The organism is Pseudarthrobacter scleromae, from assembly GCF_014644515.1.
Taxonomy (GTDB): domain Bacteria; phylum Actinomycetota; class Actinomycetes; order Actinomycetales; family Micrococcaceae; genus Arthrobacter; species Arthrobacter scleromae.
On sequence record NZ_BMKV01000002.1, the window covers coordinates 226,655 to 455,498 of the forward strand.

Sequence of the window (228,844 nt, forward strand, 5' to 3'; positions counted from 1 at the left end):
CCGGCTGAGGTGGTCACCACCTCCACGCCCGCCGCCTGCAGGATGACTTTCCCGACGACGTCGTCCGCCACCCCGGCGAGGTCCGCCTTGGTGACGATCACCAGGGGAGTGGCGCCGGAGTCCCAGGCTGCCACGAGGGTCCGTTCCAGCCGGTTGTGCGTCAGCGGCCGGTCCACGGGCACCACCACGCCCACCATATCCATGTTGGCGGCAAGGACCTGCGCCTCGGAGGAGTCCTCGAAGGCGCGCTTCCGGCTGAGCTCCGAAAGCCGTGGAAGGACGCCGAGGACCTGGCGGTCGCCGGCCCTGTTGGGCCCCATCCACACCCAGTCACCGGTAACTGCCGCGTCACCGGTCAGCGGGTACGGAAGGTGGAGCAGGTCAGATCCCGCCGCCACCAGGAGCAGGGAACGGTCCACGCGGACCACGCGGCCGCGCTCCGTTGCCCCTGGCAGGGGGTGGTTGTCGAAGTGCCGGGCGACCGCCGGGGTGTAGCCGTAGGCAAGCGGTCCGCTTGGAGAAGCCTTGTGTGGGGTGGTGATGCTGTCCAGGGCACGGCCTGATGATGTGTTCACTGTGATACCTCAGGGGAAGCCCCTGCGCACCGGCCGCAGTGGGCCCGGGTGTTGTGGCGCTCCGCTGAGAGGTCAGGCGGGGCCGGTGCAGTACAGGGAAGGAGTCTGGATGAGGGGTGCGGAGCGCTCAGTGCGCGGGGCTGCAACAGTCATCAAAACCACCTCCCTCTCCTGCCGTGGGTGACCGGTATCAGGTCTCCCGGTTCCGCCGGCGTCATCCGGCGGATCCCACTTTAGCCCCGGCTGGCGGAATCCACCAGAGTCCGGGAACGGACATCGATTCCCGTAAAGTGCCCCGGACCAACCCGTAGTCCTTTGATGGGGCACCGGTTCGGGCATAGGTTGGCTGCAGTTGTGTTTTCCACGCTGCAGGACAATCGAGGAGGAACCATGGGCGATGACGCCATGGACAGGGCCGCTGCACGGAACGACGCGGTGGTGAACGCGGGCAAGGAGAGCCAGCCCGGCGTCAGCCATGCGGACAGGATTGATGACGACGGCGGCCGTCCGGCGAAGTGGCGCATCGTCGGCCCCGGCCTGGTGGTGGCGGCCACGGGCGTTGGTGCCGCTGACATGGTGGCTACCCTGGTGGCGGGCTCCCGCTACGGCTACGGCCTGTTCTGGGCAGTCATTGTGGGTGTGGTCCTGAAAATCATCCTCGTCGAGGGGGCCGGCAGGTACACGCTGGCAACCGGAAAGACGATCTTTGAGGGCTGGCGGTCCCTGGGCAAATGGACCACCTGGTACTTCGGCCCGTACATCATGATCTGGGGATTCGTGTACGGGGCCACGGCCATGTCCTCCGCGGCCCTGCCGCTGGCGGCCGTGTTCCCTTTCCTGCCGCTGTGGGCGTGGGCCATCCTGATGGGCCTCGCCGGCTTCGCGATGGTGTGGTGGGGCAAATACGCCACCTTCGAGAAGATCACCGCCGTGCTGGTGGGCATGATGTTCGTGACCGTGGTGGGGCTGGCCGTGATTGCCGCCCCGAACATTCCGGAAATGCTCGCCGGGCTCATCCCGATGATCCCCTCGACGGACGGCGGCATCTTCTACACGCTCGCGCTGGCCGGCGGCGTGGGCGGCACCATTACGCTCGCCGCCTACGGCTACTGGCTTCGCGAGAAGGGCTGGTACACGCCCAAGTGGATGAAGGTCATGCGGATCGACAACTCCATGGCCTACGTCATGACCGGCATCTTCGTCATCGCCATGCTGATTGTGGGCGCGGAGGTTGTGCGCTCCGCAGGTGTGTCCCTCTCCGCCAGTGACGAAGGGCTGCTTGACCTCTACGGTGTGCTGAAGGCGGAATACGGAGACGTTGTGGGCACCGGGTTCCTGGTGGGTTTCTGGGCCGCGTCCTTCTCCTCCATCATCGGCGTCTGGAACGGCGTCTCCCTGATGTTCGCCGACTTCTGGGGCAACATGCGGGGCAAGGAATCCGGACACCCGGATACCCGCGTGGGCGGAAAATACTTCAGGTTCTACATCCTGTGGCTGACGTTCCCGCCCATGGTGCTGTTCGCGCTGGGCCAGCCGATCGGCCTGATCCTGCTGTACGGGGCGCTGGGTTCGCTGTTCATGCCGTTCCTTGCACTGACCCTGCTGGGGCTGCTGAACGGCCGGCGGATTCCCAAGGCGTGGGCCAACAAGCTCCACTCCAACATCGCACTGGGGATCTGTGCCCTGCTGTTCATCGTCCTGGGCCTCCGGCAGTTCTGGACGTCCCTCTCGCCGCTGTTCGGCGGCTAAAGTCCGGCTGCGGCCCCTTCCGGGGCCTGGCCTACCGCTGCAGTTCCAGCGCCCGCTTCTCCCGCGCCGAGATGCTCGAAACGTACCCGCAGTTGGTGCAGGTGATGTTGTATTTCCGCGACGTGGTGAACACCGGGATGAAGAAGAGCGTGAACTTGGTGGCCCGCTCCTCAAGGCTGTGGTGGACGAAGGAGCGGCAGTACTGGCAGGTGGCCGGTTTACCGGGCAGCGCTTTAAGCACCGTCTTCAAACCAAAGAGAAGGAACATGGGTTTAGCCTTTCGGGGCAGTCCTGCTGGCTGATCTGACAACCTTAGGCCCTGGGCCGGCCGATAGCGCCATCCTGACAGCCTCCCGCACCGGTGCGATACTGAGGGTCCGCGCACTGTTCGTTATCAGGGGGATTTCGGCAAACATGGTTCTGGATACCGCGACCCTTCGGATTGCGTTCGGCCTGATGGCGCTGGTGCTGGTGTTCCTTTTCTATTTCTCCGCCTACCGGGTGACGCGCTCGCCGTACAGCGGCTGGTGGTGCCTGGCGCTGCTGTTTTTCCTGTCAGGATCGGCGTGCTTCCTGCTGGACGGCACGGCCCACCAGGTCTGGGCCAACCCGCTGGGGAACGTGCTGCTGGTGCACGGCGGGGTGGCCGTGTGGGCGGGTGCCCGGTCGCTCCGGACCGTGCCGCCGCCAAAGTGGGCCTTCACCGGCATCCCCCTGGCTACCCTGGTGGCCTCGGTCCTCGATCACCCGGCCACCAACACCTGGTCCGGCGGGCCGGTATTCCTGGCAGCCATGAGCCTCACCATCGGACTGGCATCCCGCGAACTCTGGCGCCTGGAACCGGGTTACTCCCGGGTCCGGATCCCCATGGCCGTGGCCGCGGGCGGACTGTCCGTGTTCTACCTGCTGCGCTGGGTTGCCTTCATGCTGGAAGGCCAGCACGGGCCGGTCTTTCAGAGCGTCTTCGGTTCCGCGGTCACCACCCTGGTGACCATGGTCCTGCTGGTGGTGGTCTCCTTCAGCATGGCGGCCCTCAGCAGCGAACAGCAGACCAGGGCCCTGCGGGTGGTGGCTTCCCGCGACGATCTCACGGGGCTGCTGAACCGCAAGGCCTTCCTGGAAATGGCGGCGGAGCAGCTGGCGGACCTGTCCATCACCAAGGGGTCCGGCGCCCTGGTCCTGGCAGACCTGGACCACTTCAAGTCCGTCAACGACACCTATGGGCATGCCGCCGGGGACCTCGCCCTGCAGACCTTCGCCGATGCGTGCACCTCCACGGTGCGTCCCACCGACCTGGTGGGCCGCTACGGCGGGGAGGAATTCGTCATCCTCGTCCCCGGTGCCAGCGCAGAACGGGCGGAACTCATCGCCGAGTCGATCAGCAACCGCCTTGCGGCGGCAACCACGGCGGACGGGATGGAGATGCCCACCGCCAGCTACGGGATTTCCACCTACGACGGCGCCTCGACGGACGTGGAGCGCCTGATCGCCTCAGCCGACGCCGCACTCTACATGGCCAAGTCGCTGGGCCGGAACCAGACTGCCCGCAGCGACAGGTTGCGCTAGCAGGTGCCAGCGGACCGGGGCGCGCGCAGGCCGTTCCCCTTGGCCTGTTGCCAAACTGTGGCTTCCGGGCGGTCCGTAACCCAAGGGCAGCGGGAAACCCTGCTGATAAAATGGCGGGGTTGCAGGGCGGCCTTATTGCTGGTCCAACCAGCGCCGTAACCAAGTAAGGGACCAGACACTCATGACGGCAGGCGGGTCACACCCCGGGACTTCGGAGACTCAGCCGGGTGCGCCGGCCAAAGCCTCCGGCCCGGCCACGGGCCGCGCCTACCTCGCTACCCTTGAGGGCTTCATCGGAGCCCTCATGATGTTTACCGGCTCCATCGGCACGGGCTGGATCGCCAACGGCTCACCCATGATCCGCCAGCCGGTGGTCATTGCCCTCCGCACGGAAGGCTGGGGAGTGACGGTGTCCACCGTGCTGCTGACCGTGGGCGCCATGGTGCTGATCCGTTCCTGGCTTCGGCTGGGCCAGCGGCTGGCGGACTGGGGGCAGTCCGCGCTGCGGTCCGTGGTGGTGGCCATCTCCGCCTGGTCGCTGCCGCTGCTGTTCTGCGTCCCGGTGTTTTCACGGGACGTGTACGCCTACACCGGCCAGGGCAGGCTGGTGATGGAGGGCCAAAACCCGTACGAGGTGGGCATCTCCAGCCTCAGCAACTGGTTCTCGTTGGGGGCAGACCCTGCATGGGCTGAAAACCGGACACCGTACGGCCCCTACTTCCTCTGGCTGGCACGCGGGGTGGTGGGGCTGACAGGTGCCCAGCCCGACGTGTCCGTGCTGCTCTTCCGCCTCCTGGCCGGCGTCGGAGTCCTGCTCTGCGTCATCTATGTCCCCAAACTGGCGGAACTGCACGGCATCAACGGCGCCCGGGCCCTCTGGATCTCGGTGGCCAACCCGCTGTTCCTGATCAGCTTTATTGCCAGCGCCCACAATGACGCCCTCATGGTGGGGCTCGCCGTCGCCGGCGTCTACTTCGCGGCCACGCGCCGCTACCTGGTGGGCATCCTCCTGGTCACCGCGTCAATCGGCATCAAGCCGATTACTGTGCTCCTGCTGCCGTTCATCGGCGTGATGTGGGCGGGACCGTCCGCGTCGTGGCCGCGCAAGTTCCTGATCTGGGCTGCGACGGCGGGCATCAGCTTCGGCGTGCTGGTCCTGAGCGGCATCCCCTACAACCTTGGCATCGGCTGGACCTGGGCCATCATGGACCCCACTCCGGGGTACACGGGCTACTCGCCGTCCGGCTTCCTGGGCCAACAGGTGGAGTTCCTTGCCAACGTCCTGGGACTCCCCGGCGGAACCTTCGCCACCCTGCTGCGGACGGGCATGAAATGGGCCGCGATCGGGCTGGTCCTGCTGCTGATGTTCCGGGGTGACTATTCGCTGGCGGTACGCCGGATGGCGCTGGCGTTCACCGCCGTCGTGATGCTGTCCCCCATCATCCAGCCGTGGTACATCCTCTGGTTCCTGCCGTTCCTGGCCGTCACGGGAATCCGTGACGACTGGCAGATCAGGTCGCTGTACGTCGGCGTGACGTTCTTTGTGGTGTTCGGGGCGCAGGACCAGCTCTCCGTCTGGTCCTTCGTGGAGCTCCCCATCGATGCGTCGTCGCTGGCGTTCATTACGGCCCTGGCATTTACGTTCTACCTTCTATTCCTCGATGTGCATACACGGAAGCTGCTGATCGAAGGCAAGCCCCTGGACCTGGCCAGGCGGGGCTGGACGTGGCTGATGGCGGTGCGGGAGGCCAGGCGGGGCCGGGCGGGAGAGCCCGGCCGCGAGAAGCTGGGAAGCCGCTGACCCAGGTGATCACCCGTGGGCGGTGACGTGCGGGTCTGGCGGGCCTTTTGACCCTGTTCCCCTGTCCGGGGCAGGTGTGTAGTGAAAAGGGGCCGGCCTCCCCGGATGTCTTGTCCGGGGAAGAATTCGCCGGCCTGCAGGACCGGAGGTCTTCCGGGACGCAGCAGCAGATGACGGGTCTCCACGCGAGGAGGTGGCCGGATGTATGAGTTCCGGGACCGGGTGGAAGCGGGCCGGAAGCTCGGGCTCGCCCTGGCCGGCCTGCGCGGGAAGGACGTGGTGGTCCTGGGCCTGCCCCGGGGCGGTGTTCCTGTGGCGGCCGAGGTTGCGAAAGCCCTGGACGCCCCCTTGGACGTGATTGTTGTGCGCAAACTCGGGGTGCCGTTCCAGCCGGAGGTGGCCATGGGTGCCATCGGGGAGGGCGGCGCCCGGGTACTGGACCGGCGGGTCGTCTCCGTCGCCAGGGTCACCGAGGATGATCTCCGGACAGTTGAGGCGCGCGAGCGGGCGCTGCTGGAATCCAGGCTGGAACGGTACCGCCAGGGACGGGCCCCCAAGGACCTCACGGGACGTACTGCCGTCATTGTGGACGATGGCATCGCTACCGGATCAACGGCCCGCGTGGCATGCAAGGTGGCGAGGCAGCTGGGCGCGGCAAGGGTCATCCTGGCCGTCCCGGTAGCCCCGGAGCAGGCCATGGACTCCGTGCCGGAGGCGGACCAGGTCCTCTCCCTGATCTCCCCCCGCAACTTCCAGGCGGTGGGGTACTATTACCGCGACTTTTCGCCCACCTCCGACGAGGAAGTGGTCCACCTGCTTGACGCCGCAGCGCGGCGGGGCCACCGTGACCGCCCGGGACAGGTTGCCGGCGTTGACCAGGACATCAACATCGCCGTGGACGGCGTGTCAATCAACGGCGACCTGCACCTTCCGGAGCAATGCCGGGCGGTGGTGGTCTTTGCCCACGGCAGCGGCAGCAGCCGGCACAGCCCCCGCAACCGCTACGTTGCCTCCGTCCTCCAGGGAGCGGGACTGGGCACCCTGCTGCTGGATCTGCTGACTCCCGCAGAGGAAGTCAACCGCGAAAACGTCTTCGACATCCCGCTGCTGGCAGGGCGGCTCAGCGCAGCAACCCGGTGGCTGAACGGCAGGGAGGACACCGCTGCGTGCCGGGTGGGCTACTTCGGGGCCAGCACCGGTGCAGGCGCCGCGCTGTGGGCCGCAGCCGAACCGGGTGCGCAGGTGGCCGCCGTGGTTTCCCGCGGCGGCAGGCCGGACCTTGCCGGGCCGCGCCTCGCAGCGGTGCGTGCGCCCACGCTGCTGCTGGTGGGGGGTGCCGACACCCAGGTCCTGGCCCTGAACCGGCAGGCCATGGACCTTATGCGGGCCCCGGTACACCTCGAGATCATCCCGGGAGCCACCCACCTCTTCGAGGAGCCCGGCACGCTGGGCCAGGTGGCAGCTCTGGCCAGGGAATGGTTCTCGCGCTACCTGACGCCGGAGGCTGCCGCGGAAGGTGCCCCGAGGGTTTCCTAGGCCTTCAGCTACGCGCCGGCAGGCACCGCTGCAGGTTTCCGGCCCAGCTCGGCGGTCCGTTTCACCGACCACCACAGCAGCACCACCAGGAGCACGTTGCGCGTGGTGAGGATGGCCGCCATCACCGGATGGGCGTGGATCAGCGGGGTGTAAAACAGCGGGTAGATCACGAACGTGGTCATGGCGATGCCCATCAGCAGCGCCGCGGGGACCTTCCACCGCTCCCAGTCGTGGGTCAGCCCGGCGATGATCACCGGCGCCAGCCAGATGATGAACTGCGGGGAGCCCACCTTGTTGAACACAATGAACGCGGTGACCATCATCAGGGAGCCCTCGAGGAACAGTTCCTCCCTTTCGGCCCCGCGGTTCAGGGCGCGGACCAGCAGGACAGCGGCGATGACGGCCGCGAGGATCAGCAGCGGCTGCATCAGGAAAGCCGCCACACTAGCGCCGGGTCCGTAAACCTCGGTGGAGTTGATGGCGGTGTTGTCCGCCATCTTCGAGCCTGCGATGTTGAAGACGCTCAGCCACACCCACGGAGTGGAGAAGGTGGCTTCCAGCTGCATGCCGCGCTCGCCCTGGTTGGTGAGGAAGTCCATGATGTGCGGCAGCCCGCCGGACAGCCAGGTGCCCAGGGCCACAACCGCCGTCACCGCCACCCCGGAAAGAAGGATGTGGACCCGCTTCCGGCTGGCGATCACGATGGGCACGAGGACGGCCGCCGGCCACACCTTGATCCAGGTGGCGATGCTGAGCAGGACGCCGGCCACCACCGGCCGCTGCGCCGCGTACAGCAGGGCGATGAGCACGATGGGGGCGGTGATGCCTTCAACGCGGGCGAAGCTGAGGTAGCCCATGAAGACCGTGAAGAACAGCCACCACCAGGCCGGGGCGATGCCGCCCACCTTGCGCGGTCCGCGGGTGAGGAAAGCGAGGCCGACGGCGTTCAGGGCTGTGATGATCAGGAACCACACCAGGAGGTACAGGTCCGGCCCGGCGATGTTGGCCAGGAAGATGGGGATCTGCGCCAGCACGGGGTACACCCAGGGGCTGATCTTCCCGTCGAGGTCCGCGGGGTTGTAGCCGTCCATGGCCCACTGGCGGTACTGCTCTGTGTCGCTGAACGTGTCGCCGTGCAGGAAGAAGGACGCCATCCAGCCCAGGAAGTACAGATGGACGACGGCGAATCCCCACCACACGCTGGAAGGGCGGGCGAACCAGTCCACCACCTTTGCGGGCAGGACTTTGCTGCGGACGCTGACCAGGCGGTCGAAGAACCTCGCGGAAATCTTAGGACTCCTTGAGCGCGGGGGCGGCAGCAGGCGCCTTCTTGCCCAGCAGGTAGAGGCGCCGGACGCTCCAGATGAACAGGACCACCAGGAGGACGTTGCGGATGGTGAGCACCAGGGCCATCCAGGGATTGTTGTGGCTGAGGGCGTCGTAGAACAGGGGGTAGATGAAGTACGTTGCCACGGCGATGACGATCAGCATGGCGGCCGGGACCCGCCAATCACGCCAGCTGTGGGCGAGGCCGACGGCGACGGCCGGGGCGAGCCACACCATGAACTGCGGGGAGCCCACCTTGTTGAACACAACGAACGCAGTGGCCAGGGTCAAGGCGCCGGCAAGGAGCAGCTCGGTGCGGTCTACGCCGCCGTTAAGCTGGCCCTTGTGCTGGTTTCCGTTGTGGAGTGCCCAGAACGTCAGGCCGGCCACCAGCAGTGCGGCCAGAATCAGGAGGGGCTGCATCAGCACTGACATCAGTGCGGTGCCGGGGCCGTCCACCTGCATGGAGTTGATGTCCGTGTTCATGTACATGCGGGAGTCGCCGATGTTCAGGACGGACAGCCAGAGCCAGGGCGTGGTGAAGGTGGCCTCCAGCTGCATGCCGCGGTCACCCTGCTGGGTGAGGAAGTTCAAAAGCTTGGGGACGCTGCCCACCGCAGCGGCCAGCGCGACCACCCCCGCCGTCGTCGCAAGTCCGGCGAGCACCACCAGGACGCGGTTTTTTACGACGGCGAACAGGGCCAGCATGACGGCGGCGGGCCAGACCTTCACCCAGGTGCCGATGGCGAGCAGGACGGAGGCCATGAACGGGCGGCCGACGCCATAGGCAAGGGCCACCAGGACCAGCGGGGCGGTGAGGCCGTCCACGCGGGCGAACCCCAGCCAGCCCATGAGGAAGGTGAAGACCAGCCACCACCAGCCTGCTGGGATGGCCTGGTGGTCCCGGCCGCGGTTGGTAAGTTTCAACAGTGCCCAGCCGTTCAGGACCGTGGTCATGAGGACCCACAGGAAAAAGAACGGACCGGGGCCGGCGACGCCCGCGATGGCCATGGGGATCAGCGCAAGGATCGGGTAGACCCAAGGGCTGGGCCCGCCGGTGAGGTTCGCGTCGTTGAACCCTGCCATGGCCCAGTCGCGGTAGATGTAAGTATCGCTGAAGGCCTCACCGCGAAGCGAGAGGGATGCCGCGAAGACCAGGAAAACCAGGTGCACCACGATGAAACCGCACAGCAGCCCGCGGCCGGTGTTCAGCCGGGTCTGGGCAGGCGCGGGAAGAACGGCGTCGCGGATCCGGGTAAGTCGGCCGAAGAAAGCGTCCGTAGAGATGGCGGGTCCTTATCAGATCGTTGCACAGCCGTGTGTTGCGCAGTGGTGCACGGGTCTTGCCGGGGGTTTCTCCGGCGGCATGGGAGGCGTTCCACAAGGGCTCCCACTCCCTATCAACTGTAAGTGACCAGCCCGGGGCCCAGTAACTGCGGCGCTTGGGCGGTGGAGCGGACGCCCTTGACCTGCGGTTCCTTGTTACTTGATTTTTCAAGTTGCTGGGGACCCCATGCTGGTGCATTATGAGGTGGGCGGTAAGATGCCCTGCCGCGTCGGTAGCTTGGGGGAGCGGAATGACGTGCGTCCCACCCCTAAAACACTAAGGCCCCACCCATGACCGCTGACTTCCCCTTGACCCTCACCGTTGCCGACCGCGCGAGCATGGACAGTGAGCTCGACGCCGCTGTTACCGCCGCCAAGGCCCGCGCGCTCGCCGGAAAGAGTCACGGCATCCTGGTGACGCGGCACGGCGTGGACACGTTCACCGTGGCGCTCAGCGAGGCCGTTCCCTTCGGCCTCACCCGCGAACAGCAGGCTTGGTAGTACTGCAGCGCGGGTTCGCGTAACCGGCGCTGCAGCCTCCCCCGGCGTTGCCGGGATTTCTTCCGGCACCCTTCCGTTCCGATGCCTCCATGGCTCGGTCCCTGTGCGGCTTGAAGGGTTAGGCAACCGTGACCTTCAGGTCGTTCCTTCCCGGTGCAACGCCCGCTACTGTCGACAGCACCATCGGGGACGACGGAAGAGGCACGATGAGCATCGACATCGAGATTGGTACAAGCCTCAGCAATGAGGACGCAGCGCACTTTGCGGCCACAACGGAAGCAATCACCTCAGCGATGCAGAGGGTGCGCGAAAGGCACGCGGCGTACAGCTGGGTGTGGACTGACGAGATCCGCTGCCGCGGCTGCAACGCGAGCCTGGACATACCGCCGCTCGCCAGCACGAACGTGAGCGCCGACAAAGCCTTCCAGGCACATCAGTCCGCCCATCTCGATGCCTTCCTGGCTGCTGGCGGACACCAGCGCGGGGAATCCGGCTAGCGGTACCAGCCCACCGAACGGTCGTAGCTGGACACCAGCGCCCCTGTGCCTGGCGCGCCATCCCCGCCCGCGGGGAAGTAGATGGCCCCAAACTCGGCGCCTTCAGATTCGATCCGTTGGCGCGCCCATGCTTGGGCGTCGTCGATGTCCTTCTCCGGAATGCCTTCGCGGGTGTTGTTTCCGGCGCTGAAATGGATGTCCAGCTGGTACTCCCCGGACTGCGACGCTCCGGCATGGTGGCCAGGATCCCGCTCATCGCGCCTGCTGACCATCACCTGTGCCAAAGCATGGAGGAAGGACGGGTCCTTGGCCGCGCTGCCATGCTGCTGTTGTTCCATCCGCAGCGCTGAAACCACGCTCTCCACGGTGTCCGCGTCGCTGACCACGTATGAAGCTCCGGCGACGTCCGCCTCCGAGCCCCCAACACTTTTCAAGTACTGCATAAATTGCTCGGAGCTGGACTGTCTGGAGTTCATGCACCCTCCCTGAGGGCTATTCGCGGCGAGTGCCGACCTTCCCCACACTAGACCCATATGGATCGCCCAAGCCCGTGCCCTGTGAAATAGTTTGGGGACGGAGAGCGCGGTCAGGCCGGCCCATGCTGCGTCGATTGGCCGGGTACGCGTGGTGCCCCGTTTCCGCCCGCCTTCGCCAGCGTGAATATCCCATAGCGCATTGCGCCGGTGCGGTAGGCCAGGATCAGGCGGGGGATGCTTAAAGCGAAGATGCGATTGCGGGCCCCAAGGGCGAGGCGGCGGGTCTCGCGATCGACGAGCAGGGCCTTCGCCAGTCGACGGGCGCAGACCGGCCAGGTGCGCGCGACGCGGCGGCTGACATCCTCATAGCCGGTGATCACGAAGCCCGCCGCGACGGCCATCGCCTCATACTCCTCGCGCGTGCCCATCGATGGCAGGCGCCCTTCGCGGCAGATCGGCTCGAGAAGGTGGTGAACCTTCCAACCTGTGGCTTCAGTCTCGGCAAGCCATGCGCAGACGACGAAGCGGCCGCCGGGCGACAGCACACGATGGGCCTCGGCGAAGAACCTGGGCTTATCGACCATGTGCTCGCTCGACTCGATCGCCCACGCGGCATCGGCTGAGGCATCGGGCAGCCCGTTGGCGAGCCAGTCGCGAAGACGGATGTCCACGTCTGGTACAGGATGCGCGGCGGCATAGTGGGCCTGCTCAGCGGACAGCGTGAAGCCGGTAACGCGGACCCTGCGTGTCACCGCGAGCCGCCGTGCGGTGGAGCCATAGCCGCAGCCGATGTCGACGCACGCCTCGCCGGGCAGAAGGCGCAGCCGATCGCCGACGGTGTCCACCAGCGCCTCGACGGCCTGGGCGGGCGTCTCGCGACCGGTTGCCCACAGGCCGTGATGGACATGCTCACCCCACACCCGACGATAAATCGGATCGAGTTCGTCGTAGTGATCCGCGACCGCCGCGGCGTTCTGGGAAATTTCGGGGACGATCACGCCATCACAGTACAACGCCGGCGGATTCCACCGTGGTTCAGGACTCCTAGTAGACGGAGCCCTCCAGCAGTTCCGAGAGCCTGCCGGCGGCGCGCCGCAGTTCCGGGACGCCGGCCCTGAGGGTTTCCTCGTTGGCGGCCTCCACCGGGCTGGTCAGGGAAATGGATTCGCTGGGGCGCCGCCCCGGTCTGCTCGGTACGGCTACGGCCACGGAGAGCACCCCTGTAGCCCGTTCATCAGCCGAGTACGCATATTCGGCCCCGGGTTCGGGCAACCGGGAGCGCAGCGCGGCCGCCGTCAGGCCGGGTTCCTCATGGCCCCCGGCGACGGCCGCCGCGACCACCTGCTGCAGCTCGTCATCGGACGATGACGCAAGCAGGATCTTGCCGGCGGCGCCGACCGTGAGGGGGAGGCGCTTGCCCAGCGGGAGGTCGTAGCGGAGGGGCACCTCGCCGTCCACGCGAGCCACGAGGATGCGTTCGAATCCCAGCCGTGTGTAGAGCGACGCCGTGAGCCCGGTCTGCGAGGCGACCTGCTGCAGGATGGGACGGGCCGCCACCACCAGGGGATCGTTTTCCAGGAAACTCCGTGCGGCCGGCAGGACGGCAGGCCCGATCCGGTAGGACTTGTCCGTCTGGCTCACCATGCCGAAATCCTGCAGCACGCGCAGGATCCGCAGCGTGGTGGGCAGGCTCATCCCGCAGTTCCGGGCCAGGTCACTGAGCCGCTGGGGCCGTTCGGCGCGCTGCAGTTCCGCAAAGACCTCCAGCGCCCGGGACAGGGAGCGCATGTTCGACGCCTTGGGTCCCTCCTCTGCCGAAGGGTGGGGGGAGGTGGAAGTCGTCGTCGCCATTCTTTCATTCTATGTAACTTCCTTGCGCTTGACAGTGCGTGTGTCTGGTGTCACTATTTCTCAGTACGCAATATAGTTTCATTCTGTGAAATGCAACGACGCAGCGTGAAAGTGAATCCGAGTGAGAAGGAACCATGACAACGGAGTCAGTCACAGCCACATCGAAGACCGCCGCCAGGGTGGCACCCTCCGTGCTGGCAGGCATCGGCGCGTTCGCGGCCGTCGGCGTGTACGTCCTCACCAGCTCGGTGGGCTTGGGCCTGTGGACCTCCCTTGGACCCGGCCCGGGACTGTTCCCCTTTGCCATGGGCGCAGTCCTCGCCGCGATGTCCGCTGTCTGGCTCCTCCAGGAACTCCGCCGCCCCAGCGAAACGGCAGAGGGCGTTGACCGCGCACTGGTGATCGCCGTCGTCGCCAGCCTGGTGGTCCTCGCCGCCGTCATGGACCTGCTCGGCTTCCAGCTGAGCATGTTCCTCTTCCTCATGTACCACCTGAAGCTGCGCGGCCGCAGGGCCTGGCCCTCCTCCCTGGTCACCGCTCTCGCCGGCAGCGTGGGCGCGTTCTACGCCTTCAACTACGGCCTCAACGTGGCACTGCCCGTTTCGGCCTTCCCCCTGCTGAACACGATCGGACTCTGAACGTGGATACCCTCAACGAACTTATGGGCGGCTTCGCGGCCGCCATGACCTGGCAAAACCTGCTGTTCGCCTTCCTGGGCTGCCTGCTGGGCACCATCATCGGCGTGCTGCCCGGCATCGGTCCGGTGGCCGGCGTCGCGCTCCTCATTCCCCTCACCCTGAACCTTGATGCCACCGGGGCGATCATCATGCTCTGCGCCATCTTCTACGGCACGGCCTACGGCGGAACCATCACCAGCGTCCTGCTGAACACCCCCGGCGAAGCCGCCTCCGCCATCACCACCATTGACGGCTACGCAATGACAAAGCTCGGCAAGGCCGGGGCAGCCCTGACCATTGCCGCCGTTGGATCCTTCGTGGGCGGCACCGTCGCCACACTGGGCCTGGTGATGGCCGCCAAACCGCTGGGCGAGCTGGGGCTGCTGGTGGGTCCGCCGGAGTTCTTTGCGCTGATGGTGGTGGGCATCTCCCTGCTCGTGGCGCTCGCCGGAAAGTCCATGGTCAAGGCCGTTATCTCCGGAGCCCTGGGCCTGCTGATTGCGATGGTCGGAATCGATCCCGTGGCCGGGGCGCCGCGCTTCACCTTCGGCATGGACCGCCTCCTGGACGGCGTCAGCTTTGTTGCCGTGATCGTGGGGGTCTTCGGCCTCTCCGAGCTGTTGTCCTACCGCAAGGGCACCGCCACCCCCAACGTGCACGCCCCAAACCTCCGTTCCCTGCTTCCGACAGGGAGGGAATGGCGCCGGAGTGCGCCCGCCATGGCCCGCGGAACCGGAATCGGCTTCGGGCTCGGCCTCATTCCGGGAATGACCGGCTCGGTCTCATCCCTGCTGGCCTACGGCGCGGAAAAGAAGTTCTCCCGCCATCGCAACGAACTGGGCAAAGGCGCCATTGAAGGCGTGGCCGGGCCCGAAACGGCCAACAACTCCCACGCCAACGCCGCCTTGATCCCGCTGTTCACCCTGGGTATCCCGGCATCACCCACCATCGCCGTCCTGATGGGCGCCTTCCTCCAGCAGGGCCTCACCCCGGGGCCCACCCTCTTCACCGAGCACTCCGAGATTGCCTGGGCCATCATCGCGAGCCTGTTCATCGGGAACCTGCTCCTGCTGGTGCTGAATGTTCCGCTGGTGGGACTGTGGACCTCCATCCTGAGGGTCCCCACCACCATCCTCACCGCCCTGATCCTGCTCTTTATGGTCATCGGCGCCTACACCATCAACTTCAGCGTCTTTGATGTCTTCGTCATGATCGGCTTCGGTCTCCTGGGCCTCGCGCTCCGGCACCTGGACATCCCGCTGGCGCCCATGGTGCTGACCCTGGTGCTCGGCCCGCTGATGGAACGCTCCCTCCGCGAGTCCCTCGAAATCTCCCAGGGTGACTTCGGCATCTTCACCGGCCGTCCCATATCGGCAGTCCTGATCGGCCTGGGGCTGCTGATCATCTTCAGCCCGCTCCTGAAGCTCCGGAAGCCCAAAGCGCTCAACGAGGACCCGGAAACCTAAACCACACCTCAACCCCCGAATACCCCCTTCAAAGGAGAAGAACACCATGAAAACCCGTTCCCGCATCGATGCCGCACTCGCCGCGGCATCCCTGATCGCACTCACCGGCTGCGGCGCCAACGCCGGAGCCACGAACGCCCCCGGCACCGACTTCCCGAAGAAGGGCAAGACGATTGACCTCGTTGTGGCTTTTTCCTCCGGCGGCGCCGTGGACACGGCAGCCCGGCTCATCCAGCCCATCCTGGAAAAGGAGCTCGGCACCAACGTCGAGGTCAACAACAAGCCCGGCGCAGGCGGCCAGATCGGCTACACCCAGCTGACCAGCGCCGCCCCCGACGGCTACACCATCGGCGCCACAGGCTCCCCGTCCGTCGTCGTCTCCCCGCTGGACCCCTCACGCGGGGCCAAGTACACGAGGGACAGCTTCCAGCCCCTGGGCCGCCAGGTCATCGACCCCACCGTCATCGCAGTGCAGCCGGACAGCCCCTACCAGACGCTGAAGGACCTCCTGGACGCCGCAAAGGCGAACCCGAAGTCCATGACCGCCAGCACCACCGGGCTCCAGACCGGTGAACACTTCGCCATGGCCCAGATCCAGGAAAGCACCGGCTCCGAATTCGCCCCCGTGCACTTTTCGGAAGGGGCTTCGCAGGCCACCACTGCATTCCTGGGCAAGCACGTGGACATCCTCGTGGCCAACGTCAGCGACGTTGTTGACCTGACCAAGCAGGGCAAGGCCCGCGTCCTGGGCGTCATGACCTCGGAGCGCGCGCCGGCACTGCCGGACGTCCCCACCTTCAAGGAATCCGGCTACGACCTCGAGGCGGGCACCACGCGCGGTTACTCGGCGCCTGCCGGGCTGCCGGATGAGGTGGCCAAAAAGCTCGAGGCCGCAATCCAGAAAGCCATCGAGGACCCCGCCGTGGTGCAGAAGATGCAGGACCTTGGCCTGCAGACCAGCTACCTCTCCGGCGAAGACTACAAGCAGTACTGGGCCGGGCAGGAAGAGGACTTCAAGAAGGTCCTGCCGATGGTCCAGAAGACCGACTGAACCTCCCGCAATTACCGGACGGAAGAAGCATCATGACCAGCCCAGCCATAGACACCCTCACCGCCGATTTCCCCCGCCCCGAGAGGGGCGTGGTGGAGCGCCTCGCCAAACTGCCCGCCGCCAACATCGGCGACGCCATGGACCGGCTCGGCGTCGCCGACTCCGCGATCCAGGCCATCTGGCCGGGTGCCCTGCTGGCCGGCCCCGCTTTTACGGTGTGGACCAGGCCCGGGGACAACCAGGGAATCCACAGGGCCCTTGAGCTGGCCCGCCCCGGTGACGTGCTGGTTGTTGCCGGCGGAGGGGATTCGTCCCGTGCCCTGTTGGGGGAGCTCATCGGTGAGCGTGCCATCAACCTTGGCATCGCGGGCTTCGCGCTGGACGGGGCAGCGCGCGACGCCGATGCGCTGCGTGAGATAGGCATGCCCGTCTTCGCCCGGGCTACTTCCCCTGCCGGTCCGTACAAGAACGGTCCGTTCCGCCTGGGGACGCCCCTCGCCTTCGGTGGCGTCCCCGTCCTGCCCGGTGACGTGGTCATCGGCGACTCCGACGGCGTCGTGGTGATCCCGCGGGAGCAGGCGGCCGCGGTCGCAGATGCCGCGGAAGCAGTCTTCGCTGATGAAACGAACCGCCGCCGAGCCATCGTCGCAGCCCGCGGCTGAACCACGAGAGACAGAGAAAACCATGACAGCGGTAACCGTTATTGGCCTCGGCGAAGCCGGAGCCACCTACGCCGCGGCACTCCACGCCGCAGGGCACAAGGTCACGGGATTCGACCCCGTTGCCTCCACCACTCCTGCCGGCATCACCCGGGCCGCCACCGCAGCAGAAGCCTGCGCCGGCGCGGACATCGTCTTGGTGATGACGGGCGCCGCCGCCGCACGCAGCGTCGCCGCAGAGTGCCTTCCGGTTCTCGGTCCCGGCAGCTGCTACGCGGACTTCACCTCGTCCTCTCCCGGAACCATGCAGGAACTCGGGCGGCAGCCCGGCAATGCCGACTTCGCCGACGTCGCCATCCTGGGTCCCGTGTCGGCATTGGGGGAGAAAACGCCCCTCATGGCCAGCGGGCCAGGTGCCCGGGCTGTCGCCGACCTGCTCGGCCCCCTGGGGGTCGAGGTCGAAATCGCCGAAGGGGAACCGGGGGCGGCCATGGCCCACAAGCTTCTTCGCAGCGTCCTGATGAAGGGCCTGGCCTCCGTGGTGGTGGAGGCCGTGACCGCGGGCCGCGCCGCCGGACTCGAGGACTGGATCCGGGCCCAGATCGCCAGCCAGTTGGCAGGCAACGGGCAGGCCGTGATTGACCGGTTCCTCACCGGCACTGCCAAGCACGCAGTGCGCCGCTCCAAGGAAATGCAGGATACCGCCAGCTACCTGGGCGACCTTGGCGTACCGGCCGAGATGACCACCGCCTCCGCCGCTGCCCTGGCCCGGATGGCCCGGGAACCAGCGGCGGCCTTGCGCTGACCGCAGAGTCGGGGACAATCAGGAGCGGATATTTCGTGACCGACCACATCACCGGCGTCCCGCCGTCAGGAGAAGCAGCATGATCGGCATCTGGGCCCTCGCCGCCTACCTTGCCGTCATCCTGCTCTGGACCACCGTGTTCAGGCGCAGCGTGGGGGAGGCGATGATCCTCGGATTCCTGGCCGTGCTTCCCTTCCTGGGGGCGGCAGCGCCGCAGACCGGCTGGGATTCGCTGTACTCGGCAATCACCGATGACATTGTCTACGCCACCATGGCCTTCGTGTTCATGGGCTACCTGCTGGACAGAACCGGGGTGCTGGACCGGCTGATCGATCTGCTTAATTCCCTGATCGGCGGGGTCAAGGGCGGTCCGGCGTGGGTATCCACCGTGGCATCGGCGGGTCTGGGGAGCGTGGTCCACAACCAGGCCGCCATCGCCGCCACGGTCGGCTCGGTCACCATCCCCTGGATGGAAAAGTCCAAGCTGGACAAGCCCGCGGCGGCGACGCTCGTGGCGGGCAACGCCGGCATGGGCATCACGTTCCCGTTCAGCGCATCCATGTTCGTCCTGGTCGGTTCCGCCACCGTGGGGCCCCTGCTGGACATCAACGCTCTGGTCCTCCCATTGCTGTTCGGCGGCCTGTGGTGCTTCCTGCACCGGCTGATCGTCACCTGGCTGCTGGTCCGCAAGAGCGGCATGGCTTCCCTCGATGCAGCGCACCGGCTGCCCGTCCGGGCGGCGTTCGGCCGCGGCTGGACCACGCTGCTGCTCTTCATTGTGGTGGCCATTCCGCTGGTCCTCACCTCCGGTGCCATCGCCAAGGGTCTTTCCGGCTGGACCGGGGGCGATGTCACCAAGGCTGTCAGCGTCATCGTGTGGATTCCCGTGGTCCTGATCGTCACCGGCCTCCTGCTGGGCCGGAAGAAGCTGCCCAGGGACGGCAGGGCGTGGTGGGCGCTGCTGCAGGACTCCGCGCCGCGCTTCGGGATTGTGGGGGTGACCGTGGTGTTCGCTTTCGCCGGTGCCAACGCACTGGCAGCCACCGGACTTCCACAGCAGATGACCGAACTGCTCAACGGGATGAACTTGCCGCTGTGGCTCCTGGCCATCCTGATCGGCCTGATTGTCATCGCTGTGGCTGCGCCGCTGTCCGCGACGGCCACCATGGCCGCCGTCGGAACGGTCGGCGTGGCCGCCCTGGTGGCGGCCGGAGTGCCGGCCACCACTGCGGCCGTGGCCGTCCTGGTCTTCTCCTCCTGCGAGGCGGCGGTCCCGCCGGGCGGTGCCCCGCTGTACGTGGCCTGCGGCATCGCAGACGTGGACCCGATCACCACGTTTCTCCGGCTGTTCACCCACTACGCCATGCCGCTGCTGGGCATCGGCGTGCTGATCATCCTCGGCATCCTGCCCGTTTAAGGAACACCACCATGCATACCATCCGGAGGGCCATCGAAGTCCTCTTCGTCCTCACCCTCGCAGCGCTGCTGGCTGGCGGCATTGTGTTCGTGGCCGGGCAGGCCATCGCCCTGGCGGCGGGCCAGGGCGACTGGCTCACGCTGCTTAATGACACCATCAAGGCGCCTATGTGCATTGCGGCGTCCATCTGTGCCGTGGCCGGTTTCCTGCTCAGCTACAAGCGCCGCCAGAACCAGGAGCAGCCGCAGGAAGCAGGGGCACGGTGAATCCCGGAGCGGGAACCTACCCAACGTTCGCCGGGTTGCTGGAGCGGGAGGGTGCCCTGGCGGGGACCTCCTGGGGGCTCTTTCCGGACCCAACCCGGGGGACGCCGTCGTTCATTACTCCCCAGGCGGTGCTGGCGGCACGCACCTGCATCCGCATGGGCACGGCCATTGGCCTCGACTATCCGGCCGATGCCTTTGATCCCGGCATGTCCCTCAAGCGCGGCGCGCCCCGGCACACCATCTACTCCTCGCACCCGGCCCACCGCGATGATTTCCTGGACGGGTACTACCTGCAGGGATCCAGCCAGATCGACGGGCTGCGGCACCGCCGGGCGGACGATGCCGGCTTCTACAACGGCACGCCGGATGACCGCATCACCGCGGGCACGCCGGACCTGGGGATCCAGGAATGGGCAGACCATCCCATAGTTGGCAGGGGAGTCCTGGTGGACCTGGCCGGGTACCGGGCCGGGCAGGGCGCTCCGATTGACCATGCTGCCGGTGAACCGCTGGGCCTTGACCTGATCGAGGGGGCGCTGGCCGCCCAGTCCATGGACCTCCGGCAGGGCGACATCCTGATGCTGCACACGGGCTGGTGCGAATGGTTCCTGGATCTGGCGCCGGAGGACAAGCAACGCATGCGGGATAGCAGGCGCGCCACGGGGGTTGCCCAGTCGGAGGAGTTCGTCGCCTGGGCCTGGGACCACCGGCTGGCGCTTCTCGCGGCGGACAACTTCGCCGTCGAATGCCTGCCCGCCGTGCCCGCAAGCCCTTACCGTGAGTCAGCACCGAACGACCACGGCATGATGCATCAGCAGCTCCTGGCCAAACTTGGCATGCCCCTGGGTGAACTTTGGCGGCTGGGTCCCCTCGCCCGGCACATGGGGAGTGCCGGCCAATGGGACGCCTTCATCACCATCAAGCCGCTGAACATCATCGGCGCGACCGGGTCACCAGCGAACGCCATTGCCTTGCTGTGAGGCCCGCCGGGCTGGCTTGTCGGGTCAGCGCAGGCGCTCGCCGGTCACACCGGCCAGGTGGTCCAGGAGTTCGTTCTGGAACCGCTCGTCGCGGACGGCGGGATGCGGCTTTTCCCGGTGCTGGTGGTACCAGTAGCCGCCGCTCGTCAGGGCCTCCGGGTCATCGCTGGCGGCCAGCCACTCCTGGGTGAGGTGGCCGAGCCGGAGGTCGTCCGGGGCGCCGGCCCCGCCCATCCTGGTGGGCACCCAGCCGGGATCGACGGCGTTGCTGAGGACGTCCGGCCATAAGCGGGCGACGGCGGCTGCCAGGGCCGTGAGGTAGAGCTTGCTGTCCGAATAGGTCACCTTCCGGGCGCCCGTGCCGAGGGCCGCGAGCCCGGCGTGGCCGCCGCGGTGCATGCCGCTACTGACATATATCAGCCGCCGCGGCTGTTGCATGAGTGCGGTGAGGAGGTAGGGGGCGGCGACGTTGACCTGGAAAATGTCCGGGCCGTGGAGCACCCCGGCGTTGTGGATGACGGCGTCCATCTGGCCCACCCGGTTCACCTGACCGGCGATATCGCGGATTTGGTCCATGGCCACCAAGTCGCCAACAATGCCGTCCGCGCCGCGGTCCAGGAGATCCTGGACGGAAGCCAGGCGTTCCGCACTGCGGGCATGCACGACGACGTCGTGCCCCTCCTCGATGAGCGTCGCGGCTGTGTGCCGTCCCAGCCCATCTGCGGAGCCGGTGATAAAGATGCGCGCCACTGGTCCTCCTCAAGTTGTATACAAGTATGCACCTAGCGCTAGGGTTGCTGTGGAGGTAACAACATGCCTGGTGCAACCACCCGCAATACCGGAGCGGATTTCGTCTACGCCGAGCTGAAGCGGCAGATCATCAGCCTGGAGCTGAAGCCGGGGGAGCGCGTTTACGAACCCGCGATGGCGTCTGCCCTGCAGGTGAGCCGGACGCCGCTGAGGGAAGCCATCCGGCGGCTGATCTCGGAGAGCCTCCTGGAACAGCAAACCACCGGCGGCGTTCTGGTGCCGGCCTTGGATGAGGCAGCAATTTCCGAGCTGTACGAGGTCCGCGCTGCAATGGAGTCCCTCATGGCGCGGAACGCCTGCCTCAAAGCGACGCTGGCTGACATCGACGCACTCGAAGGCATCCTGGAGCGCAACGCCGCCATGGTGGGCTTCGCCGATGAAGCGATGAAGCAGGGGATGTCGCTGCACGGGAAGATCGCCGGGATTGCCGGCAATTTGTGGGCCCGGCGGTTCCATGACCAGATCTCAAACCAGATGGAGCGGTACCGGCACTTCACCAACAGCACCCAGGAACGGCGGGAGCAGGCCCTGGCCCAGCACCGGACCCTGGTGGCGGCCGTGACCGCCGGCGACCCGGACCAGGCTGCAAGGATCGCCTTCGACCACGTCATGGGCGCCCGCGATGCGGCGGTGCGGGCCATCTCCGGCACCACTGCATGATCGGCGAACTGGGGCGGCGCTCGACTGCGGCCCTCCTGGTCCATTCCACCCTGATTCAGGCACTGACCTTCCTGCTGCGGCCGGCCGCCACGTACCGCGCGCTGGAACTGGACGTCCCCGGCTTCGCCCTTGGGCTCCTGGCGGCCAGCTACGCCGTCTTCCCGCTGCTGCTCGCCGTCCCCACAGGCGCCCTGGTGGACCGCCTGGGTGAACGCCGCCTCATGGCGGCCGGTGCCGCCGTCGTCCTGGCCAGCGCTTTGTTCCTGCTGCTGTGGGGTTCGTCCATCGCCGCCCTGATCATCGGAACCGCCCTCCTGGGCGTCGGCCAACTGGCCTGTGTGGTGGGGCAACAGGCGGTGGTGGCCAACAACGCCGCCTCATCCCGGATGGATTCGGCCTTCGGCTACCTCACCTTCGCGGCGTCCCTGGGACAGGCAGTAGGGCCGCTGGCCATCTCCCTGGTGGGAGGGGCGGCCATCCGCCCCGACACCCAGGCGATCTTCCTCCTCTCGGCCTGCATGGGCCTGGTGCTCCTGGTGACCACCTTTGGCATCTCGGCAACTGTCAGCGCCAGGAAGGGAACGGCAGCCCCGGCGAACGGCGGCAAAGGCAACGTGGCCTCGCTGCTGAAGACTCCCGGCGTGGCGCGGGCCCTGGCCACCAGCGCCACTGTCCTTGCCGTGGTGGACCTGACCATGGTCTACCTCCCGGTGCTTGGATCCGAACGCGCGCTCAGCGCGGCAACCGTTGGCGCCCTGCTCGCCGTCCGCGCCGTGTACTCAATGGTGTCCCGCATCCTGCTGGGGCAGGTATCCCGGAAACTCGGGCGCAAGCGGCTGCTCGTGGCCAGCCTGGCGCTGTCCACCATCGCTTTGGCCGCCATGGCGGTTCCCATGCCGGTGCCGCTGCTCTTTGCGGTCATGGCCGTGCTTGGACTGGGCCTTGGCATTGGCCAGCCGCTCACCATGTCCTGGCTTTCGGCGCAGGCACCCGCCGGGCAGCGCGGACGTGCCCTTGCCCTCCGGCTCGCCGGCAACCGGGTGGGCCAGGTGGTGCTTCCCAGTGTTATCGGTGTGGCAGCGGCAGGAGTTGGCGCGATGGGGGTTTTCCTGGCGTCCGCGGCCGCAGTGGGCGGGACGCTTTTGCTGCTCCGCGGCGTTCGGCTGGACGACTAACTACGGCAGCCGACTTGGCCGCAGCAGGGTGGGCACGCCGGCCTGCTCCGGATCCAGTGGAACAGGGCTGACCAGTACTGCCGGGCCGCGATGGAGCGTTCCGCTTGAGAGTGCCCGGCAGCGGATGCCGCCCCGGCCCCGCATTGATGCGTGGGCGCCGGGGGCCAGCACCTCGTTCATCCAGGCGCAGGGGTGTGCGGGCCGGCCGCCGTGGAACTCAACCCGGGAACCGCCGGATTCCAGCGCGAAGTCCTGGTTGAGCAGCGGAGCCAGGTGGGCTCCGCGGAGGATGACGTTCCGCCGGGTGGCCAACGGATCGAACGGTCCGGCGCCCAGTTCCCCGGCCATGGCTTCGAGGGCCTCGACGGCGAACAGTGTCACCGCAGCGTCCATATGGGCCGCTTTGCCGAAAAAACGGTCGCCCACAATGCCCTTGCCCGCCACCACTTCCGCGCTCCCGGCGTCGAAGGTGGGCACATCGGCGGCGCCGTCGCGTGCCCGGCCGAAGTAGGCGTGCCCGGGTGACACCAGCAGGTGCAGGATTTCGACGCCGTACCGGTACTTAGCTGACATGTCCACAGCCTAGGCCAGCCTGCCCCACAAATACGGTTAAAGGCGGCGGCCTCCCAGCCTGTGGAGCAGGATGAACGGGCCGGAGAAATCGTGTGCCGCGTTCAGGAACTCCCGGTACTTGCGTCGATAGCGCTGAATGCTCGTGCATTACTGTCACGGCGCTGAACAATGGCGTTGACCAACGATGCCCAACGATGCTCGGCTGCAGCGGAGGTTCTCGGGTAGTGGTGACCCGGGACCGGCACCAGGGACCACTCCCGTCCGTGCCCTGTTGCACGGTCCGTGGATCTCCGGGTGGAACTCGGCAGCACGACTTCATCTTCGTCCGGAGCGATGACCACCACGCGCGCAGGGCATTTCCGGGTGTGTTGTTCGCCGTCGTCAGGCCCTCCCGCGGTCAGTTCGAAACGAACCGCCGCCCACCTCCTGAACTCCGGCTCATCCCCGTGTAGCTGAAGATGATCTTGGAGGTTGATGATGGGAGACATAGCAACCACCTGCCTCGGCTCGACATGCTCGGCAAGCTGAAGGCCCACCCACGCTCCGAAACTGACGCCGAAAATGGAGACCTCTGGCGTTCTGCGCGTGGCCATGACCTCGGCGACTGCCTTCGCCGTTTCCCGAATCGCGGCCTGCCAGTTGAGCCAGGCGCGTTCCTGGAAGTCGGAGCCAAAGCCGGCAGAGCCGGGATAATTGATGATGAGCAGGTCAAAACCTGCATCAATAACGGTTCGATAGGTACCGCCATATCTGAGGTCGTCGAGCTCATGGCTGTCCGGGCCACCGTGAAGACAGACGACGAGCTCCTGGCCACGCGGCGGCCGTCCGGCATGCACGTAAACGCACGGCAATCCGGCCGGGGTGATCTGGCTCACCGTCAGTTCCCTCCTTACAGCGGCGATCCCGGCGATAAGGCCCCGTCTGGTCCGCCAGCACGATCCAATTGCGAGACCCGTGGACCGGATGACCGGGTCAGCAGCCGCTCCCATGGCGAAAACCTGGGACGTTCCGCATTGAGCTTCAGCTAACGTGAAGCAATCGTCGCAGGGATCCATATGCAGCAGGTGTTGTCCCTTTTCTGCGTGGATGCCATAGGCCGTTATACGCGTGTCCGACGCAGCGACAGAGATCAGGGACCAGCCCGGCGGAGCCACGATTTCCGCCTCGCCGGCGCCGCGGACTACGGAGAATCGGGCACCGGACTTATTCGACCGCTTAATAACAACGAACTCGGATGCGGCGGCAACGATCAAACCGGCACCATGCCCCACGCTGTTCCCGTCGCGGACCATGCTCCACCCGACCTCCGATTCGGCAACCAGGGTCCCGTCAGCGAATATGCATTTTGGTGCGCCGTGGCTGGGTGCGACCGGCCGCAGATCCCCACACCCCAGATCGAGGAGGAGAGTGTCCCCCGCTGCGGTCAATGACTCGAAAACCACACGTAGTGTCGCTTCTTCTGCATCTGGGATGAGGCTGACAATGCGGTGCGTCTGATTAGATGGCGACGGGATGGCACGCTCAAGGGGTTGGCCCAGGCCCGTTGCTACAAGGGGAAACTCCCTTACCGTCAACGTGACCGAATCATGGATGAGGTCATAGACGAAAGGGTGGCCAGGTAGACAAAAGGGCGCCAAAAAGCCGGACAACAATATCTGCTCATACCCGCCGGGCTCATCCTGTCCCTGGGTTGATATTCGGTAGAGGCACCCATCGAGTTGGCTGAAGGTGAAGAGGGTAGAGCCTACAAGTGCGAGGGGAACGAGGTGGTCCTCCTCGAAAAGGGACTCGACCGGCATGATCAGGCCGCCTTCACTGTCGATTCGCTGCGAACGCTGCGCAGAAGCGCAGGCAGAAGCACTGCATTGAACAACGTAACTGCGCCAGCAGTGAACAGCAGTCCCTCCGGGCCCGCGTTGAGCCAAAGAGGGGCGCCGAGGACGCCACCAAGCGTATCTCCAACCAAGAACGCAGTTTGCGAAATCCCGAAAACAAAACCTGTTGCCTGGGCCGGGATAATGGCGTACTGGATCGTTTCCTCTGATGCGATGGCAAGCGACACGAAAGCAGCCCGCGCGATGAAGATAACTGCTATCCACGGAGCTCCCAACCCCAAGGCCAGCGCGGCAGCCAGCGTAATGACTCCTGTAAGAACCTCGGACACAGCAAACAGCGCGAAGGGCCGGCTGCTGGTGCTGTAGCGGGAGAAGATCCAGGTGGCGCAGATTTGAGCAACGCTCATGAGCGCCATGATCAAGGCTGCCTGCGCGGCGGTGGCGCCACCATTGGTGAGAATCAACGGCAAATAAGGTGCCACCAGACTGACATAGAAGCCAGAGAGCAAGCCGATGACGGCCAGCTTTACGGCCAAGGCCTTGTAGCGCCGCCTATCGGCGGCCTCGTCTGCCTCTTCCGGCACGGAGTTCGGCAGACTGCGGGCTTGGGAATTCGGCGCGAGCATCACCCACACAAACGCTGCTGCCACGAGTGCGGGGGCAATCAGCAAAGCGGTCTTCGCCCCGTCCCCTTGGGTTGCCGACAACGCGAAGATAGATGCAGCCCCGACTGTGCCCAGCAGGAGACCCGTCTGATTCCCGAGGTTTCGGGCTCCGACAATTTTGGGAATTTCCTCATCGGAGGCTGTGGATCGCACCCAAGGCCTAATAGCTACAAGAACCAGGGATGCGCCTGCGCCTGCAACCCCTGAGAAAATCACTACCGGAATAACGTCCGTGAAAAGGCGGCCAGCAATTCCGATAGCGTATAGAAGCGTTCCCAGACGAACAGCATTCAAGCCGCCAAAGCGGTCTGCAAAGGCGCCCCACGCGAAAGAGAACCCGCCTACGACTGCCATAACGGCGTAACCAATACCGAATGCTACTAACGCATTCACCTGCTCAAAATAGAGTGGTTGTGCAACTTTTGACATCCACATTCCACCGGCAAACAGAACGGTGAAGACTCCCAGTTGTCCCCGCAATCCGAGGCTCATACGTGCATGCCCAGAAGTGCTTCCCGGTTTGCTGCCAGGACGTCGGAGTCAGGGAACAATGCGAGTCCTGCTTCTATCAGTTCCAGAGCCTCAGCGCAGCGGTCTTGCCGGATTGCAATCTCTGCGCTCAGCGATGCACGGCGTTCGGCTTCTTCCTTTGGCAGGGTGCTGTGGATCCAGCCGTCAACATGCTGGGTGGCTTCATCGACGCGGTCCGCGAGGATGAGGCTGTAAACCAGATTGGTGGGATGGACGTAAGAGGCGGGATCGAGCGACGCGGCCCGTGCGTGCGCGTCCGCGGCTACCCCATGTGAACCGATTTCCCCTTCGTATACCCCGATCAGGCACCATGCAGAGGCGAGACTGTCATCCAATTCCACGGCTTGCCGGCAGGCAGCCAGTGCGGCCTCTAAGTCTCCGGCCGACGCGTGGCATTTTGCTGCTTCCAAGTGGTATTCGGGCATGCGGGGGTCAACGTCCAGGAGTTCAGCGTAGGTGGCAATGGCAGCGGTCAGGTTTCCGGTTTGCTTGTAGCACTGGGCAAGGTTGTAAATGAGGACGGATCGGTGGATGGCCACTTTCTCGCCGGTCTGCGTGAGCCTTTTGATGCCCTCGCGAAGGAGCCGGATGGCCTCGTCCACGTGGCCGCGGCGGAAGAGTATGAGTGCATAGCCGTTCCTGTTGAAAACCTCGTCAAAGACAACGCGGTCCTCGGCGCGCTCTTGGGAGCCCAGTTGCGGGATGAGGGCATAGGCCTCATTCAGCAACGCCTCGCTACGAGCCAAACTTCGAAGGCCGTCCGGGTGGTGGCGGGCGTAAAGCATGGCTTTTCCGTAGAGGGCCCGGATTGCGTCGAGAGGCTCTTTGGATGTGCTCCAGCGGTCGTAATAGAACTCGGCCTGGACTGTCTCGTTCACCATGGCGTGCGCAAGCGCCAGGAGGTTCCACACCCGGGGTGACTGCTCAACCTCTTGCAGCAGATGTCCAAGATTCAGCGCTGTCCATGCATCTCCTGAGTTGACGTAGTCGAAGGCCATGGTGACGATCTGTCCCGCATGGTCCTTCCTCGCGGACGGTGACAGCATGTTCAGCAAGGACTGTTCCTCGGCCGAGAAATGAGGGACGGATTCATGGCCGCCGCTGTCAAAACGCAGTTGGACTGACCAGCCGCCTACGCGAACTGCCGCGTCCAGGAAATCGCGGCTGGGCCGGTCCAAGGCCTCAGCGTCTGTCACGTCTATTTCGATGGGACCGAAGGCTTCGCGGACGTATCGGGCAATTTTGATGTAGCTTCGTCGGGCCCGCTGGTGCTGGAAGAACCGGATCTGCTCGTTGGACGTCGCAGCATCCGTAAGGCTGGTTGTGCCGATCCGCACTTTGGCGGCCAGTTTGGTGTTCAGGGGGTAGAGAAGCCGAAGGCTCAGGGATAAGTCGTCGGGGTGTTCGTCCGGAGTTAAGTTGAAATGTTGCAGGACGGTTTTTACAACACCGAATGAGATGGGGGAATGGATTGAGGCGCTAACGCAGAACAAGTAAATCCTTAAATGTAGCCAAAGCAGGGGTGCCGATCTGCAACCGGCACCCCTGCAACGGAACTAGATGGTGGTGGCTTTACCGCCATAAAGAACGGCAAAATCGATCTTCTGTTCCTTGGGCTTCTCGATCCTGAGCTGCATTAATTTCCCCAATCAATTAATGAGAACAACCTCGTGCCGTCCTCAGCGAGGAAACTAACACAACTTTACTTATTGCCAAAGTCATACGCTGGGGCGGGGCTTTCACGGCGTGATGCGGTGCTCCGGTATACGGAGGTTCCTGCTGGTGCAGGCGGAATACTGCTTACGCACCGACGTACGCCGCCAGGTGCTTGCCGGTGAGCGTCGCGGAGCCGGCCACCAGTTCAGCCGGCGTGCCCTCGAAAACGATCCGGCCGCCGTCGTGCCCTGCTCCCGGGCCAAGGTCGATGATCCAGTCCGCGTGCGCCATCACGGCCTGGTGGTGCTCGATCACGATCACGGACTTGCCGGATTCCACCAGCCGGTCCAGCAGGCCCAGCAGGTTCTCCACATCGGCCAGGTGCAGGCCGGTGGTGGGCTCGTCCAGGACGTACACGTCCCCCTTCTCGGCCATCTGGGTGGCGAGCTTGAGCCGCTGGCGCTCGCCGCCGGAAAGTGTGGTGAGCGGCTGGCCAAGGCTGAGGTAGCCCAGGCCAACATCCTCGAGCCGCGCCAGGATGGTCCGCGCGGCCGGCGTCTTGGCCTCACCCTCGGCAAAGAAGGCCGCAGCCTCGGTCACGGACATGGCGAGGACCTCCGCGATGTTCCGCCCGCCCACGGTGTATTCCAGCACGGCGGCCTGGAAGCGGCGGCCCTCGCAGTCCTCGCAGGGTGACTCCACGGTGGCCATCACGCCGAGCTCGGTGAAAATGACGCCCGCGCCGTTGCAGGTGGGGCAGGCGCCCTCGGAGTTGGAGCTGAACAGGGCCGGTTTTACGCCGTTGACCTTGGCGAACGTCTTGCGGATGGGCTCCAGCAGCCCGGTGTAGGTGGCCGGGTTGCTGCGGCGCGAACCTCGGATGGCGCCCTGGTCGATCACCACCACGCCCTCGCGCTTGGCCACGGAACCGTGGATCAGGGAGCTCTTGCCCGAGCCGGCCACCCCGGTGACGACGGTCAGGACACCCAGGGGAATATCGACGTCGACGTCCTGGAGGTTGTGCGTCGATGCGCCGCGGACCTCCAGCGCCCCGGACGCCTTCCGGACGGCCTCCTTCAGGGCCGCGCGGTCCTCCAGGTGGTGCCCGGTGATGGTGTCGCTGCTCCGCAGGCCCTCCACGGTGCCCTCGAAACAGACCTCGCCGCCGTTGGTCCCGGCCCCGGGACCGAGGTCGACGACGTGGTCCGCGATGGTGATCATCTCCGGCTTGTGCTCCACCACCAGGACGGTGTTGCCTTTGTCCCGCAGCTGGAGCAGGAGCTGGTTCATCCTTTCGATGTCGTGCGGATGGAGGCCGATGGACGGCTCGTCGAAGACGTATGTAACGTCCGTGAGCGAGGAGCCGAGGTGGCGGATCATTTTGGTGCGCTGGGCCTCGCCGCCGGACAGGGTGCCGGCCGGCCGGTCCAGGCTGAGGTATCCGAGGCCGATCTCCGAAAAGGAGTCGAGCAGGTGCTGGAGGCCCTTGAGCAGGGGAGCCACCGAGGGGTCCTTCACGTCACGGACCCACCCGGCAAGGTCGCTGATCTGCATCTGGCACAGCTCGGCAATGTTCCTGCCGTTGATTTTGGAGGAGAGGGCCTGCTGGGTCAGCCGGGTCCCCTCGCACTCGGGGCAGGTCTGGAACGTGACGGCCCGCTCCACGAACCGGCGGACGTGCGGCTGCATGGCCTCGGGGTCCTTGGACAGCATGGACTTCTGGATCTTGGGGATGATCCCCTCGAAGGTCAGGTTGACGCCTTCCACCTTGATCTTGGTGGGCTCCGCGTAGAGCATCGTGTCCAGCTGCTTGGCGGTGAACTTGGCGATGGGCTTGTCCATCGGCAGGCCCATGCCCTCGAACAAGCGCCCGTACCACCCGTCCATGGAGTACCCCGGAACTGTCAGCGCTCCCTCGTTCAGGGACTTGGCGTCGTCGTACAGTGCCGTGCGGTCAATGTCGCTGACGTTGCCCATGCCCTCGCAGCGCGGGCACATGCCGCCGAGGTAGACGGCATGGTTGACCACCGCCTTCTCCACCCGGCCGCCCTTGTCCGTGGACATGACGCCGCTGGCCTTCCGGGTGGGAACGTTGAAGGAGAACGCCGTGGGCGGGCCGGCGTACGGGGTGCCGAGCCGGCTGAAGAGGATGCGGAGCATGGCGTTGGCATCGGTGGCGGTGCCCACGGTGGACCGCGGGTTGGCGCCCATGCGCTCCTGGTCAACGATGATCGCCGTCGTCAGGCCTTCCAGGAAGTCCACCTCCGGGCGGGCCAGGTTCGGCATGAAGCCCTGGACAAACGCGCTGTAGGTCTCGTTGATCATGCGCTGCGATTCTGCGGCGATGGTGGCGAACACCAGGGAGCTCTTGCCTGAGCCGGACACCCCGGTAAACACCGTCAGCCGGCGCTTGGGCAGCTCAACGCTGATGTTCTTGAGGTTGTTCTCCCGCGCACCCTGCACGCGGATCAGGTCGTGGGTGTCGGCGACGTGCAGCCCGTTGGCCTGGGTGGTGGTGCCGGTGTCCGTGCTCATCGGGTCTCCATCTGTTGGGCTGCGCTATCTGTTGGGCTGCGCTGACCGGAAGCTGCGTGCCCAGCCGCCGGCCGCCGTCGTTTGTATCAGCCTAGGCCTGCTGGTTGATCCGTACGGTGTTCCCGGCGGGGTCGCGGAAGGCGCAGTCGCGGATTCCGTAGGGCTGGTCCACCGGTTCCTGCACGACGTCGGCCCCGCTCGCCTCCACCTGGGCGAAGGCGGCGTCGACATCCGGGGCGGAGAGGATCACGGTGGCGTAGGTGCCCTTGGCCATCATTTCGGTGATGGTGCGGCGCTCGTCGTCGGTGATGCCCGGGTCCACGGCCGGCGGGTGAAGGACGATGGAAACGCCGGGCTGCCCGGCGGGGCCCACCGTGATCCAGCGCATGGCGCCGCGGCCCACATCGTTGCGGACCTCGAAGCCCAGGGCGTCGCGGTAGAACGCCAGGGAAGCGTCGGGATCGGTGTGCGGAAGGAACGTTGAGGAGATGGTGATGTTGTTCATGGCAGTCATGCTAGCTGCGGCTCCGGAACCGGCGCTTCTCGATTCCTGACCGGTCTGGTGACCTGCTTTGCCACGCACGCGGGGATGCCCGCCGTCGTGCTTTTTGCCTCCTGCTTGTAGGCGCTGGGCGGCATGCCCACCAGCTCACTGAAGCGGGTGCTGAAGGTGCCCAGCGAGGAACAGCCGACGGCGAAGCATACCTCCGTGACGGAAAGGTCACCGCGGCGCAGCAGGGCCATGGCCCGTTCGATCCGGCGGGTCATCAGGTAGCTGTACGGCGATTCCTGGTACGCGGCCTTGAACCTGCGGCTGAGGTGGCCGGCGGACATGTGGACACCGCGGGCCAGGGCCTCGACGTCCAGGGGCTGCGCGTACTCCCGGTCGATCCGGTCCTTGACCCGGCGAAGGAGCATCAGCTCGCGCAGCTGGGGGTCGGTAGTCACCCTTCAGATGGTGCTCCCTGGCGGGGGAGTTGTCCAGACTTTTTAGGGCGCGGTGGCTGCGCAAAACGGCCCCTTTTTGCGGGGTATGATTGTGCCGCCAGCCGGCATGAGGTCCTCGCCCGAACAGGGCTCGAGTCAACGCAGTGTTGGATGATGTCCGTTCACTGAGCAGTGGCATCCGGCGAAACCAAACCCTTTTCATCACTGTCAAAGACCCTGCCCGGATACTGCGCGGGCAGCACCCTGAAAGGACCCCATGGAACTGCTGTGGGAAATCGCCGGCTGGGCCGGCGCGGCTGCGATTCTCAGCGCGTACCTGGCCGTTTCCATGGGCTGGCTGAAGGCCGGCAAAGGATTCCAGACCGCGAACCTTATTGGCGCGGTGGCCTTCATCATCAACGGAACCTTCCACGGGGCCTGGCCTTCCGTGGTGACGAATGTGGCCTGGTTCCTCATCTCCGCCGTGGCGCTTGTCCGGATGCGTCCTGAGAACAGCCCGGCGGCGGTGGCTGCCGACCCGCAGGTCCAGTTCCCGGGTGTCCCGGACACCACGGGACAGATGGCCGTCGTCGAGGTTCTTACCGGTTCCATGCCAGTGGTCTCCATGCCCGCCGTCTCCATGCCTGCCATGGCTGACGGGCAGCGGCTGGCGCACTGAAGGCCTCCGCCGGTCATCCGCAAGGTGGTTGGCTCTACGCGTTCCTGGCTGCGGGCCGGCGGTAAACACGCAGGCCGTCACTGTGCAGGAACAGGGCGCGGCCTTTTCCTTCGTCCTGCTGGAGCCAGAGGAGGCTGCCGTCCAGGGCGAGCATGTCGATGCGTCCCGATGCGATGGGCCGCCCCTGGCGGTGGATTTCCACCTGGTCGCTTCGCGAAAGTTTGCACCAGTTGGGAACCGGTTCAGGAGAAAGGGGTGCGCCACCCTGTCCGACGGGCTGGGGACGGTTGTACAAGGTTTTCTCATTCTCCTTGGTCGGGGGTTTGTCCTTGCCGGACTGCCTTCGGAAAGTTCATGGGAGGAGGCAGGGTGACCGGCGGTCACCCCGCCTCCTTTGCGTGCTGTGGCGTCCCTGCGCCCGTCCTTCGGGCTACCTGTTGCGATGGAGTGCGGGAACGGCAGCACGCAGGCCGGACAAGAAGTCCGGCAGTCTGCGGGCTCCGGTCAGAGCTTGTCGGAGCGGACCGCCAGCACGGGGCAGGTGGCGTCGAGAAGGATCCTCTGCACGGTGCTTCCGAGGATGAGCTTTCCCACCATCGACCGGTGCCGAAGGCCGATCACGATCATGTCGACGTTGCGGTCCTGGGCGATCTGGATGACAGCATCCCCGGGATCAGACAGGACCGAGGATTCGATGGTCAGGGCCAGGCCGGCCTCGCCCAGCCGGGCTTCCAGCCCGCGCACTTCCTCCGGTTCCAGGTCGTGGTGGCCGCGGCCGATATTCACAATCAGCAGGTCCGACTTCCTGAGGTGCGCTTCCTTGATTCCTTCTGACAGGGCTTCCCTGCCTTCTGAAGCAGGTGCATAGGCGACGAGTACCGTCATTTCTTATCTCCAATGGCCAAAGTGTGTGGCGGACATCTAAACGAGGGTGTTGAACCAGCCCTGCGGCAGGTCGATCGGCAGCAGCGACGGGAGTGCGAGGAGCACGAGGTACAGGACGCCTGTATAGATCACGGCGACTTTCAGCCGTGCCCTAGCAACCACCAGCAGGAAGGCGGGGATGAAGATCGTTACCGCGATCAGGTACCCAAAGACGGCAGTCAGTGCGAGGAATCCGGTCATCCATGCGAACGTCTTGAACGCGAACCCTGCGTCAAGGGTCCAGCCTGCCCCTTGGGTCCGTGCCCGGAGCCGGGTGCGGATCTCGGTGAACAACAGGATCCCGGAGAACACCAGGCCGCCGATACTCACCAGCTGCGGCACCAGCCGGGCCTCCGGCGAGAATGACGTGGACGATATCAGTGCCGCAGCGAAGGCCGCGGTGAAGATGCCTGCCGCAACGAGGGACCAGTTGGAGTTCTTCAGCGGAGCCTCATCATCTTCGGGCTGTTCGTCCCTGTGGCCGTCGTCGAAGTTGGTCTTGCGGCGGGCCCGGATGAACTTGATGAAAGCCCAGATGATGGGGAGGACCAGGATGGCCAGGAACACCAGGACACCGGGACGCAGCATCCAGTCGAATCCTTCGTAGAGGCTGTCCGTCAGGAAGTAGTACCGCTCCAGCGGGATGGCCAGGACGAAACCGATCAGGAACGGTGCCCGGGGGAAGCCGGTGGACTTCAGGAGCCAGCCAAAGACGCCCAGGATGATCATGATCCAGAGGTCGCCGAGCTGGCCGCCTTCCTGGAAGGAGCCCAGGAGCATCACAGCCACCAGGCCTGCTGCCAGGACCGCGAAGGGAACCTTGGTGAGCTTGGCGAGCTGCTTGACGCTGAGGAAGCAGAACAGTGCGCCCAGGATCGAGGCGATCGCGAAGGACCACACGATCAGGTACATCAGGTCCAGGTGTTCGGTGATGATGGAGGGGCCCGGCTGGATGCCGTAGGTGAGGAGCATGCCCAGGAGCATCGCCGACGGGACACCGCCGGGGATACCAAACAGGAGGGTTGGGATCAGGTCGCCGGCTTCCACGGAGTTGTTGGCGCTTTCGGGGCCGACGATCCCGCGGGGGTCTCCCTTGCCGAACTTGCGCTTGTCCTTGGCCGTTGCGACGGCCTGGCCGTAGGCCAGCCAGGTTCCGGCGGTGGCGCCGACGCCGGGCAGGACACCTGCCCAGATGCCGATGAGTGCTCCCCGGATCACCTGGGTCCAGTGGCTGAGCCATTCGCGGATGCCGCGGCCCCATCCCCCGCCCAGGCTGATGGTTTCCTTCTGTCCGCGGCGCTGGCTTGCCCGCGAGGCGATTTCGGCCAGGCCGAAGATGCCCAGCGCCACGGCCACAAGTGACAGGCCGTCGCCCAGGAAGAGGCTACCGAAGGTGAAGCGCTCCTCAGCGGTGGTGGGCGAGGTTCCCACCATGCCCAGGACCAGGCCCAGGAGGCCTGCGGAGACGCCCTTGATGATGTTTCCCCGGGACAGTACTGCTGCCAGGGCGACGCCCAGGACGGTCAGCATAAAGAGCTCGGGGCTGGCGAAGGAGAGGACCAGCGGCCGGGCAAGGGGGATGGCAAGGGTCAGTCCAATGGCACCGATGATGCCGCCGGCCATGGAGGACAGGAACGCCAGGGTCAGGGCACGTGCTGCCTCGCCTTTCTTCGCCATCGAATAACCGTCGAGCATCGTGACGCTGGCGGAGGCGGAGCCTGGTGCCCCGAGCAGGACAGCGGAAACAGTGTCTGAGGTGTGCACGACGGCGAGGGCGCCAATGAGCAGGGCAAGCGCCTGGGGCGGTTCCATGCCGAACGTGATGGGCAGGAGGATGGCGACGGCGCCTGTGCCGCCGAGGCCCGGGATGAGTCCCATGACCAGGCCGGCGACGGTGCCGATCAGGAGCATGATGAGGAGGGAAGGATCAGCGAGGGATGCCAGCGCTGCCATTGCGGAGTCAAGCATGATGGTCCTTATTCAACGTGGATGTTGTATTTGTCCGCGAGCAGTCCCGTGACATAGGACCGGACGGAGCTGCTGACGGTGTAGGCCTCGCGGACCCGTTCGGCCACGCCGGAATCGGCCACCAGGGGATAGCCGCCGAGTACTTTAGCGGCCTTCTCCTGGAATGCCGGGTCCGTGCCGAGCTTTTCGCTGGACTCGCGCAGCAGCTGGTACGCCTTCTCAGGTGTCTCTTGCGGAACCCAGAGCCCTTTTTGGTAGGTGTAGGTGAGTCCAAGCAGGGTCTTGTAGGCCTCGTACTTTTCACCTGAGGGCTTTGATCCGTGCAGCGTCTCGTAAGCTTCTGCAACCGTGGGAACGTCCGGAAAGTTCGGGTCGCGGACTACTTCCCCGGCCTCGTCCAGCTGGCCGAACGACATCAGGACAACGGCTTTGCCTTCCTTGGCGATGCCTTCGACCGCCGAGCCGTAGGCCGACGTCGTCTGGTAGTCCAGATCGATCTCCCCGCGCTGGAGGGCCAGGTTGACGGGTCCGCGGCCTTCGAAGCCGAAGGTGCTGGTGACGTCCGCCTCGAGCAGGTCGAAAGCCACCAAGGTGGTGATGTCCAGGCCCGTGGCGCTGATGCCGCCGAATTCCAGCGGGGTGTCCCTGTTGATCAGGTCCTGCAGGCCGGCCACCCCGGCTTCAGCCCGGGCGTAGATGACGCCGCCGGTTCCATTGACGACGACGGGCTTCAGGTCTTCGAACGAGTACTTCACCGCTGAGCGGCCCAGCACCCAGGGCACAACCGTCGATGCGGTGCCCACCAGGATCTCAGTCCCGTCAGTCTTGGCGGAGCGGGCGAACCGGTTGGTCCCCAGGATGCCCTCACCGCCGGCTTCATTCACGGGGGCAAAGCCGGGGCGGCCGGCCACGTAGTTGGTGAGCTCTGTGCCGATGAAGCGCGCCCACGTGTCCGTGCCACCGCCTGATGCCAGCGGAATGAGGAATTCGAGGGTCTCGCCGCTGAAATCGCCGTCTTCGGTGCTGGAGGGCGGGTTCAGCAGGCTTCCGCCCAGGACGGTGGTGGCAGTTCCCAGCAGTGCGAAGGCTCCTACTGCGGCAAGAATCGTGCGCCGGGAGTGCTTCGGGGGATCTGGCAGCTCTGTCTGTTGGGTCTGCTCTGCAGGGTCGGCAGCGCCGTCCGGGGAGGTTCCGGGCGGCTCCAAGGATGACTTATTGCTCGTCATTGAGGAATCCTTTGGGGTTGGTGCCTTCCTTCCATGAAACACCAGTCCGGTGCAGCTGGGCGGGGAGGCTGTTGGGGGGTTACCAGGTCTGTGGAAGCAGCAGTTCCGCGTCAGCGATGCGGCGGGCGCTGCGAAGGGTGCCGACGACGGGGACGCCGTCACGTACTTCCGCCCATGTCTGGACGATGCCGGCCGGTGTCCGCATGGTCAGGCCTGAGGAGGAATCTGTGGCGAGCAGGTCCCGGACCACCGTGCCCTCATGCTGCGCGGCCATGGTCAGGGCCACGCTTCCGGTGATCGCGAGGGCGGGGTGCAGTCTGCCCATGGACAGCATTCGGACAACAAGGTCAGCCTCGTCGTCAGGGGATGCCGTGGCCACGATCGCCAGCTTGGGGATGGCCCGCTCAGCCTCGGCCCGGCTCGCGGCAAGACCCATGCGGACGGCCGCGTCCCTGCGCACGTCATCGAGGTGCACCAGCAATGCCGCCTGGCTGTCGATGTCCGCCGCGGTTTCGTGGCCCGTGAGCCCGATGGACGCTGCGTCGAGGATGATCAGCGGTGCCCCGGCATCAATGAGCGTGGCGGGAATCTGCCGGCCGTCGAAGGTCACCTTGTCCAGGGGCTCGCCGGTGGGAAACAGCTTCCCGGTGGTGCGCCCTGCAGGGTCAAGGAAACCCATGCCCACCGGAAGTCCGGGGAAAGGAACTCCCGGGATCAGCTGGGTCCCGGGATCCTGGAGTGCGCCACCGGGGGTGGGGACTTTCTGCAGGATGAGCTGATCGGTGTTGGTGTTCAGCGTCCTGACCGAGGTGCTTTCCTGGCCGGGCTCCACCCAGCCGCGCTCTATGGCGTACGGGGCCACCACTGCCGAGCAGTTGCCGCAGTTGCTTCCCCAGTCCACTTTCTGTTCGTCAATGGCCACCTGGGCGAATGTGTAGTCGACGTCGGCGTCCTCACCGAGGGAGCGGGACAGGATGACGGCCTTGCTTGTCGTGGACGTCCCGCCGCCCACTCCGTCCACCTGGCGGTGGTCGGGGCTGCCAAAGAGGCGGAGGAGAACTTCGTCCACGCTCTTTCCGGGGACCTGGAGGTTGTCCCATTCGAAGACCCAGCACTTGCTGGTTCCGCCCCGCATCCACACTGCTGGGATCTTAAACATGATTGCCCTTCACATCTTTTGGGCCCGTCTTTGGGCCATCACGCCGTATCGGCATTCACCAGTGTGATCCGAGCCTCGTATGAATTTCAAACGCCAGATTGTGCACCACTATGCACTTTTTATTCAATCAAAAGACCTTTTGGAGCGTCTTTTCCCGGCTTCCTGCGGGCGGTTGGCGCGCACCACGTCAGCAGGGGCGCCACATTCCGCTGTGCATGAAGTATTGAATTACAATAGTGGGGGGTATGTAATAAACGCTTCAATCGGAAGGCCGCCATGTTGAACGTCCGCAGGCTCGAACTGCTGCTTGATGTTGTTGAACTAGGGTCAATCACCGCTGCGGCGGAGAAGCACGTGTACTCGCCTTCCGGGGTGTCCCAGCAGCTCCGGCGCCTGGAAGCCGAAATCGGTCAGCCCCTTCTGCAGAGGCAGACCCGCGGCATGGTCCCCACGGATGCCGGACATGTCCTGGCCGCACACACCCGCCGCATCCTCCGGCAGATGGCAGCGGCCGAGGCGGATCTTGCGGAAATCGCCGGCCTTAATCGGGGCAGCCTCACCATGGGAACCTTTCCCACCCTGGGAGGTTCCTTCCTCCCCGTCGTCATCAGCAAGTTCAAGAAGGAGTACCCGGCCATCGAGCTGCACGTCCGTAGCAGCAGGTTCGAGGACCTGATTGAGATGCTGGAGAACGGCCAGGTGGGAATGTCCCTGCTGTGGGACTACGAATGGAACCGGATGAATTCGGAGGACTTTGCGCTGACTACGGTGTTCGAAGACTCAACAGCGTTGATCGTCGGCAAGGACCACCGCCTGGCCCGCCGGAAGCAGGTGGACATGGCGGACCTGGCGGACGAGGAGTGGATTGTCCGCGGCCAGGAACACCCCGTAGTGGAGGTCCTGCAGCGCAGTGCCAGCGCTGCAGGATTTACGCCGCGGATCGCCTTCCATGCCAATGACTACCAGGAAGCCCAGGCCATGGTGAGTGTTGGCCTGGGCATCGCGCTGGCGCCCCGCACCGCCGTCGTCAATAAACACCCCGGCGTGAGCATCGTTTCGCTCGGCGCGTCGGCCCCGTCCCGGCGGGTCCTGCTGGCACACCGTCATGACAGGGTCCGTGCTGCTGCCGAAATTGCCTTCCAGACGACCCTCCTGGAGGTTGCAAAGGACGCGACGGCCGACTTCCGGTGAAGGCGTGCGGGGCGCGGGCGCGACGAAGATCGTCCATATAGTTGCGTTTTTCTGCCATGGAAAGCCGGGATTTTTGTTCATAGTGTGAAGAGGTGACGGACGCTAACGACCTCAAGAGCCAGATTCATTTGCCCGATGCGCCGCCGGACCAACGGGCTGTCCTGGAGGCTGGCGGCGTTGCCTGCTGGAGCGAGCCGGTGTCCATCGATACCTATGCGCCCGGCGTGCCGGACCGGTACCCGATGTTCCTGGACCGCCGCGTGTACCAGGGGTCCAGCGGCAAGGTCTACCCGATGCCGTTCATTGACAGCATCGCCGGCTCGAAGGAACCCCGGCTCTGGCAGGCGATCCACCTGGAGAACGAATATCTCCGGATCATGCTGCTGCCGGAGATCGGAGGACGCATCCACATCGGCTTCGACAAGACTGCCGGGTACGACTTCTTTTACCGGAACAACGTGATCAAGCCCGGCCTGGTGGGCCTGGCAGGGCCCTGGATCTCAGGTGGCGTGGAATTCAACTGGCCCCAGCACCACCGCCCGGCAACGTTCCTTCCCGTGCAAACATCCATCGAGCGCGGCGCTGATGGGGCCGTGGTGGTGTGGCACAGCGACCTCGATCCGCTGCAGCGGATGCGGGGGACCCACGGGGTCCGGCTCCGCCCGGGCAGTTCGCTGATCGAGGTGGAGGCGCGGCTCTACAACTGCACGGATCTGCCGCAGACCTTCCTCTGGTGGGCGAACGCCGCGGCCCGCGTCCACGACAAATACCAGTCGTTCTTCCCGGCCGATGTCCGCTACGTGGCGGACCATGCCCGCCGGGCCATCACGGCTTTCCCCCGCGCGGACCGCCCCTATTACGGCGTGGACTACCCCGCCCTGGCAGGGGAGGGCAGCCCGGAAGCGGACCGCATTGATTTCTACGCCAACATTCCCGTCCCCACCTCCTACATGGTCACCGACACTAAGGACAGCTTCTTCGGCGGCTACGACCATGAGGCGGGTGCCGGGTTCGTCCACTGGGCGGACCGCGGCATTTCCCCGGGCAAGAAGCAGTGGGCGTGGGGCAACGGTCCGGTGGGCAGGGCTTGGGACGCGCACTTAACGGACGACGACGGCCCTTACGTTGAGCTGATGTCGGGCGTCTTCACGGACAACCAGCCCGACTTCAGCTACCTCGCCCCCGGGGAGACCCGCACCTTCAGCGAGTTCTGGTATCCGATCCGCAGGATGGGCCCGGCGCACCAGGCGAACCTCGACGCCGCCGTCTCACTCGAGTTGGACGACGCCGGACGCAACGCCGCAGTGGGGGTCTCCAGCACGGCGGACCGGGCCAATGCCACGGTGGTGCTTCAACACCGCGGGCAGGCCGTCCGGTCCTGGAATGCCCGGATCTCCCCGGCCCACCCCTTCGCGGAAGTGTGTGAGCTTGACGGCCGGGCGGAGGCCGCCGACCTCACGGTCCGGGTCCTTGACGGGGGAGCGGAGCTGTTGGCATGGTCCCCGGCCCGGCCCGGTGATGCCCCGTCCGGCGATGCCCCGTCCTGTGATGCCCTGTCCGGCGATGTCCGGGAGGAGCCGTGGGTGGCCACCGAGCCCGGTCGTCCGGCGGAGATCGAAAGCCAGGACGAGCTCTACGTCACCGCCACACACTTGGCCCAGAACCGGCACCCCACCAGATCGCCCCTGCCCTATTTCGAGGAGATGCTCCGGCGGGACCCCATGGATTCGGGCGCATCGATCGCACTGGGTGCAGCGAGATACGCCACCGGCCAGTACACGGAAGCGCGGAGGCTGCTGGAGAACGCATTGGCCCGGCTGACCCGCCGCAACCTGAATCCGCCCAGCGGTGAGGCCAGCTACCGGCTCGGCCTGGTGCTGGAGCGTACCGGGCAACCGGAGAAAGCCGCCGAACATTTTGCGAAGGCCGCCTGGGACAGGGCCTGGGCGCATCCGGCCCGCCTCGCGCTGGCGCGCCTGGCCCTCCGGTCGGGGAAGCCGGCCGAAGCCCTCCGGCAGGCCGAAGCGGCGCTGGGCCTGGACCCGGCCAGCCCTGCGGCCAAGCACCTGCTCCACCTTGCACTGGGCCAGGCGGGGCGCCTGGATGAGGCCGCCCGCCAGCTCCAGCACATCCGCAGCGCCGACCCACTGGATCCTGTGGCCCTGGCCCTGGACGGCGCCCTGGACGTTTCGGACCCCAAGACCTCCCTGACCGTGGCATGCTGGCTGGCCGGCGCGGGCCAGTGGCAGCGTGCCCTGGACCTGACGGAGGAGCCTGCCCGGTCCGGCAACAAGGGGTTCGGCAACCCGGAACCCCTCCGCCGCTACCTCCGGGCCTGCTGGCTGGACGAGCTGCTGGACCCGGAAGCGGCATCGCGGGAACGCGCTGCTGCCCGGCGGAGCGACACCACCTATGCCTTCCCCCATGGGTTGGACCACTATGACGCGTTGCAGCGCGCCCTCCAGGCTTATCCCAAAGACGCGGTGGCACACGGGCTGCTGGGATGCTGGCTGCTGGACAGCGGCCGAACCCCGGAAGCGCTTGCCCATCTGCAGGCCTCCATGGCCAGCGGATCGGAGGACCCCGTGGTGTGGCGGAACGCCGCGATCGCCCACATCAACACCGGCGGGGACGCGGCAGCAGCGGACTCCTTCTTTGGGCAGGCCCTGAAGCTCAGTCCGGATGATGCCCGGCTGGTGTTCGAGCGTGCCGTCCTGGCCGGCCTCCGGGGTGCGCCAGTCCAGGAGCGCCTCGACGCCATTGAACGGCACGGCCCCGCCGTCCTCCACCGCGACGACCTGACCCTCCTCTATGCCAACCTGCTGGTTGACGCCGGCCGGGCGGACGAAGCCCTGGGTATCATGACCACCCGCAACTTCCAGCCGTTCGAGGGAGGCGAAGGACTGGCCCTGGCGGCCTATGACCGCGCCTCCGTGGAGGTTGCACGCGCGCTCACGGAGCAGAGTCCGACGGCGGCCGTCGACCTGTTGCGGAAGGGCATGGAGGCGCCCGCGAACCTGGGCGAAGGGCGGCACCCTGCCGGGAGCCTGGCCGGACGGCTGGTGGCGCTGGGGGACGCCCTCAGCCGGGCAGGGGACGCTGAAGCGGCAGCCGAGGCATGGAACCACGCCTGCCGGGAAGGCTCCCCGCTTGCCGCCGGCCCCGCTCCGGCAAAACCCGCCGACTACTGGAAAGGCGTCGCCTGCAGCAGGCTGGGCAGGCGCGCTGACGCCGAACGGATCTGGCAACAACTCGACGCCCGGGCCAAGGAACTGGAAACCGCTCCCGCAGTGCCCGACTACTTTGCAACATCCCTGCCCGAGCTCCTGCTGTTCACCACTGACGCGGCCGGCGCCCGCCTCGAAGCAGCTGCACTCCTGCGCACGCTGGCCGCAGAAGGCCGCTCCCACCTCAAAGAAAAGGCAAACTCTTGACCGACGCACCGAGATACCTCGGCTCCGGAACCGTGGATCGCGACACTGACGCCGCATCCCTGACGGGCGCACCGCCGTCGCACCTTCCTTCCCGGCTGACCATCACCCTCTGGGACTTCTCCTGGTACACGCGGGCCGAAGATGGCGGCCCGTACGCCAGCCTGGATGCTGCCTGCGCGAAGGCTGCGCAGCTGGGGTACAACACCCTCCGCATCTGCGCTGCGCCGCTGCTCCTCTTCGGTGCCCTCGGCCTCGACGATCTGGCCGCTGACCTGGAGATCGAGGGGCTCGGAACGGCGCCGGACGGCGGCTTCTACGGCCGCGGCACGCGCTGGTACGACGCGCCCGGCGGCTACCGGCTCAACCTGCGGGAGCGGCTGCTGGAGCTTTTCGACGCCGCAGCCCGCCATGGCCTGGTGGTGATCCCCGCCAGCTGGGAGTACCAGCAGTCGCCGGCCTTTGCCCGTTCCCCGCGGTGGTTCGAGGCGATCGACGCCGTCCCGCTGCAGGACAGGTACCGGGTCCTCGCGGACTCCTGGGACCGGCTCATCGGCGCGCTGACAACGGCGGGCCACCGGGACCGGATCGCCATGGTGGAGCTGCATAACGAGGTGGACTTCTCCATTCTGCCCGCGCTCGCGGAGGGCGGCACCAAGGAGCTGCAGCGCCTGCGGGAACTCCACCCTGACCTTCTGGTGACCGCGAGCTATGGCAAGCCCCCGCACCTGGCCATGCACACAGTCCCGGACGGGCTGGGAGCAGCGCAGTTCCACGTCTACAGCTACGGCGTGCTGGACGCCCTCCAGCAGGAGATCGATATCAGGTCCGAGGGCGCCGCCGGCTTCCCCAACCCTGCCTTTCCCAACCCTGCCCTGGCCGCCCTGCTGCGGCCCGGAGCACCCTCGGCGGCAGACTACGGGCGGCTGGCCGAGTGGAAATACCGGGCAACGGTGGTCACAGACCAGATGTTCTACGGGTACGACTGGATCGATCCGGACGCGTGGGACGCCTGGCTGTACAACGGGTATGGCGAGTACAGGGAGGTCATGCGGCGGGAGATCGAGTCGCGTGTCATCGCCATCGCCGCCTGGGCGCGCTGGAAGGACGTCCCGGCCGTCGTGGGTGAAGGCTGGATCGGCTACACGCCCCTCCATGGGACGTTCGAGGAAGGCCCTGTGGGGCGGGACCTCGCCGAGCGCGGCATCAGTGCGGCGCTGGACCACGGTGTCTGGGGGATGGTCCTCTGTTCCAATGCCGCCCCGCACCACCCCCTGTGGGCCGACGAAGCGTGGCAACTCAGGATGAACCGCCGCATCCTTACCGCCCCCACAAGTTGAAGGAACTGTCCATGCCAACCGAACACGTCACCCTTGGGATGCCCAACACCAGCAAGCCCGGCGCCGGGATGCTTAGCGCCGCGCACCGGCCGCATGAACTGGCACTGCAGTTCCCGCCCATGAGCAACACAGATGACCGTCACAAGAGGTGGCGGCTCACCAGCCAGTACATGGAACACGACGGCGTCCCTGCAGTGCCGGTCTCCGGGGAGCTGCACTACAGCCGCCTGCCCCGGTCCCGCTGGGAAGAGCGCTTGCGGCTGATGAAGGCCGGCGGCATCACCGTGGTGGCGTGCTACATCTTCTGGATCCATCACGAGCCGGCCGAGGGCGAGGCGCGCTTTGACGGCAACCTGGACGTGGCTGCGTTCGTCCGGCTCTGCACTGACGTTGGCCTGGACGTGGTCCTGCGCCTGGGCCCCTGGTGCCACGGCGAGGTCCGCAACGGCGGCTTCCCGGACTGGGTGCAGGCCGCGCCGGTGGCGCACCGGACCAATGACCCCGCCTACTTGGCCATGGTGGAGCGCTGGTTCAACTGCATCGGCATGGAACTGGACGGCCTCACCGGCCCGGACAGCAACGTCATTGGCATCCAGCTGGAAAATGAGCTGTACAACCAGCCCCGGCACATCACCGAGCTCAAGAAACTGGCCAGGGCAGCAGGGCTGGGCGCACCGATCTGGACGGCAACGGCGTGGGGTGCAGCCGACATCCCGGAGGACGACGTCATGCCGGTCTTCGGTGGCTACGGGGACGGCTTTTGGGTCGATGCCGACGCCCCGTGGGACCCCACCTTCCGGGAGCATTACTTCTTCAGCCATGAGTGGGATGACCCGGGGATCGGTGCGGACCTGCGTGAACACTTCTCGGGTAGCGGCGCGGCACCGTCCCGTTCCCCGTCCACGCTGTATCCGCCGGCAACGTGCGAACTCACCGGCGGCATGGCAACGGCCTACCAGCGGCGGCCGTGGCCCAGCGGAAAGGATGTTGCGGCGGTAGCCAACAACAAGATCGGCAGTGGCTCCGCGTGGCAGGGCTATTACATGTTCACCGGCGGAACGAATCCGCCAGGCGGGCTGCAGGAATCCCAGGCAACCGGCTACCCCAACGATCTTCCGGTGTTTGACTACGACTTCCACGCGCCCATTGGTGCGGCCGGAAGGCTGGCGCCCAGCTTCGCAGAGCTGCGGAAGCAGCACGCCTTCCTGGGGGCGTTCGGTGCCCGGCTCGCGCCGATGCCGTCCACCTTGCCGGATGACCTTCCCGCAAGCATTGATGACGCGGCCACGCTCCGCTGGGCCATGCGCTCGGACGGCCGGTCCGGCTTCCTGTTCATCACCTGGCACCAGCCGCACATCCCGCTGCCGGACTGTCCGGGAGCCCAGTTCAGGCTCCTCCTGGACGGGGAAACACTCATTTTTCCGCGCGGGGGCCTCACCATTCCTGCCGGAACCATCACGCGCTGGCCCGTTAATCTGGAAATGGCAGGTGTCCGCCTTCGATGGGCAACGGCGTCGGCCTTCACACTGCTGGACCCGGATGGTGCGCCCACGCTGGTCCTCGCTGCCGAGGCAGGAATAGTGCCGCAGCTGTGCCTGCCGGAAGGAACCGTTCTGGACGGTCCGGCAACCGCGCTGGATGGGGGCGTGTACGCCGTTGACGGCGGCGGTCCGGTCACGTTGACGGCGAGCTCGGACGCCGGCTCGTTGGCCATTCTTGTCCTGCCCTCCCATCTGGACAGCCAGGCGTGGGCTTTGGAAACACCGCAGGGGCGGCAGCTGGTCCTGTCCGCAGACCCGCTCTGGGTTGGTGCGGATGGCCGCCTGGCCGGTAGGTCGCAGGGAGAACCCGCCGTTCGGCGCTACTCCACCGCGACCGGCCTGTTCGAGGACGTGCGGACAGGCACCTTGAAGCCTGAACCCTTTCGCCGGACGCTGCCTGCCGAGCGGATCCGCGCCGCGAAGCCCGTCCCGGAGTCCTTCGGCTCCCTGGCGGGCCGCGCTGCCGCGCCCGCGGAGGCGGACATTGACGAGCTGGCAGCTGTTTATGCGGTGGACGTGGCGGGGGCGGACCTGTCCGGGGACCATACGGAACTGGAGGTTTCCTGGGCCGGGGATGTCGCCCGCCTGGTGGTTGACGGGACCGTAGTGGGGGACAGGTTCTGGGATGGTTCTCCATGGATCATCGAAACCAACGACGCCGGGATACGCCCGGGCTCGGACGTCCGGTTCCAGATCCTGCCGCTCGCCAAGGATGCCCAGGTGGGGCTGCCGGCCGAGGCGCAGTGCCGGCGGGATGCGGTTGCCGGTGACCTGGTTTCGCTGGACAGAGTGGAGCTCCTCCAGTGGACCGGGTGGACGGAGGACCCCGCCTGAGCTGCCGCTTTGTGCCATAGCATGGACACTTCGTGGCGGAAGGAGTGCGGGGTGGAGCGGGCAACGGGCTTCCCCAACCAGCGCCTGGTGGTTGTTCCCCGGCCCCTGGTCCGGGAGGCTCTGGAGCGTCCCATCACACGACGGCTGGTGGTCACGGACGCCGGCGTCTTTCCGGCCGCCGGGGAGCATGGACGGTACCGTCCCCAGGGCGCGGAGGAAACCATCGTCATCCTCTGTGTCGCGGGAGCGGGGTGGGTGGAAACCGGCGGTGCGCGGTACGACGTCGGCAAGGCAACCGCCGTCGTACTTCCCGGCAACACCGGTGAAGCTCATGCGTACGGTGCCTCTGCTGAGGACCCCTGGACCATCTGGTGGTGCCACGTCCGTGGCTCCGATGTTGCCGAACTCGTTGAAGAATCAGGGGTGAGCGCCGGCCGGCCCATCATTCCGCTCGTGGCGGTGGACCGGCTGACCGCCATGCTGGACGAGATCATCACTGCCCTGGAGCAGGACCAGTCGCCGGCCCGCCTGGTGGCCACGGCCGGGATGGCCTGGAAGCTGCTGGCTACCTTGGCGGTGGACCGCCGTCTCCCGGAAAAGGGGACGCCGCTGCAGCAGGCCATGAAATTCCTCGAGGACCGGGTGGACGGCGCCATCCGGATACCGGACCTGGCCAGGGTGGTGGGTGTTTCGCCGTCGCACTTGAGCAAGCTGTTCCGGGAGGCGACGGGCGGGGGCGTGCTGGCCCATCACACAGCTTTGAAGATGGCCCGGGCCCGGCTCCTGCTCGACACAACAGACCTGACGATTGCGGAGGTGGGCCGGGAGATCGGGCTGGCAGACCAGTTCTACTTCTCGCGCCAGTTCCGCCGGCTGCACGGGGTAAGCCCCAGCGCGTACCGGGCGGAACGGAAGGGCTGAGACTGTGGGGAGTGGCTTCCTGTGCCTCTCCGCGAGGCTGCCCGGGCCTGCTGTCTTCACCGACGTGTGGCTCGAGGCCGGTTGAAGTGGGTGTCAGGTTGAGGCCTGAGGCCCTCCCCAAGGTATGTCTGGAATGCCTGAAATGGATCCCAATCTGACGCTTTTGTCGGGCAAACCTGACGTCAGGTTGGGGTGTGCCCTAACGCACTAACCCTGACAATCAGTCGGGGTGAGTCATCTTCTCCGGGCTTATTCGGTGATTGTGGGTTTCCAATGGAGTGCGGGCGGTTCGTTCTGACCAGATCACGACGGAATCAGGATCAGGGAGAGGATTCCGCCGGCCCTGGGGTTAGTCTGCGTCGTACGTGTTGGCGATGTAGACGTCGCAGGGCGCGTTGTGAGCCACGCTGTTGGCCACGCTGCCTAGAACCCTCCCGATGCCGTGCATTCTGCGGTTGCCCACGACGATTACGCGGGCTTCTTTGCGAATAGCTTCCCTAATGATTGCGTCTGCCGGGCGGCCGGAGGCTGCAGAGTATGTGATTCTGATGTCCCCGCCCAAGGTGTCTGCCACGGTCCTGGCGACATGTTCGGCCTTGTCAGCATCTGACACAAGCCACTTGTCACTGCCGCTGCCGAACCGCTCGGTACGGTCTCCATCGAAAGCTGAGACCACGTGAAGAGTCGCGCCGAGTGCTGCGGCCAGGTCCCTAGCAGCCTCCGCTGCTTTTCTCGCCGTTGGGCTTCCATCAACCCCTACGACAACAGTTCCAGTCATGCGCGTGCTCCTTTGCTTTGTTCCCACGGCGGTGATGAGGCCTACCGTACATGGCTTCAACGGCCTCGGCCCATCAGGAAAGTCTCATTGCATTGTGAAAATCTTTTACACAGTTTTCTTAGAAATCCTTTGCTTGTCCTTTTCGGTGACGGAGACCACACTTTTTATATGAAGGCACCGCAGGAAGATTCCTGAAGGTCGCCAGTGAAATTTTCCCCCAGCTCTTAAGGAGAGCTCCCATGAGCATTGCCAGCAAGCAGATCGCGTTCAGTGAGATCCCGGTTATCGACATTGAAAACCTGGTCAACGGCACCGACGCCGAAGGCGTCTCACGCAAGGTCGGCAAGGTATGCGAGGAGGTCGGCTTCTTTTACGTCAAAAACCATGGCGTTCCGCAGGAGCTGATTGACCGCGTCTACAAGGCCACCAAGGAGTTCTTCGAGCTGCCGCAGGAAATTAAGGACCGCCTTCACGTCGCCAAGTCCGGACCGACCCTTCGCGGTTACATCCCGCCGTACGGTGAAAATGCTGACCCGAAGAAAACTCGCGACCTCAAGGAGGTCTTCGACTACGGTGTCCACGAGGAAAAGGTTTCGCCCTTCTTCGGCCCGAACCCCATGCCCACCGAAGAGGAACTTCCCGGGTTCAAGGAAGCCTGCGAGGAATACCATGACGCCATGATGGCGCTGGCCCGCAAGCTCGTCAGCGCCTTCGCGATAAGCCTGGACCTTCCCGCCGACTACTTCGAGAAGATGCAGCAACACCCGATCACGATCCAGCGCCTCCTGCACTACCCGTCCCAGCAGGGCGAGGTCACTGAAGCAGAAATCGGCATCGGCGCCCACACCGACTACGGCTTCCTCACCATCCTTTCCCAGGACGCCGTCGGCGGCCTGCAGGTACGCAACAGCGAAGGCGAATGGATCAGCGCCCCGCCGATCGAAGGTGCCTTCGTCATCAACATCGGCGATCTCGTGCAGACCATGACAAACGGCCGCTACTCCTCCACCCTGCACCGGGTCATCAACACCAGCGGAGTCGCCCGCTACTCCATCCCGTTCTTCATCGACCTGGATTACACAGCCGTTGTTGACGTCGTCCCGACCTGCAAAGACGAAAACAACCTCTCCGAGACCGCGCCCTTCACATGTGGTGAGTACAAGTACGGCCGCTTTGTGGACGTCTACCCCCACCTGCAGGAAACTGACAAGGAACTCACTTCAGCTTCCTAGCACGTTGGGTCTGGGGTGCCGAAAAGCTCTTTCGGCACCCCGCCGCCTGGGAGCACAGAAAGTGATTACAGCCGCGCGGAGGTAACCGCGTGAGACATCTCCAGGTGCAAACTTAGCGTGGCTCCTCCTGCGTCCCGCACCTAATGCTGACTCGCACTTTGGGGGACGTGCGATGGGCTCTGCTGGCGGCCCCTGCACGCTGAAGCAGCTTTACGTGACCAGCAGGGATCGCCTACCGGCAGCCGGACCCGATTAATTCTTACTGCCGCAACCACGCCGTCCTACAGCTGGTCCACCCGCTAGGAACGATACGGTCTTCAGTCGGGCCTCTGTATTCTGTTCCCCGTTCGTCCTTAGGAAGAAATGACCCACCTCCACGTTGTCTCCCGGTACCGGACTTACACCGATGCCTCGGACGAAGTCTTGAAACTACTGGCGCTCATGGCAGAAGCTACCCGCAAAGAGGCGGGTAACTTGTCCTACGACGTGTACCAAGGTCTTGAAGATCACCGGGAGATCACAACTCTCGAGACTTACCGGTCGCAGGAGGACTTCGACCTCCACTGCCATACGCCCCACTACCTCTCGATAGCGCCTGGCCAAATCCTTCCGCGGCTGGAGCAGAGAAGTGTCTCTACCTATACATCCGAACCATTGCCCTACGAAGTACCCTAACGGCCCAAAGCATGGCGGATGCCTTGCAATGTCCACCTGGATGGATACGGACACTATTGACGCTCGGGTGGTTAGGCGGCACGAAGAAGACCTCCGTGCGGTATTGAATTCTTTGGAGTCCATTACCGCACGGAGGTCTTCTTCGTCCCAACTAATGCTCTCCTGACCCCCTCATGGCCCGCTTCACCCGCCCACTGTGCAGATTGCCCCTGCCCGCCGGACAGGAGGGCGGAGAGGTTTCGAGTCTCTGTAGCCCAGTACTCCAGCAAAAGGTGAGCAGGATTGTCCTTGATGTCCAAGTTCAATGCCTAACGAAGCGGGAAGCGGTAGCAGTTCCCGCCGGACAGGGCCCGTGGGGCTGTCCAAACCACGCTTTGACCCGCAAGCCTGCCTTTGAACGCCATAATGCCCGGTCCGCTGTATCCCGATGACGTCACGGGGGGCGGCCAGGTCCTATAGATACCGCTGGGCCCGCTGGCTGTACGGCCAGATAGGCGCTTTAGGCGAATATATGGTGATTCCTGCCTGCAGGCCAGACTGCAAGATCAGGACTGCAGGTCGCATGCCGGGGCTGGTCGGGTGCCGACAGTCGGCGGTACCGCCCATCCTCCTTCAGCCAACCTTGCCCGAGCAGTAGGTGCAGCAAACGTGTACTGGGTTTATGACCAGATGCGTAGGACTGATCCGAGGTTTAGGCCGATGTCGCGGTCCCGTCCCGATCGCTTTTGGTGGGAGAGTCATTTTTCTGCGGCCTTTTCACCGTCAGGATGAGGTCCTGGAACTTGTCAGCTAACGGACCTCCGGGCGGGCTGCTGGACTGACGGCTGACCGCCCCCAGGTTGGGATCACAGGATGGCAAAAAGCTAGTAAGCGCTGCCCGCGGGCTGTGTCGCTGGGGTATCCCTTCCACGGTGGCAACCGTGCGGCTACCGAACTCGGTTCGAAAGTTGGCGGCCCCGAGCAGCACGCCGGCGGGGGTGGAAGTCGATGCCGGACATCAGCCCAGCAGTAAGGCCCCCTGCCCCCACGGACAATGACAAAAGGCCGCCGGCAAGGACGGCCGTGTTGCTTGCAAGAAGGGTGGACAAGATGCCGGAGGTGGCAAGTGTCCACATGCTCAGGTAGTACAAGCGGGCCAAGGTCCAGGTCTCCTTTGTCGTCGTTATGTGTGATGCGGCAAGAAGGGTCGGGCCCTGACGTGCGCGAAGGCCCGACGCCTTGGCGCCGGGCCTCCTCCGAGGGGTCCCCGGTAATCAAGTACTACTCAGGCGGCGTCGGATGAGGTATCCGACGCCGCCTGAGTCAGCATAAAACTCGTTAGAGCTCGCTGGGTGCGCCAGGTTCGCCGACTGCGGGGTTGAGGCCGTATTTCTCAAGGATCTTTTTGATGGTGCCGTTTTCACGGAGCTCTTCAATGTCCTCGTCCAGTGCCTTGCCGAAGGCCTCGTTGTCGAGGCTGGAGGGCAACATGACTTGGCCGACCGCGGCGAATTCGGGGACGTTCGGGTTGGGTTTGACGTCGATCACCGTGGCGCCTTCGACAGGGTTTTGCTTGAATCGGTAGCTGGCGGACGCAGCCCCGGCCATAAGCGCGTCGATGCGGCCGGCCTTAAGGTCCGCGTAGATGGACTCGTCGTCCTGGTAGATCTTAAAGCTATCCCCAAGCCACTTCTGCATGCTGGCATTCCACAGGTTGCCAGCGACCGATCCAACCGTTTTGCCCTCAAGATCGTCGGTGGTAAGACCGGCCTTCGAGACGACAGCTTGGGGGTCCTTCCACAGCGGCGCGCTCATGTAGATGATTTCCTTCCGCGCCGTCGTGCGCAGCCAGCCTCCAGAGCCGATGTCGGCGCGCTTCGTCTCTACGGACGGAACCACCGCGCCGGCGCCGCCGGAGGTGGTTACGGTGACCTTTAGGCATTCGAGTTTGGCGATCTCATTGATCAGGTCGCCTTCTGCGCCGGTGAGGGTCTCACCGTCCACGATCGTGGCGGGTGCAAAATCGTAGCTGGCGACTGTGAGCTCGCCAGGGGTGATCGTTTTGAGGTCACTGTGTGCCGGCGTGCAATCGGATGCGCTCCCGGCGGTGTCGTTGCCGCCGCAGGCGGCGAGGGAAATGGCGAGCAGGCTGGCGGCAGTGCCAGCAGAAAGCGCACGGATGAGTGTGCGGGGGGTTCGTGACATGGTTGTTCTTCCTTGCCGGAGTGGGGGGCAGGTCGCCCGGGATGAATGGAACGGAATTCGGTTTCGAAGGCGAAGTTGAAGCGTCGGCGAGCAGCCTTGGTGCTGAGAGGGGGTGACGACCGCGACCTCCGCGCCGCGGCATTCTTTGGCCGCTGGTCGGGGACGCCGGAGGAGAACCTCCGACGTCGCCCAAGAGCAGCGCTGCGAGGTGGTTAGAGTTCGGTCGGTTCGCCGGGCTCGCCAACAACGGGGTCGAGTCCGTATTTTTCGAGGATCTTCTTGATGGTGCCGTCTTCGCGGAGTTTTTTGATGTCCTCGTCCAGGGCCTTGCCGAGCGCTTCGTTGTCGAGACTGGATGGGAGCATGACCTGGCCCACTGCAGCGAATTGGGGGACGTTGGGATTCGGCTTGACGTTGATCACCGTGGCACCCTCGATGGGGTTGTCTTTGAACCGGTAGTTAGCGACGGCTGCACCTGCTATGAGCGCGTCGATGCGGCCGGCTTTGAGGTCCCCGTAGATGGATTCGTCGTCCTGGTAGATCTTGAACTTGTCCCCGAGCCACTTCTGCATGCTTTCGTTCCAAAGGTTGCCGGCGACCGAACCTACTATCTTGCCCTCCAGGTCGTCACTCGTGAGACCGGTCTTGGAGACGACTGCCTGAGGGTCGTCCCACAGAGGCGTGCTCATATAGACGATCTTCGTCCGTTCCTTGGTGCGCAGCCAGTTTCCCGAGCCGATGTCGGCCCGTCCTGACTGCACGGACGGGATCACAGCGCCTGCGCCGCCTGAGGTGCTGACCGTGAGCTTGAGGCATTCCATCTTGGCTATTTCCGTGATCAGATCGCCCTCCATGCCACTGAAGTTTTCGCCGTCCAGGATCGTGACGGGTGCGTAGTCGTAGCTGGCGACGGTGAGTTCGCCTTCGGTGACGGTTTTCAAGTCAGCATGTGCCGGGGTGCAGTCAGCGGCGGGTCCTGCAGATTCCTCTCCGCCGCAGGCGGTAAGGGACATGGCGAGCAGGCCGGCCGCGGTGCCGGCGGAAAGCACGCGCACGAGCGTGCGAAGAGTTGGTGACATGGTTGTTTTTCTTTCTTTGCGGTGGCGTATCGCCCAATGGAGGTTTTGAGGTCGGGTTTAGTTGCGTTGCAGGTGGCGGCCGAGGCGCCGTTCCAGCAGGCGGACGAAGCCGAGGAAGATGAGGGTGAGGGATCCGTAAATGACGGCGGTGAGCATGTAGACGCTGAGGTATTCGAAGGTGATCGAGGCGATCTCGAATGCCTTGGACATCAGTTCGGGTACGGCGATCACGAACGCGAGGGCGCTGCCTTGGAAGACGAGGACGGCGAGGCCGGCCAGGGGCGGGGTGGAGATCCGGAGGGCTTGGGGCAGGATGATGAGCCGGAATCCGGTCCAGCCGCGGAGGCCGGAGGTTAGGGCGGCTTCTTTCTGTCCCAGTGGCACCGCAGCGATTCCGGCGCGGAAGTACTCGGACGCGTAGGCGCCGGTGTTCCAGCTCAGGGCGATGATCGCGGTGGTCAAGGAGGTCAGGGTGATGCCGGCGTCGGGGAGGCTGAAGTACAGCAGGTACAGCAGCACCAGGGCCGGCAGTCCACGCCCGACTTCAACAAACAGGAACGAGATCCACTGGAATGGGACGACTTTCGACGCGGCCATCACGGCGAACAGCAGGCCGAGCGGGAACCCGAAAAGCAGCGACAGTCCGGTCAGCTGGAGGCTGACCACCAGCCCCGGGGCCAGGTTGGGCATCCATTCGAGCCATTGGGTGAGCATGTCCATCACGCCACTCCGATCTTCTTGCGCAGCCCGAGATCGACTTGCCGGGCGACGACGGCGACGACGAGGCTAATCACGATATACAGGGCGCCGGCAACGATGAATGAAAGCAGCCCCTCATGCGTCTGCCTCGCGGCTTGCTGGGCGTAGTAGGTGATCTCACGGACTCCGATGGTGGAGGCCAGGGCGGAGTCTTTCAGCAGCCCAATTGCGTAGGTGGCGATCGCGGGCAGCGCAACCCTAAACGCTTGCGGTGTAATGATGTGCCCAACCGTGGTGATCGGGCTGAGTCCGAGCGCGTGGGCGGCTTCGCGCTGGCCCTCCGGAATACTCAGCAGGCCCGAACGGTAAATTTCGGCCATGAACGCTGACGCGATGATGGAGAAGCCAATGATGGCGGCCTGAATCGTCGTCAGCCGCAGCGCGAACTGCGGCAGGCCGAAGTAGATCAGGAACAGCCACGTGATCGGGGGGATCACCCGGACCACGTTGATGTAAAAGGTGGCAACAGCGCGGACGATGCCGAAGGGTGAGCGTGCGGCCCCGACGAGAACCAGGCCGATGATGCCACCGATCAGCAAGGAAGCGCCGGTGACATAGAGGGTTAAGCCGACGCCCCGGGCGACCGCGGGCAGCAGTTCTGCAATCATTGCCCTCTCACCTGTCCAGGACGGCTTTGAGGAACTGCCGGGTGCGTTCGTTCTGCGGGTCCGACATCACCTGCTGGCTCGGGCCGATTTCCAGCACACCGCCGTTGCCCATCACCATGATCCGGTCCGAGACGTCGCGGGCGAAGTGCATCTCGTGGGTGACCACCAGCATGGTCATGCCCTCGTCGGCAAGGTCCCGCATGACCGCCAGGACCTCCAGGCCAATCTCCGGATCCAGCGCCGACGTTGGTTCGTCGAAAAGCATGACCTTCGGAGACAGCGCCAAGGCGCGGGCGATCGCGATGCGCTGCTGCTGCCCGCCGGAGAGACGGGCGGGGTACGCCTTGGCTTTGTCCGGCAGGCCCACCCGCTTTAGGAGCCGGTTGGCGACCTCTTCGGCCTGGTCCCTGCTGGCACCGAGGACCTTGCGCTGGGGCAACGTGATGTTCTCCATCACCGTCAGGTGCGGGAACAGGTTGAAGCTCTGGAACACCATTCCGGTGACTCGCCGGAGGTGGTCCAGGCTTGCCTTGTCCGGCAGTTTCCCGCCGGCAACAACCTTGGCTCCGCCGATCGCGATGGTGCCCTCCGTGGGCGTTTCCAGGTAGTTCAGGCAACGCAGGAAAGTGCTCTTGCCTGCTCCCGAGGGCCCGATGATCGAAACAACCTCGCCCTCGTTCATCGACAGATTCACATTGGACAACACCCGGCTCGCACCGTAACTCTTACCAAGCCCCGAAACCACAACCTCGCCGGTGAGAGCGGTAGGGGGAGCTTTCGTGCCAAAACTTAGGCCCATTGTTCGTTTCCTTCGTATAGCGGACGCATAAACCCTTTGAGCGGTCCGCTGCCGGTGCCGCATGCTCTGCAGGGCCGGGCGACTTGCTCATTACCGATGGCATCAGCTGTTAGGTCCCCCACAACGCTGTGTGCCGTACGTCACTCTAGTCCGCCACTGCGAAGTTGTCTACTATCGCCTGAAAATTCGAATGACTTTGTACTCTGCTGTAGATGTCTACCCCTACCCAGAGGCGTCAGGAGTAGGCCTCAGAAAAGCGATCCTATACGGCATGGAGCGGCTATTTCATTGACTGACACCGTCGGCGGGCATAGCATTTCGAGAGCCAGTAGTTGTTAGACAAGTTTTCGCAGTACGAACCACTACGGCACATCATCGTCCGCTGAAAGAGGCAAAATGGCTGTGTACGATCTGCTTATTGTTGGTGGTGGCCCTGCCGGTGTAGGAACCGCCTACCAGCTACGGAATTCGGGTCTTTCAATCAAGCTTCTTGAGGCTTCCGCAGAAGTCGGCGGGAGAACGAAAAGCGTCCCCCTCCCCGGCGGTGTCGCCAACACGGGTGCGCAGTTCGTGTATGTGGGTACCAGGACGCACGAACTGGTGGACGAGCTGGGGCTCGGTTCTATTCCTTTCGAACCCGGGACCTATGGCATCGCTTTCGACGGCAGCACTTCTGTCGGGCGTACCAACAAGGAGGTAGTGGCGCGTCTTCCGCTCACCGGCAATGAGCGTGCTGAACTGCTGCAACTCCTGGATGACTCGGTCAACGAGTATGCGGCGATGACCGCAGGCGGCGTGTTTACCGACCGTGCAGATAGTTTGGCGACTGTAACGGTTGCTGAACGGCTGGAGAAGCTGTCGCCGAGGGTCCGTGACAACGCTGCGACGGCCATCCGCGCAGGTGCTGTCGGTGAGCCAACGGAAATCATCGCCCAGTACGCATTGCGCTACTTCGCCAGCTATCTCGCGCATGACACACAGAACCGTCGGCTGCTTGTCGATGGGATGCAGTCCATTGTCCTCGCCATGGCCGCACAACTTTCCCCTGAAGTGGTTGGTACGTCTACGTCCGTGACGAACGTGGAAATTAATGCCACTCGCGGTGTGTTTGCCATCAAGGCGCAGACTCCCGCTGGTGAAGCTGAGTATGAAGCACGGCAAGTGCTGATGGCAGTTCCTGCCCCGTTGATAGAAGCAATCGTTCCAGACCTGCCTGAGTGGAAGAGGGCGGCGCTCCGGGCGGCGGCAACTCCTGGGAACACCACGATGGTGATAGCCGCAGATGTTTCGGATGTCCCCGAGTACAGGGACTGGGGAATGGTGACCACCGTGGGACGCAGGTTCGACTGCATACTGAATGCCACTCCCGGCCGATGGCGTAGTGATGACGCTCCCGGGATCGTGCACTTCATGTGCTACGCGAACCAGGTGGGATACCAGCCAGGACTCCCCGGGAACGCCGTCGCGGAAGAGTGGTGGCTGGAAGACTTCCTCGCCGTTGCTCCTGGTCTGCGCGGACGGATTAGAGGCCATTACGTCCAGACCTGGGAACATTGCTTTGCACTGTTGGGGCTGGACCGCGCGGATTCGCTCCCGGAGATTCGCCGACAGGCTGAGGGCATCCACTTCGCAGGCGACTGGAGTTCAACAACCGCGGGTTCCCATGGAGCATTTGCAGAGGCTGACCGGGTGGCCGCCGATGTCCTTCGCGCTCTCGCCACGGCACGATAGCCAACGGATCGGTCAACCGATCATCGATGGATCAGCGCCGTGGATTTGGCCGCCCGAAAGATAACAAAACTCCGGCGCCCGCTGTAGTCGCCGCTTCCATGATTGATTTTGGGGACGGCGTTAGCGCTACGGCCGCATGTCTCCTGACGAAGCGTGGGAGCTGATCCACTTTTACTCCGGCAGGGAGGACGCCCTGAGGGGTTCCCTGCGGGGAAGGCAGGAAGGCGGGAAGCCGGGTGGTGAGCACTGCTCGCCGGAGCTGCCGCCAGCGGCAGCGTAGCCTGCCGTACTAACTATTTACGTTCACCTTTGCCTGGAAACTGCAGTCAGGGTGCCGCCGAATCACAGCTGCCTCACCTCGGCGAAATGCAGCAAAGAACCGGAGCGGATCTGCTTCCGCTCCGGTTCTTTGCTGCCCATCCCGGGATGTCGGTTCAGTGGGTGTAACCGGCAGCAGCCTCGGTGAGACTCATGCCCTTCGTTTCAGGAGCAAGCCATTGTGACAGCCCAGCACCAGCGAACGCGACGGCAGCCGCAATCAGCATGGTGGTGCTGGTACCGAGATTTTCTATAGCCAGCGGCATGAGAAAAGTACCTACGAAGGCGCCGATACGGCTGATTGACGTCGCGAAGCCAGTTCCTATGCCACGGATTTCCGTAGGAAAAATTTCCGCGGGGTACACGCCGGTCAGCGTGGTGTATCCGGCATTGAAGAAGGAGAAAACGAGGAACAGGACGAGGACCACGGCCGGCGGGGCGCCACCCCAGATGCCGATGACCGCGAGAACAACTGCACACAGCCACTGGGTTGGTACGGTCAGCACGCGACGTCCCAATTTGTCGATCAGGAAGAAGGTGATCACCACACCTGCCAATGCGACTGCCGACAGGCCCACGCCTCCGGCAAGGCCGCCAGCAAGTCCATACTGGTGGAGAACACTGTCCGCGAAGGTGGCAATCGCGAAATAGGGTGCGACTGCGCAGAACCAGAAACCGGAAATGAACAAGGTCGAGCGCCAGTACTGCCTGGAGAACAGCATCGCGAAACTGCCCTTGCGCACATCCTCATGTTCAAGATCGCTGAGGGCGTCGTCGGGCAGGTACTTCTGTGCGAGGAGACGGGCTTCGTCCCGTCGGCCGACGCTGAAAAGCCAGCGTGGTGACTCGGGCATGCCGAGCCGGGCGATGAACAAGAGGAGAGCCAGGAAGGTGCTGGTTCCCAGGATAAAGCGCCAGCCAATTTCCGTGTACTCATTGAGTAGGTAGCCGATGAGGTAGGCCATCATGAAACCGCCGTACCAAGCAATGTTCATGGCACCCAGAAGTCGCCCTCGGAGGCGGGTCGGTGAGAACTCGCCCATCAAGGGCCACCCAACGGAATACTCGATGCCTATGGCTATGCCCATCAAAAGCCTCGCCACCAACAGCAGCACTGGCGAGTCAATGAAGAACTGCATGGCCGAAGCTACCGTGAACAGCGCGATGTCGAACGTAAAGAGTGGCTTTCGTCCCCACTTGTCAGCTGCCCATCCGCCCAGCGGAGAGCCAGCCAGGATTCCCAGCAGGGCAGCGGCAACAATAAGGCCTTCCCACAACGGGGACAGCTGCAGCTCATCAGCCATGGCAGAGGAAACCGGTCCGACGATGCCCAGGATGTAACCATCCAGGAGCATCCCGCCAATCAGGACGGCGATCATTCGGTTGAGAAAGCGCCGTTTCCCGGTCTCTACGGTGTTTTTGGGTCGAGTTTGTAGGCTCATTACGGCTTGCCCGGACCGCCGGCCCAGACCATGAATACTGGTTCAGTTCCCCGATTATGGATCCGGTGGGGGATGCTTGGCGGGACGGCAAGGGCGTCACCGGCCGTCAGGGGATACTCATTCTCTCCATCGTCGATAATGCCCTCGCCCGATACGCAGTAAAAAACCTCCCAGGCTCCTTCATGGCCGGGGTCGACGGCGCCTGTGTCGCCGGGATTTACGAGGGAGCTGCCAAACCACATCGCATCGTTGCGCAGGTACTCCCTACAAAGTTCCGGGCCTTCGTAGAAGACGCTCGCTTCGTTCTGCCGGATAACATAGGGGGCGGAAGCTGTCATAGCAAATACTCCTTTATAAACGCTTTGTTAGCTGGATTGTTCGATAGTTGAGGAGGGCAGCCGCTGTCGGAAATCGAGCTCAAGTACCCAATCCTCGGAAATAGAAATCGTGTTGCGGCTAAGGACGTCATGCTGACGTAATCTGGAAGCCGTCGCTGGCGTGGAATAACTTTCGACCGCTTTCAACGGTAAGAAGCCAGATGTAGGCACCATCATGGCTGCAGTCGTCGACAATACCGTCGTATCCTTCACCGTTCGGCTGGAACAAACGGCCCCTTTGGCCTGGGCGTATTTCCGCCCATTGGGCCAGAGCCATCTGAAGAGCTTTCATAAAACCTCTTTGCTGGTCCTAGTCCATAACTTGAGAAGTGGTATAGAAATGAGCTTCTTGTCCTACAACTTTGCTCTACTAAACGTAATCCACCTCACATGCCAAGTCAAGATCACTTCGTAACGACTACAGCCACGCTTGGCGGGATACGCAACCCGGTTTGATTTCACCCTTATGGGTGATGTGGCTCCAGATACGTCCGCGGGGACTAGACATTTCGGCTCGTAGTAGTTGCGAGTTGTCCCATCGCGGGTAAGGTGTGATACATGCAACAAGATCTCTTGTCCAGTGATGCTGAAAGCCAGAGTACTGCTCAGCGGCCCCCACAAAGAGTTAGTGCTGCAGGGCGTGCAGTGCAGGCACTGCGGCGTCGTCTGGCAGAAGGGACATGGTCCGCCGGCGATCGTTTGCCATCAGAGCCGCAACTTGCCGAGGAACTCGGAGTCAGCAGGGTCAGTACCCGCACCGCCCTTGCCCAGCTCGAAGGGGAGGGGCTTATTAGCCGAAGGCGAGGTTCCGGGACCTACGTTAATTCAGTTCGGCCACTGGTAAGCAGCCTGCACCAAAATGTAGGTGCTGATCAGCTGATCACTTCCACCGGACACGTGCCCGGAATTTCAGAAATGTCATGGCGGCAAAGTAAGGCTGACGAAGAGATCGCGGAACGCTTAGGGATCGATCTCGGCGCCGAAATTATCCATTTGTATCGGGTGCGGACCTCAGACGGTTCCCCTGTCACTGTCGAACATGACTATTTCCCGGCGGCCCTTCTACACGGGCGGCCCTTCAACCTGGGATCGTCGCTGTACGCGTTCCTGGCATCCGAGTGCGGCATTGAAATCACTTTCGGGATTGCTAACCTTGAGCCTGCGCTGGTAGGACCGGAACGGGCGTCCGTGCTTGGCGTTGAAGAAACTGATTTGTGCCTGGTGATAAAGCAGGTTGACTATGATGCAGCCGAAATGCCTGTTTCCTACTCCGTCGAGTACCACCTCGCCAGCGCATTCGATTTTCGGCTAGTCAGGCAAGGACCCGCTCATCTGGCTGCTTCAGCTGCTCCGGGAAGCAAGGCGTAACCCCTTTCGTCACCACACTGCGCGTTAGTGGACTCTCGTGCAGGAGTGGAAGCTCGTTGTTCCGACTCATGGCCGTTTTGCCAGACTGAGCAAAAACCTCTCTCACGGGTCCGGCCGTGGCCTGCTCGCTCCAGGCCCTGGCATGCGTGGCGTTGGGAGCCGCAGCCGCGAGGCTGCGGCTCCCAACGGGAGCGTCAGGTGGCCCTGGTTAGGAAACGTATTCCTTGTCCTTTTCGCTGTCCGCGACGCGGGCTTCCCAGAAAGCTGCTCCGCGGATTCCCAATGCCTTTGGGTCGAAGACCGGGTCAATGCCCATCTTCCGTTGGCGGTCATAGTCACGGCACACCTTGATGATCACCGGGAACAGCAGCAGCAGGCAGAACATGTTGCACCACGCCAGGAGTCCGAACCCGACGTCGCCAGCCGCCCAAACAGCCCCTGCGTTCGCGACGGAACCGAAGAAGGAAATGCCCAGGGCACCAAACTTGAGGACTACGCCAATCACGTTCTTTGCCTTCTCGCTTTTTACCAGGAAGGAGAGGTTCGTCGTCGCAACATAGAAGTAGAAAATTTGGGAGGTAAAAGCGAAGAGGAACACTGCTATAGCCACGAAGGCGGGGCCAGCCCCGGGAATGGCGGTGTCGATTGCGGCCTGGACAAAGTTCGGTCCGGCAACCAGGCCCGGGTAGCCTTCGAAGAGGAAGCCACCCTTGCCGTCCTCGACGTTATACATGCCGGAGACGACGATCATGAGCCCTGTCGCCATGCAGATCAGCAGCACTGTGATGTAGATGCTGAAGGCCTGGACAATTCCCTGCTTGCCCGGGTGGGTGTTCTGGGCTGCCGCCGCTGCATAGGTGCCCTCACCGTCACCCGCGGCGGAGGCAAATACGGCCCGGCGAACTCCCCATTGCACGGCAAACCCGACGATGCCGCCGAACACCTGATCCATGCCCAAGGCGGAGGTCACGATGAGCGTGATCGCTTCCGGAACCTTGTCAATGTTCACCCCGATGATGACGATGGCGCACAGGATGAATCCGATGGACATCGTCGGAACAATCGCCTGGGCGAAGTTCACGATTCGCTTGGTTCCACCGACGATGACCAGGAACAGGATGGCGGTGACAATGAGGCCGGTAACCCAGGTCTCGAGGCCGAAGGCCAGGTGTGCGCTGGATGCGATGTTGTTGACCTGAATGCCGGGGAAGATAAATCCGTAACCCACCACGCTGATAAGCGCCACGATCACGGCCAACCAGGGTGCCCGCAGACCATGCTTGATGTAGAACGGCATACCGCCGCGCTGCTCGCCGTCGACCTTTTGCTTGAATGTCTGGGCAAGCACCGCCTCGGCATAGGCAACCGTGGATCCCAGCAGGGCGGTTACCGCCATCCACATCAGCGCGCCCGGGCCGCCCGCAGCGATCGCGGTGGCTACGCCTGCGATGGAGCCGACGCCAACACGGGCTCCAAGAGTCAGGGAAAGTGCCTGGAACGCGGAAAGCCCGCCTTCGCCTCCCTCGCTCTGGCGGATCTGCCGGAGCATATCCGGGAAGCGGCGAACCTGTACGCCCAAGGTTGCGATGGTGAACAGCGTGCCGAGGCCAAGGACCACATAGGCCAATGGACTCCAGAGCATACCGCTGAGTGTTGACAGTGTTTCTTCCACGATAATTCCAATTCAGATGATTGTGCGTTGCAGGGCGCCATTCGATGTCGGACGAGCATCATCGATCGAGCAGTGAAGAATTTGTAGCTGTGAGCGGCAGTGCTCATACGCCAGCATTCACGAAGGGCGGTCTTCAGTTTTGATTAAAGCCATTAGGGGCACCGGCCGGGCTGGGGCCGACGCGAAAACGATCTTGTTGATGTCATGGGTAGGCCCGGCCCTGGAGATGCCAGGGCCGGGCCGCAAGCGCTGTTGTCTTTAGCTGTTCAGTGTCTTGAGTGCCTGTTCCAGGCCGCTGAGATGCTGCGCCGGAAGTTCCAGGAACGGTTCACGGGGCGCCCCAACCGGAACCCCCTGCAGCCGCAGGCCGGCCTTGACCGCCTGGGAGAAGGGCAACTGAAGCAGAGCGTCGATGACGGGGTAAACCCGGTTCCACGCTGCGCGGGCCGTTTCAATATCACCGTCACGCAGGGCGCGGACCACCGCAACGATTTCGTCTGGTACCACGTTTGCTGCACCTGCCATCACACCGGCTGCCCCCTCGAGGAGTGCGCTGAAGCTGAAGCTGTCCCAGCCCTGGATGAGCTTGATGTCGTCGCTGTAGTAGTGGATGAGCCGGAGGGCCTGGTCCCAATCACCGCTGGAGTCCTTCACGTACTGGACGTTGGGGATGTCACGGCCAAAGCCGGCCAGGGTCTCGGCATCGAGGTTCACTCCGGTCACGCCCGGATTGTTGTACAGCATGACCGGGATCTTGATGGAACCGGTGACGGTCTTGAAGTAGTGAGTAATTTCTTCGATGGTCAACGCCTCGTAGTACGGGGCGTTGAGCATGACGACGTCGGCCCCGGTCTTTTCTGCAGCCTGGGCCAGACGGATGGCGCGCTTGGCCGTGAGCGCGCCGACGTTGGCGACGACGGGGACCCGTCCGGCGGTGTGCTTTACGACGACCTCAAAGACGTGGATGCGCTCGGCGTCGCTCATAGCGGCGACTTCGCCGGTGCCGCCACCGGCAACCAGTGCGTCCACGCCGGCGTTGACCGAACGGTCAATGAGCAGGCGAAGCAGGTCGTCGTCGATCGCGCCGTCGTCGCCGAACGGGGTGGACAGGGCAGTGAGTACGCCCCTGATTTCCTTGGACATAGTGTTTTGTTCCTTAAGGCAAGTAGGGATGCTTGGCAGGGCGGCCGTTCAGGCGCGCCGGGTCTGCTGTTCCGTAGACAGAAGACTGGCGGCCTCTTGGGCAGCGGTGAAGCCGGAGCTGATAGCGGTTTCGGTGTAAAGCGTGCCAAGGTAGTCGCCGGCGAGGAAGACCCGCTTGGATGGCCTGGTGAGGACGGGCTGAAGTTTCGCCCTGCCCGGGAAGCAGTACGGGGATCCGAATTCGAACTTTTCGACGCGGGCTTCTTCCACGATGCTGGCAAAGCCCGGGAAGATATCGTCCAAATCCTGGATATAGGTCTTGGCGATGGTTTCGTTGTCCACGTCCCACAGTTTCCGGCCCATGCTGGCAGGGGAGAAGGTCATCATGCTTCCGCCGGGCTGGCGTTCCTTCTCCACTCCGCGGACCAGGCTGCCTTGGTTGAGTGCGACGGTGAATGACTTGTCCGCTGCGGCGATGCCGTAGGTCCCGTCGTAGGGCATGGGCTTTGTCTCGTTGGTGAGGAAGGCGCCTGCGACGTGCGGTCCGTATTCGATTAGCGACAGGGCCTCGCGGAGGTCCTCGCCCAGGTTGACCGCTACCTTGTGGGTGATCGAGGCAGGGGTTGCCATCACTACGGTGCGGGCCTTGACCTCATGGGCAACGCCGTTCTGCGTGTAGCGGACCACGACGTGGTCGCGGTTCTGGACTACCTCGTCAACGACTGCTCCGAGCTCGACCCTGTCCCGGATGGTCTGAGCGATTCCTTCGGTGAGGGTCGATGCCCCGCCAACGATGGCACGGCCCAGGCCCTGCCCGATGTTCCAGATCAGGCTGAAGTAGCCAATGCCCGCGCCGGCGGACAGCTGGTCAGGATCCGCGGCCGAGCGCATGACGACCGGGATAAAGAACTTCTTACCATCTTCGGACAGGTCGCCAATGTAGTCGGCGAAGGTGCGGTCGTTCTCGAAGTCGTAGATGCGCTGCTGGCGCACTTCGGGGGTCTCACCGGGTCGGGCGGCGACCGCACGGGTGTAACGGAGAACATCGAGTGCGAGTTTGGCGCCGGGCTTCATGATGGACAGGCGGCCCTTGTTGGACATGGGGAACCGGAAGGGATAGGTCATGACCGGGCCGGTGGTAAGGAATTTTCCGTTCAGTGCCATGCCCTGCAGTGACCCAGGAATGCGCATGGAGCGGGTTCCGGTTTCTGCCAGGAGTTCCATGGTCGAGCTGCCTCCACCGGCGTACATGTGGCCGCCCCAGTTCATCACGTACGGGCCGCGCTTTTCAGACATGACCCGGCCACCTACCCTCTTGGAGTCGGACTCCAGGACCTGGATGTCCCAGTGCCGGAGCCGCCATGCCGCAGAGAGTCCTGCCAGGCCGCCTCCGATGATTACTGCATCTTTCATGGGATGTTCCCTTCAAATAGTTTTTGCTTGGCGCCTAGCGGAAGTCACTGGCAGGCTGGAAAAGCGGTTTGAGCGATTCCTGGAGCGTCATGTAGCGGGCGAACAGCTGATCGTAAACGGCTGCATTCTCCGGCTGGGGCTGGAAGGACCGGTCTACTTCCACCGCGTTGCGGGCGGTGGGGACAGCAGAGTCCCACAGCCCTACGCCCACACCGGCGATGAGCGCCGCACCGCGGCAGGCAGCGCTTTCCGCTCCGCGCAGGGTGTGTACTGGCACCTGCGTGGCATCCGCTTTGATCTGGCACCAAGCGTCGCTCTTGGACCCGCCGCTGAGCGAAATAATCTCCTTGACATCAACTCCAAGCTGCGCGGTCGAGTCAATCATCCGGCGCAGTACCATGGTCACGCCCTCCATGATCCCGCGGGACAGGTGCTGCTTCTTGTGGGCAAGCGTCAGTCCGAAGATCGCTCCACGGGCATAGTTGTCCAGGTCGGGCGGACCGGATCCTTGCAGGTGGGGCAAGACAATGAGCCCCTCACTGCCGGGATCCACTTGCTTCACTTCCTGGTCGATCAGGTAGTAGGCATTGATTCCACAGAGTTCTTCGATCTGCGTCTCGGCAGCGCAGAACTCGTCGCGGTACCACCGCATCACCATTCCGCCCGTGGAAAAGTTGTGCAGCATGTACTGCCCGGGGATTGCTGCCGGGAAACACGGGACGCGGCCGGCCGGATCAAGGGCCAGCTGCTCTACGATGGTCACGCTCGTGAGCGCAGATCCTGTGCTTTCCGAAAAGATCCCGGGAACGGCGTTGCCGACCCCCAGGGCGCCACATGCCTGGTCGAGTGCGCCAACTGAGACGGGAAGTCCGGAGGGCAGGCCGAAATCGGAAGCCCCGGCGAGGCTGACATCTCCGACGATTGCGCCCTGTTCCGCAATTTCCGGAAGCTGGTCTTCTGTCAGACCCAGGTACTCAAGCATCTCTGGCCAGTAGTGGCGGGTATTGATGTCCCACAGGATAGTGGAGCAGAGCAGTGAGTCTTCACTTACCAGCCGGCCGGTCAGCAGGTAGACGAGATAGTCCTTGAGAAGAACGAACTTGGCTGTTCGTTCGAAGACCTCGGGCTGGTGACGCCTCAGCCACAGGATCTTGGCTGCCGGCCAGATGGCGTCCATAGAGACCTGGCCGGTGGTCTTGTGGATGGCGGGGCGTCCGAAGTGGGCTTCGATTTCTTCGGACTCGGCGGTGGCCCTGGTGTCCATCCAGACGATTGCCCGGCCGATCGGGGTGTTATCGGCGTCAAGGCAGAGCAGCGTCTCACCCTGGGCAGAGAGGCCGAGCACCGTCAGGTCGCCGGCAGCTACCGGAAGGTCGCGAAGGACTCCCCGAACGGCAAGGGCGAACGTGTTGGTGTATGTCTCGGGATCGAGTTCAACGTGCCCGGCGCGCGGCGTCAGCAGCGAGTACTCTTCGGAGTTGCTGCCAACCTCGGTACCTTCGACATCGAAGACGGCGGCCTTGATGGCTGTAGTGCCAACATCCACCCCCAGGAGGAACGAACTCATCGGTCTTCTCCAATATTCGTGTCGATCTTTACGAGCTCTTCGAGGTTGTCACGGAACGATCCGCCGGGGACGAAGGTGCCCTCGAACAGTGCCCCTCCCATGGTGTAACCGAACGGTCCGATGTCCTGCATGCGCCGGATTCGTTCCGCCGAGTTAATGCTGCCGGCGATGATCAAATTCTCGCCCCCAAGCTGATGCTCGACAAGCTTCGCGAGCTGGATCGGGTCACCTTGGCTGAACCGGTAAGCAACGAGGTCGATGCCGTCCACGCCGAGTTCGCGGAGTCGTACTGCATCTTCCAAAATCTGCTCCGGCGTGCCCTTCAGCTCGATCGGCGACCCGCTGATGTCGCCGCAGAACGGGAAGTACTTGAGGCCGGCAGTCTGTACACGCTCCATGACGGCGTGCGAAAACAGGCCTCCTGTGAAGTATTCGATACCGCAGTCAATGGCGAGGGAGGCGGCGTTGAGCAATTCCTTCTCATCAAAGTTCACGATCTCCAGCACGGGGGTCTTCCCTGCCGCCTTGAAGTCGCCGGTCAGCTGCTCCATTTCAGTCGTCGAGAGGCCAATGTCCTTGAAACCCCAATACTGGACAGGAAGGTCGGCGGCATCCCTAAAAATGTCGCGCGCGTTGGAAACTGTCACGTCGTGGTGCGTAAGCATGACAATGATCTGAGGCTTCAAAATATTCAATCTCCAGAGTTCGAGTGAGCGGCGTTCTTCGGACGACGCGGTAGCCGCAGAAGCGGAGAAAAGATGGGCGGATGGCTCCAAACCAACACTGCACTGGCTCACTTCAGATGATGCTCCCGATGCCGTTTTCGACCCTCGACGAGCGGTAAAAGCTTCGATGCCCCTGCCACCCGCGTCATTGTCCCGTATCATCGCGACAGACAAGAAGTCCCAAGTGATGCCCAGTTGTCCTACAACTTCTGATGAGAAAGACTATAGGTGAGCCGTGTCACCATGTCAACGCTTGTAAACCTGTTCTAAAGTTGTCCTACCTGTGTACTATGGCGGACATGTATAAAGAGGTTGGTGCCGTCGATGGAGCGGGCAAACAGCTGATCGAGGACCCCGCGCATCGGCAGAGTGCAACCGAACGGGCCGCTGAGGCACTGCGCAACCGGCTGCTGCAGGAGACATGGTCAGCTGGCGATCGTCTGCCGTCGGAGTTGGCGCTAGCCAAAGAACTTGGTGTCAGCCGGGTGAGCATACGCGGTGCGCTTGCCCAATTGGCTGGGGAGGGCATCCTCAGTAGACGGCATGGGTCAGGAACTTACGTCAACTCGGTCCGACCACTCGTTCGCAGCCTTCACCTGAACGTGGGATCGGATGAACTGATCAAGTCCCGCGGCCATGCCCCCGGTATCTCGGAAATGTCCTGGAGGCATGAGGCGGCAGACGAAACAGTCGCCGACCGGCTGGGCATTCCGGTCGGCACAGCGGTGCTGCACCTCTACCGGGTCAGAACCTCTGACGGGCTACCCGTGACCATCTCGAACGACTTCGTCGCGGCTTCCCTGCTCCCGGACCAACCACTGAGCATGGGGCCGTCGCTGTATGCGTTCCTCTCTGACGTCTGCGGGATTGACGTTAAATTCGGTGTTGCGACCTTGGAACCGTCGCTCGTGAGTAATGATTATGCAGCAGTTTTCGGCGTCGATGCCGGCGAGTTGTGCCTGACGATACAACAGGTCGACTACGACCTTTCAGAGCGACCCGTTTCATATTCGGTCGAATACCACCTTGCCAGCGCGTCCGATTTCCACTTGGTTCGGCAAGGGCCGTCAATTCCCGGTACCAGACCTCTCCACTTTGCCGGTACGTGAGTTCCGGTGCGTGGCCAAAAGATTTGCTATTCCGCCTGACAGAGGGAACGAGTCCAGTTGAAGTACCAGTCCCACGAAATAAGGAAACTCTGCATTGCAGCAGCCAGCAGCCGGGGCGCGAGCCAGGAAGCTGCAGCCTCGCTGGCGGACGCAACAATTCACGCGCAGGAGGCCTGCAAACCTGCGCTGGGCATTCGTCACTTTTTTGATTATCTGAACGCAATGGAGGGAGAGCGACTGGACGGTGCAGCGCGGCCCTCCATCACCCGTCCAGCAAGTGCCGTTTTTGTCGCCGACGCCGGCGGTGGAATTCCCCATGTTGCTTTCGACCGGGGATTCGATGACCTGGTCGGAGCCGCTCGGGAGTTTGGGGTTAGCGTTTTTAGTCAGCGGAATAGCTACACCTGTGGTGCCCTTGGCTATTTTGCTGAACGAGTGGCCGCCAGAGGCCTGGTGTGCATCGCAACCACGAATTCTTCCGCACACATGGCCGCCGGAGGCTCTATTGGGGCGGTGTTCGGAACAAATCCTCTTGCTTTTGCCGTGCCGCGAAGTCCGGGTAAACGGCCGTTCGTCTTCGATCAGGCATCAAGTCAGACTGCGTTGGTCAACGTTCGGGAAGCCGCTCGGGAAAACGCCGCAATTCCTGATGGCTGGGCAGTGGACTCCTCGGGGCGTCCAACTTCGAACGCCGAGGAGGCATTGCTGGGTGCCTTACTGCCGTTCGGTGGATACAAGGGCGCGAATATCGCAATGATGGTTGAACTGCTGTCTACCATGGCGGGTGCAAGTTGGTCGCTGGATGCCGGTTCATTCGATACCGGAAGGCGGAGTCCTGCCGTGGGCATGTTCCTCGTGGCGTTGAATCCCGGCCTCTTCGACCGGGGCTATATCGCGCGAGCGGAACGCCAATTGGACAGGCTGAGAAATGAATACAGAATGTCCCTGCCAGGAGACTCGCGCAAGCAGTTTTCCCCCGGAACCTGCGAGGTGGCCCCTGCTGACTTCGCCAAGCTTCAGGAATTCGCTGCTATAGCGGCCGCATCGGCTCTCCATGCCGCAGCCGGACAGCGTCGCTTAGGCTAATACCGTGGGAGCACACCTTAGCGGCTCAGGGAGCCACTCCATTTTCCAGGTACCAGCATGATTGACGGCAAGATCAAGGTCCTGCAGATGCTTGACCGCTATGGAAGTGTTTCGGCCGTTGCGGCACAAATGTCCTACACACCGTCCGCGGTCTCATACCAGCTGCGCCAATTGGCCGAGCAGTTGGGGGTCAAGTTGATTGAACCTGCAGGGCGGGGAGTGAAGCTGACTGCGGCAGCTCGCACGGTGTTGCGCCACACTGCGCTGATGCAGACACAGTGGGAGCAGATGCGCAGCGAACTTGCAGCTACAAGTGAGGACTTTTCCGGGCTGTTCACGCTGTGCGGATTTTCGACAGCTGCGACACATTTGCTGCCACATGCGACGGTCACATTGCGTGATAGGCATCCAGGGCTGCGCGTCCGCGTCGTGGAGGCTGAACCCGTCCATTGTTTCGAACTGCTCGAAGCGGAAGAAGCCGACTTGGCACTGGTGATGGTCACCGCTGACACTCCATCACAGGGCGATGAGCGATTTGATCAGCAACTGTTGCTTGACGATCCGTTGGATCTCGTCGTGCCTGCCAATCATCCGCTTACCCAGCGCGAAAAGGTCACTCTTGCGGACGCCGCTTTGGAGCCCTGGTCAATCGGTACCCCGGGCGGGGCCTATCACAAACTCACGGTTGCTGCGTGCGTAGCAGCAGGATTCACGCCGATTATTGCGCATCAAGCTGATGAATGGGAGACAGGTGCTGCCCTGGTTGCCCAAGGGTTGGCGGTAATGCTTATGCCGCGCCTCGGTGGAATCCATACACGGTGGCCTGTCACCCGGATCCGGCTCTCCGGCGAACCGGCGCCTGCCCGCCGTATCATGGCCGCCACCCGTAAAGGGGGAGGCGATCATCCGCTTGTGGCGCAGGCACTCGACCTAATTAAAGCCTCGGCTTCGAACCTGTTTGCAGATGATTTCCCTCCGTTCGCCAGATTGCACGATCAGGGAGCCTTCGAATAACCGCGCAGATGCGACTATGCCTTCCGTTCCCGGCCAAGGAGCGGCAATGACGCTCCTTGTGAGCAAACAACCCCGCCATTGATCGTGACGACCGGACTGAACCAGCACCCGAAATGTCGGACAGCCCCGGAGCTTCCCAGTTGGATCAGAGCCTACTTCCGGGGGTTCCGCCGCTATGGGCTGCTTTTTCCATCAAGCGCACTCCCACAAGATTTGTAGGACAACTTTTTATTGACAAGACAACTTGTCGCCGCAATCATGGGTGTGGTCTACGCCACCCCAATTTACCGGCTTGGGCCAGAGGCTTGTCCGCGGCCCTGCACGAAAGAAGTGCTGACAAGGATGACAGCGTTCGTTATGGAGGACAGCATGCAAGGAACTGAAACCCACCCACGTGGGGCCCGCCAGTTTGTAGGAACTGCGGTAGTGGCCGTGGCCTCCTACGGCCCTGAATCTACCGTTCTGCAGCTCGTGACATGCACCGGAGAATACGTTGCCTATACGGTTGAGGACGTTCCCGACCACGCGAGTGCGGAAGAGCTACAACGCTCTGGCCTGCCTCTTTCTGTAAAAATTCAGGAGTCTGGAAAGCAGTGCTGGGCAATGGCACTGACATCCGTTGGCCCGCGTCGTAAGGAAGTTACCCTGGGCGCCGCACTGGCGCTCCAGCAAGCAGGAGTACACGCCGTGGTTGAGGGCGGCCTGCAGGCGCATGTCCCCTGCTCTGCACACTCAGCGCCTGTGCATTAGTCGGCTGTCGGTTAACAGCTAAAGGGCCCCTACAGGGGCCTCAAAAGCGACGTGTGCGAGTCCCGGCATGGGGGAATAGTTGCTCCAGCTCCAATCACTAAACCAGCCGCAAACAGTTACGTCATGGCCCCAGGTCCTCATGGCTGAGTTTGATGCTTGTCGTCTCATGTCTGGCGGAGGAAAGTCCGTTGGCGCTACCTCATTGCACATGGAATTCAGCAAAAATTCTGCACGGTTAGGCGAGAAAGCATTTGCTTGTCCTTCAAGGGTGAGCCAGCACACACTTAGTCCACGAGGTCACGCCCTCGCACTTCTAAGCAGTATCCCTAACGTCAAAGGAGACTCGCATGACCAGCGTCACCACCACCAGCATGGCCAAGTCTCAGTCGGCCACCATCAAGCTTCCCCTTGCGGTCAAAGGAAGTGCGCCCCAGGCACCATCCTCCTGTGCCACCTGCGTAGTAAAAGCCTGCCAGTCCCAGCGCCGGTGATAGCAGACCTCTTAGGACTGCTGAGCGCTGCTTGCCGCCGGCAGCATGCGAGGTGGCACGGCCAGCAGCCATGCCCTCGTCCTTCTGAGGTCGCACTAAATTGCCATCGCTTCCGGCCCCAGCGACAAGAGTAACAACATAGGCCAATTTTCCGGCCGGTACTGCAGCGTGGACTTGGTGCGTGGCAGTACCACAGCAATTTGAAGGAAAGAGACGTCATTTGAAACCACCGATCGCCAAAGACGGGGCAGGGGCAGGGGCCCTGATGGCTTTCGGAGCAATATGGTCTGCTCAACTGGCTGGCGGCCTGACAGTGGCATTGTCAGACGGGGCCAGTGTCGAAGACATGACTTGGGTGCGCCTAGTCTGGGCCAGCCTGATTCTGATCCCGATTGTTCGTCCGTGGCGACTTACTTATAACCGGTCGACGATCCTGATCTGCGGGCTTCTGGGCACCGTTTCTGCGGCAATGATGATGCTGTACGTCATGTCGATCGACAGACTGCCTCTCGGTACATCAACAGCGCTGATGTTCCTTGGCCCCTTGGCATTAGCGGTGGTCCGGGCCAGCAAATCAGGTAAGTGGTGGGCGGTCGTAGCAGCCCTCGGCGTTGTAGCTCTCACGGAACCTTGGCAGGGCGGGGCGGACCCCTACGGCGTCCTCTACGCACTGGGAGGAGGCCTAAGCTGGGCACTCTACATTCTGCTCAGCCAGCGTGCAGGGGATAGCGTGGGCGGTTTACACGTCCTCGCCATTTCCTTTCCCGTCGCGGCCATTGTAACTACTGGCGCGGTAGGCGGTGCAGTAGTAACTCGAATTCCTGTGGAAATGATCTTCAACGGTTTCGTCCTGGCAATCCTGCTGCCAGTGCTTCCATACATCATGGAATTAGCGGCACTACGACGGATGACAGCAAGTTCCTTCGGGATCTTAATGAGCCTTCAGCCTGCGGTGGCCGTTGTCATCGGCATCGTCGTCCTCGGCCAAGTTCCAAAACCGAACATGCTGGCGGGAATCTTGCTGGTGCTGGCGGCCGGGGTTGGCGCAACCCGAAACGGAGGACGAAGAGCGAAGCCGCAAACACTTCCCACCACCGATACAGAAGCAAGTTACCAAACAGGAGGAATACACGGCCGTGAAGATCTCCGGAAGCGGTGAAGCAACACCCGCACTGCACCTTGAGCCTCCCAGAAGGCTGGAAAGCAGGCTCGGCTAAGAAATGTCCGCAATGGAGCGCTCACTGGCTCTGACTGCGGCCATACCTTCGGCTTGGGTTCACCGGACACGGCGTTTTCCCTTGCGCCCAGTTGATTTGCTTCCGGACGGGGGAACCCCTGCAAGTCTGTATGATCGCGCCTGAGCGTCAGGCCCAGAGACCACCCCCGTAAAGCCCTCCGGAAATGGATAGGCCGAAATACATTCCATCATGATGCACTTTCTGGCGGGAAGAGGTCGTATCTCCTGCCGGAACTACAAGTGCAAAATCACGGAACTGCACTATACAAAATCACCTCCTTCCATCCAAACCGCGTCGATTGATGAAAGTTTTTACGCGATCCATGACGAAACCATTTGCTTGTTTCTCTTGGTGACACCGGCCACACTTTTGTGACGGCACCACACGAAGTCCTGTGGATCACCGGAGACTCAATCCCCCCATCGCATAAGGAGAGCTTTATGAGCATTGCCAGCAAGCAGATCGCGTTTAGTGAGATCCCAGTCATCGACATCGAAACTTTAGTTGACGGAAGTGACGCGGAAAGCGTCGCCCGCAAGATCGGAAAGGCCTGCGAGGAGGTCGGCTTCTTCTACGTCAAGAACCACGGCGTCCCGCAGGAGATGATCGACCGCGTTTACAAGGCCGCCGAAGATTTCTTCAAGCTGCCGCAGGAGGTCAAGGAAAGTCTCCACGTCGCCAAGTCAGGCCCGACTCTTCGTGGCTACATCCCGCCGTACGGTGAAAACGCTGACCCGAAAAAAACTCGCGACCTCAAAGAGGTTTTCGACTACGGCGTCCACACGGACGAGGTATCGCCCTTCTTCGGCCCGAACCCCAACCCCACCGAAGAAGAACTTCCCGGGTTCAAGGAAACTTGCGAGGAATACCACGACGCCATGATGGCGCTGGCTCGTAAGCTGGTCAGTGCTTTTGCCATCAGCCTGGACCTCCCGGCCAATTACTTCGAAAAGAAGCAACAGCATCCCATCACGATCCAGCGCTTCCTTCACTACCCCGCCCAAACTGGGGAAGTCACTGAGAAGGAAATTGGCATCGGCGCCCACACCGACTACGGGTTCCTGACAATCCTTTCCCAGGACGCCGTCGGCGGCCTGCAGGTTCAGAACAGCGTAGGCGAATGGATCACCGCCCCTTCCATCGAAGGTGCCTTCGTCATCAACATCGGCGACCTCGTCAAGACCATGACCAACGGCCGCTACTCCTCGACCGTGCACCGGGTCGTCAACACCAGCGGAGCCTCTCGGTTCTCAGTCGGATTCTTCATTGACCTCGACTACGACGCTGTCGTTGAAGTCGTTCCCACCTGTGTGGACAAGGACAACCCCGCCGAGACTGCGCCCTTTACCTGCGGCGAGTACAAGTACGGCCGCTTCGTAAAGGTCTACCCCCACCTGCAGGAAACTGACAAGACACTTACCCCGGCCTCCTAACAAAACCCCCGGGCTTTAGGCTTTTTCCGCGTTTGGCCTTTCCTGCTTTGTTGGCTTCTGCCTTCTGCTCGTCAAATAGCGCTGTTCGATCCGATTGAAAAGCTTCACCCCCGGCGACTGCAGGCTGGCACCGGGGGTGAAGCTACTGGCTCATCTGGCTTGCTGCTGGCAGCGAGAACTGGTGAAAACTGCAGGATGGAATAGAAGCTATTTCAAAGTAATTGAATCTCCCGGCGCCGGCAGCGCATCCGCAACACGCATCCCGACAGTCGGGAGCCGGCGTCGGGACCCCAAGCCGGATCAGGCTGAACCAGGGCCTAAGGCCAAAAGAGATTGCATTAGTGGGCCAAGGCTAAGCGGTTTTCTCATTGTCCCTCTTTTGCATGTCCTTCAACGCCGATAATTGATCGTCATCAAGTAGAGCAGGCACCGGAGTGTGCTGGGGAAGCGAACTCTTAGCCTGAGTCAGGAAGAAGACACCGGCCTTCTTGCGTTTCCGGCAAGGAGCGGCGCTTCGGCGATACCTGGGATAGTTACTGCAGTGAGGGCCCTCAGGACGTCGAACGCCCGTCAAATGCAGCAGCAGATGCGCGTAGAAGGCGGGCGACTGTGTCCGCGGGCGTGCTCGTCGGCCGGCGCCTGTCAAACCGTCGGAGAACAATGCGTCGGGTCCCCAACCCGGGGACGTCCAGGACGTCCATGCCGTCCTGCACCACACCGCGTAACGCCAGGGTGGGTACGATGGCAGCGCCTTCCCCCGCAGCGACGAGCGCGAGGGCAGTAATAGTGTCCTGGTACTGATGCACAGTCTCGACCGATTCACTTGTCGACTGACGGAGTCGCCCGAGTACTGACGCGTTGGCGGCTGATGACTCGACGCCGAGCCACGGAAACGGCAGCCGCCTGAGATCGATATTCTCGGTGGTAAGAAGGGTGCCCGAGGGAACGACCAATTTCCATGGCTCATCCATAAGGGGCTCATCCGTCATTCCTGCAGACATGGCGTGCTGCTGGTCTGTCGTGGAATCGAGCTCGACCACGACAGCATCGAGTTGGCGCTGTCGAAGGAGCCGCATCAAAGCCGGAAAGTCATCCTCAACGATCCGGATCTGCAGTTGCGGGTACTCGCTACGCCACGTCGGCAGTCGGGGGATCACAACTGCTCGGACAAAGCTCGTGAATCCGCCCACGCGCACCACCCCCGCGACGTTCGCTCCGCTTTCCATCCGGGCACGGGCGACGCTCAGGATGCGTTCAATGTCTTCGCCGGCTTCTGCCATCGCCATTCCCGCCTGCGTCAACACCGAACCTTTGGGTGTGCGCACCACCAGGGCGTGCCCCGTCTCGCCCTCCAACTTGCTCAGCTGCTGCGATACGGCCGATGCCGTGATCCCCAGCTCGTCAGCTGCGGCAAGAACTCCTCCAGTACGGGCAACGGCCAGCAACACCCGGAGCCGACGCGGATCAATGTCCATGTTAAGAAATTCTAAAAGGCCCCTTTATTTAATTGCAATTGATCTAAACACCGCTCTTCCTCATAATTGCTCTTGAAGGGCCCTAATACTCGACCCGCCAAAGGACCCATCACGGGGAAGGCGGCCGACCCCTGACTGAAAGGACACAATGGAACTGCTGTGGGAAATTTCCGGCTGGGCGGGTGCTGTTGCGATACTCACGGCCTACCTGACCGTGTCCATGGGGTGGTTGAAAGCGGGAAGGGGCTTCCAAATAGCAAATCTGCTGGGTTCCTGCGCCTTCATCGTTAATGGCACGTTCCATGAAGCATGGCCGTCGGTAGTCACCAATATCGCCTGGTTCCTCATATCGGCAGTAGCGCTTTTTCGCTTGCGGTCCACAGCCGAGTCGCTGGTTGCAACTGGCGATGTCCCGCACGCGCAATTTCCGGGCGTGCCTGACACAACCGCTCAACTGGCTGTCGTTAAAGCTGCTTGAGCAGCCCGGTTTACCTTTCCAACTCAGCGAGCCGGCAGAGCGACTGCGCTGCAGGTTCAGCCGCGGATGCGCATGTCTCTCATCTCCTGCTTAGCAGCAAGGCCGAACGCCGATAATAAATATTCTGTAAAGCTGGGGGAGCGGGAAAAAGCGCCCGTGGTGACGGTGCGACCGTGGAGCAAAGCGCCGGCAACTGCAATGGCTTGTCATAGGTCGCTGCAATACTTGCGGCATGAACTCCGCACCCCGTCGCCTAGATGTTGTGGGCAGCAATATGGCCAACAGCCTCAATAAGGCTGTTGGCTACTACCAGCACATGGCCAAGAGCATGACGGCTAATGATGACACTCAGACATATCTGCGAAGCGCGATAACTGCCGCCCAAATATCGCTAGAGCAGCATTTGCGAGGCTATGACTCATTCGATGCGCTTGCTTTCACTCGGCTCGCTGCCGGTCCGTGGGATTTCACTGGCCTCAGGGAAAGCGAAAGCCATGTCGAGGGTTCCCAAGCTGCCCAGGATGTCGTTGCGCTAACGCTGCTGGGGATGGGGCTGCCACGGCAACCGTTAACGGGGAAAAACTCCGGTCAACCAAACCCTGCAGAAGCGCTTCGTCTGGCTGCGGACATTGTGACCGCGGCGCGAACACTCGCCCTGTTTCGCGGCCAGAGAGCGAACCAGCCGCTCGGAATTCTCGCTGGTGAGTTCATGGGGTACGAGCTGTCTGTCCGCGGACGCCAGTATGAATCGATCGCCCAGGAAGTCAATACTGAGCTCCTCGGTCACCCAACCGTCTCGTCTGTCTTGAGCAACGTACTCGGATTTACTCTCAACGACGTCCGTGCTGTCCGCGAGGCATCAACGGCCTTAATGAACGATCGCTTGTTTGGCGCCCGGGACAGACTTGGGGAAGCCAGCAAAGCCGGCGTACCGGCCGATCCGGAATCTTTCAGGCGCGACATTAATCTCATGATGAATGAGTGCCGGTTGTTCGGCGCCGTTTCGGCTGCTGATGTCGCTGACCGTTCTGGGGTCGACGAATCGACTGTGCGTGCCATCCTGGACTTCTTAAGCACCACCCGGCCGGTGGAAACCGACATCAATCCAGTCCTACGGTTCGTTGACGGTGAACTTCCCGCTCCGTGGGGATGCATTGCTGATAGCGATGAATACCTCCTTCTCAACGGTTTCCTGAGCGAAGATGAATTGCGCCGGAATGTCGAACGAGGCCTCATCTCGGCTGCTGCCGAGAAAAAGGGCGGAGCCGCAAAACTGTGGCCGAAGTATGACAAACGGCGTGCTGTTTACTCCGAGTCGAAGGCTGCGGAACTACTCAGCAAGCTCTTACACGGGGATAGGCCGCTCTGGGAAGGGCAAAAGTACATTGGCCCGGTTGATACCAGGGACACACCCAGCCTGGGCCGTGAGGCCGACCGTACTGCTGTAGAGACTGACAAGTACGAGTCTGACATTTTGTTCCTGGTCGATGGAGTAGCTCTTTGCGTTGAGGTAAAAGCCGCGTCAATCACCGAGAAATCCCGCAGTGGCAACCCCCAGCGGTTAGCCAAGGATCTGCAGAAGACTCTCAAGGAGGGCAACGAGCAAGCCGATCGATTGACGCGCCTCATAAGCACAAACGGAGGCGTTTGGAATGTCGAAGGCGAATGGCTCGACTTGTCTTCAGCCTCCGAGATTCACTCAATCGTCGTGATGCTCGACGACATGGGCCCCCTATCCCTGTCCATGAATGTGCTGGCGAACGAAGGCATCATCGAATCTGACGAAGTCCCGTGGATCGTCAGCATGCACGACTTGACCGTGATAAGCCGAACCGTCGATCACCCCGCCCAGTTTCTCGAATACCTGCGGCGTCGCAGAAGCCGCAGGCTCGCGACAATGGTCGATGGCGTCGACGAGTTGGACATGTTCATGTGGTTCCTCACCGGAGGAATGTACTTCGATCCTGACCCGCACGAGATAGCCAAACACATGCCAGTAGAGTCGCCTGTCAAGGGCTCCGAAGTGCGCCGCTACGAAGCGCAGCCTCGTGTTCGACTAGGCACGCTTACTGACGCACTCGATGCATGGTTCTACTGGCAAGAAGCCCTTTCACGGACTGAGGCGGCAAAACCATGCAGGCGTGAGCAGCCGTGGGTTGAGCAGTATCTATCCGCCAGCGAAGCAGCCAAGACTTCTGGATGGCTGCGATTTGGCGCCGACTTGGTCGCCCTAAGCGAACGCGCCCAAGGAAATATTGGGAAGAATTTAAAGGAAGTGAGGCGGGCAGCACGGGATGGTGGCATTGAACGCAGCCTGACAACTCACGGTGTTAGTCTCTACGGTTCCTGGCTGCTCACGGTTTGCGTCGCGCCAAAAGATGCGAGCACGCACCACCTTGCTGAGTATATGGACGACAAGCATTACCAGACGCACTCCGACAGAGCGATGTTGCTGCTCTATCAGCCTGACGGAACGCTAATCGGAACGCGCTACTTGGGCACGCCACAAGAACGAACCGCCGACCGCGACCAGGCCATAGAAATCACGCCGCTAACAGATCTTAAAATGACCTTCACTCAACTACCTCCCAGTGCTCGTCGCAGCACAGTCCGCCTGCGTGGCGGGCGAGGAAAGAAGAAACGCAAGTAGCCGCCCAGCCAATGCACGACCGCCACCGCCAGATAGTCCCTTGCGCGTTCAACCGCCGCGAAGCGGCTAACTAGCCAGCCAGCGAGCTGGAATAAACGGTGATGCTCTGGGCGGTCTTTGGCGGACCTGGCGCAGCCGACAGGACAAAGGCCTGCGGTTTCGTAGACCGAACCGGGGGAGGGATGAGGCTCTTCATAACATTCGTCGGACATGGAATCTCTCCCTCTTCGACGGCAAACTACCATTCAGCTCTTACGGGTGTGGATCGACGTAGATTCTAAATCGATCCACACCACGAGCACTCAGCAACAGCGACAAGCCCCCTCACCCAATAGGCGCCGGCCCCAGCTCATCGAGCAGCTTCTGCATGGCCACATAAGCCTTGTTGCGGTAGGCGATCAGCTCGGGGGTACGCTCCGCGGGCACGTTGAGGAAACCGGCGCCGGTCTTAGTGCCCAGCTTCCCGGCCTCCACCAGGTCGCTCAGGATTTTAGGGGTGGCGAACCGTTCCGGGAACTCCTTCTGCAGGGACTTGTAGCAGAAGTTGTACACGTCCAGCCCGGCCATGTCGGCAATGGCAAAGGGCCCGAAGAACGGCAGTCGGAAGCCGAACGTGGTGCGCACCAGGGTGTCCACGTCGTCCGCCGTCGCGATGCCCTGCTCCACCAGCTGCGCCGCCTCGTGGAACAGCGCGTACTGCAGGCGGTTGAGCACAAAACCGGTGGTGTCCTTGACCACGGCGGTCTGCTTGCCGGCGGCATGGACCAGCTCGCGGACGGCGCCCACGGTGGCGGCGGACGTTCCGGCGTGCGGAATGATCTCCACGCCGGGAATGAAGGGCGACGGGTTGGAAAAATGCACGCCCAGGAACCGTTCCGGGTTGCTGACCGGCGCGGACAGTTCGGCAATGGAAATGGTGGAGGTGTTGGAGCCGATGATGGCGTCTGGCCGGGCCGCTGCACTGATGCGGGCCAGCGTCTGGTGCTTGACGGCCAGGATTTCGGGGACCGCCTCCTCGATGAAGTCCGCGTCCGCCACGGCCTCCTCGATGTCCTTTGCGGCCCACAGGTTCTGCTTCAGGATCTCGGTGGAACCGGCAGGGAACAGCCCATCGGCCACGAACTGGTCTGACTCAACCAGAAGCCGGTCGTAGTTTCCCTGGGCCACCTCGGCGGACACATCGGAAAGAGCCACGCGGGCACCTCCCAGCGCCAGGACCTGCGCGATCCCGCCGCCCATGTAGCCGGAGCCCACGATGGCGATCTTCCGGGCGCCGGGAGCGCCAGAGCTGGAACCGATAGTTGGGTGGGATGGGTTTTCGGTCATGATCAGACTGCTTTCGTGGATTCGGGTTCGTAGGAGCAGATGGCGTCCACCTTCGCGGCGGAGGCCGAGGTCTCGTCAAACCGGTAGCCGAGCCATTCGCCCACCAGTTTCTTAGCCAGTTCCAGGCCGATGACGCGCTGGCCCATGGTGAGGACCTGCGCGTTGTTGCTCAGCACCGAGCGCTCCACTGAGTACCCGTCGTGGGCCGTGACCGCCCGGATTCCCGGGACCTTGTTGGCCGCGATGGCCACGCCCAGCCCGGTGCCGCAGATCAGCAGGGCGCGGTCCGCCTCGCCCTGGGCCACCTTGCGGGCGGCGTCGACGGCGACGTGCGGGTACGCGGTGGTGTCGCCGGCACCAACGCCCACGTCCAGGACGGACGCAACACGGCTGTCAGCTTCGAGCATCGCCTTCAGCGCGTCCTTGTACTCGACGCCGGCCTCGTCGTTCCCGATGACGATCCGCCATCCCGCCGCAGCGCCGGCGCTCATGCCTGGGCCCCCTGTCCGGCAGCCACAGCAGCCATGGGAGAGGACAGGGGTGGCGAAGACTCGAAGTAGTCAGAGACCCGGGTGGCGATCAGCGCAAAGGACACCGCTCCCGGATCCGGGTGGCCCAGGCTCTTTTCGGCCAGCGGCCGCGCCCTTCCCTTCAGCGGCCGCAGGGATGCGGTGGCGTCGGCCGCCTGCCGGGCGGCGGTCACCGCGGAGGCCAGCGCCCCGGTCACTGGCGTGCCGCCGTCGAACGCCGCAACGAAGGCGTTCCGGAAGGGAAGCAGTGCATCCACCATGGTCTTGTCGCCCACATCAGCCTTGCCCAGGGTGGTGACGGCGTCCGCGAAGGCGGTCACGGCGGCCGCCGCGTCCCCGCCGCTGTACGAGTCCTTGTTGCCGAGGGCCCGCCCTGCCGCCGCCAGGGCCGATCCCCAGAGCGCCCCCGAGGTGCCGCCGGCGCGCTCGCTCCACGCTTCGCCTGCCGCGGTAAGGACGCGGTGAACCGAAAGTCCCGCGCCAACAGCTTCGCCGGCCGCCGCCACCGCGGCGTCCACGCCCCGGCGCATGCCGACGCCATGGTCGCCGTCGCCGGCAATGGCATCCAGCCTGCCCAGTTCACGTTCATGGTCGACGACGGCGTCCCTCGCCTGGGCGAGCACGGCGGCTGCCAGCCGGCCCAGCCCGGCTGCTGCCGCCGTCGTATCTTCCCCCTCGGCGGCCAGGGCACCTTCCGGTGCGGCCACTTCCCGCCGTGCCCGCGGCGCCATGCTGCCCTTGCGGTACCCGGGGCTGTCGGCCGGGGCTGTCCAGTAGCGCTCCAGTTCGTCGTCCAGCCACAGCAGCGTGAGGGACAGGCCGGACATGTCCAGGCTGGTGACCAGCTCGCCGCATTCCGGCTCCACGATGGTCAGGCCGGCGGCGGTGAGGAGCTTGTCGATCTTGCCGAACAGCAGGAACAGTTCCTCGTACTTCACCCGGCCCAGTCCGTTGAGGATGGCCACCACACGGCTGCCGGCATCATCGGGCTTGTCCCGGAGCAGGCCGGAAACCAGCAGTTCGGCCAGTTCGGACGCCGTGGGCATGGGATGGTCCGAGATTCCGGGTTCGCCATGGATGCCCAGCCCGAGCGACATCCCGCCGGCCGGCACATGGAACAGGGGTTCGGCAGCGCCCGGCAGGGTGCAGCCGTCGAACGCCACGCCGAGGGACCGCGTGCGGTGGTTGGCCAGCACGGCAAGCCGTTCGACCCCGTCCAGGTCCAGTCCCGCTTCAGCTGCGGCGCCGGCGATCTTGAAGACCGTCAGGTCCCCGGCGATCCCGCGGCGTTTCTCGATCTGGTCCAGCGGGGCGCTGGCGATGTCATCCGTGACCAAAACGGTGCGGGTCTCGATGCCTTCGGCGTTGAGGCGCTGCTGCGCCTCGCCGAAGTGGATCACGTCCCCGGCGTAGTTGCCGAAGCTGAACAGAACGCCGCCGCCCGCGTTGGCCGCCTTGGCCACCCGGTACGCCTGCCCGGCTGACGGCGACGTGAAGATGTTGCCGCACACGGCGCCTGCGGCGAGGCCAGGACCCACCAGGCCGGCGAAGGCCGGGTAGTGGCCGGAGCCGCCGCCCACCACCACGGCCACCTGGCCGGCGGGCACCTCGGTGGAGCGGACAACGCCGCCGTCCACCCTGGCCACGTAGCCGCGGTTGGCTGCCACCAGGCCGTCCAGTGCCTCCTCCGCAAAGTCTGCGGGGTTGTCAAAGATCTGGGTCATGGTTTCCTCATCGAATCCTCGGGTTGGGATAGGCCGTGGTGCAGCGATTACACGCGGGCGGGCTGGGCCGGCTGCTGCCGGCCCTGGGCTACCTGGCTGCTGCCCAGGGCGTATCCATCGGTCTTGGGGATGACGTGCCGGCGGAGGTAGTCCTGGTTGCTGGCGGAGACACTCAGTCCGTCCCCGCCGTAATGCTCGGTGCAGAGGATCCCCTGGAACCCGGCTGCCAGGGCCACCTTGAAGGCCTCCCGGTAGTTGATGAGTCCGCTCTCCATGGGAGACGGCATCGCCACATACATGTCCCGGGACGCGTCCTCGTCCCGGAGGTAGTTCTTCATGTGCCAGAAGTTGGCGTACGGGAGCGTTTTGGCCACCAGTACCCGCCAGTCCTCCACCGGCCGGTGCAGCCGGATCAGGTTTCCAAGGTCCGGGTTGAGGCCCACATTCGGGAGACCAATGTCCTGGACAAGGCGCACGGACGAATCTGCGGTGCCCAGGTACGTGTCCTCGTACATTTCGAGTGAGAGCAGGAGGCCCACCTCGGCGGCGTGCCGGCCGAGTTCCCGGAGGCGGGTGACGGCGTTGCCCCAGGTTTCCCGGTCACCCTCCGGGTCCTTGTGCCCTTCAACCGTCCAGAACCACAGCTGTTTCTGCTGCTCCGGCGTGATGGCCTGGTGGAGTCCAAAGGACACAACCTCGCAGCCCAGCTCCGCCGCCGCGTCAATGGTCCGGTGGCTGTACGCCAGGTTGGCTTCCCAGTTCCGCCCGTCAATGACGCTGCGGCGGATGGCGGAGATAGCAGGGGTGCCGATGCCCACGTCCTGTGCCGTCTGTTTGAACTCAGCCAGCCGGTCAGGGCTCAGGTCGCCCGGGCGGACCCAACTGTCCGTCAGGTCCGCGTTGGCGAACCCGGCCTCCTTGACCTCGGTCAGCACCTCCGCCCAGGCGGACGGATCGGCGTCGTTGATGTGGGTTCCCTGCGCGCTGGTGCCCGGGAAGGGCAGCATGGCCGCGGTAATGGGCCAGTTCTCGGCGGTGTAGGCCATGCCTAGACCGCTTCCTGCGTCTGGAGCCTGTCCAGTTCCTCCGCCAGGACGGCCAGTTCGACGCCCGCCGGCCGCTCAACGGTGCTGCGGATGGCTACCGCTGCGCCGCTGTGGGCTGATTCGAGGACCGATTCCATGACCTCGAGGGCGTGGTAGGCCATGGCCCCGCCTGCCCGGGGCTCGGCCCCCGCAGGAGTGGACGCCAGGTCCGCGATGCCGAAGCCGCGCCCGGAGTCAACATACCCGGCGGACACCGGAAGGGTTTCCCAGTCCTCCGCCCCGAGGGAAAACAGCTGGACGTCGCCGTCGAAGTGGTTGGGGTCCGGGACCACCAGGGAGCCGCGCTCGCCGTGGATCTCGATGTTGGGCGACTTGGACTTCACGGCGTCGAAGCTCATGAACAGGGTGGAGAGCGCGCCGGAGGCGTGCACCAGGACACCGGTGACATGGGAATCGATGTTGACGGGGACCTTCTCGCCCTGCCGGGGTCCGGAGCCGATGGTGCGTTCGTTGCGGGTGTGGCTTGCCGCGCCGATGACCGAGACCACCGGGCCCAGGAGGGTGACCAGGGCGGTCACGTAGTACGGGCCCATGTCCAGGAGGGGGCCGCCGCCGGGCTGGTAGTAGAAGTCCGGGTTGGGGTGCCACCGTTCATGGCCCGGGGTCACCATCGTGGCGCTCGCCGAGATGGGTGCGCCGATCAGTCCGTCGTCGATCGCCTTGCGCGCCGTCTGGATGCCGGTGCCGAGCACCGTGTCAGGAGCGCAGCCGACGGCGACGCCCGCCTCGCGGGCCGCGTCCAGCACCTGGCGTGCCTCGGCAGTGGTGGCGGCGAGCGGCTTCTCGCCGTACACGCTCTTCCCGGCGGCGATGGCCTTCAGCGCCACGTCGGCGTGGGCGGCGGGAATGGTCAGGTTCAGGACCAGTTCGACGTCGTCCGCGGCGAGGAGTTCCTCGACGGAGATGGCGCGGACGCCTTCGTAGTCATCCGCCACCGCCTGGGCGCGTGCGGGGTCCAGATCCGCCACGGCCACCAGGTCGATCTGTCCGAGTTTGCGAAAGTTCGCCAGGTACTGCGCGATGATGGCTCCGCAGCCAATGATTCCGACTTTCAACGGCTTGCCCACAGCAGGCCCCTTTCGATGATGGTGCGGACGTTGTTGTCCTGGAGGATGTCGACCCGGTGTCCGGGGGTGGCAACGAAGATTCGGCCCTTGCCCCACTGGCGGGTCCAGATGGCCGGTGAAGTGACTTCGCGGTTCCAGGGGTCCCACTCGCGGACCTTCTGGGTGGTGGTGGCCAGGACGTCGATGTAGTCGTCGGAGAGCACCCAGTACTGCTCGGTGACCAAGTCGAAGTCGGAGATGCCCTGGGTGATGGGGTGCTCCGCGGCGGCGGGGAGCATGTTGACCGTGTAGGGAACATAGTTGTCCGACTGCTCGCCGACGCACTCGTCCGGGTGCTTGCCGGGGTGGCAGGCGAACTGGCCGCCGATCAGGTGCAGGTAATCCGAGTTATTGCGGTAGGAATCGGCGATGCCGCCGTGCCAGCCGGCCAGGCCCGTGCCGTTTTCGACGGCGGTCCGCAGCCCGGCGAACTCGTCCTTTTCGATGGTGGTCATGGTCATGCACTGCATGATCAGGTCCACTCCTGCCATGTATTCGGCGTCGGCATAGACCTTGGGGGATTCCTCGACGCGGACGTCGTAGCCGTTGTCCTTGAGGTAGGGGATGAAGAGTTCCGTGGCCTCGTACGGCTGGTGACCGTCCCAGCCGCCGCGGACCACCAGGGCGTTCTTGCGTTCTGTCATGTCGGGGGTTTCCTTTTGTTTGGCTGCCGGCCTGGGCCGGAAAGTCTGGGCCGGAAGGTCTGGGTCAGCGGCTGGAGAAGGCGGCGTCGAAAGCTGCTGCCGGCGGGGCGATTTGGGCGAGTTCCTTGACCATGGCCAGCGCCTGCGGTGCGCCGACGAGCCGGTCCATGCCGGCGTCCTCCCACTCGATGCTGGTGGGCCCGGTGTAGCCGATGGCGTTCAGGGTACGGAAGATCCGGTTCCACTGGACGTCCCCGTGCCCGGCGGTGACGAAGTCCCAGCCGCGCCGGGGGTCCGCCCAGGCCAGGTGGGAGCCGAGGCGCCCGTTGCGGCCATCGAGCTGGCGGACTGATTCCTTGACGTGCACGTGCAGGATGTGGTCCGCGAAGTCCTGGAGGAACATCACCGGATCCAGGTCCTGCCAGATGAAGTGGGACGGGTCGAAGTTCAGGCCGAAGCTCTTGCGGTGCCCGATCGCCTCCAGGGTGCGCTTGGCGGTCCAGTAGTCGTAGGCGATCTCGGACGGGTGGACCTCCAGGGCGAAACGGACGCCTACCTCGTCGAAGACGTCCAGGATGGGGTTCCAGCGGTCCGCGAAGTCCTGGTAGCCGGCGTCGATCATTGCCTCGGAGGCGGGCGGGAACATGGCCACCGCCTTCCAGATGGACGAGCCGGTGAAGCCTGTTACTGTTTTGACGCCCAGGCGCGCGGCGGCCCGTGCTGTGTCGTTCATGGACTCCGCGGCCCGGCGGCGCACACCTTCGGGGTCCCCGTCGCCCCAGATTTCCGGGGACAGGATGCCCTGGTGGCGTTCGTCGATGGGGTCATCACATACGGCCTGGCCGGTGAGGTGGTTGGCGATGGCGAAGACCTTCAGGTGGTTCTTCTCGAGGATGTCCAGCCTGCCCTGGAGGTAGTTGTCGTCCTCCGCGGCCCGGCGGGGGTCCAGGTGGTCGCCCCAGCAGGCGATCTCGAGGCCGTCGAAGCCCCACTCGCCGGCGAGCCGGGCCACCTCCTCGAAGGGCAGGTCGGCCCACTGGCCCGTAAAGAGCGTGATTGGTCGTGTCATGGCTGTTTCTTCTCCTGTTCCCGTGTTCACGGTCCTAGACCTTCTGCCACTGGCTGGAATTGGCGGCGCTGGCCTCCACGGCGGCCAGGACCCGCTGGACCTGCAGGGCGTCCGCGAAGGACGGCTCCGGCTGGCGGCCCTCACCGATTGCGGTGACCAGGTCCACCACCTGGTGGGTGAAGCCGTGCTCGTAGCCCAGGCCGTGGCCGGTGGGCCACCAGTTGCCGACGTACGGGTGCTCGGGTTCGGTGACGAAGATTTTCCGGAAGCCGGCGTCCGGGGACTCCGCCGCATCGTAGAAGGACAGGACGTTCATGTCCTCGAAATCGAAGGCGAGGGAGCCTTTGGTGCCGTTTAGTTCCAAACGCATGGCGTTCTTCCGGCCCAGCGCGTACCGCGTGGCTTCAAAGACGCCGATCGCGCCTGCGGAGGCACCGCCGTCGAACTTTGCACTGAAGATGGCGGCGTCATCCACGGTGACCTTCCCGCGGGGCGCATCGCCGCTGAGGTCGCCGTGGCCGCCCAGGCCCACGAGGTCCCCGGCCAGCGGGCGTTCCGGGACAAACGTTTCGAGCAGTGCCGAAACGCCGGTGACGCTCTGCCCGGCCACCCACTGGGCGGCGTCGATGCTGTGCGCACCGATGTCGCCGAGGGACCCGGACCCGGACTTGCTCTTGTCCAGCCGCCAGGTCATCGGGGCGTTGGCGTCGGAGAGCCAGTCCTGCAGGTACTGCGCCCGAATGTGGCGGATCTCTCCCAGCCGGCCCTGCTCCACGAACCGCTTGGCCAGCGCCAGTGCCGGGGTGCGGCGGTAGCTGAAGCCGCACATGGACATGACTCCCTGCTTGGCGGCGGTCTCGGCAGCGAGGGTCATCCGCTCGGCTTCCTCCACCGAGTTCGCCAGCGGCTTCTCGCACAGCACGTGTTTGCCTGCCTCGAGGGCTGCGATGGCGATCTCGGCGTGGGTGTCGCCGGGTGTGCAGATATCGATCAGGTCGATGTCGTCCCGCTCGATCAGGCGGCGCCAGTCCGTCTCCACCGAGTCCCAGCCCAGCTTGTCCGCTGCTGCCCTGGCGGCATCGGCATTCCGGCCCGCGACGGCGGTCAGCTGCGGCTGCAGCGGCAGGTCGAAAAACCGTGGTGCGGTGCGCCAGGCGTGGGAGTGTGCTGCGCCCATGAAGGCGTAACCCACCATGCCGACGCGAAGGGGCTGTGCGGGGGTCATGTGTCTGTCCTTTCGTGAAGTTCCAGGGTGTTACTTGCTGAAGCCGGCGGTGAGGCCGCTGAGCAGCTGCCGGCGGCCCACGACGTAGAGCACCAGGATGGGCAGGGTGCTGAGCACCACCGAGGCAAGCACGGCCGGGATGTTGACGCTGTATTCGCCCTGGAAGGTCCACAACGCCAGGGGCAGGACGCGCAGGCCCGGGCTCTGCGTGAGGACCAGCGGGAGCAGGAAGCCGTTCCAGACATGCAGGCCGTTGTAGATGGCGACCGTCACGATGGCGGGGCGGGTCAGCGGCAGGGCAAGCCGCCACATGGTCTGCCACTCGCTGCAGCCGTCCAGCCGCATCGATTCGAACAGTTCATTCGGCACGTCGCGGATGAAGTTGGACAGGATCAGTACGGTCAGCGGGATGGCAAAGGCAATGGAGGGAAGCATGAGTGCCAGCAGGCTGTCGTACAGGTTCAGGCGGATGATCATCAGGTAGATCGGGATGATCGTGGCCTGCAGCGGAATGGCCAGTCCCATCAGGAACATGCCATTGACCAGTTTCAGGAACCTGCCCTTGCCCCGGACAATCGCGAAGGCGGCCATGAACGAGATCAGGACCGTGGGGATGACGGCACCGAGAGTGACGATGGTGCTGTTCATGAAGTACTGCGCGAAATCCGCCTCGAGGACCATCTGGTAGTTTTCCAGCGTCGGGGAGGTGGGAAGCGCCAGCGGATTCTGGCCGAAGTACCCTTCCTGGGTCTTCAGGCTGGTGATCACCACGTAGTACACCGGGATGATGATGATGGCCAGCCAGATCCAGCCGCCCAGGCCTGCCGGGACGTTCAGCTTCCGCATCCGGGATCCCAGCCCCCGCTTTGGGGCGGCGGCGTTGGTCCGGGGGCCGGCGGGAACTTCCTCGGTGCTGCTTTTCAGGACTGTGCTCACCCTACATACCTTCCAATTGGCTGCCCTGCTTGTCCTTGCCTCCAAGGCGCTGGAGGAACAAGGCGAGTGCAAGGCCGATGAGTACGAGAATGACTGCGATGACGCTGGCAGGGCCCATGAGGTTGGCCCGGAAGCCCCGCAGGTACATGTCCAGTGCCAGGATCCGGGTGGAGTTGCCCGGGCCGCCGCCGGTGAGGACGAAGATCAGGTCGAAGTACGTCAGGGACCCCACCACCATCAGGGTGGAGGAGGTGATGATGGTGTACTTCAGCTGGGGGAGGGTGATGTGGAAGAACTGCTTGATGGTTCCCGCCCCGTCGATTTCCGCTGCTTCGTAGAGGGACCTGGGGATCTGCCGCACCCCGCCCTGGTAGATGAGCGTGTGGAACGGCACGAACTGCCAGGCGATCACGAAGATGACCAACCCAAGGGCCAGGTGGGGGACACCCAGCCAGTCCTGCGCCAGGAAGGGGAGTCCCAGCCCGGTGGCCAGGCCGAAGTTCGGGTCCAGCAAGGCTTTGAAGGCGATGGCGACCGCTGCCGATGAAAGCAGCAGCGGCAGGAAGTACAGCACGGCCAGGGCAGCCCGGTAGCGCTGGCTTCCCGCGGTGAAGACACCCAAAAGGAGGCTGATGGGCGTCTGGACCAGCCAGGAGGCGATCATGATCAGGAAGGTCAGCCCCAGTGCGTTGTACAGCCCGGGGTCCGCGAGCACGGAGAACCAGTTGCCCAGCCCTGCCGACCCGATGGCGCCGATGCCGTCCCAGCTGGCGAAGCTCAGGATGAGGACACCGGCCAGCGGCACCACGGCGAACGCCAGGAAGAAGAACAGTGCGGGCACTGTCAGCCAGGCGAGGGCGGTGTTGCGTTGTCCGCTGTGGCCCGGGTCGCCCTTGGGGCGGGCGGCCCGGGCGGCCGGCTTACGGGTGGTGGAGGCGGCGTTACTCATTTGCCCAGGGTTGCATTCATGTTCTCGGCGAACTGCTGCGGGGTGATCGACTTCAGGAACAGCTGGTCGATGTTGTTGAGCAGGGCTTCGGCTGCGGTGGGGCTGAGGGCCTGGTCCCACGACTGCTGGAAGTTGGGGGCGTTCTTGGCCAGGTCATAGACAAAGTTCAGGAAGTCCTTGTCTTCAGAGGTGTTGAGCTTGTCCTCGATGCCGTTGACGATCGGGACGGAGCCGGAATTGATGTAGGTATCGATGACCGTCTCGGTCAGGATGCCTTCCTTGAAGAACTTCTTCGCCGTCTCCTTTTCCGCGTCGGTGGCCTTGGAGGAGATCGACATGTACTGGGCGGGGTTTCCCACGCCGTTCTTCGGATCGCCCTTGCCGCCGGCAATGGTTGGGAACTGGACGAACCCCAGCTTTCCGTCCTGGACGAAGTTCTGGCCGCCCTTTTTCATTGCGCCGTAGGTCCAGGAGCCGTGCAGCATCATGGCCGCCTTGCCCGTGAACAGCAGGGCCTGGTCCGCATTGGAGTCTGCCGCGATGGAGGAGAAGCCCTTGATGAACCCATCTGCAGAGACGAGCTCCTGGATCTTGGTTCCGGTCTCGATAACGGCGGGATCCATCCAGGAGTTGGGCTTGCCTTCGAAGATGGCAGTGAAGACCTCGGCGCCGCCGATGCGGTCCAGGATGTATTCCAGCCACATCATGGAGGTCCAGCGGGACTGCCCGCCGAGGGAGAAGGGTGCAACGCCCATGTCGTTAAAGGTCTTGACCAGGGACATGACGTCATCCCAGGTCTTGGGCGGCTGGACGCCCGCCTGTTCGAACAGTTCCTTGTTGTAGAACAGGACGATCGGGGCGACGTACTGGTTGGGCAGTGCGTAGATCTTTCCGTCGACCGTGGCTGCACCGAACGACGCCGGGAAGAACTTGTCCTTCAGGTCCGGGTTCTCGTCGAACCAGCCCGTCAGGTCGTCCACCTGGCTGGCCTCGGCGTAGGTCTTCAGGGTGCCGCCGCCCCAGCCGTAGATGATGGTGGGTGCCTGGCCGGCGCCGATGGCGGTCTTGATCTTGGTCTTGTAGGCGTCGTTCTGGAAGTACGTGACGGCGAGTTTGTCGTCCGGGTTCGCCGCGGTGAAGGCGTCCACGGCCTTCTGCATGGTGGTCTGGTTGGGTTCGCCGGAGAGGTACCACATGCTGGCGCCCCCGCCGCTGCTGGAGGAACCCGGTCCCGATGTCCCACAGGCAGTGGCCGTCATGGCGGCGAAGGGGGTGAGGGCAGCAAGGGCGAGGAATGACCGGCGGGAGGTCTGGGATTGCTTCATTGCTTCTCCATCTGAAATTGCTTCGTTGCAAATGTTTGGGGCGTGAGCTCCACCAACGGTTTCGAAATATTTCGACTACGTGATTTAGGTCACGGTCTAAACTAAAGGTCAGGAGTAGCAAAGGTCAAGGCCTAATCTATTGGCCTCTTGTCAAGGCCATTCTCCTGCCTCTTGACCGCGTTCACGGAAATCTGAACAATGAGTCAACGAAACTTTTCGAAAGGTCTCACCAGATGGCAACGAAGATCCCGGAACGGGCCAAGCCGACGCTTGCCTCCGTTGCCCAGCAGGCCGGGGTTTCCGCGCCCACTGTCTCGAAGGTGGTGAACGGCCGCGAGGATGTGTCGCCGGAAACCCGGGCCCGCGTATTGGCCGTGCTTGAGCAGGCCGGGTACCAGTCCCCGCTGCAGCGCCGTTCCGCCGGTGAGACCGGCACGGTGGTGGAGGTGGTCATCGATGTCCTCGATTCCGCGTACACCATCCAGGTGCTTAACGGCGTGCTGCAGTCCGCGGCCGATGCCGACGTCGAGATTCTCGTCAGCGTCACCGGCCCCGCAAGCCATGGCCGGCGCAGCCCGGAGCGCCGCGCACAGCGCATGGTGGACGAGGGCAGGGCCGGAATGATCGTGGTGACCTCAGCCTTCAGCGAAACGCAGCTGCACCCTTTCCGGCGCCGCCAGATTCCCGTCGTCGTCATCGACCCGCTGAACCCGCCTTCCGCTGACGTGGTCAGCATCGGGGCCACCAACTGGGCCGGCGGCAAGGCGGCCACGGAGCACCTGCTTGAACTGGGGCACCGCCGCATCGCGTACATCGGCGGCATCGAGAAGGCCGAGTGCAACCAGGCGCGGCTGCACGGCTACATGGCCGCGCTCATGGCCCACGGCGTACCGGTGGACCCGCAGTACATCTGCTCCGGCGGCAGGTTCCGGCGGGAGGGCGGCGTTAAGGGCCTGCAGGCGCTGCTCGAGCTGGACAAGCTTCCGACCGCGATCTTCGCCGCCAGCGACACCATCGCCCTGGGCATTCTTGGGGAAGCGGGCCGGCACGGTATCCGGGTTCCCGAGGACCTCAGCCTTATCGGTTTCGACGGAACGAACCAGGGCGAGGAGTCGGTGCCCTCGTTGAGCTCCGTAGCCCAGCCGCTGGAGGAGATGGGGCGCGCAGCGTTCCGGTCTGTGCTGCGCCAGGCGCGTGGGGAGGTCCTGGATTCGCACCGTGTGGAGCTCGCCACGCATCTGATTGTCCGCGATTCCACGGCGCCTCCCGCGGACTGAGGTCCCCTTCACGCTGCCCGCCGTCGCCTTCTACCTTTTCGCACAACGATATGTCGTCAGCGGTATGACCGCGGGCACTGTTAAGGGATGACATTCCACCTATGAAAATCACCAACCTCGACACAGTCGTCGTCGACTTCTACCGGACGAACCTTATCTTTGTCAGATTGAGCACCGACGAGGGGCTCACCGGCATCGCTGAGGCAACCCTGGAGGGCCAGGAACACGCGGTCCGCGGCGCCGTCGCAGTTCTCGCGGACGCCGTCCGCGGCAAGGACCCTACCCGGATCTCACAAACCATCTACGAGCTCAACCGCGATGCCTATTGGCGCGGGGGTCCTGTGTCGATGACAGCCCTCAGCGCCCTCGAAATGGCTATGTGGGATGTCTCCGCCCGCGCTCTGGGCGTGCCTGTCCACCGCATGCTTGGTGGCCAGGTGCGCGACAGGGTCCGCGCCTATGCCAACGGCTGGTTCTCGGGAGCCAAGTCACCTGGGGATTTCGCCGACGCCGCCGTGCAGACCGTTGCGCAGGGCTTCCGCGGACTCAAATGGGATCCGTTCGAAGCCGCTGACCTCACCCTCCAGCCGCGGGACCTGCGGCGTATGCTCGAGCCCGTCGCCGCGGTCCGGGAGGCTGTAGGCGATGACGTCGAGCTGTTCATTGAGGGACACGGCCGGTTCGATGTCCCCACGGCAATCCGGGTTGCCCGCGAGATCGAGCAGTTCCAACCGGTCTTCTTTGAGGAACCATGCCCGCCGGACGGGATCGATTCCCTCGTAGAGATCCGCTCAAAATCGCCGGTCCCGATCGCCGCCGGTGAGCGCTGGTTCGGACGCAACACCTTCGTGCCCGCCCTCTCACGAAATGCCGTGGACTATGTCCAGCCCGATGTCACCCATGCCGGCGGCTTCCTGGAGCTCTCGTTCATCTCCACGCTCGCCGCGGCCCACTACATCCCATTCGCGCCGCACAACCCCAGCGGACCACTCAGCACCGCGGCTACCCTGCAACTTGGAGCGATGCTGCCCAACTTCCGGTATCTGGAAATCATGGCCTCGGACGTGCCGTGGCGGAGCGAGATCTCAAACGAACGCCTCCAGTTGACCGAGGACGGGGACATCCTCATTCCCGAGGGCGTGGGCCTGGGCATCGAACTCGACTTCGACGCGATTGCCGAGCACCCGTACACACCGCATCCCATGCGCATCTTCACTGACGCAGTCGCAGATATCAGGCCGCCGGACGCCCGCTCCTACTTCAACCTCGACAGCATGCCCGCTATCTGAGCCACCGGGGACTGAACATGACAAGCATGGCTCCACAGCACGTCCTGCCGGCCGACCCCGCGGCTGCGATCCTCGTCGGCCGCGTGTGGGATCCGGTCACGCAAGGACCCAGAGTAGTCCGCGTCCGGGGCGAAGAGGTTTTCGACCTGGTCCCAGGGGTCCGCACTGTGGCCGAACTCATGGATCACGAAGACGCTGCGGAACTCGTCCTGCAAGCCTCACACGAACCCCGCTGGAACCTTGCCGAACTGGTGGAATCCTCCCTGGACGGGAACCGGAACCGGCCCCATTTGCTGTCCCCGATCGACCTCCAGGTTGTCAAAGCCTGCGGAGTGACATTTGTGGAGAGCATGGTTGAGCGCGTGATCGAAGAGCGGTGCGCCGGCGATTCTCGACGCGCCGCAGAAGTCCGCAAGACCGTCACCGGTGTTCTCGGGGGAAGCCTGGACACACTGCGGCCAGGGTCTGGAGAGGCGCAAGAGGTCAAGAAACTGTTGTCCGCACAGGGGATGTGGTCACAGTACCTTGAGGTTGGGCTGGGTCCGGACCCGGAAGTGTTCACCAAAGCTCCGGTGATGTCCTCCGTTGGCTTTGGCTCTGGCGTCGGCATCCCCAGCTTTTCGTCATGGAACAACCCCGAGCCGGAGCTGGTCCTCATTGTCGATTCCGGTGGAAAGGTCCGGGGGGCAACCTTGGGAAACGACGTCAACCTCCGGGATGTCGAGGGCCGCAGCGCACTCCTCCTCGGCATGGCAAAGGACAACAACGCGTCCTGTGCCATCGGCCCGCTCATCCGGCTTTTCCATCGGGACTTTACGCTAAACTCCCTGCGGACCGAGGAAATCACCCTCACCGTGGAGGGCGCAGACGGATATCGCCTGGAAGGCCGCAACAGCCTGGCCCGCATCAGCCGCCCCTTTGAGGAGCTCATCGCTGCGGCCAGGGGCAGCCACCACCAGTACCCCGATGGTTTTGCTCTCTTCACGGGAACGCTGTTCGCCCCCACCCAGGACCGCGATGCTGAAGGGCTCGGCTTCACTCACAAGCCCGGGGACGTCGTCACCATCAGCAGCCCCCACCTCGGGGCGCTCATCAACCGGACAGGCAGGACCGAAGACATGGATCCCTGGACCTTTGGGATTACGGCCTTGTTCAGCTACCTGTCTCAGCTGGAGATGGGGGCTCCGGCGTCAAGCGGATGATTTAGCCGCGGCGCGTGTAGCTGACTTCGGTCGCGCCCAGGGGTGCAGAGTGCAGTGTCACGTAGCTGCCCTGGGCTTTGGTCCCGTCCCCAGAGCCACCACCGGGCAGTGAAACATAGCCTGCCTCGGTGCGGCGGAAGTCTTCCAGGTGGCCGGGCAGGGTGACATAGCTGCCGCCCCGGGGTGTCCCGATCACGGCGGAGGGGGCTGCTTCGATGGTCACTGGGCGTTCGAGGATCTGGGTCATGGTGTTCTCCTGATGCGTGAGGATTGGGCGGCTGCCATCCGGGTCCCTGCCGTTCCCATGTGCGTCAGCCTTGCGGGTGTCCGCAGGGGGCAATGGGGGTGGGGTTCGATGCAGCGCGGGGAGCCGGCGCGTTGGCGCTCGGGGAACTGTTCACCCGCATACAGCCCGGATAGGGCTTCGGTGGCCTGCCATCAACGTTACGGCTTATTTTGAGTGCATCAAAATAAGGTGGCGGAACTCACGGGGCAATCACCGGGCAACGGCAGACCTGGAACCCTATTTCTTGGTGAGCCGGTACCGCTCGATCTGCCGCAGCCGCCGCATCAGGCTGTCGCGCCGCGGGTGCGGGACGGCGTCGGACGCTTCCGCGGTGAGGTCGATGTGTTTGGTGCCGTACTGCCACAGCAGCAGGTCGTCGAGCAGCCGGTCGGGACCGGGGGAGTAGCGGTGGTCCAGGGCTTTCCGGACTTCGGTGATGCGGATGGCGCTGAGCAGTCCGGCCAGCTGCATGGTCTGGTTGAGGCCGTGGGCGGCCAGGAGTTCAGCGGCCCAGCCCCAGTCGTCGTCCACCTTGCGGTCCACGTGGGGGAGCAGCGTCCGCCAGACGTCCCGGATACGGTTGGGGGTCAGCGGCGCGGCGCCCTCGCCGTCGGCATCCCAGAAACTGCGGACTTCCTCGTAGCGCTCGTGGAGGTCTGCAAAAGCTGTCTCCACCGTCTCCAGCATGGCGGCCGTGGCGGTGAACTGCCGGTCGAAATGCGGGGTCCACGCGCGCGGGTCCTCGGCCTTGAACCGGATGTCATGCTCGATCTCGCTCCACGCGTGGGCAAAGATCGTCCGGATCTGGCACTCAAAGAAGTAGCTGCCGTTGGGTACGGCGTCCGGGTTGAAAACCTGCTGGTACTCCTTGACGGCCTCATTCTGGATGGTCCGCAGGATCAGGTGCCGGCTGGAATACCCGTAGGTGCCGGATTCGATGGAGCCGATGTCCTTTTCCCGGTCCCCGCGGCAGTCGAAGAGCTGGCGCTGGTGCTTGATGATGTTGGCCACCACCGCATTCTCGGCCGGGAGCTTGGTGATCACCCGGATCCCCACCATGTCATTGAGCGTCCGGAACGGGTCCGGGAACTTCAGGACCGGCGGCCCGCCCGGTTCCAGGGGTTCCTCGATCCGTGAAATCTTCTCCTTGAACGATTCCACCGTTTTGGTGCGTCCGGTGACGAACAGCGGGGTGACCTCGGAGTCCTTCAGCATGTCCCGCAGGGTCAGCAGGACGTCCCGGGTGACCAGTTTCAGGGCAGGGCGGACGCGCTCGTAGATCTCCACGTTCTGCTCCACGGATTCGCGCAGGCTCGCGTCCAGGCTGTCCCAATGACTCGGCATGGTTCCAGCTTACGGCCGGGCACTGACAGAACGGTGGCGCCGGGCGCCCTCAGCGTTCCGCCGCGGCGGTGGATCCGCGCACCACCAGTGAACTCTCCAGCGTGACCCCGGCCTGTTCGAGCACCTCGCCTTCCATGAGGCGGCGCAGCTGCTCTCCGGCCTTCAGGCCCAGGGGGGTGGCGGGCAGGTGGACGCTGGTGAGGCCTGGATTGCTCGTGGCCGAATAGGGGAGGTCGTCGAAGCCGGCCACCGCCAGCTCCTCCGGAATCCGCACGCCGGCCACGCGGGCCTCCTGCAGCACACCGTAGGCGTGCGTGTCGGTGCCGCAGACAACGGCGGTCACCCCCTCCCGCTGCCACCCCGGCCAGGCGGCGGCGAAGGCTGACGCCGCCGTGCCGACGTCGATGGTGGTGCTGATCATGCGGTCCGCCCCGACGGTGATGCCGCGGGCGGCCGCCTCCTCCAGGAAAGCTTTCCGGCGGAGCGCAAAGGTTTCCGTGCCCGTGACGCTGTCCACGTACGCCGCCTCGCGGTGACCGGCGTCCGCAAGGTGCGCCGCGAGTTCCCGCGCACCGCTTGCCACGTCCAGGTTCACCGACGGCGCGTAGGCCTCCAGCCCGGGCGCGTCCAGCAGCACAACGGGCGACGGCGACGCGAGGTCCTCGAGGAAGCCTGCGCTGGGTGCGTCCACCAGGAGCCCTGCCGGACGCAGGGACATGAGCCGCCGGACGTCGTCGGCCCGGGGGGACTCGCCGGCCTCCGTGACGGACAGCAGCAGCTGGTACTGCGGGCCCAGGGACTCCCGCACCCCGGCGATCACCTTGGCGAAGAACGGGTTGGAGATATCCGGCGCCACCAGGATCACGATCGAGCTCACGCCCTTGGCCAGCGAACTGCCGATGCCGTCCACCACGTAGCCAAGCTCGGCAATTGCCTCCCGGACCCTGGAAATGTTGTCCTCGGAGACCCGGCCGGCGGTCTTGCCGTTGGCCACTAGCGAGACCGTGGCCGTGGAAACCCCTGCCCGGGCGGCCACCATCGCCGCCGTGATCCGCCGCGAACGCGCGGGCTGCTGCAGCTGTTCCGCGGATTCCATACCTCGATCGTAGTGGGCAGCGGACCCGCAGGCTGTCCTCCACGGCCACACATGGCACGGCAATCCCGCGCCGCGGAGGCGGCCGCCGGACAGGAAAATGGGCGATCCCCGGCCCCCCGAAAGATGGGAGTCATGCAGGCCTTCCGGACCGGGGGCTCTGGTGGGACGATGCCCGTATGAGCGATACCAGCCATGCAACAGCGCGGGACCTTGGCCCCCGCCAGCACGCCCACGTTGCGCCGACCACCCAGGAGATCCGGACCATTGGGCAGCGCCGGCGGGAGGCGGAGGAGAAGCTTGAACAGCACCTCCAGGAAGCCCGCCAAAGGTACGAACAGCACGAGGCCCAGGCCCACCCGGAAGCCGGGCACCCCGGCAGGGAAAAGCGCCACTAGCCCGGCCCCGCACACACGCCACGCCATCCTGCACCCCTTCAGGCAGGCGATGGCATCAAGCGCTTGACCTGCGTTTACGTCAAGCGTTTGACGTGCGCCACGCAACACTGCCATGATCTCTCCTGAACGCTTCAGCTCCCCGCGCACCTGCGGGCCCCAACGACGTGGAGATCATCGTGGAACCCACTGCCCCTTCCCTTGGCCGGCAATCTTCCGGCCGCAAAAAGATCATTCTTGACTGCGACCCCGGGCATGACGACGCTGTGGCGCTGCTGCTCGCCCACGGCAACCCGGACATCGACCTGCTGGCCGTCACAACAGTGGTGGGAAACCAGACCCTGGAAAAGGTCACCCGCAACGCCCTGGCCGTCGGCACCATCGCCGGCATCACCGGTGTGCCCTTCGCCGCCGGCTGCGGACGCCCCCTGGTGCGCAGCATCGAAACCGCCCCGGACATCCACGGGGACAGCGGCATGGACGGCCCGGAACTTCCGCCGTCGGACATTGACCTGGACCCCCGCCACGCGGTGGACCTCATCATCGATACCGTCATGGCGCACGAGCCCGGCACCGTCACCCTGGTGCCCACCGCCGGCCTGACCAACATCGCCCTCGCCGCCCGCAAGGAACCGCGCATCGTGGAACGCGTGAAGGAAGTTGTCCTCATGGGCGGCGGCTACCACGTGGGCAACTGGAGCGCCGTGGCGGAGTTCAACATCATCATCGACCCCGAGGCCGCGCACATCGTCTTCAACGAAAAGTGGCCGGTGGTGATGGTGGGCCTGGACCTGACCCACCAGGCGCTCGCCACCCCGGACGTCGTGGAAAAAATTGCTGCGATCGGCACCAGGCCCGCAAAATTCGTCACCGAACTGATGGACTTCTTCGCCCACACCTACAAGGACGCCCAGGGCTTCGACCACCCGCCGGTCCACGACCCCTGCGCCGTGGCCTATGTGATCGACCCCAGCATCGTCACCACCCGCAAGGTGCCGGTGGACATTGAGCTGCAGGGCAAGCTGACGCTCGGCATGACGGTGGCGGACTTCCGCGCCCCCGCACCGGCCGACTGCCACACCAGCGTCGCCGTGGACCTGGACCACGACAAGTTCTGGAACCTGGTCACCGAGGCCCTCGTCACCATCGGTGATCCGCTCACCGGTGCCGCGCGCACCACACAGAACACGGCCGACGTCGTACGCGGCGAAAGTGCCTCCCTCGCGGCGGGAGGGGTCAAGTAAATGACCGCCACCGTCCTCGAAACCCGGACCGCCAAGGGCAACGTCACCGCCCTGATGGTCGCCCTGCTGGCAGCCTGCGTCGCCTTCCAGCTCAACGCCTCCATGCTCAGTCCCGCCCTGGTGACCATGGGCGAGGAGCTCAACACGGACCAGGCCGTCATCGGCCTCTCCCAGACGTGGTTCTTCACCGCGGCCGCCCTGTTTTCCCTGTTCCTGCCCCGCCTGAGCGACATCGTGGGCCGCAAGAAGATCCTCGTGGGCATGATGCTCCTGATGGCCGTGGGGTCCGTCATCGCAGCCCTCGCCCCGGACGTCACCTGGCTCTTCGTGGGCCGCATCATCCAAGGCGTCAGCGGCCCCACCGTTCCGCTCTGCCTCATCATGCTGCGCTCCGCGGTCAGCAACCCCCGCAAATACGGCACCCTCATGGGCCTGATCACGGCCGTCAACGGCGGCGTGGCCGGTGTGGACTCCTTTGTGGGCGGCTACTTCGCCGAGAACTTCGGCTTCCGCAGCATCTTCTGGCTCATGGTGGTGCTGGCCCTGGCTGCCACCGCGCTGATCGCGTTCCTGGCCGGTGAAAGCAAGCCGGCCGCCGGCACCCGGATGGACTGGCAGGGTGTGTTCTTCATTGTCGTCGCCGTGGGCGCGCTGCTCACCGCCCTGAACGAAGGCGCCAAGCTGGTGGGCGCCTTCTCCTCCGGCACCCTGATGCTGAGCCTCACGCTGGTGCTGGTGTCCGCCGCCGCGTTCTACCTGTTCTGGCGGACCGAAAAGCGGGCCAGCCAGCCAATGGTTGAGACCGTGCACCTGCGCCAGCGCTCCACCTGGGCGCCGCTGCTCACCACCACGCTGACCATGACCGGCATCTTCGCCGTCATCAACGGCATCGTCCCCGCCTACGTCCAGGCCGCCGACCCCGGTTTCGGCATCGGACCCACCGAAATGTCGCTCATCATCCTCACGCCGTATGCCCTTCTCGGCTGGGCGGTGGGGCCACTCAGCGGCAGGCTCGCACCGGTGCTCGGCTACACCAAGGTGCTGCGGATCGGCCTCCTGGGCAGCATCGCGGCGCTGGCCATCATCGCGTTCTTCGGCCTGGACAGCCTGCCCCTGATGATCGCCGGCACGGTGTTGCTGGGCATCACGTACGCCGGTACGGTCAACATCATGCTCAACGGACTCGGTGTTGTCCTTTCACCCGCCGGCAACCCGGGCTTCCTGCCGGGCATGAACGCTGGCGCCTTCAACCTGGGCGCAGGCCTCAGCTTCCTGGTGCTGCCCGCCGTCCTGGTGGCGACGGCGGCCCTCGGCGATGCAAAGGCGTCCTACCTGACCGTCGTGGTGGTCGGCCTCGCGCTCACCATCGCAGCGTTCGCCGCCTCGCTCCTGATCCCCAAGCCGGTTGAAGCCGAGGTGGCGGAGTGAACGCCGCCGTCGACCAGGCAGGCCGGATCGTCGTCGTCGGCTCATTGAATGCCGACCTCACCATCTACTGCGAACGCCTTCCACTCCCCGGCGAGACAGTGCACGGCAACGGCTTCGCGGTGAACCCGGGCGGGAAGAGCGCCAACCAGGCAGTTGCCGCGAGCCGGCTGGGCGGGAGCGTCAGCCTGGTGGGCGCGGTGGGGGAGGACCCCAACGGCGCCATGCTGCTCTCCTCCGCCGCCCGCGCCGGGGTGGACGTCGGGCACGTCCGCACAGCGTCCGAGCCCACGGGCGTGGCGGTCATCGCGGTGGATGCCGGCGGCGAGAACAACATCATCATCTCGGCAGGCGCCAACGGCACCCTGTCCCCGGCGGACGTGGCGGAGGCCTCGGACGTCCTGGAGCAGGCCGCCGTCGTCTGCCTTTGCCTGGAGGTGGGCATGGAGACGGTGCTCGCCGCGGCACAGGCAGGGCACGACGCCGGCGCAACAGTCCTGCTCAATCTCTCGCCGTACGGCGAGGTGCCGGAGGAGCTGACCGCCCTCACCGATGTCCTGCTGGTCAACGCGCATGAGGCCGCGCTGTTCCTGGGCGACGGTGCCGCGGCCCCGGACCCCGGTGCTGCTGATTCCGAGTGGGACCGGGTGCGCCTGCGCTTTGCGGAGCGGGGGATCCGGCAGGTGCTGGTGACGCTCGGTTCGCAGGGCTCGGTGGTGCTGGACTCGGTTGCTCCCGAGGGTTCCCGGGTGGTCCGTATTGCGCCCACTACGGTCAAGGCCGTGGATACCACAGGGGCGGGTGACGCCTTCACCGGTGCCGTTGCCGTCCGGCTGGCCGCCGGGGACGCGCTCGCCGGAGCGGCTGCCTATGCGTCCGTGGCTGCGGCCCTGGCCACCACGCGGAAGGGAACGCAGGCCGCGTACCCGGAGGCGGCTGATGTGCAGCGGGTGCTGCGGGCCTAGGGAGTAACGTCAGGCGCCGCCGTGGTGCGCGACGCCAGGAAACACGGAGAGGGTGGGGATGCCGCTGCGGCCTCCCCACCCTCTCCCGTTTTGCAGCCGGTCCCCTACTTGGCCAGGAAGGTCAGGAGCGCCTGGTTGAACTCATCGGGGTGGCTCACATTGCAGCCGTGCGGGGCGTCACGGAGGACGTGCAGGTCGCTGCTGGGCAGTGCTGCATGGGTCCGGGCGCCGGATCCTTCGAGGGGCACGGTGCCGTCCCCGTCGCCATGGAGAACGAGCGCCGGGACGGTGACGTTGGGCAGGTCGCCGCGGAAGTCGGTGGTACCGAAGGCCTCCATGCAGGCCAGGGCGGCTTTCTTGTCAGCCTGCTTGCACAGCCGGAGGGCATCCTGCCGCTGCTGCTCGGTGACCTTCAGCTCGCCGTTGACGGAGAAGAACTGGCGGGTGAAATCGTCGTAGAAGGACTCTTCATCCTTGCTCAGGCCGGCGGTCATTTCGGCTGCTGCTTCCTTGGTGAGGGGCCCCTCCGGGTTGTCTTCGCCCTGCATCATGTACGGGGGGACGGCCGCGGCGAAAACAACGCTGCGCACCCGGTCGGAACCGAACTTGGTGAAGTAGCGGGCTACCTCGCCGCCGCCCATGGAGAACCCCACGAGCGTCGTGTCGTTAAGGTCCAGTGCCTCGAGGAGGGCGTTCAGGTCCTCCGTGAGGGTGTCATACGTGTAGCCGCCGTGGGGCTTGTCGCTGCGCCCGAAGCCTCGCCGGTCGTAGGTGATGACCCTGTAGCCGGCAGCCTGCAGTGCCGGAACCTGGGTGGCGAAGGATTCCCCGGACAGGGGCCACCCATGGATGAGGACCACAGGCCGGCCCGTGCCGCCCGTGTCGTCGACGTGCAGGTTGGTGTCCTTGAACAGGCCGTGATGGGCAGTAACTTCTGTCATGAAGAGCCTCCGACTGTGAGATGGGATCGGCGTCCGTGGCCGAACGTTAACTCATTCGTCAGCAGGCTGTCTTTCGGATGGGTCGTGGTTTACTGCGGTGGCTTCCGTGGACCCCGGCCGGTCAGGGGCCGCCGTCGTGCTTGATGCCGGGTGCCCCCGGAACTTCGGCGGGGCGCCCGGTGAAACGGTCCATGGTCCGGTTGATGCCCAGCACGTCCATGAGCCGGTCGAAGGCGGCGACCGGAAGCAGCCGGGCTGCCGGGACCAGGTTCACTAACGGCGGGAGGACCAGCTTCTGCCGCCCGCTTTCGACGGCGTCCAGCACCTTGGCCGCCACGGCCTCCTCTTTGAGGATGGGAAGCAGGCGCGGGAACCGGGTCCGCACGCCGTCGAACATGCCCGTATCGATGTAATAGGGGCAGACCACCAGCGTGTTGACGCCGGTCCTGCCCGCCCGCAGCTCGGCGCGCAGTGACTCGTTGAAGCCGAACGCCGCAAACTTGCTGGCTGAATAATCGGTCTGCCGCGCGACGCCCACCAGCCCGGCGGCGCTGGCAACTGTCACTACCGTGCCGCAGCGGCGGGCAGCCATGCCGGGGAGGAATGCGCGCGTCACCCAGTACAGTGCCAGGACATTGACGTTGAAGGTCCGCTCAATATCCTCGTCGGCAGCGTCCAAAAGCAGCCTGCCCGTGACCACGCCTGCATTGTTGATCAGCACGTCCACCGGACCGGCAACGGTGGCCGCCGCCTGCACGGCCTCCCTGTCCGCAACGTTCACGGTCTGCGCTTCCGCCAGGCCGCCGGCGCTGCGGATTTCATCGCGGACCTCCCTGCCGCCGTTGGCCGAGACGTCCCAGATGACCACCCGCGCACCCCGCCGGGCCGCCGCCAAAGCCATGCGGCGGCCCAGCCCGCTGCCGCCACCGGTGATGAGCACGGTGCTGCCGGAGAGCGGCGTCCCGCCGGCCATCAGCGCAGCCGTCCCATCAGCATGAGCGCGCCCTTGACCATCCTGGTGTACCGCTGGTTGGCCATGCCGGGCGGCGGCCCCACGGGAACCAGCCGCTGCTGGGCCACCGTTTGGGCTTCCGTGTACTTGAGGATGCCTTCCTTCCCGTGGCGCCGCCCCACACCGGAATCCTTCATCCCGCCCATGGGGGCATCGTGGGACGCCCACGCGGCGGAGTAGCCGTCGTTAATGTTGACCGTCCCGGCGAGTAGGCGCCGCGCTACGTCCTGGCCGTGCCGCGCGGACCAGACGCTGGCGTTGAGTCCATAGTGGGAGTCGTTGGCCAGGGCCACAGCTTCGTCGTTGTCCTCCACCTGGTAGACCGCCACCACGGGCCCGAACGTCTCCTCCCGCGCAACCACCATCTCCCCGGTGACGCCGGTGAGGATGGTGGGCTCGTAGAAGTACGGGCCGAGGTCCGGCCGGGGCCGCCCGCCCGTGATCACGCGGGCGCCCTTCGCCCGGGCGTCCTCTACATGCGCGCTGACCCGGTCCAGCTGCCGTTGGCCCGTGAGCGAGCCCATGTCGATGTCCCAGCCCGGCCCGGACCCCAAACGGATCCCTTCCACATGCGCAGTGAAAGTTGCCAGGAAGTCCTCGAAGACGGCGCGGTGGACGTAGATGCGTTCCATGCTGATGCACAGCTGTCCGGAGTTGGAGAAGCAGCCCTGCGCCGCACCCCTGGCCGCCTTGTCGAGAACGGCATCGGCGAGGACCAGGGTGGCGTTCTTCCCGCCCAGCTCACCCGAGAAGCCGATCAGCCGTTCGGCGCACTGCTGTGCCACGATCTTCCCGGTCCCGGAGGAGCCCGTGAACATGAGGAAGTCCACGCCGCTGATCAGTGCCGGGCCCAGCGTCGGCCCTTCACCGGTCACGATCTGGAACAGGTCCCGGGGAAGCCCGGCTTCCCGCAGCAGCTCCAGGGCGAGCAGTGCCGTGAACGGGGTCTGGGAATCCGGCTTGAGGACGCAGGCGTTGCCAGCCAGCAGGGCGGGGATCGCATCCGAGACGGCAAGGGTCAGCGGGTAGTTCCACGGGCTGATGATGCCCACCACGCCTTTGGGGAGCCGGTACTCCACGGTCCGGGTCAGGCCCGGCGCCGCTCCGGTGCGGCGGGCGGGGCGGAGGAAGCGTCCGGCCGTGCGCCGGTAGTAGGCGGCGGTCAGGGCGGCGTCCGCGAGCTCCTCGAAGGCATTGAGCCGCGACTTGCCGCTCTCCGCCTGGACCAGGTCCAGGATCCCCGCCTCCCGCTGGAGCAGCAGCGCGTGGAACCGGCCGACGACGGCGCGGCGCTCGCGGAGGGGAACAGCGGCCCACTCGCGCTGGGCTGCCCGGGCACTTTCGACGGCGGCCGCCACGTCATCCGGCGTGCAGACGGGGACGGCGCCCACCGTGCTGCCGTCCAGCGGGGAATGGGAGTCCTGCGTGGGCCGGCCCGGTCCGCAGGTCACCAGGTCCGGCAGGTGATAAAGATTCGCAGGCGCTGCAAGCCTGTGGCCGGTAGCTGCCGGTGTGGTCCCCGGCTCGGTGGTGCTGGTCATTGTGGTCCCCTTTGGCGGCAATGTAATTTCCGAGCCTAGCCGCAGAAGCAGACATGGGTCCGGCAGCGCCGCGGCACCCGTGAGTTCAGGCGCCGGGAGGCCGGTACTTGATCTCACCGGCTTTCTGCAGGGCTTCCATGGTGTCCTCCACACTCATCAGCACTGTGGTTTCAAACGTGCTCAGCGCGCCGCCTCCGCTGATGGCCAGTGCCACCGCTGCCATGGAGACGTTGTCCGGGGCTTCCCACAGGTTGTAGCCGTCATGGCTGCCGAAGGCATACCAGAATCCGTGCAGCTTTCCCCCTACCGATTCGATGTACGCCTGCGCGGCTTTCCGCCGGTCTTCGGGGTTGTTGATCAGCCGGCCCCAGGTCTCCGGTGTGTAGCTGAACCTTGACAAATACAGAGGCATTTTCCTGTCCCTTCATTGAGTTCTGGAGTGCGGATTCACTCAGAATGGCAGTGCGCTGATGGCACGGCAACGGGCTTTGTCATTGGCTGGCGGTACGCTCGGCACATGGTGCAGCGGCATAGGCATTACTACGGTGAAGACCCCAGCCAGTGGGGCGAGCTGTTTCTCCCTGACCTGCCCGGCGGCGGTGCCCACCGGGGTGTGGCGGTGGTGATCCATGGAGGCTACTGGCGGTCAAAGTACGGGGCGGAGTTGGGGGAGCCGCTGGCTGTGGACCTCGCCACGCACGGAATGGCGGCCTGGAACCTGGAGTACCGCCGGGCAGGGAACGGCGGCGGCTGGCCGCATACGTTCCGGGACATCCTGGCGGGCGTTGACACACTGCAGGAGTTGGCCGGTCCCCATGTCCTGGACCTGGCCAAGGTGGTGGCGCTGGGCCACTCCGCCGGCGGGCACCTCGCCGTGTGGGCGGCAGGCCGCGGCCGGCTGCCCCACCTGGGGCTGGAAGCGGAGCACCGGGAGATGAACGCGAAGGACGACGGCGTCCGCCTCACCGGGGTGGTGAGCCAGTCCGGCGTCCTGGACCTGGCGGAAGCGGAAAAGCTAAACCTCAGCGATGGTGCCGTGGCCAACTTCCTTGGCGGGCCGTCGTCGGAATTCCCCGGCCGGTACCGGTACGCGGACCCCATGGCCGCGCTCCCGCTGGATGTTCCCGTCTTCGCCGTCCACGCCACGGAGGACGAGGACGTGCCGTTGGCCATGTCCACCTCCTACGTGGAGGCGGGCAGGTCCGGACCAGTGCCTGCGCGGCTGGTCACGGTGCCCGGGGACCACTTTGCGCTGATCGATCCAGGGTCCCAGGCCTACAGAAAGTGCCGCGGACTTGTGCAGGAGCTGCTGCGGTGAGGCGCTCGGCGTGCCGAGCCCGCAGTTGTCCTGAAGTACAGTGACGGCCATGGACATTCCCTGGCCGCACGGTACCTGGACCCACCCGCCCGTTTCCGCCGTCGAGCACGGCACGGATCTGCTGGTCACCGCCAAGGAAGGCAGCGACGCCTGGCGAACCACCTCGTACGGCTTTATCCACGACAGTGAGCACGCCCTCCTGGCGCCTTTTCCGCCGGATTCCGCGGTGGAAGTGGAATTTACCGCTGACTTTTCCGAGCAGTTCGACCAGGCCGGGATCTTCGTGCGCCTTTCTGCCGAGAAGTGGGTCAAGGCCGGCGTCGAGTTTGCCGACGGCGCCTGCCAGCTCGGAGCGGTGGTCACCGACGGCGTGTCTGACTGGTCCCTGGCTCCCGTTCCGGACTGGAGGGGGATGCGGGTGCTCATCAGGATTAGCCGCGCCGGTGACGCGCTCACCATCCGGGCAAGCGCCGCCGACGGGCCTTTGCGGTTGGTCCGGGTAGTCCCGCTCGATCCCGCCGCGGATGCCCACGCCGGGCCCTTCGTGTGTGCCCCCACCAGGGCGGGGCTGACCGTGCCCTTCCATGCCTGGCGGACCACGGAACCCGACGCCGCCCTGCACTGACCCCGCCTGCCGGTCCGGACGTCGTCACGGACCGCCGTTGGCTGCCCTCTTTCTGGCAGAGTATGACCATGCTCACTGTTATTGGCGAAGGCCTTGTTGACGTTGTCCAGCGCGCCTCGGGTATTGAAGCCCACGTGGGCGGCAGCCCGCTGAACGTGGCGGTGGGCCTGGCCCGCCTTGACCACCCGGTGCAGTTCATCGGCCGGTACGGCCGTGACGCCTACGGCGATTCCGTCGCGGCGCACCTGCGCGCCAGCTCCGTCATGGTTCCAATGGGCCCCGATGACCTGCCCACCAGCGTGGCCACCGCCCTGATTGACGACGACGGCGCTGCCACCTACACGTTCGACCTCACCTGGGAGCTTCCCGGCATCGCCGACAGGCTTGCCTTCATGCTGCAGGGAACCACGCTGCTGCACACCGGTTCCATCGCCACCATGCTGGCGCCCGGCGCGACGGACGTGCTGGCCGCCGTCGAATACGCCCACCCGCACGCCACCATCAGCTTCGACCCCAACTGCCGGCCAAGCATCATCACCGACGTGGACTACGCGCGCCGGCACACGGAAAAGTTCGTGACCCTGGCTGACGTGGTCAAGGCCTCCGATGAGGATCTCGCCTGGTTGTACCCGGACATGGACGTGCTGGATGCCGCACGGCGCTGGTTGTCGCTGGGCGGATCCGAAGGGCCCGCGGTGGTGGTGGTCACGCGGGGCGCCGAAGGGCCCTGGGGAGTGTGCCATGCCGGTGAAGCAAAAGTGCCGGCACCCCGGGTTGAGGTGGCGGACACCGTGGGTGCGGGTGATTCGTTTATGGCGGCGCTGCTGTCCGGCCTGGTGGACCGCGGCCTGGACGGCGCGCAGAACCGGAAGGACCTGCGCGAGCTGCCGGCCGAGGGGCTGGGCGAGCTCCTGGCCCACGCTGCCCGGGCCGCCGCGGTGACGGTCTCCCGGCCCGGCGCCAACCCGCCCACGCGAGCGGAGCTGGACGCGGTCCAGTAGTTCTGCTGAGAAGTAGCTCACTTAGGTACGAAACAGACATAAAGCTGTTAGTCTGGTCTCGCACCTAGAGAGAGTGAGCAATGATGCTTCTCGAAAGAGACCTCATCCAGTCCGTCGGCTTCCGCAACGTCACCGAGGGCGGGCGCGTGACCGGCTTCCAGTTCCGGGTCCGGATGCCTTCGTACCGCGGCATGGCGGCGTCCCTCATCGACGGCATCGCAGTCCGCGTGGGCAGCATGGTCGACGTCGGCCCGGACGTTCCGCTGTGGACCTTCGGAGGGCAGACCTACACCCTCCAGCAGCTCTGGGACAGCGAGGGCGTGCGCTGGCCCCTTGAGGATGCGGCGGTAGTCACCGTACCGTTCGACGGCGGCCTGCCCCAGGGCGTCCACGAGATCACCATTGAGCTGCGGCTGCGGATGTCCTACATTCCGGTCGAACACCAGCCCACCATCCACCGCGTCAGCCGCGCGGTGACGCTGGCCCCGGAAAACGGTGAGGGCACCTTCCGCTACGGCGTTTCCCTCTACAGCTACATGGGCGACTACGGCACCGTGATGGACCTGGAAACTGCGTTGGCCTCCATAGCCGACGTGGGGGCAACGGGCGTCGAAATCCTCGGCGAGGGGCACATCCCCAACTATCCGGAACCGTCTCCTGCCTGGCTCGACACCTGGTTCGGCTTGCTCGAGAAGTACTCCCTGGAGCCCACGAACTACGGCTCCTGGATCGACACCCGGCTGCACCCGGGCCGGAGCATGACCGTTACCGAAGGAGCCGAAGCGCTGCAGCGGGACCTCAGGCTTGCCCGCCGGCTGGGCTTCGGTTTCGTCCGCCCCAAGATCGGCGTCGTATCCAGCGACCTGGTGCCGGACCCCATCTGGACCGAATCCGTGGAGCGTTCCCTGGACCTGGCCCATGAGCTCGGGATCATCATCTGCCCTGAAATCCATTCGCCCACACCCATCAAACATCCGGTGGTTGATGACTACATCGGCCTCATCGAGCGGACCGGAACCAAAAACTTCGGCCTGCTCATCGACACCGGGATTTTCCAGGACCGGCCCATCCCGCTCCGCGAAGGCGAGACCCGTGAAACCCGGCCCGCCTTCCTGGACGGCATCGGCGTCGACCCCGCAGATTTCAAGGACATCGCGCAGTACGTGGTGTTCGTCCAGGCGAAATTCCACGACATCAACGAGCAGCTGGAGGACCAGCAGATTCCCTGGCTGCCCGTGCTCAAGGTGCTCAAGGACTCGGGCTACACCGGTTATCTGTCCAGCGAATACGAGGGCGAACGCACGCCCTGGCGGGCCACCGAACAGGTCCGCCGCCAGCACGCACTGATCCGCAGGATCACCGCGGAACTTCCCTGAATTCCACTCCTCCTCCCAGCAAAGAGAACAACCATGCCCAACGGACTTCTTGACGATGCAAGCCTGCGCACCCACCCGGAGGGCCTAGCTCTTTCCCTGACCATCCCCTGGTACCGGAGCCTCTGGCTCTCATCCGTCTCCAGCCTCAAACTGACGGTTGACGGCGACGAGGTCCCCGCCGCGGACCTGTCCCTGGAACTGGGCGGCGTCCGGTATGCCCTCCCGGACCTGCCCGCCCAGGGCGAAACCCTCTGGTACCTCCAGGAGCATCCCCTGCTCATCGCCAGGAGGGAGAACCCGCTTGCGCTGGGGGAGCAGCACACGGTCCAACTGCTGGGAGAGCTGCGCCTGCCCTATATGCAGATCGCGCCGGGGCAGGCCGGCGGCCCGGGCGTGTATGTGCCCAACTTCGTCAACCAGACGCTGGACCTGGTGGTCACGGACAAGTCTGCACCGGCTCCGGCATTGACCACGGCTTTCACGCCGCCGCCTCCCAAAGCGGCAGAGGACCCGTTCTCGCTGGGGCTGACCCTGTACTCAGCCAGTGCCGAGTTCCGGGCCGGCTGGTACGACTTTGACGGCCTCTTGAACAGGGTGGCCGAGCTGGGCATCGGCCCGGGCATCGAGATCGTTGCCTCCCAGGTCCTGCCCACCTATCCGAGGGTCACCGAAGACTTCGCCCGCTCGTGGCAGGAAGCCTTTGACAAGCACGGCTTCACCGCAAGCTCCTTCGGCGCCAACCTGGACATGGGACGCCGTCGCGACCGCGACATGACGCCGGACGAGGAATACGAGTTCACAGAGACCCTCTTCCACGGCGCCAAGAGGCTGGGATTCCCGCTGGTGCGCATCCAAAGCGCAAAACCGGACCTGCTGCGCCGGCTCCTGCCGCTGGCAGAGGACCTGGAGCTCAAACTTGCCTACGAGATCCACGCACCGCTGGGACCCAATGCGACTGAAATCATGAAGGTACGCGACGTGTACGCCGAGCTGGATTCACCACTGCTGGGATTCGTGGCGGACTTTTCGTCAACCATGCACAGCATGTCGCCGACACTCCTGCGGGCCGTCCGCCGTGCGGGCCTGGATGAGGACGCCGTCCGGACGTTGCAGGCCATCTGGGCAACCGACGCCCCGATGCGCGCACGGCAGGAGGAGTTCATCGACTACCTCCGGGGACAGGACTTCGACCCTGCCCGCCTGGGATCCTTCGCACACCTCGCCTTCAACATGCACGGCCACGTCAGCCCAACGGAGTGGGCGGACATCATGCCGCAGATCATGCATGTCCACGCCAAGTTCTACGACATCGATGAAGAGGGCAACGAACCGGCGATCAATTACCCGGAACTCGTCCGGGTCTTTGTGGAGGGCGGCTACCGCGGCAACTGGTCCAGTGAGTGGGAAGGCCACGCTTTTGCCGAGCTCGGCGAGGTGGATCCGCTGGTACTGGTCCGGAAGCAGCACGACCTGATCCGCAAGAGCATGCGGTCAGTGCCGGCGCCAGCGTAACGAGCCGACTGCCCCGTGCCCCTCCGGTCAGCCGGCAGGGGCACTGGGGCGTTTAAGCGCACCGGGCTTCTACGGGGCGTCCGTGGCGGTGGCCGCCGCCACGATTCCGGCAGCCTCCTTGAAGAGATCCCGCATCCACTCGTGCTCCGAATCCCGGTTGTGCACCGGGTGCCACCACAGGGCGTTGACCAACGGCGTGGCATCGAAGGGCAGCGGCAGGATCCGCACCCCGCCCACGCGCAGCGCAAGGGGCGCCAGCGCCGCCTGGATCAGGGCGATCCGGTTGGTCCCCACCACGAAGTGCGGCAGGGACTGGAAGCTCTCCACCACCACGTCCACGCGGGGCTCCACGCCGAGCTGCATGATGTGGCGTTCGGCCGAGGTTGACGCCGAGCGGGTCTGGTAGGTCATCACCCACGGGAGCTCTGCGATGTTCTCCATGGTGATTTTCTCGCCGACGGCGGCGTTGGAGGAAGAAACGACGGCGACCCAGCCGTCCCGCCACAGGTCCAGGTAGGGGAGCCCGGTGAGGAAGCCGTGCGGAATCACCATGCCGTCCACCGAGCGCAGGCGGTTGGCGGCATCCTCCACCACCATCGGGTTGTGCAGCATAAAACGGAACCGGACTCCGGGGGCGCGTTCGGCAGCGAGCTCGGAAACAACCCGCCCGATGGTGGTGAAGCCGTAATCCGAGCCGTAGATGGAAAACTCGCGCTCGGACTCGGCGGGCTCCCACGTTGCCTGGCTTTCGAAAACCCGGCGCGCAGCTTCCAATGCCGTGGTGGTGTGTTCCGCCAGGCGCAGGGCGAAAGGCGTCAGCTCATAGGCGTTGCCGCGGCGGGCCAGGATGGGATCCCCGAAATGGGATCGGAGCCGCGCCAGCGAGGCGCTCAAGGCCGGCTGGCTCAGGTGGAGCCGCTCGGCCGCCCTCGTCACGCTCCGCTCCGTAATGAGGGCATCCAGCGAGATCAGCAGGTTGAGGTCGAGCCGGGAAAGCAGGACATTATTTGTCACGGCACGGCGATCTTTCAACGGTGAATTTTCGTCAGGCCAATCTATCAGCGGGATCAATAGGAGTGGTGGTTTCCATCACATTTACCGATGCAGAACGGTTCTGCAGACCCCCGTGAGACTTATGTCTGTCATCGGCAAGACTTATGTGCTTTTTCTGCACATCTCCCTCATACTGGTGAGTGACCGGGCTCACGGCTCCCGGATAGTTTTCGACAACGAAGTCAGAAAGGCTGGACATGACACAGCACCGCCGCTACTCGGGTCTCAAGGCCGGCGCCCTTGCAGTTCCCACCATCGCAGCCCTCGCTCTTACCGGCTGCGCAGCCTCCACCGGAACCACCTCCTCCGCTCAGGGATCGCAGGAATTCTCCCTGTCGTTCGCCACCTCCAACACCATTGAGAGCCCTTTCCAGGTTTTGGGGGAGAAGTACATGGAGGCTAACCCGAACGTGAAGATCACGTTCAACCCGCAGCCCAATGACTCCTATGACCAGACCCTGCGCACGCAGCTCCAGGCCGGAAACGCCTCAGACATCGTGGTGACCTCCCCGGGCAGCGGCCAGGGGCGCAGCATCCTTCCGCTGGCGGAGGCCGGGTTCCTTGAGCCCCTGGATGACTCCGCCAAGGACCTCCTGCCGGAAGGCAGCGCCAGCACCTTCGGCCCGGAGGGCAAGGTTTTCGGCCAGGCAACGGCCATCACCGTCTCCGCGCTGGTCACGAACGAGGCCGCGGTTAAAGAGGCCGGAGAGTTCCCCGCGGACTTCACGGCCCTTGAAGAGCAGTGCAAATCCCTCGAATCGTCCGGGAAATCCCTCTTCGCCCTTGCCGGCGCGGCGCCTCCCAACACGGGCCTCACTGCGATGTCCCTCGCAGCCTCCCGCGTCTACGCGGAAGACCCCCAGTGGAACGAAAAGCGCGCAGCCAAGGAAGTTACCTTCGCAGGTTCGGACGGCTGGAAGTCAGCGCTGGAAGCAGTCAACACCCTGAAGGACGCCGGCTGCTTCCAGAAGGGTGCCGCCGGCGCCGGTTTTGACGCCATTACCAAGGGCCTTGCCAGCGGGACGTCACTGGCAGGATTCATCCCGGCCACCAGCTGGAAGCAGCTGCAGTCCGCTGCTGCCGGCTCCGAATTCAACGTGCGCGCGCTTCCGGCTGAAGGCTCGGGCAACGAATACCTGTATGCCAGCGCCAACTACGCCTTCTCCATCAACGCGGCGTCCAAGAACAAGGATGCCGCCAAGGCATTCCTCGAATGGGCCGCCGAACCGGAGCAGACCAAAGCCTTTGCCGAGATCGACGGCGCCCTGCCGGTCAGCGGACTCGACAGCTACGACTTCGACGGCGGCGCCTACAAGAACGTCGGCGACCTGATCAAGGACGGAAAGTACGGACCGCTGCCCAACATCCAGTGGCCCAACTCCGCGGTCTACGACGCACTTGCCACCGGCGTCCAGGGCATCATCACGGGCCAGAAGACCCCTGACCAGGTCCTGCAGGCCATGGACGCAGCCTGGGGACAGTGACAGTTCTCCATCACCAACGGTCCGTCGACTCCAAGGGACAAGCAAGGATTACCATGACTGCGACGATGCAACCCAAGAGCGAAGCAGCTGAAGCACCCCGGCGAGGCGGACGCACCCCGGGGGCGGGCACCAACGCCCGCCCCCGCGGGCGCGGCCTGCAGTTCGGACACTGGTGGTGGGCCCTGCCCGGCATCGCACTCGTTTTCGCCATCCACTACGTAGCCACCGGCATCGGGGGCTTCTTCGCCTTCACCAACTGGACCGGCATTGGCTCGTTCCAGATCGTGGGATGGCAGAACTTCGAAGCCATTTTCAAGGACCCTGCCAAGGTGGGGGCACTGTCCAACACGCTGTTCCTCGCGTTCGGCTCCGTCCTGCTCGGCAATGTCGCCGGGCTCATCATCGCCCTTGGCCTGAACCGGGTCCTGAAGACGCGGTACATCCTCCGGACCCTCTTTTTTATGCCGGTGGTGCTCAGCCCGCTCGCCACCGCCTACATCTGGAAGTACATTTTCGACTTCGACGGACCCATCAACGTCTTCCTCGCCTCGATTGGTGCAGGCGACCTGGCCAAACCCTGGCTTGCTGACCCGCAGTGGGCCATTTGGACCGTACTGGTGGTCCTCGTCTGGGGCACCACTGGCTTCGCCATGGTGATCTTTATGGCCGGACTTGCCGGCGTCCCGGTGGAGGTCGAGGAAGCCGCCGCTATTGACGGCGCAAACCTGTGGCAGCGCTTCCGCAACGTCACGCTCCCGGCCATCCGCCCCGCCGTCGCCATCGCCACCACGCTCGGCATCGTCCAGGGACTCCGGGTCTTCGACCCCATCATGGCGCTGACCGGGGGAGGCCCCGCCGGGGCCACCGAAACACTCGCCACCCAGGTCTACAAGCAGGCGTTCGCACTCGGCAACTTTGGCGGCGGAGCCGCGCTGGCATTGGTGCTCGCCTTCATCATCCTGTTTTTCGCCGTCATCCAGCAGCGGCTGACGCGTACGAGCCCCGAGGATTAACGATGTTCCGCTACACCAAAATCACCGTGCTGCGCGAAGTTGGCCTCTGGGCCCTGGCGCTGATCTTCCTGGCACCCTTCTACTTCCTGGTGACCACGGCACTGAAGCCGGACAGCGAGATGTACACGACGTCGCCACTGGCCCCGCCCAACAGCCCGGATTTCAGCAATTTTGTTGATGTCCTGACCGCCACCGGCAACTCCAACGTGGTCATGGGCCTCGTCAACAGCACCATTATCACCGCAGGCAGCATCGTTGGGCTGATTGCCCTTGGCTCCATCACCGGATACGTCATTTCCCGCAGTACCCGCCGCTGGAGCAAGGCCACGTACTACCTCTTTCTGATTGCCATCATCCTGCCCGGGCAGCTCGGCGCCGTCCCTCTCTACATGGGTGCGCGTGCCATCGGCCTGACGGGCTCGGCCTGGGGCCTGATCGTCCTCTACACCGGCATGCTCCTGCCGCTCTCGATCTTCCTGTACGCCAACTTTTTCCGAGGCCTGGGCACGGACTACGAGGAAGCCGCCACCATTGACGGCGCCACCAAGTCGCAGATCTTCTCCAAGGTGGTGTTTCCCATGATGGCCCCCGCCACGGGAACGGTCACCATCTTCGCCGGACTGATCGTCTGGAATGACTTCTTCACCTCCCTGATCTTCCTGGGAGGCTCGGCCAACCAGACGCTGCCGGTGGCCATGTACTACTACATCGGCTCACTGGTCTCCCAGTGGAACTCAATCTTCGCCATCGTGATTGTGTCCATGGTCCCCATCCTTGCCCTGTTCCTGTTCGCGCAGAAGCGCTTCATCCAAGGCTTTTCCGGCGGCCTGAAGGGCTGACCCTTCGCCGGTCGGCCACCACGCAGCGCTTGAAACGCACCGCGGCGGTCCTCCGCGCCCCAAAACGGGCCATTCCCGCCCGCCGCCATCCCATTTTTGCCCAATTCCCGACATCCCAGGAGACACGCATGTACCAGCTTGCGCCCAACATCGACCTATTGTTCTCGGAGGCCGGCAGCAGCCCTGCAGACCGCGTTCGTGCCGCAGCAGCCGCGGGCTTCGACGCGGTGGAAATGTGGGGTCCCACCGGCAAGGACATCCCCGCACTCAAGGACGCCCTCGAGGAAACCGGGATCCAGCTCACCGCCCAACTTGCCGAACCCCGGATGCAGTTCATGATCCCGCCCAAGGACCACGCTCCCTTCTTCTCGGGCCTCGATGCCGGCGTCGAGGTAGCGCAGCAGCTGGGCTGCCCCCGGATCGTGGTGGGCAGCGGAACCGGCTTCGGCGGGCGGAAGCGGCAGGACCAGCTGGACGAGCTGATCGAGATCTTCACCAAGGGCACAGCGCACATCGCCGGCTCCGGCATCACCCTGGTCCTGGAGCCCGTCAACATCCGGGTGGACCACCCCGGGGCACTCCTTGACCGGACAGCAGAAGCCGTCTACGTCGCCAAGGGCGTCAACTCACCGAATTTCGGAGTCCTCTACGACCTCTACCACTCCACCGTGGAGGGTGAGGACGTGGCCGCCGAGCTAGCCAACGCCGGCGACCTCATCAAGTACGTTCAGATCGCAGATGCCCCCGGCCGCGGCGAGCCCGGTTCCGGGTCCATCGACTGGCCGGCCCGCTTCGAAGACCTGCGGAACAGCGGCTACACCGGCCCGATCGGGCTGGAGTACTACCCCACCATCGACTCGGCAAAGTCGGTGCGGCGCATCCAGGAACTGGTGGCAGGGCGATGAGCGGAAGCCGGTATCCGGACGCCGTAGACGTCGCCATCGTTGGCAGCGGTCCCACGGCCTCGGCTTACGCCCGGATCCTTAGCGAGGAAGCCCCCGGTGCCACCATTGCCATGTTCGAGGTGGGCCCCACAGTCAGCAATCCGCCCGGGGCCCACGTGAAGAACATCGCGGATCCCGAACGCCGCAGCATCGCACAGCGCGCATCGGAAGGTCCCGGCGCCGGCGCTGAAACGGTGAGCTCTCCCGGCGCCGTCAAGAGCGGGGAACGCCGGGCACGCCCCGGAACCTACCTTCTGCAGGACGGGTACGCCTTCCCCGGCGAAGACGGAATGCCCGTCGCTGCCATGTCCAGCAACGTGGGGGGTATGGCCGCGCACTGGACCGCGGCCTGCCCACGGCCGGGAGGCAAGGAGCGCATCCCGTTCCTCGCCGACCTGGAGCAACTCCTGGGCGATGCCGAACGCCTCCTGGGGGTCACCACCCATGCCTTCGACGGTGCCCCGTTCGCGGACCTCGTCCGTAACCGGCTCGCAGCCGCCGTGGATAAGGGCCGCGGCCCCGCCTACCGGGTCCAGCCCATGCCGCTCGCAGTACACCGGCGGGAGGACGGCGCCCTTGCCTGGTCAGGTTCCGACGTCGTGATGGGTGAAGCCACCCGGGAAAACCCGCAGTTTCAACTCTTTGATGAGTCCCTGGTGACCCGTGTGCTGGTGGAAGACGGCGCCGCCGCCGGTATCGAGGTCCAGGACCGCCGCAGCGGGGAGACGCGCAGGGTGGCCGCCCGGTACGTGGTGGTGGGCGGCGACGCCTTGCGCACGCCGCAGTTGCTGTGGGCCTCCGGAATCCGGCCCGACGCCCTTGGCCGGTACCTCAATGACCAGGCTCAGGTGGTCTTCGCGAGCAGGTTGCGTGACGTCCAAGCCGAGATTGCGCCGGCAGCCGCCGGCGGTGCGCTCAGCGAGCAGGCCGGGGTGGCCTGGGTTCCCTACACGGACGAGGCGCCTTTCCACGGCCAGATCATGCAGCTTGACGCATCCCCGATTCCCCTGGCGGACGATGACCCCGTTGTCCCGGGCTCAATCGTGGGGCTTGGTTTGTTCTGTGCCAAAGACCTGCAGCGCGAGGACCGCGTGGCGTTCGACGACGGCGCCCGGGACTCGTACGGAATGCCTGCCATGCGCATCCACTACCGCCTTACGGACCGGGACAAGCAGGTGCTTGAACGCGCCCGGCAGGAAATTGTCCGCCTGGGCAAGGCGGTGGGTGAACCGCTGGACGAGCGCCCGTTCGTCCTTCCGCCGGGGGCATCCCTGCACTACCAGGGGACCACGCGCATGGGGCAGGCGGACGACGGCGAAAGCGTCTGTTCCCCGGACAGCCAGGTATGGCAGGTTCCCCGTCTGTTCGTGGCCGGAAACGGTGTCATTCCCACCGCCACGGCGTGCAATCCGACGCTGACAGCGGTTGCGCTCGCTGTACGCGGAGCGCGGAAAATCGCGCGGGACCTCAGCAACGCTTTACTTACGTCTGAATCAGACATTAGACTGACTAAATAAGGAATAAGTGGCACGTTGCTGCCATTCCGATCAAGCACCGGCATTCGCCCAATCACAAGCGCGCAATGCCGCAGACAAGGAGGTCTCGATGATCGCCGACCGCATTATCGAGCAGGGAACACTCACCACCCAGGACGGCCGGACCGCAGTCGAAGTCCGCATCCCCTGGTACCGCGCCCTTCCGGGCTCATGCATCGCCGGCGCAGCGTTGACGGTTGACGGCGTTGCCGCGCCGGCGGACACGCTGCGCTGGACCATGAACAACCGCACGTTCAGCTTTGACGAGCTCGTGGATGAGACCAGCGAATGGTGGTTCCCGCTGGACTCGGCCGTCCTTTCCGGCGACCTTCCGGTCCAAGACGGCCAGGCCGAGCACGAGGTCCGGGTGGACCTGAAGCTCTATATCCCGTACATCATCACCGACCACGGCGTGCTGCATATCGAAGAGCACGACACCAAGACCATGAAGGTGGCCCAGCGATGACCAGCCTCGGCACGCCTATCCAGGGCGTTACCCTTTATAGCTTCACCCGGGCGTTCCACGCCCGGCAGTACGATCTCGACGGGCTGATCCGCAAGGTGGCGGCGGAAGGTTTTGGTCCCGGCCTGGAAGTTATAGGCTTCTCCAGCCTGCGTGGCTTCCCGGACCGGATCGACGACGCCTTCGTGGGGCAGTTCCGCGATCTTGTGGCCGAGGTGGACCTGGTCCCCACGTCCCTGGCCGTCAATGTTGATACCGGCCTCCGCCGCGACCGGCTGATGAACCACGATGAACTGGTCGACTACATGCGCAGACAGATTGAGGTGGCTGCCCGGCTCGGCTTCCCGATTGCCCGGGTGCAGATCTCGCTGACCCCGGACGCCATGGAGAGCCTGCTTCCGGTGGCCGAGCAGTACGGCGTCACCCTGGCCCTGGAGGTCCATGCGGACCAGCATGGCGCGCACGAACGGATCCTGGCGCTCCGCGACCGCTTTGAGCTGCTTGATTCCCCGCTGCTTGGCTTTACCGCTGACTGGGGGGCCACTGTCACCGGTTTTGCCCCCTCCCTGCTGGAGGCGTACCGCCGCCGCGGAGCTTCGGAGGACCTCCTCCGCCAGGTGGTGGAGCTGTGGAACGGCTTCTACGCCGAGGGTCCGCCCAACACCCAGAAGGTCCACGGCGAACGCTTCGGTGCGTTCATCGGACTGGCAGCCCGCAATGGCCGCCCGGACCTCGGCATCGACTTTGGCATCAACGGAACCGGGCTCTTCGGTCCAGCGCCGCTGGACACCTGGCTGGAGATCATGCCGTGGGTCCGCCACGTTCACGGCAAGTTCTTCGGCATTGACGAGAACGGGGAGGAACCGTCGGTGCCGGTCCGCGGCCTAGTCAAGCAACTCGTGGAGAACGGCTACTCCGGCGCCATCTCCAGCGAATACGAAGGCTGGCACTGGAACAACTGGCAGGACCCGTTCGACATTATCCGCGGCGAACAGGCCGTCCAGCGGTCGGCTGCGGCGGACGCCGGCTCAGCCATGATCACCGACGCCTCAGAAGCACGCCGCATCCTCAACAGCCACCTGGCCCAGCCCGTCCGCGGCTGACCAATGAAGGGACCACACACCATGACAGAAGGCATCGCCGGCTCGGGCATCCAGCTTGGCATCACCCTCTATTCGCTCACCTCGGAATTCGCCGCCGGTATCTACACGCCGGAGACCCTGATCAAGGCCGTCGCCGACGAAGGCCTTGGCCCCGGCGTCGAATTCAACATCGCCCAGATGCTCCGCACCTACCCCGACGTTGACGACGACTTCGTGAAGCTCTGGCGGGACAGCATGGACCGCTACGGCCTGACCCCCAGCGCCGTGGGCACCAACCTGGACATGGGCCGCCGTAAGGACCGGGACATGACGCCGGACGAGGAGTTCGACTTCTTCGCCAGGCAGCTCAAGACCGCCAACACGCTGGGCTTCAACAAGATCGTTATCCGGTCCGCGGGCAAGGACCTGCTCCGCCGGCTGCTTCCGCTGGCCGAGAAGTACGACCAGAAGCTCGGCTACGAGATCCACGCGCCCCAGGGCCCGAACGATCCCAAGATCCTGCAGATCCGCGAGATGTATGAGGAGCTCGGCAGCGACCGCCTCGGGTTCACCGCGGACTTCAGCTCAACCATGCACAGCCTCTCGCCCACGCTGTTCCGCACCCTTACCCAGATGGGGCTGCCGGAGGAGCATTTCGCCGTTATGCAGGACATCTGGCGCAAGCCCCTGCCCATGCAGGAACGCAACCAGGAGTTCGAGGACTATCTGCGGGAGAACAACTTCGACCCTGCCCGGCTGGGGCCGTTCACCCGGCTCGCATTCAACATGCACGGGCTGGTTCCGCCGGAGGAATGGCTGGACATCATGCCGCAGATGTTCCACGTCCACGCCAAGTTCTATGACATCGACGAAAACGGCAATGAGCCCGCCATGGACATCCCCCGGATCGTCCGGCAGTTCGTCAAGGGCGGCTACACCGGCTTCCTCTCCAGCGAATGGGAAGGCCACGCCTTTGCCGACCTGGGCGAATCGGACCCGATCGACCTCGTCAAGAAGCAGCACGCCCTCATGCGGCAGGCCATCGAAGAAGCAGCAGATCCAACTGTCTCCCACCCGACCCTGGTCGAGACTGCGAAGTAAGGAAAACCATGGCTACCCACAACTCCCTGTTCCAGGACGCCGACGTCCGCAGGCACCCCGAGGGCATTTCCGTCTCGGTGCAGCTTCCCTGGTACCGCAGCCTTTGGCTGTCCGCCGTGGATGACGTAGCAGCCACCGTCAATGGGGTGCAGATCCCCAAGGAGGCCCTGCGGTTTGAACTGCAGGGCAAGAGCTACTCCATTGCCGAACTTCCGGACCAGTGGGACACCCTCTGGTTTGTTGCCGACAAGCCGGACATCATCATCCCGCTGGACCGTGTCCCGGACGCAGGCGAGGAAATCGACGTCGAGGTCATCCTCACCCTGCGCCTGCTGTACATGCAGATCGCACCCATGCGCTACGTCGGCAACCGGGTGGCGGTTGAGCGCAAGGTAGTGCTCGCATGAACACCCTGCGCGTGGCCATGATCGGCTACGGCTTTATGGGCGCCGCCCATTCCCAGGGCTGGCGCACGGCCCCACGGGTGTTCGGCCTGCCCGCCGAGCCGGAGATGGCAGTCATCGTTGGCAGGAACGCCGACGCCGTGGCTGCCGCGGCCCAAAAGTGGGGCTGGGCCGAGTCAGCCACTGACTGGCGTGAGGTCATCGCCCGCGACGATATCGACGTCGTGGACATTGTCACCCCCGGCGATTCACATGCCGAGATCGCCATCGCTGCGCTTGAGGCAGGCAAGCACGTCCTGTGCGAAAAGCCGCTCGCCAACACGGTGGCCGAGGCCGAGGCGATGGCCGAAGCCGCGGAACGGGCCGCCGCCCGGGGCGTCAGGGCCATGGTGGGGTTCACGTACCGCAGGGTTCCCGCCGTGACGTTCCTGCGCAACCTGATCGCTGAAGGTGCGGTGGGGACGGTCAACCAGGTGCGCGCCTCCTACCGGCAGGACTGGCTGGTGGACCCGGAGACGCCGCTGGCCTGGCGCCTGCAGAAGGACCACGCCGGGTCCGGTGCGCTGGGGGACATCGGGGCCCACGCCATCGACCTCGCCCAGTTCGTCACGGGGCAGGACGTCACGCAGGTATCCGGTGTCATTGACACCATCGTGAAGGAACGGCCCCGTGTGGAGGGATCCTCCTCGGGTTCCGGGCTCGCGGGCACCGCCGGCAGCGGATACGGCCAGGTGACGGTGGACGATGTCGCCATCTTTACCGGCCGCCTGGAATCCGGTGCGCTGGCATCCTTCGAGGCCACGCGCTTCGCCACCGGACGGAAGAACGCGCTCCAGATTGAGGTCTCCGGGGACAAAGGCGCCCTGGCATTCGACCTGGAGGACCTCAACAGCGTCCAGTTCTACGACCGCACGGCACCCGCAGACCGCCAGGGGTTCAGGAAGATCCTGGTTACCGAGGCCGGGCATCCCTACGTCTCGGCATGGTGGCCGGCCGGCCACATGCTCGGCTACGAACATGGGTTCTCCCACCAGGTCAAGGACCTGGTGGAGGGTATCGTGGGCGGCACCGACCCCCACCCCACGTTCGGCGACGGGCTGAAGGTGCAGCGTGTGCTCGACGCCGTCGAACGCAGTTCCGAGAATGATTCCGCCTGGACCCGGGTCGCTTCCGGCGTCCCCGTCCAGGCCACCTAGGGAGGGAAAATACGTGGCACGACCAATCACCCTGTTCACCGGCCAATGGGCCGACCTGCCGTTCGAGGAAGTGGCCCGGCTCGCAGGCGAGTGGGGCTACGACGGGCTGGAAATCGCCTGCTGGGGTGACCACCTGGACCCTTGGCGCTGGGACGACGACGCCTATGTGCAGGGCAAGCTCGACGTCCTGGAGCGCAACGGCCTCAAGGTGTGGACCATCTCCAACCACCTCAAGGGCCAGGCCGTCTGCGATGATCCCATCGACGAGCGGCACCGCGGAATCCTGCCGGACGTGGTGTGGGGCGATGGCGACCCTGAAGGTGTCCGCCGCCGAGCCGCGGAGGAGCTGAAGAACACAGCCCGGCTTGCCGCCAGGCTCGGCGTGAAGACGGTGACGGGCTTCACGGGCTCTTCCATCTGGAAGTACGTGGCCATGTTCCCGCCCGCCTCCGAGAAGATGGTCGACGCCGGCTACCAGGACTTCGCCGACCGGTGGAATCCCATCCTCGATGTGTTCGACGAGGTGGGGGTCAGGTTCGCCCACGAAGTCCACCCGTCCGAGATCGCGTACGACTACTGGACCACCCAGCGCACCCTGGAGGCCATCGGACACCGTGAGGCGTTTGGCCTGAACTGGGACCCGAGCCATATGGTGTGGCAGGACATCGATCCGGTGGGGTTCTTGTGGGACTTCAAGGACCGCATCTACCACGTGCACTGCAAGGATACGAAGAAGCGGCTGTCCAACGGCCGCAATGGCCGCCTCTCATCGCACCTGGCCTGGGCGGACCCCCGCCGCGGCTGGGATTTCATTTCCACGGGCCACGGCGATGTGCCCTGGGAGGACGCGTTCCGCATGCTCAATTCCATCGGTTACCGTGGCCCGCTGTCCGTGGAGTGGGAGGATGCCGGCATGGACAGGCTGGACGGTGCCCCCGAAGCCCTGGCATTCGTACGCAGGCTGTCCGGCTATGAACCTTCAGCAGCGGCATTCGACGCCGCCTTCAGCACGAAGTAGCACATGCAGCACCAAACAGCACCGCTGCGCAGAACGGCCGGTCCCGGTAAACCCGGGGCCGGCCGTTTCTGTGTGTGTCAGCTGTCTGTTTTCTGTCAGCTGGAGGCCGTGGCCGCCAGCGCTGACTGTGCCAGGGTTGCCTCCGCCAGGGTGAGGTGCCGCCGCGTCATCTCCGTGGGGTCCTTCTGCAACCACTCGTGTCCACCCCACTCGCTGGTCAGTGTGCCGGTGAAGCCGCTCCTGCCCAGCAGGCCGCCCAGGTCCCGCAGCGGCCGGGAAACGCGCCCGCCGTCGTCGTCCAGGTCCCAGAACTTCAGGTGGAAGGCGCCCACCAGGGGGAGGATGTCCTGCAGGTCCGCCGTGCCGCTGCGGCCGAAGCGGATGAGCAGGTTCATGAAGAGGGTGTGGATCCGCGGCGGCACGTTGCCCGAACGCAGCACGGCGGTGATGGCGTTGTGCGTTGCGGGATCGCGCCAGTCATTCTCCAGGCGCGCCATGAGATCCGGGGACAGTCCGCCCTTGCGCATTTCTTCGAGGTAGGTCACGGGAAGGGCGGGCATCAGCATGCTGATATCCACGAGGACCCGCACGCGTTCATCAGCCAGCCGTGCTATCGCGTCAAGGGCCGGAGCGACCGCCGGATTGCCCGGAGCCTGCTGCCCTTGGATTTCCTCGTAGAGCACCAGGTCCAGCTCGTGCAGCAGGGGTTGCAGCAGCATGAGCAGTTCCGTTCCCGCCTGTCCGATCGGGAGCCGGACCCCGCTGGCTCCAACGCGGTGCGCAGCGCGGAGCTGGGGAACCAGGAAATCCAGGCGCTCCTGCAGCGGGCGGCGTTCGACGGGGGAGGTGAAGTCGTCCAAGCTGGCGCCCACGATGCTGATCCGTCCCCGGACCGCGGCGAGGCCGTGGCGCAGTTGGTCCACCTCGGCGTCCTGCGGCGCGGGGAAGGACCGCCAGACCAGTCCCGGCTCAAGCTCAACCGTTTGTGCCACCGAAGCCGCGATGCCAGTCACGATATCGCGGGCCGTCCTGCGGGCGGAGATGATGTCCGGGGCCCAATTGAACGAGCTGGCGCAGAGCGTCCATCCGAACGGAATTTCGGGAGCCATGGGTAGCCTTCCCTTTTATGTCTGTTAGTGACAAACTTATGTCACTTTTAGGATAAAGGATGGAAGCCTTGTTGCAAACAGCTTTACGCGAAGATGCGTTGACCTCCGCTTCGGGCGGCTTCGAACTGCGGGTGGGGCTGCCGTGGATCCGCTCGATGCCCCTGTCCTCCGTGGCGGGGCTGGCGGTGGAAGTCGACGGCGTTCCGGTGGTGGGGCGGGAGCTGGCGGTCGCGCTGGGCGTGCGGCAGGTCCCGGCGGAAGCCCTGCCGAAGGAACCCGGCTGGTGGTTCATCCAGGACAGGCTGGTGCTCGCCGTCCAGCGGCACCTTTCCGGCGGGCCGCATGCGGTCGCGGTCGGTTTCCAGCTGTTGGTGCCCTACCTGCAGGCGCGGCCAGGCACTCCGCTGGTCCTGCCGTTCCGCCTGGAGGCCCTGCTCGAACTTGACGGCGCGCCTGTGCCCAGCGTGTCCCGCGACGTTGCCTGAGGGGGAGCGCCCGGAGTGTCCCGTGGAACCCTAGGCAGGAACTGCCACCCGTTCCGGTGAGGGCCGGCCGCCTGCGAACCAGCGCGGGAAGGTGACATCGAACAGCTGCTCCCGCGCCAGTTCGGCGCCGCCGCGGAGGGGTTCGCGCACGTCATTCACGGAGGGGGTGATCGTCAGGTCCCGGGTGGCGAGCGGCAGCGAGAGCTCGTAAACCCGCTGGCGCACTTCCGCCAGGAACACCTCGCCGGCCGAGCCCATGGCCCCGCCGACCACGATGACTCCAGGGTTGAACATGTTCACCAGGGCCGCGATGGTCTCGCCCGCCACGCGTGCCGACCTCTGAATCAACGAAATGGCCAGCGGGTCGCCGGCCTGGGCCGCCAGGGTGATGTCCTCGAACGTCAGTGCCCCCTTTTCCACCAGCGCCGCCATGGAGCTGGTGGCACCTTCCCGGATGGCCTGTTCCACATCCCTTACCAGGGCCCAGCCGCTGGCGACAGCCTCCAGGCAGCCGATCTTTCCGCAGCGGCACTGCGCTTGGGAGTCAAGCACCCGGACATGGCCGATGTCGCCGGCGGCACCGTTGGCCCCGCGGTGGATCCGGCCCTGGGACAACAGGCCCGCGCCGATTCCCGAGCCGATCTTGCAGTAGATGAGGTCTGCCAGGGATTCGCGGCGGCGGGCACGTTCGCCGAGGGCCAGCAGGTTGACGTCGTTATCCACCCAGACCGGGGCGTTGAAGCGCTCCTCGAAGGGCGTGCGGATGTCGAATCCATTCCACCCGGGCATGATCGGAGGCGACACGGGCTGCCCGGAGGCAAAGTCGACCGGACCGGGAAGTCCCACCACCACAGCCCAGACGGGCACATCGGAATCCTTTTTCAGGACCTCGTCCACGAGGGCCATGACGGCGTCGATGGTCTTCTCCGGCCCTTGGGTGATATCCCAGGTGCGGTGCGTGTGTTCCAGGATGTCCCCGTCAAGCGCGGCCACGCCAACCCGAATATGGGCCGCCCCGAGGGCGCAGATGATGATGCGCCCCTGCTCGGAGCGAAAGCGCAGGGTCCGGGGCGCGCGGCCACCTGAAGAGGCGCCAAATTCCCCCTCGCCGAGGAAGCCGAACTGGATGGCCTGGTCCACGCGCTGGCTGACGACACCCCGGCCGAGGCCCGTAACCTTGCCGATTTCGGGGCGGGTGGTTGCCTCGCCGGTGCGCACCAGGTTGACGATCCGCAGGAGGCTGGTCACTTCATCGGTCTGGGCTCCAAAGCGGAGGGTGGACTCTGTCGTCATGATCACAATTCTCACACACGGAGGCACACTAAGGTGCGGTTAGATGGGACTATAGCCAGAATTTTCCCGACTTATGAATAATAAAAGCATAAGAGGGGGATGCGGCGGGCTTTGGAGCCCGGACCTCGGGTAGCACGACGCCCGGGCATCAGGTCTAATCCAAACATTCTTATGTTGCTTTCAGACTAAAGTGACGTATAATGGAGACGGCGCCGGGGTTCTTTCCGGACCCGTTCTCCGCCGTGATGCTGCGCCGGAGGCACACCACGTCGCGTCGACGGCCCGATCGTTCGGGCAGATCACTATGCCACTTTCACCTTTGAGACTCCGCCTCCTTGTTGTTTCACTGCTCTCGGTCTCCTTCCTCGGCGCCCTGGACCACACAGTGGTGTCCACGTCGCTGGCCACCATTGCCGGTGAACTGGGCGCGCTGACGCTGATGAGCTGGGTTGTGGTGGGCTACACGCTCGCCAGCACCGTGCTGCTGCCAGTACTCGGCAAACTCGGTGATGTCCTGGGGGCGCGCCGCATCTTCCTCGGTTCGCTCGTGATGTTCCTTGCCGCCTCCCTGGCCTGCGGTTTCGCCGCCGACATGACCTGGCTCATCGCCGCACGCGTCCTGCAGGGCATGAGCTCAGCAGGCCTGCAGCTGATGTCCCAGACCATCATTGCCCGCGTCACCACCCAGCGTGAGCGGCCGCGCTATATGGCCATCATCGGCGCAGCTTTCCCTATAGCCATCCTGGTGGGCCCGGTGCTCGGCGGTGCCATCACCGATTACTGGGGCTGGCAGTGGGTTTTCTGGATCAACATCCCGGTGGGTGCCGCGGCGCTGGCCCTCGCACTCGTCGCGGTTCCGCACCTGGAGCCCGTCCCCATGCCCCGCCACTTCGATATTGCAGGGGCAGCTGTGTTCACCACCGCGCTGGTGGCGCTGGTACTGGCTGTCTCGTGGGCCGCCGAAAGCAGCGGAGGCCTTGCCACCGCTGCTGCGCTCGCGGTGAGCATCGCCGGCTTCATCGCCTTCTTCCTGATCGAGCGGCGGGCGGCGGAGCCCATGGTGCCGCTCCACTTCTTCGCCAACCGAACAATTGCGGCGGGCACGGCACTTTCGGCGATTATCGGCGTCGGCCTCTTCTCCATCACCGCGTACCTGCCCACGTACTTCCAAATGGCGTACCAGACCACTGCCACGGTGTCCGGGCTTGTTCCCATAGCAACGGTGTTCGGCATGCTGATCAGCAACCTGCTCACCGGCTGGCTGGCCAGCCGGACAGGGCGGTACCGGATTTTCCCCATCCTGGGAACCTCAATGGGGGCCGTCGGGCTCTTTGTGATGGCGTTGCTGCCCGCCGGGCTTCCACTGTGGGCTCCCATGATTGTGATGGGTGTGGTGGGTATGGGCACAGGGGCCTTCATGAGCCTGATCGTTGCAGTAGTCCAGGGAGCTGCACCGGCAAGCCAGACCGGCACCATCACCGCCACCATCAACCTGGTGCGGCAGATCGGTTCAACAGTGGCGACGGCCATCATTGGCGGAGTGATCGGCTTTGGTGTCGCGGCGCTTCTGCCGTCAAGCCTTGACGCGGCCACGCTGACCCCGCAGCTGGTCCACGCGGCGGCGCCGGAAGTCCAGGCCGGCGTCGCCCAGATCTACAGCTCGGTCTTTACGCCCATCTTCATCGCCCTGGCAGCCGTCTACGCCCTGGGCATTGTTGCGGCGGTCCTGCTTCCGCACGGCCGGCTTTCCGACGACCCCGTACCCGCTCCCGAAGCACCGTCCACCTCCCTTTCGGCCTGATCTCAAAGGAGACATCATGTCCAACCCCACTATCGCCATTGTCGGCAGCGGACCCATCGGTTCCACCTACGCACGCCTGCTCCTGGAGCATGTACCGAACGCGCGGGTGGTGATGTTCGAGGCCGGGCCGCAACTCACCGACGTTCCCGGCGAAAGCGTCCGCAACATCCCCGACCCCGCCGAGAAGGCGCGTGCCCGGGAGATGTCGCAGGGGCCGCAGGCAGGGGCCTACCGCGAGTCGCTCGGGATCCCCGCAGCCACCGTCACCGAGGGCATGTTCACCGCCCGCCAGGGGACCCACCTGCTGGACTTCGGCGGCGCGGGTTCGGCGCACGCCCCGTCCTTCCCGGCCGCGGCTGCGGCAACCAACGTGGGAGGCCAGGGCGCGCACTGGACCTGCGCGACGCCGTCGCCCGCCTTCAGCGAAAAGGTTCCGTTCATCGCTGATGATGAGTGGGACGGCCTCATTGAGGACGCCAAGCAGCTGCTCCACGTCCACAGCGCCGCGTTCGCTGACTCCAAAGTTGGCGAGGCGATCCGCTCGCTCCTGGACGAAGAGTTCGGCGCGGAACTGCCGGGCGGCTACGGTGTGGGCACCCTTCCGGTGGCCGGGGACCCGCAGCCTGACGGATCCGTGCGCTGGGCGGGTGCCGACGTCGTCCTCGGCCCGCTGATCGATCAGGACAGCCCGCTCTCGAAGCGGTTTGAACTGCGCGACCTCACCCTGGTCCGCCGCGTGGAGCTGGACGGACGCCGCGTCACAGGGATCACCGTCCAGGACCTCCGGACGGGGGAGGCGTCCTTTGTGCCGGCGGACATCGTTGTGGTGGCCGCCGACGCCTTCCGCTCCCCGCAGCTGCTGTGGGTCTCGGGCGTCCGGCCCAAGGCGCTGGGGCACTACCTGACCGAACACCCCGTGGTCATCTCCACAGTGGCGCTCGACGCCGAAAAGATGGAGCGGTACGCCACCGGGGAGGACCTTGAGGCCGAACTGGCGCGGCGTGCACACAACCCGGCGGATCCGGTGGCGGCAGTGAACCGCATCCCGTTCTCCGAGCCCGAGCATCCCTTCTCCGTCCAGGTCATGTACTCAGAATCCACTCCGTTCCCCATGGAACCGGGCACACCGTACGCCGAGAACCGCTGGGGCTACGTCAACATGGGCTACGGCATGCGCAAGCACCCGCGCTACGAGGACGCGGTCACCTTCGACGACAATGAGCCGGACTACCGTGGCTTCCCGAACATGACCATTGAGTACGCACTCACCGAACGGGAAGAGAAGGAGATTGCCGAGGCCACCGAGCGGCTGCGGCGTGCCGGCAAAGCCCTGGGCGCCTTTGTTGCCGAGCCCAGGCTGATGCCGAACGGCTCCAGCCTGCACTACCAGGGCACCATGCGGATGGGCCAGGCCGACGACGGTACTTCCGTGGCGGATCCGTGGTCGCGTGTGTGGGGTTACGAGAACCTGGTGGTGGGTGGGAATGCGCTGATTCCGACGGCGACTGCCATGAATCCCACGCTGATGAGTGTGGCCATCGCGGTGCGCGGCGCCCGGAAAATCGCTGCGGAGCTTGGGTCCTGACCTGCGAATGCGCCTGGCCGGAGCGCGGTCCAGGGGGCACGGATAACCTGTGGGTATGAAGAACCTGGACCTCAACCTCCTGCCCCACCTGCAGGTCCTGCTGGAACTGCGGAATGTTTCCCGGGCAGCTGAAAGGCTCCAGCTCAGCCAGCCGGCCACCAGCGCGGCGATGGCCCGGCTCCGGCGCCATTTCGATGACGAACTCCTGGTCCGGAACGGCCGCACCTACGAGCTCACACCCTTCGCGCAGTCCCTGGTCCCGCTTGTTGATGAAGCCATGCTGCACATCCAGCGGGCCACCCGGGTGCGGTCCGGGTTCGATCCCGCCACCAGCGAGCGGGAATTCATCATTGCTGCCTCCGACTACGCAGCGGCCCTGATCGTGGGCCCGCTGCGGGGCATCCTGCGGGGTGAGGCTCCCGGCGTGTCCGTGGACTTCGTTCCCACGGCCAAGTCCGGCATCCAGGGCCAGATGGCCGACTATTCGAAGATCGACCTGCTGGTGGGACCCACGGGCTACCAGATGCAGGGGGCCAGCAAGCAGTTGTTCCGGGACAGCTTCATGGCCGTGGCCGACGCCGGCAACCCCCTGCTCCAGCAGCCCCGCCTTACCCTGGCTGACCTGGCCAAAGTTCCCCACGCCGTCGGCTACTTCGGCGAAGGCGTGAGCACCCCGGCGGACAAGCTGTTCGAGTCCCGGGGCATCCAGCGCCGGGTTGCCGCCGTGGTGGCAGGCTTCCTGTCCCTGCCGCTCCTGGTGGAAGGCACGGACCTCGTGGCTATGGTGCCGGCGATGCTGGCCGCGCGGGCGCAGCGTGGGGCGAACATCGCCGTGTTGAGGTTTGCCGATGGCGCGGAGGCTTCCCTGGTGGAGGCGATGTACTGGCACCCGTCGCAGGCCGAGGACCCGGCCAGCGTATGGCTGCGTTCGGTGGTGCAGCGTTCCTGCGCGCGGCTGCAGGAACTCTTCCCTGTCAACGCCCACCCGGTGGCCATCCACCCCTCGGATACCCCCTAGGGCCTCGGCTTGTTCGCGCCGCAGGAGGGGGTACCCTGCGTGGTCTTCCACCCGTGACCGGCACGTTGCGCAGTCGTAGACTCGTGCTGGACACGAGCCGTGCAGCGAATCAAACAAACCCAGGAGGACTGCGATGAGCAATGCAAACACCAGCGCTGAGGCGGCGGCCGCCGCGCAGGCCCTGTTCAGGATCGGCCTGGGAGGGGTGCTCGTCGCTCACGGAACCCAGAAACTCTTCGGCTGGTTTGGCGGGGGAGGCGTTGAAGGTACCAGCAAGGGCATGCACGCCATGGGATTCCGGCCCGCAAAACCCAGCGCCGTCCTGGCTGGCGTAGGCGAAGCGGGCGCAGGGTTTGCCCTGGCGCTGGGGCTGGGCACCCCAGCTGCCGGCGCAGCTGCGGCAACCACGATGGGCGTCGCGGCCAGTGTCCACGCCCCGAACGGTTTCTTCGCCACCGAGGGCGGTCTGGAGTACCCGGCCGTGCTGGGCCTGGCAGCAGCAGCGTTCACGATCGGCGGCTCCGGGCCATATTCCCTGGATGCCCTCACCGGCCATGTCCTGGACCGGCCCTGGATGCGGATCACCGCGATGGCCGTTATCCCCACAGCCATCGCACTTCAGATTTCCCGCCGGCGCAAAGCCCTGGCCGAGGACGCTGCTGCAGCCGACGGTGCGGCACCGGCCGCAGGTACTGCCGGGGAAGGAAGCTGACCCGGTTCCACGCAGGCTGGCCGGCGAAGCTGCCGGGGGCGTCCGGGAAGACTAACGCAAGGAGTCAGAGACAGACTTAGCCCCGCCGTGACCGGACTGGCCGCCGTCCACCGGGATCTCGGCCCCGGTCACGAACGAAGACAAGGGGCTGAGGAGGAACAGCACGACGCCAGCCACCTCCTCCACTGTTCCCGTGCGGCCCAGCGGGGTTTCGGCCAGGGTGGCCTGCCGGAACTCCGGCTTGGCGCCGGCCGTCATGGGCGTTTCGACGAAGCCGGGGTGGACGGTGTTTACCCGGATGCCGCACGGGCCGAGTTCCATGGCCGCAACCTGTGAAAGCCCGCGGAGGGCCCATTTACTGGCCGTGTAAGCCACAGGGTAGTGCGCTGTCAGCCCTGCAACGGACCCGACGTTCACAATCGAAGACCCGCTCCGCATCAGCGGCAATAGGGACTGAATACCCAGCAGGGCGCCGGCCACGTTGATGTCGTAAACCTTGTGCAGGTCGGCCACGCCGGCTTCCAGCAGCCGGCTCCGTTGGGTGATGCCTGCGTTGTTGACCAGACCGTCCACCCGCCACCCCTGCGACTGGATCCAGGCAACGAGTTCGGCCCACGCGGCAGGGTCCGAGACGTCCAGCCGCCGGTATGCAAGCGAGCCGCCCGAGGACGGTGTAGCCGCCGCCAGCTCCGCTGGGATGCCTGTGGCGAGGTCGGTGGCGATGACCCGTGCCCCGGCCTCCGCCAGCATCCGTGCTTCGGCAGCGCCCTGTCCCTGGCCGGCCCCGGTGACCACCACCGTCCGGCCCCCGAGGTGAAGCGAAACCACTTAGGCCTGGGAAGCAACTGCAAAGGCGACCCGGTTGCGCGGGCGGACGCGTGCAGCCACCCGGGTCACGGCCTCGCGCCGGTCACCGACCGTGTTTTCGATGCTGCCGATGCCTTCCACGGTCATGCGGACAACGTCCCCCGTCTTCAGCGGCGGGGGAGTCTTGGCACCGTTACGTCCCCAGAGTTCGCCGAGGCAGCCGCTGCCGCAGGTGCCGGAGCCAAGGACGTCGCCGGGCCGGACCACGGAGTCCTGGGAGGCGTATGCCACCAGTTCGGCGAACGGCCACCCCATATTGGACAGCAGGTCCTGACCGATGGCTTCCCCGTTGACCTTCACCGCCATGGAGATCGGCAGGAACCCTTCGGCGTCGTGCCGGTCCTCAAACTCATCCGCGGTGACAATCCAGGGCCCCAGGGTGTTGGCGAAATCCTTGCCCTTGCACGGGCCCAGGCTGACCTTCATCTCGCGGCGCTGCAGGTCCCGCGCGGACCAGTCGTTGAGCACGGTGTAGCCGAAGATGTGCCGGTGCGCCTCTTCTGCCGTGAGGTTCCGGCCGTCGCTCCCCGGGACACGGCCGACGACGGCGGCCACTTCCGTTTCAAAGTCCAGGTCCTCGCAGCCCGCCGGAATACCGATCACCTCACCGGTGCCGGTTACCGTGTGCGGGTTCGTGAAGTAGAACGTGGGCGCCTCGTACCATTCAGGCATAACGCCTGCCATGCCGTCGATGCTCATCCGCATCCCTTCGACGTGTTCCTCAAAGGTCACAAAGTCGCGGATGGTGGCGGGCACCAGCGGAGCGAGCAGCTCCACGTCCGCAAGCGGAACGGCAGGGCTGGACCCGATGGTGTCCCGGGCGAGGCCCAGCGTTTCTTCCAGCCCGGCGTCCAGGAGGGTCTGGACACCCTGGCCTGCCGGCAGGGGGTAGCAGTTAACGCCATCGACGAAGCCGGACTGCGTGCCGCCGTCGAAATTCCAGCGTGCAATCTTCACCATGGGAGTTGTTCCTTAAACAGTAGGGCGTTGTGAGAGTGCGGCAGCCGCCGCGAGGCCGAGGGCAGCAGCATTGCCGGTCAGCATGCTGGCTTCGTCCTTCGCGGAAAGCTGCGCCTCGATGACCTCGGCAACCGGGCGTTCGGAGCCCATGTCGAACGGGTAGTCCGAGCCGAGCAGCACCTGCTCCGGGCCCGCGGCCGCCACCAGTGCCCGCAGCTCGCCGGCGCTGTGGACCAGGGAATCGAAGTAGAGCTTCTTCAGGTACGACGACGGCGGCTGGGCACAGCCATGTGCCTCCGGCCGGACTTTCCAGGCATGGTCCGAGCGGCCCAGGGTGGTGGGAAGATAGCCGCCGCCGTGCGCGGCCAGAACCTTCAGGCCAGGGTGCCGGTCCAGGACCCCGCTGAAGATGAGGTGGGACAGGGCAACCGCATTTTCTGCGGGCTGGGAGACAGTGTTGGCAAGGTAGAACCGGTCCAGCCGCTCATCAAGGGAGCAACCAAAGGGATGGAGGAAAATAACAGCGCCCAGTTCCTCTGCCCGGCTCCAAAACGGTTCCAACCGCGGATCGGACAATTCAACGGTGCTGCGTTCCGGACTTCCAGGAGTAGCCGCGAATGATCCGATTTCCACACCAAGCAGCCCGCACTCCAGGACCGCGTGCTCCAGTGCCTCCACCATGAGTGCGGGGTGCTGGAGCGGAACCAGGCCCAGGCCGTTGAGGCGTTCCGGGGCGCGGTCAACGAACTCCCGTACTGCCTGGTTGGCGGCCTTCGCCACCTGCAGCGACAGGCCTTCCCCCGCGAAGTAGTAGAAGTGCGACGGCGACGGCGAGACCAGCTGCACGTCCACGCCTTGGGCATCCATGTCCGTGAGCCGGCGGTCGAGGTCTGTCAGCTGCGGCCATCGCTCTTTGACCATCCGGCCTGAAATGGCCATGGAATCAGCCCCGTGGCGCAGCACCTCCAGCGACTGCTGGGCCCCGAAGCCCTCGGGGTCGGCTTCGGCGACCATCTGCTGCAGGGCCGGAAGCAGGACGTGGGCGTGGACGTCCACGGTAGGGCTGGACGCCTCGTTGATGGAGCTGTTGCTCATGCAGGTTCCTTCACCATGACGGACACCGAATGCACCAAGCCCGGGACATCGGCGTCGCGGACACCGTCCAGCATCCACTGGCCCAGCTGGACGGATGCGTTGACCACTGCCTTGGCCCGGTCCAGCCGGCGGTCGGTGAACTCCTTCCAGACAGTTTCAGTGACCTCGTCGGCCTTGATCAAAAGTTCGGCGAGCACGGCCGCGTCCTCGAGCGCCATGGCAGCCCCTTGGGCCACCGTGGGCGGGCAGCTGTGGGCGGCATCGCCGATGATCACGGTGCGGCCACGGTTCCAGGGCCCGTCCACCAAGTGCGTGGTGAACCACGTGTAGTTGATGCGGGCACTGTGGTCCAGGTTCGAGCGGATCTCATTCCACGGTCCGCCGTAGGCCGCGGCAAGTTCGGACATGATCCGCGGGCCGTCCTCGTGCCGGCGCTCCTGCGCCCGCTCCACCAGGTAGGCGTAGATGGTGTCCGGGCCGGTGGGGCAGTAGCCGGCGATGAAGCAGGGGCCGCCGTAGGTGAGGTCCGTGCGGACCACGTCGGCGGGACGTTCCACGAAGGCACGCCAGATGCCCATCCCGGTGGACTTGGGTTCAGTGTCGATGCCAATGGCTTTGCGTACGGCTGAGTGCAGGCCGTCGGCGCCGATCAGGAGATCGTAGCGGGCTGTGTTGCCGTCGGCGGTGCTCACGGTGACGGAGCCGCCGTCGTCCGTTATTCCGGTGAGAGTCTTACCGTAGCTGATCCTGGCGCCGGCCTGCTCCGCCCGGTCCCGGAGGATGGCGGTCAGGTCGGGGCGGTACATGCCCAGGGTGGCCGGCAGGTCGTCGCCGCCGGTCCGCATGTCGTCCAGGACTGCAATGACGGTGCCGGCAGGGTCCGGAGCCCGCAGTCCGAGGGTGCTGAATGCGTAACCCTTCGCCTCGATCTGCTCCCAGACGCCGAGCTGGCGCAGGACCCGAAGGGCATTCCCCTGCAGGGTGATTCCGGATCCGAGCGTCTGTGGGGCGTCGGCCTTCTCAAGCACTTCCACGTGGATTCCGGCGTCGGCCAGGAGGATGGCTGCGGTCAGTCCCGCGGCTCCCGCCCCGACGATTCCGACGTTCTGTACTGCTGCCATCGCTGACTCCTTTGTATTGACGGCGTTACTGCTGGTGCTGGTTTGCGGCTGTTGATGTGATCGCTAGCGGAGGGCAATCGGGTTGACGGGGGAACCGACGGCGCCGGTGATGGGAAGCGGGGCGGCCGTCAGCAAGAAATCGTACCGGCCGTCCGCTGCGCAGGCTGCGGCAAGTGCGTCCGGGTCCCACATTTCGCCCAGGAACAGCCCGAGGTTGGGGATGGCGATCTGGTGGAGGGGCTGGAAGGCGTCGTCGAATTCGTTGGGACGGACCTCGAAACCCCAAGTGTCCGTCGCGATCCCGGCGATTTCGCTGCGGTGCAGCCACGGGGCCGTGCTGAAGGACAGCCCGGGTGCCGGCCCGCCGGCATAGTCGCCCCAGCCTTCGCGGCGGGTCCTGGAGTACTGCCCTGTGCGGATTACCACGATGTCTCCCCGCCCAACCTTCGCGCTGGGCCCTTGCAGGTCAATGGTGCGCGCAAGGTGTTCCGGGGTGATGGCGAAGCCGTCCGGCAGTTCACCGTCGATCCTTCCGAGCTCCGGTCCGAGCGCCCTGCCCACATCCAGCAGTACTCCGCGGCTGACGATCTTGGCAGCTGCGGTCTCGATGCCCGTGACCAGGTCACCTTCGGAGGTCACGACGTCCCCTGCGGCGCGGCCGTTCCAGGCCTTGCCACGGTCGAAGATGTGGCCCAGCCCGTCCCACTGGGTAGAGCACTGCAGCGGCATGGCGATCACGTCATCGGCGCCGCCGATGCCGTGCGGGAAACCTTGGTTTCCGCGTTCCGCGTCCACTCCTGTGTCCGTCATGGTGTGGACGGGGTTGGTGCGGCGACGCCAGCCCTTTTGCGGGCCGTTGGTGTCGAACGGCTGGGAGAGCGAGAACGCCTCGCCGGTGCGAACCAGCGCTGCTGCTTCCACACGTTTTGCGGCATCGATGAAGTTCAGGGTGCCCAAGACATCATCTTCGCCCCAGCGGCCCCAATTGTTGTACTTGTAGGCGGCCGCCGTGATGCTTGCCAGCGGATCCCCGCGCTGGATCAGCTGCTCTTCCACCGCATCGGCTGTCACGGCTGGACCTCGTCCTTGCAGCGGATCAGCTGGGTGCCGAGCCCGGTGATGGTGCCTTCCATAACGTCGCCGTCCTGGAGCAGGCGGCCCCAGTGAGCGCCGTTGCCGGCGGGGCTGCCGGTGAGGACCAGGTCGCCGGGGCGGAGGGGCATGATCTGCGAGGCTTCGCTGACGAGCTTGGCCACCCCGAAGATCATGTCCTGCGTGGACTCGTCCTGCATGGGCTTGCCGTTGAGCTTCAGGGTCACCTGGACGTCCTGCGGGTCGCCGAAGAACTTGGCGGGTACCAGCAGCGGTCCGGTGGGCAGGAAGCCCGGGGCGTTCTTGGCGCGGTACCAGTCCGAACCGATCGCGGGCATGTCCTTGCGGAAGACGAACTCACGGGTGGTGATGTCGTTGACCATGGTGTAGCCGAAGACGTAGTCCAGGGCTTCCTCGGGGGTGACGCGGAACGCGGTCCTGCCGATCACTGCTGCCAGTTCCAGCTCCCAGTCGTGGGACTTGCTGTATGACGGAAGGGTGAGGTCGTCCGTGGCGGACGCGATCGCCGTCGGGAGCCCGATGAAGAAGTACGGCGTGCCCTGGCCCGCGCGCTTGTCCATGATGGCCGCCGTCTTGGCGCGCACATCCTCCTCGTCCTCGCCCGGTTCGCGGTGCGCTGCGGCGAGGTCGATCACGTGCTTGCGATAGTTAGCGCCGGTCTGCAGGACCTGCGCAGGCTCAACCGGAGCCAGGATTTCGACATCGGCGGCCGCCAGGCCGGTGTCCTGGCCGGCAGTGGCGGCCAGCGAGTCCAGCTGGCCTTCGGTGGTGTCCCAGTGCTCGATCAGGGAGTTGATGTCCCCATCCAGCGGCAGGACCCGGTTTTCCACCAGCAGGCCGGCGCGGGCCTTGCTGTCGCCGGCTTCCTGGAACCGGACCAGGGCGTACTGTGTTTCGGTCATCGTCCTTTAGCCCCGGCCCTGCTTGGCGTACGGGTTCAGGAGGGCTTCCTTCATCTCCGGGGAAGCTCCCTCCTCCGTGGCGGTGAAACCCTCGGCGGGAGGGAACGATTCCGTCATGGAGTGCGGCATTGCACCGTTCTTGTAGAAGTTGTTGGAGCCCTCGGACGGCTTCCAGGTGTTGGCTTCCCAGTCCGGAACATAGTTGCGGTAGCCGCCGGAGTTGAGCTCCACGCGCAGGCCGGACGGTTCACGGAAGTAGAGGAAGTTCTGCTCGCCGATGCCGTGGATTGAGGGACCGTACTCCATGGGAGTGCCGTTTTCCATAAGGACGTCCGCGGTCCGCAGCAGGTCCTCGTGGGTGTCCACCCAGAACGCGATGTGGTTCACGCGTCCGGAACGGCTGGAGGTGTCCAGGACAACGCCAAGGTCGTGGGACTTCTCGTTGGTGGTGAGGACCGAGAACACGGTGATGGGGGCCTCGTCGAGTTCGGTGAACGCCATCACGCGGAAGCCCAGTGCGTCGTTGTACCACTTGGCGAAGCCGCGGACATCGGAAGCCGCAACGGTCACGTGGTCCAGGAAGCGGGGTGCGGCGGCGTGGCTGCTGCGGCGCTCCGGCCGGTCCGGGTAGGTGGACTCGAAGCCGGGCTCGGCCACGAACTTTTCCACCTCATAAAAGAGGCGCATGTGGTGCCCGTAGGGGCCGGTGAATTCATATGCCTTGCCGAAGCCGTGGCCGCCGGCGGTCCAGCTGCCCTGGACGCCGGTTGCCTCGATGCGCTCGGCGGCTGCCTCGAGCGCTGCCTGGGAGGTGGTGCGCCAGGCCATGCGCCCCAGGGACGCTTCCGGTCCTTCGGTGATGACAAGGCTGTAGCGGTAGTAGTCACCCCAGCAGCGCAGGTAGACGTTGCCGTCCACGCGGTCGATGATGCGCATGCCGAACTTTTCCTCGTAGAACTGTGCCGAGGCTTCGACGTCCGGGGCGGTGATCTCGAGGTGTGCAAGATGGGAGAGCGGAGTTTCCACGTTGAAGTCCTTCTGGTTACTGGCTGCGGTACTTGTTGTTGCAGGTCCTGTAACTACTGTGAGGCACTTCATATATTCGGGGAAGACGAAGTTTTTGATAGCAGGTATCCGCCTCGCTGATACCTGCGCACTTCGAAAACCCCTGTTTCCTGCCCCCCAGGACGCTCTCTCACTTGATGCAGGTTAATTGCCGTCGCTCTCTCACTCTCCAGGGGAAAGTGAGAGAGCGATGGCCAAAATAATGCAGTAACTGCGAGAGCGTTGCGGTGGGGACCTGGGAACCCGCTGCCGCTACTCCTTCCCCAGCCCGGCAGCCGAGGTCTTCCCGCCCGTTACCTCATTGAGGGCGGTGAGGTTGAAGATGCCGTTGATGTCGGCCTGCTTGGTGGTGCCGGCAGCGACGCCGTCGGCCAGGAGCTTTTCGTAGGTTCCGGCTAGCGGGTCCACGGTGAACACGATGTTCTTGAGGGAGCGGTCGATGACGTCGGCCTTCAGCTCCGCCCCCGCGGCATCCTTGAGGGCTGCGTTGATGACGTTGGCCTTGTCCCCGTCGGCCGCGCCGTTCAGCCATTCGACCGACTTCACGTGGCCCTTGAGCAGTGACTTCACGGTCTCCGGGTGGTCGGCGGCGAACTTCTGGTTGACGATCAGGATGGTGGTGGGGAACTCGCCCGGCTTGCCGGACAGCGAGCCGTCCCACAGGTCCTTTTCGTCCACCAGGACCTTGGCTCCGGCGGTGAGCACCAGGCGTGAGGCCCACGGCTCAGGCAGCCACGCGCCGTCGAGCTTTCCGTCCTGGAAGAGCTTCAGTGTCTGGGCGTTCTCGGTGGGGTTGATGGCCACGTCGCCGCTGCCGTCAACGTTGGTCCTGTAGCCCTGGGACGCGAGCCAGGCGCGGAGGGCCACGTCCTGCGTACCGCCGAGCTGCGGGGAGGCAAGGATTTTGCCCCTTAGGTCCGCGGCGGAGCTGATCTCCGGCCGAACCACCAGCTGGGCGCCGCCGGCTGCAGCACCGGCGATGATGTTCACCGATTCGCCGCCGCTCTTCACGAACGAGTTGATGGCGGGATTCGGGCCGATGTACGTGGCATCGATGGCACCGGCGTTCAGGGCCTCGATCGCGGCCGGGCCGGCGTTGAACACCTGGGTGCTGAGCCTGGTATCGCCGAGCTCCTCCGCGATGTAGCCCTGGCTTACCCCCACCAGGGCGGGGGCGTGGGTGACGTTGCCGAAGTATCCAAGCTTGAGTTCCGCGGCGGGGTTGCCGGCGGGGGCGGTCTCCTGCACTGCCCCGGGGGTCCCGCCGTTCACGGCGGAGGCGACGGCGGCGCCCCCGCCAATGAGGGCGAGGATGCCGACGGCGATGCCGACCTTCAGCCGGAGCGGCCGCTTGGGCGCGGCGGACTGGCCGGCAACGATGCGGGTGGAGCCTGGCTGGTCCTGCGGATTCTTGGGGCTTTGGCGCGAGGGATCTGACACTGGAATTCCTTTGCTGGGGTGGATGCTGAGTTGAGATTACGGAGCGACCGGCAGCGCCACAATCGTTCCCGTAGCGGGCGTTCACGGGAGGTCGCGGGGGCTCAACAAGGCGTAGCGCAGCGACAAGAAACGTCGCGGGACGTCTTTTTCCGGGGCGCCGGAAGGAGTGTTCCCGCGGCAATGAATCCCATAGGTTGCCGGTCGCCGGGGCCTGTTTCCGGGTCCTGATGCGGACGTACGATCAGGCATGGAAAAGTTGAAATTTGAGGTGGATATCAACGCTCCCGCCGGGACCGTCTGGGCCACGATGCTCGACGATGCCACCTACCGGGAATGGACGAGTGCCTTCAGCGAGACAGGTTCCTTCTATGAGGGCGACTGGAACGCGGGCAGCGAGATTCGATTCCTCGGCCCGGACGGTGAGGGGTCCGTGGGAGGGATGATCGCAACAGTTGAGGAATGCAGGCCGAACGAGTTCGTGTCCCTGCGGTATCTCGGCCAGATCGTCCGCGGTGTGGATGACACGACCAGTGATGCTGCGCAGGAATTCATCGGAGCCCACGAAAACTATTCGTTCACCGAAGCCGACGGCGTGACGAAAGTCGAGGTCGAGGTTGAGAGCGTGGAGGACTGGGTGGCCATGCTGAATGAAACGTGGCCCGTGGCCCTCGCCAAACTCAAGGACCTCGCCGAAGCGCGGGCCTGACCTAGTCGCCCTCGGCGGCCGTGGACCTCCGTGCGGCTCAGTCAACGGCCGTTTAGGCAGCTTTCACCAGCGGAAGCTCGTCCCAGTGGGTGGTGTACCTGGGGGACCGCATGTTCCGTTTCATGGTCCAGTCCAGGCCCGACTTGATGCCGGCGTGCCCCAGGCCGATGGAGCCGCGTCCGAAGCGGCTGCCCACGTCCTCCAGCAGGGTGCCGATGTGGCGTTCCTCGTGCCGGTTCTCGAACAGCTCCAGCGGGGACTGGTTGCCGGTAGGCCGCAGGTCCGTCAGCATGAGCCCCACTTTGACGTACTTCAGGCCATCGCGGATGTTGGGCAGCAGGGCGTGCGCCGCCCTGGTGAGCAGGAGCGGGTCGGCGGTTGGCATCGGCAACGGGACGCACACGGACGGATACGCCTGCTCCTGCCCGCTGAACGGCGAGGTGCCGACGAATGCGGTGAGGACTTTCGCCTGCAGCCTGTGCTTGGCCAGCCGCGCGCTCGCGTTCTGGCCGTAGACGCTGAGCACCTGCCGCAGCCCCGCCGCCGTGGTGACCGGGGTGGAGAAGGAACGGGAGAAGATCAGCTGGTCCCGGCCCAGGCGTTCCTCTTCCATGGGGATGCAGGGTGTGCCGTTGAGTTCCAGGACAGTGCGCATCATGACCACGGAGAACTTGTCCCGGATGGCCACGGGGTCGGCGCGGGTGAGGTCCAGGATGGTGTGGATGCCGATGGCATTCAGGCGCCTGGTCAGGCGGCCGGCGATGCCCCAGATTTCCTCCACGGACAGGCGCCCCAGCAGCTGCTCCCGCACGGCGGCGGGAACGCTGTCCCAGTGGCATACCTCGCCGAACGCCGGGTTGTTCTTGGCCCATTTGTTGCACAGTTTGGCCAGCGTCTTGGTGGGCGCGATCCCGACGCATACGGGCACGCCCACATTGCGGCGGACGGCATTCTTCATGGTCCTGCCCAGCGCCAGCAGCTGCTCCGGCTCCCCCTTCACTCCGAGGAAGGCCTCGTCGATGCTGTAAACCTCCAGCCACGCGGAGTACCTGCCGAGCAGCTCCATGACCCGGGCGCTGATGTCCCCATAGAGCTCGTAGTTGCTGGATTTGGCCACCAGCCCCCATTCCTTCGCGCGGGGTGCGAGTTTGAACCACGGCTCGCCGGTGGCAATGCCCAGGGCCTTAGCCTCGGGGGAGCGGGTGACAGCGCAGCCGTCGTTGTTCGAAAGGACCACCAGCGGCCTGCCCTCCAGCGAAGGATCGAAGGCACGCTCTGCCGAGGCGTAGAAACAGTTCACGTCCACGTGGGCGATCTGCGGCATCTGCCGCATGGGGACGGGTTTGCTCATCGCCGGGCACCCGGACGCCGCCGGCTAGACATGGTGCAGGCACCTCGTGGCAACGCCCCAGATGGTCAGCTCCGAGAGGGCAGGCACTTTGATGTCCGCATACTTTGGATTCTCCGCCTGCAGCACGACGCCTGTGGCGGTAAGGCGCAGGCGCTTCACCGTCAGCTCCCCGTCCAGCACGGCAATCACCACTGAGCCGTCGCGGGGCTCCAGTGCCCTGTTGACGATCAGCTCATCACCGTCGCTGATGCCCGCACGCTCCATGGAGTCTCCTGTCACGCGGACCACGAACGTGCTGGTGATGTCCTTGATCAGGTGGGCGTTCAGGTCGATCCGGCCATCGAAGTAGTCCTGCGCCGGCGAAGGAAACCCTGCGGCGACGGGAACCGGGGCAATCAGCACTGACAACAACGAGGCGCCCGAATCTATCACGCGGGGACCGATAATAACGCCCACAACACACCTTTATTCGAATATATGTTCGATTACTTCAGTGTAGACCCTGGCCCTGACAATGCCACCCCCGGAGTACCTGGCGTCCCTGCCTCCGGGTGCTTCACGGTGAGGCAGCCACCTTAAAAGCAGGAGTGGCGCTGCCCGGATGGGCAGCACCACTCTGCGTCTGGTTGTAACTATGTCAGCTGGCGACGGCGGGCCGTGACTCCCGCACCACCGACGGCGTGAACTTCGCCCCGGTATCCGGAAAGGAGGGCACATGGATGCGGGCGTGGGTGTGGACTTCCTGAACCGTCCGCCGGGTGTGCTCCGCGATCTCTTCCATGGTGGCCACCCACATGCCGTCCATTCCCTTGACCCGTTCAATCAGCCGCTCCAGGGCCACAGCCTTGGAGGGCCGGCCGGAGATGAAGGGATGGTTGGTCAGGACGAAGCAGCTGCCCTGCGCATGGTGCGCCTCCGCCTCCAGCGTCCACATTTCCAGGACCTTCGCCGGGCTCTCGATGACGCCGCTGCCGGTGACGCCCGGGTAGAACGCGTACTGCTCCCAGTCGTCCAGCGCCCAGTCCACCGGAATCTCCACAAGGTCCCGGGAGTCGCCCGGGGCGACGCTGAAGCGGTAGGGGGCATCGCCGTCGAGCAGGCTTGAATCGTAGAGGAAGCCGCGGTCCGCCAGGAGGGCCGGGGAATGCCAGTTCAGTTCCCACCACGGCGCCCGGTAGCCCACCGGCTCCACCCCTGCCACCTTGGCCAGGGCCTCCAGGCCGCGGTCGATGTAGCGCGCCTCCGTCTCGGCGTCGATACCCTGCATGGGCTCGTGCAGGTAGCCGTGGTGCGCCACCTCGTGCCCCGCGTCAACGATGCGCCGGACCGTGTCCGGATAGCACTCGGCGGTGAAGCCGGGGACGAAGAACGTGGCACGGATGTCCTGCCGCTGGAGGATCTGCAGCAGCCGGGGGACTGCCACCTTGGGCCCGTAGGACTGGTGGGTCATCAGGGACATCCGGCTGGTGCTCTTGGGATCGTGGGCGATGGTGCAGGATTCGGCGTCGACGTCGAAGGTGAAGGAGGCTGCCGCCTGCTTGCCCTCGGGCCAGGTGATCGGGTGGGCGGAGTCGGGGAATGCGTCAAAGGTCATGTCAGGTGTTCCTAGGTTAGAGGCCGGCCGGGGCGCTGGGCCGGGCAGGGATTCCGGCCAGGGCCGGGGAGGGCTGGGCGTCGGCGCCGGCAGCCGGAGCGGATTCGAGGAACTTGCGGTGGACCCTCGGGCCCAGGATGGCGTAGCTCGTAGCGCTCGCCAGCCCGCCGGCCAGCCAGGACAGGTCCCAGCCGCCCAGGGCCACGGCGATGGGGCCCTGCATGGCGGGAACGAGGCCGTACATAAACAGCCAGGTGGCGAAGATGCCGACCAGGAGGGAGGTGACTCCCGCCCAGTTGACGCCGGGCAGTCGCTTGGTCCCGACGCCGTCGAACAGCCGTGCGGGGTTGCCGGGCCAGCGCTTCTCGATCCAGAAGTAATGCACCAGCATCACGCCGCCCCAGGCGGCCACCCAGGCCACCAGCCCGATGAGCCAGGCGTCCAGCACCGCTGCGAAGTCCTCCTGGAAGATGAAGAAGACGACGGCGATGAGCGAGAAGACGCCGACGAACAGGTTCAGCTTGCGGCGGCTGATGGTGATGTCCAGTGACTGGGTGGCCACCGAAAAGGTGTAGATGTTCAGGATGTTGGTGGCGATGGGGCCGTGCAGCACCATCAGCAGGACGGGCAGGGCGAGGACGCCGAAGTTCTGGACGATGAGCTTTCCGGGGTCGATTTCACCGCTGTTGGTGGCCAGGCTCGCACCCAGCACGCCGAGCCAGACGACCGGGATGAACTGGCCCAGGACGGATGCCAGGTAGACCTTCTTCTTGGGGACCTCGGTGCTGACGAAGCGGGAGTAGTCGGCGGCGTACGTGAACCAGGTGATGCCCCAGCCGATGCCGATGGCCGTCATCACGGCGCTCATGGCCGCGATCCGCTCGGAGCCTTCCAGGATGTTGCCGGCGGGGCCGGCGTAGGCCCAGTCGATCTTCATGCCGAACCAGGCAACAGCGGACATAACGGCCAGGATGATGATGGTGGGCGGGACGGTCCACTTTTCAAAGGCGGCGATCGCCTTGTAGCCAAACCAGGCGATGGCCACCTGGGTGGCCATGATGGCCGTTGCGACGCCGATCTTCCAGGCGTAGTTCTGCGCCGCGGGATCCACCCAGCCGAGCGTTCCGAACAGCGCCATCACCAGGTCCAGGATGATCCAGGTGTTGACGGCGCACCAGCCGATCACCAGGAGTGCCTGGATGCTTGCGGGAAGGTAGTTTCCGCGCCGGCCGAAGGCTGCCCGGGCCAGGACCATGCCGGTGGCGCCGGTCTTCTGGCCCAGCAGGACGAAGCAGCCAAAGAGCAGCATGCCGATCAGGTTGCCCAGGACCAGGACAGTGACGGTGTCCGCGAAACCCAGCCCCAGGTGGATTCCGAGGGCGCCCAGTACCCAGTTGATGGGGGCGAGGTTGGCGCCGGCCCAGATCCAGAACTGGCCTGAAACCTTGTGCGTGCGCTGGGACTCGGGAATGGGCTGGAGCCAGGCTTCGCAGTCCTCGGCCGGCGCCATTGCCGGCCCAGACTGCTTCGTGGAGAGGTTGTCTTGCATGGGGAAAGCCTCCAGTAAGTGAAAGGGATAGATCCAGATTATGTGGCTCATGCCACAACCACCACATACAATGTGTCGTGAAGATTCACCTTCTACTTGACGGAGTGTCATGCCAATACGGCTGCAGGACGTTTTGAAACATTCCACCCTCACCCCTGCGGACCCCGTGATCCGCGCTGCGGCGGCGACTGCGGCCCAGACGCAGCTGCGCTGGATCCACTCCAGTGAGGTTTTGGACATCGCACCGTTACTTGGCGGCGGAGAACTGCTGCTCACCGGTGGCCAGGCGCTGGCCGCGGCAACGGACAAGCGGCGCATCGGCTATATCTGGGAGCTGGCGGAGCGTGGAGTGGCCGCACTGGCCATCGAGACGGGCGCGGCCCTGCCGTCCATTCCGTCCTCCATGGTGGGAGCAGCCGAAGCCGCGGGGCTTCCCCTGATAGAGCTGCGCAAAAGAGTGCCCTTCGTGGGTGTCATGGAAGCCATCAATTCGTTGCTGGTGAGCGAGTCGGCTGCGCACCTGCAACAGGCTGACCGGGCAAGCCATGCCATGGCGGTGGAGCTGGCCCACGGCGGCAGCCTCGACCGGATCCTGGCCGTCCTCGCCGACGCTACCGGCGCGGAAGTTGTCCTGACCTCCAACGCCGGGGCTCCGCTGGCCAGCGCACTGCCTGCCGGCCATGCCGCGGATGCCGAACCGGCACCCGAGGGGGACGCCGACCAGGACCGGGCACGGACCACGCATATTGATGTGTCCGTGCGGGGCATACCCTCGGCGCGACTAAGCCTTCACACATTGGAGGGAGGCGATGTGAACCTGGCAAGGATTGCCGGGAACCGCTCAGTGGACATTCTGGCACTGGCGCTGTTGCAGCGCATGCCGCCCGGCCTGAAGGAGATGGCGGGTGCCGCACTGATCCGCGCCGTTGATGCCGGTACCCAGAACTGGCGGCTCCAGCAGCTCGCCCCGGCTGCGGGGATTCCCCCTGCTGCGCAGCTGGTGGCTGTTGTGATCCGTTCTCCTGGCTCCCGGCAGCTCCGTACCACCGTGGAGCAGCTGCTGGACCGGGTGGGCCGGCACAGTGCCAGCTACGCCGATAACGAGGAGCTGCTGGCGCTCGCGGCCTTACGGACCGGTAAGGCGCAGGAGGACCGGAGCGAGATCCTGGCCGGGCTCCGGACACTCGAGCTGCCCGAGGGCAGCATCAGCGCGGTAGGCCCGGTGGCCTCCGGGATTTCGTCGGCACCCTGGTCGCTGGCAGAGGCGCGGCTGACGCTGGATATTGGGGCCCGTGATGAACTGCGCCCGTCCGGGGCGCGGCTGGCCAGTGGGGCTCTCGACGCGGAGGCGTTTGCGGTGGAACGGATGGCCTTCCATTCTCTGGATGCGGCCAGGCGCGAGGATTTTGTCCGGCAGCAGTTGGGGTCCCTCCTTGACTACGATGCGCAGCGCCGCTCGCAGCTGGCCGAAACCCTGCGGGTATGGCTGGATTCCGGCTGCAACACCGCACAGGCTGCGCGGGAGCTGCACCTGGAGCGGCAGTCCATGCACCAGCGGCTGCAACGGATCTTCTCCCTGTGCGGCGGCGACCCCCGCAGCACCGGCCGCCTCGCCGCCCTGCACCTGGCCAGCCGCCTCGCTGCCATGCACTCCGACTAGGCCCCAACGCTCTCTCACTTGATGCCCCTTCCCCGGCGATCCTCTCTCACCTAACGTCGGGTTCCGGGAAACCCTCTCGCAGTTAACGCGCGTTTTGGGCGCACCCTCTCCCCACCCCTGGCCGGCCCAACCGCAGGCCTGTGGATAACTTCTGCAGCCTCCAGCCGGATCGGGGCACAATGCCAGCATGCAAAAGCAGGATTCCCTGCCCCTGCCGTTGGCAGCGGCTCCCTTCACCTTCGGCTCAGCCCTGGCCTCCGGCGTCCCGCTAAGCAGGCTTCGCCGTAAGGACATAATCAATGTAAGCCGCGGCCTCTACCGTCCGGCGGGCTGGGATTTTGACCTGGAAGGCGCGGCCAGGGCGTTGTCCGCTGCGTCGCCGGGAGCCTGGATCTCACACGTGACCGCGGCCCGGCTTCGATGCCAAGTGCTGCCACCGTGGCTGGCGGATTCGTCCGAGCTGCATCTGAGCAAGCCGAGGTCGCTGCCATCGGTCCGCCGGAAGGGCGTGTTCGGCCATACCGTGCTGGCACGTGAGGATGAGATCGAACTTGTCGATGGCATCCGCCTGAGCACCCGGTCCCGCACGTGGCTTGATGTGGCACGGATCCTGCCGCTCCACGACCTCGTGAGCATGGGGGACCAACTCATCCGCATTCCACGAGCAGATTTCGAGGGAAGGGCGCAGCCCTACGACACCATTGCGGGCCTTCGCGCACTCGTAGCCCGCCACCCGAACCTCCAGGGCATCGTCCGCGCCCGTGAAGCGCTGGATCTGATGCGGGTGGGGGCCGACTCCGCGCCCGAATCGCTCCTTCGCCTGGCAATCGCCGACGCCGGGCTGCCGGAGCCCGAACTCCAGGTGCCGTTACGCGCCGGAGACGCGCGGTCGCCGTCGGCCGATCTCGGCTACCGTCATCGCCGCCTCGCCATCCAGTACGACGGCGAACATCACCTCGGTGACGCACAGATCCTGAGCGACAGGAGACGGGACAAGGCCTTCGAATCAGCCGGCTGGACGGTTCTCGTCTTCGATAGGGACGACCTTGCTGACGAATTTCAGCGCGCAGTGCAGGGGATCAAACGGGCACTCCGGAACGGTTGGCTTGACCACCCCCAGGCGACGGGGTTCGCCAGCGGGGCCTGAGCATCAAAGGACTCTTGTGCAATGACGACGGCGGCGCTTAAGGCCGTGGCGCCCCCTCACCAGGGTGAGAGAGCGCCACGTAAAAACCCGCATCAGGTGAGAGAGCGTCACGGGAAAACCCGCATCAGGTGAGAGAGCGTCACGCAAAAGCCTGCGTTAAGTGAGAGAGCGTCGCAGGGGGTTACCGGAGGACCACCGTGCGGTTGCCCTGCAGGATGACCCGGCCCTCGCAGTGCCAGCGCACCGCGTTGGACAGGGCCTTGCACTCGGTGTCGCGGCCGGCGGCCACCAGGTCCTCGGGCCCGTAGGTGTGGTCCACCTCCACGGTCTGCTGCGAGATGATGGGTCCCTCGTCCAGCTCGCTGTTGACGTAGTGCGCGGTGGCGCCCACGGTCTTGACCCCGCGCGCGTACGCCTGGTGGTACGGCTTGGCGCCCTTGAAACTGGGCAGAAACGAGTGGTGGATGTTGATCGCCTTCCCGTCCAGCTTCCGGGTCAGGTTGTCGCTGAGCACCTGCATGTACCGGGCCAGCACCACAAGCTCCACATCGAACTCGTCCACCAGCTCCAGCAGCCGCGCCTCGGCCGCAGGCTTGGTGTCAGCCGTGACCGGCACATGGAAGAACGGGATCCCGTGCCACTCCACCAGGGCCTGGTGGTCGGTGTGGTTGGACACCACGGCCACCACGTCCACGGGCAGTTCGCCGATGCGTGCCCGGAACAGGAGGTCGTTAAGGCAGTGCCCGAACTTGGACACCATGATCAGCACCCGCCGCTTTGAGCCGTGCGGCTCCAGGCGCCAGCGCATCCCAAAACGCTCCGCAACGGGACCAAACGCGGCCCGCAGCGTGTCCGCGGTGGAGGCATCGCCGTCGGACGCGAAATGCACCCGCATGAAGAAGTGCCCTTCGGAACGTTCGCCGAACTGCTGGTTGTCGATGATGTCGCAGCCGTGCTCCAGCAGGAAGCCGGACACGGCGTGGACGATGCCCGGCGACTCGCTGCAGTCCAGCGTGAGGACATGCTCCACGGTGGTCACCGGCGCGGACAGGGAAGTTTCAGTCTCAATGGCGGTCATGGTTCAGCACTCGATCACATTCACGGCGAGTCCTCCTCGGGAGGTTTCCTTGTACTTGGTTTTCATGTCGGCTCCGGTTTCGCGCATCGTCTTGATGGCTTTGTCCAGGGACACCTTGTGGCTGCCGTCGCCGTGCAGGGCAAGGCGGGCGGCGTTGATGGCCTTGACGCTGGCGATCGCGTTGCGCTCGATGCAGGGGATCTGCACCAGCCCGCCCACGGGGTCGCACGTCAGGCCCAGGTTGTGTTCAATGCCCACCTCGGCGGCGTTTTCCACCTGGGCGGGTGTGCCGCCGAGGACTTCGCAGAGCCCGGCGGCGGCCATGGAGCAGGCGGAGCCCACTTCACCCTGGCAGCCCACCTCGGCACCGGAGATGGAGGCGTTGATCTTAAACAGGATTCCGACGGCGGCCGCTGCCAGCAGGAAGCGGACCACGCCGTCGTCGTTGGCGCCGGGGACAAACTTCACGTAGTAGTGCAGCACCGCCGGGACGATACCCGCCGCGCCATTGGTGGGCGCCGTGACGATGCGCCCGCCGGCGGCGTTTTCCTCGTTCACGGCCAGCGCGAACAGGTTCACCCATTCCATGGCCCGGAGCGGATCGGTCACGCCGGTGTCCGCCGTCAGGGTCTGGAACAACGACGGCGCGCGGCGGCGGACGTTGAGCCCGCCCGGAAGGATGCCTTCCGCGGCGCAGCCGTTGTCCACGCATTCGCGCATCACCGCCCACAGCCCCAGCAGCTTCTCCCGGAGCTCCGCTTCGGTCCGCCAGGTCAGTTCATTGGCGAGCATGACGTCGGAAATGGACATCCCCTCGCGTTTGCAGATCTCCAGGAGCTCGTCCGCCGTGGTGAACGGGTAAGGCAGGACGGTGGAGTCCGCCACCACCCGGTCTCCGGCGTCGGCGTCCCCGTCAACAACAAAGCCGCCCCCAATCGAATAGAAGCTCCGTTCGCTGAGGACTGCCCCGGCGTGGTCCAGGGCGCGGAAGGTCATGCCGTTGGGGTGGGCGGGGAGGGACTTGCGCCGGTGCAGCACCACGTCATCGTCCCAGTTGAAGTCCACCCGGTGGTCCCCGCCGATCCACAGTTCGGCGTCCAGCGCGGCTGCGGCCACCTGGTCGTCGGCCGTGAAGGTGTCCACGGTTTCGGGGTCCAGGCCCTTGAGGCCCAGGACCACGGCCTTGTCCGAGCCGTGGCCCCGCCCGGTGGCGCCGAGGGAGCCGAACAGTTCAGCCTGTACGCGCCGGGTGGAGCTCAGGTGTCCGTCGCCCTTGAGTCCGTCGGCGAACAGCTTTGCTGCCCGCATCGGGCCGACCGTGTGTGACGACGACGGCCCGATGCCAACGGAGAACAGGTCCAGGACGCTGAGGGCCATTTAGGGGACCTCGGGCGAGGCATACTCGCGCATCGCGTCGAGGAGCCAGCGGCCCAGGAAATCCGCGAACGAGGCGCGGGGGAAGAGCCGGAACGTCTCCTCGCCGGTCTTCCACAGCACCACGGGGATGTTGCCGACCTCCGTGGAGAGCGCCGTGCCGGCTTTCAGCACGCGCGGGTGCAGGTCCAGCGAGCAGCCCTTCTCCAGGACGGCCCGGGCGCGGGGCCCGGTGAGCTCGAACGTGGTGCGGTTCGCGGAGAGGTCCACTACCTGGCCGGCGCCGTCTCCGAGGGCTTCGCGGAGCGCCTGGATCAGGCCGCCGCCCAGGGATTCGTGGGCGTCCCGTGGTGCCACCACCAGGAACTCTTCCGGGCCAAGCCACAGCACGGAGGTGTCCCCGGTTCCGCTGACGCTGCCGCACGTGGCGGGCAGGCCGCCGGTCACGGCGGCGACGCGCTGTCCGGCGTCGCTGGAGCGGCTGGCCCGGAGGCCCACCATGGTCAGGAAAGCCACTTCGCTGATCTCCACCACGCCCCGGACGGAGCCGGTTTCAAAGTCTGCGCGGAGCTGGGCGGCGGGGCTGACCCGGAGTGAGAGGTTCTTCTCGTAGGAGGTTGCGGGTGCTGCTGTTTCAGCCATCTTTGCGGGTCCCTTCGGGGTCAAAAAGTACGGTTTCGGCGACGACGACGTCCACCAGCCGGTCGCCGGCGGCAGCAGTCAGGGTTTCGCCGATGCGGTTGCGGCCGTTCTTGATCAGGGCCAGGCCAAAGGACCTGCCGAGCGCCGCACTGTGGTAGCTGGAGGTGACGAAGCCTTCCATCGGGACCGGCCCGTAGGCAGGGTTGGTGGAACGGCCCTTCTCTACGAGCTGGGTGCCTTCCGGGAGCCGCAGCGTCCCGTCCACCGGCAGCACGCTCACCAGGTGCTTGCGGTCCTCGCGCTGGCCGTCGGCCCGGGAGTAGGAGCGCTTGCCGATGAAGTCCTTGGCCTTGGAGACGATCCATTCCATGCCGGCGTCCTGCGGGGTGACGGTGCCGTCCGTGTCCTGGCCGACGATCGGGTAGCCCTTCTCGGCGCGGAGCACGTGCATGGTTTCGGTGCCGTACGGGGTGATGTTGTATTCGGCGCCGGCAGCCGCCACGGCCTCCCAGGTGTTCAGCCCGTACCAGGACGGAACGTTGATCTCGTAGGCCAGCTCACCGGAGAAGGAGATCCGGCAGACCCGGGCGCGGACGCCGGAGGCCAGGGTGGTTTCGCGGAACGTCATGAACGGGAACGCCTCGGCTTCCAGCCCGCCGCTGGCCGCCAGTTCCGGGGCCACCTTGGCAAGGACTGCGCGGGACTTGGGCCCGACGACGGCAATGGTGGACCACTGTTCGGTCACCGAGGTGCAGTGCACGTCCAGGTCCGGCCATTCGGTCTGCAGCCATTCCTCCAGCCAGTCCAGCACCTTCGCGGCGCCGCCGGTGGTGGTGGTCATGAAGTAGGTGTCGTCGTCCAGGCGCAGGGTCACGCCGTCGTCGAAGATCATGCCGTCAGCCATGCACATCACGCCATAGCGGGCGGAACCCGGGGCGAGCTTCTTGAACGCGTTGGTGTAGATCCGGTTGAGGAACTCACCGGCGTCCTTGCCGCGGATTTCGATCTTTCCGAGCGTGGTGGCGTCCATGAAGCCCACGGATTCGCGGACGGCGGCGCATTCACGCAGCACGGCCTCATCCATGTCCTCCCCGCCCTGCGGGTAGTACCAGGGACGCTTCCACTGTCCGACGTCCTCGAACAGGGCGCCCTTGGCGACGTGCCACGGGTGGATGGAGGTCTTGCGGGCGGGGTCGAACAGCTCGCCGCGCTGGCGTCCGGCCAGTGCCGCGAAGGCCACGGGCGTGAACGGTGCGCGGTAGGTGGTGGTGCCGATGTCACCGATGCCGCGGGAGGCTTCTCCTGCGGTGCGCAGCGCGGCGGCGATGACGCCGATCGCGTTGACGCCGGAGGTCTTGCCCTGGTCGTTGGCGGTGCTGATGGAGGTGTAGCGCTTGATGTGCTCCACTGAGCGCATGCCGGCCCCGGTGGACCGCAGCACGTCAGCCACGGACTGGTCGCGCTGAAAATCGACGTAGTGCTGGTGCCAGTCGTCCGGGGTACCCGCCTCGCCGGGGACCAGCCACAGCTGGCGGGTGGGGGCGGAGGCCTTCGGCTCCGCCAGGACGAGAGGAGCGACGGCGGACGCGAAGCCGGCAGCGATGGCCGCCGAGGCACCGGCGGAGATGCCCTCGGCCAGGCAGTCGGCCAGTTCGAAGCTGCCCCGGCCCGAGCCGATGGTCTGCTGGTTGGGGACCACGGTGCTCGGCACGAAGGCGGCCAGCTCGTCGTCCCAGCGCAGCTTGCCCTGCCGCTGGGAGTGCAGGTGCACCAGCGGGCTCCAGCCGCCGGACACAGCCAGCAGGTCGCAGGCGATCTGTTCGACGCCCGAGGTGAGCTCGCCATCGTCGTTAATGCTGCGGACGGTGACGCCGTCCACCCGGCCGTCTGCTGACTGCGAAGACGTGTTGGCCACGGCGCTGCCGATCAGCACCCGGGTGCCGGCTTCGACGGCGGCAGCAGCCACGGCGGTGAGCTGCGGACGGGCGTCCACGACGGCGGCAACCTTGACGCCCGCGGCGCGGAGGTCCGCGGCCACGGCGTAGGCGCTGTCGTTGGTGGTGCTGATGACCACGCGGCGGCCGGCGGCCACCCCGTAGCGGTTCAGGTACGTGCGGACGGCCGAGGCGAGGATGATGCCCGGGCGGTCGTTGTTCTCGAACACCAGGGGACGCTCGTGGGCGCCCGGTGCCAGGACCACCTGGTTGGCACGGATGTGCCAAATCCGCTGCCGGGATACTCCCGACGCGGCAGGGGAGGACAGGTGGTCCGTGCGGTTCTGGACAGCGATCACGTAGTTGGCGTCGTAGGCGCCGAAGGCCGTGGTGCGGTTCAGGACGGTGGATTCGGCGCCTGAAACGAGCTCGGCTTCGACGTCCGCCACCCATTCCAGGGCCGGCTTGCCTTCGATGGTCTCAACGAGCTCCGGTGCCGTTGACCCGGACAGGAGGGACCCGCCCAGCTCGGGCTGGTCGTCCAGCAGCATCACGCGTGCGCCGGTGCGGACGGCTTCGCGGGCTGCGGCCAGGCCGCCGGGGCCGCCGCCGACCACCAGGACGTCGGTGTGGACGTACTTCTTGTCGTACTCGGCGCGGTCCTCCTCGGGATCCAGCTTGCCCAGGCCGCTGAGCAGTTCCGCCTTCAGGCCGTCCACCAGGGTGACGGTGGTGGCGGGGAGCATGGATTCGGCGACGTCGCCCGGGAAGCGCGCAGCGATCTTCACCATCGCATTGGATTCCTCCACACCGGCGGACATGATGCCGCGGGGGCGGTCCTCGTAGAGCGAGTTGCCGGCGTTGATGCGGCCGTTGGCGATCAGGGCGGAGGCGAGGGTGTCGCCGGGGTGCCCCGTGAATTCCTCGCCGTCCACGGTGAATCGCCAGGAAATGGTGCGGTCGATGCGGCCGCCGGAAGCGAGGCGGGCGTTCTGGGAAGTCACTTGGTTGCTCCTTCCGGGGCAGTGGTGCTGGCGGTGCTGGTCTTAGCGGTGCTGGTCCCCGAGATGTCCGGTGCCGCGGTCCCGGTGGTGGTGCTGTCCGGGGCGAGGCTGGCAGTGCCGGTGTCCGGGGTTGTCCGGCCGGCAGCGTCAGGCCGGGGCGCGCCCATCGGGTAGATGGCCTGGATGTCGTAGGTGACGGTGTCGCGGAGCATGTTGAACCACTGGCGGCAGCCGGTGCTGTGCAGCCAGCGCTCGGCGAAGGCGCCCTTGGTGTTGTCCCGGTAGAACAGGTACTCGGCCCACTGGCGGTCGGTCAGCTCGTTCGGGTTTTCGGGGTAGGGAACGTGGGCCTGGCCGCCGTAATGGAACTCGGTCTCGTCGCGGGAGCCGCAGTTGGGGCAGGAGATGAGCAGCATGTGCGTCTTCTTTCTAAAGTGCAGTGTTCGCTGGCGGCTAGTGGGCCACGGCGGCGGCGCCGTGTTCGTCGATCAGCGCGCCGGTTTCGAAGCGTTCCAGCGCAAACGGCTTGTTCAGCTTGTGCGGGGTGCCGGTGGCGATGTTGTGCGCGAAGGTCATGCCGGCCGCGGGAGTGGCCTTGAAGCCGCCGGTGCCCCAGCCGCAGTTCACGAACATATTTTCCACCGGGGTGTTGCCCACGATCGGGGAGGCATCCAGCGTCGTGTCCACAATTCCGCCCCAGGTCCGGAGCACGTGGGCCCGGGCAAAGATGGGGAAGAGCTCAACGGCGGCAGCCATTTGGTGCTCGATCACGTGGAAGGAGCCGCGCTGGCCGTAGCCGTTGTAGGAATCGACGCCGGCGCCCATCACCAGCTCGCCCTTGTGGGCCTGGGAGACGTAGACGTGCACGTGGTTGGACATGACCACCGTGGGGTGGACGGGCTCGTGCAGCTCGGAGACCAGGGCCTGGAGCGGGTGGGACTGGATGGGGAGCCGGAAGCCGGCCATCTCGGCCAGGACCGAGCTGTGCCCGGCGGCGGCGAGGCCCACCTTTTCGGTGTTGATGGTGCCGCGGTTGGTCTTGACGCCCACCACGCGGTTGCCGTCCTTGACGAAGCCGGTGACTTCGCAGTTCTGGATGATGTCCACGCCCATCTCATCGCACTTGCGGGCGAAGGCCCAGGCAACGTGGTCGTGCTTGGCGATGCCGGCCCGGGGCTGGTAGGTGGCGCCCATGACGGGGTAGCGGATGTTGTCGCTGATGTTCAGGATGGGGCAGAGTTCCTTGACCTGCTTGGGGTCCAGCCACTCGGCGTCCACGCCGTTGAGCTTGTTGGCCCCCACGCGCCGCATGCTTTCGCGGACGTCGCCCAGGGTGTGGGCGAGGTTCATCACGCCGCGCTGGCTGAAGAGGAAGTCGTACTCGAGCTCCTCGGGCAGGATCTCCCAGAGCTTGAGGGCGTGCTCGTAGATGGCCGCGCTCTCGTCCCAGAGGTAGTTGGAGCGGATGATGGTGGTGTTCCGGGCCATGTTGCCGCCGGCCAGCCAGCCCTTTTCCAGGATGGCGATGTTGGTCATGCCGTGGTTCTTGGCCAGGAAGTACGCGGTAGCCAGGCCGTGCCCGCCGCCGCCCACAATCACGGCGTCGTACGAGGACTTGGGCTCCGGGTTGCGCCAGAGGAAGTCGGGGTGCTCGGGGAGGAGGTCTGCACTCACTGGGCTGCTCCAATCAGGTCTGCTTCAAGGGCGGCAACTTCAGTGCCGTTGCTGAGGTGTGGGTAGAGGGGGAACTGGTCGGCCAGGGCGGTGACGCGGGCGCGGAGTTCGACGGCGGTGCTGTCGCCCAGGGTGCCGCTGGCCGCGGTGCCGTTGCCCGCAGCGGCGATGAGCGCCGTCGCAATAATGTCTGCGACTTCCTCGAATTCCTTGGCGCCGAAGCCGCGGGTGGCGAGGGCCGGGGTGCCGATGCGCAGCCCCGAGGAGACCATCGGCGGGCGGGGATCGAAGGGGACGGCGTTGCGGTTGACGGTGATGCCGATGCGGTGCAGGGCGTCTTCGGCCTGCTGTCCGTCCAGCTCAGAGTTGCGGAGGTCCACGAGGACCAGGTGGACGTCGGTGCCGCCGTTGACCACGGAGATTCCGGCCGCGGCAACGTCGTCGCGGAGGAGCCGTTCGACGAGAAGCTTGGATCCCTCAAGGACACGCTGCTGGCGTTCCTTGAACTCGGGGGAGGCGGCGAGCTTGAAGGCCACGGCCTTGGCGGCGATCACGTGCTCCAGAGGCCCGCCCTGCTGGCCGGGGAACACGGCGCTGTTGATCTTCTTGCCGTACTGCTCCTTGGCAAGGATGACGCCTCCGCGCGGGCCGCCGAGGGTCTTGTGGGTGGTGGTGGTGACGACGTCGGCGTACGGCACCGGGTTCGGGTGCAGGCCGGCGGCCACCAGGCCTGCGAAGTGGGCCATGTCCACCATGAGGTACGCGTCCACCAGGTCGGCGATGCGGCGGAACTCGGCGAAGTCCAGCTGGCGGGAGTAGGCGGACCAGCCGGCGACGATCAGCTTGGGCCGGTGCTCCAGGGCCAGCGCCTCAACCTCGGCCATATCGATGCGGAGGTCCGATTCGCTCACGTGGTACGGGACCACGTTGTAGAGCTTGCCGGAGAAGTTGATCTTCATGCCGTGCGTCAGGTGGCCGCCGTGGGCCAGGCTCAGACCCATGATGGTGTCGCCCGGGTTCAGCAGGGCGAACATGGCGGCGGCGTTGGCCTGCGCGCCGGAGTGCGGCTGGACATTGGCGAATTCTGCGCCGAACAGGGCCTTGACCCGGTCGATGGCGAGCTGCTCCACAACATCCACGTGTTCGCAGCCGCCGTAGTAGCGCTTGCCCGGGTAGCCCTCGGCGTACTTGTTGGTCAGGACCGAGCCCTGGGCCTCCATGACCGCGGACGGGGCAAAGTTCTCGGAGGCGATCATTTCCAGCGTCGACTGCTGGCGGCCCAGCTCACTGGCAATGGCCTGCTGGACCTCGGGATCGACGACCGAAAGTCGCTCGTTCAACTGCTCAACCACGGATGCTCCTTTGAAATACCACTTGCTTACTAACTGATATATCAGTGTGAGCTCAATGGTATGATCGGGATCACAGCAGAGTCAATAGCTGGACGAAAGTGACGCGAAGCCCGGCACGGGCAGCCCCGTCACGTCAGCGGAGAACGGAGCGGCGCGTTGAATGCACTTCTTGCCCTGCCTCAGGCGGAGGACGAGGCACCGTCCCAGGCGGAGGCCGCCTACCGGCAGCTGCGGGACAAACTGATCATGCTGGAAATCCGCCCGGGCGAGCCGATCAACGAGGGCCAGGTAGCGGTTGAACTCGGGCTCGGGCGTACCCCCGTGCGGGAGGCCATCAAGCGCCTGGAGGTTGACCACCTGGTCATTTCCTATCCGCGACGCGGCACCTTCGCCACGAACGTCGACTTCACGGAGCTGGCTGATGTCTCGGAAATCCGGGAACTCCTGGAGCCGCTGGCCGCACGCCGGGCGGCCAAAAGGGCCAGTGAAAGCATGCGCCGCGAACTGCTGCAGGTGGCCGACGCCATTGCGGAGCTGGGGCCCGGCCAGGGGGAGTCCCGCGACCTGATGCGGTACGACCTCATGGTGCACCGGCTGATCTACAAGGCGGCCGCGAACCCGCATCTGGAAAGCACCCTGATCCGCTACGACAACCTGGCCACCCGCATCTGGTGCGTGGTGCTGGACAAAGTGCCGTCAGTGAGCGGCCACATCACCGAGCACGTGGACCTGCTCAAGGCGGTGGCCGCCGGCGACGCCGACAAGGCCGCCGAGCTGGCCCTGCACCACGTCACGAGCTTCGAGGAAACCATCCGCAAGGTGCTGTAGCCCCCGGGACGCTCTCTCACCTAATGACGCATAAACCGGGACGCTCTCTCACCTCATGCCGGAGAAACCGGGACGCTCTCTCACTCCTGAAAGGATGGAATGCGCGCCATGCCCGCTGCCACCCGGAACGCACGGGACCGCACTGCCAGGCTCGGCTTCGCCTTCATCGGCGTTCTCCTCATTGCAGTCAACCTTCGGGTGTCCTTCGTCAGCGTGGGGCCGGTCCTGTCCAACATCAGCTCCGACCTTGGCCTGTCCAGCGCCGCGGCAGGTTTCCTGACGGGTCTTCCGCTCATTGCTTTTGCCGTCTTTTCGCCCGTGGCGCCCGGCTTCGCTTCCCGCCTGGGCCTCGACCGTGCGCTGTGGATGTCCCTGCTGATCCTGGCCTCGGGCATCGTGCTCCGCTCCTTGCCTGTGCCCGGCTTCATCTGGCTGGGCACAGCACTCATAGGCCTCGCAATCGCGTTCCTCAATGTCCTGGTCCCTTCGCTGGTGAAGCGGGACTTTCCCACGAGGGTCAGCCAGCTCACCGGAAGCTACACCGCCACCCAGGCTGCCTTCGCCGCCATGGGGGCCGCCGTCGTCGTGCCCGTGGCGCAAACGTCGCCCGCGGGATGGCGCCTTGCCCTCGGTATCTGGGCGGGACTTGCCCTCATCGCCATGGCGGTACTCCTGCCGTGGCTGCGCCGGCACAGCTCCGGCACCATGAGCGCCGCCAAGCCGGACGTGTCCTACCGGTCGCCGTGGACCTCAGCCCTGGGCTGGCAGGTGACCACCTTCATGGGGCTGCAGTCGATCGCCTTCTACGTCCTGATGGCATGGCTGCCCACCATTGAACAAAGCCGGGGCGTCCCGGCCACTACCGCCGGCATCCACCTGTCCGTTTTCCTGCTCATCAGCGTCTTCGCCAGCCTTGCCGCAGGGGGCATCCTTCACCGGGGCTCGGACCAGCGGATCGTTTCCTTCGCCAGCGGCGCGGTCATGGTTGTGACGTTCCTGGGCCTGGCACTTGCGCCGGACCTCATCCTGCTGTGGGTCCTCCTGGGGGCAATCGGATGCGGGAGCCTGATCGTCATTGCCCTGTCGCTGTTCAGCCTCCGGACCGTCAACTACCCGCAGGCGGCATCATTGTCCGGCATGGCGCAGTCCGTCGGCTACGGCATGGCTGCTGTGGGTCCGGTGATGTTCGGCGGGCTGCGCGATCTGAGCGGAGATTGGACCCTTCCCCTCCTGGTCACTGCGGGCATCATGGCCGTCCTCGCCGTGACGGGTGTGCTCGCGGGGCGGAACCGGGTCATCAGCCCTTCGGCGTAGCCCCCGTCAGGCGCGCGCCTGCGCCCGGACGGAGGTCCGTTCCACCGCGGGGCAGTTGATCTTAGCCACCCCGCCCGAGCCGGTTCCGGGTGCCCCATCAAGCCGGAGCAGCATCCGCACACCCGCAGCACCCAGCTCGTAGTGGGGCAGGGACACGGTGGAAAGCGGGGGCCGCAGGTGGGCGGCAATGACTTCCTGGTTGTCGAACCCCACCACGGCCATGTCGTCGGGGATGGACAGGCCGTGCTCGCGCAGTCCGTCGTAGAGGCCCATGGCCATCCGGTCGTTGTAGCAGTACACCGCGGTCGCGCCCCGCGTGAGGAGATCGGAGGTGGCCCCGTAGCCGCCCTCCTGGTCCGGATAGGCTTCCAGCACCAATTCGGGGTCGAAGGGAACACCGGCCTTTTCCAGTGCTTCCCGGTACCCCTGGAGCCGCCCGTCCTTGGCCGGTGCCGGGATGGTGGCGTTGATGAAAGCGATCTTCCGGTGCCCGTGCCCCAGCAGGATTTCCGTGGCTGAGCGGCCGCCCTGCACCTCGTCGGGCACCACGGCCCGGGCGCCCGGCTCGTTGGAGAAGCAGTTGACCAGGACGAAGTCGGCTTCCCGGAGTTGCGCCGGAATGTCCGTCTGGCGGTGGAACCACGTGGAGTAGAGGATGCCGCGGACCTTGTATTCGAGCATCATCTGGATGGCGTCCTGCTCGAGCTCGCCGTTGCCTTCGGTGTTGGCGATGAGGAGGGCGTACCCGTGCTTCCACGCCTCGTCCTGGGCTCCGTGGATGATCTGGCCGGCGAAGGGCGTAGTTGCAACGCCGTCCGCCACCAGCCCGATGAACCGGGACGTGCCGCTGACCAGTGTTTTTGCCATCGCGTTGGGCCGGTAGCCGAGGGTCCGGATGGCGTCCTGCACCCGCCGGCGGGTTTCCTCGGCGATCCGGGCGGCCTTTTTCTTGTTGACCACCAGTGACACCGTGGCTGTGGAAACGCCGGCCGCTTCTGCCACGTCACGGAGGGTGACGGGGTGCGCGCGCTCCGGGGTTTGTGGCGCCCGGGCGGCAGGTGCCGGCGCCTCCGCACCATTCTCCATTGAACTCATCTGCCCTCCTTGAGGAGTATATCCATCCGCCGTTGCCGTCATCCCTTCGTCGCCCCGCTTTCGAGTCCCTGGATCATGGCCTTGTTGAGCACCAGGAACACCAGCAGCAGGGGGGTGATGGTCACGCATACGGCGGCGAACGTTGCCGTCCAGTCCACCTTGCCCATCGCGCCGATGTAGTTCTGCAGGCCCAGCGGAATGGTCTTCAGGTCCTCGGACAGGACGAAGGTGTTGGCGAAGATGAAGTCGTTCCAGATGAAGATGCTGTTCACCAGGACCACGGTCACCACGGTGTTCAGGGACAGCGGCATGGTGATCAGCCCGAAGATCCGGTACGGACCCGCGCCGTCCAGGGACGCTGCCTCGTACGTTTCCTTGGGGATGTACTCGTAGAACGAGCAGAACAGGTAGATGGCCATGGGCAGCGAGAACCCCGCCAGCGGGATGATCATGGACAGGTAGGTGTCCAGCAGGTTCACCGCAGCGTAATCGATGAACAGCGGGACCAGGGCGATCTGCACCGGGACGATGATGCCGATCAGGAACAGCCCGCGGACCAGCTTGCTGAGCCGGAACCCCAGCACCTGGATGGCGTAGGCGGCCATCATGCCCAGCAGGACGATCAGGATGTTCGCCCCCATGGTGACGATGAAGCTGTTCAGGATGTTCCGCCCCAGGTCGCCCGTTTCGAAGGCCCTGGCATAGTTCTCCCACGTCAGGGAGCTGGGCAGGGCAAAGGGATCACCGGTGGCAAAGTCCTGTTCCGTGCGGAGGCTGGTGAGGAACAGCCACGCCAGCGGGTACACCTGCACGATCACGATGAGCATGATCAGCACGCGGGACAGCGTCCGGAACAGGTCGGGCCTGCGCCGGCGGCGCTTTCCGGACGGCCGGACAGGTACGACGGCGGCGGGCGGGGTGGGCGGGGCTGTTTGGGTGATCATGCGTCTGCCTTCCGCTTCAGCAGGAAAAGGATGAGGCCGACGGCGACGAGGCACTCCACCACGATGAACACCGAGATGGTGCTGGCGTAGCCGAAGTCCGTGCTGGTGAACGCCGTCTTGTACATGTACGTGGTGAGCAGTTCCGAGGACTGCCCGGGGCCGCCGTTGGTCATCAGGTAGGGGATGTCGAAGCCGCGCAGCCCGTAGGTGGTGGCCATGATGGTGGTGGTGATCCACACCGGGCGGATGTACGGGAAGCGGATCTTGGTGAACAGCGTCCACCGGGACGCGCCATCCAGGACGGCGGCCTCCTCAAGCTCCTTGGGGACCGCGAGCAGGGCCGCGTAGATGATGAGCATGTACAGCCCGGTGAAACGCCAGCCCTCCGGTGCGGACACCGCCGCAAGGACCGTGTTGACGTCCGAGAGCCACGGCCGCTCCAGGCTGCCGAGGCCCACCCAGTGGAACAGCTGGTTGAGCAGGCCCACGGGCTCCATGGAGTAGATCCGTACGAAGAGGAAGGCGATGGCCACCGTGGAGATGACGGCCGGCAGCAGGTAGAGGGTCTTGATCAGCTCACGCCCGCGGCGGAGCGAGGTGAGGAGGCTGGCCACCACCAGGGCGCCGCCGAGTTGCAGGACCAGGCAGATGGCCAGGTAGACGAGGGCGTTCAGGAACGCCCGCCAGAAGATGTCGTCGGCGACGAACATCCGGACATAGTTGTCCACGCCCACGAACTCCATGTCGCTGATGCCGTTCCAGGAAAAGAAGCTCAGGAACAGGGACTGGAGGATGGGAAAGAGGACTGCTGCGCCGTAAAGGAGCAGCGGTGGAAGCAGGAAGACCAGGACCGAGGTCCGTGACCTGTTGGGCAGCATCCTGTTGGGTTGCATAGCGGGCCTTTCGGGGCCTTGCGGGCGGGGGAACGCTTTCGTTCTTGAGTTCCCCCGCCGCGTTGGTTTCGTGGGGAAGCAGTGCCTACTTGAAGAACTTGGGGGCGTTCTGCGCGATGGCCTTGTCCATGGTTTCGGTGAACTGCTCAGGCGTGATGTTGCCCTGCACCAGCAGCACCAGCTCCTGCTGCAGCCGGCCGTTGGTGGTCGGGTCCAGCTGCGTGTCCCACGGCATGGCCTGCTTGGAACCGAGGCCGTCGGCCTGGTCCAGGGCCTTCTGGTACAGCGGCGTGGCATTGGCCGGGACAACGGTTTCGACGTCCGTGGTGGGGGACAGTGCCCCGGTGGCGGCATATTCAGCGGGGTACTTTTCCAGGGCGAACTTCAGGAAGTCGCTCACCAGGGGATCGTAGGTTGTGGCGTTCACGGCCATGCCGATGCCGGACGGGGACACGAACTCGTTGGCCCCCGTGACGGACCCTGCCGTGGTGGGGAGGGTGAAGAAGTCGATGTCGTTGCGGACGGCCGGGTCCAGCTTGTCCGTGGCCAGGCTGGGCAGTTCCCACGTGCCGATGTTGTACATGGCGGCCTGTCCGGAGGTGAACTGGTTTTGCGCGTCCGAGTAGCCCTGGGCGGAGAATCCGTCCTGGAAGCACTTGGCCTTGCCCAGTTCCGCCATCCAGTTCACGGTCTTCTGGCCGGCAGGATCGCTGAACTTCGCCTCGCCCTTCTTCAGTTTCTGGACGAACTCAGGGCCGGCTTCGCGGAACGGCTGGTAGGCGATGTAGCGCTCAAGCGGCCACTGGTCCTGGCCGTCGATGGCAATGGGGGTGATGCCGGCGCTGCGCAGGGCGGTGCACATGGCCGGGATGTCATCGAGCGATGTTGGCACCGCCACGCCGGCCTTCTCCAGCAGTGCCTTGTTGTACCAGATGAATTCCAGCTCGAACTGGAAGGGGATCATGTACAGGGACCCGTCGTCGAAGCGCTGGTAGTCCAGCGCGCCCGGACGGTAGTTGTCGTAGACGTCCAGTGACTCCAGCAGCTTCTCGGCGTCCACCATCTTGCCCTGCTCGGCCAGCTGCTGGGCGAACGGCGTTGCGTCCGTATCGAACAGTTCGGGCAGCTTGTTGGCAGCCGCCAGGGTCTCGAGTTTCTGGATGTAGGAGGGCCGGTCCGGGGTGGTGATCAGGTTGAGCTCAAAGCCCGGGTGGTCCTTGGCGTAGTCGTCGGCGAGCTTTTTCATGATGTTGATGACCGCGCCGTCGGCAGGGCGGGAGAGCAGCCACGAGATCTCGCGGGCCTTGATCTCGCCGGTGGGGCTGACGTTGGACGGGTCGGTGGAGCTCGCGCCCCCGCAGGCTGTCAGGGCCAGGGCTGTGACGGCTGCGGCAGCGGCAGCGCGGAACATGTTCTTCATATGGGTCAATCTCCCTTGATTGGAACGGAGGATGGGTGTTGGGGGTATTCAGTTGTCGGTGCGCTTGCGTACGTCGAAATCCGTGACGGTCACGGTGCCCTCGCCGGCGAACACGCCTATTCCGCCGGCGGGGAGGTCGTAGATGCGGGTGCTGAGGGCCACCTGGCGGTCCACGACGGCGACGCACAGGTCGCCGTCGACCACCACTTCCAGCGTGTGGCTGCCGGGGGAGAGGTCGCAGGGGCGTTCCAGTTCGACGGCGTAGGGAACGTCGCCTGAGACATGCCACTGGGCTTCCCCGGTGATGGTCCGGGGCCACCGGTCGAACACCAGGCGTCCGCGCTTCGGTTCGAGGCGGAGGACGTAGGAGTGGTCGCTGTCCGGGCTGGAGCGCAGCAGGAGCCCGCATTCCGTGGTGCCCGGCTGGATGTCCAGCACCGCTTTGGCATAGAACTGCGTGGGCAGGTCGTGTGCCGTGACGGCGGCGCTGTAGGAGTCCGGCACGTCCAGCCGGATGGGCAGCGGGCTCTCCAGCTCGAGCGGGACCGCGTCCCAAAAGCTGTCCACAAGCTCGTCCGCCAGGCCGAACGCCAGCGTCCCGTCGGGGTTCTGCCGTGCCTCCAGGACGGACATGGTGCCCGCCCACTGCCACGCGCCGTCGTCGCGATTGCCTTCCTTGCTGGCAATCCAGCCGAAGAAGAACCGCCGGCCGTCCCGCTCCGCTGTTTTGGAGGCGTAGAACGCGCGCCCGTCGATGCTGTCCGGGTCCGGAACTGTCCACGGCCCCGTGGGGCTCTTGGCCATCCGGTACCGGGTGGTGAACGTTTCGGAAAACTCCGAGTAGGCCATGTACCACCACCCGTTCCATTCGAAGACGTCCGGGCATTCATGCGTGATGTACCTGCGGGGATCCCAGAACGGGTCCGTGTGCTCCCACGTCATCAGGTCCGTGGAAACGCACTGGGCGATGACCCCGCGGCGGCGTTCGGGACCGTCGGAGTGCCGGGCCGCCAGGAGCATCCGCCACAGGCCGGCCGCCTCGTCATGGAAGACGAAGGGGTCCCGCCAGTCCGCTGACTCGTAGCCGTCCGGTGCGCCGAACGTAAGCTCCGGGTGCTTGACCCATGTGTTCATGCCGTCCGTGCTGGTGGCGTGCATGACCAGCTGCAGGGGCAGGCCGTCCGTCCCGAGATTGCCCGGGTTCTGGCCTGTGTAGAACAGGTGGTGGACGCCTGAGTCGTCCGCAATGACGCTGCCTGTGTAGCAGTTGAAGTCCAGGTCTTCCGTGGTTCCGTGGGGCAGGGCCACCCCGTGGTCCTGGAACTGGGTGAGGTCCTTGGTGGTCACCAGGTTCCAGGCCGTTCCGGGCTTCGGGTCGGCGCGGACCTCGTGAAGGTAGAAGAGCCAGAACTCCCCGTCCTTCTGGAAAGGGATAAGGTCTCCAACCCATGCGTCGGCGGGCTGGAAGAAGACTGGGTAGCTCATCGGCGTTGATGTCCATTTCTGCTAAAGCGTTTGATCACCATGAAGTTAGCGTGAAATGGAACGCTGATCAAGCGTTTTAGCAAAAATTGTCCGGAAGGATTCTTTCGGCCGATTTGTGACGGGGGCCACTTTTGCTGAAACGCTTGACCGCGGAGACACCGCTCGGTATGTTCTTCTGCTAAAGCGCTTAAGCAGCCGGTGGCCCAATCAGCGAACCACTGGAGGTTCCATCACCCCGAGCGCCCGGCGAAGCCGCCGCCCCCTGAGAGGAAGTCAACGATGACACATGCCTTTTCCCGTCGCCACGTCCTGCAAGGCACCGGAGCAGGAGCACTCGCCCTGTTCACGTCCGGTGCCGGCGCAAGCGCCGCATCGGCCTCACCGGCCCGGGCGGCGCAGGGCTCGCAGCGGGCCGTCTACCACATGACGCCGCCGTCCGGCTGGCTGTGTGACCCGCAGCGCCCGGTGTTCCTGGACGGCAAGTACCACCTCTATTACCTGCACTCCACGCAAAACAACGGCCAAGGCGGCTGGGACCACGCCACCACGGCAGATGGCGTGGCGTTCACCCACCACGGGGATGCGCTGCCGCTGCAGCCCGACTTCCCCGTATGGTCCGGATCTGCCGTGGTGGACACCGCCAACACGGCGGGCTTCGGCGCGGGGGCCGTCGTGGTCCTTGCCACCCAGCCCACCGGCGGCATCCGCAAGTACCAGGAGCAGTACCTCTACTGGTCAACCGACGGCGGCTACACGTTTACTGTGCTGCCGGACCCGGTGATCGTGAACACGGACGGGAGGGCCGCCACCACGCAGGCGGAAATCGACAATGCTGAATGGTTCCGGGACCCGAAGATCCACTGGGACGCGATGCGGAACGAGTGGGTCTGCGTGATCGGCCGGGCGCGGTATGCGGCCTTCTATACTTCCCCGAATCTGCGTGACTGGCAGCTGAAGCGCAACTTCGACTTCCCCAACCCCGCGCTGGGCGGCATCGAATGCCCCGACCTGTTCGAGATGACGGCCGACGACGGCACCAGCCATTGGGTGCTCGGCGCCAGCATGGACGCCTACGGCATCGGGCTGCCCATGACCTACGCCTACTGGACCGGCACGTGGGATGGGGAGCAGTTCCTGGCTGACGACGTCGCCAATCCACAGTGGCTGGACTGGGGCTGGGACTGGTACGGAGCGGTGACATGGCCGGCTGCAGAGGCGCCCGCAACACGGCGGTACGCGATTGGGTGGATGAACAACTGGAAGTACGCCGCCCGCGACGTTCCCACGGATGCGTCCGACGGGTACAACGGGCAGAACTCGATCGTGCGGGAGCTGCGCCTGGAACGCCAGGGCGGTGGCTGGTACAGCCTGCTCAGCAGTCCCGTCACGGCGCTCTCGAACTACGCCGGCTCCACCACCGCGTTCCCGGCCCGGACGGTTAACGGCAGCTATGTCCTGCCCTGGAACGGCCGCGCGTACGAACTGGAGCTCGACATTTCCTGGGAGGCCGCGGCGAACATCGGGGTCTCTGTGGGCCGCTCTGCCGACGGCGCCCGGCACACGAACGTCGGCAAGTACGGCAATGAGCTGTACGTGGACCGTGCGCCCTCGGATCTTGCCGGCTTCTCACTGCTGCCGTTCACGCGTGCGGCAGCGCCCATCGACGCCGCCGCGCGGTCCGTCCACCTGCGGATCTTCGTGGACACCCAAAGCGTGGAGGTGTTCGTCAACGCCGGCCACACGGTGCTCTCGCAGCAGGTGCACTTCGCCGACGGCGACACCGGGATCTCCTTCTACACCGACGGCGGGCCTGCAACGTTCTCCGGCACCACCATCCGGTCCTTCCAGTAGCCGGCCACGGGAAGCGGCGGCCCCCACGCATCGGTGGGGGCCGCCGTCGGCATTGCAGCCGGTTCAGCAGCCGGCCGGAAAACCAGCTGCCGGCAGGAAGAATCAGATGATGGCAGCCTTCAGTTCCTTGGCCGCCAGGGCGGGGTCCCCGGCGCTGTAGATGGAACCGCCCACAACGGCCACGTCCGCGCCGGCGCGCTGCACGGCCCCGATGGTGGAGATGTTCACGCCCCCGGCCACGGAGAAGGGTACGCGGGCTTCTTCTCCGGCGCCCAGCAGGACGTTCAGGTTGTAGCCGGGCAGTGCCTGCTCGTCCAGGCCGGCATGGAACTCGATGAACTGGGCGCCCAGCACCCGGGCTTCCTTGGCGCGTGACACCTTGTCCGCAACGCCGATCAGGTCCACCACCACGCCCTTGTTGTGGGCCTTGGCGGCCTTGACGGCGCCGGCGATGGTGGAGTCGTCCGCGCTGCCCAGGACGGACACCAGGTCCGCGCCCGCGTTGAAGGCGATGTCGGCCTCGAGTTCGCCGGCATCCATGGTCTTCATGTCCGCGAAGACAATCTTGTCCGGATGGGCCGTCTTGATGGCGGTTACGGCGGAGAGGCCTGCGTTCTTGATCAGCGGGGTGCCGAGCTCGATGATGTCCACGGACTCGGCAACCTTGCCGGCCAGGTCCAGGGCGGCCTCGACGGTGAGGACATCCATGGCTACTTGCAGTTTCATGTGGGGGATCGCTTTCTGTTGTTTCCTGCGTTTTAGGGTGGGGAGGGGAAGGGCAATTACTCGAGGTTTGCGTGCCGCAGCCAAAGGTCCTCCGCCGCGGACGTGTCCTCGTCCCACAGGCTTTGGAACACCGCCTCGGTGGCGGCGAACAGCACCTGCTCAAAGAGGCTGCCCGAGTACTGCCGCGTGAGCGCCGAGCCGTGATCGGTCTTCCGGGCGGCAGGAATGATCACGACGGCGGCAGCAGCGGCCGCCAGCGGGGAACCTTGGGCAGTGGTGTAGGCAGCCACGCGGGCGCCGTGGGCGGCTGCGGTTTCCGCGGCTTTGACGACGCCGGCCGTGGTGCCGGAGCCGGAAGCCGCGAGGAGCAGGTCGCCGGCGCGGATCGCGGGTGCCGTTGTCTCGCCGACCACATGGACCGTCAGGCCCAGGTGCATGAGCCGCATGGCCGCCATCTTCAGGACCAGGCCGCTGCGGCCGGCGCCCGCCACGAAGATCCGGTCCGCCAGCCGAAGCTCGGTCACCAGCGCGGCCACCTCCAGCGGGTCGACCTGCTCCAATACTGAGCCGATCTCGCCCAGGACGAGGCCCCGGTTGTGGTGGAAAGCCCGCGCTGTTCCCGTCAGGGCCGCCGGGCCTGCTTCTGTGGTGGCGTTCATGCGTGTACCTCCTTGGATAATGGTGCCCTTCCATGCTCGCCCGCCCTGGGGGTGGGTGAAACGGCATGATGGGACGGTCCTGCCCACCCGAAGGGGTAGGTACACCTCGGGCGGCCCGCCTACACTGGACGGGTGGAACACCCAGACGCTCCCCTGCTCCGGTCAATTGCTGCCCTGGCAACGGCACCCCTGTTGGACATGGCGCACCGGTTGCGCGAGGCTGCCCGCCCCTACATCACGTCCAGCGCGCTGGTGATTTTCACGGAGGACTGCACCGGCCGGCCGCAGAAGAAGGCCGGTGACGAGGCCATCATCAGCCGGGTGTCCATAGCGGAGCTGGATGCCATCCGGGCAACGCTCGTGGAAGCGGGCGACGCCGGCAGCTGGAGCGGGGACGCCACGTTCGGCGGCGGCGTTCGCCGGGTCCTCGCGGTGTCCTCGCCGAGCAACGCGCTCCTGGTCCTCTCGGACCCGCAGCCCGTCGGGCCGGAGGCGCAGTGGATCCTGCACTACCTTTGGACCCTCGCATCTGAACGGATCCGCGAAAAGGTGGCTGATGCGCCGCCGTCGTACCTCATCGAATCACGCGCCGCCTCGGCGGAACGCCTGCGGGTAACCGCTGAACTGGTGGACCAGCACTCCACCACCCTCGAAACGCTGCTCGCGGCGCTGAGGTCGCCTTCGCTGGAGGACGCCGCGGCCCGGACTGCGGCAACGGACGTCGCGGCCAGGGCATTGGTGGGCCTCCGCACCCTCAGCGACCGCACCACCGGCCTCGTGGAGGAACCGGTGGCCTCCGCTTTCCAGCGCCTTCGCGAGGACCTCCGGCCGCTGATGGGCTTCAGCGGCATCGACGTCCAGTTCATCGAACCGCCCGTGAACGGCCGCGCGCTGCCCGGCGAGGTGGCACACGCCGCCAGGGCGATTGTCCGCGGCCTGGTCCTCGCCATGGTGGACCAGCAGGGCGTCCGCCGGATCCGCACGCAATGGGATTGCGACGGCGTGAACCTCCTCATCAACGTGCGCGACGACGGCCCGGGCGAGCTTTCCGCGTCGGCGCCTGCCATGGCGCGCCTGGTCCAGCGAGTTGAAGCGCTGGACGGGAGCATGGGCGTGGACGTGATGCCCGGCTGGGGCGCCGACGTGGCCGTGGCGATTCCGCTGGACCCACCCGCCCGGCCGCTGGCCGACGTCGCCCAGTGGAACCTGGGGGAGCGCGAGGTGGAGGTCCTCCAGCTCTTGGCCGCCGGCCAGCGGAACCGGGGGATCGCCGCGAAACTCCACATCAGCGAGAACACCGTGAAGTTCCACCTGCGCAACCTCTACCGGAAGATCGGCGCATCGTCGCGCACTGAGGCGATGGCGCTCGCCCACAGCAACGGCCTGCGCTGATTTCACCGGCCGGTGATTTTGGGGCGCCGCTGATTTCACGCGGCGCTTGCTACTTGAGAGTATTAGTCATGGCTTCGAACAATGAGCGCGAACCCGACGTCGATGGTGAAGCGGGCCACGGCGGCGTCCAGTCCGTGGACCGTGCCCTCGCGGTCCTTGAGATCCTGGCACGGGACGGCCACGCCGGCGTGAGCGACATTGCCGAGGAAATGGGCATCCACAAATCCACTGTTTCGCGGCTGCTGGGCTCACTGGTGAGCCGGGAAATGGTCCACCAGAACAGTGAGCGCGGGAAGTACCAGCTGGGCTTCGGCATCCTCCGGCTGGCAAGCTCCATCCCCGGACGCCTGAGCCTGGTGCGGGAGGCCCGGCCGGTCATGGAGGCCCTGGCGGACCAGTTCAAGGAGACGGTGAACCTCGCCGTGCTGCGCTCCAATTACGCGGTGAACGTGGATCAGGCGATGGGGCCGTCAACCCTGGCCACGTATGACTGGGTGGGCAGCCTGACCCCGCTGCACGCCACCTCGAGCGGCAAAGTCCTGCTGGCGGCACTCTCCGCGGATGACCGGGACCGGATCCTGAAGGAGACAGGGCTTCCTGCACGCACGCCCCGCACCATCACCAGCCGCAAAGAGCTCGAAGCCGAGCTGGTCAACGTGGCCCGGGACGGCTACGCCGTGACCCGGGAGGAATTCGAAATCGGGATCAACGCCATGTCCGTGCCGGTGTACAGCCACCTGGGAACGGTCATTGGCGCCATCAGCATCTCCGGCCCGGCCTTCCGCTTCGATCCTGGGAAGGAACCGGGGCTGGCAGAAGGCCTCAAGGAGGCAGGCCTCCAGGTGAGCGCCAAGATGGGCTACACCCGCCGGTAATGCGCCAGGGGCCAGGTCAGGTTCCCCGCCAGGGTCCGTAAGCAGGATAAGGACGCTGCCGAACGCCACGACTCCGCGCGCCGGTGGCGCTCAGAGATCCTCTTCGAGGCGGGCGGTAAGGATCCGGTTGGCATTGGCCTGCAGGATGCGGAGCGACTCCTGGATCAGAGGTGAGGCGATGCTGCCCCTGCGCACCGCGGCGACGATGCGGCGCGTGGGTTTTCCCTTGCCGGTGATACGTAGCCGAACCACGTTCTCAGCACCATGCAAAGGCGCCAGCCGGGGCAGCAGGCCGACGCCCAGCCCCGCACCCACGAATGCGATGTGGGTTTCCCACTCAACGGCTTCATGGGCAATCCGCGGTGTCACCCCGACTGCCGTGAATGCCGCCGTGAAGAGGGAATGGTAGGCGGAACCGGCGGCCTCCGTGATCCAGGGCTCCGACGCCAGCTCCTCAAGCGTCGCCGTTTCCCGTGACGCCAGCGGATGGTCGCCGGGAATGATCACGTCCAATGGATCGTCGAGCAGGACTTTCTGCTCGAAGCGCGGATCGTCCTCACCGTAACTGTCGGACTGCATGGCCACAATGACTGCAAGGTCGATTCGTTCGGCAATCAACAAATCGAAGCAGCGGGCCGGTTCAGCCTCAAGAACCTGCACCTCCAGCAGGGGGTGTGTTGAGTGCAGGGTGGCGGCCAGCGGCGCGAGCAAGTGGGCGGCTGCAGAGGAGAATCCGCCGAGTCCAAAATGGGCCTGCACCTGGTCGCCGGCCTCCATGGCCGCGGCGCGCAGGCCCTCCCACTGGGCAATGAGGGGATCCGAGCCCGCCACGAGAAAACGTCCTGTGGCGGTAAGCCGCACGCCCCGGCCGTCTTTTGTCAGCAGCTGCATTCCAAGCACGCGCTGGAGCTCCCGTAACTGCGCGGAGACGGCGGAAGGGGAATAGCCCGTGAGCTCAGCGGTCCCGCCTATGGTGCCGCACCGGGCGAAGACGCGGAGCGTGATGAGTCGCGCATCGATCATGCACCTATTCTGCAGGGTAATCTTCAATATTTTGCGCTTTTCTTGCAGCGCTTGTGACCCTAATCTCAACACAACGAGTACTTCGACCACTGCCGGTACCACCCCCGCACCCTTGGTCAACACGCAACACCCACTACCCATGCCTCCCGGGAGGAAACCCATGACTGCTTCAGTGAACGTGCCCCTCAATTCACGCGGAAAAATCGCTGCATCATTGCCTGCCGAGCAGCTGGCCGAGATTACCGCGCTGTTTGAGTTCCGTCGCACCGGCTACTCCCTCGATGCCCCCTTCTACACCGATCCCTCCATCTTCAAGATCGACATGGAGGCGATTTTCGGCCAGCACTGGATCTTTGCCGCCAGCACCGCCGAACTGCCCGAGCCGGGCGACTACGTCACCGTCGACTACGGGCCCTACTCCCTGATTGTGCTGCGCAACGACGACGGCGGCGTGAACGTCCTGCACAACGTCTGCCGCCACCGCGGCGCCCGCGTCCTGACCGAGACTGCCGGGTCAACCGGAAACCTGGTCTGCGGCTACCACTCCTGGACCTACTCCCCGGAGGGCAACCTGATCCATGCCTCCGCGCCTGGGGAAGCGAAGTTCGACAAGAGCTGCTTCGGCCTCAAGCGCGCCCACGGCCGCGAGGTCGCCGGACTCATCTTCGTCTGCATCGCGGATGAACCGCCAGCGGACTTCGACGAAACCGCGAAGATCTTCGAGCCCTACCTGGCGCCCCACGATCTCTCGAAGACAAAAATCGCCTACCAGCAGAACATCATCGAAGAGGGCAACTGGAAGCTCGTCATGGAGAACAACCGTGAGTGCTACCACTGTGACGGCCACCCCGAGCTCGCCTGCTCCCTCTTCCCCACCTGGGGCCTGACGGAGGGCCTGATCCCGACCCACCTTGAGGAAGTGTGGGACCGGAACAAGGAAGCCCAGTCCTCCCTCGAGGAGCGTTGCCGCCGCTATGGCCTTCCCTATGAGGTGGTCGAGCAGCTTGACACGCGCATCGCGGGAATCCGCATCTCACGGGAATCACTCGATGGAGAGGGCGAATCGTTCTCCGCGGACGGGCGGAGGCTTTCCAAGAAGCTGCTCGGGGACTTGCCCGACTTCCGCCTGGGCCGCTGTTCCATGCACCTGCAGCCCAACAGCTGGTTCCATTTCCTCGGCGACCACGTCATCACGTTCGGTGTCTTCCCCATCAACGAACACCAGAGCCTCGTACGCACCACGTGGCTGGTGGCTGACGACGCCGTGGAAGGCGTGGACTACGACCTGGAGAAGCTCACCTACACCTGGAAGCAGACGAACCTGCAGGACAAGGCGTTCGTGGAGCTCTGCCAGCAGGGTGCCGGCAGCCCCGCTTACGAGCCAGGTCCCTACATGAAGAGCGAATACCAGGTCGAGGCATTCATCAACTGGTACGTGCAGCGCGTGCAGGAGCACTTGGCATGATTGAAGTCCTCACTGAAACGGCAGTCCAGGAACCGCAGCGTATCCGGGGTCTGGAGATGCCGTGGAACAGGGTGATGGGAAGCACCGAGACACCCGCCCGGGCAGCCCGTGCATTGGGCCCGTGGCATCCGCAGGAGTTCATGGCCGAATGTGTCGAGACCGTTCCCGAGGCCGGGGGCATGATGACCTTTGTGTTCCGCCGCTGCGACGGTGCGCCCTTGGCGTTCCGTGCCGGCCAGTACGTGAACGTCGCATTCCCCGTGAATGGCGAGGGCCAGGAACCGGTGGACCGCAGCTACTCGCTGTCCAGTTCGCCCACCGAGCCGTGGACCTTCAACATCACCGTCAAGTGTGACCCTACGGGGCTGGTCTCGCCGTGGGTGCACGATAACGTCAAACCCGGCACCGTTCTTGAGATGCTGGGGCCGGTGGGGGCATTCCACCTGCCCGATGCCGACCGGCGGGCACGCTATCTCTTGCTGGCCGCCGGCGCAGGCATCACTCCCATCATGTCCATGGTGCGGACCATCCATTCCCTGCCCGGACACGCCGATGTTGTGGTGCTCTACCACGGCTCGGATGCTGCCGGCTTTGCCTTTCACCGGGAATTGGCCTACATCGCCTCCGTGGACTCACGCGTCAAGGTCTACTACTCCCTGGGGGACCGCAGCGTACCGGAGGGGTGGGAAGGACTCAGCGGAAGGCTGACGGCGGCCATGCTCGAGGAGGTGGCTCCGGACGCCAACGGCCGCCAGGTGTACGCATGTGGTCCCGAGGGTTACCTGAACACCGCCACCGAACTGCTCAAGAAGGTCGGCGTCGACGACACTTCCATCTACATGGAGTTCTTTTCGGGAGACCGCCAGACGCTCCTTGAATACCAGGCGGAGGTGGCATTCGCAGCCGACGTCGCGGAAGAGATCGCCGAGGAGATCGCCGAATCAGCCGAGGACTACTTTGAAAGCCAGCCCGCCGCGTTCGGGCTCTACGAGCCTGGTTACGACGCCGACGGAACCCTGCCGGCCTCGGGGCTGCCGCTGGAAGTCATCAACCAGGACGCACCCGGCCCCGACCCCTCCGCCGACACCCCGGGCGGGGAGCCGGAGGCCGGTTCCCCTGACGCCTCGAGCTTCGACACGGTGGGAACAGGCAGCCTCACCATGTCCTTCATGCGTACCGGCATCAATGTGCGGATCGACCCCACCGAGCACATCCTCGAGGCAGCCCAGCGTGCGGGTGTCCGCATTGGCGCGAACTGCAAGGAAGGCATGTGCGGCTCCTGCAAAGTCGTCAAGCTTTCCGGGGAGATCGAGATGAACCACCAGGGCGGGATCCGGGCACGGGAAATCTCCGCAGGCAAGTTCCTGCCCTGCTGCTCCGTTGCGCAGACGGACCTGGTGATCGATGCCTGACCCCTGTTCGGGCCCAGTGTCAAGGCGTAGCCGAACCCCTGAAATAGGGCTTAAGAAATCGGAAAAACCTTGACACGCGGCTGCGGCCGGGGCCACTCTGTTGCTTATTACGAGACGCGTTGATCCTTGTGGAACAACAGCCCGATCACAGCAAAGCTGATTCTGCTGACTGAATGCCAGGAAGCACTGGATCTTCCGCCCGGCGTGGGGACGCCGGAGCACTGCGCCAGCCCATGAATTCAAACCAAAGGACTTGACATGGCTTTGAACAGCGACATCCGCCCGGATGCCCAATCCCCCCTTGAGCTGGAGGAGCCCACACCCGTTCCTTCACAGGAGAACCCTCTTTCCGCCCACGACTCACACGACGCGGAGGACACCCAGCAGATCATGCAGGAACTCCGCCAGACCAAGGCCGAACAGGCTGTGGCGGAGCGGCGGAACCGTAAGCTCACCCTCGACAAGGCCACCTTTGGCATCACCGGCATCCTGGCCCTGGCGTTCGTGGCCTGGGGCTTCCTGGGCCGGGACAGCCTGGCCGCAACCTCAACCGTCGCGTTGGACTGGGTGATGGAATACACCGGCTGGCTCTTTATGGTGCTGGCCTCGCTGTTCGTCGTTTTTGTCCTCTGGCTGGCCCTCGGAAAATGGGGCAACATCCCGCTGGGCAAGGACGGGGAACGGCCCGAATTCCGGACGGTCTCATGGATCGCCATGATGTTCGCCGCCGGCATGGGTATCGGCCTGATGTTCTACGGCGTGGCCGAGCCGCTGTACCACTACATCGCCCCACCGCCCGGCACCGTGGACGGCCGGACGCCCGCTGCCATCCAGACGGCCATGGCCACCTCCATCTTCCACTGGACCCTGCATCCCTGGGCGATGTACGCCGTCGTCGGAATCGCCATGGCCTATGGCACCTACCGCCTGGGGCGCAGGCAACTGATCTCCGCGGCCTTTACGTCCCTGTTCGGCATCAGGACGGTGGAAGGGCCGGTAGGAAAGTTCATCAACATCCTGGCAATCTTCGCCACGCTGTTCGGCACGGCGGCCTCCCTGGGACTCGGCGCCCTGCAGATCGGCAGCGGGCTGAGCTCGAACGGCTGGATGGGCGAGGTGGGTACGCCCGTCCTCGTGGCCATTGTCGCCGTCCTGACCGCCTGCTTCGTGGCCTCAGCAGTGTCCGGCATCAGCCGCGGCATCCAGTGGCTGTCCAACATCAACATGGTCCTGGCCGTGGTCCTGGCCCTCATCGTCTTCATCGCCGGCCCCACACTCTTCATCCTCAACCTCATCCCTGCCGCAGTGGGGGACTACGCCCGGGACCTGGCCGAGATGTCCTCCCGCACCGAGGCAGTCGGCGACGAAGCCCTGCGCACCTGGATGTCCGGCTGGACCATTTTCTACTGGGCATGGTGGGTGTCCTGGACGCCTTTCGTAGGCATGTTCATCGCCCGGATCAGCCGCGGCCGCACCATCCGGCAGTTCGTCACCGGCGTCCTGCTGGTCCCCAGCGTTGTCAGTGTCATCTGGTTCGGCATCTTTGGCGGTGCCGCGTTCAAGGTCCAGGAGAAAGCGGACCAGGCGGGCCAGCCGGGACTGGTGGCCATGACTGACGGAGCACCATCCATCGACTTCGACGGAGCACTGTTCGACCTCGTCAACAACCTGGCCATGCCGGGCTGGCTGACCGGAGCAGTCATTGTCCTGGCCATGGTCCTGGTGGGAATCTTCTTCGTCACCGGCGCCGACTCGGCGTCCCTGGTGATGTCCTCCCTGAGCTCCAACGGTTCGGCCGAACCAAAACGCGGACTGGTCATCTTCTGGGGCCTGCTCACCGGCGCCGTGGCGGCAGTGATGCTGCTCGCCGGAGGCGACAAGCCCTCGGAGGCGCTGTCCGGGCTGCAACGCATCACCATCGTCGCGGCCCTGCCGTTCGTGCTGGTCATGCTGCTGCTCTGCTTCGCCCTGGTCAAGGACCTGCGCCGGGATCCGCTGTCCCTGCGGCGGCGACTGGCTGACTCAGTGGTGGAACGCGCCATCCGGACCGGCGTGGACCAGCACGGCGGCGTCCAGTTCGATCTCGTGACCCAGCATCAATGTGACCAGCGCTGTTCCGAGGACGGCCCCTGCGCCGCTTCCCCCGGTGACACCCAAGCCCCCGCAAAGAACCAGGAGTAGACCATGACCACAGTCCTCGAGGGCCGCCCCACCGCCAACGCGACGGCGGAAGCCGGCGCTGTCCCCAGCGTCCGCAGTACCGGCACCGCACAGTACGTCCTCACGCTTGCATGCCCGGAGCGCCCCGGAATCGTCCGGGCGATCACCGCATTCCTCGCTGACCGCGGCTTCGACATCGTTGAACACCAGCAGTTCGATGACCACATGAGCGGCAAGCTCTACCTTCGCACGGCCTTCACCCCGGGAGACAAGGAAGTTTCCGCGGAAGGCCTCAGCGCAGAGTTCGCCGCCACTGCCGATGAGTTCGACATGGAGTTCGCCATCCACGACGGCAGCCCCCAGCGCGTGCTGGTGATGGTCTCGAAGTTCGGCCACTGCCTCAACGACCTCATCTTCCGGTGGCGCGCCGGAAGCCTGGGTGCGGAGATCGCCGTCGTGGTGTCCAACCACGAGGACCTCCGCCCCATGGCTGAAGCTGCAGGACTGCCCTTCATCCACGTCCCTGTGACCGCCGAAACCAAGCCCCAGGCCGAGGCGCGCCTGCTGGAACTGGTCGAGGAGTACCAGGCAGACCTGGTGGTCCTGGCCCGCTACATGCAGGTCCTCTCGGACGGCCTCAGCAAGACCCTTCGCGGCCGCGCCATCAACATCCACCATTCCTTCCTGCCGGGGTTCAAAGGGGCCAAGCCGTACCACCAGGCCTACGACCGCGGCGTGAAACTCATCGGAGCCACCGCACACTACGTCACCGCAGACCTGGACGAGGGCCCGATCATCGAGCAGGAAGTGTTCCGGGTGGACCACAGCCTGGACCCGAATGCACTTGTCACTGTCGGCAGGGACGCCGAATCGCAGGCACTGTCCCGCGCCGTCAAGTGGCACTGCCAGCACAGGGTCCTGCTCAACAACACCCGCACCGTCGTCTTCCGCTAACGCGAACACCAGGAGAACTACTTATGAGCGCATCACCACGCGTTGTCATCATCGGCGCCGGCATCGTCGGAACCAACCTTGCCGACGAACTCGCCACCCGGGGCTGGACCAACATCACGGTGGTGGAACAGGGCCCGCTGGAACTTGCCGGCGGCTCCACCTCGCACGCGCCGGGCCTGGTGTTCCAAAACAACCCGTCACGGACCATGACGGAATTCGCCACGTACACCGTGAACAAACTGCTGGCCCTGAGCAAGGACGGCCAGTCCTGCTTCAACCAGGTGGGCGGCCTGGAGCTGGCAACCACCCCCGAGCGCCTCGCCGACCTGAAGCGCAAAATGGGCGTCATGACCTCCTGGGGCGTCGAAAGCCGGATCGTGGACGCCGACGAGTGCGAAAAGATCTACCCCCTCCTGAACACCGGCAAGCTCACCGGCGGCCGCGAAGTCCTGGGCGGCCTGCTCATCCCCACCGACGGCCTGGCCCTGGCCGCCCGTGCGGTGCAGCTGCTGATCGAGCGCTCCAGCGAGGCCGGCGTGAAGTACCAGGGCAACACCACCGTGACCGGCATCGCCCAGGAGGGCGGCAAAGTGACCGGCGTGGAAACGGACAACGGACTGATCCCGGCGGACATCGTGGTGTCATGTGCAGGTTTCTGGGGCCGTGAACTCGGCAAGATGGTGGGCCTGGAAGTCCCGCTGCTGCCGCTGGCCCACCAGTACGCCATCAGCAACCCGCTGCCCGAACTCGAGGGCGTCAACGAGCTCCCTAAGGGCGCCAGCAAGCCCATCCTGCGCTACCAGGACAAGGACCTGTACTACCGCGAATGGGGCGACCGCATCGGCATCGGCAGCTACGCCCACCGCCCCATGCCGGTGGACATGTCCGCCCTGCCGAAGGTCTCCGCAGAGGAAATGTCGGACCACCGCATGCCCTCCCGCCTCGATTTCACCCTGGAAGATTTCCTGCCCGCGTGGGAGGACAGCCAGGACCTGCTGCCGGCGCTGCGCAACTCCGGGATCCAGGACGGCTTCAACGGCATCTTCTCCTTCACTCCGGACGGCGGCCCGCTCATGGGCGAGGCTCCCGACCTGCAAGGCCTGTTCGTGGCCGAAGCCGTCTGGGTGACACACTCCGCCGGTGTGGCCAAGGCAATGGCGGAGCTCCTGGTGGACGGCCACCCCCAGACGGACCTGCACGGCTGCGAGCTCACCCGGTTCGAAAAGGTGCAGACCTCCGACGCGTACGTCAGCGAAACGTCCCAACAGAACTTCGTGGAAATCTACGACATCCTGCACCCGCTCCAGCCCAAGGAATCCCCGCGGGACCTGCGTGTCAGCCCGTTCAACGTCCGGCAGAAGGAGCTGGGGGCCTTCTTCCTGGAGTCCGCCGGCTGGGAGCGTCCGCACTGGTTCGAGGCCAACCGCGGCCTGCTGGAGGAGCTTCCCGCAGAGTGGCAGGCGCCGGAGCGCGACGAGTGGTCCGCCATGTTCTCTTCCCCCATCTCTGCGGCCGAAGCGTGGAAGACGCGTACCGCCGTCGGACTTTTCGACATGACGCCCCTGAAGCGGCTCTCCGTGGTGGGTCCCGGCGCGCAGGCGCTGCTGCACCGGCTCAGCACGGGCAACATCGCCAAGAAGCCAGGTGCCGTGACGTACTGCCTGCTCCTCGAGCACGACGGCGGCATCCGCAGTGACGTGACGGTGGCGCGGCTGGCGGAGGAGGACTTCCAGCTGGGCGTCAACAGCAACGTGGACTTCGACTACCTCCGGGTGGAGGCCCGGAAGCAGTCGGCTGCCGATCCCGCACAGTGGGTGCATGTTTCCGACATCACCGGCAGCACCTGCTGCATCGGGCTGTGGGGGCCGCTGGCCCGCGAAGTGATCGGCAAGGTCTGCTCCGACGACCTGACCAACGACGGGCTCAAGTACTTCCGCACCAAGGAAATCTCCGTTGGCGGCATCCCCGTCACGGCCATGCGGCTCTCCTACGTGGGCGAGCTCGGCTGGGAGCTGTACACCACCGCCGAATACGGGCTGAAGCTGTGGGACCTGCTGTTTGAGGCGGGCCGGGAACACGGCATCATCGCCGCCGGCCGCGGCGCGTTCAACAGCATGCGGCTCGAGAAGGGCTACCGGCTGTGGGGCACGGACATGACCTCGGAACACCACCCGTACCAGTCCGGCCTGGGCTTCTCAATTGCCAAGGACAAGACCGGGTTCGTGGGGTGTGAGGCCCTTGCTGCGCGCAAGGAGCAGCCTTCCGCGCGGGAGCTGCGGTGCCTGACGGTCGACGACGGCACGTCCCTCGTGCTGGGCAAGGAACCGGTGTACGTGGACGGTTCCGCAGCTGGGTACGTCACGAGCGCCGCCTACGGTTACTCCGTGCGGAAGCCGATCGCGTACGCGTGGCTGCCCGCCTCGGTGTCCGTCGGTGATTCGGTGGAGGTTGAGTACTTCGGCAAGCGCATCGCCGCCACGGTCTCTGCCGAGCCGCTGTTCGATCCGGGCATGGAGCGCCTCCGGGGCTAGCCCCGGAACCGGTCCGTAGCTGTCATCGGAAACCGGGGGCCCCGAACAGGCGGCCCCCGGTTTTTCGTGTGCTGGCTCGGTTTCCGCCTCAATGTCAGACCCCCTTGCCATGATGGGTTTATGGGCAGGGAAGCGGTGGCGAGGGCGTTTGCGGACATCAGGGCCGCCCTTGCCGTGCTCAACGCGGAGGTGGACTGGTGCGGTGCTGAGCCGTTCTCGGCCGCTGATCCGTTGGCCGGGCTGGCGGATGGGAGCCTGGACATCCTCGCCGCCGCCAGGGAGGCCGAAGCCGGGCTTGCAGGCCTGAAGGCCCGCGCTGCCGTGAAGTATGCGGACAGCGCCCAAGCCATAGCGCCGGATATGCCGGTGCAGGCGCAGGAAATGGCTGTGGCCGCCGAGATCGGGTGCGTGCTGGCCATCGGGCCGCGGGCCGCCAGCGCGTTCCTGGCCGTATCCCACGCCCTGACCACCACCTTGTCCCTGACCCTCGCGGCCCTGCAGGCCGGCACGATCTCGTGGCAGCACGCCCGGGGCATGGCGGACGAGGCAGCCACCCTCGATGCCGCCGGCGCCGCCGCCCTGGAGGCCCACTTCCTGGACCCGGACACGCCACGGCCTGCCGGTGCGGCGACGATCGGGGAGATGCCCGCGTACCGGTTCAAGCACAAGGCCCGGACCTGGCGCGAACGCCACCACGCCGAATCCATCGGAAAACGCCATACCAAGGCCGCCGCGGACCGGCGGGTGGAATACAGGCCAGACCAGGACGGCATGGCCTGGCTTTCGGCCTACCTCCCCGCCCACCAGGCAATGGCAGGCTGGAACCGGCTCAACGCCCTCGCCCGGGCCGCACGAGGACCCAGCGAGGCCCGCACCCTGACTCAGATCCGGGCCGACCACTTCGCCGAAGCCATCCTCACCAGCGGAACCAGTGCAACCTTCCATGCAGACAACAGTGCAGGTAACGGCGAGGAAGCAAGCGACAGCGACGGAGCCGGCGCAGGAACCGGTGCCGGCCTGCTTTCCCCGGGGATCCGGGCCCAGGTCCTGGTCACCGTGCCGGTGTTCTCGTTGATGGGCCTCACGGAGGAGCCGGCGGTGCTGGACGGGTTCGGCCCCGTTCCGCCGTCCATGGCACGGGACCTGGTTGCACACGGAGCAGACTCCTTTCACCGGGTCCTGGTCGACCCGCGGGACGGGGCACCACTGGAAATTGGGCGCACCAGCTACCGGGTGACCAAGGCGATGAGGAATTGGCTCAGGCTGAGGGACGGCAAATGCCCCTTCCCCGGCTGCAGCAACAACTCCCTCGACAACGAGGCCGACCACCTCCTCGCGTGGGCCAAGGGCGGCGCCACCGGGATCAGCAACCTGGGACAGCCCTGCCCGAAGCACCACAGGCTTCGGCATATCAGCCGCTGGAGACCCACCCCGGCCAGCGCAACCGGACCGCCCGGCTGGACCTCACCCACCGGCCGCCACTACAAAAGCGAACACCAAGACTGGCAACCACCCCACTGGCCCAGCCGGCTCAAGCTTGGAACGGCGGATTTCCTGCACACCGCCCAGTCGCCGGGGGAGGATGCCCTGGAGCGTTTCCTCCGCGCCCGCGCCTGACTACACATCGGCCACCGCCGTGCGGATGAAACACCGACGGCGACACGGGCACCTGCCGCGTGCCGCCGTCGTCGTCCTGCCCGTAGGAGTCCTGCGGGGACTATCCCGCCGTGGCAGGCTCCAGTTGCTCGGAAGAATCCTGGTCAGTGGTTTCAGCGAGGTGCGGCACGAAGCGGACGAACATTGCCTTGAAGCCGGGTGTGTTGGATTCCCGGGCCACGTTTTCCTTGTGGACCAGGGCGTTGGCCTCGGGGAAGTACGCGGCGGCGCAGCCCTTGGCGGTGGGGTAGGCGATCAGGCGGAACTTGTCGGCCTGCCGGTCGTGGCCGCGGAAGGTGCTGACCACGTCCACCAGGTCGCGGTCCTTGAAGCCCAGCTCCACCAGGTCCTCGGGGTGCACCAGGATCACGCGGCGGCCGCCGGAGATGCCCCGGTAGCGGTCGTCCTGGCCGTAGAAGGTGGTGTTGTACTGGTCGTGGCTGCGGATGGTCTGGAGCACCAAGTGCCCGCTTGGCGGGGTGAGGTATTCCAGCGGGCTCACGGTGAACCGGCCCCGGCCAATGTCGGTCTTGAAGGACCGGGTATCGCGCGGCGGGTTGGGCAGGACGAACCCGTTCTTGGTCCGGACGCGGGTGTTGAAGTCCTCGAAGCCGGGCAGCACGCGGGCGATGTGGTCGCGGATCACGTCGTAGTCCTCGGCCATGGCCTTCCAGTCCACGTGGTGGTCCGGGCCGAACGCCGCCTCGGCCATCCGTGCCACGATGACGGGTTCGGCGAGCAGGTGCTCGGAGACCGGCGTGAGCCTGCCCTGGGTGGAGTGGACCACGGACATTGAGTCCTCCACGGAGAGGAACTGTGCGCCGTTGGGGTGCTTGTCGTCCTTGTCCGTCCGGCCCAGGGTGGGCAGGATCAGCGAGGTGCGCCCGTGCACCACGTGGGAGCGGTTGGGCTTGGTGGAGATGTGCACGGTCAGGCCGATCCGCTGCATCCCGGCTTCCAAGGTCTCGGTGTCGGAGCAGGCCAGGGAGAAGTTGCCGCCCATGGACACAAAAACGTCCACCTCGTTGCGTTCGAACGCCTCCATCGCTTCCACGGCGTCATACCCGTGGTGGCGCGGAGAGGTGATCCCGAACTCGGTGTCCAGCGCTTCCAGCAGCCATTCCTTGGGTTTTTCCCAGATGCCCATGGTCCGGTCGCCCTGGACGTTGGAGTGCCCACGGACCGGGCAGGCGCCGGCGCCGGGCTTGCCGAAGTTGCCCTGCAGCAGCAGGACATTGACCATCTCCTTGATGGTGTCCACCGAGTGCGGCTGCTGGGTGACGCCCAGGGCCCAGCAGAAAATGGTGGCCTTGGACTTGATGAGCATCCCGGCCACAGTCTCGATCTGCTCCCGGGACAGCCCGGTGGCCTTCTCGGTTTCGGCCCAGTCCAGGCTGCCGCGGGCATCGCGGTAGGCGGCGAACCCGTCCGTCTGCGCCTCAATGAAGGAATGGTCGACGACGGTGCCCGGGTTCCGCTCTTCCTCCGCCAGGAGCAGGTGGCCAAGGGCCTGGAACAGTGCAAGGTCACCGCCCACCTTGATCTGCAGGTATTCATCGGCAAGCGGCGTGCCGCCGCCCACCACGCCGGAGACGGTCTGCGGGTCCCTGAAATTGAACAGCCCGGCCTCGGGCAGCGGGTTGACCGCCACCACCTTGCCGCCCTTGTCCTTGCATTCCTTCAGCGCGGACAGCATCCGCGGATGGTTGGTCCCGGGGTTCTGCCCCACCACGAAGATCAGCTCGGAATCATGGATATCGTCCAGGGACACGGTCCCCTTGCCGATCCCGATGGTCGGGTTCAGCGCCGAACCCGAGGACTCGTGGCACATGTTGGAACAGTCCGGCAGGTTGTTGGTGCCCAAAGCCCGCGCGAACAGCTGGTACATGAACGCGGTCTCGTTCGCGGTGCGCCCGGAGGTGTAGAAAACGCAGCGATCGGCCGTGGTGGCCCGCACATGCTCGCCGATCAGGTCGAAGGCATCACCCCAGGAGATCGGTGAATAGTGGGTCTCGCCTGCCCGGATCACCACGGGTTCACTCAGCCGGCCCTGGTTGCCCAGCCAGTACTCGGTCTTCGTCGAGAGCTCGGAGATCGAGTGCTTTGCCCAGAACTCGGCGCCCACGGTCCGGAGGGTGTTCTCCTCCGCCACCGCCTTGGCGCCGTTCTCACAGAACTCGGCGGTCTTGCGCTTCTTGTCCGACTCCGGCCACGCGCAGCCCGGGCAGTCGAAACCGCCCCGCTGGTTCAGCCGCAGCAGCGAGTGCGCCGTGCGGGCCACCCCGGCCTGGGCCACCGCGCGTTCCAGCGCCACCATCACGGCCTTCACACCTGCCGCCTCGGCCTTGGGCTTATGGACTTCGAGGTTGTCCTCGTCAATGTCCGCAACGGGGGCGGGCTGCTTACCGAACTTCATTGTTCCAACTTCCTTACCGGCATGCGTGGTGTTTGTACTTTGTTGCCTGGGCGCCATGAAGGCGCGGTTGCCTCTGGCGCCACGAAGGCGCGCCGGGCATTACCGGCGCGCCCCGCGCGATTCTCTCGAACCCGCCGCCTACTGAGAAACCTTCGCCAGCGTTTCCGTTTCCGCCGCGATGGTGGTGTTGTCCCCGTGGCCGGTGCGGACCTCAGTCTCGGGCGGGAGGGTGAGCAGGCGTTCCCGGATGGAGGCCAGGATGGTGGGGTAGTCGCTGTACGACCGTCCGGTGGCACCCGGGCCGCCGTTGAACAGCGTGTCCCCGGTGAAGACCGTCCCCTCGCTTTCCAGGTAGAAGCAGGTGGAGCCCGGGGAATGGCCGGGGGTGTGGATGGCCTTCAGTGCTGCACCGCCCACCTCGAACACGTCGCCGTCGGCCAGTTCCCGGTCCGGCTTGGAGTCCGGGTACACCTGTTCCCAGAGCACCAGGTCCTCGGGGTTCAGGTAGATGGGGGCGCCCACGGCGTCGGCGACCTCACGCGCAGCACCGATGTGGTCGTTGTGCGCGTGGGTCTGGAGGATGGCAAGGACCTTCCGGCCCCGGACCTGGCTGATGATCGCGGCGGCGTCGTGCGGGGAGTCGATGATGACGCATTCCTCGTCATTGCCTACAATCCAGACGTTGTTGTCCACGTCCCAGGTGCCGCCGTCGAGCGAAAATGTGCCCGAGGTGACCAGGTTCTCGATGGTGACTGCCATTAGAGCTCCACCACCGAACGCAGGACCTTGCCCTCGTGCATCTTGTCGAAGGCTTCCTCCACCTGGTCGATGGTGATCCGTTCGGTCACGAACGCGTCCAGGTCCAGGTTGCCCTGCTTGTAGTGTGCCACCAGCATGGGGAAGTCGCGGGAGGGCAGGCAGTCGCCGTACCAGGAGGACTTGAGCGAGCCGCCGCGGCCGAAGACGTCCAGCAGCGGCAGCTCAAGCTGCATGGCCGGCGTCGGGACGCCCACCAGGACCACGCGTCCGGCGAGGTCGCGGGCGTAGAACGCCTGCTTGTACGTTTCAGGACGGCCGACGGCGTCAATCACCACGTCCGCCCCGTTGCCTCCGGTGAGGGCGCGGATGGCCTCGATGGGGTCCTCTTTGCTGGAGTCGATGCCGTGCGTCGCTCCCAGTGACGTGGCCATGTCCACCTTATTGGCGTCGATGTCCACGGCGATGATGGTGGTGGCGCCGGCGAGCTTGGCGCCGGCGATCGCGGCGATGCCCACACCGCCGCAGCCGATCACTGCCACGGACTCGCCGCGCTTGACCTCACCGGTGTTGATGGCGGCGCCGATGCCGGCCATGATGCCGCAGCCCAGCAGGCCGACGGCGGCAGCATCAGCCTCGGGGTCCACCTTGGTGCACTGCCCTGCAGCCACGAGGGTCTTCTCGGCGAAGGCCCCGATGCCCAGCGCGGGGGAGAGCTCCGTGCCGTCCTCCAGGGTCATCTTCTGGGTGGCGTTGGCGGTGTTGAAACAGTACTGGGGCTGTCCCTTGGCGCACGCGCGGCATTCACCGCACACGGCACGCCAGTTCAGGATCACGCGGTCGCCGGGGGCGACCGAGGTGACACCGTCACCTACGGCGCTGACCACACCGGTGGCTTCATGGCCGAGCAGGAACGGGAAGTCATCGTTGATGGCGCCCTGCTTGTAGTGCAGGTCCGTATGGCAGACGCCGCACGTCAAAATGTCCACCAGGGCCTCGCCCGGACCGGGATCCGGCACCAGGATGGTCTCCACTGACACCGGAGCGTTCTTTTCCTTGGCGATGACTGCCTTGACTTTATGAACCATGATTCCTGTGTTCCTTTCGTTGGCCGGACAAAGATCCCGGCCCGACTATCAAGTCTAGAAGCTGCGGCGCCTCCGGGCGGCTACCCAAAGGGGCGGGTGGCAGGCACCCGAAAGGGTGGCCGTTCCACTCAAGGTCCTCCGCCTTGCCCCCTCTAATTGCGTAATGCACAACACGGTGCGTATAGCGCTTACTCGAAATATGTCAGCCGCCATAGGGGGTGTCAATAGGCCGGCCCGGTGCGACGTGCCTCAACGCCAGGCGGCTGGGGTCAGTGTGCGGCCTTTCCGCAACTCTATTGCATCTGGAGCAACTCCCTAGTCTCGGGTCTCCATGCCTGTCCATGACGCTCAACTGCTGGAGATGCCCCTCGCGTTCTTTGAACCAGATCGTCTCAATGGATTAACTCCCCACCTCGAAACCATTGACTGTGGTGACCATCACGCCCTAGTCTGTTGCAACAGCGTTGCGCTGAATGCAACCACAACACTTTGGTGGATACATGAGTAACGAAACTTCCTCCCCGGGCAGCATCGTGAGCGGTCCGCGTCCCGCACCTGCCGACAGCGCGGTCAGCAAGGAAACGCGGCGCCGGGTCATCGCTGCCAGCTTCATCGGCAACTTCGTTGAATGGTTCGACTACGCCGTTTACGGCTACCTGGCCGTCACCATCGCAACGGTCTTCTTCCCGGAATCCGATCCGCAGACCGGGCTGCTGCTGACCTTCGCCCTTTTTGCCATCTCATTCCTGGTACGCCCGCTCGGCGGCTTCATCTGGGGCCATATCGGCGACAGGGTGGGACGGCGGACAGCCCTCTCCCTGTCAATCCTCATCATGTCCGGAGCCACGTTCTGCATAGCCCTGATTCCGGGCTATGACACCATCGGCATCTGGGCGCCCGTCCTGCTCCTGATCATCAGGGTGGTCCAGGGCTTCTCCGCCTCCGGTGAATACGCGGGAGCCTCGGCCTTCCTGGTGGAGTACGCCCCCGCCAACCGGCGTGGCCTGTACGCCGCCGTCGTCCCCGCGAGCACCGCCGCCGGCCTGCTCCTGGGTTCACTCATGGCCGGCCTGCTGACCACCCTGCTCTCCACCGAGGCGATGCAGAGCTGGGGCTGGCGGCTGCCCTTCCTGCTGGCGGCCCCCATGGGCCTGATCGGCCGGTACATCCGGACCAAGCTTGAGGACACCCCCGTATTCCGTGAACTGGCCGCCGAGGACCACGCCGTCAAGGCCCCTGTCTCCAGCCTCTTCCGCAACCACTGGCGCCAGCTGCTGCAGGCCGTCGGCGCCGTGCTGCTCAACGCCGTCGGCTTCTACGTGATCCTCAGCTACATGCCCACCTACCTGTCCTCGGAACTGGGCCTGGGCGAAACGGAATCATTCCTTGCCACCACCATCGCGCTGATCACCTACATCGGCTTCATCTTCCTCACCGGCATGCTCTCGGACCGGTACGGGCGCAAGAAGGTGCTGATCAGCGCATCGGTTGCCTTCATTGTCCTGACCGTCCCCGCCTTCGCATTGCTCGGCACCGGCAACTTCCTGGTCATCGTCCTGGTACAGATCCTGCTGGGCGCGATGCTCACCCTCAACGACGGCACGCTCCCCAGCTTCCTGGCGGAAATGTTCCCGACCCGCGTGCGCTACAGCGGCTTCGCGGTCAGTTTCAACCTTTCCAACGCCCTGTTCGGCGGCACCGCCCCGTTCATGGCGACACTCCTCATCGCCGCCACCGCCAGCGACCTGGCTCCGGCCTGGTACCTGGTGGCTGCCGCCGTCGTCTCCCTCATCGCCGTGTCGCTCTCCAGGGAAACCTGCAAAGAGCCCCTGCGGCACGAATAGCTTCCCTCCACACCAAACCAGCTGCACCTCAACAAATGCACGAGAGAAAGGCATCGTCACGATGACCATCACCACCGAAAACGCCACCACTGTCGCCGAACTCGAGCGCACCAAGATCCTCAAGAACGGCGAGAAGGTCAGCCTCACGTTCTCCGACACCGAGTTCGAGCGCCGCCTGGCCGGCCTGCGCCGCATCATGGCGGAGAAGGACCTCGACGCCGTCGTCCTCACCAGCTACCACTCCATCAAGTACTACTCCGACTTCCTCTTCACCACCTTCGGCCGCTCCTACGGCATGGTGGTCACCAAGGATGACACCGTCACCGTCACCGCCAATATCGACGCCGGTATGCCTTGGCGCCGCAGCTACGGCGACAACATCGTCTACACGGACTGGCGCCGCGACAACTACATCTTCGCCATCCAGGAAGTCCTGCGGGCCCGCGGCATCAACCCGCGCCGCCTCGGCGTCGAGGACGACTCGCTGCCGCTGGACAACCGCAACAAGATCCAGGCAGCGTTCCCGTCCGCAACCCTGGTGGACGTGGCCCAGGCAGCCATGCGCCAGCGCATGATCAAGTCCGCCGAGGAAATCGAGGTCATCAAGCACGGCGCCCGCATCGGCGACCTGGGCGGCGAAGCCATCCGCAACGCCATCACCGCCGGGATGACCGAGTACGAGGTTGCCCTGATCGGCACCGAGGCCATGGTCCACGAGATCGCCCGCACCTTCCCTGACTCCGAAATCCGCGACACCTGGGTGTGGTTCCAGTCCGGCATCAACACCGACGGCGCCCACAACTGGGCCACCACCCGCAAGATCCAGGAACACGACATCCTGTCCCTGAACTGCTTCCCCATGACCTCCGGCTACTACACGGCGCTGGAGCGCACCCTGTTCTACGGCGAACCGGATGCCCGCTCGCTGGAGCTGTGGAACATCAACGTGGAAGTCCACAAGCGCGGCCTGGAACTCATCAAGCCCGGCGCCGTCTGCAAGGACATCGCCGCCGAGCTCAACGAGATCTACGTGGGCTACGGGCTCCTGGCCAACCGCACCTTCGGCTACGGCCACTCGTTCGGCGTCCTGAGCCACTACTACGGCCGTGAAGCCGGACTCGAGCTCCGCGAGGACATCGACACGGTGCTGGAACCGGGCATGGTGGTCTCCATGGAACCGATGATCACCGTCCTCGAGGGCCAGCCGGGTGCCGGCGGCTACCGCGAGCACGACATCCTGGTGGTGGGCGAGGACGGCGCGGAGAACATCACCAAGTTCCCGTTCGGACCCGAGTACAACATCATCGGCGCCTAACGTCCCCCACGGGCTCCACCAGCCCGGCGAACACCCGGAAGCGGCGTCATCCCCATGGCGCCGCTTCCGGCCCTCCCTTAGGGAATGATGGGTAACACCATGAGTGCAACAGAACCCGAGACCACAGGCAACGGCGACAGCAAGGGCGCTTCCGTCATCGTCAACGCGATTGCGGTCCTCCGGACCTTCTCGGCGGACGAGCCCCTGCTTGGCGTCACCGAGATCGCCAACCGCGTGGGGCTGCACAAGAGCACGGTCTCACGGATCTTGGCCACCTTCGAGCAGGAGCACCTGGTGGAGCGGGACGCCGAAACGCGGCGGTTCCGGCTCGGGCTGGGGCTGATTGCCGTGGCCGGGCCGCTCCTCGCCGAACTGGAGGAGCGCCGCGTTGCCTATCCCGTGCTCCGCGAACTCTCGGAGCAGACCGGCGAAACAAGCGCACTGATGGTGTGGAGCGGCGATGAATCCATCTGCGTGGAGCAGATTGCCAGCCACCACCAGATCAAGCACACCACCCCGCTGGGGGCACGATACAACGACGCCCTCAGCGCCTCCGTGCAGGTCTTCCTGGCCCAAGAACCCGAACCCCGGGTCCGGTCCCTGCTCAGCAGCGGCGCCATCAGCTACCCGGGCCTGGACGACTCCAGCCTGGACGCCTACCTGGTCCGGCTCAAAGACGACATCCGGCGCGGCTGGGCCGTCAACTACGGCGAAACCTCCATCGATGAAGTGGGACTGGCAGCACCCGTCTTCGACCACCGGGGCGAGGTGGTGGCCGCCGTCCTGATCCCCGCACCCCGGTTCCGGGTGTCCCAGGACAGGCTGCAGGCCTTGGGGGAGGCCTGCGCCGCCGCCGCAGCGAAAGTCACCGCCCGGCTGGGCGGAAGGTCCCGGCGGGCCGGCCCTGGAGCGGCAAAAGACACAAAGTGATCCGGGCCTGGCTGTACGGAGTTTCCAGCGCATCCGGAGAGCAAGGCTGATCCGTCAGGCACGTTCGACAGGGAGCCACAACTCGCAGCTTGCTGTGCTGAAGTCGGCGCTGCGATCCAGGACTGCCACCATCGAGGGGCCCGGGCGCAGCCGCCACGGGTTCGACGGGAACCAGTCAGTGGCTGTGGATGCCCACGTGGACTGCAGAACCGCGGGGTACGCCCCTTCGGCACGGAACACCGCCCAGGTGCCTGCGGGGACCTCGATCGCGTCGAGCTCCCCGGGCACCGGCGTCGTGGGGGTGACGGCGACGCCATGGAGGTAGGTGAGCTCGCTGCCTTCCGTGTAGTCCGGGTCGACGTCGGCGCTCACCTGGAGCAGGCCCTTGGGGTCGGTGTTGCCCAGTGCTTTGAGCCGGGCGTGCTCTGCCGCCGGCAGTGAGGCGATGTGCGCTTGGATGTGCGGGTTGGGGCCGTGGTGGATAAGCGGCACACGGGCCGAATAGCCGATGAGCCGGAATGCCGGCCTGTCTGCGACGCGGGTGTCCATCGGGGTGTTCCCTTCTACGGTCAGGCGGAACCTGAGCTGCGGTTGCGTGCGAAGGGGTCCGCCGTCCCGGCGCACGTCGCTGGGCCCGGCGCCGTGCACTGACCGGAATGCCCGGCTGAAAGCCTCGGTAGAGCCGTAGCCATACCGCACCGTGATTGCCAGCAGCTCGCCGCCTTCGAGAACGTCCGTTGCCGCCACCGTCATGCGGCGCCTGCGGACGTACTCGGAGAGCGGCATGCCGGCCAGTGATGAGAACATGCGGCGGAGGTGGTATTCCGTCATGCCGAGACTGACCGCCAGGTCATCAATGGCGATCTCCTCAGTGAGGTGACCGTCGATGTAATCGACGAGTTGGTTGAGCGCTGAGATCACGGTTCCCCCTTCACCTACAAGCCTGCGCGCATGTGTCACCCCGCACCCTACTATCGCGGTTCGATTCGATCGCGCTCACCGTGGGGAGCGCCTTAAACCGGTCCCCACAGGGTTTTCCGGCGCATCCCGCAACGTAGACTGGCAGGATGCGGTTGGTAGCAAGCGATATAGACGGAACGATCCTCGGCCACGATGGCAAAATTAGCGACCGCACCGTCCGTGCCTTCCACGCCTGCCGGGAGGCCGGCGTCGAACTCGTTTTTGTCACCGGACGCCCGCCGCGCTGGCTGCACCCCCTGCAGGACCAGCTGGGCCACACCGGCACCGTCATCTGCTCCAACGGAGCCGTGGTCTGGGACCTTGAGGCCGAAAAGCTGGTCTCCGCCCGGACGCTGACCCTCGACGCTGTCCTGGAAGTACGCCGCGTCATCAAACGGCTGCGTCCCGCCGCGCTGTTCGCCGCCGAAACGCTCGGGGGGTTCCACCTTGAACCCGGCTTCATCGAAAACGGCTCCAGTGAGCTGCTCTCCGAATTTACGCCGGCGCCGCTGGCCGAAACGCTGGTAACGGACGACGCCGTGGTGAAGTTCCTGGCCATCGTCCGCGAAGGCACTGCCGACGACTTCCTCGCCGAGGTGGCCCCCGCCGTCGAACATCTCGCCTCCGCAACGCATTCCTCGCCGGGGGTGTCGATGCTCGAGCTCGCCCTGCCCGGGGTCAACAAAGCCGTCACCCTTTCCGAATACGCCGCCGCCCTGGGCATCGGCGCCGAGGACGTGGTGGCATTCGGGGACATGCCCAACGACATCGAGATGCTCCGCTGGGCCGGGCACGGCTACGCCATGGCAAGCGGGCACCCGGAAGCGATCCGCGCGGCCGGGCAGCAGGCACCACACTTTGACGACGACGGCGTTGCCCAGGTTTTGGAGTCCCGGCTGGCCTCTCTGGGCGTGCAGATTTCCTGATTCCCGGCGCCGGACTCCCTCGCCGGCCCCGCCGGACGCAGCGCCGTTTTCACAGCTGGCGCTCACCTCGCGTTCATCTTCGCTCCCTAACGTTGGCGATGGAGGGCCCAACCCCTCCATCCCGGCTCCGGGTAACAGGCTCAAGGGGTAACAATGGCAAGAAAAGTGAAGCTTGGAACCGCTGACGCGCCGCCGCGCCAGGCAACGCCCGCGCCGCACTGGAAAAAGCTCACGCCGGGCGACCGCGTCCGCGTGCTCCTCGCCCCGGGATTCGAAGCCGGCGGCCTGGTTGACGCAGTCACTGCCGACCACTCCGCGGTGTGGATCGATTTCGACGGCGGACGCGGCCGGACGCTGCTGCACTGCAGCGACGGCGTGGACATCGTCCTCCAGGAAGACGCCGTTGCGTACGAGGGCTGACGCTGCCTGACCGGGGGCCGCCGCTCCTGGAGTACGCTCGCAGTGTGACCCTCCCGTTCTTCGACCATGCCGCCGCGGACGGGTCCCCGATACCCATCGCCATGGCGCATCGCGGCTTTTCCCGGGACGGCCTGGAAAACTCCATGGCCGCCTTCCGCGCCGCCGTCGACCTCGGCTACCGCTACCTTGAGACTGACGTCCACACCACAGCCGACGGCGTGGTGCTCCTCTTCCACGATGAAACGCTGGACCGGGTAACCGATGGCAGCGGCCGGGTGTCCGAGCTCCCCGCCCATGAGATAGCCAAGGCGCGGATCGGCGGGCGTGAGCCCATCCCGCGGTGGGACGAGCTGCTTGCGGACTTGCCCGGGGTCCGGCTCAACGTGGACGTCAAGGACTGGAACTCGGTCCGCAGCATCGCAGCCGCAATCGAAGAGCATCAAGTGCACCACAGGGTACTGCTGACCAGTTTCTCTGACCGCCGCCGGCGGGCGGTGCTGAAGCTGCTGAGCCAGCCCGTGGCGGCGTCGGCAGGTGTTGTGTCCGTCGGTTTGTTCACCGTGCTGGGCCGCCTGCTCCCCGGACCGGTCTTCAGGCGGAGCATGCGCTGGAACCTTCGCGGAGTCCACGCCCTGCAGGTTCCGGTGCGCTACGGCAGGGTGCACGTGGTGACGCCGGGCTTTGTCCGGCGCGCGCACTCCCTGGGCCTCGTGGTGCATGCCTGGACCATCAACGATCCGGACGAGATGCGCCGTCTCCTGGAGATGGGCGTGGACGGGCTGGTCACCGACCGCGCGGACCTGCTCCGCGAGGTGCTGCTTGAGCGCGGAGAGTGGCCGCACGGCTGACTGCGCCGGCGGCCCTGTCCGAGGCAGGATTGCCCAGGACTCCCGCTGACCTCCGGCTGGCTGCGCCCTGTGCGGCTAGCCGCCGGCCTGTGCTGTTAGCCGCGGCCAGTGCTGGTGGACGGGTCCTGGTCGCCTTCGGACGGGTCGGCCCGCAACTCGTCCGGGTTGGGCTCTGGAAGGCCGCCTGACCCGGGGACGCCGCGTTGGGACGCAGGCGATCCGCCCCCCGGTGCGGACGCGTCATCCGCCGGTGCGGACGCCCCGCCAGCCGGCCCGCCGTCGTCGCCCGCCCCGTCCGGCTCCAGGTCCCCGCCAAAGGGGGATTCCGAGGCAGGGCCCGGAGCTGCTCCGGTTGTGGGGCCCGGGGCCTTTTGCTTCTCCGCATCCATGGCGTTGGAGCCTTCGCTGATGGAGGAATGGACCTCCACGTCATCGTTCGGGTCCGTGGGCTCGGGAACATGCGCTGTTTCAGTGGGCTTTGATGTCCCTGCCAGATCCTCCATGGCGTTTTCTGCTGCCTTGCCGATGCTGTCGCCGATACCCATGTGACTGCTCCTTCCGACCTCGCGTGCCGGGCACCCCAGCGGATGCCCGCAGCATTACCCTTCCAGAATTATCAGCATGCTTACAATTAGTCCAGAGCCGGGGCAAGGAACCGCGGCCGGGCAGGAAGGACGCAAGCACCATGAGCAGCTACCATCCCGAAAATGATCCCGCGAATCCGGACCAGCCGGGCAAGACCCCGCCGGCCGACGCCAGGGAAGGTGTTGGCCAGCCACCTGCGGGCCAGCCGGGCGGTAGCGGGCAAGGCGTGAAGGACTCTGCCGGCTCGTCGAATCCGGATCCCGCCGAAGGCAACATCACGGGGCTGGAACCGGGCGGTGGAGTGCCTCCGGGCGAGACGCCGCCTGCGGAAGACCAGATGAGCGGCGACCAGGGCCACAGCGAATAGCACCCTTGGGCGGGCGGTCCTTCGGATGGTGTCCGGAGGACTCCGCCGCTGGCCGGGTCAGTGCTGTTCGCTGGCGACCGGAGACTCCTCGGCCTGCTCTCGTCCGGCAAGGTGGCGGTTGAGTCCGTCCACGTCCAGGCGGCCGTTCCAGCCGGCCCAGTCCTTGGGCCGGACGGAGGGCCGGCCCAGCAGGTAGCCCTGCCCGGCGCTGATTCCGAGTTCGGTGAGGACCTTGAGTTCCCCTACAGTCTCGACGCCCTCAGCCACCAGCGTGGTGCCGAGCTGTTCCGCGAAATCCACCAGGCAGGCGGCCAGGGCGCGCTGGATGCCGTCCTTGTCCACATCGCCGATCACATTCCGGCCCAGCTTCAGGAAATCCGGCCGCAGGTGCACCATCCGGCTCAGCGCCCCCGCCCCGGAATGGGTGTCGTCCACGGCGATCCGCAGTCCCCTGTCCCGCAGCGGATTGATGGCGGAAATGAACTGCGGGTACTCCTCATCCTTGACGGTCTCCGTCATTTCGAGCACCACGCGGTTGAGGGGGAGATCAATGTGATCGAACAATTCAGGCAGCCGGGGGTCCAGGCAGGAGGCGGGCGAAATGTTGAGGGACACGAACAGGTTCCCGGGAAGCGACTTCGCCGCAGCGGCGGCAGATCCCAGCGCGGCGAATTCCAGGTTAGCTCCCAAACCGACGGCGGCGGCCTCGGCAAACCACAGTTCCGCGGCAGCTCCGTCATCGCTGACGAACCGGGACAATGCCTCGACTCCCACCACGCTCTTTTCCTCCAGTCCGTAGATTGGCTGGAAGGCGGTCATCAGCATCTGGTTTTCGAGCAGCGCGCTGATGCGGGACATGCTGCGGATCGCGTCGATTTGCTCCGCCACTTTCGGCGGGACTGCGGGTGTAAGCCGCATTTCCCGGGCGCTCTCCAGCGTTTCCACGGTATTGGCGTCGCTGCGCCGGGTATCCAGGAGATACTCGAGCAGCGCCCGTTCCGGCACTCCCGGATTCTCATCCAGGCTGTTGCTCAGCCGCTGCCGGACAGCCGCTCCGGACGGATCCGTATCCGCCAGTACAGCGGCAATAATTCCCCATGCCTGTATTCGAACCGACATTAGCTACGCCCCCAGTTGACGAAGTAATGACCCATTGGCCCCGATGTTGTTCAATTTCCAAACGCCTTTAAATTCCGGTGTCCATGCTGAAACCTGATTTTCGCGGCGACGAAAACCAGACACCGCACGATGATCGTATATCGCGGGAAACAAAAGCGCAGTACTTTACCGGGCTGCGCTTTCCGCCTGGCCCGCCAACAATTCCGGAATTTGTTCAGGCGGGACCGGCCTGCTGAAGAAATAGCCCTGTGCGCTGAGGCAGCCCAGGCCGCGCAGCAGCTCGGCCTGCTCTGCAGTTTCCACGCCTTCCCACACGGCTTCCAGCCCGCAGGCCCTGATGAGCTGCAGGACTGCTGACACCAGTGCCGGCTGGGTGGGGTCGGTTCCCAGGCCGGTGATGAGGGACCGGTCCACTTTGACCCGGTCCACCGGCAGCCGGCGCAAATAGCTGATGGACGAGTACCCGGTGCCGAAGTCGTCGATCTCGATTCCCACGCCCAGGCCCCGCAGCCCGCCCAGCGAGTAGCGGTCCAGTTCGTTCCCTTTGACGATTGCCACTTCCGTAAGCTCCAGGACCACCTGTTCCGGCCTGACGCCCGTTTCCTTCAGGACGTTCCTGACGTCCTCGATGAACTGCAGGCTCTGCAGGTCTGTGGCCGAAATATTGATCCGGACCGAGAACCGGCTGTCCACCAGCGATGCTTCGATCCAGTCGCGGAGCTGGTGCACCGCGGCCCGGAGGACCCACAGCCCCAGCTCGGAGATCAGCCCTGCCTCTTCGGCGAGGGGAATGAACTCATCGGGCATGATGAAGCCGCGCGTCGGGTGGTTCCAGCGGACCAGGGCCTCCACGCCTTCGATCCGCCCCGTGGCGAGCTCCACCACGGGCTGGTAGTGGAGCGTGAGGCCTCCGTCCTTAAGGGTGGCACGCAGGTCCTCCACCAGCTGGCTGCGGAGCCTGCGTACCAGCAGGAGTCCGGGTTCGAAGCGGTGCAGCCGGTTCTGCCCTTCGGCCTTCGAGGCATACATGGCGACGTCGGCTTCCATCAGCATGTCCTCGGGGGTCTTGCCGGCGCCGCCGGCGCTGAGCCCGATGCTCGCGCCGCAGCGCACGCTGCGGCCGGGCAGCTCCACCGGCTGGCCCAGGGCCGCCAGGATGCGGTGCCCCACGATGCCTGCCTGGTCCGGGGAGGCCGCAGGCAGGACGATGGCGAACTCGTCACCACCCAGGCGGGCAACGACGTCGGACTCGCGGACGGCGCTGCGGATCCTCTCGCCCACGCTCACCAGGACATGGTCACCGGCGGTGTGGCCCAGGCTGTCGTTGATGGACTTGAAGGCGTCCAGGTCCATCAACAGGAGGGCCGGGCCCTCCCCGGAAGGGGACGCGGCGTCCGCCTCCAGCGCACCCTTGAGTGCGTCGATCAGGGCGGAACGGTTTGCGAGGCCAGTGAGCGGGTCCTGCATGGCCATCTTCTGCATTTCCAGGTGGGCCTCGTGGAGGAGCTGGGTGCGCACCTGTACGCGCTGCTCGAGCTCCTCGTAAATGATCTGCAGGTCCTCGGCCAGCAGGTTGGTGCCCATGATGATCGCGTCGAGCTCGTCGCGCGCGGGGGACACCTCGATCCGGGAGCTGAGGTCGCCGGACGCCAGCCGCACAATGCCTTCCAGCAGTTGGGAGAGCCGCGGGTCGTTATCCGCAAACATCGTGTTCCTGCATTGTGCTCAGTTTTCCTGGCTGCGGGTATCGAGGGGCAGGCTGACGGTGACGGTGGTGCCGCTGCCCAGGGTGGAAGACACGTCGATCCGGCCGCCGTGGCGGGACACGATGTCCTTGGTGATCGCCAACCCCAGGCCGGTCCCGGGAATAGCTCCGGTCATGGCGTTGGAGGCCCGGTAGAACCGCGTGAAGACGTGGTCGATCTCCTCGCTCGAAATGCCGATGCCGGTGTCCGCGACGCTGACGGTGGCCCAGCGGGAGCCGTCCGAGGCCGCGTGCGACTCGCTGCCCACCTCGATCCGCCCACCGCTCGGGGTGAACTTGATGGCGTTGGAAACCAGGTTGGTGAAGACCTGCTGCAGCTGCACTTCATCGGCCAGGATCTCCGGGTCCTCCGGAACCGGGTCCACGGCGATGGTGACGTTTTGCTGCGTGGCCAAGGGCCTGAGAGCCGCCGCGACCAGGTCCAGGGTTTGTCCCAGCCGCACGGGTGTGAGGTGCATCAGGCTGTCATCCAGGCCATTGCGGGAGACGCTCAGCATGTCCTCGATCAGGATCCGGAGCCGCTCCGTGTTCCGGACCACGATGTCCAGCATCTGGTGGACCTCGGGGGAGACAGGCTGCTCGGTGCTCTCCTGGATCATGTCCAGGTACGCCATGATGGACGTCAGCGGCGTCCGCAGCTCATGGTTTACCGTGGCCAGGAAGTCGGTTTTGGCCTTGTCGAGCTGCTGCAGCTGCTTCACCACCTGCTGCTGGCTGCTGATCAGGTGGCTCTGGATGAGTCCGTGCGCCGCATTGCCGGCCACGTGCTGCAAGAGCCCGAGCTCGGTGCCGGACCATGTCCGCGGCCCGTCAAGCATCGCGATCCAGATGATGCCCAGCGATGAGCTTCCTTCGCCCATGGGCACCGCCAGCGAGGAGACCGCGTTGGCGATTCCCGGTGCAGGGGCGTCTCCCGCCGCCGGCTCCTCCGAACCGGCAGTGGACATTGTCTCGGCGCCGGCCCACAGCCGGTCCGCTGTCTGCCGCGAGTACTGTTCATCCGGAAGCGCCTGTTCCGGGAGGGGTTCCAGCCCCGGCCTGTTCCATGCGGCCTGGATGGGGGGAACCCGACTGTCCTCGAAGGTGGCCAGCCAGACATGGTCAGCCTTGAACGTCCGGCCGAAGCCGGCCACCACGAGGCGGGCTATTTCCTCCGGATCGTTTGTTGCCCGAACAGCGGCGGATACTTCCCGGAGCTGTTCGCGGAGGGCTTCGGTTTCCTGCCGCGCGGCCTTGCGGCGTGCCACCTGGTCGATCAGCGCGGTGGCGCGGTGGACCAGTTCCCTGGGAGGCGGCGGCTTGGCGATGCAGTCGTGGACGCCGGAGGGCATCATGGCTGCGAGTTCCGCCGGATTGTCCAGGTCCACCACCACCAGGACCGGCGCGGCCGTTTCCACGGCGGAGAGCGAAGCGTCGACGACCACCACGGAGGGCTGGCGGGAGTCCACCGAGGCGGCGAGTTCGTCAGCGTTCCCCGCGCACAGGACACTGTAGCCGGCGTCCCGCAACGTCCTGGCGTACGATTCCAGCCGCCCGGCGTCGGGATCTGCCACAACGGCGGTGCGCGGCGCGCGCAGGTCACTCGGCGATTCAGCCGCCACAGTGCCCCCTTCCCTCCCAGTTGAGTACATTGTATGGCGATGCCAAGCGGGCGGCCCGGTGAAAACGGCACGTTAGGCGGGCGGTGGGCTTCACCCACCCCTGCGCGGCGGCGGAAGTGCCGGAATTGTGGACGTGCAGGCTGCAACAATCCGGCAGATCGCGTCCGGGAGTGGCGGGGCGCCTATATTTGTTCCGTGTCCTCCCCAGCAAAGTCCCCTGCCGCAAAGTCCGTGCGGTCCGCCCTGCAGAAGTACCTGATGCTCCCCAAGCTCATCAGGCTGTCCCGCTCTGCGCCCAAGGACCGGCCGGTGGCATGGGACACGTACTGGGCGGGCATCCGGGGGCGGGGGGCCGGCACAGAAATTCTTTGGGATCCGGGTACCGACGATGAATTCCTCGGCTACAGGGACGTCCTGCTCCGATACCTGGACCGGGAACTTCCCGTCATTGACGTGGGCTGCGGGCATGGCCGTTTCACCAGGGCGCTGGCCGGCGTTTTCACCGAGGCCGTGGGCGTGGACGTGTCCGGCCACGCCGTAGCCCATGCCGATGGGCACACCCGGGCCGACGGCCTTGCAGCCAGGGTCCGTTACCAGGCCCTGGACATGACCGGGGCCGGCGCAGCCGGCGCTCTCGCTGTCCAGGGCGATGCGAACGTCTTCATCCGGGGCGTCCTGCACGTCCTGGACGCGGCGGACCAGTCGGCGATGGTCGACAACCTGCGGCTGCTGGCCGGCAGCACCGGCACGGTGTTCCTGGCGGAGACCAATTTCCAGGGCAACCCGGTGCAGTACGTCTCCCATCTCGGCGCCACAACCCGCAACATCCCGGCTCCGCTGGAACGGGCCATCCGCGGGCTGCCCATGCCCGGCCACTTCGGCCCGGAGGAGCGCTCGCGGGCCTTTCCGCCGGAGGCCTGGGACCTCCTGGCGGACGGTGAGGTGGCCATCGAAACGAACCCGATGACCGGGGTGGACGGGCAAAGCCGGGTTCCGGGCTATTTCGCGGTGCTGCGGCCGCGGGGCTAGCCTGGCCCACTTCCCGCAGCCGCTGGTGATCCCGGTTGGTGATCCCCACAGTTGTTCCACAACAGAGATCCAAAGCCCTTGACACAAGGGAGGGTCGGGAGGCTACATGGTAAGTAGTCTTACTAGTTATAGCTTCCGGGGGAAAGGCTGGCTACCGTGGCACAGGTCAAGGGCAACAAGGGCAAGGGAAACAGGATCGGCGGCGCCGGAAGGTGCCGGAACGGGGGCGGCACGGTTGCCGGCCCCAGCGATGGCAGGGCCCGCAGCGGCCCGCTCTTCCGCCCGAAAAACGCCGGCCGCGACCCCGCCTAAGCCACCACCCTCCCGCCGCGTACAGCCCGGCACCGGCTTTCCGCGCCGGCGCCGCTCCGCCAGCGGCGGCCCCAGAACCTACAGGAACCACGATGCGCAAATTCATTCCCTCCGGCGGCCTTCGGGGGATGCTGCTGCCGCCAACCTACGGCCAGCACGTCACCCACCGCACGGAGTTCACCATCCTTTCGGTCGAGATCTGGGCCACCGGGCTGGTGGTCAACATCCAGTTGGCCTCCGCCGACGGCCCCGAGCCGCGCCTTATCCTGCAGGACCACTTCGGCACCGAGTACTCCTTCCGGGACTCGGCCACGGTGGAGTCCCGGAACCTGCAGACCTTCACCCCTTCCGTGCCCCCGGGAACCAGGAGCCTGACCATCCGGTCGGCCGATGATCCGGAGGGCCGCCCGGTGGTGACATTCGCAGTCCCGCTGATGGCGGTACCGGAAGAGCCCGACTCTCCGCAGAACGGCGAGTACCCGCCGTCGCCGGAGCTCCGCCGCCCGGCCTGACCCGCTGGAATTATCTCCTGCTGGAAGCTTCGTCCACCGAATGCCCACCGCTGAAGGCGCCACCACTGAATGCTCCACGCTTTCGGTGCGTGACCGACTGAAAGGCTGCCGCCATGCATGACACCGCAGGATTCACTCCATGTACCGCCATCGTGACCGGATCGGACTCCGGAATAGGCAAGGCTGCCGCCGTCGCCCTTGCCCGCGCAGGAATGGACGTCGGCGTCACCTGGCACTCGGACAAGGCCGGCGCCGAGGACACTGGGGAGGAGATCCGCCGCCTGGGCCGCAAGGCCGTGGTGCGGCAGCTGGATACCACTGACCTGCGTGCCGCCGGGGCCGTCGTCGACGAACTGGCGGACGGGCTGGGCGGAGTGGACGTCTTCGTCAACAACGCCGGAGCCGGCGACGGGACCAAGTTCCTGGACCTCGACGTCGACACCTGGATGCGCACCCTGGACACCAACCTCAACGGCGCGTTTGTGTGCCTCCAGGCCGCTGCCCGCCGGATGGTGAAGGCAGGCAGGGGCGGGCGCCTCATTGCCGTCACCAGCGTCCATGAATTCCAGCCGAGGGTAGGGGCGTCCGCCTATGACGCGTCCAAGCACGGCCTCGGCGGACTCATGAAGACGCTGGCCCTGAGCTTGCCGGGCATGGAATCACCGCCAACAGCGTGGCGCCGGGGGAGATCGCCACGCCGATGACCGGACAGGAAGATGAGGACGCCACCACCAAGGACAGGCCTGGCGTCCCCCTGGGCAGGCCCGGCGACGCACGGGAAGTTGCTGCCGTTATTGCCTTCCTTGCCTCACCCGCTTCCACCTACGTCAACGGCGCCTCCTGGGCGGTGGACGGCGGAATGCTGCAGATGGGGCCGCAGGCCGGATCCCACATCACCAGCCAGGAGTGGCGCGAAGGGTAGGCCGGGCGGCCGCGATGTGGCGGGCAGGCCGTCCGCATGACGGATTTGGCAAGCGCTTTCCAAGCGACTGCTGGCATGATGGAGCGCATGCGCATTCTTATTGCTCCGGACAAGTTCAAGGGTTCCCTGACGGCGGCTGAAGCCGCTGCAGCCATCGCGGAAGGCGCGCTGCGCGTGTACCCGGAGGCTGTTGCCACCCAGTTCCCCATTGCCGACGGCGGCGAGGGAACACTGGAGGCGGCGGTGGCCGCCGGCTTCGAGGAGCGGCTCAACGCCGTGGTCGGTCCCATCCTGGCCCCCCTCGGAGCCGCGTGGGCCATCAACAAGGCCGACGACGGCAAGGTCACCGCTGTCATCGAAACGGCCCAGGCCTCCGGCCTTGCGGAGATGGAGCCCACCCCGGCCAACGCGCTCCGGGCCCACAGCTACGGCTGCGGACAGCTCATTGCGGCTGCCTTGGACGCCGGAGCCACGGAGATCGTGCTTGGCCTGGGCGGATCGGCCATGACGGACGGCGGCAGTGGCGCCCTCCGCGCCCTGGGCCTCAAGCCGCTCGACTCCGCCGGGAACGTGGTGCCCCTGGGCGGCGGGTCACTTGCCGATGTCGCGGCACTGGACACCAGCGGGCTGGATCCCCGGCTTGCTGCCACCACCTTCAGGATCGCCGTGGACGTCAGGAATCCGCTCTATGGAACGTCCGGCGCCGCGCACGTGTTCTCGCCGCAAAAGGGCGCGGACGCGGACACTGTGGAACTGCTCGACGCCGGCCTCCGCAACTGGGCGTCCATCCTCCGTGAGGCCACAGGCCGGGACGTGAACGTCCCGGGCGCCGGCGCCGCCGGCGGCTTCCCGGCGTCGTTCCTTGCCTTCACCGGTGCCACGCTGGAAGGCGGCTTCGCGCTGGTGGCGGGACTCACCGGCCTGGCCGGGCAACTGGGTGGCGCGGACCTGGTGATCACCGGGGAAGGCTCCATGGACTCGCAGTCCCTGACCGGAAAAGCGCCCATCGCGCTGGCGGACGCGGCACGGGAGCGCGGCATTCCCGTGATCGTCGTGGCCGGCCGCATCCTGGTGACGCCCGAGGAGCTTGCTGAACATGGCGTGGTGGCTGCCGCGCAACTGCTGGACGTGGCTCCCAGCCCCCAGGACGCCGTCGCGCACGCCGCCAAGTACCTGGCGTGGGCAACAAGCCAGGTCCTCGAGGGCGCTTAAGGGGTACGGGCGGGCCCTTTGTCGCACTGGCTAGTCCCCGTTAGGTCCGGGCGATCCCTGCCCTGCGGCGGCGCGCCTGTTGAGGTGGATAGGGACGTAGACCAGCAGGACCACCATCACTGCCATCAGCGCTCCGCCGGCAGTGAGGCCGGCCGTGCGTCCCGCGGTCACGTCGAAAACCAGGGCCGCGGTACCCGCGCTCAACAGCGCGATTCCGGCGAGGGTGATTTTTGCGATGGTGTCCCCGCTGGCTACCAGGGTTTCCTTGAGCCGCTTCCGGAAGAGCCGCCGGTGCACACTGACCGGCAGGAGGATAAGCGCGGTGGTGAGCGCCGCAACCACCACGTTGGTGAGGTAGAGGCCAACCTGGAAATCGTCCAGGGTCTCAAAGCGTTCCTGGAAGGGGAGCGTCAGCAGGAAGCCTGCCAGGATCTGGACGCCCATCTGCAGTACCCGCATCTCCTGCAGCAGTTCGGCCCAGTTGCGGTCCAGCTGCTCCTCACGGGTTTCGTTCCTGCCTGTCCTGCCCGTGTAATCCTCCACCTCGGACATTGCCTTCCTCCCTCCACCTGCCTGCTCCCTTTCGGCTCTTCCGGCGCCGGGAAACACGGCAGGCGTTGCGCCGCGACCTACATTTGATAAGTTTACTGATTATTCGCTCCGATCGGTGGACTTTGTTCCTCCGGCCGGGATAGCTTCGAAGAGCAGGTGCACGGCGGAGCTCTTCGAAAACCGACACAGTGAGCAGGCGGACTATGAGCGACACAGACAAGCAGAGGGACCAGCCAAAGGATCCCCGGGGCGGCTACCACTCCGGCCCGTTCCCGGAGCAGGAGCAGGAGCAGCCCGGGCTCACGGCACCAATGGACCCGAAACCTGACCACGGGGAACTGAGCTACGAAGGGCACGGAAAGCTCCAGGGCAAGGCCGCCCTCATCACGGGCGGCGATTCCGGAATCGGCAAGGCCGCCGCCATCGCCTTCGCGCGTGAGGGCGCCGATGTAGCCATCTCCTATCTTCCGGAAGAGGAAGAAGACGCGCAGGACACCGCGGACTGGATCCGCAAGGCCGGCCAGCGGGTCCTGCTGTTTGCGGGAGACGGCCGGGAAGAGGACTTCAGCACCCGCATCGCTGAGGAAACCGCGTCCGGATTCGGCCGGCTGGACGTGGTGGTCCTGAACGCCGCGTACCAGAAGAACCGCGAAAGCCTGGAGTCGCTGCCCACCGAGGAATTCGACCGGGTCTTCAAGACCAACCTCTACTCGCTGCTGTGGACGGCGCGGGCCGCGGTACCCCATCTGAAGCCGGGCGCGTCCATCATCACCACTGCATCGATCCAGGCCTTCAACCCGTCCCCGGCGCTGATCGACTACGCGATGACCAAGGCCGCCCAGGTGGCGTTCACCAAGGCACTGGCGCAGGAACTCGGGCCCAAGGGCATTCGGGTCAACGCCGTGGCCCCCGGGCCCATCTGGACCCCGCTGATCCCCGCAACGGAATGGCCGGACAAACTCCCAACGTTCGGCCAGGACACGCCCCTGGAACGGGCCGGCCAGCCGGCCGAGCTCGCTGCCGCCTATGTGCTGCTGGCCTCAGAGGACGGTTCGTATATTTCCGGGGCGGTGCTGCCGGTAACCGGCGGCAAGGGCCTCTAGGGCTGCACCCACGCCAGCAAAACAGCTTCATCCGAACCCACAACAGGAGGAAACCATGACGCAGGAAAACCAGCACGCCCAGCCCGAATCGGACCCGGGCGGATACGGCACTCCCACCGCTGAGCAGGAAATGGGCGGATCGCAGGCACCAGTGGATGGTTCCGGATCCGGCACGGGCAGCGCCGACACCAACGCGCCGCAGTCCGATCCGGAGGCGGATCCGGTGCCCCGCGACGTCGACCTTCCCTCCAGCGCCGCCGAGATTGATGAGTCCAACGACGACTCGCAGGGTTCGGCCCCGGTCTCGTCCGAGTCCGGACAGGAAGCCGCCGGCCTTCCGGACGGCAGCGGCAACGACCTGCCCGAGGAGAAGTCACCGAACGACGACGGCGGCGAGAGCTTCGACGCCGGGTAACGGCCTGGGTGCCGCTCCATTGGGGCGGTGACCGCCTTCCCTTGGAGGCCTCCGCCCCGTGGTTCCCTGCGAACCCCAGGCGGGGGCCTTCGGCATGTCCGGTGGGCGTTGTCTTCGGCGTCGTATCCGCGGCGTGAACCCCGCAGGCTGACGCGCACTGCCCCTCCCTTGAAACGCGCGGGCGACGTATTCTTAGAAAGAGGTTTTGCAGTAGGCCGGAGCGCTTCAACCAAGGCGTAAATCATGGCGGCTGAACCCGCAGCGCAGCTCGGCTGGGGACCCCTTCCAGTACCCCCGGAACAGGTCTTCGACAGCAAGGACGTCGAAACGTACCTCTGGGAAGTCACCCGTGAGTTCATGGCGGACATCAAGGGTGAGCAGCGCGGTATCAGCTGGGCGGCAACACTCTTCCGCCTGGGACAGGCACGCACTGTCGCCGCCAGCACCGAGAAAGCACTCGAAGCAAACCAGGAACAGTGCTCCTTTGCTGACGGGCCGGCCCTGGAAGCCCTCCGAACCGGCGAATTCGTGCTGCTGTCCGACGTCAGCCGGGACCGGCGCTGGCCCGGGTACGCCAGCGCGGCGGCCGGCCACGGGATCCAGTCACTCCTGTCCATGCCCATCGCCTCCGAGGGCGGGACGAGCGCCGCCATCAACCTCTACGCCGCGCTCCCGCACTCTTTCAGCAGCGACGACCTTCTCCGGAGCCGCAGCTACGCGCACCAGGTGGCCCGGGCCCTGCGTGTTGTGGTGCGGACGGCCGAACGCGCCGAGGCCAAAGCAGGCATCGCCGTCGTGCAAAGCTCCCTTGTCCTGGTGGACCTGGCGGTGCGCAGCCTCATGGACGAGTACGGCCTCAGCCGCGAGGGGGCACTGCGGTTCCTGCAGACACAGGCGGTGCACCACGAACTCGACCTGCGCGATGCCGCGCTGAACGTTGTTGCGCCGGGTCCCGGGCGGGAGAACCCCATGCCCGGGGAGCCCGGCAGGGAGCCTGCCGGACTCAGGCAAGGAACGCCCGACGGCGTCGCGGACTTCCGCCTGCTGCCCCCAGCCGAGCTGGAGCAGGAGGAACAGCCCCGCCGGCGGAGAACCAGGCGGGGCAAGGACGCATCCCGCACAGCGGAAGGGAGGACGGCATGACAACGCCGAAGCAGGAGCAGTCGCCCGGCCGGCCAGTTGGCCTGGATGTGGCACGCCCGGTGGAACAGGCTCCTGGATTAGGGGAGCACCCCTGGCACCGCTATGTGGCCCTCGGCGACTCCTTCACGGAGGGGGTAGGGGATCCCGAGCCCAAGAACCAGGGCGGGCTGCGGGGCTGGGCTGACCGGGTGGCCGAGGAGCTCAGCGCGGGACAGCCTGATTTTGCCTACGCCAACCTCGCGATCCGGGGCCTGCGGCTGCAGCAGATCCTGGATCAGCAGGTGGGCCCGGCGCTGGCCGCACAGCCTGACCTGGTGACGCTGTCCGCCGGCGGCAACGACATTGTGTTCCGCCGCAGCGATCCGGACAAGCTGGCCGAAAAGATTGACGCCGGCGTAGAGCAGCTCACCCGCTCCGGGGCCACCGTGGTCCTCTTCGCCGGCCCCGACTGGGGCGCCACCCCGGTCTTCGGCCAGATACGCGGCAAAGTGGCCATCCTCAACGAAAACCTCCACGTCGTGGCGTCCCGGCACAACGCTGTGATGGTTGACCTGTGGTGCCTGCGCGACCTCACCAGGCCTGGCATGTGGGACCCTGACCGTCTGCACTTCTCGCCGCTGGGCCACCACACCATCGCCTTGGGAGTGCTGCAGGCCCTGGCCGTTCCCCACAGCCTTGAACCGTTGCAGCCCAAGGCACTTCCACCGCATAACTGGAAGGAAGCCCGGGCCAAGGACATCGCCTGGGCTCGCGAATACCTGGTTCCCTGGGCAATCCGCCAGGTCAGGCACCCCGCGGAGCCCCCGCTGGTTCCCAAACGTCCGCGTCCCGGGCCCGTCTTCGGGCATGGGCACCTGCCAATCGTCCATCCGCAGGGACTGCCGGCCGAGCCTTTGTCCCTGAAGGAGGCCTAGCGCTTTTTCGGGGCGCGCCTGGCGGCAGCGTTCCCCGCAGCCTTGGCCTGGGGAGGCAGCCCCGCCTGCTCGGTTTCGGGCTCGGCTGCGGTGCCCCGGGCCTTCGCGATGGCCTTCATGCCGTGGTAGATCACCAGGGCCGCGGCTGACCCCAGTGCGATGCCGGTGAACGTCAGGTCACCGATGGTCCAGGTGTAGTCCGCGATGCCGATGATGAGGGCCACCGCAGCGGTGGTCAGGTTCACCGGGTTCGAGAAGTTCACCTTGTTCTGCACCCAGATCTTCACGCCGAGGATACCGATCATGCCGTACAGCATGGTGGCCGCGCCGCCCAGCACTCCGGCCGGGACGGTGGCGATGAGCTCGCCGAACTTGGGGGAGAAGCTCAGGATGATGGCGAAGACGCCTGCCACCCAGTAGGCCGCCGTCGAATAAACCTTGGTGGCGGCCATGACGCCGATGTTTTCGGCGTACGTGGTGGTGCCGGAGCCGCCGCCGAAGCCGGCCAGGACGGTGGCGGCACCGTCAGCCATCAGTGCCCGGCCGGACACGCCGTCGAGGTTCTGGCCGGTCATTGCCGCAACGGACTTCACGTGGCCGATGTTCTCCGCCACCAGGACCAGAACCACGGGCACGAACAGGCCCAGGACGCCCACATGGAACTCGGGAGTCTGGAACTGTGGCAGGCCCACCCAGGCCGCGGCCTCCATCTTGTCGTAGCTCACCTCGCCGCGCAGCATCGCCACAAGGTAGCCCACCACCACGCCCACCAGGATGCTGAGACGGCCCAGGATCCCGCGGAACAGCACGCTGACCAGGATGATGGTGGCCAGCGTGACCACGGCGGTGACGGGGGCGGCGTCGAAATTCTGCTTGGCCGCCGGTGCGAGGTTGAGCCCGATCAGCGCCACGATGGCGCCGGTGACGATGGGCGGCATCAGCCGGTTGATCCAGCCCGCGCCGAACTTCTGGACGATGGCGCCCACCAGGGCCAGGGCCGCGCCGGCCAGGACCACGCCGCCCAGGGCTCCCGGCACGCCGAACTGCTGCTGGGACGCCATGATGGGCGCGATGAACGCGAAGCTTGAGCCGAGGTAGCTGGGAACCCGGCCCTTGGTGATCACCAGGAAGAGCAGCGTTCCGATGCCGGAGAAGAACAGCGTGGTGGCAGGCGGCATTCCGGTGATGATGGGCACCAGGAACGTGGCGCCGAACATGGCCACCACGTGCTGCATGCCCACGCCGATGGTCAGCGGCCAGGCCAGGCGCTCATCGGGGGCCACCACGTGCCCTGGCTTGATGGACTTGCCTGTGCCGTGCAGCTTCCATTTGATTCCGAGCATGCTCATGGGCGGAGGCCTTTCGGGGCTTTCGGGGGGTGCCGCGGAGGGCGGAGATTAACTGGGACAAGGATACCGCCCGCGCCCCGCCCCCGGACTGCTGTGTCCGATGTCACGGGCCGTCGCGGGAAGAGGACACGGCTGGTTGAAGTTGCAACCATTGAAAGCCCCGCAGCAAACGGGGACGAGCAGCGAAAGGTAAGCCAATGACCATTGCCCACGAAGAAGCGGTTATCGATCCGGCCGCCGTCGACGCTATTTTCGCGCAGGCCCGCACCGCCAACTCGTTTACCGGCGAGGTGACCGACGAGCAGGCGCAGGCCATCTACGAGCTCACCAAGTTCGGCCCCACGGCTTTCAACTCCCAGCCGCTGCGCGTGACCTATGTCCGCTCGGACGAAGCCCGCGCCAAGCTGGTTGACGCCCTCATGGCAGGCAACCGCGCCAAGACCGCTTCCGCCCCGCTGGTGGCCATCCTCAGCTACGACACCAACTGGGCGGGCCAGTGGGACACCTTCCTCCCCGGCTACAACGCCCCCAAGGCCATGTACGACGCCAACCCGGAACTGGCCGCCGCCACGGGCAACAACAACGCGCACCTGCAGGCCGGCTACTTCATCCTGGCCGTCCGCTCACTCGGGTTCTCCGCGGGCCCCATGACCGGCGCCGACTTCGGTGCCATCGATGAGGCGTTCTTCCCCGCGGGCGGCCAGAAGAGCTTCCTGGTGGTCAACATCGGCCAGCCCGCCGCGGACGCCTGGGGCGAAGCCAAGCCCAAGTTCTCCTACGAGGACGTCGTCCGCACCGTCTAGGACGCTCTCTCACTTAATGCACCCTTTCGGCCATCGCTCTCTCATGCGTGAGAGAGCGATGGCGGTTAAGGCGCATTAAGTGAGAGAGCGTTGGGCCGAGCAGGGTTGGTCGGGGGAGTGGCACACTGGGCGGATGCGGAACTTCGTCCTCGTCGCATTCGTGGAGCCGGTCGCTGAAGGCCAGGTCTTCCCGCGGACGCAGTGGCCCCTGCACATCACACTGTTGAGGTTCGACGTCGACAACGCCGTTGCCGGACAGGTTGCGGCGCTTGCCGGGCCACCCGCGGAGAAGGCACTGGGCGCCGCGCTGACGGTGGGGGAGGACGCGGGTTTCGGCCGGAACGGCTCCGTGCCCGTCAGCCTTGTCCAGCCGCAGCCGGACCTGCAGGCCCTGCACGAGCAGTTGGCCACGGGCGTCGAAAGCGCCGGCGGCAGGATCCTCACGCCGGCCCACACCCGGTCCGGCTACCGGCCGCACATCTCCCACCTGCACGGCCGCCGGCTGCACCCGGGCGACACCCTGGTGCTCGACCGGGTGGCGCTGGTGGACATGGCGCCGGACGGTGACCGCACCGTCCGGCGCATCCTGCAGCTCTGGAGCCTGCCGGAAACCGGGGCAGCTAGGCGATGACGCTGTCCACCAGTGCCTTGGCTTCCGCCTGGACCTGCTTGAGGTGCTCCTCGCCCTTGAAGGACTCGGCGTAGATCTTGTAGACGTCCTCAGTACCGGACGGGCGGGCGGCGAACCAGGCGTTCTCCGTGACCACCTTGAGACCGCCGATGGACGCGCCGTTGCCGGGCGCCTCGGTCAGCTTGGCCAGGATGGGTTCCCCGGCCAGGCTTGTGGCGGTGACGTCCGACGGCGACAGCTTGCCGAGTGCCGACTTCTGCTCCCGCGTGGCTGCTGCGTCAATGCGGGCGTAGACGGGGGCGCCGAACTGGTCCGTCAGGCCCTTGTAGAGCTGGGACGGGGACTTGCCGGTGACCGCCGTGATTTCCGAGGCGAGCAGGGCCAGCAGGATGCCGTCCTTGTCCGTGGTCCAGACGCTGCCGTCCAGCTTGTTGAAGGAAGCGCCGGCCGATTCCTCGCCGCCGAAGGCGCCCTCACCGGAGAGCAGGCCCGGCACGAACCACTTGAATCCGACCGGAACCTCCACGAGCTTCCGGCCCAGGCTCTGGGCTACCCGGTCGATGATGGAGGACGACACCAGGGTCTTTCCCACCACGGAGGCCGGGTTCCAGCCGCTGCGGTTGCGGTAGAGGTAATCGATGGCGACGGCGAGGTAGTGGTTGGGGTTCATCAAGCCGCCGTCCGGGGTGACGATGCCGTGCCGGTCAGCGTCGGCATCATTGCCGGTGGCGACGTCGTATGCTGCGGTCCCGTCCGCACCGGCAGCCATCCGCTGGATCAGCGAGGCCATGGCGGCCGGGGAGGAGCAGTCCATCCGGATCTTCTCGTCCCAGTCCAGAGTCATGAAGGCCCACTGCGGATCCACGGTGGGGTTCACCACGGTGAGGTCCAGGTGGTGGCGCTCGCCGATCTCGCCCCAGTAGTCCACGGATGCACCGCCCATGGGGTCGGCGCCGATGCGCACGCCGGCGTTGCGGATGGCGTCCAGGTTCAGCACGGAGGGAAGGTCGTCCACGTAGCTGCTGAGGAAGTCGAACTTGCCGGTGGTGTCCGCAGCCTGGGCTTCGGCCAGCGGAATCCGCTTCACCCCGCGCAGGCCGTTCTCCAGAAGCTCGTTGGCGCGGTTGGCGATCCAGCCGGTGGCATCCGAATCGGCCGGGCCGCCGTGCGGCGGGTTGTACTTGAAGCCGCCGTCTGCCGGCGGGTTGTGGCTCGGCGTGACAACGATGCCGTCTGCCTGCGGGGCGCCGGCGCCGGCGTTCCGGTTGTAGGTGAGGATTGCATGGCTGAGCGCCGGCGTGGGGGTGTAGCCGTGGCGGGCGTCAACGAGGACCTGGACGCCGTTGGCGGCCAGGACCTCGAGCGCGGAGTTCTGCGCGGGCTCGCTGAGGGCGTGCGTGTCCTTGGCCAGGAACAGCGGCCCGCTGATGCCTTGCCCCGCCCGGTACTCCACGATGGCCTGGGTAATGGCAACGATGTGTTGCTCGTTGAACGACGCCTTCAGGCTGGAGCCGCGGTGTCCGGACGTGCCGAACGCCACGCGCTGGCCGGGATCACCCAGATCGGGCGTGATGTCGTAATACGCGTCAAGGAGCGCAGTGATGTCAACAAGGTCCTGGGGTTGGGCAACTGTGCCCGCGCGGCTAGCCATGCCACCAGCATGCCAGACAGGGACCTGAGTCAAAACGTTCCGTCCGGAATCCGGCCACTGTGTCCGGCCTGTGACGGAAGATCGTCATCAAACGAGTAGTCAACCTGAGTACAGACCCCACCAAAGTACTTATATACCGGCCGCCGCACGCCCTGTTACTTTCGAAAAAGTCGGGGAAATCATCCGAGAGCAAGGCACGACGGCGGCCCCCCCGCCGTCGTCCTTCCGGCAGGGAAGCAGGGGCGGCCATGGGGGCAGGAGACGGGAAAGCCGAGCAGTCCAGGCTGGCCGCCGAAAGGGTGGCCAGGCTCAAGCGCCAACTGGACGAGGCCGAAGGCGCCACAAAGCCCTGGGACGCGGAAGCCGTCAGCGAGAAGATGGTGGCGGAGAAGCTGGGCGAGCTGGTCCCGCGTGGCTGGTACGTGCTCCATGACGTGCACTGGCCCGGCCGGCCGAAGGCCAACCTGGACCACGTCCTCGTGGGGCCTGGCGGAGTGGTGGTGGTCGACTGCAAGAACTGGACCGGCGAGGTCCGGGTGTTGTCCGGGGTGCTCTGGCAGGGGCGGTACGCACGGACGCAGGCTGTGGAAGGCGCGCTGGCCCAATGTGCCGCGGTGTCGTCCGTGGTGTCGCCTCCGTACCGGCGGCTGGTCCGCCCCCTGATCTGTATGGCTGCCCAGCCGGACCTGTTTGGGGTGACAGCCTCGGATGTGGCGGTGGCCGGTACACAGCGTGTGGTGGGTGCCATCGAAGCCCTGCCGCAGGTGCTGGACCAGCGGACCGTGGCGGGACTGTACGCGCAGCTCGGCCAGGACCTCACCCATGAACAGGAACCGGGCATCATGGCGTTCCGGCACGTCCGCCCGGGCACGATGGTCCCGCCCGCGGCGCCACCCACGAATGCCGGAACTCCGGCCCTCAGGACGGGTTCGTCAGTGCGTCCGGTGGCCCGGGGCAACTCTTCGGCCGCCGGGGCCGGGGAAGGCTACCGTCCAGCGGGTCACCGCGCGGCTCCAAAGGCCCGCCGGCACGGTACCGGCGGGGCCGGACGCTTGGCCCTGCTGGCGGCGTTCGTCATCTTTGCGGTGTACATATTGCCCTATTGGGGGCAATAGATCCGCCCTGGGCGGGGGTAGGCTGAGATCAAGATTCCTAGGGGGAACCATGTCTGACCAGCCCAGCCAGCGGCCCGAATCCGGCCAACCCGACTCCAGCACGCCGTCCGGCCTTGAACCGCCCCGGTTCGCGCCGCCCTACGGCAGCCAGTCGCCGTCCGCGCCGCCCTACGGGCAGGGCAGCTACGGGCAGGGCGGGCTCGGGCAGGACAGCTACGGACACGATGGCCGCGGGAGCAGCTACGGGCAGGGCGGGTACGGCGAACCAGGTCAGTATGGCGGTGCCTATGGCCAGCCGCCGAGCCCCTACAACCAGCAACCCTCCCCCTATGGCCAGCCGGCCGGCCCGTACGCCCCGCAGGGGTACTACGGCATGCAGGCCGAACCGAAGACGCTGAGCATCGCCAGCATGGTGTGCGGCATCGCCTCGGTGATTATGGGCTGGCTCCTGCTCCCGCAGATTGCAGCAATCATCACCGGCCACATGGCGCTCAAACGCGAACCGTCCGGCAGGGGTATGTCCATTGCCGGGCTGGTCCTGGGCTACCTGTGCCTCCTGGGCTACGGCGCGTTCTGGCTGCTGGCCATCATAGGCCTGGCGATCGCCAGTTCCACCAGCGGTCCGACGTACACGTTCTAGGGCCGCTCACCCCCATCACATGGGCGCCTCCGTTGGCGGGATGTTGTGGTTGAGGCGGAAGAGGTTGTGCGGATCGTAGCGGTCCTTGAGGGCCGCCAGGCGCCGGAACTTCTCCGGTCCGTACGCTGCTCGGGCGGCGTCCACGTCCCTCGGCCCCACCTCGGCGCCAAGGAAGTTGACGTACTCGCCGTGCTCCGCGAACGGCCGCATGAGCCCGTAGGCTTTCCGTGCGAACGCGGTCAGCCGCTCGTCCTCGGAGGGGTCCCGCCAGAAGCCGTAGACATTGAGCCAGTAGCGGGCAGAACGGTTGGGGAACGCTGTTGCATCCTCCGGTACCCGCCCGAACGCCCCCTCCATGTGGTGGATGTCAATGCCGGTACCCTCCCATGCCAGCTCGGAGGCGAAACTCAGCAGGACATCCACTGACTCCCCGTCCAGCCGCGAAAAGGAGACGTTCTTCCAATAGCCGCGCGAACCTTTGGGAAACACGCTGTCCATGGCGCTCTGCCAGTCAAGCCAAGAGGTAGGGCCAACTTCCTCTTCGTCAGGCGGGGCGGCGGCCCGGAGCTGGTCAACCAGGGCAAGCCCTGCCTGCTGGTCCTCCGCCACCCACACGAACCCGATGATCATCCACGGGTCGCTGCCCATCCCGAACTCCGCCGGGAAGACAAGGAACGAGATGATCGGATTCATCCCGTCCGGCAGGTCCCGGGTCCAGGCGGCAAAAGCCAGGAGGGCGTTGCGCCAGTGTTCCGGGCGGTAGAACAGGTTCCCTCCCAGCGGCTGGGGCGGCAGGGGGCGGGCACGGAAGGTGAAGGAGGATGCCACCCCGAAGTTTCCGCCGCCGCCGCGCAGCCCCCAGAACAGCTCAGGATTCTCCTGCATGCTGGCGCGCAGGTGTTCCCCGGTGGCGGTGACCACGTCCACGGATTCCAGGTTGTCCAGGGTCAGGCCGCTGGAGCGTGTCAGCCATCCCACGCCGCCGCCGAGGGCAAGCCCCGCAACGCCTGTTCCGCTGATCACTCCCAGCGGGACGGCAAGGTTGTGCGCGGCAGTTGCGTGGTCGACATCGGCAAGGGTGGCTCCGGGTTCCACGGTCACCAGCCTGCTCCCGGCGTCCACATGGACGTGCTTCAGCGGTCCCAGGTCCAGCACCAGCCCGCCGTCAACACTGCCGTGTCCGGCGACGTTGTGCCCGCCGCCACGGACGGCCAGCGCCAGGCCGCTTCGCCGGACGGCGTCCAGCACGGCGTCGATGTCGGTTATCGCCCCGGCACGGACGACGGCGCGTGGCCGGAGATCGATCATGCCGTTCCATACCGGCCGGGCTTCCTCGTATAACGGATCATGCGGCTCGATCAGGGATCCCGACAGCCTGGCGCGCAGCCCGTGCAGCGCCTGTTCTATTTCCAGTTCCCGGTTGGTGCCATGGACTGTGGACATCATCAGTGCTTCCGCTAAGGGTCTAAGCCCTGTGCAATATGAAGGGAAGTGAAAGGCGCCCGGAGGCACCTCGACGGAAAGATGCCTGCGAACACCAGGGGGCAGGCTCATGCGATGTCCAGATTTTAGGATCGCCGAAAGGCCCGGTCAACAGCTTTTTGGCGGCCTGGCCCGGTGACCGCGCGCACCTCATCGCCGTGGACACCGCGGCTCCTTGATCTCCCGTGCCATCACCTCCCCGCAGACATGCACATCGCGGAGAGAGCCTGTTCAACAGAGCCCGTTCAACAAGGCGCGATCGGCGCACGGTGAGCTGACCGCGCCGCGCTGGGGCCGCCGTCGGACTCCAGCCGGGCTGCGCTCTACGGGAGACTTCGCAGTGCCTGGCTGCGCTGCGGCGCTACTTCCGTTGCCGCAGCCGTGCGCGGTGGGCGTTCCTGCGGAGCTGGAGGATGCGGGCACCGCCGGCCATGGCAACCAAGACCCCTCCGGTCACGCTGGCAATAAACAGCGCCATGCCCAGCGGCACAAGGCCTTCCAGGCCGAAGTACCGCACTGCCACCTGGTCCTGGTTCTGGAGGATGAAGATGATCAACAGGATCAGGAGCACCAGGGCCGCTACGACGGCTGCCCACACCACCCCTGCCCGGGTCACCCTTGGCTGGTCCGCAGCGGACGACGGCTGTGGCCCAGGCGTGCCGGTTCCGGCTGGCCGGGGCGCGTCCGGACGGGTGAGTGCGGAGTCCGCAGTGGAATCCACGGGGGAGGGCGTGCGGGCCGGTGCCGGGGGGACGCCGGCATGGTTCCCGGTTCCCGGTTCCGGCTGTCCTGCGGATGGGTAGTTTCCGGTACTCATGCTGGTTCCCTTCGTCACGTGCGGATAATAAGCATGCTTATGGTTCAACCATAGTGGGAGGGTTTGCCGCAGCACAATGCGGGGCGCGCGCCGCTCCGGCCCGCCGCCAGCCTGGGAACAGCGGAAGGGCCTTCAGTGAAGACCCTTCCGTTGACCTTGGCGCGGCCTCAGACCTTCTCCTTGCTCCGTTCGGCTGAAGGGGTGCCCGGCGTCCGCGTCTTCCGCCAGCCTGGGAATGCCCAGAACGTGAAGTCCTGCGCCTTGACCGGCTTCTCCGGAGTTTCCGCCGGGGCTTCGTGCTTTGCCTCGGGCTTGCTCTCGGCTTCTTTCCTGATGCCCCACCCGAAGTCCTTGCTGGATGAATATCACATCACAGACCTCCTCACAGTGACTGCCCTTTAATCGTCCTCCTGATCCGCGGCGGAGTCGACACTTTTGCGCAAGGCCCTGGCCCGGCTTCCGGCGCTGGTGCCCTTCAGCGCTGTCACCCGCCGGCGACGACGTCGTCGGCTTCCTGCGGGCGGTGGAACTCGCACGCTCCATGGTGCCGGAGCGGCAGGAGGCAGGTCCGTCCGGTGGGGAGATGGACCAGGGCGCAGCGGCCCCGCCCGGCGAGGTCCTCCCTGATAGTGGCGTTGCTGAGGTCCGGCCTGGCTCCGTCCGGCTGAGGGCGCACCTCTCCGGCAGCCGTGCTGGAATTTTCAGCTTTCATAAGGGAACTCCTCGTCGAGCAGTGGCTGGCGGAAGGGTGCCGCGGCCTGGCACGTCCACAAGTCTGCTCCCCACGGGTTACAGGCGTATTAAGCCGGCGTTAGGAGGAGGTCAATAACGGCCCCGGCTGCACCAACATGCTGGTCAGAACCCCAGCTGGCGCGCCACCTGCAGCAGGAGGGACTCTGATCCCGGAGGACCCACAAGCTGTATTCCCATCGGCAGCCCCTGCCGTGGGGCCCCGCCGGTCCAATGCACAGGGATCGTGATGGCCGGCAGTCCGCAGACGTTCACCATGGAGGACCAGGGCGCGTATTCGCACTGTTTGCGGTAATCGCCGTCAGCATCTCCCGGCCACTGCGCCGAGGGCCACCGGTCAGTGCCGTGCATGGCGCCGGTAAACCAGCCCACAGGGCGCGGTGCCTGGGCGAGCGACGGCATGAGCATCAGGTCCCACTGCGCGTACTGCGCCGCAGTGTCATGCTGGAACTGCCGCAGGAACGCCAGGGACTCGGCGAGCTTGGCCGGGCTCCGCTGCTGGGCGCGGCGCCGGAAGGTGCGCGTGAGGGGTGCCAGCAGGGCCTCCCGGTGGGGGCTGATCCTGGCCGCGCCCACGGCTGCCGTCCATGCCGACGTGAAGGCGTCCGGGTACCGGTTGTCGTACCGGATGGAAGCTTCGCTGAGGGCATGCCCGGCATGCTCCAGGAGGTCCCCGCCCACCCGGAGGGCATCCAGCGCCTCCTGCTCCGGGACGAACGGGAAGGTGCCGGACCACGGGCTGTCCAGGCTGATGCCGATCCGCAGCCGCGGGGGCTCCAGGCCCACCGCTGCAAGGTAGCCACCATCCGGCCTGCCCGCCGCGTCAGGTGCCGCCAGGGCGTCCATCATGAGCGCCGCATCTACGGAGTCCCGGGCAATCGGACCGGCCACCACCAGACGCGCGGGATCACCAATGCTTTCACCGGCAGGAACCACGCCGCGGCCCGGCTTGAGCCCTAGCAGCCCGCAGGCGGCTGCGGGGATCCGCACCGAGCCGCCGCCGTCGGTGCCCGGGGCGAAGGGCAGCAGTCCTGCGGCCACGGCCGCAGCGCTGCCGCCGGAGGAGCCGCCTGAGCTCCTGCTCAGGGCATGGGGATTGCGCGACGGCGGCGCGATCCGGTTTTCGCTGTAGGCCGTCAGTCCGAATTCGGGAACCTGGGTCTTGCCCAGCGGGGTCACGCCCGATTCCTTGAACAGGGCAACCAACGGCCCGTCCGCGGGTGCAGGCTTGTGGTCCAGGGCCGCGCTGCCGTGGGTGGTCACCACCCCTGCCACGTCGGTGAGGTCCTTGAACGCCAGGGGCATGCCGTGGAGCAGGGGCAGTTCCCCGGAGGGGATGCTGGAACGCACCGAGTCGGCGGTGCGGGCGTCAGCCATCGCCTGTTCCGCCGTCACCGTAATGAAAGCTCCCAGCAGCGGGTTCTGCTGTTCGATCCGGGCGAGGAAATGCGCCGTGGCCTCCGCTGCTGACACGCGCCCCTCCCGCAGGAGGTCCCGAAGGGCGACGGCCGGCAGTTCGTGGAGTTCAGTCAAGGCCGCACGCCTCCACATCAGGGCAGTGCCGGGGCGGGAAGCTTCGGCTTCCCGCAGTGGCCAGGGCGGGCTGCTCAGGGAACAACGGTTCCTCCTAGGGTCACTCAGAAGCTTAACGTGGGCCTGGCCCGCCACCAGGTGGAGGCGGAAGCACTAGGCTTTAATCCGACACCGATCCGCGAAGGCAGGACCCTCCATGAGCGATTTCGACAACGTCCCCGTCGGCGACATCCCCGATGACGCCGTCATCCTTGACGTCCGCGAGGACTATGAGTGGGTGGCGGGCCATGCAGATGGTGCCCTCCACATTCCCATGGACCAGCTCCCGGCGCGGCTGGATGAACTCGATCCGGACGAGGATGTTTACGTCATCTGCCGCACCGGCGGGCGCTCGTTCCGCGCTGCCCAGTGGCTCACCGGCCAGGGATACACCGCTATCAACGTTTCCGGCGGGATGGACATGTGGCTGGAGGCCGGCAAGCCGCTTGTCTCGGACAACGGCCTGAAGCCGATGGTGCTCTAGCAGGGACGCCAGGAATCGGGCACGTCACCGCTGCCGCTTCTGCCGGCGCCTCCCGTCGGCGCTTATACCGATAAAGGAATGTGTATGTCCGCGTCCTCCTCCACCTATGCCTTCCTGGGGCCACAGGGTACCTTCACCGAGGCAGCCCTCCTGCAGGTGCCGGACGCTGCGCAGGCCACCCGGGTCCCGGCGTCGAACGTCAACGCTGCACTGGACTGGGTGCGCGACGGATCAGTCCACGCCGCGATGGTCCCGATCGAAAACTCCGTTGAAGGAGGCGTCACCGCCACCCTGGACGCGATCGCCGGGGGTGGCGAGCTGCGGATCATCCGCGAAGTCCTGGTGCCCATCAGCTTCGTGCTGGTCGCAAGGCCCGGTGTCCGCCTGGCCGACGTGCGGCGGGTATCAACCCACGGCCATGCCTGGGCCCAGTGCCGCCTGTGGATGGATGCGAACATTCCGTCAGCCGAATACGTACCCGGCCCATCCACGGCTGCCTCGGCAATGGGGCTCCTCGAGGAAGACTGCCATTATGACGCCGCCATCTGCGCTCCGCTGGTGGCCCGGGAGCAGCCCGGACTGGCGGTGCTGGCTGAAGACATCGGTGACAATCCGGACGCCGTGACCCGCTTTATCCTGGTCAGCCGGCCGGGTGTCCTGCCCCCACGCACAGGTGCGGACAAAACCACGCTGGTGGTCCCTCTCCCCGAAGACCGGCCCGGCGCCCTGATGGAAATCCTCGACCAGTTCGCCAGCCGCGGGGTGAACCTCAGCCGCATTGAGTCCCGGCCCACCGGACAGTACCTGGGGGACTACTTCTTCAGCATCGACGCCGACGGGCACGTGGGCGACGAACGGATGGCCGACGCCCTGGCCGGGATCCACCGCATCAGTCCAGCCACCCGCTTCCTGGGGTCATATCCCCGGGCCGACATGCAGGCTGCGCGGGTAGAGCCGCACACTGCTGACCAGGCCTTCCGGGCGGCACGGGCCTGGGTGGCGGGCATACTCCGGCCCGCAGCTGAGCCCGCCGAAAGCGGTTCCCCCGCTTCGCCCAAAGCGTAGGTGAATGCCGTTCCAAGTACTTCCGCGGGTTGTGGACAATGCGTATGCTTACTTGATCCACACGGGGGATGGCCCCTAACGAAGGGAGCGCGTCATGACTGCCAGCGGCACCGAAAACGACGGCCAGGGGATGATCGTCAACCCCCGGCCCACTGCCGACAACCAGGACTGGGACGGGGACGACGCCGACCGTGCTGACCGCCTGCGGTTTGAAGAAGAGCAGGCCATGATCCGTGAGCAGTCCGAGGCCCACGCGGCGGCAAAGGCGGCCGAGGAGAAGAAGCGCAAAAGCGAATAGCCGCTAATCCTGGCCCTTGACCCGGATCAGCAGGGACCGCGGCTCCACCTGGACGGTGAGCCTGGTTGCTTCACCGGCCGTGTCTCCGTCCAACTGGATGGCCATCGGTTCGGGGCATTTGATGACCACCCTCCCGGACCGGTAGACGGTCATGACGGGCAGTTTCCCGCTGTGCTTGAACATGATCTTGACGTACATCAGGAGCCAGCCGAGGGCACTTCGGGGGCTCATGACCACCACGTCCAGCATGCCGTCGTCAATCATGGCCTGCGGAATGAAGTCGATGCCGCCCGGGATCAGGCCACAGTTCGCGAACAAGACGCTGCGGATGTTCCGGACCTGCTCCGGGCTGCCGTCCAGGGAGATCGAGACCTTTTTCCGGCGCCCGGGCAAGTGCCGCATGCCTGCCTCGGTATATGCCAGCCAGCCCACCGCTTTTTTTAGCCCGTCGTTGGTGTCGGCGAGGATTTCGGCATCCATGCCTATACCGGCGATCACCAGGAACACGTGCTCGGAGGAGACGCCGGTGCGTGAGTTTTCGATGCCCATCCGGGCAGTGTCGATATGGCGCTGCCGGCCGAACAGGGCGGTGTTGACGTTGGCGTGCAGGTCGTTCAGGTTCAGCTCCACGTTCCGTGCCAGGAGGTTGCCGGTGCCCAGCGGGATCAGACCCATGGCCACGTTGGTGTGCACGAGGGACTCGGCCACCACGCGGACGGTCCCGTCGCCGCCGCCCACCAGGACGACGTCGGGCTTGTACGCGAGGGCGGCCGCCACCTGTGAGTAGCCGGGGTCCTCCGCCGTCGTCTCGAAAAAGACGGGATCTTCCCAGCCTGCCGCCAGGCAGCCGCGCTGGATGAGGCGTTTCGCTTCGTCCGACTGTGCCTTGATGGGGTTGAGGATCACCGCGACACGCTGTTCCGTGAGGCCCGGATCCTGGGCATCGCCGCCTACGGTACTGCGGATATGCAGGGCCTTGAGCCTGCGGACGCCCCACCAGCTGGAGATGGCAAACGCAAGGGCCACCCCGGTCAGCAGGTACAGGATCCAGTCGCTCATGGTGCCTCAACAGTAGCCCGGCGGAAGCCGGGCGGGCCCGCACGTCCGCTGCCGCCCGCCGTCGTGCGCGGGATTGGATACCCTTGTGTGGTGATCGACGTAAAAGACCTCAGCGAAAACCCGGACAAATACCGTGCCAGCCAGCGCGCCCGCCGCGCGGACGAGTCAGTGGTGGACGCGATCATCTCCGCGGATTCCGCCCGCCGGGCGGCGCTGATCCGCTTCGAGAACCTCCGGGCCGAGCAGAACGCGTTCGGCAAGAAGGTGGCGCAGGCGAAGGGCGACGAGAAGAAGGCCCTGCTGGCCGAGGTCAAGGAACTGGCCAACGCGGTCAAGGCTGCCTCCGCCGAGGCCGACGCCGCGCAGAGCAAGCAGGATGAGCTGCTGCGCACGATCCCCAATGTCATTGAGGACGGCGTTCCCGAGGGCGGCGAGGACGACTATGTGGTGGTCAAGACGGTGGGCACGCCGCGTGAATTCCCCGACTTTGAGCCCAGGGACCACCTGGAAATCGGTGAACTGATCGGCGCCATTGACATGGAGCGCGGCGCCAAGGTTTCCGGTGCCCGCTTCTACTTCCTCCGCGGCGTTGGTGCCCGGCTGGAGATGGCGCTGCTGCAGATGGCCATGGACCAGGCCATCCAAGCCGGCTTCGTCCCGATGATCACGCCCACGCTGGTGCGCCCGGAGACCATGCAGGGCACGGGCTTCGATGTAAAGCACGACGCCGAGATCTACCGGCTTGCCGAAGACGACCTTTACCTGGTGGGCACCTCGGAAGTTGCGCTGGCCGGGTACCACGCGGACGAGATCCTGGACTTCTCCGCCGGCCCCATCCGCTACGCGGGCCAGAGCTCCTGCTACCGCCGCGAAGCCGGCTCGCACGGCAAGGACACCCGCGGCATCATCCGGGTCCACCAGTTCAACAAGGTGGAAATGTTCATTTACACCACGGTGGAAGAGGCAGCCGCCGAGCACCAGCGGCTGCTGGCGTGGGAAGAGGAAATGCTGGCCAAGTGCGAGCTGCCCTACCGGGTGATCGACACTGCAGCCGGCGACCTTGGCACGTCCGCCGCACGGAAGTACGACTGCGAGGCCTGGGTCCCCACGCAGGGCGCGTACCGTGAGCTGACCTCCACTTCCAACTGCACCACCTTCCAGGCCCGCCGCCTGAACATCCGCGAACGAGCGGTGAATCCGGAGGGGGTTACCAAGGGCACCCGCGCTGTGGCCACCCTGAACGGCACGCTGGCCACCACCCGCTGGATTGTGGCGTTGCTGGAGCACCACCAGAACGCGGACGGCTCGGTCAACGTGCCCAAGGCGCTGCAGAAGTACCTGGGCGGCCTTGAGGTCCTCCCGGTCCTGTAACTCCCACTCCTCCTGCGCCCGGGTTGCACCCGCGTGTGGACGTGGCACCCCCGAACCCGCGGGTGCCACGTCTACAGGCGGGTGCTTCCTGTATTGCTGGGGCTGTTCGTTAAGCCCGCCTGCCGCAGGCATGCTTCAAACCGCGCAGGATCAGAGGCTGTCGCCCAGTCCCATCGGACTACACGAAACCCCGCCGCCCGGAGTTTGTCCTCGCGCTTCTTCTCCGCCAGGACGGCCTGGCGCGCCGTTTGAACTCCGAGGTACTCGTCGCGCAAGTACTTGGCGTCGCCGTCGAACTCCCCAATCAACCGGTGGCGGGGCCAGAAGAAGTCAGTTCGAGCGATGAAAACCCCTCCCACATGCACTCTTGCCTGCAGAAGGGGAGCCGGGAACCCGAGAACGTGCATTTGTGCCCTGCTCAGTGACTCGCCCGGGGACTCCGCGTCCGTCCCCGCGAAATCGAGGACCTGCGTGACCCATCTGCGCCTTGCCTCCGAAGTGAGCAGGGAGGCCTGCTTGAGCAGATCCTCTCTGCCCAGATGGGGGCCGGAAGCCCGCCGCCGGCTCATGGCGTGGTCGGCCAGGACCACTCCGGCAGCGAAGTTTTCCTTGGCAATGACGCCCACCACTGTCTCCGGTAAGGGCGTCACCAGGAGGTTTTTGTGGCGTACCGCTGCTGTTGGTCCGGGGTGCCGGCGGACGCCGTAGGAGGTGATCCGTTCCAGTCCGGTTTCACCCGATGATCGTGGTGCGGCGGAAGTTGTTGGCACGCTGCGGCCGACGTGGCCCCTCGATGCTCCTGACAGGTGAACGAAGCCCGGCACTTTCAGGAGATTCAGGTCCCACACAACAGCAGCCGTATGCAGGCAGAACGTTGACAGCGGCAGTTCAAGATCCACAGCCAGGACTGTCTGGCGGTACCTTTCCCATGGCGGCAGCGAAATCCACTCTTCTTTCGATGCATAGACGCCCTTCCTGACGCGGACCAGCTCGCCGCGGGCATAGCGGCGGCTGAGCGAGCGGACATCTCCCGTGCTGCGGCGGAGGTTGCCGGCATGAATCAACTGCATGGGACTATCGTCAGGCTGCCCGCAGGACGGTTGAACCGTGGAGCGGGTGAATGTGGATAACTGCAAATAGCGGTGGGCACCCCGGAGCGGTCAACGCACCAGCGAACTCCGGGGTGCACTGTCCGCCAGGTGGTGTCCCGCAAGGCGGTACCCACATGGTTGCAGCCAAACAACAAGTGTTAATGCGGAGTTCAACATATCTGTGGCCTGCGTCCTAGCGCCGCCGGGGGTCGTCTGGTTCACTATGTGAATGACAACGCTGACTGAAACCTCAGTCGCCGGCAACGATGACCGGCGAGACAACGAAAACACCAACGGGCACAAGCTCATGGTCGCCCTGGACGTGGACGGCACGCTGGTTGACCACGACGGCCACATGTCCCCGGGCGTCCGCGAATCGGCGCAGGCAGTAGTGGCTGCCGGGCACGAGGTCATGATCGCCACCGGCCGGTCCCTCAACGCCACACTGCCCATCATCGAGAAGATCGGGATCGAGCGCGGCTACGCTGTCTGCTGCAACGGCGGTGTCACCCTCCGCCTGCACCCCGGGCTGGACGGCGGTTACGAGGTCATCCACAAAGCCACCTTCGACCCAGGACCCGCCCTCCGGGCGCTCCGGGAACGGCTTCCCTCGGCCAAGTATGCGCTGGAGGATGCTGACGGGAACTTCTTGTCCACCGAGCGCTTCCAGGATCCCAGTTTTGGCGTCGAGGCTGTCGGTGTCGATTTCCACACCATGCTCGAAGCCACGGCCGTGCGCGTGGTGGTCTTCAGCACGGAGAACACCCCGGAAGAGTTCAACGAGGCGATCGAGCACATCGGCCTCGCCGGAGTCACCTACTCCGTGGGCTGGACGGCCTGGCTGGACATCGCCGCCGCCGGCGTGACCAAAGCGAGTGCGCTGGAGAACCTCCGTGGGAGGCTCGGCATTGAACAGCACCTCACGGTGGCCATCGGCGACGGCCGCAACGACATCGAGATGCTCACCTGGGCCGGGCGGGGAGTGGCGATGGGTCAGGCGCCCGAGGAAGTCATCGCCGCTGCGGACGAGGTCACCCACTCAGTGTTCGACGACGGTGCCGCCCACGTGCTGCGCAGCCTGCTCTAACGCAGTACAAGGCAGAATGGACAGCATGACCCTCACGACGTTCGCCCTCATTCGCCACGGCCAGACAGACTGGAACGCGCAGCGCCGGCTGCAGGGATCCACCGACATTCCCCTGAACGACGTCGGCCGGGCCCAGGCACGCGACGCCGTCGCGGTGCTGTCCGCCTACGAATGGGACGCGATCGCGTCCTCGCCCCTGAGCAGGGCCGCCGAAACCGCGGACCTGATCGCGGCCGGGCTGGGCCTCAGCGATGTCCGCCGCGTCCCGGAACTGACGGAGCGCAGCTTTGGCCCGGCCGAGGGCATGCAGGCGGGTCCCGAACTGGAAGCGTTGCGCATTCCCGGCGGCTTCCGGGGCGCCGAAAGCGAGGACGAGGCAGCGGACCGGGGACTGGCAGCCCTGGAGGCACTCGCCGAGGAATTCCGCGGCAGCCGGCTCCTCGTCGTCGCGCACGGGACGCTCCTGCGGGTCAGCCTCAGCCGCGCCGTAGGGAGCACCCTGACCAGCATCGACAACGCGGTCCTGAACCTGGCGCACCACCATGCCATCGACGGCTGGCAGCTGGAGTACTTCAACGGCGAACCGGTGATGGCCGCAACGCAGCGGTAAGGCAGGCAGCCGCTAGCGCACCTCGAGGATCAGGGCCAGCAGCCTCGCCGCCGCAGGCCGTGCGGCGTGCTCCTCATTCCACTGCGCCCGCGCCACTGCCTTGCTGACGGCCTGCGTGGTAATGCCCAGCTCCTGGGCCACCGCCTTCTGCTGGCCGCGGACGCCGGGGGTCATCAGGTCCAGCACCCGCCACTCGGCCCCGGAGCGGTCCCGCACAATATGCCCCAGCAGCCGCAGCACGGCCTCGGCGTCGTGGGCTATGTCCGCCAGCGGCCCCTCCACCGCAACGGGCACCCGCTCCTTGCTGTTGCGGAGCCGGTCCACGGCCCGCCGCGCGTACACCAGCCCGTGGCCCGAGGCGTCCTTGATCTGGTTGGGCAGCGGCTCGTTGACGGGCCCGACGCCGATCCCCACGTACCAGGAACCGCACCGCAGGGCGATCATCGCTGCCTCCACCGCCTGGTGCGGGCAGTCCACGATGCCCTGGACCTCGTCCTCCACCGACCGGTCGAAGTCGAGGCGCGCAGGAATATGCCGCAGGTCCTTGAGCAGCTGCGGCACGCGGTCGCCATCGCGCCGGCTATCCGTCTGGTTGATTGTCAGCGTGAACATTTGAATCCAAAGACTACCGGTTGGTAGCAGCCCCAGGGCAAGCGGGGTTGCCTCGGGCTGGCCCATCTGGTGCGATGGGGGAACGGCCGCACCTGCCTCATGGCGACAGCGGGGGAACACGCTACGTGAGGACGGTTATGACCAGCAGCATGGGGCACGACGAACTTGAGCTTGTGGACCGCTGGTGGCGCGCCGCCAACTACCTGTCCGTCGGGCAGATCTATCTCCGCTCCAACCCGCTGCTGCGCGAACCGCTGAAAGCCGAGCACACGAAGTCCCGGCTGCTGGGCCACTGGGGCACCACCCCCGGCCTGAATTTCGTCTATGCCCACCTGAACCGCGTCATCCGCCGCGACTCCGCCGAGATGCTCTTCGTGGCAGGTCCCGGCCATGGCGGCCCCGCCGTCGTCGCAAACGCCTGGCTGGAAGGCACCTACTCCGAGATCTACGGGCACGTGGGCAACGACGCCGACGGCATGGCCGAGCTCTTCCGGCAGTTTTCCTACCCGGGCGGCATCCCCAGCCACGCCGCCCCCGAGACCCCCGGGTCCATCAGCGAAGGTGGCGAACTCGGGTACTCCCTGGCCCACGCCTACGGATCGGTGCTGGACAATCCCCAGCTGGTCACCGCCGTCGTCATTGGCGACGGGGAAGCCGAAACCGGCCCGCTCGCCGCCAGCTGGCACTCCCACAACTTCCTGGACCCTGCCGCGGACGGTGCCGTGCTGCCCATCCTGCACCTGAACGGCTACAAGATCGCCAACCCCACCATCCTGGCGCGCATGCCGGAGCAGCAGCTGGAACAGCTCCTGCGCGGGTACGGCCATGAGCCGTATTTCGTCACGGTGAAGGACCCGGACAACACCGAACAGGCGCACAGGGACTTCGCCGAAGCAATGGACCGCAGCCTTGCCGGCATCCGAGCCATCCAGGAATCGCGCCGGGCGCCGGAGGCCGGAACGGACGAGTTGGACGGTGCCCCGCGCTGGCCCATGATCGTCCTGCGCTCGCCTAAGGGCTGGACGGGACCCCGCGTGGTGGACGGGCTGCAGGTGGAAGGGACGTGGCGGAGCCACCAGGTTCCGCTCTCTGAGGTCCGCACCAACGGGGAGCATCTGAAGCAGCTGGAAGAGTGGCTGCAGTCCTACCGGCCTGCGGAATTGTTCGACGGCGACGGCCGGCTCCGGCCCGACGTCGCCGTGGCCGCCCCCACCGGCTCCTTGAGGATGAGCGCCACGCCGCATGCCAACGGCGGCCTGCTCCGCAAGGCGCTGAAGCTGCCCGCGTACCGGGACCACGCCGTCGAGGTCCCGGAGCCCGGAACGGACCGCGTCAGCCCGATGATCACGCTCGGCTCGTGGATGCGGGACGTCATCTCGCTGAACATGGAAAATTTCCGGCTCTTCGGCCCGGACGAGACCGCGTCCAACCGCCTGCAGAACGTCTACGAGGCCACCGACAAGGTGTGGCAGTACCGGATTGACGACGTCGACGAGAACCTCGCGCGGTCCGGCAGGGTGATGGAGGTGCTCAGCGAACATCTGTGCCAGGGCTGGCTGGAGGGCTACCTCCTGACCGGCCGGCACGGCGTCTTCAGCTGCTACGAGGCCTTCATCCACATTGTCGACTCCATGTTCAACCAGCACGCCAAGTGGCTGAAGGTGCACCGGCAGTTGCCGTGGCGCCAGCCGGTACCCTCGCTGAACTACCTGCTGTCCTCCCACGTCTGGCAGCAGGACCATAACGGGTTCTCGCACCAGGACCCCGGATTCATTGACCACGCCGTGAACAAGAAGGCGGAGGTCATCCGGGTGTACCTGCCGGCCGACGCCAACACCCTGCTGTGCGTTATGGCCCACTGCCTGGCCTCCACGGACTACGTGAACATCGTGGTCAGCGGCAAGCAGCCCTCGCCCACGTGGCTGGGCCCGGCCGACGCCGCCAACCACTGCCGCAGGGGGCTGGGCATCTGGGACTTCGCGGGGTCCGAGGTGCCCGGCGAGGAGCCCGACGTCGTGATGGCCTGCGCGGGCGACGTCCCCACCGTGGAGACCGTGGCCGCGGCGGAACTGCTGAAGGAGGGCGCGCCCGGGCTGAAGGTCCGGGTGGTGAACGTAGTGGACCTGATGCGGCTCCAGGACGAGAGCGAGCACCCCCACGGGCTTCCGGCGCGGGACTTCGACGGGATCTTCACGGCGGACAAGCCCATCATTTTCGCCTACCACGGCTATCCCGCGCTCATCCACCGGCTTGCCTACCGCCGCAACAACCAGGACGGGCTGCACGTGCGGGGCTACAAGGAAGAGGGAACCACCACCACGCCGTTCGACATGGCGATGCTGAACGGTATTGACCGGTTCCAGCTGGCCATCGACGCCATCGACCGCGTGCCCGGGCTGGCCGAGCGGCATTCATCCCTCCGCCAGAGCCTCCAGGACCGGCGGATGCGGGCGCGCGAACACACCCGCACGCACGGTGAGGACCCGGAAGAGATCCGGAACTGGACCCTCGGCTAGCCCCGTCTAGGCGGCCAGTCCGTCGAGGCCGCAGGACGGCAGGTGGATCCAGCCCTCGGTGCGGGCGGCTGCGGCGTGCGCGTCGTCAGGACCGGCCGTCAGCCCGAGGGCAACGGCCCGGGCCGTGAGCGAGGCGATGACGGCGTCGAACATGTCGTCTGAGGCGGCCAACCGGTCCCCGTAGCCGCCCAGGTCCAGCCAGGGAGCCTGCTCCCTCAGGGTGCCGAGGAGCGCGGCAAGCCGCCCCGCCTCGGAGCTGCCGCGTCCCTTGTAGCCCCGGGCGTTCAGGCCCCACACTTTCAGCGACGCGGCCGGATAGACCTCCGCAAGGCGTCCGGAACCGTCCCTGGGCTGCGGCCCATGGAGCGCTGCGATCTTTGCCTGGATCACGGCGCACCGCATGGCGGGATGCGCCAGCCTGTCAGCGGAAACACTGAGCGGAATCAGGCCCGTCCGGCCCGTGACGAAGCGGTCCGTGTCCCGGTAGGCCAGCAGTCGCCGTCCCTCTATCCCGTCGTGCTCAAGCACCGGTCCGGCGTCGAAGGCAAGGTGCCCGGCCAGGAAGGGAATGAGGGCGTCCGGCCAGCCAACCGGGCAGTCCACGCCGGTCATGTCGCTGGCGCCGAAGAGGGAAACGATTTCCTGGTCCTGCACGTCCAGGCCGAGGTGCACCAGCCGGGCTGATCCGCGGCTCCACTCGATGACGGCCACGGCCGTCTTTTTGGCAGCCGCGGCCAGGTCCACTCCGAGCGTCTTCACGTGACCAGACTCTACCGCCGGCGGCCAGGCCCGTACCGGCGCCAACTGGCCCGTAACGGCCCGTACTGGACAGCGGATGACGCCCCGCCGTGGTTCTGCAAGGCTGGGGCGTGGTGGGCCACCCCGGCTGACCAGGCCCGAAAGGAATATCCCCATGCCCTGGCTCGATCTGCTCGGCAACGACATCCACTACACGGACTCCGGCCGCGGCCGGCCGGTGGTGCTGCTGCATGGCCATGCCTCGGCCGCGGCGTGCTGGGATCCGATCATCCAGGACCTCGAGCGGGACTTCCGGGTCCTGGCATACGACACCTACGATCACGGCTGGTCATCGAACTCCCCGCGGCAGGGACCCCTGGTTGACCGGGCTGCGGAGCTGGAGCACTTCATAGGTTCGCTGGGGCTGGAAGACCCGGTCATTGTGGGGCAGTCCATGGGCGGCATGACCACGCTGCGCTGGGCCGTCCGCCACCCCGGCAGCGCGGCTGCCCTGGTGGTCTGCGGGATGGGCTGGCCCCTTGTGGTGCCTCCCCCCGGGCAGGCAGGCCAGCCGGAAAAGTTCGAGGTGTTCAGCTCCCTCGACCAGGACGAGCGGATCTGGCTTGGCGTGGGAAACTCCTTCACGGAGCAGTGGATCGCGGACAACCCGAAGGACTTTGCCCGCTATATCAGGGTCCGTTCAACCGCCACCGCCATTGAAGCAGCCAGGTATCCGCGCAGCCTCGAACAAAGCCAGGGGGAGTTCCTCAGCGCTGACCCACGGGACGTCGAAGCCTTCCAGCAGGGACTGGAATCAGTAACCAGCCCGCTGGTGGTGCTGATCGGGGAGGAAGAAAGGCCGCGGATCCGCCGCGGGGCGGAGCACGTTGCCGCCACGGTGCCCGGCGCCCGTCTCCTGGTTGTCGGGGACGCCGGCCACAATGCCTACTTCCAGCGCCAGGACATCCTGGTGGACGCTGTCCGCAGCACGGTTTCCACTACCCGGGGCCGCCGGCGGGGCTGATGCGGCCGCTCCGACGTGTAGTCCAGGGCGCCCGGAATGCCGCCCTCTTCGCCAAGGCTGTCACCGCGCGCAAAACGTGACCACAGTGCACGC

Annotated in this window: 205 protein-coding genes and 1 pseudogene (2 of these 206 cut by a window edge); 104 read left to right on the plus strand and 102 right to left on the minus strand. The window is 65.5% G+C overall.

The window, feature by feature from the left end:
* Positions 1 to 575, minus strand: the start of a protein-coding gene (gene rsgA, locus IEX33_RS05950; RefSeq protein ID WP_188728521.1) for a ribosome small subunit-dependent GTPase A. 586 nt of this gene lie to the left of the window's left edge; only the first 575 of its 1,161 coding nucleotides appear in the window; the start codon lies at positions 573 to 575; the stop codon falls past the left edge of the window.
* Positions 576 to 965: 390 nt separating this feature from the next.
* Here rsgA and IEX33_RS05955 point away from each other — a divergent pair, with 390 nt between their 5' ends.
* Entirely contained in the window at positions 966 to 2,324 is a 1,359-nt protein-coding gene (locus IEX33_RS05955; RefSeq protein WP_229675256.1) for an Nramp family divalent metal transporter, read from the plus strand.
* Between the two features lie 31 nt (positions 2,325 to 2,355).
* On the opposite strand, the gene IEX33_RS05960 is transcribed toward IEX33_RS05955, so the two are convergent.
* Positions 2,356 to 2,592 (minus strand): zinc-ribbon domain-containing protein, encoded by a 237-nt coding sequence (locus IEX33_RS05960; RefSeq protein WP_188728523.1) that lies wholly within the window; start codon positions 2,590 to 2,592, stop codon positions 2,356 to 2,358.
* Between the two features lie 146 nt (positions 2,593 to 2,738).
* On the opposite strand from IEX33_RS05960, the gene IEX33_RS05965 reads away from it, so the two are divergent.
* From IEX33_RS05965 to IEX33_RS05975, 3 genes are all read left to right on the plus strand, one after another.
* Positions 2,739 to 3,890 (plus strand): GGDEF domain-containing protein, encoded by a 1,152-nt coding sequence (locus tag IEX33_RS05965; protein ID WP_188728524.1) that lies wholly within the window; start codon positions 2,739 to 2,741, stop codon positions 3,888 to 3,890.
* A gap of 181 nt (positions 3,891 to 4,071) precedes the next feature.
* Positions 4,072 to 5,691: a polyprenol phosphomannose-dependent alpha 1,6 mannosyltransferase MptB gene (gene mptB, locus IEX33_RS05970; protein WP_188728526.1), complete on the plus strand. Its 1,620-nt coding sequence runs from the start codon at positions 4,072 to 4,074 to the stop codon at positions 5,689 to 5,691.
* Between the two features lie 201 nt (positions 5,692 to 5,892).
* Complete coding sequence (locus IEX33_RS05975) at positions 5,893 to 7,227, plus strand: phosphoribosyltransferase (RefSeq protein ID WP_188728528.1); 1,335 nt, start codon at positions 5,893 to 5,895, stop codon at positions 7,225 to 7,227.
* Between the two features lie 8 nt (positions 7,228 to 7,235).
* On the opposite strand, the gene IEX33_RS05980 is transcribed toward IEX33_RS05975, so the two are convergent.
* Positions 7,236 to 8,456, minus strand: coding sequence for a glycosyltransferase 87 family protein (locus IEX33_RS05980; protein WP_188728530.1), 1,221 nt, complete (start codon positions 8,454 to 8,456; stop codon positions 7,236 to 7,238).
* Between the two features lie 61 nt (positions 8,457 to 8,517).
* On the minus strand, positions 8,518 to 9,804 hold the full coding sequence (locus tag IEX33_RS05985) for a glycosyltransferase family 87 protein (RefSeq protein ID WP_188729190.1): 1,287 nt from the start codon (positions 9,802 to 9,804) through the stop codon (positions 8,518 to 8,520).
* Positions 9,805 to 10,170: 366 nt separating this feature from the next.
* Between IEX33_RS05985 and IEX33_RS05990 the strand changes: the two genes are divergently transcribed.
* Both IEX33_RS05990 and IEX33_RS05995 read left to right on the plus strand, forming a co-directional pair.
* Positions 10,171 to 10,380: a hypothetical protein gene (locus IEX33_RS05990; protein WP_188728532.1), complete on the plus strand. Its 210-nt coding sequence runs from the start codon at positions 10,171 to 10,173 to the stop codon at positions 10,378 to 10,380.
* 206 nt (positions 10,381 to 10,586) lie between these two features.
* Positions 10,587 to 10,877 carry a hypothetical protein gene (locus tag IEX33_RS05995; RefSeq protein ID WP_188728534.1) on the plus strand — a complete coding sequence of 97 codons (291 nt, stop codon included), beginning with the start codon at positions 10,587 to 10,589 and terminating at the stop codon, positions 10,875 to 10,877.
* Here the strand turns inward: IEX33_RS05995 and IEX33_RS06000 are convergent.
* From IEX33_RS06000 to IEX33_RS06010, 3 genes are all read right to left on the minus strand, one after another.
* The gene (locus IEX33_RS06000; RefSeq protein ID WP_188728536.1) at positions 10,874 to 11,353 is read right to left on the minus strand and encodes a hypothetical protein; all 480 of its coding nucleotides are present in this window, start codon (positions 11,351 to 11,353) and stop codon (positions 10,874 to 10,876) included. The genes IEX33_RS05995 and IEX33_RS06000 overlap by 4 nt on opposite strands.
* 110 nt (positions 11,354 to 11,463) lie before the next feature.
* Entirely contained in the window at positions 11,464 to 12,351 is an 888-nt protein-coding gene (locus tag IEX33_RS06005) for an SAM-dependent methyltransferase (RefSeq protein ID WP_188728538.1), read from the minus strand.
* Between the two features lie 46 nt (positions 12,352 to 12,397).
* Positions 12,398 to 13,204 (minus strand): IclR family transcriptional regulator, encoded by an 807-nt coding sequence (locus IEX33_RS06010; protein WP_188728540.1) that lies wholly within the window; start codon positions 13,202 to 13,204, stop codon positions 12,398 to 12,400.
* Positions 13,205 to 13,338: 134 nt separating this feature from the next.
* On the opposite strand from IEX33_RS06010, the gene IEX33_RS06015 reads away from it, so the two are divergent.
* The 8 genes from IEX33_RS06015 (at position 13,339) to IEX33_RS06050 (ending at position 20,525) form a co-directional block, all read left to right on the plus strand.
* Positions 13,339 to 13,842, plus strand: a complete 504-nt coding sequence (locus IEX33_RS06015) for a tripartite tricarboxylate transporter TctB family protein (protein ID WP_188728543.1) — start codon at positions 13,339 to 13,341, stop codon at positions 13,840 to 13,842.
* Positions 13,843 to 13,844: 2 nt separating this feature from the next.
* Positions 13,845 to 15,347: a tripartite tricarboxylate transporter permease gene (locus IEX33_RS06020; RefSeq protein ID WP_188728544.1), complete on the plus strand. Its 1,503-nt coding sequence runs from the start codon at positions 13,845 to 13,847 to the stop codon at positions 15,345 to 15,347.
* Positions 15,348 to 15,393: 46 nt separating this feature from the next.
* Complete coding sequence (locus IEX33_RS06025) at positions 15,394 to 16,398, plus strand: tripartite tricarboxylate transporter substrate binding protein (RefSeq protein ID WP_188728547.1); 1,005 nt, start codon at positions 15,394 to 15,396, stop codon at positions 16,396 to 16,398.
* A gap of 32 nt (positions 16,399 to 16,430) precedes the next feature.
* A complete protein-coding gene (locus IEX33_RS06030) occupies positions 16,431 to 17,060 on the plus strand; it encodes an RraA family protein (RefSeq protein WP_188728549.1) in 630 nt (209 codons plus the stop codon).
* 22 nt (positions 17,061 to 17,082) lie between these two features.
* Positions 17,083 to 17,862: an NAD(P)-dependent oxidoreductase gene (locus IEX33_RS06035; protein ID WP_188728550.1), complete on the plus strand. Its 780-nt coding sequence runs from the start codon at positions 17,083 to 17,085 to the stop codon at positions 17,860 to 17,862.
* A 79-nt stretch (positions 17,863 to 17,941) separates the two neighbouring features.
* Positions 17,942 to 19,279, plus strand: a complete 1,338-nt coding sequence (locus tag IEX33_RS06040; RefSeq protein WP_188728552.1) for a TRAP transporter large permease subunit — start codon at positions 17,942 to 17,944, stop codon at positions 19,277 to 19,279.
* 11 nt (positions 19,280 to 19,290) lie between these two features.
* Positions 19,291 to 19,545 carry a hypothetical protein gene (locus tag IEX33_RS06045; RefSeq protein WP_188728554.1) on the plus strand — a complete coding sequence of 85 codons (255 nt, stop codon included), beginning with the start codon at positions 19,291 to 19,293 and terminating at the stop codon, positions 19,543 to 19,545.
* Positions 19,542 to 20,525: a cyclase family protein gene (locus tag IEX33_RS06050; protein WP_188728556.1), complete on the plus strand. Its 984-nt coding sequence runs from the start codon at positions 19,542 to 19,544 to the stop codon at positions 20,523 to 20,525. The genes IEX33_RS06045 and IEX33_RS06050 overlap by 4 nt, the downstream gene beginning before the upstream one ends.
* Before the next feature lie 24 nt (positions 20,526 to 20,549).
* On the opposite strand, the gene IEX33_RS06055 is transcribed toward IEX33_RS06050, so the two are convergent.
* The gene (locus IEX33_RS06055) at positions 20,550 to 21,275 is read right to left on the minus strand and encodes an SDR family NAD(P)-dependent oxidoreductase (protein WP_188728558.1); all 726 of its coding nucleotides are present in this window, start codon (positions 21,273 to 21,275) and stop codon (positions 20,550 to 20,552) included.
* Between the two features lie 63 nt (positions 21,276 to 21,338).
* On the opposite strand from IEX33_RS06055, the gene IEX33_RS06060 reads away from it, so the two are divergent.
* Together IEX33_RS06060 and IEX33_RS06065 are read left to right on the plus strand one after the other, a co-directional pair.
* Positions 21,339 to 21,995, plus strand: a complete 657-nt coding sequence (locus tag IEX33_RS06060; protein ID WP_188728560.1) for a GntR family transcriptional regulator — start codon at positions 21,339 to 21,341, stop codon at positions 21,993 to 21,995.
* Complete coding sequence (locus IEX33_RS06065; RefSeq protein WP_188728562.1) at positions 21,992 to 23,170, plus strand: MFS transporter; 1,179 nt, start codon at positions 21,992 to 21,994, stop codon at positions 23,168 to 23,170. Before IEX33_RS06060 ends, IEX33_RS06065 begins: the two co-directional genes overlap by 4 nt.
* On the opposite strand, the gene IEX33_RS06070 is transcribed toward IEX33_RS06065, so the two are convergent.
* From IEX33_RS06070 to IEX33_RS06100, 7 genes are all read right to left on the minus strand, one after another.
* Positions 23,171 to 23,743, minus strand: coding sequence for an MOSC domain-containing protein (locus IEX33_RS06070; protein WP_188728564.1), 573 nt, complete (start codon positions 23,741 to 23,743; stop codon positions 23,171 to 23,173). It lies immediately after the preceding gene.
* Between the two features lie 101 nt (positions 23,744 to 23,844).
* Positions 23,845 to 25,542: an alpha/beta fold hydrolase gene (locus tag IEX33_RS06075; RefSeq protein ID WP_188728566.1), complete on the minus strand. Its 1,698-nt coding sequence runs from the start codon at positions 25,540 to 25,542 to the stop codon at positions 23,845 to 23,847.
* A gap of 2 nt (positions 25,543 to 25,544) precedes the next feature.
* Positions 25,545 to 26,735, minus strand: coding sequence for an MFS transporter (locus IEX33_RS06080; protein WP_188728568.1), 1,191 nt, complete (start codon positions 26,733 to 26,735; stop codon positions 25,545 to 25,547).
* Complete coding sequence (locus tag IEX33_RS06085) at positions 26,732 to 28,111, minus strand: tetratricopeptide repeat protein (protein WP_188728570.1); 1,380 nt, start codon at positions 28,109 to 28,111, stop codon at positions 26,732 to 26,734. The genes IEX33_RS06080 and IEX33_RS06085 overlap by 4 nt, the downstream gene beginning before the upstream one ends.
* Positions 28,112 to 28,574: 463 nt before the next feature.
* On the minus strand, positions 28,575 to 30,965 hold the full coding sequence (locus tag IEX33_RS06090) for an ATP-binding cassette domain-containing protein (RefSeq protein WP_188728572.1): 2,391 nt from the start codon (positions 30,963 to 30,965) through the stop codon (positions 28,575 to 28,577).
* A gap of 91 nt (positions 30,966 to 31,056) precedes the next feature.
* On the minus strand, positions 31,057 to 31,479 hold the full coding sequence (locus IEX33_RS06095; protein ID WP_188728574.1) for a VOC family protein: 423 nt from the start codon (positions 31,477 to 31,479) through the stop codon (positions 31,057 to 31,059).
* Positions 31,476 to 31,883, minus strand: coding sequence for a helix-turn-helix transcriptional regulator (locus IEX33_RS06100; protein WP_188729192.1), 408 nt, complete (start codon positions 31,881 to 31,883; stop codon positions 31,476 to 31,478). Before IEX33_RS06100 ends, IEX33_RS06095 begins: the two co-directional genes overlap by 4 nt.
* A 286-nt stretch (positions 31,884 to 32,169) precedes the next feature.
* Here IEX33_RS06100 and IEX33_RS06105 point away from each other — a divergent pair, with 286 nt between their 5' ends.
* Positions 32,170 to 32,571: a CBU_0592 family membrane protein gene (locus IEX33_RS06105; RefSeq protein WP_188728576.1), complete on the plus strand. Its 402-nt coding sequence runs from the start codon at positions 32,170 to 32,172 to the stop codon at positions 32,569 to 32,571.
* Positions 32,572 to 32,605: 34 nt separating this feature from the next.
* Here the strand turns inward: IEX33_RS06105 and IEX33_RS06110 are convergent, their stop codons facing one another.
* From IEX33_RS06110 to IEX33_RS06130, 5 genes are all read right to left on the minus strand, one after another.
* The gene (locus tag IEX33_RS06110) at positions 32,606 to 32,866 is read right to left on the minus strand and encodes a hypothetical protein (protein WP_188728578.1); all 261 of its coding nucleotides are present in this window, start codon (positions 32,864 to 32,866) and stop codon (positions 32,606 to 32,608) included.
* A 209-nt stretch (positions 32,867 to 33,075) separates the two neighbouring features.
* Positions 33,076 to 33,456: a universal stress protein gene (locus IEX33_RS06115; RefSeq protein WP_188728580.1), complete on the minus strand. Its 381-nt coding sequence runs from the start codon at positions 33,454 to 33,456 to the stop codon at positions 33,076 to 33,078.
* Positions 33,457 to 33,492: 36 nt separating this feature from the next.
* Positions 33,493 to 35,463 (minus strand): tripartite tricarboxylate transporter permease, encoded by a 1,971-nt coding sequence (locus IEX33_RS06120; protein WP_188728582.1) that lies wholly within the window; start codon positions 35,461 to 35,463, stop codon positions 33,493 to 33,495.
* 8 nt (positions 35,464 to 35,471) lie between these two features.
* Positions 35,472 to 36,689, minus strand: coding sequence for a Bug family tripartite tricarboxylate transporter substrate binding protein (locus IEX33_RS06125; protein WP_188728584.1), 1,218 nt, complete (start codon positions 36,687 to 36,689; stop codon positions 35,472 to 35,474).
* Between the two features lie 79 nt (positions 36,690 to 36,768).
* A complete protein-coding gene (locus IEX33_RS06130; RefSeq protein WP_188728586.1) occupies positions 36,769 to 37,848 on the minus strand; it encodes a PrpF domain-containing protein in 1,080 nt (359 codons plus the stop codon).
* Between the two features lie 276 nt (positions 37,849 to 38,124).
* Between IEX33_RS06130 and IEX33_RS06135 the strand changes: the two genes are divergently transcribed.
* From IEX33_RS06135 to IEX33_RS06155, 5 genes are all read left to right on the plus strand, one after another.
* Positions 38,125 to 39,039: a LysR family transcriptional regulator gene (locus tag IEX33_RS06135; protein WP_188728588.1), complete on the plus strand. Its 915-nt coding sequence runs from the start codon at positions 38,125 to 38,127 to the stop codon at positions 39,037 to 39,039.
* A gap of 92 nt (positions 39,040 to 39,131) precedes the next feature.
* On the plus strand, positions 39,132 to 42,473 hold the full coding sequence (locus tag IEX33_RS06140) for a DUF5107 domain-containing protein (RefSeq protein WP_188728590.1): 3,342 nt from the start codon (positions 39,132 to 39,134) through the stop codon (positions 42,471 to 42,473).
* On the plus strand, positions 42,470 to 43,810 hold the full coding sequence (locus tag IEX33_RS06145) for a cellulase-like family protein (protein ID WP_188728592.1): 1,341 nt from the start codon (positions 42,470 to 42,472) through the stop codon (positions 43,808 to 43,810). Before IEX33_RS06140 ends, IEX33_RS06145 begins: the two co-directional genes overlap by 4 nt.
* Positions 43,811 to 43,821: 11 nt before the next feature.
* Complete coding sequence (locus IEX33_RS06150) at positions 43,822 to 46,185, plus strand: beta-galactosidase (RefSeq protein WP_229675257.1); 2,364 nt, start codon at positions 43,822 to 43,824, stop codon at positions 46,183 to 46,185.
* A 51-nt stretch (positions 46,186 to 46,236) separates the two neighbouring features.
* Complete coding sequence (locus IEX33_RS06155; RefSeq protein ID WP_188728593.1) at positions 46,237 to 47,106, plus strand: AraC family transcriptional regulator; 870 nt, start codon at positions 46,237 to 46,239, stop codon at positions 47,104 to 47,106.
* A gap of 349 nt (positions 47,107 to 47,455) precedes the next feature.
* Here the strand turns inward: IEX33_RS06155 and IEX33_RS06160 are convergent, their stop codons facing one another.
* Positions 47,456 to 47,884: a universal stress protein gene (locus tag IEX33_RS06160; protein ID WP_188728595.1), complete on the minus strand. Its 429-nt coding sequence runs from the start codon at positions 47,882 to 47,884 to the stop codon at positions 47,456 to 47,458.
* Between the two features lie 239 nt (positions 47,885 to 48,123).
* Here IEX33_RS06160 and IEX33_RS06165 point away from each other — a divergent pair, with 239 nt between their 5' ends.
* Together IEX33_RS06165 and IEX33_RS06170 are read left to right on the plus strand one after the other, a co-directional pair.
* On the plus strand, positions 48,124 to 49,116 hold the full coding sequence (locus tag IEX33_RS06165; RefSeq protein ID WP_188728597.1) for an isopenicillin N synthase family dioxygenase: 993 nt from the start codon (positions 48,124 to 48,126) through the stop codon (positions 49,114 to 49,116).
* Between the two features lie 363 nt (positions 49,117 to 49,479).
* Complete coding sequence (locus tag IEX33_RS06170) at positions 49,480 to 49,791, plus strand: putative quinol monooxygenase (RefSeq protein WP_188728599.1); 312 nt, start codon at positions 49,480 to 49,482, stop codon at positions 49,789 to 49,791.
* Between the two features lie 1,317 nt (positions 49,792 to 51,108).
* Here the strand turns inward: IEX33_RS06170 and IEX33_RS06175 are convergent.
* From IEX33_RS06175 to IEX33_RS06195, 5 genes are all read right to left on the minus strand, one after another.
* A complete protein-coding gene (locus IEX33_RS06175) occupies positions 51,109 to 51,975 on the minus strand; it encodes a substrate-binding periplasmic protein (RefSeq protein WP_188728601.1) in 867 nt (288 codons plus the stop codon).
* Between the two features lie 212 nt (positions 51,976 to 52,187).
* Positions 52,188 to 53,054 (minus strand): substrate-binding periplasmic protein, encoded by an 867-nt coding sequence (locus IEX33_RS06180; RefSeq protein WP_188728603.1) that lies wholly within the window; start codon positions 53,052 to 53,054, stop codon positions 52,188 to 52,190.
* A 57-nt stretch (positions 53,055 to 53,111) separates the two neighbouring features.
* Complete coding sequence (locus IEX33_RS06185; RefSeq protein ID WP_188728605.1) at positions 53,112 to 53,774, minus strand: amino acid ABC transporter permease; 663 nt, start codon at positions 53,772 to 53,774, stop codon at positions 53,112 to 53,114.
* Positions 53,774 to 54,421 (minus strand): amino acid ABC transporter permease, encoded by a 648-nt coding sequence (locus IEX33_RS06190; RefSeq protein ID WP_188728607.1) that lies wholly within the window; start codon positions 54,419 to 54,421, stop codon positions 53,774 to 53,776. The genes IEX33_RS06185 and IEX33_RS06190 overlap by 1 nt, the downstream gene beginning before the upstream one ends.
* A gap of 7 nt (positions 54,422 to 54,428) precedes the next feature.
* Positions 54,429 to 55,220: an amino acid ABC transporter ATP-binding protein gene (locus tag IEX33_RS06195; RefSeq protein WP_188728609.1), complete on the minus strand. Its 792-nt coding sequence runs from the start codon at positions 55,218 to 55,220 to the stop codon at positions 54,429 to 54,431.
* A gap of 396 nt (positions 55,221 to 55,616) precedes the next feature.
* Here IEX33_RS06195 and IEX33_RS06200 point away from each other — a divergent pair, with 396 nt between their 5' ends.
* Entirely contained in the window at positions 55,617 to 56,951 is a 1,335-nt protein-coding gene (locus IEX33_RS06200) for a flavin monoamine oxidase family protein (RefSeq protein WP_188728611.1), read from the plus strand.
* 434 nt (positions 56,952 to 57,385) lie between these two features.
* Here the strand turns inward: IEX33_RS06200 and IEX33_RS06205 are convergent, their stop codons facing one another.
* Positions 57,386 to 58,711 carry an MFS transporter gene (locus IEX33_RS06205; protein WP_188728613.1) on the minus strand — a complete coding sequence of 442 codons (1,326 nt, stop codon included), beginning with the start codon at positions 58,709 to 58,711 and terminating at the stop codon, positions 57,386 to 57,388.
* The gene (locus tag IEX33_RS06210) at positions 58,711 to 59,049 is read right to left on the minus strand and encodes a cupin domain-containing protein (RefSeq protein WP_188728615.1); all 339 of its coding nucleotides are present in this window, start codon (positions 59,047 to 59,049) and stop codon (positions 58,711 to 58,713) included. The genes IEX33_RS06205 and IEX33_RS06210 overlap by 1 nt, the downstream gene beginning before the upstream one ends.
* A 597-nt stretch (positions 59,050 to 59,646) precedes the next feature.
* Between IEX33_RS06210 and IEX33_RS06215 the strand changes: the two genes are divergently transcribed.
* Positions 59,647 to 60,456, plus strand: coding sequence for a GntR family transcriptional regulator (locus IEX33_RS06215; RefSeq protein ID WP_188728617.1), 810 nt, complete (start codon positions 59,647 to 59,649; stop codon positions 60,454 to 60,456).
* Between the two features lie 208 nt (positions 60,457 to 60,664).
* Here IEX33_RS06215 and IEX33_RS06220 read toward each other — a convergent pair whose 3' ends face one another.
* The 5 genes from IEX33_RS06220 to IEX33_RS06240 all read right to left on the minus strand — a co-directional run bounded on the left by IEX33_RS06220 (position 60,665) and on the right by IEX33_RS06240 (position 66,898).
* Positions 60,665 to 62,098: an alanine/glycine:cation symporter family protein gene (locus IEX33_RS06220; protein WP_188728619.1), complete on the minus strand. Its 1,434-nt coding sequence runs from the start codon at positions 62,096 to 62,098 to the stop codon at positions 60,665 to 60,667.
* Positions 62,099 to 62,386: 288 nt separating this feature from the next.
* Entirely contained in the window at positions 62,387 to 63,271 is an 885-nt protein-coding gene (locus tag IEX33_RS06225; protein ID WP_188728621.1) for a dihydrodipicolinate synthase family protein, read from the minus strand.
* A gap of 48 nt (positions 63,272 to 63,319) precedes the next feature.
* Positions 63,320 to 64,684 (minus strand): protoporphyrinogen/coproporphyrinogen oxidase, encoded by a 1,365-nt coding sequence (locus IEX33_RS06230; RefSeq protein WP_188728623.1) that lies wholly within the window; start codon positions 64,682 to 64,684, stop codon positions 63,320 to 63,322.
* Positions 64,685 to 64,718: 34 nt separating this feature from the next.
* A complete protein-coding gene (locus IEX33_RS06235) occupies positions 64,719 to 66,251 on the minus strand; it encodes a xylulokinase (RefSeq protein WP_188728625.1) in 1,533 nt (510 codons plus the stop codon).
* Positions 66,248 to 66,898: an aldo-keto reductase family protein gene (locus IEX33_RS06240; RefSeq protein WP_188728627.1), complete on the minus strand. Its 651-nt coding sequence runs from the start codon at positions 66,896 to 66,898 to the stop codon at positions 66,248 to 66,250. Before IEX33_RS06240 ends, IEX33_RS06235 begins: the two co-directional genes overlap by 4 nt.
* Before the next feature lie 377 nt (positions 66,899 to 67,275).
* Here IEX33_RS06240 and IEX33_RS06245 point away from each other — a divergent pair, with 377 nt between their 5' ends.
* From IEX33_RS06245 to IEX33_RS06270, 6 genes are all read left to right on the plus strand, one after another.
* The gene (locus IEX33_RS06245) at positions 67,276 to 68,085 is read left to right on the plus strand and encodes a GntR family transcriptional regulator (protein WP_188728629.1); all 810 of its coding nucleotides are present in this window, start codon (positions 67,276 to 67,278) and stop codon (positions 68,083 to 68,085) included.
* 57 nt (positions 68,086 to 68,142) lie between these two features.
* The gene (locus IEX33_RS06250) at positions 68,143 to 69,171 is read left to right on the plus strand and encodes an Ldh family oxidoreductase (protein WP_188728630.1); all 1,029 of its coding nucleotides are present in this window, start codon (positions 68,143 to 68,145) and stop codon (positions 69,169 to 69,171) included.
* 57 nt (positions 69,172 to 69,228) lie between these two features.
* Positions 69,229 to 70,185, plus strand: a complete 957-nt coding sequence (locus tag IEX33_RS06255) for a LysR family transcriptional regulator (protein WP_188728632.1) — start codon at positions 69,229 to 69,231, stop codon at positions 70,183 to 70,185.
* Positions 70,186 to 71,282: 1,097 nt separating this feature from the next.
* A complete protein-coding gene (locus IEX33_RS06260; RefSeq protein WP_188728633.1) occupies positions 71,283 to 71,426 on the plus strand; it encodes a hypothetical protein in 144 nt (47 codons plus the stop codon).
* A 181-nt stretch (positions 71,427 to 71,607) separates the two neighbouring features.
* Complete coding sequence (locus tag IEX33_RS06265) at positions 71,608 to 72,585, plus strand: EamA family transporter (protein WP_188728635.1); 978 nt, start codon at positions 71,608 to 71,610, stop codon at positions 72,583 to 72,585.
* A gap of 519 nt (positions 72,586 to 73,104) precedes the next feature.
* A complete protein-coding gene (locus IEX33_RS06270; RefSeq protein WP_188728638.1) occupies positions 73,105 to 74,097 on the plus strand; it encodes an isopenicillin N synthase family dioxygenase in 993 nt (330 codons plus the stop codon).
* A 551-nt stretch (positions 74,098 to 74,648) separates the two neighbouring features.
* Here the strand turns inward: IEX33_RS06270 and IEX33_RS06275 are convergent.
* Positions 74,649 to 75,572, minus strand: coding sequence for a LysR family transcriptional regulator (locus IEX33_RS06275; protein WP_188728640.1), 924 nt, complete (start codon positions 75,570 to 75,572; stop codon positions 74,649 to 74,651).
* 148 nt (positions 75,573 to 75,720) lie between these two features.
* Between IEX33_RS06275 and IEX33_RS06280 the strand changes: the two genes are divergently transcribed.
* The gene (locus IEX33_RS06280; RefSeq protein WP_188728642.1) at positions 75,721 to 76,050 is read left to right on the plus strand and encodes a CBU_0592 family membrane protein; all 330 of its coding nucleotides are present in this window, start codon (positions 75,721 to 75,723) and stop codon (positions 76,048 to 76,050) included.
* A 232-nt stretch (positions 76,051 to 76,282) separates the two neighbouring features.
* Positions 76,283 to 78,700, plus strand: coding sequence for a hypothetical protein (locus IEX33_RS06285; RefSeq protein WP_188728644.1), 2,418 nt, complete (start codon positions 76,283 to 76,285; stop codon positions 78,698 to 78,700).
* Positions 78,701 to 79,024: 324 nt separating this feature from the next.
* Here IEX33_RS06285 and IEX33_RS06290 read toward each other — a convergent pair whose 3' ends face one another.
* The 11 genes from IEX33_RS06290 to IEX33_RS06340 form a co-directional block, all read right to left on the minus strand.
* On the minus strand, positions 79,025 to 80,026 hold the full coding sequence (locus IEX33_RS06290; protein WP_188728646.1) for a 3-hydroxyacyl-CoA dehydrogenase family protein: 1,002 nt from the start codon (positions 80,024 to 80,026) through the stop codon (positions 79,025 to 79,027).
* A gap of 2 nt (positions 80,027 to 80,028) precedes the next feature.
* Positions 80,029 to 80,517: a ribose-5-phosphate isomerase gene (locus IEX33_RS06295; protein WP_188728648.1), complete on the minus strand. Its 489-nt coding sequence runs from the start codon at positions 80,515 to 80,517 to the stop codon at positions 80,029 to 80,031.
* Positions 80,514 to 82,280, minus strand: coding sequence for a dihydroxyacetone kinase family protein (locus IEX33_RS06300; RefSeq protein ID WP_188728649.1), 1,767 nt, complete (start codon positions 82,278 to 82,280; stop codon positions 80,514 to 80,516). Before IEX33_RS06300 ends, IEX33_RS06295 begins: the two co-directional genes overlap by 4 nt.
* Positions 82,281 to 82,327: 47 nt before the next feature.
* Positions 82,328 to 83,326: a sugar phosphate isomerase/epimerase family protein gene (locus IEX33_RS06305; protein WP_188728651.1), complete on the minus strand. Its 999-nt coding sequence runs from the start codon at positions 83,324 to 83,326 to the stop codon at positions 82,328 to 82,330.
* 2 nt (positions 83,327 to 83,328) lie between these two features.
* Positions 83,329 to 84,453, minus strand: coding sequence for a Gfo/Idh/MocA family protein (locus IEX33_RS06310; protein WP_104185832.1), 1,125 nt, complete (start codon positions 84,451 to 84,453; stop codon positions 83,329 to 83,331).
* The gene (locus IEX33_RS06315) at positions 84,438 to 85,136 is read right to left on the minus strand and encodes a ThuA domain-containing protein (protein ID WP_188728653.1); all 699 of its coding nucleotides are present in this window, start codon (positions 85,134 to 85,136) and stop codon (positions 84,438 to 84,440) included. The genes IEX33_RS06310 and IEX33_RS06315 overlap by 16 nt, the downstream gene beginning before the upstream one ends.
* 64 nt (positions 85,137 to 85,200) lie before the next feature.
* The gene (locus IEX33_RS06320; protein WP_188728654.1) at positions 85,201 to 86,205 is read right to left on the minus strand and encodes a sugar phosphate isomerase/epimerase family protein; all 1,005 of its coding nucleotides are present in this window, start codon (positions 86,203 to 86,205) and stop codon (positions 85,201 to 85,203) included.
* Between the two features lie 34 nt (positions 86,206 to 86,239).
* Entirely contained in the window at positions 86,240 to 87,430 is a 1,191-nt protein-coding gene (locus tag IEX33_RS06325; RefSeq protein ID WP_188728656.1) for a Gfo/Idh/MocA family protein, read from the minus strand.
* A gap of 30 nt (positions 87,431 to 87,460) precedes the next feature.
* The gene (locus IEX33_RS06330; RefSeq protein WP_104185828.1) at positions 87,461 to 88,366 is read right to left on the minus strand and encodes a carbohydrate ABC transporter permease; all 906 of its coding nucleotides are present in this window, start codon (positions 88,364 to 88,366) and stop codon (positions 87,461 to 87,463) included.
* Between the two features lies 1 nt (position 88,367).
* A complete protein-coding gene (locus IEX33_RS06335) occupies positions 88,368 to 89,315 on the minus strand; it encodes a carbohydrate ABC transporter permease (RefSeq protein WP_188728658.1) in 948 nt (315 codons plus the stop codon).
* The gene (locus tag IEX33_RS06340; RefSeq protein ID WP_188728661.1) at positions 89,312 to 90,640 is read right to left on the minus strand and encodes an extracellular solute-binding protein; all 1,329 of its coding nucleotides are present in this window, start codon (positions 90,638 to 90,640) and stop codon (positions 89,312 to 89,314) included. The genes IEX33_RS06335 and IEX33_RS06340 overlap by 4 nt, the downstream gene beginning before the upstream one ends.
* A gap of 233 nt (positions 90,641 to 90,873) precedes the next feature.
* On the opposite strand from IEX33_RS06340, the gene IEX33_RS06345 reads away from it, so the two are divergent.
* From IEX33_RS06345 to IEX33_RS06355, 3 genes are all read left to right on the plus strand, one after another.
* Positions 90,874 to 91,917 carry a LacI family DNA-binding transcriptional regulator gene (locus IEX33_RS06345; RefSeq protein WP_188728663.1) on the plus strand — a complete coding sequence of 348 codons (1,044 nt, stop codon included), beginning with the start codon at positions 90,874 to 90,876 and terminating at the stop codon, positions 91,915 to 91,917.
* A 101-nt stretch (positions 91,918 to 92,018) separates the two neighbouring features.
* On the plus strand, positions 92,019 to 93,206 hold the full coding sequence (locus tag IEX33_RS06350) for a mandelate racemase/muconate lactonizing enzyme family protein (protein ID WP_188728665.1): 1,188 nt from the start codon (positions 92,019 to 92,021) through the stop codon (positions 93,204 to 93,206).
* A 17-nt stretch (positions 93,207 to 93,223) separates the two neighbouring features.
* Positions 93,224 to 94,408 carry a fumarylacetoacetate hydrolase family protein gene (locus IEX33_RS06355; protein WP_188728666.1) on the plus strand — a complete coding sequence of 395 codons (1,185 nt, stop codon included), beginning with the start codon at positions 93,224 to 93,226 and terminating at the stop codon, positions 94,406 to 94,408.
* A gap of 1 nt (position 94,409) precedes the next feature.
* On the opposite strand, the gene IEX33_RS06360 is transcribed toward IEX33_RS06355, so the two are convergent.
* From IEX33_RS06360 to IEX33_RS06370, 3 genes are all read right to left on the minus strand, one after another.
* On the minus strand, positions 94,410 to 94,655 hold the full coding sequence (locus IEX33_RS06360; protein ID WP_229675258.1) for a hypothetical protein: 246 nt from the start codon (positions 94,653 to 94,655) through the stop codon (positions 94,410 to 94,412).
* A gap of 276 nt (positions 94,656 to 94,931) precedes the next feature.
* A complete protein-coding gene (locus IEX33_RS06365) occupies positions 94,932 to 96,038 on the minus strand; it encodes a GTP pyrophosphokinase (RefSeq protein WP_188728668.1) in 1,107 nt (368 codons plus the stop codon).
* Positions 96,039 to 96,087: 49 nt separating this feature from the next.
* Complete coding sequence (locus tag IEX33_RS06370) at positions 96,088 to 97,134, minus strand: LacI family DNA-binding transcriptional regulator (protein ID WP_188728670.1); 1,047 nt, start codon at positions 97,132 to 97,134, stop codon at positions 96,088 to 96,090.
* Between the two features lie 176 nt (positions 97,135 to 97,310).
* On the opposite strand from IEX33_RS06370, the gene IEX33_RS06375 reads away from it, so the two are divergent.
* The 4 genes from IEX33_RS06375 (at position 97,311) to IEX33_RS06390 (ending at position 101,160) form a co-directional block, all read left to right on the plus strand.
* Positions 97,311 to 97,529 (plus strand): hypothetical protein, encoded by a 219-nt coding sequence (locus tag IEX33_RS06375; protein ID WP_188728673.1) that lies wholly within the window; start codon positions 97,311 to 97,313, stop codon positions 97,527 to 97,529.
* Positions 97,530 to 97,705: 176 nt separating this feature from the next.
* Positions 97,706 to 98,770, plus strand: coding sequence for a uridine-preferring nucleoside hydrolase UriH (gene uriH / locus IEX33_RS06380; protein ID WP_188728675.1), 1,065 nt, complete (start codon positions 97,706 to 97,708; stop codon positions 98,768 to 98,770).
* Positions 98,771 to 100,198 (plus strand): uridine transporter UriT, encoded by a 1,428-nt coding sequence (gene uriT, locus IEX33_RS06385; RefSeq protein WP_188728677.1) that lies wholly within the window; start codon positions 98,771 to 98,773, stop codon positions 100,196 to 100,198.
* Positions 100,195 to 101,160, plus strand: a complete 966-nt coding sequence (locus tag IEX33_RS06390) for a ribokinase (protein ID WP_188728679.1) — start codon at positions 100,195 to 100,197, stop codon at positions 101,158 to 101,160. The genes uriT and IEX33_RS06390 overlap by 4 nt, the downstream gene beginning before the upstream one ends.
* Before the next feature lie 104 nt (positions 101,161 to 101,264).
* Here the strand turns inward: IEX33_RS06390 and IEX33_RS06395 are convergent, their stop codons facing one another.
* The 4 genes from IEX33_RS06395 to IEX33_RS06410 form a co-directional block, all read right to left on the minus strand.
* Entirely contained in the window at positions 101,265 to 102,101 is an 837-nt protein-coding gene (locus tag IEX33_RS06395; RefSeq protein ID WP_188728681.1) for an alpha/beta fold hydrolase, read from the minus strand.
* A 121-nt stretch (positions 102,102 to 102,222) separates the two neighbouring features.
* Entirely contained in the window at positions 102,223 to 103,074 is an 852-nt protein-coding gene (locus IEX33_RS06400) for an SDR family oxidoreductase (RefSeq protein WP_188728683.1), read from the minus strand.
* A complete protein-coding gene (locus IEX33_RS06405; RefSeq protein WP_188728685.1) occupies positions 103,074 to 104,654 on the minus strand; it encodes a succinic semialdehyde dehydrogenase in 1,581 nt (526 codons plus the stop codon). Before IEX33_RS06405 ends, IEX33_RS06400 begins: the two co-directional genes overlap by 1 nt.
* Positions 104,655 to 104,739: 85 nt before the next feature.
* Positions 104,740 to 105,066 carry a GYD domain-containing protein gene (locus IEX33_RS06410; RefSeq protein ID WP_174179750.1) on the minus strand — a complete coding sequence of 109 codons (327 nt, stop codon included), beginning with the start codon at positions 105,064 to 105,066 and terminating at the stop codon, positions 104,740 to 104,742.
* Positions 105,067 to 105,171: 105 nt separating this feature from the next.
* On the opposite strand from IEX33_RS06410, the gene IEX33_RS06415 reads away from it, so the two are divergent.
* The 5 genes from IEX33_RS06415 (at position 105,172) to IEX33_RS06435 (ending at position 110,486) form a co-directional block, all read left to right on the plus strand.
* The gene (locus tag IEX33_RS06415) at positions 105,172 to 105,972 is read left to right on the plus strand and encodes an alpha/beta hydrolase (RefSeq protein ID WP_188728687.1); all 801 of its coding nucleotides are present in this window, start codon (positions 105,172 to 105,174) and stop codon (positions 105,970 to 105,972) included.
* A gap of 49 nt (positions 105,973 to 106,021) precedes the next feature.
* Entirely contained in the window at positions 106,022 to 106,597 is a 576-nt protein-coding gene (locus IEX33_RS06420) for a DUF1349 domain-containing protein (protein ID WP_188728690.1), read from the plus strand.
* 41 nt (positions 106,598 to 106,638) lie between these two features.
* Positions 106,639 to 107,598 (plus strand): carbohydrate kinase family protein, encoded by a 960-nt coding sequence (locus IEX33_RS06425; protein ID WP_268238411.1) that lies wholly within the window; start codon positions 106,639 to 106,641, stop codon positions 107,596 to 107,598.
* An 83-nt stretch (positions 107,599 to 107,681) separates the two neighbouring features.
* Positions 107,682 to 108,974: a C-glycoside deglycosidase beta subunit domain-containing protein gene (locus IEX33_RS06430; protein ID WP_188728694.1), complete on the plus strand. Its 1,293-nt coding sequence runs from the start codon at positions 107,682 to 107,684 to the stop codon at positions 108,972 to 108,974.
* Between the two features lie 33 nt (positions 108,975 to 109,007).
* Entirely contained in the window at positions 109,008 to 110,486 is a 1,479-nt protein-coding gene (locus IEX33_RS06435) for a C-glycoside deglycosidase beta subunit domain-containing protein (RefSeq protein WP_188728696.1), read from the plus strand.
* A 69-nt stretch (positions 110,487 to 110,555) separates the two neighbouring features.
* On the opposite strand, the gene IEX33_RS06440 is transcribed toward IEX33_RS06435, so the two are convergent.
* Positions 110,556 to 111,500 (minus strand): LysR family transcriptional regulator, encoded by a 945-nt coding sequence (locus tag IEX33_RS06440; RefSeq protein WP_188728697.1) that lies wholly within the window; start codon positions 111,498 to 111,500, stop codon positions 110,556 to 110,558.
* A gap of 236 nt (positions 111,501 to 111,736) precedes the next feature.
* On the opposite strand from IEX33_RS06440, the gene IEX33_RS06445 reads away from it, so the two are divergent.
* The 11 genes from IEX33_RS06445 to IEX33_RS06495 all read left to right on the plus strand — a co-directional run bounded on the left by IEX33_RS06445 (position 111,737) and on the right by IEX33_RS06495 (position 122,618).
* The gene (locus IEX33_RS06445) at positions 111,737 to 113,023 is read left to right on the plus strand and encodes an ABC transporter substrate-binding protein (RefSeq protein ID WP_188728700.1); all 1,287 of its coding nucleotides are present in this window, start codon (positions 111,737 to 111,739) and stop codon (positions 113,021 to 113,023) included.
* 53 nt (positions 113,024 to 113,076) lie between these two features.
* Positions 113,077 to 114,036: a carbohydrate ABC transporter permease gene (locus IEX33_RS06450; RefSeq protein ID WP_188728702.1), complete on the plus strand. Its 960-nt coding sequence runs from the start codon at positions 113,077 to 113,079 to the stop codon at positions 114,034 to 114,036.
* 2 nt (positions 114,037 to 114,038) lie between these two features.
* Positions 114,039 to 114,875, plus strand: a complete 837-nt coding sequence (locus tag IEX33_RS06455) for a carbohydrate ABC transporter permease (protein ID WP_188728704.1) — start codon at positions 114,039 to 114,041, stop codon at positions 114,873 to 114,875.
* Positions 114,876 to 115,003: 128 nt separating this feature from the next.
* Complete coding sequence (locus IEX33_RS06460; RefSeq protein WP_188728706.1) at positions 115,004 to 115,780, plus strand: TIM barrel protein; 777 nt, start codon at positions 115,004 to 115,006, stop codon at positions 115,778 to 115,780.
* Positions 115,777 to 117,336 carry a GMC oxidoreductase gene (locus tag IEX33_RS06465; protein WP_188728708.1) on the plus strand — a complete coding sequence of 520 codons (1,560 nt, stop codon included), beginning with the start codon at positions 115,777 to 115,779 and terminating at the stop codon, positions 117,334 to 117,336. Before IEX33_RS06460 ends, IEX33_RS06465 begins: the two co-directional genes overlap by 4 nt.
* A gap of 88 nt (positions 117,337 to 117,424) precedes the next feature.
* Entirely contained in the window at positions 117,425 to 117,820 is a 396-nt protein-coding gene (locus IEX33_RS06470) for a C-glycoside deglycosidase beta subunit domain-containing protein (RefSeq protein WP_188728710.1), read from the plus strand.
* Positions 117,817 to 118,920, plus strand: a complete 1,104-nt coding sequence (locus IEX33_RS06475; protein WP_188728712.1) for a sugar phosphate isomerase/epimerase family protein — start codon at positions 117,817 to 117,819, stop codon at positions 118,918 to 118,920. Before IEX33_RS06470 ends, IEX33_RS06475 begins: the two co-directional genes overlap by 4 nt.
* A gap of 21 nt (positions 118,921 to 118,941) precedes the next feature.
* Positions 118,942 to 120,000, plus strand: coding sequence for a sugar phosphate isomerase/epimerase family protein (locus IEX33_RS06480; RefSeq protein WP_188728714.1), 1,059 nt, complete (start codon positions 118,942 to 118,944; stop codon positions 119,998 to 120,000).
* 8 nt (positions 120,001 to 120,008) lie between these two features.
* Positions 120,009 to 120,407: a C-glycoside deglycosidase beta subunit domain-containing protein gene (locus tag IEX33_RS06485; RefSeq protein ID WP_188728716.1), complete on the plus strand. Its 399-nt coding sequence runs from the start codon at positions 120,009 to 120,011 to the stop codon at positions 120,405 to 120,407.
* Entirely contained in the window at positions 120,404 to 121,600 is a 1,197-nt protein-coding gene (locus IEX33_RS06490) for a Gfo/Idh/MocA family protein (protein ID WP_188728719.1), read from the plus strand. The genes IEX33_RS06485 and IEX33_RS06490 overlap by 4 nt, the downstream gene beginning before the upstream one ends.
* Before the next feature lie 13 nt (positions 121,601 to 121,613).
* Entirely contained in the window at positions 121,614 to 122,618 is a 1,005-nt protein-coding gene (locus IEX33_RS06495; RefSeq protein ID WP_188728721.1) for a sugar phosphate isomerase/epimerase family protein, read from the plus strand.
* A gap of 95 nt (positions 122,619 to 122,713) precedes the next feature.
* On the opposite strand, the gene IEX33_RS06500 is transcribed toward IEX33_RS06495, so the two are convergent.
* Complete coding sequence (locus IEX33_RS06500) at positions 122,714 to 123,727, minus strand: restriction endonuclease subunit R (RefSeq protein ID WP_188728724.1); 1,014 nt, start codon at positions 123,725 to 123,727, stop codon at positions 122,714 to 122,716.
* A gap of 59 nt (positions 123,728 to 123,786) precedes the next feature.
* Here IEX33_RS06500 and IEX33_RS06505 point away from each other — a divergent pair, with 59 nt between their 5' ends.
* Entirely contained in the window at positions 123,787 to 124,212 is a 426-nt protein-coding gene (locus IEX33_RS06505; RefSeq protein ID WP_229675260.1) for a C-glycoside deglycosidase beta subunit domain-containing protein, read from the plus strand.
* A 30-nt stretch (positions 124,213 to 124,242) separates the two neighbouring features.
* Here IEX33_RS06505 and IEX33_RS06510 read toward each other — a convergent pair whose 3' ends face one another.
* Complete coding sequence (locus IEX33_RS06510; protein WP_188728726.1) at positions 124,243 to 125,505, minus strand: ROK family protein; 1,263 nt, start codon at positions 125,503 to 125,505, stop codon at positions 124,243 to 124,245.
* Between the two features lie 304 nt (positions 125,506 to 125,809).
* Between IEX33_RS06510 and IEX33_RS06515 the strand changes: the two genes are divergently transcribed.
* From IEX33_RS06515 to IEX33_RS06530, 4 genes are all read left to right on the plus strand, one after another.
* Entirely contained in the window at positions 125,810 to 127,306 is a 1,497-nt protein-coding gene (locus tag IEX33_RS06515; RefSeq protein ID WP_188728727.1) for an MFS transporter, read from the plus strand.
* A 16-nt stretch (positions 127,307 to 127,322) separates the two neighbouring features.
* Positions 127,323 to 128,891, plus strand: a complete 1,569-nt coding sequence (locus IEX33_RS06520; protein ID WP_188728729.1) for a GMC oxidoreductase — start codon at positions 127,323 to 127,325, stop codon at positions 128,889 to 128,891.
* 55 nt (positions 128,892 to 128,946) lie between these two features.
* The gene (locus IEX33_RS06525; protein WP_188728731.1) at positions 128,947 to 129,909 is read left to right on the plus strand and encodes a LysR family transcriptional regulator; all 963 of its coding nucleotides are present in this window, start codon (positions 128,947 to 128,949) and stop codon (positions 129,907 to 129,909) included.
* A gap of 133 nt (positions 129,910 to 130,042) precedes the next feature.
* Positions 130,043 to 130,621, plus strand: a complete 579-nt coding sequence (locus IEX33_RS06530) for a DoxX family protein (RefSeq protein WP_188728733.1) — start codon at positions 130,043 to 130,045, stop codon at positions 130,619 to 130,621.
* Between the two features lie 51 nt (positions 130,622 to 130,672).
* Here IEX33_RS06530 and IEX33_RS06535 read toward each other — a convergent pair whose 3' ends face one another.
* The 8 genes from IEX33_RS06535 to IEX33_RS06570 all read right to left on the minus strand — a co-directional run bounded on the left by IEX33_RS06535 (position 130,673) and on the right by IEX33_RS06570 (position 139,184).
* Positions 130,673 to 131,449, minus strand: coding sequence for an SDR family NAD(P)-dependent oxidoreductase (locus tag IEX33_RS06535; RefSeq protein ID WP_188728735.1), 777 nt, complete (start codon positions 131,447 to 131,449; stop codon positions 130,673 to 130,675).
* Positions 131,450 to 132,448 carry a fumarylacetoacetate hydrolase family protein gene (locus tag IEX33_RS06540; RefSeq protein WP_188728737.1) on the minus strand — a complete coding sequence of 333 codons (999 nt, stop codon included), beginning with the start codon at positions 132,446 to 132,448 and terminating at the stop codon, positions 131,450 to 131,452.
* 12 nt (positions 132,449 to 132,460) lie between these two features.
* Positions 132,461 to 133,543 carry an amidohydrolase family protein gene (locus tag IEX33_RS06545; protein WP_188728739.1) on the minus strand — a complete coding sequence of 361 codons (1,083 nt, stop codon included), beginning with the start codon at positions 133,541 to 133,543 and terminating at the stop codon, positions 132,461 to 132,463.
* A complete protein-coding gene (locus IEX33_RS06550; RefSeq protein WP_188728740.1) occupies positions 133,540 to 134,664 on the minus strand; it encodes an FAD-dependent monooxygenase in 1,125 nt (374 codons plus the stop codon). The genes IEX33_RS06545 and IEX33_RS06550 overlap by 4 nt, the downstream gene beginning before the upstream one ends.
* A gap of 63 nt (positions 134,665 to 134,727) precedes the next feature.
* On the minus strand, positions 134,728 to 135,735 hold the full coding sequence (locus IEX33_RS06555) for a cyclase family protein (protein ID WP_229675262.1): 1,008 nt from the start codon (positions 135,733 to 135,735) through the stop codon (positions 134,728 to 134,730).
* Entirely contained in the window at positions 135,732 to 136,679 is a 948-nt protein-coding gene (locus IEX33_RS06560; protein WP_188728742.1) for a fumarylacetoacetate hydrolase family protein, read from the minus strand. The genes IEX33_RS06555 and IEX33_RS06560 overlap by 4 nt, the downstream gene beginning before the upstream one ends.
* 6 nt (positions 136,680 to 136,685) lie before the next feature.
* Positions 136,686 to 137,705, minus strand: coding sequence for a VOC family protein (locus IEX33_RS06565; protein ID WP_188728744.1), 1,020 nt, complete (start codon positions 137,703 to 137,705; stop codon positions 136,686 to 136,688).
* Positions 137,706 to 137,996: 291 nt separating this feature from the next.
* Complete coding sequence (locus tag IEX33_RS06570) at positions 137,997 to 139,184, minus strand: ABC transporter substrate-binding protein (RefSeq protein WP_188728746.1); 1,188 nt, start codon at positions 139,182 to 139,184, stop codon at positions 137,997 to 137,999.
* 247 nt (positions 139,185 to 139,431) lie between these two features.
* Here IEX33_RS06570 and IEX33_RS06575 point away from each other — a divergent pair, with 247 nt between their 5' ends.
* A complete protein-coding gene (locus tag IEX33_RS06575; protein WP_188728748.1) occupies positions 139,432 to 139,890 on the plus strand; it encodes an SRPBCC domain-containing protein in 459 nt (152 codons plus the stop codon).
* Between the two features lie 52 nt (positions 139,891 to 139,942).
* Here IEX33_RS06575 and IEX33_RS06580 read toward each other — a convergent pair whose 3' ends face one another.
* From IEX33_RS06580 to IEX33_RS06595, 4 genes are all read right to left on the minus strand, one after another.
* Positions 139,943 to 141,241: a Y-family DNA polymerase gene (locus IEX33_RS06580; protein ID WP_446686948.1), complete on the minus strand. Its 1,299-nt coding sequence runs from the start codon at positions 141,239 to 141,241 to the stop codon at positions 139,943 to 139,945.
* Positions 141,242 to 141,265: 24 nt separating this feature from the next.
* Positions 141,266 to 141,697: a LexA family protein gene (locus IEX33_RS06585; RefSeq protein WP_188728750.1), complete on the minus strand. Its 432-nt coding sequence runs from the start codon at positions 141,695 to 141,697 to the stop codon at positions 141,266 to 141,268.
* 181 nt (positions 141,698 to 141,878) lie between these two features.
* The gene (locus IEX33_RS06590) at positions 141,879 to 142,835 is read right to left on the minus strand and encodes a polysaccharide deacetylase family protein (protein ID WP_188728751.1); all 957 of its coding nucleotides are present in this window, start codon (positions 142,833 to 142,835) and stop codon (positions 141,879 to 141,881) included.
* 16 nt (positions 142,836 to 142,851) lie between these two features.
* Positions 142,852 to 144,384 (minus strand): purine-cytosine permease family protein, encoded by a 1,533-nt coding sequence (locus IEX33_RS06595; protein WP_188728753.1) that lies wholly within the window; start codon positions 144,382 to 144,384, stop codon positions 142,852 to 142,854.
* Positions 144,385 to 144,493: 109 nt separating this feature from the next.
* Here IEX33_RS06595 and IEX33_RS06600 point away from each other — a divergent pair, with 109 nt between their 5' ends.
* Positions 144,494 to 146,044 (plus strand): helix-turn-helix domain-containing protein, encoded by a 1,551-nt coding sequence (locus IEX33_RS06600; RefSeq protein WP_188728755.1) that lies wholly within the window; start codon positions 144,494 to 144,496, stop codon positions 146,042 to 146,044.
* Between the two features lie 187 nt (positions 146,045 to 146,231).
* Entirely contained in the window at positions 146,232 to 147,191 is a 960-nt protein-coding gene (locus IEX33_RS06605) for a DUF559 domain-containing protein (protein ID WP_188728756.1), read from the plus strand.
* Positions 147,192 to 147,372: 181 nt separating this feature from the next.
* Here IEX33_RS06605 and purU (IEX33_RS06610) read toward each other — a convergent pair whose 3' ends face one another.
* The 7 genes from purU (IEX33_RS06610) to glyA are packed head-to-tail and all read right to left on the minus strand — an operon-like array spanning position 147,373 to position 156,249.
* Positions 147,373 to 148,269, minus strand: coding sequence for a formyltetrahydrofolate deformylase (gene purU / locus IEX33_RS06610; protein ID WP_104185779.1), 897 nt, complete (start codon positions 148,267 to 148,269; stop codon positions 147,373 to 147,375).
* Between the two features lie 3 nt (positions 148,270 to 148,272).
* Entirely contained in the window at positions 148,273 to 149,646 is a 1,374-nt protein-coding gene (locus IEX33_RS06615) for an L-serine ammonia-lyase (RefSeq protein WP_188728758.1), read from the minus strand.
* Complete coding sequence (locus tag IEX33_RS06620) at positions 149,647 to 150,285, minus strand: sarcosine oxidase subunit gamma (RefSeq protein ID WP_188728760.1); 639 nt, start codon at positions 150,283 to 150,285, stop codon at positions 149,647 to 149,649.
* Entirely contained in the window at positions 150,278 to 153,223 is a 2,946-nt protein-coding gene (locus tag IEX33_RS06625) for a sarcosine oxidase subunit alpha family protein (protein WP_188728763.1), read from the minus strand. Before IEX33_RS06625 ends, IEX33_RS06620 begins: the two co-directional genes overlap by 8 nt.
* Positions 153,220 to 153,639, minus strand: a complete 420-nt coding sequence (locus tag IEX33_RS06630) for a sarcosine oxidase subunit delta (protein ID WP_188728764.1) — start codon at positions 153,637 to 153,639, stop codon at positions 153,220 to 153,222. The genes IEX33_RS06625 and IEX33_RS06630 overlap by 4 nt, the downstream gene beginning before the upstream one ends.
* Positions 153,640 to 153,676: 37 nt before the next feature.
* A complete protein-coding gene (locus IEX33_RS06635; protein WP_188728766.1) occupies positions 153,677 to 154,897 on the minus strand; it encodes a sarcosine oxidase subunit beta family protein in 1,221 nt (406 codons plus the stop codon).
* A complete protein-coding gene (gene glyA / locus IEX33_RS06640; RefSeq protein WP_308421962.1) occupies positions 154,894 to 156,249 on the minus strand; it encodes a serine hydroxymethyltransferase in 1,356 nt (451 codons plus the stop codon). Before glyA ends, IEX33_RS06635 begins: the two co-directional genes overlap by 4 nt.
* Positions 156,250 to 156,405: 156 nt before the next feature.
* On the opposite strand from glyA, the gene IEX33_RS06645 reads away from it, so the two are divergent.
* Both IEX33_RS06645 and IEX33_RS06650 read left to right on the plus strand, forming a co-directional pair.
* Positions 156,406 to 157,077 carry a GntR family transcriptional regulator gene (locus tag IEX33_RS06645; RefSeq protein ID WP_188728769.1) on the plus strand — a complete coding sequence of 224 codons (672 nt, stop codon included), beginning with the start codon at positions 156,406 to 156,408 and terminating at the stop codon, positions 157,075 to 157,077.
* A 108-nt stretch (positions 157,078 to 157,185) separates the two neighbouring features.
* Complete coding sequence (locus IEX33_RS06650; protein WP_188728771.1) at positions 157,186 to 158,391, plus strand: MFS transporter; 1,206 nt, start codon at positions 157,186 to 157,188, stop codon at positions 158,389 to 158,391.
* A gap of 6 nt (positions 158,392 to 158,397) precedes the next feature.
* Here the strand turns inward: IEX33_RS06650 and IEX33_RS06655 are convergent, their stop codons facing one another.
* From IEX33_RS06655 to IEX33_RS06675, 5 genes are all read right to left on the minus strand, one after another.
* Positions 158,398 to 159,486: a LacI family DNA-binding transcriptional regulator gene (locus tag IEX33_RS06655; protein ID WP_188728773.1), complete on the minus strand. Its 1,089-nt coding sequence runs from the start codon at positions 159,484 to 159,486 to the stop codon at positions 158,398 to 158,400.
* A gap of 38 nt (positions 159,487 to 159,524) precedes the next feature.
* Complete coding sequence (locus IEX33_RS06660) at positions 159,525 to 160,430, minus strand: carbohydrate ABC transporter permease (RefSeq protein ID WP_188728775.1); 906 nt, start codon at positions 160,428 to 160,430, stop codon at positions 159,525 to 159,527.
* A complete protein-coding gene (locus tag IEX33_RS06665; RefSeq protein WP_188729205.1) occupies positions 160,427 to 161,308 on the minus strand; it encodes a carbohydrate ABC transporter permease in 882 nt (293 codons plus the stop codon). The genes IEX33_RS06660 and IEX33_RS06665 overlap by 4 nt, the downstream gene beginning before the upstream one ends.
* Positions 161,309 to 161,408: 100 nt before the next feature.
* On the minus strand, positions 161,409 to 162,743 hold the full coding sequence (locus tag IEX33_RS06670; protein ID WP_188728777.1) for an ABC transporter substrate-binding protein: 1,335 nt from the start codon (positions 162,741 to 162,743) through the stop codon (positions 161,409 to 161,411).
* A 48-nt stretch (positions 162,744 to 162,791) separates the two neighbouring features.
* On the minus strand, positions 162,792 to 164,228 hold the full coding sequence (locus IEX33_RS06675; RefSeq protein ID WP_188728779.1) for a family 43 glycosylhydrolase: 1,437 nt from the start codon (positions 164,226 to 164,228) through the stop codon (positions 162,792 to 162,794).
* A 279-nt stretch (positions 164,229 to 164,507) separates the two neighbouring features.
* Here IEX33_RS06675 and IEX33_RS06680 point away from each other — a divergent pair, with 279 nt between their 5' ends.
* The gene (locus tag IEX33_RS06680) at positions 164,508 to 166,079 is read left to right on the plus strand and encodes a glycoside hydrolase family 32 protein (RefSeq protein WP_188728781.1); all 1,572 of its coding nucleotides are present in this window, start codon (positions 164,508 to 164,510) and stop codon (positions 166,077 to 166,079) included.
* A 102-nt stretch (positions 166,080 to 166,181) separates the two neighbouring features.
* Here the strand turns inward: IEX33_RS06680 and hxlA are convergent, their stop codons facing one another.
* Positions 166,182 to 166,805, minus strand: a complete 624-nt coding sequence (gene hxlA, locus IEX33_RS06685) for a 3-hexulose-6-phosphate synthase (protein WP_188728783.1) — start codon at positions 166,803 to 166,805, stop codon at positions 166,182 to 166,184.
* A 56-nt stretch (positions 166,806 to 166,861) separates the two neighbouring features.
* A complete protein-coding gene (gene hxlB / locus IEX33_RS06690) occupies positions 166,862 to 167,464 on the minus strand; it encodes a 6-phospho-3-hexuloisomerase (protein WP_188728784.1) in 603 nt (200 codons plus the stop codon).
* A 132-nt stretch (positions 167,465 to 167,596) separates the two neighbouring features.
* Between hxlB and IEX33_RS06695 the strand changes: the two genes are divergently transcribed.
* Together IEX33_RS06695 and IEX33_RS06700 are read left to right on the plus strand one after the other, a co-directional pair.
* Positions 167,597 to 168,856, plus strand: a complete 1,260-nt coding sequence (locus tag IEX33_RS06695) for a helix-turn-helix transcriptional regulator (RefSeq protein ID WP_229675263.1) — start codon at positions 167,597 to 167,599, stop codon at positions 168,854 to 168,856.
* Between the two features lie 68 nt (positions 168,857 to 168,924).
* Positions 168,925 to 169,731: an IclR family transcriptional regulator gene (locus IEX33_RS06700; protein ID WP_188728786.1), complete on the plus strand. Its 807-nt coding sequence runs from the start codon at positions 168,925 to 168,927 to the stop codon at positions 169,729 to 169,731.
* 90 nt (positions 169,732 to 169,821) lie between these two features.
* Here the strand turns inward: IEX33_RS06700 and IEX33_RS06705 are convergent, their stop codons facing one another.
* Complete coding sequence (locus IEX33_RS06705) at positions 169,822 to 170,754, minus strand: LysR family transcriptional regulator (RefSeq protein ID WP_104185765.1); 933 nt, start codon at positions 170,752 to 170,754, stop codon at positions 169,822 to 169,824.
* A gap of 160 nt (positions 170,755 to 170,914) precedes the next feature.
* Between IEX33_RS06705 and IEX33_RS06710 the strand changes: the two genes are divergently transcribed.
* The 6 genes from IEX33_RS06710 (at position 170,915) to IEX33_RS06735 (ending at position 180,893) form a co-directional block, all read left to right on the plus strand.
* Positions 170,915 to 172,219 carry an aromatic ring-hydroxylating oxygenase subunit alpha gene (locus tag IEX33_RS06710; protein ID WP_188728788.1) on the plus strand — a complete coding sequence of 435 codons (1,305 nt, stop codon included), beginning with the start codon at positions 170,915 to 170,917 and terminating at the stop codon, positions 172,217 to 172,219.
* On the plus strand, positions 172,216 to 173,631 hold the full coding sequence (locus IEX33_RS06715; protein ID WP_188728791.1) for a ferredoxin reductase: 1,416 nt from the start codon (positions 172,216 to 172,218) through the stop codon (positions 173,629 to 173,631). Before IEX33_RS06710 ends, IEX33_RS06715 begins: the two co-directional genes overlap by 4 nt.
* A 258-nt stretch (positions 173,632 to 173,889) precedes the next feature.
* On the plus strand, positions 173,890 to 175,812 hold the full coding sequence (locus tag IEX33_RS06720) for a BCCT family transporter (protein ID WP_188728793.1): 1,923 nt from the start codon (positions 173,890 to 173,892) through the stop codon (positions 175,810 to 175,812).
* Positions 175,813 to 175,815: 3 nt separating this feature from the next.
* Positions 175,816 to 176,745 (plus strand): formyltetrahydrofolate deformylase, encoded by a 930-nt coding sequence (purU, locus tag IEX33_RS06725; RefSeq protein WP_188728795.1) that lies wholly within the window; start codon positions 175,816 to 175,818, stop codon positions 176,743 to 176,745.
* A gap of 23 nt (positions 176,746 to 176,768) precedes the next feature.
* Positions 176,769 to 179,276, plus strand: coding sequence for a GcvT family protein (locus IEX33_RS06730; RefSeq protein WP_188728797.1), 2,508 nt, complete (start codon positions 176,769 to 176,771; stop codon positions 179,274 to 179,276).
* Between the two features lie 120 nt (positions 179,277 to 179,396).
* Entirely contained in the window at positions 179,397 to 180,893 is a 1,497-nt protein-coding gene (locus tag IEX33_RS06735) for an HNH endonuclease signature motif containing protein (RefSeq protein ID WP_188728799.1), read from the plus strand.
* Between the two features lie 100 nt (positions 180,894 to 180,993).
* On the opposite strand, the gene IEX33_RS06740 is transcribed toward IEX33_RS06735, so the two are convergent.
* The 3 genes from IEX33_RS06740 to IEX33_RS06750 all read right to left on the minus strand — a co-directional run bounded on the left by IEX33_RS06740 (position 180,994) and on the right by IEX33_RS06750 (position 185,192).
* Positions 180,994 to 183,348, minus strand: coding sequence for an FdhF/YdeP family oxidoreductase (locus IEX33_RS06740; protein WP_188728801.1), 2,355 nt, complete (start codon positions 183,346 to 183,348; stop codon positions 180,994 to 180,996).
* Between the two features lie 138 nt (positions 183,349 to 183,486).
* On the minus strand, positions 183,487 to 184,107 hold the full coding sequence (locus IEX33_RS06745; protein ID WP_188728803.1) for an MBL fold metallo-hydrolase: 621 nt from the start codon (positions 184,105 to 184,107) through the stop codon (positions 183,487 to 183,489).
* Positions 184,107 to 185,192, minus strand: coding sequence for an S-(hydroxymethyl)mycothiol dehydrogenase (locus tag IEX33_RS06750; RefSeq protein ID WP_188728805.1), 1,086 nt, complete (start codon positions 185,190 to 185,192; stop codon positions 184,107 to 184,109). The genes IEX33_RS06745 and IEX33_RS06750 overlap by 1 nt, the downstream gene beginning before the upstream one ends.
* Positions 185,193 to 185,692: 500 nt before the next feature.
* Here IEX33_RS06750 and IEX33_RS06755 point away from each other — a divergent pair, with 500 nt between their 5' ends.
* From IEX33_RS06755 to IEX33_RS06765, 3 genes are all read left to right on the plus strand, one after another.
* Complete coding sequence (locus IEX33_RS06755) at positions 185,693 to 187,036, plus strand: MFS transporter (protein ID WP_104185755.1); 1,344 nt, start codon at positions 185,693 to 185,695, stop codon at positions 187,034 to 187,036.
* A 61-nt stretch (positions 187,037 to 187,097) separates the two neighbouring features.
* The gene (locus IEX33_RS06760; RefSeq protein ID WP_188728807.1) at positions 187,098 to 188,351 is read left to right on the plus strand and encodes an aminopeptidase P family protein; all 1,254 of its coding nucleotides are present in this window, start codon (positions 187,098 to 187,100) and stop codon (positions 188,349 to 188,351) included.
* 99 nt (positions 188,352 to 188,450) lie between these two features.
* Positions 188,451 to 189,281, plus strand: a complete 831-nt coding sequence (locus IEX33_RS06765) for an IclR family transcriptional regulator (protein WP_188728808.1) — start codon at positions 188,451 to 188,453, stop codon at positions 189,279 to 189,281.
* A gap of 54 nt (positions 189,282 to 189,335) precedes the next feature.
* Here the strand turns inward: IEX33_RS06765 and IEX33_RS06770 are convergent, their stop codons facing one another.
* Complete coding sequence (locus IEX33_RS06770) at positions 189,336 to 190,202, minus strand: AraC family transcriptional regulator (RefSeq protein ID WP_188728810.1); 867 nt, start codon at positions 190,200 to 190,202, stop codon at positions 189,336 to 189,338.
* Positions 190,203 to 190,348: 146 nt separating this feature from the next.
* Here IEX33_RS06770 and IEX33_RS06775 point away from each other — a divergent pair, with 146 nt between their 5' ends.
* The 3 genes from IEX33_RS06775 to IEX33_RS06785 all read left to right on the plus strand — a co-directional run bounded on the left by IEX33_RS06775 (position 190,349) and on the right by IEX33_RS06785 (position 192,435).
* On the plus strand, positions 190,349 to 191,167 hold the full coding sequence (locus tag IEX33_RS06775) for an HAD family hydrolase (RefSeq protein ID WP_188728812.1): 819 nt from the start codon (positions 190,349 to 190,351) through the stop codon (positions 191,165 to 191,167).
* Positions 191,168 to 191,320: 153 nt separating this feature from the next.
* Entirely contained in the window at positions 191,321 to 191,587 is a 267-nt protein-coding gene (locus tag IEX33_RS06780) for a hypothetical protein (protein ID WP_188728813.1), read from the plus strand.
* A 44-nt stretch (positions 191,588 to 191,631) separates the two neighbouring features.
* Complete coding sequence (locus IEX33_RS06785) at positions 191,632 to 192,435, plus strand: glycerophosphodiester phosphodiesterase (protein ID WP_377090358.1); 804 nt, start codon at positions 191,632 to 191,634, stop codon at positions 192,433 to 192,435.
* Positions 192,436 to 192,530: 95 nt separating this feature from the next.
* Here IEX33_RS06785 and IEX33_RS06790 read toward each other — a convergent pair whose 3' ends face one another.
* Positions 192,531 to 192,980 carry a hypothetical protein gene (locus IEX33_RS06790; RefSeq protein WP_188728815.1) on the minus strand — a complete coding sequence of 150 codons (450 nt, stop codon included), beginning with the start codon at positions 192,978 to 192,980 and terminating at the stop codon, positions 192,531 to 192,533.
* Between the two features lie 140 nt (positions 192,981 to 193,120).
* Here IEX33_RS06790 and IEX33_RS06795 point away from each other — a divergent pair, with 140 nt between their 5' ends.
* The gene (locus IEX33_RS06795; protein ID WP_188728818.1) at positions 193,121 to 193,387 is read left to right on the plus strand and encodes a DUF6480 family protein; all 267 of its coding nucleotides are present in this window, start codon (positions 193,121 to 193,123) and stop codon (positions 193,385 to 193,387) included.
* A 57-nt stretch (positions 193,388 to 193,444) separates the two neighbouring features.
* On the opposite strand, the gene IEX33_RS06800 is transcribed toward IEX33_RS06795, so the two are convergent.
* The 3 genes from IEX33_RS06800 to IEX33_RS06810 form a co-directional block, all read right to left on the minus strand.
* A complete protein-coding gene (locus IEX33_RS06800; protein ID WP_229675264.1) occupies positions 193,445 to 194,506 on the minus strand; it encodes an EAL domain-containing protein in 1,062 nt (353 codons plus the stop codon).
* A gap of 165 nt (positions 194,507 to 194,671) precedes the next feature.
* On the minus strand, positions 194,672 to 196,213 hold the full coding sequence (locus IEX33_RS06805) for a putative bifunctional diguanylate cyclase/phosphodiesterase (RefSeq protein WP_188728820.1): 1,542 nt from the start codon (positions 196,211 to 196,213) through the stop codon (positions 194,672 to 194,674).
* Between the two features lie 18 nt (positions 196,214 to 196,231).
* On the minus strand, positions 196,232 to 197,902 hold the full coding sequence (locus IEX33_RS06810) for an ATP-binding protein (RefSeq protein ID WP_188728822.1): 1,671 nt from the start codon (positions 197,900 to 197,902) through the stop codon (positions 196,232 to 196,234).
* 228 nt (positions 197,903 to 198,130) lie between these two features.
* Here IEX33_RS06810 and IEX33_RS06815 point away from each other — a divergent pair, with 228 nt between their 5' ends.
* The 5 genes and pseudogenes from IEX33_RS06815 (at position 198,131) to IEX33_RS06835 (ending at position 201,859) form a co-directional block, all read left to right on the plus strand.
* Positions 198,131 to 198,901 carry a class I SAM-dependent methyltransferase gene (locus tag IEX33_RS06815; RefSeq protein ID WP_188729210.1) on the plus strand — a complete coding sequence of 257 codons (771 nt, stop codon included), beginning with the start codon at positions 198,131 to 198,133 and terminating at the stop codon, positions 198,899 to 198,901.
* Between the two features lie 156 nt (positions 198,902 to 199,057).
* On the plus strand, positions 199,058 to 199,213 hold the full coding sequence (locus IEX33_RS06820) for a hypothetical protein (protein ID WP_188728823.1): 156 nt from the start codon (positions 199,058 to 199,060) through the stop codon (positions 199,211 to 199,213).
* A gap of 92 nt (positions 199,214 to 199,305) precedes the next feature.
* The gene (locus IEX33_RS06825; RefSeq protein WP_188728825.1) at positions 199,306 to 199,725 is read left to right on the plus strand and encodes a hypothetical protein; all 420 of its coding nucleotides are present in this window, start codon (positions 199,306 to 199,308) and stop codon (positions 199,723 to 199,725) included.
* Positions 199,726 to 199,838: 113 nt separating this feature from the next.
* A pseudogene (locus IEX33_RS06830) lies at positions 199,839 to 200,647 on the plus strand (SDR family oxidoreductase).
* An 87-nt stretch (positions 200,648 to 200,734) separates the two neighbouring features.
* The gene (locus tag IEX33_RS06835) at positions 200,735 to 201,859 is read left to right on the plus strand and encodes a glycerate kinase (protein ID WP_188728826.1); all 1,125 of its coding nucleotides are present in this window, start codon (positions 200,735 to 200,737) and stop codon (positions 201,857 to 201,859) included.
* Positions 201,860 to 201,889: 30 nt separating this feature from the next.
* Here the strand turns inward: IEX33_RS06835 and IEX33_RS06840 are convergent, their stop codons facing one another.
* Positions 201,890 to 202,411: a DUF6328 family protein gene (locus IEX33_RS06840; RefSeq protein ID WP_188728828.1), complete on the minus strand. Its 522-nt coding sequence runs from the start codon at positions 202,409 to 202,411 to the stop codon at positions 201,890 to 201,892.
* A 203-nt stretch (positions 202,412 to 202,614) separates the two neighbouring features.
* Between IEX33_RS06840 and IEX33_RS06845 the strand changes: the two genes are divergently transcribed.
* From IEX33_RS06845 to IEX33_RS06860, 4 genes are all read left to right on the plus strand, one after another.
* Positions 202,615 to 203,514, plus strand: coding sequence for an SDR family oxidoreductase (locus IEX33_RS06845; protein ID WP_188728831.1), 900 nt, complete (start codon positions 202,615 to 202,617; stop codon positions 203,512 to 203,514).
* A 55-nt stretch (positions 203,515 to 203,569) separates the two neighbouring features.
* Entirely contained in the window at positions 203,570 to 203,929 is a 360-nt protein-coding gene (locus IEX33_RS06850; protein WP_188728832.1) for a hypothetical protein, read from the plus strand.
* Between the two features lie 243 nt (positions 203,930 to 204,172).
* Complete coding sequence (locus IEX33_RS06855; RefSeq protein WP_188728834.1) at positions 204,173 to 205,072, plus strand: GAF domain-containing protein; 900 nt, start codon at positions 204,173 to 204,175, stop codon at positions 205,070 to 205,072.
* Positions 205,069 to 205,986, plus strand: coding sequence for an SGNH/GDSL hydrolase family protein (locus tag IEX33_RS06860; RefSeq protein ID WP_188728836.1), 918 nt, complete (start codon positions 205,069 to 205,071; stop codon positions 205,984 to 205,986). Before IEX33_RS06855 ends, IEX33_RS06860 begins: the two co-directional genes overlap by 4 nt.
* On the opposite strand, the gene IEX33_RS06865 is transcribed toward IEX33_RS06860, so the two are convergent.
* On the minus strand, positions 205,983 to 207,335 hold the full coding sequence (locus IEX33_RS06865; RefSeq protein ID WP_188728839.1) for a uracil-xanthine permease family protein: 1,353 nt from the start codon (positions 207,333 to 207,335) through the stop codon (positions 205,983 to 205,985). The two genes, IEX33_RS06860 and IEX33_RS06865, sit on opposite strands and share 4 nt — an antisense overlap.
* Positions 207,336 to 207,532: 197 nt before the next feature.
* On the opposite strand from IEX33_RS06865, the gene IEX33_RS06870 reads away from it, so the two are divergent.
* Both IEX33_RS06870 and IEX33_RS06875 read left to right on the plus strand, forming a co-directional pair.
* Positions 207,533 to 208,138, plus strand: coding sequence for a malonic semialdehyde reductase (locus tag IEX33_RS06870; RefSeq protein WP_188728841.1), 606 nt, complete (start codon positions 207,533 to 207,535; stop codon positions 208,136 to 208,138).
* 133 nt (positions 208,139 to 208,271) lie between these two features.
* Entirely contained in the window at positions 208,272 to 208,769 is a 498-nt protein-coding gene (locus IEX33_RS06875; protein ID WP_188728843.1) for a 2'-5' RNA ligase family protein, read from the plus strand.
* Here IEX33_RS06875 and pgm read toward each other — a convergent pair.
* Entirely contained in the window at positions 208,759 to 210,420 is a 1,662-nt protein-coding gene (pgm, locus tag IEX33_RS06880) for a phosphoglucomutase (alpha-D-glucose-1,6-bisphosphate-dependent) (RefSeq protein ID WP_188728845.1), read from the minus strand. The two genes, IEX33_RS06875 and pgm, sit on opposite strands and share 11 nt — an antisense overlap.
* Positions 210,421 to 210,668: 248 nt before the next feature.
* Here pgm and IEX33_RS06885 point away from each other — a divergent pair, with 248 nt between their 5' ends.
* Positions 210,669 to 211,535, plus strand: a complete 867-nt coding sequence (locus IEX33_RS06885) for an NERD domain-containing protein (RefSeq protein WP_188728847.1) — start codon at positions 210,669 to 210,671, stop codon at positions 211,533 to 211,535.
* Between the two features lie 49 nt (positions 211,536 to 211,584).
* Positions 211,585 to 212,175: a DUF4190 domain-containing protein gene (locus tag IEX33_RS06890; protein WP_188728848.1), complete on the plus strand. Its 591-nt coding sequence runs from the start codon at positions 211,585 to 211,587 to the stop codon at positions 212,173 to 212,175.
* 15 nt (positions 212,176 to 212,190) lie between these two features.
* Here the strand turns inward: IEX33_RS06890 and IEX33_RS06895 are convergent, their stop codons facing one another.
* From IEX33_RS06895 to IEX33_RS06910, 4 genes are all read right to left on the minus strand, one after another.
* Positions 212,191 to 213,618 (minus strand): FAD-binding oxidoreductase, encoded by a 1,428-nt coding sequence (locus IEX33_RS06895; protein ID WP_188729211.1) that lies wholly within the window; start codon positions 213,616 to 213,618, stop codon positions 212,191 to 212,193.
* 400 nt (positions 213,619 to 214,018) lie between these two features.
* Positions 214,019 to 214,474, minus strand: a complete 456-nt coding sequence (locus tag IEX33_RS06900; protein WP_229675266.1) for a LapA family protein — start codon at positions 214,472 to 214,474, stop codon at positions 214,019 to 214,021.
* 484 nt (positions 214,475 to 214,958) lie between these two features.
* Positions 214,959 to 215,186, minus strand: coding sequence for a hypothetical protein (locus IEX33_RS06905; protein ID WP_188728850.1), 228 nt, complete (start codon positions 215,184 to 215,186; stop codon positions 214,959 to 214,961).
* Between the two features lie 143 nt (positions 215,187 to 215,329).
* A complete protein-coding gene (locus IEX33_RS06910; protein WP_188728852.1) occupies positions 215,330 to 216,757 on the minus strand; it encodes an amidase in 1,428 nt (475 codons plus the stop codon).
* A 196-nt stretch (positions 216,758 to 216,953) separates the two neighbouring features.
* Between IEX33_RS06910 and IEX33_RS06915 the strand changes: the two genes are divergently transcribed.
* The 3 genes from IEX33_RS06915 (at position 216,954) to IEX33_RS06925 (ending at position 218,643) form a co-directional block, all read left to right on the plus strand.
* Positions 216,954 to 217,280 carry a rhodanese-like domain-containing protein gene (locus IEX33_RS06915; RefSeq protein WP_174178959.1) on the plus strand — a complete coding sequence of 109 codons (327 nt, stop codon included), beginning with the start codon at positions 216,954 to 216,956 and terminating at the stop codon, positions 217,278 to 217,280.
* Positions 217,281 to 217,364: 84 nt separating this feature from the next.
* Positions 217,365 to 218,345, plus strand: a complete 981-nt coding sequence (pheA, locus tag IEX33_RS06920; RefSeq protein ID WP_188728854.1) for a prephenate dehydratase — start codon at positions 217,365 to 217,367, stop codon at positions 218,343 to 218,345.
* A 94-nt stretch (positions 218,346 to 218,439) separates the two neighbouring features.
* Positions 218,440 to 218,643 (plus strand): hypothetical protein, encoded by a 204-nt coding sequence (locus IEX33_RS06925; protein WP_059319417.1) that lies wholly within the window; start codon positions 218,440 to 218,442, stop codon positions 218,641 to 218,643.
* A 3-nt stretch (positions 218,644 to 218,646) separates the two neighbouring features.
* Here IEX33_RS06925 and IEX33_RS06930 read toward each other — a convergent pair whose 3' ends face one another.
* Complete coding sequence (locus tag IEX33_RS06930) at positions 218,647 to 219,702, minus strand: diacylglycerol/lipid kinase family protein (protein ID WP_188728856.1); 1,056 nt, start codon at positions 219,700 to 219,702, stop codon at positions 218,647 to 218,649.
* Positions 219,703 to 219,792: 90 nt separating this feature from the next.
* Between IEX33_RS06930 and serS the strand changes: the two genes are divergently transcribed.
* Entirely contained in the window at positions 219,793 to 221,073 is a 1,281-nt protein-coding gene (gene serS, locus IEX33_RS06935) for a serine--tRNA ligase (RefSeq protein ID WP_188728858.1), read from the plus strand.
* A gap of 71 nt (positions 221,074 to 221,144) precedes the next feature.
* On the opposite strand, the gene IEX33_RS06940 is transcribed toward serS, so the two are convergent.
* Positions 221,145 to 222,143, minus strand: coding sequence for a PDDEXK family nuclease (locus IEX33_RS06940; protein ID WP_188728860.1), 999 nt, complete (start codon positions 222,141 to 222,143; stop codon positions 221,145 to 221,147).
* A 250-nt stretch (positions 222,144 to 222,393) separates the two neighbouring features.
* Between IEX33_RS06940 and IEX33_RS06945 the strand changes: the two genes are divergently transcribed.
* Both IEX33_RS06945 and IEX33_RS06950 read left to right on the plus strand, forming a co-directional pair.
* On the plus strand, positions 222,394 to 223,251 hold the full coding sequence (locus IEX33_RS06945; RefSeq protein ID WP_188728862.1) for an HAD family hydrolase: 858 nt from the start codon (positions 222,394 to 222,396) through the stop codon (positions 223,249 to 223,251).
* 25 nt (positions 223,252 to 223,276) lie between these two features.
* Positions 223,277 to 223,861, plus strand: coding sequence for a histidine phosphatase family protein (locus IEX33_RS06950; RefSeq protein WP_104185716.1), 585 nt, complete (start codon positions 223,277 to 223,279; stop codon positions 223,859 to 223,861).
* 12 nt (positions 223,862 to 223,873) lie between these two features.
* On the opposite strand, the gene IEX33_RS06955 is transcribed toward IEX33_RS06950, so the two are convergent.
* The gene (locus IEX33_RS06955; protein WP_066273089.1) at positions 223,874 to 224,473 is read right to left on the minus strand and encodes a hypothetical protein; all 600 of its coding nucleotides are present in this window, start codon (positions 224,471 to 224,473) and stop codon (positions 223,874 to 223,876) included.
* Positions 224,474 to 224,610: 137 nt separating this feature from the next.
* Between IEX33_RS06955 and IEX33_RS06960 the strand changes: the two genes are divergently transcribed.
* Positions 224,611 to 226,989, plus strand: a complete 2,379-nt coding sequence (locus tag IEX33_RS06960; protein WP_188728864.1) for a phosphoketolase family protein — start codon at positions 224,611 to 224,613, stop codon at positions 226,987 to 226,989.
* A 6-nt stretch (positions 226,990 to 226,995) separates the two neighbouring features.
* On the opposite strand, the gene IEX33_RS06965 is transcribed toward IEX33_RS06960, so the two are convergent.
* Entirely contained in the window at positions 226,996 to 227,748 is a 753-nt protein-coding gene (locus tag IEX33_RS06965) for a DUF429 domain-containing protein (protein ID WP_188728865.1), read from the minus strand.
* Between the two features lie 154 nt (positions 227,749 to 227,902).
* On the opposite strand from IEX33_RS06965, the gene IEX33_RS06970 reads away from it, so the two are divergent.
* Positions 227,903 to 228,751 (plus strand): alpha/beta fold hydrolase, encoded by an 849-nt coding sequence (locus IEX33_RS06970; protein ID WP_188728868.1) that lies wholly within the window; start codon positions 227,903 to 227,905, stop codon positions 228,749 to 228,751.
* Here IEX33_RS06970 and IEX33_RS06975 read toward each other — a convergent pair.
* A protein-coding gene (locus tag IEX33_RS06975) for a carboxylesterase family protein (RefSeq protein ID WP_229675267.1) crosses the window boundary here: on the minus strand, positions 228,673 to 228,844 show its 3' portion. Its footprint extends 1,250 nt past the window's final position; only the last 172 of its 1,422 coding nucleotides appear in the window; its start codon lies off the right edge, out of view — the gene reads right to left on this strand; its stop codon occupies positions 228,673 to 228,675. The genes IEX33_RS06970 and IEX33_RS06975 overlap by 79 nt on opposite strands.

Coding starts and splice junctions, on each gene's coding strand:
- IEX33_RS06955 (WP_066273089.1), bottom strand. CDS start 224,473: ATGTTCACGCTGACAATCAACCAGACGGATAGCCGGCGCGATGGCGAC.
- IEX33_RS06130 (WP_188728586.1), bottom strand. CDS start 37,848: ATGTTTAAGATCCCAGCAGTGTGGATGCGGGGCGGAACCAGCAAGTGC.
- IEX33_RS06225 (WP_188728621.1), bottom strand. CDS start 63,271: ATGTCCAAGGAAATCAGGGGCGTACTCACTGCCCTGTCCACCCCGTTC.
- IEX33_RS06790 (WP_188728815.1), bottom strand. CDS start 192,980: ATGGGTATCGGCGACAGCATCGGCAAGGCAGCAGAAAACGCCATGGAG.
- IEX33_RS06915 (WP_174178959.1), top strand. CDS start 216,954: ATGAGCGATTTCGACAACGTCCCCGTCGGCGACATCCCCGATGACGCC.
- IEX33_RS06505 (WP_229675260.1), top strand. CDS start 123,787: ATGGAAGCCTTGTTGCAAACAGCTTTACGCGAAGATGCGTTGACCTCC.
- IEX33_RS06865 (WP_188728839.1), bottom strand. CDS start 207,335: ATGAGCATGCTCGGAATCAAATGGAAGCTGCACGGCACAGGCAAGTCC.
- IEX33_RS06035 (WP_188728550.1), top strand. CDS start 17,083: ATGACAGCGGTAACCGTTATTGGCCTCGGCGAAGCCGGAGCCACCTAC.
- IEX33_RS06550 (WP_188728740.1), bottom strand. CDS start 134,664: ATGGCAGCAGTACAGAACGTCGGAATCGTCGGGGCGGGAGCCGCGGGA.
- IEX33_RS06450 (WP_188728702.1), top strand. CDS start 113,077: ATGACTGCGACGATGCAACCCAAGAGCGAAGCAGCTGAAGCACCCCGG.
- IEX33_RS06280 (WP_188728642.1), top strand. CDS start 75,721: ATGGAACTGCTGTGGGAAATTTCCGGCTGGGCGGGTGCTGTTGCGATA.
- IEX33_RS06160 (WP_188728595.1), bottom strand. CDS start 47,884: ATGACTGGAACTGTTGTCGTAGGGGTTGATGGAAGCCCAACGGCGAGA.
- IEX33_RS06105 (WP_188728576.1), top strand. CDS start 32,170: ATGGAACTGCTGTGGGAAATCGCCGGCTGGGCCGGCGCGGCTGCGATT.
- IEX33_RS06680 (WP_188728781.1), top strand. CDS start 164,508: ATGACACATGCCTTTTCCCGTCGCCACGTCCTGCAAGGCACCGGAGCA.
- purU (WP_188728795.1), top strand. CDS start 175,816: ATGACCACAGTCCTCGAGGGCCGCCCCACCGCCAACGCGACGGCGGAA.
- IEX33_RS06970 (WP_188728868.1), top strand. CDS start 227,903: ATGCCCTGGCTCGATCTGCTCGGCAACGACATCCACTACACGGACTCC.
- IEX33_RS06015 (WP_188728543.1), top strand. CDS start 13,339: ATGACAACGGAGTCAGTCACAGCCACATCGAAGACCGCCGCCAGGGTG.
- IEX33_RS06470 (WP_188728710.1), top strand. CDS start 117,425: ATGATCGCCGACCGCATTATCGAGCAGGGAACACTCACCACCCAGGAC.
- IEX33_RS06100 (WP_188729192.1), bottom strand. CDS start 31,883: ATGCTCCTTCGCCGGGTCAAGGACCGGATCGACCGGGAGTACGCGCAG.
- IEX33_RS06675 (WP_188728779.1), bottom strand. CDS start 164,228: ATGAGCTACCCAGTCTTCTTCCAGCCCGCCGACGCATGGGTTGGAGAC.
- IEX33_RS06515 (WP_188728727.1), top strand. CDS start 125,810: ATGCCACTTTCACCTTTGAGACTCCGCCTCCTTGTTGTTTCACTGCTC.
- IEX33_RS06490 (WP_188728719.1), top strand. CDS start 120,404: ATGAACACCCTGCGCGTGGCCATGATCGGCTACGGCTTTATGGGCGCC.
- IEX33_RS06220 (WP_188728619.1), bottom strand. CDS start 62,098: ATGCTCTGGAGTCCATTGGCCTATGTGGTCCTTGGCCTCGGCACGCTG.
- IEX33_RS06300 (WP_188728649.1), bottom strand. CDS start 82,280: ATGACCCAGATCTTTGACAACCCCGCAGACTTTGCGGAGGAGGCACTG.
- IEX33_RS06630 (WP_188728764.1), bottom strand. CDS start 153,639: ATGCTGCTCATCTCCTGCCCCAACTGCGGCTCCCGCGACGAGACCGAG.
- IEX33_RS06750 (WP_188728805.1), bottom strand. CDS start 185,192: ATGGTTCATAAAGTCAAGGCAGTCATCGCCAAGGAAAAGAACGCTCCG.
- IEX33_RS06335 (WP_188728658.1), bottom strand. CDS start 89,315: ATGAGTAACGCCGCCTCCACCACCCGTAAGCCGGCCGCCCGGGCCGCC.
- IEX33_RS06720 (WP_188728793.1), top strand. CDS start 173,890: ATGGCTTTGAACAGCGACATCCGCCCGGATGCCCAATCCCCCCTTGAG.
- IEX33_RS06115 (WP_188728580.1), bottom strand. CDS start 33,456: ATGACGGTACTCGTCGCCTATGCACCTGCTTCAGAAGGCAGGGAAGCC.
- pheA (WP_188728854.1), top strand. CDS start 217,365: ATGTCCGCGTCCTCCTCCACCTATGCCTTCCTGGGGCCACAGGGTACC.
- IEX33_RS06745 (WP_188728803.1), bottom strand. CDS start 184,107: ATGGCAGTCACCATCGAGAACCTGGTCACCTCGGGCACATTTTCGCTC.
- IEX33_RS06175 (WP_188728601.1), bottom strand. CDS start 51,975: ATGTCACGAACCCCCCGCACACTCATCCGTGCGCTTTCTGCTGGCACT.
- IEX33_RS06190 (WP_188728607.1), bottom strand. CDS start 54,421: ATGATTGCAGAACTGCTGCCCGCGGTCGCCCGGGGCGTCGGCTTAACC.
- pgm (WP_188728845.1), bottom strand. CDS start 210,420: ATGGCTAGCCGCGCGGGCACAGTTGCCCAACCCCAGGACCTTGTTGAC.
- IEX33_RS06485 (WP_188728716.1), top strand. CDS start 120,009: ATGGCTACCCACAACTCCCTGTTCCAGGACGCCGACGTCCGCAGGCAC.
- IEX33_RS06295 (WP_188728648.1), bottom strand. CDS start 80,517: ATGAGCGCCGGCGCTGCGGCGGGATGGCGGATCGTCATCGGGAACGAC.
- IEX33_RS06800 (WP_229675264.1), bottom strand. CDS start 194,506: ATGTCGGTTCGAATACAGGCATGGGGAATTATTGCCGCTGTACTGGCG.
- IEX33_RS06320 (WP_188728654.1), bottom strand. CDS start 86,205: ATGACACGACCAATCACGCTCTTTACGGGCCAGTGGGCCGACCTGCCC.
- IEX33_RS05990 (WP_188728532.1), top strand. CDS start 10,171: ATGACCGCTGACTTCCCCTTGACCCTCACCGTTGCCGACCGCGCGAGC.
- IEX33_RS06730 (WP_188728797.1), top strand. CDS start 176,769: ATGAGCGCATCACCACGCGTTGTCATCATCGGCGCCGGCATCGTCGGA.
- IEX33_RS06095 (WP_188728574.1), bottom strand. CDS start 31,479: ATGACTGCCATGAACAACATCACCATCTCCTCAACGTTCCTTCCGCAC.
- IEX33_RS06090 (WP_188728572.1), bottom strand. CDS start 30,965: ATGAGCACGGACACCGGCACCACCACCCAGGCCAACGGGCTGCACGTC.
- IEX33_RS06040 (WP_188728552.1), top strand. CDS start 17,942: ATGATCGGCATCTGGGCCCTCGCCGCCTACCTTGCCGTCATCCTGCTC.
- IEX33_RS06270 (WP_188728638.1), top strand. CDS start 73,105: ATGAGCATTGCCAGCAAGCAGATCGCGTTTAGTGAGATCCCAGTCATC.
- IEX33_RS06510 (WP_188728726.1), bottom strand. CDS start 125,505: ATGACGACAGAGTCCACCCTCCGCTTTGGAGCCCAGACCGATGAAGTG.
- IEX33_RS06775 (WP_188728812.1), top strand. CDS start 190,349: ATGCGGTTGGTAGCAAGCGATATAGACGGAACGATCCTCGGCCACGAT.
- IEX33_RS06405 (WP_188728685.1), bottom strand. CDS start 104,654: ATGACCAGCACCACCGAGCCGGGGACCACACCGGCAGCTACCGGCCAC.
- IEX33_RS06595 (WP_188728753.1), bottom strand. CDS start 144,384: ATGCAAGACAACCTCTCCACGAAGCAGTCTGGGCCGGCAATGGCGCCG.
- IEX33_RS06560 (WP_188728742.1), bottom strand. CDS start 136,679: ATGACCGAAACACAGTACGCCCTGGTCCGGTTCCAGGAAGCCGGCGAC.
- IEX33_RS06125 (WP_188728584.1), bottom strand. CDS start 36,689: ATGACGAGCAATAAGTCATCCTTGGAGCCGCCCGGAACCTCCCCGGAC.
- IEX33_RS06170 (WP_188728599.1), top strand. CDS start 49,480: ATGACCCACCTCCACGTTGTCTCCCGGTACCGGACTTACACCGATGCC.
- IEX33_RS06885 (WP_188728847.1), top strand. CDS start 210,669: ATGGGGGCAGGAGACGGGAAAGCCGAGCAGTCCAGGCTGGCCGCCGAA.
- IEX33_RS06375 (WP_188728673.1), top strand. CDS start 97,311: ATGAGCGATACCAGCCATGCAACAGCGCGGGACCTTGGCCCCCGCCAG.
- IEX33_RS06030 (WP_188728549.1), top strand. CDS start 16,431: ATGACCAGCCCAGCCATAGACACCCTCACCGCCGATTTCCCCCGCCCC.
- IEX33_RS06930 (WP_188728856.1), bottom strand. CDS start 219,702: ATGAGCGACTGGATCCTGTACCTGCTGACCGGGGTGGCCCTTGCGTTT.
- IEX33_RS06400 (WP_188728683.1), bottom strand. CDS start 103,074: ATGGCCGGCGGGACGCCGCTCTCCGGCAGCACCGTGCTCATCACCGGT.
- IEX33_RS06195 (WP_188728609.1), bottom strand. CDS start 55,220: ATGGGCCTAAGTTTTGGCACGAAAGCTCCCCCTACCGCTCTCACCGGC.
- purU (WP_104185779.1), bottom strand. CDS start 148,269: ATGACCGCCATTGAGACTGAAACTTCCCTGTCCGCGCCGGTGACCACC.
- IEX33_RS06950 (WP_104185716.1), top strand. CDS start 223,277: ATGACCCTCACGACGTTCGCCCTCATTCGCCACGGCCAGACAGACTGG.
- IEX33_RS06670 (WP_188728777.1), bottom strand. CDS start 162,743: ATGAAGAACATGTTCCGCGCTGCCGCTGCCGCAGCCGTCACAGCCCTG.
- IEX33_RS06795 (WP_188728818.1), top strand. CDS start 193,121: ATGAGCAGCTACCATCCCGAAAATGATCCCGCGAATCCGGACCAGCCG.
- IEX33_RS06355 (WP_188728666.1), top strand. CDS start 93,224: ATGACAAGCATGGCTCCACAGCACGTCCTGCCGGCCGACCCCGCGGCT.
- IEX33_RS06540 (WP_188728737.1), bottom strand. CDS start 132,448: ATGGTGAAGATTGCACGCTGGAATTTCGACGGCGGCACGCAGTCCGGC.
- IEX33_RS06480 (WP_188728714.1), top strand. CDS start 118,942: ATGACAGAAGGCATCGCCGGCTCGGGCATCCAGCTTGGCATCACCCTC.
- IEX33_RS06705 (WP_104185765.1), bottom strand. CDS start 170,754: ATGATCGATGCGCGACTCATCACGCTCCGCGTCTTCGCCCGGTGCGGC.
- IEX33_RS05960 (WP_188728523.1), bottom strand. CDS start 2,592: ATGTTCCTTCTCTTTGGTTTGAAGACGGTGCTTAAAGCGCTGCCCGGT.
- IEX33_RS06755 (WP_104185755.1), top strand. CDS start 185,693: ATGAGTAACGAAACTTCCTCCCCGGGCAGCATCGTGAGCGGTCCGCGT.
- IEX33_RS06465 (WP_188728708.1), top strand. CDS start 115,777: ATGAGCGGAAGCCGGTATCCGGACGCCGTAGACGTCGCCATCGTTGGC.
- IEX33_RS06315 (WP_188728653.1), bottom strand. CDS start 85,136: ATGACAGAACGCAAGAACGCCCTGGTGGTCCGCGGCGGCTGGGACGGT.
- hxlA (WP_188728783.1), bottom strand. CDS start 166,805: ATGAAACTGCAAGTAGCCATGGATGTCCTCACCGTCGAGGCCGCCCTG.
- IEX33_RS06255 (WP_188728632.1), top strand. CDS start 69,229: ATGATTGACGGCAAGATCAAGGTCCTGCAGATGCTTGACCGCTATGGA.
- IEX33_RS06350 (WP_188728665.1), top strand. CDS start 92,019: ATGAAAATCACCAACCTCGACACAGTCGTCGTCGACTTCTACCGGACG.
- IEX33_RS06435 (WP_188728696.1), top strand. CDS start 109,008: ATGCCCAACGGACTTCTTGACGATGCAAGCCTGCGCACCCACCCGGAG.
- IEX33_RS06045 (WP_188728554.1), top strand. CDS start 19,291: ATGCATACCATCCGGAGGGCCATCGAAGTCCTCTTCGTCCTCACCCTC.
- IEX33_RS06120 (WP_188728582.1), bottom strand. CDS start 35,463: ATGCTTGACTCCGCAATGGCAGCGCTGGCATCCCTCGCTGATCCTTCC.
- IEX33_RS06415 (WP_188728687.1), top strand. CDS start 105,172: ATGGTGCAGCGGCATAGGCATTACTACGGTGAAGACCCCAGCCAGTGG.
- IEX33_RS06650 (WP_188728771.1), top strand. CDS start 157,186: ATGCCCGCTGCCACCCGGAACGCACGGGACCGCACTGCCAGGCTCGGC.
- IEX33_RS06135 (WP_188728588.1), top strand. CDS start 38,125: ATGTTGAACGTCCGCAGGCTCGAACTGCTGCTTGATGTTGTTGAACTA.
- IEX33_RS06960 (WP_188728864.1), top strand. CDS start 224,611: ATGACCAGCAGCATGGGGCACGACGAACTTGAGCTTGTGGACCGCTGG.
- IEX33_RS06445 (WP_188728700.1), top strand. CDS start 111,737: ATGACACAGCACCGCCGCTACTCGGGTCTCAAGGCCGGCGCCCTTGCA.
- IEX33_RS06530 (WP_188728733.1), top strand. CDS start 130,043: ATGAGCAATGCAAACACCAGCGCTGAGGCGGCGGCCGCCGCGCAGGCC.
- IEX33_RS06460 (WP_188728706.1), top strand. CDS start 115,004: ATGTACCAGCTTGCGCCCAACATCGACCTATTGTTCTCGGAGGCCGGC.
- IEX33_RS06075 (WP_188728566.1), bottom strand. CDS start 25,542: ATGCCGGTCGAGTCCCTTTTCGAGGAGGACCACCTCGTTCCCCTCGCA.
- IEX33_RS06180 (WP_188728603.1), bottom strand. CDS start 53,054: ATGTCACCAACTCTTCGCACGCTCGTGCGCGTGCTTTCCGCCGGCACC.
- IEX33_RS06815 (WP_188729210.1), top strand. CDS start 198,131: ATGCTCCCCAAGCTCATCAGGCTGTCCCGCTCTGCGCCCAAGGACCGG.
- IEX33_RS06780 (WP_188728813.1), top strand. CDS start 191,321: ATGGCAAGAAAAGTGAAGCTTGGAACCGCTGACGCGCCGCCGCGCCAG.
- IEX33_RS06215 (WP_188728617.1), top strand. CDS start 59,647: ATGCAACAAGATCTCTTGTCCAGTGATGCTGAAAGCCAGAGTACTGCT.
- IEX33_RS06275 (WP_188728640.1), bottom strand. CDS start 75,572: ATGGACATTGATCCGCGTCGGCTCCGGGTGTTGCTGGCCGTTGCCCGT.
- IEX33_RS06890 (WP_188728848.1), top strand. CDS start 211,585: ATGTCTGACCAGCCCAGCCAGCGGCCCGAATCCGGCCAACCCGACTCC.
- IEX33_RS06760 (WP_188728807.1), top strand. CDS start 187,098: ATGACCATCACCACCGAAAACGCCACCACTGTCGCCGAACTCGAGCGC.
- IEX33_RS06905 (WP_188728850.1), bottom strand. CDS start 215,186: ATGAAAGCTGAAAATTCCAGCACGGCTGCCGGAGAGGTGCGCCCTCAG.
- IEX33_RS06420 (WP_188728690.1), top strand. CDS start 106,022: ATGGACATTCCCTGGCCGCACGGTACCTGGACCCACCCGCCCGTTTCC.
- IEX33_RS06940 (WP_188728860.1), bottom strand. CDS start 222,143: ATGCAGTTGATTCATGCCGGCAACCTCCGCCGCAGCACGGGAGATGTC.
- IEX33_RS06665 (WP_188729205.1), bottom strand. CDS start 161,308: ATGCTGCCCAACAGGTCACGGACCTCGGTCCTGGTCTTCCTGCTTCCA.
- IEX33_RS06185 (WP_188728605.1), bottom strand. CDS start 53,774: ATGGACATGCTCACCCAATGGCTCGAATGGATGCCCAACCTGGCCCCG.
- IEX33_RS06345 (WP_188728663.1), top strand. CDS start 90,874: ATGGCAACGAAGATCCCGGAACGGGCCAAGCCGACGCTTGCCTCCGTT.
- IEX33_RS06825 (WP_188728825.1), top strand. CDS start 199,306: ATGCGCAAATTCATTCCCTCCGGCGGCCTTCGGGGGATGCTGCTGCCG.
- IEX33_RS06710 (WP_188728788.1), top strand. CDS start 170,915: ATGACTGCTTCAGTGAACGTGCCCCTCAATTCACGCGGAAAAATCGCT.
- IEX33_RS06850 (WP_188728832.1), top strand. CDS start 203,570: ATGACGCAGGAAAACCAGCACGCCCAGCCCGAATCGGACCCGGGCGGA.
- IEX33_RS06000 (WP_188728536.1), bottom strand. CDS start 11,353: ATGAACTCCAGACAGTCCAGCTCCGAGCAATTTATGCAGTACTTGAAA.
- IEX33_RS06860 (WP_188728836.1), top strand. CDS start 205,069: ATGACAACGCCGAAGCAGGAGCAGTCGCCCGGCCGGCCAGTTGGCCTG.
- IEX33_RS05965 (WP_188728524.1), top strand. CDS start 2,739: ATGGTTCTGGATACCGCGACCCTTCGGATTGCGTTCGGCCTGATGGCG.
- IEX33_RS06010 (WP_188728540.1), bottom strand. CDS start 13,204: ATGGCGACGACGACTTCCACCTCCCCCCACCCTTCGGCAGAGGAGGGA.
- hxlB (WP_188728784.1), bottom strand. CDS start 167,464: ATGAACGCCACCACAGAAGCAGGCCCGGCGGCCCTGACGGGAACAGCG.
- IEX33_RS06245 (WP_188728629.1), top strand. CDS start 67,276: ATGTATAAAGAGGTTGGTGCCGTCGATGGAGCGGGCAAACAGCTGATC.
- IEX33_RS06070 (WP_188728564.1), bottom strand. CDS start 23,743: ATGTCAGCTAAGTACCGGTACGGCGTCGAAATCCTGCACCTGCTGGTG.
- IEX33_RS06285 (WP_188728644.1), top strand. CDS start 76,283: ATGAACTCCGCACCCCGTCGCCTAGATGTTGTGGGCAGCAATATGGCC.
- IEX33_RS06735 (WP_188728799.1), top strand. CDS start 179,397: ATGGGCAGGGAAGCGGTGGCGAGGGCGTTTGCGGACATCAGGGCCGCC.
- IEX33_RS06165 (WP_188728597.1), top strand. CDS start 48,124: ATGAGCATTGCCAGCAAGCAGATCGCGTTCAGTGAGATCCCGGTTATC.
- IEX33_RS06590 (WP_188728751.1), bottom strand. CDS start 142,835: ATGACCTTTGACGCATTCCCCGACTCCGCCCACCCGATCACCTGGCCC.
- IEX33_RS05995 (WP_188728534.1), top strand. CDS start 10,587: ATGAGCATCGACATCGAGATTGGTACAAGCCTCAGCAATGAGGACGCA.
- mptB (WP_188728526.1), top strand. CDS start 4,072: ATGACGGCAGGCGGGTCACACCCCGGGACTTCGGAGACTCAGCCGGGT.
- IEX33_RS06580 (WP_446686948.1), bottom strand. CDS start 141,241: ATGAGCAAACCCGTCCCCATGCGGCAGATGCCGCAGATCGCCCACGTG.
- IEX33_RS06525 (WP_188728731.1), top strand. CDS start 128,947: ATGAAGAACCTGGACCTCAACCTCCTGCCCCACCTGCAGGTCCTGCTG.
- IEX33_RS06430 (WP_188728694.1), top strand. CDS start 107,682: ATGCTTCTCGAAAGAGACCTCATCCAGTCCGTCGGCTTCCGCAACGTC.
- IEX33_RS06620 (WP_188728760.1), bottom strand. CDS start 150,285: ATGGCTGAAACAGCAGCACCCGCAACCTCCTACGAGAAGAACCTCTCA.
- IEX33_RS06715 (WP_188728791.1), top strand. CDS start 172,216: ATGATTGAAGTCCTCACTGAAACGGCAGTCCAGGAACCGCAGCGTATC.
- IEX33_RS06545 (WP_188728739.1), bottom strand. CDS start 133,543: ATGAGCAACAGCTCCATCAACGAGGCGTCCAGCCCTACCGTGGACGTC.
- uriT (WP_188728677.1), top strand. CDS start 98,771: ATGACCGCCACCGTCCTCGAAACCCGGACCGCCAAGGGCAACGTCACC.
- IEX33_RS06455 (WP_188728704.1), top strand. CDS start 114,039: ATGTTCCGCTACACCAAAATCACCGTGCTGCGCGAAGTTGGCCTCTGG.
- IEX33_RS06395 (WP_188728681.1), bottom strand. CDS start 102,101: ATGACAGAAGTTACTGCCCATCACGGCCTGTTCAAGGACACCAACCTG.
- IEX33_RS06575 (WP_188728748.1), top strand. CDS start 139,432: ATGGAAAAGTTGAAATTTGAGGTGGATATCAACGCTCCCGCCGGGACC.
- IEX33_RS06855 (WP_188728834.1), top strand. CDS start 204,173: ATGGCGGCTGAACCCGCAGCGCAGCTCGGCTGGGGACCCCTTCCAGTA.
- IEX33_RS06740 (WP_188728801.1), bottom strand. CDS start 183,348: ATGAAGTTCGGTAAGCAGCCCGCCCCCGTTGCGGACATTGACGAGGAC.
- IEX33_RS06210 (WP_188728615.1), bottom strand. CDS start 59,049: ATGACAGCTTCCGCCCCCTATGTTATCCGGCAGAACGAAGCGAGCGTC.
- IEX33_RS06290 (WP_188728646.1), bottom strand. CDS start 80,026: ATGACCGAAAACCCATCCCACCCAACTATCGGTTCCAGCTCTGGCGCT.
- IEX33_RS06230 (WP_188728623.1), bottom strand. CDS start 64,684: ATGAAAGATGCAGTAATCATCGGAGGCGGCCTGGCAGGACTCTCTGCG.
- IEX33_RS06150 (WP_229675257.1), top strand. CDS start 43,822: ATGCCAACCGAACACGTCACCCTTGGGATGCCCAACACCAGCAAGCCC.
- IEX33_RS06340 (WP_188728661.1), bottom strand. CDS start 90,640: ATGAAGCAATCCCAGACCTCCCGCCGGTCATTCCTCGCCCTTGCTGCC.
- IEX33_RS06475 (WP_188728712.1), top strand. CDS start 117,817: ATGACCAGCCTCGGCACGCCTATCCAGGGCGTTACCCTTTATAGCTTC.
- IEX33_RS06235 (WP_188728625.1), bottom strand. CDS start 66,251: ATGAGTTCGTTCCTCCTGGGGGTGGATGTTGGCACTACAGCCATCAAG.
- IEX33_RS06520 (WP_188728729.1), top strand. CDS start 127,323: ATGTCCAACCCCACTATCGCCATTGTCGGCAGCGGACCCATCGGTTCC.
- IEX33_RS06605 (WP_188728756.1), top strand. CDS start 146,232: ATGCAAAAGCAGGATTCCCTGCCCCTGCCGTTGGCAGCGGCTCCCTTC.
- IEX33_RS06870 (WP_188728841.1), top strand. CDS start 207,533: ATGACCATTGCCCACGAAGAAGCGGTTATCGATCCGGCCGCCGTCGAC.
- IEX33_RS06895 (WP_188729211.1), bottom strand. CDS start 213,618: ATGTCCACAGTCCATGGCACCAACCGGGAACTGGAAATAGAACAGGCG.
- IEX33_RS06025 (WP_188728547.1), top strand. CDS start 15,394: ATGAAAACCCGTTCCCGCATCGATGCCGCACTCGCCGCGGCATCCCTG.
- IEX33_RS06655 (WP_188728773.1), bottom strand. CDS start 159,486: ATGAGTTCAATGGAGAATGGTGCGGAGGCGCCGGCACCTGCCGCCCGG.
- IEX33_RS06060 (WP_188728560.1), top strand. CDS start 21,339: ATGCCTGGTGCAACCACCCGCAATACCGGAGCGGATTTCGTCTACGCC.
- IEX33_RS06765 (WP_188728808.1), top strand. CDS start 188,451: ATGAGTGCAACAGAACCCGAGACCACAGGCAACGGCGACAGCAAGGGC.
- IEX33_RS06500 (WP_188728724.1), bottom strand. CDS start 123,727: ATGGCTCCCGAAATTCCGTTCGGATGGACGCTCTGCGCCAGCTCGTTC.
- IEX33_RS06365 (WP_188728668.1), bottom strand. CDS start 96,038: ATGCCGAGTCATTGGGACAGCCTGGACGCGAGCCTGCGCGAATCCGTG.
- IEX33_RS06700 (WP_188728786.1), top strand. CDS start 168,925: ATGGCTTCGAACAATGAGCGCGAACCCGACGTCGATGGTGAAGCGGGC.
- IEX33_RS06200 (WP_188728611.1), top strand. CDS start 55,617: ATGGCTGTGTACGATCTGCTTATTGTTGGTGGTGGCCCTGCCGGTGTA.
- IEX33_RS06805 (WP_188728820.1), bottom strand. CDS start 196,213: ATGTTTGCGGATAACGACCCGCGGCTCTCCCAACTGCTGGAAGGCATT.
- IEX33_RS06845 (WP_188728831.1), top strand. CDS start 202,615: ATGAGCGACACAGACAAGCAGAGGGACCAGCCAAAGGATCCCCGGGGC.
- IEX33_RS06205 (WP_188728613.1), bottom strand. CDS start 58,711: ATGAGCCTACAAACTCGACCCAAAAACACCGTAGAGACCGGGAAACGG.
- IEX33_RS06080 (WP_188728568.1), bottom strand. CDS start 26,735: ATGAGCCTCGGATTGCGGGGACAACTGGGAGTCTTCACCGTTCTGTTT.
- IEX33_RS06840 (WP_188728828.1), bottom strand. CDS start 202,411: ATGTCCGAGGTGGAGGATTACACGGGCAGGACAGGCAGGAACGAAACC.
- IEX33_RS06600 (WP_188728755.1), top strand. CDS start 144,494: ATGCCAATACGGCTGCAGGACGTTTTGAAACATTCCACCCTCACCCCT.
- IEX33_RS06370 (WP_188728670.1), bottom strand. CDS start 97,134: ATGGAATCCGCGGAACAGCTGCAGCAGCCCGCGCGTTCGCGGCGGATC.
- IEX33_RS06810 (WP_188728822.1), bottom strand. CDS start 197,902: ATGTACTCAACTGGGAGGGAAGGGGGCACTGTGGCGGCTGAATCGCCG.
- IEX33_RS06660 (WP_188728775.1), bottom strand. CDS start 160,430: ATGATCACCCAAACAGCCCCGCCCACCCCGCCCGCCGCCGTCGTACCT.
- IEX33_RS06410 (WP_174179750.1), bottom strand. CDS start 105,066: ATGCCTCTGTATTTGTCAAGGTTCAGCTACACACCGGAGACCTGGGGC.
- IEX33_RS06260 (WP_188728633.1), top strand. CDS start 71,283: ATGACCAGCGTCACCACCACCAGCATGGCCAAGTCTCAGTCGGCCACC.
- IEX33_RS06925 (WP_059319417.1), top strand. CDS start 218,440: ATGACTGCCAGCGGCACCGAAAACGACGGCCAGGGGATGATCGTCAAC.
- IEX33_RS06325 (WP_188728656.1), bottom strand. CDS start 87,430: ATGACCCCCGCACAGCCCCTTCGCGTCGGCATGGTGGGTTACGCCTTC.
- IEX33_RS06945 (WP_188728862.1), top strand. CDS start 222,394: ATGACAACGCTGACTGAAACCTCAGTCGCCGGCAACGATGACCGGCGA.
- IEX33_RS05955 (WP_229675256.1), top strand. CDS start 966: ATGGGCGATGACGCCATGGACAGGGCCGCTGCACGGAACGACGCGGTG.
- IEX33_RS06900 (WP_229675266.1), bottom strand. CDS start 214,474: ATGAGTACCGGAAACTACCCATCCGCAGGACAGCCGGAACCGGGAACC.
- IEX33_RS06360 (WP_229675258.1), bottom strand. CDS start 94,655: ATGACCCAGATCCTCGAACGCCCAGTGACCATCGAAGCAGCCCCCTCC.
- IEX33_RS06305 (WP_188728651.1), bottom strand. CDS start 83,326: ATGGCCTACACCGCCGAGAACTGGCCCATTACCGCGGCCATGCTGCCC.
- IEX33_RS06065 (WP_188728562.1), top strand. CDS start 21,992: ATGATCGGCGAACTGGGGCGGCGCTCGACTGCGGCCCTCCTGGTCCAT.
- IEX33_RS06615 (WP_188728758.1), bottom strand. CDS start 149,646: ATGGCCCTCAGCGTCCTGGACCTGTTCTCCGTTGGCATCGGGCCGTCG.
- IEX33_RS06835 (WP_188728826.1), top strand. CDS start 200,735: ATGCGCATTCTTATTGCTCCGGACAAGTTCAAGGGTTCCCTGACGGCG.
- IEX33_RS05975 (WP_188728528.1), top strand. CDS start 5,893: ATGTATGAGTTCCGGGACCGGGTGGAAGCGGGCCGGAAGCTCGGGCTC.
- IEX33_RS06875 (WP_188728843.1), top strand. CDS start 208,272: ATGCGGAACTTCGTCCTCGTCGCATTCGTGGAGCCGGTCGCTGAAGGC.